We start from the raw sequence: 230,686 nt of genomic DNA on the forward strand, positions 1-230,686 counted from the left end.
CCCATCCCGAACTCAGCAGTGAAACGCAAACGCGCCGATGGTAGTGTGGGGTCTCCCCATGTGAGAGTAGGTCATCGCCAAGCGCCTAATTATCTCGATGAGATGTAAAAAAGCCAGCTGAATAAGCTGGCTTTTTTACGTCTGCAATTTGGCAGAAGAAGTGGATTTTGAAGCCTTAAAAAAATTCAACTATTTACAAAGCTATTGAGCTATATGTTGAGTCGCCAGTTCACACTAAACTGACGGTTTGATTATTGACAATTGAAGCTGTGTTCTGGGGGGGGAGCTAGCCTCTCCACAACGCTAGTATATTGTTGAATGAATCACTCTTGATTGATTTTGGCCTTGAAGCTGGCTTTAGTATTGTCGTTGGCTTGTTTATACCAATAATCAAGCATCTGGCTGATTTCAGTTTGGCTAGGCTGGGTAGCTTGCTGAACCTTATCATCGACCGCAGAGACTGTTGACGTCATCACTGCTGGTGCGAGCAAGTTTGTGGATGCGATGGCTGGAGCTTGGCGCATTTGTGGCTGGCCTGATGATAGTGTTTTGGTTGACGGTGGAACCATGGCATTACCCGATTGTGTCATCGTGATGTTCAATGATGCGGGGCGATCGCTAAGGTTGTACTGCAGTATTTCGTGCTCAAAATCCCGCCCTAGTTGAACCCCATTCTTAATCAATTTATCGCTGGTAAAACTCACCGCTTCATCTTGAGTATTTAATAGCGTCAACTCGGCTGATTCATCAAATTTTTTTGCGTCTTTGGCTGAGTTTATAGCAGGAAGTTTAAGAGTCAATATTTGCTCTGAGGCATCAAAACGGATAATTAACACATCAGATAGATAATGTACTGAATCAGCCTGTTGTCGGTATTGCGCAGCATAACGAAAGGCAATTTGATTCATACCATCGGCTAAGATGAGTTCGCCACTCTTTACTGCTGGTTTACCATTGACTGTTAGCACTTCAGCGTTTTTAGGTAGCTTTAGATTCACATCGGCGGCAGCGGGTTGCACAGTGCTTAGCATTAACGCTGTGGCACATAAGATTGATTGATATTTCATACGTTTTCTCAGTTGTTACAAGAGCGCCGCTAAATAATAAGGCTAATATCTGACGGCACAAAGCGGGTAATGCTTAGTGTGGTTTATGATAACCTTAATGGCGATAAGTCGTTTATATGAAACGCAGATTAGCGTTAATTTTATCTGCGGGGAATAAAAAAGGCTCACGAGGAGCCTTTTGAGTGATATTTGTTATTGAACGTCTATTGGGTTAAGTCAATGCTATAAACGGCGAAACCCAGTGCATCGGTGCTGATCTTCTTCATTTCACGTTGCTGATTATCTTTGATAAAGGCAGCAGCTTTATCACTATCTTGAGTTTCGAAGCGAACGTCTAATACGATGTTAGTGGTGATTGTTTTAAAATCCCAGTTGTAATCGGCACTTGGATTAACCATGGCGTCGTACTTACCCGTCACTTCGTTGAACTTAGACTGCTCTGTGATATAGGCGGCTAATGCTTCGCGGTTTGTGTCTGGTAGCTCCAGAACAACATGATCGCTACCCGTACCTGCAAATTTACCGCCAAAAGCGCGGTAGTTATTTGAGGTGACGATAAACTCTTTTGTCGCAAGCTCTTCACCTGTAATGACTTTACCGTTTTCGTCTGTATAGCTTAAATCTACAATACGATTTGCACTGGCATTAACCACTGCGCAATCGCGGTCAAACTTACTCGGTTGCGTAACATCAATCTTATAAGTTAAGCCATCTAGCACGTCAAAGTTATAGGTTGGATGACCATCCCAGTTGATTAAACCCTGTGGCGTAGTTTTTGTAGGGTCGATTTGATTGAATTGGTTGGCTGAACACTCGAGCCAATCTTTCAATTCGGCGCCATTTGCTTTGACTGCCACCATAGTATTGGGATACAGGTACAGATCTGCGGCGTTTTTGAAGGTCAGTGGACCTTTATCGACTTGAACAAATTGGTCCGCATCGCTGCTTGTGCCGTGGCGTCCACCCGCTTTAAAAGGGGCTGAGGCTGACAGCACTGGTAGCCCTTGTAATGCTGCGGGTAATTTCGCTTTTACGTTAGCGATTTGCGCATCTGAAACGATTTGCACCGTAGGATCGTCTTGCACTAAGGTGAGAAAGCTATACATATCTGCCGCAGCGACACCGATAGGTTCATCCACAAAGGCGAGGGTGCCTTGGTGCTCAGCTGCGACGGCATCATGAATAGCGGCATCAGCGGTAACTAATGCGGTTTTATTCGCGCCATCATAAATCGGACGAGCCTCAGTTTTTGCACTAATAACAGTCCATTTACCGTCCTTACGCTCAAGTTTAAAGTCAACCACGCCTAAGTTATCCCCCCAACGGCCTGGCATCACGGCGGGTACACCGTTTAGTAAACCTTGAGTCACATCAGTATTGGGTAAGTCAGCATATTTAGCATCTGGGAAGATAGAGTGGCTATGGCCAAATAAAATCGCATCGATACCATCAACGTAAGTTAACGCGTAAGTGGCGTTTTCAGCCATAGGATCGCCAGGATTTTCAGACGAACCAATACCTGAGTGAGGGATTGCGATAATAATGTCAGCCCCTTTAGCCTTCATTTCGGGGACATATTTTTTCGCGGTTTCAACAATATCCTCAACCGTTACTCTACCTGTAAGATTTTGTTTATCCCACAATAGGATTTGTGGTGGTACAAAGCCAATGTAACCAATTTTAATGCTTTGACTATTGCCTTCACTGTCGATAATTTGTTTTTCTTTGATGATATAAGGTGTGAATAAATTTTCACCTTTTTTTACTTCATTCCAACAGCCATTATCGTTAGCGCAATAAACGTTTGAGTTGATATAAGGAAAATCTGCACCACTAATCGATTTATCTAAGAAATCTAAACCATAGTTAAATTCATGATTACCGATATTACCGACTTCATAATCTAATAGGTTCATGGCTTTATAAGCAGGGTGAACGTCGCCCATTTGCAGGCCAACTTTCGCCATATAATCGCCCATTGGGCTGCCTTGCAGTAGATCGCCGTTATCGACTAAAACACTGTTTTTAGCTTCGCTGCGTGCTGCATGGATCAAACTTGTGGTGCGGGCTAGACCGATAGTTGGGTCATCCTTACCACTGTAGTAGTTGAAATCCATGATATTAGTGTGTAAATCTGTGGTTTCTAGTATCCGTAAATCGGCTTGAACGATTTTACCATCAGGTTGAATAATGGTGTCATCATCTGAGTTACAGGCACTCACACCCAAGGCTGCAGTGATCATCACTGCAAGTATTTTCTTATTTAACATAGTTATCTCTATTTATATTTATTTGACCCCTACGCATGTTCCGTAAAGAACATGCCCATCATCCCGTTAATTCAGTGTAACTTAACTGTTGGGTTAATTTGTCACCAAGTTAACGAGTGAGAATTATAAAGACATTTTATGAAATGAGTGTGACATTAATTGAATAAAGTGGTCACAAATTGTGACCAATAGCGAATTAGCCTAAATAGCGAGCTATTCAATCTGTGCATTTGTTATATGGATGTTTAAATAACCGAGGTGAAAAGTTTATTAAGAATAATTAACTTACTTTATCGGAACGGCGTTTTATTTACTGACACAGTTGTCTATGTTGAGAATATCTGGCTTAAAAAATCTAATTAAATTGATTTAAATAATTCTTTTTACATCAAATTTTAATTAATGCTCATCACACCTGCTTGCATGTGCTTCGCTCTTATTGAAGCACATTAAATTTAACTGAGAATTGGCATAGATACATTTAGACTGGAAATACACATAAAGTGATACAAATTAACGGTTAACTGTGCAGGTAAAACTTGGCTGAAATAGGCATAAGTTGTTAAGGTAGCTCATCGAAATTGACGTACGTATCATATGTGTTCGTTAAACAGACGGCTTAAAATAGAATGCGTTAAACTGACTATTTTAAGCAGCAAGCTAAAATTCATTAGCACGCACCTTTCACTTTAAAAATACAATCGAAAGGGCTGCAACATTCAAGGGAGTTAATATGCGTAAGTCCGTTATTACCACAGCCGTGGCTACGGCTTTGTTACTGAGTGCTTGTTCAGACCAGCCTGCTGCAAATACCAATGAAGCCAAAAATGCCGTTGCTACGCAAACCGCCACTAAAGCAGAGGCAACTAATGTGTTACTGAGCAAGAGCTCACTGCAGGATCAAACACCGCAATTTAATCTGATCAATATGGCAGATTATGCTCCCGCCTTTGAGCAGGGCATGAAAGCCCATGATGTCGAAATCGCGGCCATTATAAATAACAAACAAGCGGCCAGTTTTGACAACACCATTCTGGCAATGGAAACCTCAGGTGAGTTATTAACGCGTGTATCGCGGATTTTCTTTAATCTTGCGGGTTTGATTTCGAATGATGATTTTCAGAAAACGGAAGCGGATCTTGCGCCTAAGTTAGCTGCCCACCGCGATAATATTTATCTCGACCCGACTTTATTTGCCCGTGTTGAAGCTGTGTATCAACAAAAGAGCAACTTGAATGCAGAAGATCAGCGTTTAGTTGAATATTATTATGAGCAGTTTGTCCGTGCTGGCGCGAAATTGTCCGCCGAAGATAAAGCCAAGATGCGTGACTTTAATGCCGAGCTTGCAACCTTAGCGACGGATTTTTCACAAAACAGCTTAAAATCATTTAAAGATGATGTGATTGTTGTAACCGATAAAGCGCAGTTAGTCGGTTTATCTGATAGCGAAATCGCCACCTTAGCCGCAGCGGCTAAAGCTGCCGGAAAAGAGGGTTACTTAATTACTCTCGTTAATACCACGCGCCAGCCTGTGCTGGCGAGTTTAGATAACCGAGAACTACGCCAAAAAGTGTGGCAAACCTCGGCGCATCGTTCGGTGGCAAGCAATGGTCCATTGATTGTTAAAATGGCGCAGATTCGAGCTAAAAAAGCCAACTTGCTGGGTTTTGATACCTGGGCATCCTATGCGGTCGCCGATCAAATGGCGAAAACCCCTGCCGCTGTGTATGAAATTCTCGATGATTTAGCCCCTAAAGCGCTGGCGCGCGCTAAAGTGGAGGCGGCTGACATTCAAGCTGAGATTAAAAAAGCGGGCGGTGATTTTGAACTGCAACCTTGGGACTGGGCTTATTACGCTAATAAAGTGCGTCAAGAGAAATACTCCCTCGACGAGAGCACTATCAAGCCCTATTTTGAGTTTAATACGGTATTACAAGACGGATTATTCTTCGCCATGCATAAACTGTATGGCATCACTTTAAAAGCGCGCACCGATTTACCTGTGTGGCATTCCGATGTATTAGCCTTTGAAGTGTTTGATAAAGATAACAGTTCTATCGGGCTATTCTACCTTGACCCCTATGCCCGTGAAGGTAAAGGCGGCGGCGCGTGGATGGATGAGTTTGTCACCCAAAGCGGCCTACTTGGCACTAAACCTGTTGTTTACAACGCGCTTAATATTCCTAAGCCAGCCGATGGTCCAACCTTGATGACCTTCGATGAAGTGACCACTCTGTTCCATGAATTTGGCCATGCGGTACACGGTTTATTCTCGCAGGTGAAATACCCAAGCGTTGCTGGCACATCAACGGCGCGTGACTTTGTTGAGTTCCCTTCACAGGTTAACGAAGATTGGAATATCGACCCTGTTGTAATTGCTAACTATGCCAAACACTATCAAACGGGTGAGCCAATTCCAAAAGCGCTGCTTGATAAAATTCTAGCCGCAAATAAATTTGGTCAAGGTTTTGATACTGTTGAGTATTTGTCTGCAGCCTTGTTAGATATGGAATGGCACTCTATCAGCGCAGACACACAAATTAGTGATGTTGAGCAGTTTGAGCACCAAGTATTAGCTAAACACGGCCTTGATTTTGCGCCTATTCCACCACGTTATAAATCGAGCTACTTTAGCCATGCTTTCTCTGGTGGTTATTCCGCGGGATATTACGCCTATTTGTGGACCGAAGTGTTTGCTGCCGATGCCTTTGCTTATATGAGTGAGCAGGGCGGTTTAAAAACTGATAATGGTGACAAATTCCGTCAAGAAGTGTTATCTAAAGGCAACAGTGAAGATCTTATGCAAGATTATATTCACTTCACCGGTAAAAAACCGACAACCGAGGCACTGTTAAAGCGCCGTGGTTTAGTCGACTAATCGGTTAGTTATTTAAAATAAAAGGCTTGTTAGGGAAACCTAGCAAGCCTTTTTTATTGCGTTATATAACATATGACGCACCGATTGAGCCACTGGCTAATCTGCTGGGCCGGTGAAGTGCGCAGCAGCTTGCACGGCTTTAAAATCTTCTGCGACATTCAGCGCAATTTGGGCACGTTTTAATGCTAATTCACTATGGTATTCAGCGGCGGCGCGTATATTTTTATCATGGCTCGATGCTAAAGAACCGAGGGCTTTTTGGAGTCGTACAGCCACTTCAACTATGCCAGCGCCATCTCTAGCAATCGCCGTAAAAGCATCATCACACATATCCTGAGGGCATATTTCAGGTACTTCAATGCGATTGTACTTGGGTGTTTGGCTATCAGTATTTGTCAAAGGCGCATCCCATAGCGTAAACAATCGTATTAGGGTTCCTATAATACAAATAGCTGTTCCGGGATCGTTCACCGCAGGCGACAGCGCGCGTCCAGCAATCTCCGACAATACCACTAAACCAAATCGTGGATCATCATCGAAAAGACGCACGTCACCAATCTGGAATGCTGCTAAAACGGGGGTATCATCAAGCTCGGCTAAATCGCCTGAATCGGCACGAATGTAGGCTAATGGTCGATTTTGAGCAGCAAAAGTGCCCGGTAATGCCGCGATCACCACGCGCATTTTATGTTTTCCAGCCCAGTTTTGCAGTGCCGCAATGTTGATGTATTGAACATAACCGACATTAACCGCATGTACCGCGCGTCCGCTAGCCTCTGAGCTCACTGATACGCCGCAAAGGGTGGGCGCATGCTTTCGCCGCTTTAGCGATGCAGCGGTCGCTATTTCTACTTTCTCAATCGTTGTGCCCATACGTCCGAGGCGAGCAATGCTATCTACCCAGCGCACAAATGTAAAAATCACTACGCTGAAGATCAGCGCCGTTAGCAGAAAAAGAATAAATAAACCTGCCGTTTGAAAGTAACTATTTTTTACCGCCGTAAGGGCTACTATGCTAAAAATGAAGGCACCGACAAACGTGGAGAGTGCATTTTGAGATGCATCGTCTGCAACAACTAATACAAATGATCGTGGTGTTGCTGTTGTTGCCGCAGAGGCATAGGCCGATACCATAGAACCCACTGAAAATGTGGCAATCACCAGCATGCTTGACGCCATGATGGATAAGAGTACCTCAATGGAGTCTAATGAAATCTCAGGTGTGATCTGTGCTAATCCAGTTCCATCAGCCAATTTTGCGATTAAGGCTGCCATTATTGAAAGCAGGCAAACGATCAGTGGTTTTACCCACAGTCGGTGGCGAAACTGATTGAGAAAAACTCTGACGCGGTCAGTTAATAGGGTAGAGCTCATTTCAGTCTCCGCAGTTGTCATCTTTTGCTAATACGTACACATTTTAAAGTAGAAAGATAAAAATGTGTGGTTAAGCTTTTTAAAAAACGGCTCAAAATAGATGTTGTCATTATAGATAATATTCATCTAGTAATACTGGGCGCATACTATTTTAAATGGAGAACCCAAAAATTTAATTATTTGATTTATGGTTAATTAAATCTATTTTCCTGTAAATATTCTCAATAGGTAAATTCTAGCCGAATGAACATATAGACCCTATTTACGCTGTAATATCAAAAGTAACGGGAGCCTAGGCTCCCGTTACTAATCTTACTTTTAACCTTTATTATTGGCGATATTATTCGGCCAGTAAACCACGACTACGTAGCAGCGGCTCTATGCCCGCTTCTTTACCGCGAAAGTTTTTATACATCAGCATCGGATCGTCGCTACCGCCTTTTGAAAGGATATTATTACGGAAAGAATCTGCCGTAGCTTTATCGAAAATGCCATTTTCTTTAAAGGCTTCAAAGGCATCAGCACCTAAAATATCCGACCAAAGGTAGCTGTAGTAACCTGCAGAATAACCGCCTGCGAAAATATGTGAGAAGTAGGTGCTGCGATAGCGTGGGCTAATTTGATTAATTAATCCCATCGCTGCTAACGAGTCGGCTTCAAACTTGGCGGCATCCTTTGGCGTGGTGTCGGTCAGTGTGTGCCAATCTAAATCGAGTTTAGTGGCTGCGACATATTCAACCGTAGAAAACCCTTGGTTAAACTTACTCGCCGCTTGGATTTTCTTCACTAATTCCTGCGGGATAACTTCGCCAGTTTTATAATGTTTGGCAAATTGAGCTAATACTTCTGGTTGTGTCATCCAGTTTTCATTCACTTGTGACGGAAATTCTACATAGTCGCGTGGTACAGCGGTGCCGCCCTGTGAGCGATATTCTACTTTCGATAGCATGCCGTGCAGCGCATGACCAAATTCGTGGAATAACGTACTAGCCTCATCGAAGGTCAGTAATGCTGGCTCATTACCCGCTGGGCGAGGGTAGTTGAGTACGTTAACAATAATGGGCTTAGAATCAACGCCATTCATATTGTATTGCTTACGATAAGAGTTCATCCAGGCGCCGCCACGCTTGCTGTCGCGGGTAAAATAATCGCCCATAAAGATAGCCATTAGTTTGCCGTCTTTATCGTAGACCTCCCATGTACGTACTTCTGCATTGTATTTGGGTAAGTCGGTACGTTCCTTAAAGGTCAAACCGTACAAACGGTTCGCGGTGTAGAACACGCCTTTAAGAGTGCTATCAAGTGAGAAATACGGACGAGTTTGTTGTTCGTTAAAGCTGTATTTTGCTACACGAATTTTATCGGCGTAGTAATCCCAGTCCCACGCTTGCAGCGTAAACTTATTATCTTGGCTATCGATCATGGCTTGCATATCAGCCATTTCAGCTTTGGCTTGGGCAAGCGCGGCTGGCCATACTTTATTGAGCAAGCCGTAAACGTTTTCGGGCGTTTTAGCAGTGCGTTCTTCTAACACAAAATCAGCATGAGTTTTATAGCCCATCAACTGGGCGCGTTCTGCGCGCAGTGCGGCAATTTTAGCCAGGATGGTTTTGTTATCGTGGGCATTATTGTTATTGCCACGCTCGGTATAACCTTTATACAAGATTTCACGTAATTGACGGTTATCGGCATAGGTTAAAAAAGGCGTGATAGAAGGGCGAGAAGTGGTAAATACCCACTTGCCTTCGTGGCCACGTTTTTTAGCGGTTTCAAAGGCGGTGGCAATCACATCATCGGGTAAGCCGGCTAAATCTGTTTTGCTATCGATAACGAGTTCAAAGGCATTGGTTTCAGCAAGTAGATTGTCACCAAAGGTGAGATTGAGTTTACCGATTTCATCGTTTAATGCGCGCAGTTTGGTTTTATCTTGCTCGCTTAAGTTAGCGCCGCCACGGGTGAAAGATTTATAGGTATCTTCCAGTAATTTTGCTTGCGCGGTATTGAGCTTTAAGCTGTCTTTTGCATCATGAACCGCTTTGACTTTTTGAAACAGTTTGTCATTGAGCAAAATATCATCTTCAGCGGACGATAACATCGGCGACACTTCTTTCGAAATGGCCTGCAACGCAGGGGTGGTGTCGGCGCCCGTTAGGTTGAAGAAAACATTCGATACTCGCGTGACTAAATCGCCTGAAAACTCCATTGCTTCAATGGTATTAGCGAAGGTAGGCTTAGCTTTATTATCAACGATGGCTTGCATCTGTTCGTGTTGCCGGGCAATACCCGCTTTAAATGCAGGAAGGAAATGTTCAGGTTTGATTTTATCAAAGTCTGGGATTTCCATAAAAGTATCATAGGGTTTAAAGAATGGATTGGTCGCATTCTGGCTGATAATTTGCACTGAAACGGCATTAGGCGCTGCATTTGCTTGCACACTGGCATCGGGTTGTTGTGCGCTGCAAGCACCTAAGGTTAAGGCTAAAGCAATGGCACTTAGCGTGAGTTTAGCGGTGCGTGGCTTGAGGGCTTGCGCTTTAAGGGTTAGTCCCTTCATTATTAGTTCCCCGTTAGGTCGATTATTGTTATGCATGCTGGAATAGGTGATAGCCGTAGATTTTGATAACCATAGATTTCAGGAAGTGAACAATCTGAGAACGGCTAAAACAATTAAATTATTAAGGTGATTTTTTAACATGTATCGCAGGTTGGATCCTATTGTTTTTGTGTTTTATTTGTAACAAATGTTTTATTTCAGGTATTTAAGCAAAGCAATATGGCAAACTAAATAGGCTCAAACCATATTGCAAATTAGCGTGTTGGCACGTGAGCTGAGTTAAATCGTGCACGTATATAGGTAATATAAGTCATGCTAATCACGGCAACACAAACCCTTTCATTCCTTTTAAAACCGTCTATTGCAGTACGGTCCTAACATTAATAACAATAACAGGATCTAGTATGTCTCAATCTTATATTCCACGTATTTCCGTGCGTTTGGCTTTATCCTTGGCGTTACTGACAGCCTCCAGCGCTATTATTCCGCAAAGTCTTGCCGCAGATGTTGCTGCAAACACTAACATCCCCCAGTTAAGCTCCAATGCCGTTAAGGTCGCCGATTATGCAGTCGCTAAATACGATGCGGCTATGGTGCAGAGTTTGGCTGAGTTAGTTAGCTTTAATACTCAAGCCGTTGAAGGGCAAACCCCGGACACTAATCCGGCCTTTGTGGGCTTTAAGTCGAGCTTACAACAACTGAGTCAAACACTGGGTTTAGATTATGTCGATCATGGTTATGTCATCTTAATTGGTTTAGATGCGACGTCATCTAGCACGGGCGAGCCTAAAAAATTAGGAGTTGTCACCCATGGCGATGTGCAGCCTGCCAATCCTGCGTTGTGGGCGCAGAGCCCTTATTTACTCGATAGCCAATCTGAGCCGGGCAAATTGATTGGTCGTGGCACAGAGGATGATAAAGGCGCCATTGTTACTGCCATGTACGCTATGAAGGCGATTAAAGATAAGCAAATTAAGCGAGATAGACGCATTGAACTGTTAGTTTATTTAGCTGAAGAATCCGATTGGGAACCACTTGAAACCTTTCTCACCCATTACACACCTGCGGATATGAACATTACCATTGATGCCGAATACCCAGTGGTCACCGCCGAAAAAGGTTGGAGTAAGATTGCGTTTACTGTGCCCAATATTACGATCTCCAATATAGACGCTAAAGCAGAGGCTGCAACTCAAACTCCCACGTTAACAGCTTTCTCTGGTGGCTATTTTGCCAGCCAAGTACCGCAGCAAGCCGAGGCGCAAATTGAGGCGGTTTCACCCGCATTGCTGACAAAATTGCAAACCAAAGCCGCAGCGCAGCAAGGGATGAAATATCGTTTTGAAAACCACTGCGTCGATAGCCTGTGTAAGCTACATATTTTTGCCGACGGTAAAGCCGCACATTCATCTACCCCAGAAGATGGCGTGAATGCGGTAACTCATCTTGCAGCATTGTTAAGTAACAATCTGAGCCATGAACAAAATCATGCGCCTTGGCCACAAACAGCGGCATCCTTAACGGTTGCCGTTATTAATGAGTTAGTGGGTTTAGGGATTTATGCAGAACAGTTTGGTGACTTAGCCTATAAAGATGATTTTATGGGGCCGCTGACATTAGCTCCCACAGTTGTGAGTGAAACGCAAAAGGGCACAGAGGTGATTATTAACTTACGTCGTCCTGTTGGCAAAACACCAGAGTTACTCGCTAAACAAGCCCGTGAAGCCTTAACCCTATGGCAGGATAAACACCAAGTGCAGCTTGTTGATATTGAAAGCTATTGGGGCGAACCTATGGTTGTGGACGGTGCGCCGCAGCAACAAACTCTGCTCGACGTGTTTGCCCACTTTACGGGTATAGTTGACCCCAAACCCGTTGCGATTGGCGGCTCAACCAACAGTAAATTATTCCCCAACGCCTTAAGTTTTGGCCCAGCCATGCCGGGCGTGGAATACACAGGCCATACCGAAAAAGAATTCATCACCCATAAGCAATTTATGCTGAACCTAAAAATGTATACCGCGGCGTTTATCGAGCTATCGGCGGTGAAATAGTGCTCACCATCATTCCAAACCGTATTTTAATTCCTTAATCAAGATTAGAGTTTAAATCAAAGTCGTGGGGCTTCACCCCCTGATATTTAATTAAGAGTCGACCAAGGAGGGCTGCTAGTAATCATGCCAGCAAGATCATTGGCTGTTTATTGGGCTAATTAGACCGCAGTGGTTAGAGATAATAAAAAACCAAGACTTACCCATGTTGAGGATATCTACGGCCATAAAATAATTGCAAGCAAACAGCGCGGCCAGCCTTATGGGTTTAAACTGATGAGGGGATGTGGCACGAGTGTCAGCTTAAATGTGGGCTGTAATACTGGAAATCTAGGTCATGTAACAGTTAAACGTGAGCCATAAAGAGTGATAAAGCTAAAATGATATCAAGTAATTACCTTTAGTTCTGTATGAAAAAACAGCTACTGCGAAAAGGTAAATTCCTATAGCATCATTTATATCCATTTAAATGGATATGGCAGTGGCCAAGTTCTACACGCTATTTATGCCATGCAAACAGCGCAGCGCATAAATACTAAGACATTAGCAGTCAAACGGAGGTGACATGGAAAGTCTAGATAATGTAAAAGTTCTCACTCGTGGAGAATCAGCAATTCTTGCTGGAGTTTGTTCAGGTATTGCGGAATATTATAATTTGCGAAAAAACAGCATTAGGTTAGCATTTTTGTTAACTAGCTTGTTTTTTGCTATTCCTGTATTTGCTTATGTTGTTTTGTGGTTAGTTTTACCAAAATATCCGACGACAGAAGCGATGGCTCGTCATTTACGACGAAATAAGCTACAAAGAAAATATGGCAGTTAACAGGAAATAAAGCGGAACTGTTACTAGTTTGCTCGGTTTCGCTTCGCAACACACTTTAGTAAAAAACTATTAGTGTTTGATCTATCTTTATAACCAATACGTTACGCTAATACTCGAAAGATGAGCCATGGTGATTTGCGAGACTACCGTCCGCCCCATGGACGGACTTGGACAACATCTTTGTTTAACGGCCAGTTCGCCATCCACGGCTCTTGTTCATAAGCTCAGAAACCTTAGTTTCTATTCACCGTGTCGATTTGTGAATGCCATGGCAAGCCTATATGAGTGGATACCAGCCAACGTTAAGATCCCAATAACTGAGATAACAGGTCACCCAATACAGTTTGCCTAAACTATTAGGTCTAAAGGTCAGCTAGGTTCAGTACGATGACTTGTTACTCACAGAATAAAAAGCCCTGCTTATACTGTGATGTATTGCAGGGCTTTTTAATCGAGAGTTTGCATTCGCTGAGCTGCGGGACAAGCCTTACTCAGGGTTTATGACCTACATCGAATAGGTCATTCCTTTCTTTCATTTCTTCCACTTATCTCTTTACTCTCATCTTTGTCACTTAAATCGGCGTCATAGATATTCTAATAACCGATGGCTTCACTACCCGCATGGCGAGGATCGGAAGACCCAAAAATCCCCTGTTCATTGACCATGATTGATTGTGTACTGCCCATGGCAGATTGTACTTTTACTTTGTGACCTTTGGCTTCGAGCAAGGAAATGGTATCGCGGTTTAAGCTGGACTCAACGCGCAGTTCATCGGGTAACCATTGATGGTGTACCCTTGCAGCATTACTGGCTTCAGCGATATTTAACCCATGATCAATCACATTCATGATGATCTGCAAAGTGGTGGTGATAATGCGTGAACCACCTGGGCTACCGGTGATGAGGAAGGGTTTTCCGTCTTTCATTACTATGGTAGGGCTCATTGAGCTCAGTGGGCGCTTATTGCCTTCAACCGCATTGGCATCACCGCCAACTAAGCCATAACCGTTAGGTACACCAGTCTTGGCTGAGAAATCATCCATTTCGTTATTGAGTAAAATTCCAGTGCCTTTAGCGACTAATCCTGAGCCATAGCTAAAGTTTAGCGTGTAAGTGTTTGATACCGCATTACCCCATTTATCAACTACCGAGAAATGAGTGGTTTGATCGCTCTCATAGGGCGCCAGTTTTCCCGGTTTTATGTTGGTACTTGGCGTGACTTTATCCATTGAAATTTGGCTGGCAATTTTTTGGGCGTAATCTTTACTGGTTAACGCTTTGACTGGGACATTGTAAAAATCAGGGTCACCCAAATATTCGCTACGATCGGCGTAAGCACGCTTCATCGTTTCTGTCATTAAGTGGATTGTTTGCGCCGTATTTTGGCCGAGTTTATCAATTGGGAATTGCTGTAATACATTGAGCATTTCAATAATGTGCACACCACCCGATGACGGTGGCGGCATAGAAACCACCTCATAACCTCGGTATTCGCCGCGCACAGGCTCACGTTCGACAACCTTGTATTGTTTAAGATCGTCCAAGGTCATAATGCCGCCTGCATCTTGCACCGCTTTGACGATTTTTGTCGCAGTTTCACCTTCGTAAAAACCTTTAGTACCCTTTTTGGCAATAAGACTTAATGAGTGGGCCAATTCGGGCTGTTTAAGCACATCATCGACTTGATAGTCACTGCCGTCGGCTTTGTAGAAGATAGCTGCCGTAGTTGGCCATTGGCTCATACGGCGTTTAAGCCCTGCAAGGGATTGCGCTAAATCTGGCGTGACGCTAATGCCTTCTTGCGCCATCTCAATGGCGGGCGCCGTGACTTGTTTTAGTGTCATGGTGCCATATTTTTCAAGGGCTAAGCTCATGCCCATAACAGTGCCCGGCACACCTACAGCAAGGCCATGCTCACGGCTCAATTTTTCAACCGCATCGCCATTTTCATCAAGGAAAATATCTTTATTAGCTTTAGAGGGCGCCATTTCACGGTAATCAATCGCGATGGTTTTGTTTTCTTTGGCGATATGTACCAGCATAAAACCGCCGCCGCCAATGTTCCCCGCGCGAGGTAATGTTACCGCGAGGCTAAAGGCTACGGCCACTGCGGCATCAACCGCATTGCCGCCCTGTTTTAAAATTTCAATACCAGTGCGACTGGCGAGTGTTTCTTGGCTTGCGACCATGCCATGCTTGGCCCACACAGGTTGCGCTGTGGCCATCTGGCTAAAAATGGATGATTCATCGGCGAGTAAATGTGGTGATGATACTAGGGGAAGCGCCATCGCAATGGCGAGAATCAAGGGGCTAAAGATTTTTACTGGACGCATATCCAATCCTGTATTTATTTTTATTAGGGCTATGCAATGTGCCGAGAATTAGGCTTAATTGCAACCGTGTATCGTTTATTAGCCCTATAAAGGACGAGAATTTACCCTATGACTCAGCTTATTTTAGCCTTTGCGAACGCCATTGTTGATATTCCACCCCGCGCGTGGAATAGCCTAATGGGGCTGGCTAATCCCTTTTGTCGCCATGAGTTTTTGTTAGCGCTTGAGCAAAGCGGCTCAGCCTGCGAAGCAACGGGTTGGACACCAAGGCATTTATGTGTGTTTGATGCCAGTAGCGTATTAAGCGATGAAATAGGGGGTGATAGACGGTTGCAGCCTTTGGATGAAGGCGCGTTTATCAGTTTGCAAACCGCCGAATATTTTAATGCATTACCGCTGGTTGCCGTGATGCCCTTGTACCAAAAAACGCATTCCTATGGTGAATATGTGTTCGATTGGGCTTGGGCCGAAGCCTACGAGCGCCATGGTATTGATTATTACCCTAAATGGGTCAATGCCATTCCCTTTACCCCTGTGCAAGGGAGGCGGATGGGCATTAAGCCCGAATTGACAAATATAGAGCATATGCGCGTAGCGGCATTACTGCTACTGGCATTAAATCGTCAGTTAACGCAAAAGGCGGGGGATACGCCGATTTCTTCATGGCACAGCCTTTTTGTGAGCGCGCAGCAAACACCGTTATTTGAACATTCCCCCCACTCGCACTTAAAGCGCTTAGGGACTCAGTTCCATTGGCATAATCGTAGCTATCTGGATTTTAATGATTTTTTAGCGAGTTTTAGCTCCCGTAAACGTAAAAATATTTTAAAGGAGCGGGCACAGTTACAACCTTTTAATCTTAAATTTCAGTTTGTTGAGGGCGAGCAAATCACCCGTTCGCAGTGGCAAACATTTATCCAGTGCTATCAATTAACCTACCTTAAACGCTCGGGTCATCGCGGCTATTTAACGCCTGCGTTTTTCTATCAATTGGCTGAGCATCTTACATCGCAAATACGCTTGCTGGTGGTCGAAGACGCAAAGGGAGATATGGTGGCGGGTGCCTTGTATTTACAGGGCGAAAATAGCCAAGGGCAAGGATGTCTTTATGGCCGTTATTGGGGCACGACAATTGAACTTGATGGCTTGCACTTTGAGGCTTGTTACTATCAAGGGATTGAATACTGTATCGAACATGGGTTGGTATTATTTGATGCTGGCGCTCAGGGCGAGCACAAAGTATTGCGCGGTTTTGAGCCCGTAGAAATGTACTCCTACCATAACATTGCCCATTTAGCCTTTAAGGACGCTATTACGGATTTTGTCACGCAGGAAACCCAACAAGTACAACAATATATGGCGCAGATGAGCGCTGTGTTGCCCTACAAAAAAACGCCCGAATAAAGCCTTAAAATAGAGACTTTATTGAGCGCGTATTTAACGGGTATTATTGGGTGGGATTATTGACTCACTATGAGCTTATTCATGGCGATTTGATTCACTTTGAACTAATCCCAAACGAGCTAACCCACAGCGAGCCAAATTCCTACGCCAATCATTAAACTGCCTGCAATACGATTCAACCAGCGAATATTATCGCCACGGCTGAGAAAAATGCGCAGGCTCTTGCCGCCGCTGGCGTAGGCCAACATTGAAACAAATTCCGTCACCATGATAATGCTCAGCAGCGCAAGTAGTTGCGGCGCAACGTCGCGCTCAGTACTAATAAAGGGTGGCAGTAGCGACACCATAAATGCCCAGCCCTTAGGGTTGGCAATGGCAGTAATAAAGCCTTGGGTGATTAAGGTTAAGTTACTGGCCCTGGGATTAGTATCCGTATCGCTAGGTAAGGTCATCTTGCCGCGTGCGCGCCACATTTGCACACCAATATAGCCTAAGTAAATTCCGCCAATCCATTTAAAGATTTGAAATACTTGGGGATAATTAAGCATTATGCTAGCCACGCCCATCACGGCGGCGGTGGCGACGAGTGCGACTCCAACCAGTTCACCTAACATCATCCATAAGGTACGGCGCACACCGATGCTCATGCCGAGCGTCATGGCGAGGGTCATACACATGCCCGGCGTAATCGAAACAAAAAAGAAGGTCGGGATAAACACTGCAAGTAATGCAAAATCTGGCATGGTTTAGTTAGTCTTGGTTGAAAATAAGAAGGGCGCTAGTGTAATAAAAATGACGGGTTTAGCCAATGTGTGAGTTGCGTATTTCGCTTGTGGCGTTAATTTAGCCTGTAAATAAGGGGTTTAGTTGAAACGATAGCCATACCTAAACGATGCGAGTTTTTCGTATTTTACTTGTTCTTTTAACTGTTGATAATTTGAACAATATTGGTGCTGGTCGTATTGTGAATAAGATCATGCCTGCTTACTGTATTGCGTAAAATAGGTAGGGTTATTAAACCCATTAGTGGAATAATCCTAAAAAACTCGGAGCTGATTTTTTGTGTAAATACAGATGATTTAACACTGGGAAAAGAAAACGGTACGCAGGGCGCACCGTTTTTTATAGGCGAGATAAACGTTACAGTACGCCACGGCGCATTTGATCCCGTTCAATCGATTCAAACAGAGCGGTAAAGTTACCTTCACCAAAACCTAAGTTATTCTTGCGTTGGATTATTTCGATAAAAATCGGTCCAAACAGGTTTTTAGTAAAGATCTGCAGTAAATAGCCGGATTCATCGCCATCGACCAATATTTGGTGGTGTTTGATGCGCTCACGGTCTTCGGTCACATGGGGTAACTTCTCGAAAATGGTGTCGTAGTATTCGGGGATGATGTCTAAGCATTGGATTGAGCTGCCTTCCATCGCATCCAGAGACTTAATAATGTCGCGGCTTCTGAAGGCTAAATGCTGCACACCTGGGCCATTGTATTCTTTCAGGTATTCATCAATTTGGTTTTTATCGCTGCCTTTACCTTCGTTAATCGGGATACAGAAACTGCCATCTGGCGAGCGCAGGGCGTAGGACACCAACGCAGTTTGTGCGCCGCTGATGTCAAAGTAGCGTACCTCAGTAAAACCAAAAATGTTTTTATAGAAGTCTGCCCAATGCTCCATTGTGCCTTTATAGACGTTGTTGGTTAAGTGGTCGACTTCGATAAAGCCTTTCTCTTGAGTAATGACTTGTTCATCTAAATCTTCAAAATCAGTAGCATAGATATTGTTATCGGCACCAAAGATGTCGATAAAATAAATTAAGCTATCACCAATGCCGTAAATGGCAGGGTAAGGTAAATCTTTATTAGCATCATCAGCTGGCTTTGCACCACGCTCAACGGCAACGCGATAGGCAAAGCCCGCATCTTCTACACGCCAGCCCATAGAGCAAATTGCTGGTCCGTGGCCTTTAGCGAACTGAGCTGAAAACCCTTTGCGTTCAGTGTTAAGTAGAAAGTTAATATCATTCTGCTTGTAATATAGAATGTCTTTATTCTTGGCCTTTTTCAGCAGTGAAAAACCAAAATCGATAAAGACTTTGTGCATAAAATCAGTATCAGGGCTGGCGAATTCAGTGAATTCGATACCTAATAAGCCCAGTGGATTTAGTTCGCTTGCCATGATGTTTTCCTCATTATTTTAGTTCAACCGTCGTCACTCTAATGGCCCCTGAATTGGAGCGCTGGTGGCTTTGGGCTAGTCTTCTAGCCAAGAACGGTTGTAGTCTTTGCTCATGCAATTTTGTACGTGTTCGGTTAGTTTCAGCGGGGCGAAGGTGTCCACCATCACTGCATATTCATAGGTCTCTTTTTTGCCGATAGAGGCTTCAGTACGACCCGGTTGTGGCCCGTGGGCGACCCCTTTTTGATGAAGAGTCATGTAACCTGCCTCAATGCCTGTGCGGCTCATAAAGTCGCCATCGACGTAATATAAAACTTCATCACTATCAATATTGTTGTGGTAATAAGGGGCCGGAATCGATTTCGGATGGAAATCGTAAGGGCGCGGTACAAAGTTGCAAATCACAAAGTTATGGGCGGTAAAGACTAAGTGATCTGACGGTGGTAAATGAATCTTGCCCACCTTTGGCGCGTATTCGGTGATATTAAATGCCCAAGGGTAAACGCAACCATCCCAACCCACTAAATCAAAGGGGTGCCATTCGAGCGTGGTGAGTTGGTACTTATCGCCAAACTTGCACACTAAGGGAAAAGCGCCACGCTCAACCACGGCATCTTGCAGCGTCGGCACGCGTAAATCGCGTTCGCAATAGGGCGCTGATTCTAATAACTGGCCATACTCGTTACGAAAATGCTTAGGCACTTCCACCATCGAAAATGACTCAATGACAAATAAACGCACGTTACTGTAATCATTAAACTTAAGCTGATAAGTAGTACCGCGTGGGATCACTAAATAGTCCCACTTTTGTACCTTTATCGTGCCGTACTCACTGTAGAGTGTGCCTTCGCCTTCGTGGACAAACACCACTTCATCGGCATAGGCATTACGGTAAAACTCATCGGTATTGGTGGTAACCTTAGCGGTATAAAGTGCTAAGTCATTGTTATAAAAAATCTTGTTGCGTGCGCTGAAAAAATTACCCTCACGGTCGGCATCGCGGGAATCAAGTTTATAGTTTTGGACCAGTGAGTCTTCCCAATTTGCACCGTGGCTTAGATTGTAAAGCGCGACGTCCAACGTTTTGGTTGGCATGTTGTGGTGATATTTATTGGAATAAATATTAGAAAAGCCATGGGTTGAGAACAACTCCTCGCGGTAAAGCTCGCCGTTTTCCTTTTCAAATGCGATATGGCGCTTATGGGGGATTTGGCCTTGTTTCACATAAAATGGCATGGAAGCATCCTTGGTTTACAGTGCGGCAGTATCGTTTGCTGCCTTGCTTTTCGTTATGGTTATGTGATCTTGTTATCAATTTAGTGGTTTAGATGAACAAAAAAAAGAATAATTAATGCGCTGTCTCAATCTAAAAAATAGATGGTATTCTAATCTTTACGGATTTGAATGTTAGCGTGACATTTTCATTAGCGCCAAGGAGTGACCATGCGTATTGATATTGACGCTTTTAATGTGCTGCAAGTGCTAGTGGAGGAGGGCAGTTTTGCTAAGGCGGCAGAGCGGTTACACAAGGCGCAATCAGCCGTGAGCTATCAAGTTAAAAAGTTGGAAGAGCACTTAGGGGTGCAGCTTTTTAGCCGTGAGCAATATCGTGCGGAGTTAACGCCAGAGGGGCGCGTCATTTTGGCAGAAGGACGAAGGTTGTTGCAACACCTTGCAAACATTGAACATCTTGCTAGCCGTTTTAGTGAAGGTTGGGAGCCAAAGCTTGAATTAGTCATCGATGGCGCCTTACCGATGGAACCTATTATGAGTGCACTAAAGCGTATGGCAGAGCATCAGATCCCCACTAAAATCCAGCTCAATATGGAGTTTTTAGGCGGCGTGCAACACAGATTTGAGCGTGACAACGCTGACTTGATGTTAGTAAAAGATTATCGCACTGGCCCTTATTATCATCCGCAGTCTTTGCCTGCCATCACCAGCGTGCTGGTGGCCAGTGCTTCGCATCCTTTATCTTTTATTCGAACAATTAGCTTGTCTGAGCTGCAACAACATGTGGAATTAACCATAGAAGATTCATCACCTAATAAAAGTTATCGCGATGAGATGCAATTTGGCGGAGATAAAGTGTTTTATCTGTCTGGTTTTATCATGAAAAAGAATGCCTTATTAAAAGGCTTAGGTTTTGGCTGGTTACCGGACTTTTTAGTGCAAGAAGAGTTGGCCAAGGGCGAGTTAGTTGAAATCGACTTTGTTGGTGGCAGCCGTTTTACGTTTATTCCACAACTTGTTTCGACATTAGAGCGTCCGTTAGGTCGCGCAGGACAGCTATTTACGGCGTTAATTTTAGAAGAATTCGCGAAAACGGAGCAGTTTGATGGTGTTGGCTTGGGCTAAAACGCTGCAGTTTGCCATATTGTTGAATGACTCTTTTTAGACCGCCGCCTTTTAGACGGATGGCCTCCATTTTTACATAATAATGAGCTGTTAATCGTTTTTAAGAGATAGCTGAATACGTCTTTCGACTATTTTAGCCATCAGATACATGACTAAATAACCTGTACCTAAGGCTAAAATAACGGCGACGACATTCTCTGTGTGAAGACGATAAAGATAAAAAGTGCCAACCAGCACTGCGATGCCAGTAAGGCGGATCAGTAGGCTTTGGGTAAAATAGCCGTGGGCTTTGATATAGGCCAACTGGTAACCATTGAGCATCATAAAAATAAAAAACATGGAGAAATGCAGTAATACTGGGGCCGCTTTAAGATACTGCTCTGGGAACAACCAAGCAACGAGAGTATTGCTGCCAAACAACATTAATATAAAAAATAAGCTACTGACCAATAAAGAGATTTTAATGAGCCATGACTTAATTTGTTGGACCTCAATAAAACGTTTTTCTCGCACGCATACTGCGACTTCGGGCAGTACAAAACGATAAATGGGAAAGACAAAGAGCAAGGTGAGGTAAGTGATCATTGGCCGTACCACGACTTGGAAATCCCCTAGTTCATCTATGCTGAAATAGGCAATAGTCAATAATACCGTGATGTAAATCATCAAGATACTGGCTCCGGCTTCCATAGATGCCGTTAGACTTTTTTTCATAAAACTGCGTAAATCGGTATCAAAATGCACAGCTCCTAAGGGCGGTGTTGCGATATCCTTACGCTTTTTCAAATACATATATAGGGCAATGATGAGCGATGATAGCGTCACACTGTAAAAAAGTGACGCGATTGCTGTTTGCTTTAAAGCATAAAAACAGATCAAAAAGCTGACGACTTGCGCAACGGGCTCTAACCAAGTGACTTTGTTGGATACGGCATAGAGCCGGTACATTGCAATTTGATTGGTAAAGTAAACCTTAAATCCCATACTTAATACTATGCCAACTAATTGAAAATATTCAATATTAAGTTGCAGCGTATGTTTGATGTAAGGTAGAACTAAACCCCAGGTTAGCAATACCATAGCGATAAGGCTGTAGCGGAAAATATTGGTGATATCCATATCTTGCTTGGTTTGTGAGTAGGTCACTACCATAGAGGAGCGAAATCCGGTCATGAGGATTAACGACAGCGAGATGATATCGATAACCGTGTGAAATAGCGCCAGATCAGCTTTGGCAACCCATTGGGCCAACCACAGTTTAAATAGAAAACCCACAGAAATACTGACCAGCGATGCCCAGAACCCCGCAATAACTGCTTGCTTGACCCGTTGAAGTGAGGTGTTTTCCATTGTCAAAATCCAGCTTTAGTCTGCGGTGATTATAAGGATGCTATTAAGGTATGGCTTTAGCTCAGATGTTTTGCTGTGTGAGCACTTTTTGATAACAGGTATCTTATTCGATGCAAAGTACAGGGTACTAATGGTTTGAATGTGCTCGGCTTCAGTACAGGTTAAAACGCTTAGTACTGTCCAAGAAGCTTAATCTTAGTTAATACGCATATTAACTCGCAGAGTCTAGCATTCTGCGAATGGGTGACCAAGCGGAAGATAGTAAAGATATGATTAATATCAACATGTTATTTTGTTGTCATTAACACGCGGTGATTTTGGGGAGAAATACACGTAGAAGATGGGTTATGAAAGCATCATTTGGGATGATGGCACGCCCGTATAAGAACTGAGCGTGCGAGTGAAAGTACAGTTATTAGCCATTTAACCAACATCTAGTGCGACTATTCGGTAATAATATTGACGATGTCGAGAATTTTACGACTGTTGTTATCGAGTTTTATCCATGCGTCTTCAACTTGAATTCTCACAATGCCATCTCTGTTTAAGGGCTCTACAATGTGGCCGCGATGATAAATATCATATTCGAGCACATCACCACGATGAAGTCTTTTATACCAGCCGGAAGGGAGAGGCTTACCGTAGTAGACTTTTTTGTAGTGTTTATGCCCATTGTAGTGTTTATGTTTATGTTTATGCTTATGGTCATCATCATCATCATCATCATCGTCATCATATTCATAGTAGTGTTTATGGCCACTGTAATGCTTATGCTTATGGTCATCTTTAGCAAAGGCAGTGATAGATGTCATTAAGCTGAGCACGAGTCCTGTGATAACAACAGCAGTTAATTTATTCATATGTGGTTCCAAATACATTGATTTAATGCGGTGACGATAGTGTATTTAAAATGAACCCTAGCTGAACGTTTCTGAGTAACGGCGCTTAATTCAACGAGTAAGCATGAGCACTGCTTGCCATTGTTCAGCTGTTACAGGTTGAATACTGAGCCTTGACCCCTTAGACACTAAATACATGTCAGCTAATTGTGGGAGTGTTTTTATTAAGCTTAAGGGAATAATGTCATTAAATTTCTCTACAAAGCGAATATCAACGCTTACCCATCTTGGTTGAGCGGGATCAGATTTAGGATCGAAATATTTAGAATTAGGATTAAAGGCAGAGCTATCGGGATATGCATGCGTAACCACTTCGGCAATACCAACAATACCGGGCACTTTGCAGCTTGAATGGTAAAAAAATGCTTGGTCGCCAATCTGCATCACATCGCGCATAAAATTACGTGCTTGATAGTTACGTATACCGTGCCAAGCCTCCGTTTGGTTCGGGCAGGCGATAAGATCATCTATGCTGAATTCGTCTGGTTCCGATTTCATAAGCCAGTAATTCATCTTGTATCCTTTTATACACATCATCAGTAAAGCGTTTGAATCGCGTGAGTTTATCTTAATTTAACGACATACCACAGTTAAGTATGCTCACTCAGTGCACTGTGGCTTATGTGAATGCGATTAAGTTGCGGTTCAGATAACAGGGTTTAACTTGGGTGCATTGATTATGTTAGGCCGCCTTTGTGCCGCTTAACTTATGTAGATCCACTGATGTTTAGCCATCATGCGAAGGCATTTACAAAGGGTAAGCATCAAGCTGATGTTTTGTTAAAGGTCGATGGTAACCAGAATTCATGAGGTAGTTATGGGAACGTCAACAAGAGTGGCTGATTGCGGTTTATATACTAAATATCGCCAGGATTTTACCGCAGGTGACGCTAATATAAGCCATGGTCGCATGCTGGAATTTATTAATGACCTGACAACGCAAGGTTGGCTATTAGTCAATTTTAATTGGGATTATTGGTATAATAACAGTTACTTGGTGGCCAAACCTGACTATATTCGTGATGCGACGATTGTGCAGTGCCAATTGCTGTTAACCGCAATGACACGATTAGAGGCATTTAGCCCCGGCGTGCTAGAAAATATGCGTCGCCAAGGGATCTTACTGGCAATTATTGAGCGATTGCAGAGCCTTAATGTCTTTAAATAGAGCCTACTGCTGGCGTTGATTACTGATTAATCGCAGATGTTAAGATATTGTATTTCTATGGTTTGTCTTACTCTTTAGTCTAATAATGAGTTTTTTTACTTGTGACATGCTCCATGCATTGGTTAGTTTAAATCTGCTAATCATAATAATAAATGCACGGAGGCCTTAATGTCAGTTCCTACTCGCAGTAAAGTTACCAGCCCGCTTAACGTTAGTGAGTTTCATGGCGCTTCATTACCTAAACTTGTAGAAAAAACCATAGGTCAATACCTTGACCACATAGCCGAGACTTATCCAGAGCAATTAGCGGTCGTCGTTCATCATCAGCATATTCGCTGGAATTACCGTCAATACCTTGCACAAATTGAATCGCTGGCCACTGGGTTATTAAAACTGGGTATTAAAGCCGGAGATAGAGTCGGTATTTGGTCACCTAATAATATTGAATGGTGTTTAACTCAATATGCGACAGCTAAAATTGGCGCCATTATGGTGTGTATTAATCCTGCTTATCGCCCAGAAGAATTGCAATACGCGCTCAGTAACGTGGGTTGCCGCGCGGTAATTTGTGCCGATAAGTTTAAATCCAGTAATTATCTTGAGATGCTCTATGAATTAGCGCCTGAGCTAACCTCTTGTTCCGCAAATAAATTACAGGCAAGTGCCTTACCTGAACTGGAGTTTGTGATCCGCATGGGTGTAGATAAATCTGTTGGGATGCTTAATTTTAATGATTTGCTCGTCGATGTGAGCGCTGATGATAAGGCGGCACTTGAACGTATCGGTAAAGAGTTAAGCCCATACGATGCTATTAATATTCAGTTTACCTCTGGCACCACAGGCAGTCCGAAAGGCGCTACCTTATCCCATCATAACATTTTGAATAATGGCTATTTAGTCGCAGAGGCGATGAAGTTTACCTCTAACGATAAGCTGTGCATTCCTGTGCCCTTGTATCACTGCTTTGGTATGGTGCTGGGGAGTTTAGTGTGTTTGGCCAAAGGCGCTGCGGCAGTTTTCCCTGGTGAATCCTTTGATCCGCTGACAACCTTGCAGGTGATTGAGTTAGAGCGTTGTACGGCCCTACACGGCGTCCCCACGATGTTTATTGCAGAACTCGAACACCCTGATTTTGCAAAATTTGATTTACGTTCATTACGTACTGGTGTTATGGCTGGAGCAACGTGTCCTGAAGAAGTCATGCGCCGCGTGCAAAATCTCATGCATATGCAACAAGTGTTGATAGGTTATGGTCAAACTGAATGCAGTCCGCTCAATCATATTACCGAAATGGATTCACCGGTTGAAAAACGAGTCCTCACCGTTGGCCGTGCTTTGCCTCATACTGAAGTGAAAATTGTCGATGAATTTGGTGAAGTATTACCCATTGGTCAGCCTGGTGAAGTGTGTAGTCGTGGATATTGCATTATGCAGTGTTATTGGAACGATCCCGTAAAAACAGCAGCAACAATAGACAGTGCTGGTTGGCTACACTCGGGTGATATTGGGCAAATGGATGAAGAGGGTTACGTACAAATTGTTGGCCGCATTAAAGATATGATTATCCGCGGCGGCGAAAATATTTATCCCCGTGAGATTGAGGAGAAACTTTACACCCATAAAGATGTGCAAGATGCGGCGGTTTTTGGGATACAAAGCGATAAATACGGTGAAGAAGTGTGTGCTTGGATTAAAGTGCGCGCAGGATCGACAATAACGGAAGCAGATATTCGTCATTTCCTCACCGAGAAGTTTGCTTACTTCAAGGTACCGCGCTATATCAAATTCGTTGAGCAGTATCCTATGACAGTGACGGGTAAAATTCAAAAATTCAAAATGCGTGAGCTAATGTATCAAGAGTTATATCAAGATATTAATGGCTAGAAGAGTTTCACTCGAGTGACATAGGCTCGCTAATAATCACAGGGTACTGATGTTATAAGCCGCATAATGTAGCTTATATTTTTGCTCAACTGACTCTTTAAAATCAGGGGTCAACGTAATCATCATTGATAGCTAAATCCTCACGGTTAGTCCTAGGTAATATTATTAGTGATCTTCATGCCCCTTCTTTAACTTCATGGCTATACTTATAACGCGAGTAAAAAATCTCAACTCATTAAATCAAAAACAATTATCAATAGTTTATATTGCTAATTTTGAGCTGAAGAAGGAGTTGCGTATGGTGCGATGGTGTTTAATCGTGATGCTATGTTGCCCCGTTTTGATAGGGGTTAGTACAACGAAAGCGGATACGCTAAAGCTAACATCTTTACTGTGGCCGCCTTATTCTGGTGAACTACTTGTGGAGCAGGGCGCGAGTATTGCCGTAGCGCGAGCGGCATTAAAAGTGATGGGGCATCAACTGGAGATAGATTTTTATCCTTGGAGCCGAACGGTTAAATTAGCTTCAATGCCTCACTCTGATTACCAAGGTTATTTTCCTGAATATTACTATGAGAATGACAAATTTATTTTTTCTAAGTCGATTGGTGCCAGCCCTTTGGGGTTGGTAGAGCAAAGATTACATCCAATGAGTTGGGACGTTGTTGAAGATCTTAACCGTTACACCTTAGGTGTCGTAAAGAATTATGTAAATATTCAACCCCTTGACTCTATGATTTTATCAGGAGATCAATCAATTGAAACGGTCACATCTGATGAGCACAATATCAAAAAAGTGGCCGCTGGACGTATCGATGCCGCGGTGATGGATGTGAACGTATTGCATTATTTACTCAAACAGAAATCTTTACGACCTTTGGCGGATAAGTTACAGATTAATCGGCATATTCTTGCAAATAAACCGCTTTATATTGCTTTTCGTAATACCGAAGAGGGGCATCGTTGGCGAGACATTTTTGATCAAGGATTAGCGCAAATAGATGTAGATAAAGTCATTGAAGCAGCGCTCTATAATCAGCATTAGTTTTTAATATAAAACGCAATCCACTCTTAAGAATGAATTGCGTGGGTAACAACGTATAAAACGTATAAATAGTTAATAAGTTGATGTATCAGACTTTTGCGACTACGCTTTGGCCAATGGGCGTAAGGCTAAGTAAAGCCAGTTTAAGATGTTGGATCCCAAAAGGAATACCAACAATAGTGACAAAACAGGCTAAAGCATGGGCTAGGTGGCCGATGGCTAACCAGATACCAAATAGTAAAAACCAAATAATATTACCTAGCATACCGAGGGTGCCTGTACCCAAATCGTCTCGGCCTGTTAAATGACGACGATTAACTTGTTCTTGACCAAAGGGCCAGAAGGCCATTTCACCGATAACAAAGCAAGCGCGGCCAAAGGGTATACCAATAATGCTGATAAAACATAGGATCCCAACGAACCACCATGCGAGTCCCATCACAAATCCACCCAGCACAAACCAAGCAATGTTAAATATTAAGCGTAATAATGCCATTGAAAATTCCTTATTTTTACCTTACGAAGCTGCATAGTGAGCTGAGATAAATCAATTATGAGTTAAGATAAAGCGAGAATTATGCCAACTATTAAGTATTATAAAATCAATGAATTATAGATATACATTCCGAGGTTTTGGTCTTTCTCACTAAAATGTCGTGAAATATTGCATTTTTTCGACGCATAATTACACTAGCCATAACTTTCATGGCATACAAAGCCTGAATATCACATTGTTTGAGTGTCTTATGTTTGCTAATACCCCTGTCGATATCTTTTCTTTTGCTGACCGAGAGATTTTTCTCAAGCGTGATGATTTATTGCATCCAGAATTTAGTGGCAACAAGGCGCGTAAATTTGCTTATTTTTTAGAGCATGACTTCGTTGGTATTAATAAAGTGATAGGTCATGGCTCTCCCTTAGCAAACTCACTGTATTCCTTATCTGCACTGGCAAAACTAAAAGGTTGGCAGTGTGACTTTTATGTTGATCATATTGCTAGCCAAATTATTAAGCATCCCACAGGGAATTATGCTGCAGCATTGGTTAATGGCGCCCATATTATCGATTTAAGTGAGGTCATAGCGCGAAAGTCTGCTTTGAATCCGCCGGAATTTGAAATTAATGCAGACTCGCTCCTTAATACTAGGTTAGCGCTCGAAGATAAGCCTCTAAGCTGCCAAGATTATATCGAGGCAAAGGTACTCGTAAATGAACCTACAGCACTCTTTATACCCGAAGGAGGACGTTGTGCTTATGCTGAATATGGCGTGAATATATTAGCCAAAGAGATAATACAGTTTGCTCAAGCCAGTAAGTTGGAAGACTTAACGGTATTTTTACCTTCGGGTACAGGCACCACCGCGGTATTTTTAAATCAGTATTTTATTCGTCAACAGACTCATATTCGGGTGATGACGTGCGCCGTTGTTGGCGGAGATGATTATTTACGTATGCAATTTTCGATGCTGAATCCCGATATTAGCGAACATCCACAAATTATTAATACCGGTAAGAAATATCATTTTGGAAAACTCTATGCTGAATTTTATGCCATGTGGCAGCGAGTGTGTGCCTCAGGGATTGAGTTTGAATTACTCTACGATCCTTTGGGCTTTATTGTACTTGAGGATTACTTACAGCAAGGTGAGCGAGGCCCGTTGATGTATTTACATCAAGGTGGCTTACTGGGGAATGCCACTATGCTTCCGCGTTATCAACGTAAATATGAGAGAAAGGTTATTTAAATAATGAACAGCGTCATCATTATTATTAGAGATTAAGGGACTAAACGATTTCTTTTGAGAATTTTATAAGTACGTTCACTGATATTTTGCAGGTTTTTTAAATCTTTTAAGCCAGGTTCTGTATCGCTATATTGCCAATAGCTAATTTCAGTATCGAGCATTTCTAACATTTTTTTTGAGCATCCCAGACACTCACCTTGGCACATTTGTGCTTCTTCTAAATCGAGGGGGATTTTGTCTTTGATATTACCAATCATGGCTTGCATGGCAATACGTGTCGTAGGTTTTGACATAGAGTTTTCCTTTGATTCTGGGCATACGCGGGAATATTAGTGGATGCTTGAATGAGGATGTGTGATCTAAGTCTGATATTTTCACTTGGTTCGGCAGGTATCTGTGTGAGAGAGATACAGCCTGAACCAAATGATTTTGTCATAGTGACATAAAAAGGATAGCGTGTTCGTGACATTCGGCTATCAATTTACTGAAGTGCTCGGTATTGCGAAAAGAATGGAAACCGATATTAAATACACTTGAGTAAACAGTTACTGCGGTACTGATGACTTTAACTTATTTATTAGCTGACAATAACCATTTCATAAAGCTAATGGCTTCTGTGCGCTTAGAAAAAGTTTGTCTGTTTTTACCTTGTCTATCGGTAAAAGCAATTGATGTTTTATTTACTGAGATTGAATCTACAGGGAAGTTTACTGTAATTTCATGTCCATTAATTTTGTATGACATATGCCACACTCCTTTTTGTTAATTCACCCATAGGTGAGATAGTTGTTACTATAAAATATCCTTAGCGATGTGCGAAAGATTTGTTCTATTGAGTATCGAGGTTACCCCATCTTTGATTCATTAATCAAGAGATGCTTAATCGATAAATAATTCACGCTACTGATTATGCCATGGAATAACTTAATTCTAGCAGTTGAACATAGTTTAATGACAAGACTATGACAGCTAAATAGAGGGATAAGTTCACATACATAACCACATGATTTTATGGTATCGAACAGCTGAGCTTAGGGGGTTTTGCTTGTAGTAGGCTTTCTTTATGAGGACCGAACTCTGATTGCTAAATATCAGGCTGGGTTAAAAAGGTAAACAACAAGGTGTATCTCAAAACGTGCTGCAGTATATCAATTAAAAAGGCTTATGCAAGTTTAATCATACAGAAATGTAATTATTTTTTGTTTATGTTGATTTTAAGTAAATGAAAATTGGTTATTGCTCTGATTTAAAAGACAAAAAATCTTTTCCGTGGTGTTTTTTATTTGTCATCTTCATTGGCTAAGGCTCATAGGATGGTTTTATTCATATCGGGAAAATAAAAATCTCATTTGAATAGAGTGTTCAAATGAGATTAATCATTATCTGTGACACGAGTTCGTTATTTGCTTATCTATTGCGATGTCGTTGTTTACAACGCTTAATCACTTAATAAATCAGTTCACCGATTGGATTAAGTAGCTTACTTATGCCCTTAGTAAAATGCAGAGGTGCATCTAACACTGTGTAGCATAGGCATCCGTTAACCGTTTTCGGCGAGTGTTGGTGCTGGCCGTCGAGCATAATAAAATCTCCTGGCACATAGTTGCCATTGAGATCGGAAAACTCTCCTGCCAATAGGAGCGTTAATTCATAGCCTTTATGTGTATGTTGGGGAATTTCACCTTGGGCATCAATATGTAGCAAACTGGCACGGGTACCCATTTCATCGACATCAAAACGCATACGACTGACTTTACCCAAAATTTGCCATGGACGGGTTAAATGCTGTCTAAATGCCGACGGTACAGTGTAATGCTGTTGCTTTATCTGAACCGCTAACGGCGCATTATTCGGTATATTTGTCGCAACTGGCTGAGCCATGATGCGTTCCATCATAGCTTCAATATCCAGAGTGGCATTTTGAGTGGCAAACGTTTTTGTTCCCTCATGCTCATACTGATTGGAATTCGTGTCTTCCCCGCTAATCACGTTCTGAGTTTTAGGTTGAGCTAATACTAAATCTGCGGCTTGTGCTGTTAACTGTGCAAGTTGTTCTTTACAGGTATCACATAAAGAACAATGTGCCGACACTGCCATCGCCATTGATAAAGGTAAATTGCCATTGGCATGGTTGACGAGTAGGTCTTGAGTGGGATGATGTTTAATCATTGTGTATCTCCAAAAAACTTTTCAACTTTTCCAGTCCTAGCCTTAAACGCGACTTTATCGTACCGATAGGTACTTTTAAGGCGTCTGCAAGTTCTTGTTGAGTGAGTTCTTGCATGTAGATACCTTGCACAACTTGTTTTTGTGCTAGAGGAAGGGCATCTAGATGCTTCAGGAGTTGAGCCGTTAGTTTATGATCGGGTTGTATATCGTATTCTGAGGTCGCATCACACAACGGCCAAATATCATCGCCGAAGGTATCTTCTCTGTTGTGTTGCACCCGTCTTAACATATCAAAACATTGATTGCGCATTATGGTAAACACCCAAGTGGTCACCGCCCCTTTTTCTGCATTGTACAGATGAGCCTTAGTCCAAACACTGGTCATGGTTTCTTGAACCAAATCCATAGCTAAGCCTTGCTGATTTAATCTTTGCAAACCAAAAGCGCGGATCTTGGGCATAAAATACTGGAATAGTTGTCCAAAAGCGGCTTTGTCTCTGTTATCTGCGACTTGCAGTATTAACATCGCCAAAGCATCTACTTGTGACTCTAAGTTTGTGTGAGCAGGAGTGTCGTTATCCATAGCCGCGTTAGTCAGAGACGTAATGGGTCCATGATACCGATTTTGCCTGCTTTGTGATTGAATATTTTCCATTTTTCGCTCGTATCCCAGTGGCTAATGCTGAGTTTGATATCAGTAACGACAATATTCAGAGGCTCGGTAAGCGTTTACACCTGCCTTTGCTGTCAAACTTTTAATCAATACGGCATGGCTTATATAAAGGATCACTCACAGGACTATTTAATCACGGTACGTAATAGATCTCGGGTCATAATGTGATCAGATGTATTAATGCAACTATATTTTTCAGAGGCTTGCACCGGTAATATTTCTAACCAGCGCTGGCATACCCAAGCTATGTCATCAAACTGTTCCGCTTGATAATGCTTTAGATGTTGCGGATATTCTTTGAGAATATTTTGTAACATCTGACTTAAATAGCGTTCATCGCTGGCAATATGTGCGGTAGGCCAATTGTCGATTAGGCTGACATCTCCACGTTTTAAACCATCGCTTTCGATACTGATTTCATTAAGTTTAAAGCGCTTTGAACCTTGAATGCTGACACCTAACAGCCCATCGGGTAAGGTTTCAAAATCAATTATATGCACTAAAGTGCCAATGGATTGTATGGTGTTGTTATCCTCTTCGAGCATACACAAACCAAAGCCTTGGCCTGACTTTAACGATTCAGCGACTAAACGCTTATATCTAGGTTCAAATACCCGCAGTTGTGTATAACCTTCGGGTAATAAACAGATAGGTAAAGGGAAAAGAGGTAATTTCATTGTGGCCTCTGGTGAACTTATGTTCCTATCATTACGTACCATAGTGGCAGTTTGATCAGTAAAATTATTCAACAATAGTTTATCTATATTTAGAGGATGGCATGAAATTAAATCCATTTGAAAAAAAACTGGTGCAGCATCCATTACGTTTTTGGCTACAAAATCATGTTGAAGCACCCTTATTAACCTCGATGATGCCAAAACCTATGCCTTCTTGTGAGCGTGCATTAGAAATAGGCTGCGGGTTTGGTAACGGTATTCAATTGATCCGTGAACATTTTGGTGCAGGTCATATTACGGCCGTGGATATTGATGCTGAAATGGTTGCCGCTGCCCAATCCCGTTGGCAAGCTCGGCCGCAGGGGGTAAAAGGGCTGAGTTTTTCGGTTGCGGATGCCACTCTTTTACCGTTTGCTAATAGCGAGTTTGACATAGTGTTCGATTTTGCCGTATTTCACCATATTCCAGATTGGCAAGCCGCCATCAAGGAAGTCGTAAGAGTACTGAAACCAAACGGTTATTTTGTAGTAGAGGATTTGTACCGCGCCGCAATTTGTAACCCTCTCAGTCGGCGTCTATTTGAGCATCCTCAGCAAAATCGCTTTAATCACAGTGAATTACTCACTGTGATGCGCCAGGCTGGATTTGAGATTGTACGCGATAGAAATGCCTTTAATCTTGCGGGTATGGTATTAGCCCAGAAAGTATTACGTTAATTTATCGCGTTAAGAGTGATGGGGTGAGGTTTGATACGCTTTTCTAGGCGCTTTCGTGGATACCTGAATGGATATTTACGCAGTGAGGATCGCGTTTTGCCGTAGAAAAGACATTTTTATATAAAATAGACCTTTAGCATAGTTCCTCATATGAGTTTACCGCTATAATTCGGATTAATTCATGGCATGTGGGGAAGGCCTTCCTCAATAGTAGAGAAGCAGCACTATGGCAAATATACTTGCAAGCGTAGATCAAAGAACCAAACTCGTGGGGGAAAACCGACTCGAGTTATTACTTTTTAGTGTTAATTCGACACAATTATTTGCTATTAACGTTTTTAAAGTTAAAGAAGTCGTCAAACTTCCACCGCTCAATGCCATGCCAGGTAGCCATCCACATATTTCCGGTGTTGCCAATATTCGGGGGATTTCTATCCCTGTAATTGATTTACGTTCGGCCATCGGGTTTAGACCTATGCCGCCAGATGATAATGCCAACATGATTATTACTGAGTATAACCGCAGTGTGCAGGGCTTTTTAGTCGGTAAAGTTGAGCACATTATTAATATGACTTGGAGCGATATCTTGCCGCCGCCTAAAATGGCTGGCCGTAATAATTATCTGACGGCGATTACACGTATCGAACACCAAGGCCGCTCACAGTTAGTGTCGATTATTGATGTAGAAAAAGTGCTGGCAGAGATTATTCACTATGACGTTAGTTTATCTGAAGGGGTACTCGACGAAACCTTAGCCCATGAAATGCCAGGAAGAAAAATTCTGATCGTAGATGATTCTTCAACGGCGAGACGCCAAGTGCGTGACACCTTAGGGCAACTGGGTATCGAAATTATTGAAGCCTCCGATGGCCTGCAAGCATTAACACTATTACAAAAATGGCGTGATGAAGGTAAACAGGTCGCAAAAGAATTATTGATGATGATTACTGACGCTGAAATGCCTGAGATGGACGGTTATAAACTCACCTCTGAAGTGCGTAGCGATAAAGCGATGGCAGATTTGTATATCACCCTTAACACTTCTTTAAGTGGCAGTTTTAACCATGCGATGGTTGAAAAAGTCGGTTGTGATAAGTTTATTTCTAAATTTCAGCCTGATTTGCTAGTGGAAGTGGTACAAGAAAGATTAAGACAAATCATTAATCACTAATAATGTAAGCCATCAATGGTCGACGATAAAATGATCGTTGGTGGCATTGGTCTTGATTGCTAGCCTGCCATTGTGCTAATACAATTTGAAGCCAAACTTATCTTATCTTATCGAATTGTTAGTCTTTGATCAGTTATAGATATGTTAAGTAAGACATTTCTATTATGCTTTTCAAGCATAAACATTTCAATCAGAGGTTTAAGTCGGCCTCTACATCTTGTAATACTTGGCGTTTCATTTCTTTGGCTGCTGCAATATGAATACGGGCGAGCCTTAAGGCGTAGTTGAATCTTGCTCGGCCGACGAGGCGCACAAGTTCGGCAAAAAACTGTGGGTCTAAGGTGAATTGGGTTGAATAGTACTGAATGGCAGCATTGACAGAGTTGAAGGTCACTCCATCGAACTCAAATCCAGCATTGTAGCCTTGGTCGTCAATTTCTTCGCCCTCTAATACCAACGGCCAACCGGGCGCATTAATACGGTCACGGGCAATTTGATACATCATCCAAGCACTTTTCTTAAAGCCTTCAAATACTTTGCAGGAAAACTCAGACTCGGCAAGTTCTGCTTCGGTCCAATTAATTCCAATGGCAAGATGTTTTGCATAGATACGCATTAGCGCATCTTTAACCGCCATGCGGCAATCCCAAATTGAACTTAGTGTATGTTGTTTGGCTAATCGCAGGCATTCACTACAAGCAGGCACCGCCAAAGAAGGATGCGGCGTATGTGCATGCTGAATATACTCGAAGTGTTGATGGCTAGGTTCGCCACAAAACCAACAGGTATAGCGTTTATCGAAGGGGATATCAATCAGTGGGATAGCAGACATCAAGGGTTGAGTACCTCAATCCTTGATGTTATCAACGGTGTATTAAAGTGATTATACTTCTTCAACATCAACCAAATCTTTCGCTAAAACAATAGGATCAAGCTCAAGACAATCTTCGTCAGTTTGCCAATCGACACCGATCAACACACCATCATCGTTGAGATCAGAAACCCAATACTCTAGAAACTCTTCTAATGAGATAGAGACGGGCTGGTAGTCTTGCCATTCATCGCTGCAATGGGATTTTGCTGCCGCTTCGCTTGACCATAATGGCATCACATCTGTGTCTTCAAATTCTGAAGAGTCACAAACGACCCAGCCTTCGCCAGTTTCATCCATTAGACCCCAAAGCGTCTGATGTTGTTTTACATTTTCGATAAAGCCAGCCAAAGCCGCATTGATTTCAGTCATGATAGGTCTCTTTGATGTGTGCTGTTAACAAACCTATTATACGGTAACATGCTGCGATACCAAGGGATTCTTTATTAAGATTTTTCTGCTGTTTGATAACTGAGCAATATACCTATGGTATAAGGTATTTAGCGTGATAAGGATTGTGTTACGCCTCGCTATGGGTCAGGATTATTAGCGAGAGTACATATAGACAGGTGGACTTATCTGCCTGATGCTGTTTCAAAAGCGCCTTATGTGGAAATTGTCTCTGTTATTGGCGATTACAAATGGTGGCTCATAGCTCACCTTTGATTCGGTTAGCCAAGACGAATATCTCTCTATCTCTAAGGCCATATCACCTTAATAAAGGTAAATTGTTGTGTTGCAGTCACAACACATTGAAGGTTGTGAAATCAAGTATTGGAGTTATTGATTTGATTAAAATTAAAGGGTTAACTTATCTGTTTGCGAGTATTGCTGCTTGCGTCAGCTTGAGCGCTTGTTCTAGTGCGAGTGTGCCGACGGTGAGTGAAAACGCTAACGTAACGACAAATACTACTGAAACCAATCAACTGCCCGATATCAGTGCTAGCGTACAATTGAATGAAGAAGCGTTCCCTGTGTGTTTGGCTAGGCTGCAAGCACGTGCACGTACTGAAGGATTGTCAGAGACCACCATTAATTCGACCATCGCCAATTTGCAATTTGTTCCGCGGGTGATTGAGCTTGATCAACAACAACCTGAATTTAGCCAAACCTTCGATAATTATTTTAGTAAACGCGCAACGGAGTGGCGCGTTAACGAAGGTCGCCGATTATTGCAAAAACATCAGGTTTTACTCGATAAACTCGCCCAAGAATACGGTGTGCCACCACAATATATTTTATCTTTCTGGGGGCTTGAAACTAACTATGGCTCTTATAAAGGCAAAATGTCAGTGCTCAATTCGCTGGCTACCTTGGCCTGTGAGCCACGCCGTAGCAATTATTTCACCATAGAATTAATGCAAGCTTTAAAACTGAAGGAAAAATATCAGTTTGATGATGACACTATGGTGGGATCATGGGCTGGCGCCATGGGACACACCCAATTTATGCCGTCTGCCTATGCTAAATATGCTGTCGATGCGGATGGTGATGGTAAAGCCGATTTATGGAATAGCACTACTGATGCGCTTACTTCAGCGGCGAACTTTTTACAACATTTAGGTTGGCAGCGTAACCAACGCTGGGGCCGTGAAGTCCTATTACCCAAAAACTATAGCTACAACTATTTAGGCGCTAAACAGCCGTTGCCGTTATCGCAATGGGCCGCACTTAATGTGACGCAAGCAAATGGTCAACCTTTGCCCATCGTTGATATTCAAGCGGCGCTGTATTTACCCGCAGGTCATACCGGCCCCGCATTTTTAGGTTATGAGAATTTTAATGTGATCATGCGTTGGAATCGCTCTGAGTTTTATGCCATTACAGTGGGTCATTTGGCTGACCGGATTAATGGCGGCCCTGCGTTAACCGTAAGCCCACCAGAACAGCCACGTTTAAGCCGCGAACAAGTTAAGCAACTGCAAGCCAAACTCAATGAGGCCGGTTTTGATGTGGGCAAGCCCGATGGCGTATTGGGGCGTAACTCTACAGCGGGTATTCAAGCGTTTCAGCGCAGTAGAAACATGATTGCCGATGGTTTTCCAAGTCCAGAGGTTTTTACTGCATTAGGGATAACGCTGTAATTTGAGTGCGCCGGCATGTGGTCGGATAAAAAAGTGGAGTGAAAAGCCCAGTTTTGTTAAGCTCGGCCCACAATTGAAATCGAAGAAAATCAAAGGATATTCGATGAGCATTAAAGACGATATGGTTGTGCAGTTTAATTACACACTGCGTGACGAGAAAGGCGATGTGATCGAGAGCAACGAAGGACGTGATCCCATTGCTTACTTACATGGCCATGACAACATGATGCCTGGCGTAGAAAACGCCATTAATGGCAAAGCGATTGGCGAGAAATTTACCGTGACGCTACCTGCAGCAGACACCTACGGTGAACGCGTGGCTGATGCGGATGCACACCAACGTGTATCGGTTAAGCATTTAATCGGTGCCAGCGTATGGAAACCGGGTATGGCTGCCGTGGTCAATACAGACCAAGGTCAACGCCAAGTGACTATCGTTAAAGTGGGTAAGTTTATGGCAACTGTGGATGTTAACCATCCATTAGCAGGCCGCGAACTGACATTTGATATCGAAGTTGTTGGTGCCCGTGACGCGAGTCATGAAGAAATTGCCCATGGCCATGCCCATGGCGCAGGTGGTCATCACCACTAGTTTTTAAGCTTTTAACTTGGCTCATATCTAACGCAGTATAAGTTTGATATCAGTTGAATAAGTCGAGTGTAAAGATTGAACAGTAAAAGCCCAAACCTAGGTTTGGGCTTTTTGCTTTATAGTTTTAAGGCTTATCGAAGCGACTAATAATTTTATATATCATTAATAGTTCTTTCTAACGCTAATGGCACTTTAATAGCGTTAATGGCTATGTTCGAGTGGTGTGTCTGCAAACATGTCATCGAGGCTCGCTTGAGTTTGTGGATGATAACCAGGGCGTGCGTTGAGATACACGTTTTTAGCCCAGTCATATTGATCGGTACCGGCAAGCTTTTGGTATAAAGGCACGATTAAGCGAAGGCGGCCAATATTGGTGAGGTGCTGTTTTAATGCGGGTAATACCGCGTAATAGCCATTGTCTAATGCGAGTGAATACCATGCAAAAGCGATTTCACTGTTGCCGGTACCGGTAAAGTGGAACGCCTTATCGAGTTCGGCAAGTTTGGCTTGATTTAGATTAATTCTTGGCATTTCATTGATGAATCTTAACCATTGATGAACTGACCAAGTGCCGGTTTTTAACTTGTCTGTGCTACGTTTTTCTTCAAGCCAAGCTTGTCTTTGGGTATCAATATCATCAAAAGCATGGGAATTTGGCGGTACTAAAAATGACGGTAAACCTTCATCTTCAATCCAATTGTCGACTTCGGCTTCGCTGACAATTTTAGGGTATTTTTGGAGTAAATTTAAAGACAAATACTCACGGAACTGCGTTGTGGTAATACTTTGAAACGCAAAGTGATTAAAATAATTTTTTACAAAGGCATCGAAGTGTTCGCGGCCAAATTTATGTTCAAGAAAGACTAAAAATAACTGGCCTTTAACGTAGGGGACACCGCTAAAAGCCTCATCAGGCGAGCGCCCATCAAGGTCTAAATGTAGTACAGAATCACGAGGGCTTAGCTCGGTTAATTCGGCAAGGAGTCCTGAGTAACTGATGGTTTGCTCCATTAATGCTCGGTCGCGGCCATAGAGATCTTCCATAATGCGATTCTCTACATAGGTCGTAAAGCCTTCATTAAGCCAGAGATCGCGCCATGTGGCGTTGGTCACCAGATTACCCGACCAAGAGTGAGCAAGTTCGTGGGCAATGAGACTCACTAAGCTTTTATCGCCCGCGATAACCGTAGGAGTAATAAATGAAAGACGTGGGTTTTCCATGCCACCGAAAGGAAAGCTTGGCGGCAGAATGAGCAAATCATAACGTCCCCAACGGTAATCGCCATAACGCTTAGCGGCGATTTCGATCATCTTAGGCGTATCAGCAAATTCTTGACTCGCCTTATCAATAAGTTCAGGTTCAGCCCAAACACCAGAGATATCATTTAAGGGCGCGAACGTTAAATGACCTGCTGCAATGGCAATTAAATAAGCTGGAATCGCCTGCGGCATAGTGAACTGGGTTTGAGTGTTAGACAGGGTTTTGCGATCGGCGCTCATCACCACAGTAATGGCTTTATCGGCGGTAATTGTTGCGCTATAGGTTTGGCGCACGGCGGGCGTATCTTGCAGTGGGATCCAGCTGCGAGCATGAATCGCCTGACTTTGGCTGAACATAAATGGTAACTGTTTACCTTGGGTTTGCTCTGGAGTTAACCATTGAATACCCGAAGGATTATCCGATGTATGATAATTTATTTTAACCTTTTGAGTATTTTGTTCAGTAAAATTGATAGTCAGCGCCGCACCTCTAACTTCATCTGTTTTAGCTAAAGTGAAGGGGATACTTTGCCATTTACCCGCGTTATCCAAAGCAGTCACGCTATTTATGGTTAAATCTCGGGTATCTAAGATGAGTATTTTACCTGCTTTATGCCAAGCCAAATCGAGGGTGACTTCACCGGATAAGCGGCTTTGTTTAAAATCGACGTCAAGGGCAAGCTCGACATGACTCACGCTGACCTCAGTGTAATTGGCATAAGTCAGTGCATCTTGGTTCTGCTGTATTTCTGTTTGCACTAATGTGGCAGCAAGCTTGGAGGTTAAGGCATTAGGAGTGTTATTTGCGTAAGCATTGGGGAGTAGTTGCAGGGCAAACAGTAACGCACTGCTAAGGAGGGGGTGGCGAAGTGAAAGCATTATTTAACAGCCTAATAATTAAGTATTTTAGTTCGAGTTTAGGACGATAAAAAACATCAATAGAGGTTGGTTTCTATTCGCCCACGCTATGTAGCGCAAAAGTTTACCTGATAATACACACGATTTGTTACTTCACTGTTAGCTAAAATGTAATCAAACTTTAATGACGCAGCTACAGACAGGAAAATGGCGTCGGTAAAGTACAGCAAGTTTGTTATGATGGCGGCGTTTTCACATAGGACGGTTATAAAAATGGTGCTAGATTTTTCACAGGGTAAGTTAATCGTCACTGAGTTTGAAGTGCAAGTACGGCTCAATGTTGCCAGTATCGTACTGCAAGTGAGTGCGGAAGATATTAGTTTGAGACGTCAGCCACCTATGTTAATTGCCGATGGTGGCGGTGTGCGTTGGAGCTTAGTATTAGACTCAAATGCCCAGTTACGGGCGATTCAAAATGTACTGGGAATGGACGCGGAATAAAGTACGCGAGAGTAATATTGCGTGTTTAACGTATCGATTTATCATCATTTTTAGTTGATGAATTTTTTATCCAATTGGGAATTTTTTAGTATGTCAGTTTCTCTTGAACGTATAGTGGTTGAACCTAAAGTGCCTGCTACGGCTGTGGTCATTTGGTTACATGGATTAGGGGATTCAGGCGCTGGATTTGCCCCCATTGTACCGGCTCTGGGTTTACCGGCCGATCATGCTATCCGCTTTATTTTCCCCCATGCACCAGAGCAAGCCGTGACCATCAATGGTGGCTATGTGATGCGCGCTTGGTACGATATTAAGAGCATGGATTTACACGACAGAGCCGATATGCAAGGCGTGCTAGAGTCGGAAAAAAGGATTGCCGCATTAATTAATGAGCAAATCGCAATGGGTATTGCGAGTCAGCGTATTGTTTTAGCGGGATTCAGTCAGGGTGGAGTAATGAGTTTATTTTGTGGACTACGTTTCCCTGAACCATTAGCGGGCATAATAGCATTATCTTGCTATTTACCGACAGGCGATGTGCTACCAGCTGAACTAAGCGCGGCCAATCGTGATACACCCATATTACAGCAACATGGTTTACAGGATGATGTCGTGCCATTATCTGCAGGGAACCTAGCGCATACCGCTTTAATTGCGGGCGGGTATAATGTTGTATGGCAAACCTATCCTATGCCGCATTCCGTGATCCCTGTGCAATTAAAAGAAATTTCTAACTGGTTACAACAGCAATTTAAAATGTAGGCATATCTAATAGCTGATAAAAGCAGCATGCGGTAAAGTTGTTTTTCCACATGCTTGTTTTGCTAGCGGGACAATTGTCTTTTTGTGGTTTTTTTGCTAAGCAACTAATAGTAAATAACTTTAATTAATCTTTGTTGTTTTTTTATTGCGTTACCAGAATTTATAAAAATTAAAAGTAAAGCTTATTTTCTGTATAAAACAAACCCGTCTAAAATAATGCATATAACCCCAATTTAATATCAAGTTTTTAATAAAATTGACACATTCTATCTTTATTATTTGTTATTATCCTTGACGCTGAACTTGATGGGGTTCAGTAAAAAAATCATATGATAAAATAATTAAAATATAAGGGTTGATCTAATGAGAAATATGCTTATTAAAGGGCTTGTTGCTACTGCTGTTTTAGCTGCACTGGCGGGTTGTAATAGTGATGATGACAATAGCGTTGCAACGACCTGTGCTGAAGCCGGTAGTGCCTGTACGACTTTTACGATTTTACACACTAACGATAACCATGGCCGTTTTTGGGAAAACAGTGATGGTGAGTACGGCATGGCGGCACGTAAAACGCTAATTGACAGTATTCGTACAGAAGTGAGTAAGAATGGCGGGCAAACTTTACTACTTTCTGGCGGTGATATTAACACCGGTGTACCTGAATCAGATTTACAAGACGCAATCCCTGATTTTACGGGTATGAATAAAATTGGTTACGATGCCATGGCAGTGGGTAACCATGAGTTCGATAATCCATTGTCTATTTTAGACATGCAGCGTCGTCTCGCTGAATTTCCTATGTTAGCAGCCAATATTTACCGTAAAAATGCTGATGGTACTCAAGGCGAGCGTTATTTTGAAGCCTATAAAGTATTTGATATGAATGGATTGAAAGTCGCGGTGATAGGTTTGACCACCGAAGACACGATTAAAATTGGTAATCCCGAGTATGTTAGCGATTTAATTTTTACTGATCCTAAAGTGGAAGTTGCTAAAGTCATTAAAGAAATTAAAGATGCCAAAGCGGCAGACATTATTTTTGCGACTACGCACATGGGTCACTATGCCGATGGACAAAATGGTAGTAATGCACCTGGTGATGTCGCTATGGCTCGCGCACTAAAAGAAGGCGATTTGCAAGTCGTTATCGGTGGTCACTCACAAAACCCAGTGTGTATGGAGCCAGATTCTGACAATAAAGCCTATGCCGCCTTTAAACCGGGTGATGATTGTGCACCAGATAAACAAAATGGGACTTGGATCATGCAAGCCCATGAATGGGGTAAGTATGTTGGCCGTGCAGATTTTGAATATTTTAACGGTGAACTACATTTAGCGAGCTACAAGCTTGTACCTGTTAACATGCGTAAACTGGATGATGCAGGTAAGAAGACTGCCGATTTAGCCGGTGCTAAAATTGAACCCGATGCTGAATTAAAAGAGCTGCTGTCTTACTATCAAGAAAAAGGTCAAGATAAGTTAGGCGAAGTGATCGCGACAACGGATGCCCTGTTAGATGGCGAACGTGCAAACGTGCGTAATAAGCAAACGAACTTAGGTCGTATGTTAGCTATGGCTCAAAGTGCTAAAGTGACGGCTGATTTTGGTGTGATGAACTCTGGTGGCGTTCGTGCTTCTATCCAACCAGGTAATATTAGTTATCGTGACGTGCTGACCGTTCAGCCATTCGGTAACATGGTGACTCTGAACGAAATGACTGGCACTGAAGTCGCAACTTATTTAGGTGCAGTAGCAAGTCTTGAAATTGGTTCAGGTGGTTATGCACAAATCACAGGCGTTAAAATGACTATCGACTGTGTGGCTAAAACAGCGACTATTAGCGATATTGGTGGTAAAGATTTTAGTCCTACAGCCACATATAAGTTTACTGTACCTAGCTTTAATGCTGCGGGCGGTGACGGTTATCCTAAGCTAGAAAGCCCAATTCAAACGGGTTATGTTGATGCTGACTTGTTGTATAGCTTCTTAAAAGAAAAACAAATGATTGTTGCCGCAGATTATAATTCAGTAGGCGATATCGTTTATGAAAACTCAAAAAATGTTGAGGGTTGCAAAATTTAACGAGTAATCACTTAATATCTTTTAAATAACAAGCCACTCAACCGAGTGGCTTTTTTTATAGTTATTTAATGCTGACGTAATTATCACATTAGCTTTGATACAAGCTGATTCGTATGTTTATTCATTTTAAAATAATGTAACAAAAGAAATAAACTGTATCTTACCAGGGCGTTGCATATTATATTATTGATTTTTGTTAACTGCATGATATTAAATATATATATCCTCATAACTTCCCATAGCATGTTTTTTATTACTGTATCAATTTGTTTATATACGCAGCTATTTGTTGTTTTCTTGTTGACTCTATTTTCATCCGTTAACATTATTGTTGCGGCGAAATTAAGTTCGTTGATCCAAATATAAAAATTAAAAAAATAGCCTTTTATAGGCATCAAGGAGTGATTGATGAGTTATTTAACCTTAACGGCTAAAGCCGTCCGCACTAGTTTAATTACCATAACTGCAAGTAGTTTAGTTTTTTCTGGATTAAGCTTTGCTGCTGAAGAAAGTGCAAAAGTTGAACGTATTGAAGTTACCGGTTCTCGTATCAAGCAAGTGGATATGGAAACTATTTCACCTGTTACTGTTATTAACGCAGCTGATATTGCTATGACGGGAGAAAAAACCGTCGCAGATGTTTTAAATAACTCTGCAATTAATAGTTTTGGTTCTTGGCGTGGTATTTCTGGGTATGGTTCGGGAGCGAGTTCGACCAGTGATGTTAACTTACGAGGTTTAGGATCTTCAGCAACATTGGTGTTACTTGATGGGCGTCGTATGCCAGGAACCAGCTCTAGCTCTGGCTCTGTAGCAGACACATCTTCAATTCCAATGGCTATTGTAGAACGCATTGAAATCCTAAGGGATGGCGCATCAGCTGTCTATGGTTCTGATGCCGTTGCGGGTGTGATTAACATTATCACCAAGAAAGAATTTCAAGGGATGCAGTTCGATTACAGTACTGAACAACCGAGTGTCGAAGGTGGGGATGCTAACCGTTTATCGATAGCAACGGGATATAATACAGACAAAGGCAATATTACCTTAACCTATGAATATTATGATACTAAAGCTGTAATGGATCGTGATATTTGGAGAGTTAACGATCCAAGTTATAACTCTTTGAGTGGCTTTAGCTCAGTGCCTAATGGTAAAGCGGCTTCGGGTTGGGTAAGTAATGCGGATTTGTGCCAACAAACCGAAAATACATCAATGGATGATGTAAGTGGGCGCTGTTTATATAACCCCGGCAATGTAACTAAATTATTTGGTGACCAAACTCGTAATTCTGTTTTATCTAATTTTAATTACGAAATTACAGAGGATATTAAATTTCGTGGTCGGGCATCTGCTTCATTAGCTGAAACGGAATCCCGTTACGCGGGAACACCAGTATCAACCAATTATCCTACTCTCAGCGCCGATAATCAATTTAATCCCATCGGTGAGGATATGACGCTCTATATGCGAGGTGCACAACTTGGCGAGCGTGATACATTAACTGAAACTAATAACTTTGATATTTTAGCTGGCTTTATGGGGCTCATTGATTTTGGTAACGGAATTGATTGGGAACTTAATGCTCAGGATGCAGCATCGACAACTAATAGTTTTAATTACAATTTGCTTAATGACGATATTATTCAGCAAGAAATCGATTCAGAGCAATATGATATTTTTAATACCTCTGGCATGAGTTATGAGCAGTGGAACCAACAGATGACAGATCTGTATCGTAAAGCGGCGCATACAGGGGTTTATCAAGGTAAATTTGAAAGTACGCAATTCGATGGTCTGGCTTCAACTTTGTTGATGGAGGAAGGGGACTTTTCGGTGGCTATGGTGGGTGGACTTGAATATGAAATGATCAAGTTTAAGCAAACCAGCGATCCAGAATCGGCTGCGGGCATTATCTCAGGTGGTTCAGGTGGTGATGACGTTGATGCCACGCGTGACCGTAGTGCGGCTTATTTAGAGTTCCAAGTCGGCTTGCCCGCTAATGTTGAGTTCTCTGCGGCAGTACGTTATGAGCGTTATGAGCAAGAAGGCGCATTAACTGGGCCTCAAGGCGCTGTGGTTAACTCATCAACTTTCGATGCAGTCGTACCTAAGTTTGGTTTGAGCTGGCGACCAGTGGACACTTTACTGTTGCGTGCGAGCTATGGTGACTCATTCCGCGCACCTAATATGAGCGAAATGTTCTCGTCTCAGTCTTTAAGTTTTGAGAAGAGTGTTGATTCTCTCTGGTGTAATCAATCTGGTAATGTGGATGCGATATATTGTAATACCAATAACCAACATAAAACTTGGTACGGCGGTAATCCAGATTTAGAAGCGGAAGAAGGTAATTCATTAACCTTGGGTGGCGTCTGGAACGTTAGTGATGCATGGAACTTAGAACTGTCTTATTACTCAATTACCTATGACAATAAGATTGAATCTATTGATGTCGATGATATCTTGCGCGATGAAATTAAGAATGGTTCATCTCCCTATGTTACCCGTGGCCCAGATGGCAAAATTGAATACATTGAAGCGGGAGTTCGCAACTTAGCGACAGTTGAAACCTCTGGTATTGATTTTGTGACGGCATACAACTTTGAGACCGGTTTTGGTGATTTCAATTTTAAACTGGACTTGACGCATGTGCTTGACTTTAAAAAGCAAGATAATGCCGATGCTGAAATGATTGATTATGCTGGTCTGACTGACACGCCAGACTGGCGCGGTAACTTTGCTACAAGCTGGAAATATGACGATTTCTCTGCCGCTTGGACAGTTGTATATATCGGTAGCCAATCAGCGGGTTATTATAATGAGTTAGAAGAAACCGACCGTTATGTCGATTACTCTAGCTACTTTAAACATAATATCCAACTGGCTTATAGTCATGCTTATAACGGTTCAATTACAGTAGGGGTTAATAATGTGTTTGATGCTGAAACTCCACATAGCTACAACTATGCCGATTATCGTGATGTGAACGTAGGTTTATATGATGTGTTAGGTCGTACTTATTACCTGAGACTTAACCAAAAGTTTTAAGTTATCCGCCTCCCTGGGTAACCCAAACCTCCGCTTGCGGAGGTTTTTTTTTACACAAAAATTCATATACTTTCTTCAGATTTAGCGATTAATTTGCAGTTTTAATGTGGTTGAGGCTTTAAAGCTTGGTTGATTGTAACCGTCAATTTCAATGGCTTCACCCGTTTGCGGATTACGGCCCGTTTTAGCTAAATGGTATCTAAGCTCAAAAGTGCCAAATTGTGGCAGGAAGATTTTTTCGCCTTCGCTCAAGGCTATGTGGATCTGTTGCAATATCTGCTCAACCACAGGTTTAATGCTCGTTTGCGAGGCGTTTAATTCGGCGGCAATACGTCGGATAAGTTGTACTTTGTTCATGCAAACCTCTGAAATCAGCTTAGGTTCAATCGTGGGCAAGTTATAACAAGCACATTGTCATATTGGAAGTTATAGCGAGCGCAGAGTGTGTGACTGGTGATTTATTGGCAGGTTTGTAATGCGTAAGATAATTAATGTCTGTAGTTTATCGTAAATATTGTTAGTTTCAGGTTTTTATTTTAGGCGTTATCGCTTAAACGCAAAGTGTACTGCGCTTAAGCGATAAGTGTTTAACCTACGAAAATAGGGTTTCTTCTAACGTGCGACCTTTAAGGAGCATTTTATACTGCCATTTATGCTGGTTGAAGAGACTAAATAGACGTATTTCAATATCGCTGCCCTGAGATTTATCGTCATCGGTGGCAAGCTGGATAATAAATACATTGATCTGTTTTGAGCTAATGTTCATCACTCCCGCCAGTTTCGCCACTTCCGCTTGCAGTAACTCACTATCACAGCTTTGCATGGTTAAGGTGAGGTAATCGCTACCGGTCGATGCATGCATAGACACGGCTTGGCTTAGCTGGCCCTTATCTAAATACAACACTTGATCGCATAGCTTTTCGAGCTCATCGAGATTATGGGAGCTGATCATAAAGGTAGTGGTGGACGATAAAGCTTTGACCAGTTCGCGGACTTTTTTTGCGTTAGCAGGGTCGAGTCCCGCTGTCGGCTCATCTAATAACACTAACTCGGGTGAGCCAATTAGCGCCTGTGCAATCGATACCCGTTTACTCATGCCGTGGCTGAGGCTCGGTGGTTTTTGTTCTGCAACATCGGCTAAATCAACTAAAGCCAATACGCGAATCGCTTCCTGTTTGGCTTGTTCTGCACTCATGCCTTGTAGTTGCGCAAAAAAACGGAGTTGGCTCACAATCGTCAGGTTAGGATCCAGTGCTGCATCTTGCGGTAGCGCGGCAATTTTACCCAGTAGCTTAGGGCTGTTAGGCGCTTCGCCGAGTATGGTTATGCTGCCAGCACTTGGGGATAAATAACCGCATAACAGACTAAATAGGGTGGTTTTACCCGCGCCATTTGGACCTACAAGCGCGATAGGCGCTCCAGCTTCTAGGCTAAAGTTAACATTATTCAGCGCTTTTTTACTGCCGTAAAGTTGCGACAGTGCTTGGCATTGGATCAGACTCATAGCGAGCTCCTTTGCATATAAATTCTGCCGAGCAAGAGGGCCGCAGCGGTTTGTAACAGTGGAATGGGGGCGTAGACTAAGCTGTAAAGGCCATTAGTATTGAGCATGTCCGACAGCTGAGCGCCGGGTAACACCCATTGTAGCTGTGCCAGTACGCTCGCTTGACTGCTTAATATCATGATAGCAATAGAAATCACCGTCCATAAAATAGTGGCAAACACCATTGCTTGGCGCGCCGTGCGCGCATATAAAGACAACAAGGTCATCACTGCCGTATAGGGCAAGATCACTATGATGAGGTTAAGGCCGACTAAAGCGCCAGAGGTTAATGCTGGTAACAACAGTTGAGTATCACGGCTGAGCGCGAGGGCGATTGTAGCGATAATTGTTAATAGGATCAGTAAGCTCTGGATTACAATTTGGCCAAGAAAACGGCCGAACAATAAGCTATCGCGACTCGTGCGTATGGTTAAAAATCGCAGTGTGCCGCGGGTTTTATCCGATGAGAACTGATCGGCAGCGATCAAAATGCTGAACATCGGGAACAAGTACAAAGCAAAACACCAAAATACGGCCATTTCGGCCACTGGCCACTTAAAGAGCACATTGAGGGTATTGATGCCAAATAAGCCATCAATGATATCTTTCACATTAGGCTGTAACAACATGGCCGATGCGCTTTGAATGGGATAAAGCAGTAATACGCCCCAGACTAAACCAAAGGCGATTAAGGCAATGATCCCTCGGGTGTTGAATAAAAACTTACGCAGTTCAAACATGGCGATGAGAAGCATGTTATTGAAACTACTCGGTGGATTATGGGTCATATGCTTTCTCTATTATTCTTGGCGCTAAAATTTAGGGAAGTTAAATATCTTCCCTTGGGTGGATACGCATCGATAGACATGCTCAGGTAGACAATGGCTCAGCCTATTAGTGCCATTCGACTTAGATGTAAATGGCACATGTTTTTACAATACTTAGCTCAACGAGGCGATTAATTCATCGAGTTTTTGTGTCAGCTCGGTGACTTGCCGCTCAAGCTCGGTCACCCTTTTTACTAACGCTGGCGGCTCAATATCGACAGGCTCATGGGCTAGAGTGCTGCTTGTCGTTACATGAAATGATGAGCTCGCACTTTCGAACTGCGCAGAAGCGACTGAGAACAATTCCACATAACGGGATTCGCGGCGGCCGGCTTCTCTGGGCAATTGTTTTAAGAAAGGTTTCTCACGATTCATCAATTGGCGGATGCAATCTTCTACTTCGACGACGTCTTTAAACTCGTGCAAACGATTGCTGCGGGTGCGTAATTCTCCGGGTGTTTGTGGGCCTCGTAATAACAGCAAACAGACAATGGCGAGCGCTGCGGGTGACAGTTGCAGTTCGCTGAATTCAGTATTGCAGAATCGATGCTTATATTTGACCACACGACTGCCAAATCCCGATTGTTCACTAAGCAAACGCTTTTTAGTGAGGGAATCGAGGGCGATTTGCACTTGGGTTTCGCTAAGTTCGAGTACCGGCTCGCGGCTGGTTTTTTGATTGCAGGCTAAGGTCAATGAGTTTAGCGAGAGTGGATATTGCTCAGGGGTGGTGATTTCTTTCTCAAGCAGGCATCCGATGACTCTGGCTTCGTGTAACGTGAGTTCCATATAAGCTCCAAAGAAAAAAGCATGGCTTTGTTTATAACAGAGCCATGCTTAATATCCTAGGAGTTGTCAGTCTAACTCTGCCTTAGTGGCGCTAAACTGTACAACTTTGATGCTAAGTGCTGAATAGAGTTAATTATTCTGCCGTTTCAGTTAAACGCAGACCGTCATTATCGATACTCAGTCGGCTACTTTTAAATAGACCGCCAATTGCTTTTTTGAAGGCTTTTTTACTCATGCCAAGCTGATCGTAAATGATTTCAGCATCGGTTTTATCGGTCAGGGGTAAAAAGCCGCCAGCTTGTTTGAGTTTAATTAAGATAATGTGGGCGTGTTTATCTAACTCTTCTTTACTGCCTTGTTGCAGCACGAGATCGATTTTTCCATCGTTGCGCACTTGTTTGATAAAGCCTTTAACTCTTTGGCCAAAACGCAGTTTTTGGAATACTTCATTTTCAAAAATCACGCCCCAATGGGCATTATTAATAATGGCTTTGTAGCCTAAGTCAGTGGTGCCGCCAATATATAAATCAACTTGCTGACCAACGGTATAGTCTGGTTCAGTTTTATCGAGGAATTTATCGATTTTTGATGAGGCCATGATGCGCTCATCAGCGCGGTTTGCGTGTACATAGACCAGATAAGAACGGCCTTCTTCGATAGGTTTGTGTTGCTCACCAAAGGGCAATAATAAGTCTTTATCTAATCCCCAGTCTAAAAAGGCGCCATAAGGACCAGTTGCGACGGCTTTTAAGTAAGCGAATTCGCCGACCTGAGCCAGTGGGCGCCGCGTGGTAGCAATCACGATATCTTCAGAATCTAGATACAGAAACACGTCAAGCAGATCACCGACTTGGCAGTCCTTAGGTGTGACTTTGTTTGGCAGCAGTACTTGCCCTAATTCGTGTGCGTTTAAATACACACCAAAGCTGACTTGTTTTACAACCTCAAGTTTGCAGGTTTTACCTATCTGTACCATGTATCTCTCTGTGCATAATGGAATGTGATTCGGCTGCGATTATATATGTTTTGCTGCTGAAACTGCAGCATTATTGTTTTTAGGTTTTATCTTCGCCTAATTAGGTGGTTAATCCGCGCAGATTTGACTTAAGTCCAGCGGGGATGTTGGGCGAGCTATAAACGCTTTATTACTCACTGCGGATTTACACACAAAATCTAGGGCTATTTGTAAGGGGGAATACTAGAAATTGTTACAAGTGCCATTAAAAAATATTGAACAGGCTTGTACTAGATCTATCTTTGTAAGTTACTGATAAGTAATGTAGTCATGGCGTGGTGCATCTAGAGTTTGTTGCGTGAGTGTTTATTATATTTTAATGTAAAAGATTAAATGAGATTGTTACTTGCATTCTAAGACATAGCGCGGTTTAATTGCGCCGTTCAGCGACATTGCTCGTTGCAGACTCGAAAAATATTACGTGAGTAATACGCTTTTATGGTTCAGTCGTCATTAACCATGTAGTTAACAAATATCAAATTACATGGGGTTAAGAGGGTTTTTATTAGCTAATGCACAAGCATCCATTTTTTACACTTTGCCTCAAAGTGTCACAATGCCAACACTCGATTGTTGTGCCATATGATGATACCGGCCTTAAGCATCTCACGTTGATCCGCATCAATTCTGGCCGCGAAGAAGCCAATAGTCCCCTGTTAAAATAATCTTGCCTAGAGATAAACTGGTTTAGCGTTTTCGCGAGTTCAGTGTTATCGGTTGTCGTTTTCTATTAGTGTTACCCGTTTCTGAAGGTCTTAACTTCTTGAGAACGTCTTTAAGCTGCTTGTTGGTTTGATGTTTTAAGATTATGGCTGAGGACTTTATTTGGCTTTTTGGCGCTATTTGTACTGTTTAGCCTTAGGGTCAATACATATGAAGCAAGTAAAGATAGCTTTACTGAAGCAAGGTAATTATTTTACCTTCAATAAGATACGATAAAATGCGCTGAGGTGAATTGTCTCTTGCGCGTTAATGAAAATCGCGGCAATGTCACTTACCATAACGTGACGTTGCGGCATTAAGGAGAAGGTGAAATCCACCTTCGTGTATGTCAGGTAAGGTGTCCCTTTGCCTGGGTTTGTCGAACGGGCGGTTGTGCTATAAAGCCATAACCGTTTAACCCATTTTTTACTAGACGGGCTAAATAATAATGAATGATTGGTCTATTGATGATGCTCGTGCTGGGTACAATGTTACTCACTGGAGCCAAGGTTTTTATGGGATTAGCGATCAAGGTGAAGTAACAGTATCACCGGATCCACAAAATCCTGATTACAAGATTGGCTTAAATGAGCTAGCCAAAGACATGGTTAAAGCGGGCGTCGCTTTACCTGTGCTAGTTCGTTTTCCGCAAATTCTGCACCACAGAGTGAACAGTTTGTGCCAAGCATTTGACCAAGCGATACAAAAATATGAGTATCAGGCGGACTATTTGCTGGTTTACCCAATTAAAGTAAACCAACAGCAAACCGTGGTAGAAGAGATCCTTGCGAGTCAGGCATCAAAAGAAGTACCACAACTGGGCTTAGAAGCGGGCAGTAAGCCTGAGCTGATGGCTGTGTTAGCCATGGCGCAAAAAGCCAGTTCAGTTATCGTTTGTAATGGTTACAAAGATAACGAATATATTCGCTTAGCACTGATTGGTGAAAAGCTGGGCCATAAGGTTTATATCGTTTTAGAAAAACTGTCTGAGCTGAAGATGGTGTTGGCTGAATCTAAGCGTTTGGGCGTAAAGCCGCGTTTAGGTCTGCGTGCGCGTTTGGCGTTTCAAGGCAAAGGTAAATGGCAGGCGAGCGGCGGCGAGAAGTCTAAGTTTGGTCTATCTGCTGCGCAAATTTTGCTGGTAGTTGAGCAACTTAAGCAAAATGACATGCTGGATTCGTTGCAGTTGTTACATTTCCACTTAGGTTCGCAAATTGCCAACATCCGCGATATTCGCCAAGGTGTGAGTGAAGCGGGTCGTTTTTACTGTGAATTACGTAAATTAGGTGCGAGCGTTAATTGCTTTGACGTCGGGGGTGGTTTAGCGGTGGATTACGATGGCACACGTAGCCAAAGTAATAATTCAATGAACTATGGCCTGACCGAATATGCTAACAATATTGTTAATGTATTGACTGACATCTGTAATGAATACGAGCAACCTATGCCACGTATTATTTCAGAATCTGGCCGTTACTTAACCGCGCACCACGCAGTGTTGATCACCGATGTTATCGGTACTGAAGCGTATCATCCTGAGAATATTCAAGCGCCAGCAGAAGAATCACCACAATTATTACATAATATGTGGCATTCATGGTCTGAGATCAGCGGCCGCGCTGACCAACGCGCGTTGATTGAGATTTACCACGATAGCCAAAGTGACTTACAAGAAGCGCATTCGTTATTCGCTTTAGGTCAATTAACTTTGGCTGAGCGTGCGTGGGCTGAGCAGGCTAACCTGCGGGTTTGCCATGAAGTGCAAGGGTTATTGAGTCCGAAAAACCGTTATCACAGACCGATTATTGATGAACTCAATGAAAAGTTAGCCGATAAGTTTTTTGTTAACTTCTCATTATTCCAGTCATTACCCGATGCTTGGGGTATTGATCAAGTGTTCCCTGTATTGCCGTTATCAGGTTTAGATAAAGCCCCTGAGCGCCGTGCTGTGATGCTTGATATTACCTGTGACTCTGACGGTATTGTTGATCAATACGTAGATGGTCAAGGGATTGAAACCACACTACCAGTGCCAGCGTGGAGCGCCGATAGTCCGTATCTTATTGGTTTCTTCCTTGTGGGTGCATACCAAGAAATTTTGGGTGATATGCATAACTTGTTTGGTGATACTAACTCAGCGGTTGTTCGTATCGAAGAGAACGGTGTCACTAACATTGAATCGGTATTGGAAGGTGACACGGTTGCCGACGTATTGCGTTACGTTAACTTAGATGCGGTGGCCTTTATGCGCACCTATGAAGAGTTAGTGAATCAGCATATTGCCGAAGATGAACGAGCACAAATTTTAGAAGAACTGCAATTGGGCCTCAAAGGCTACACTTACTTAGAAGATTTTTCTTAAGATTTAGTGTGTTAACATAAATCAGTCTAAGGTCACTTAGGCTGATTTTTGCTTTCTAGCTTATTAATATTTATCGCCCATGGAGCTGTTTTGCTTTAATGGCGAGAGATAACAAGGGTAAGCTCTCAATATCAACGGAGAATGGGGTTAAGGATTTGACGTTTTTTGAAGGCTCAGAAAAAAAACTGGAGATTATCGTGACGGCATCTACGCCGAATTTACGCGAACTCGATGTGAGTTTTTGGTCGGCCTTAGTCAACTGCGCCCATGCTGAAATACTGTCGCACATCAGTAACCCCAAGTGCGATGCCTATCTATTGAGTGAGTCTAGCTTGTTTGTGTGGCATGACCGGTTCCTTATACTTACCTGCGGTACTAGCACCTTAGTGGACGCCGCTTGTTATTTTATTGATGCGCTTGGTTCATCCTCAATGGCGCTGGTGAGTTACCAGCGCAAAAACGAATACCAGGCACATTTGCAAACCAGCAGTTTTACCGATGATGTCGGCAAGCTGCGGCAACGTATTGCAGGCAAGGCATGTCGAGTGGGGCATTTAGACAGTCATCATCATTATTTTTTCTGCTCTGATAGCGATTATCAAGCAACAAAAGATGACTGCACGAGTGAGCTATTGATGTACCACATTCGTGGCGAGCTTGCCGACTATCTTAATCGTGGTTCGCAGACTTGTGATGAGTTATGCGCTGCATTTGGATTTAAGCATTTATTCCCTGAATTTGAGATAGATGCGCATCTATTTACTCCGTCAGGCTTTTCGATGAATGGCTTGTGGGGAAAATATTATGTTACTTTGCATGTTACGCCACAAAGTGACAAGACTTGTGCAAGCTCTTACGTGAGCTTTGAAACCAATCTTGATTTAGCACGGTATTCTCAGAGTTTGTTGGGGCGATTATTAACGCTGTTTTCCCCCGTGAGTTGGGACATTATCCGTTTTAATACCAACGATTCAACGCAGGGGTTTCCTGCCCATGTACGCTTAGGGCATGGTTCATTAACGACCGAGCAAGGTTATCATATCGGTTTTAGTCACTATCAGCAGTTGCAAACTGAAGTGCTGATCCCTGAACTCATGTAATTTTTTGGCGTTTTATTTTGGGAGTGTGTATGACCACGATTGCTGATAAACCAGATTATTCATTGTATTCCAATGCGTTTGGTTATTTACGCCAACCGCTTAACTTCAAACCACTAGAAAGTGATGCTAACGTTGTTGTGATTGGTTTGCCATTTGATATGGCAACCACAGGACGTTCTGGAGGCCGTATGGGCCCAGATGCAATCCGCCGTGCATCGGTTAACTTAGCCTGGGAAGACACGCGTTGGCCTTGGGATTTTAGCCTAAGCAAAAGTATTAACATTGTTGATGCGGGCGACTTAGTCTTTAACTGTGGTGATGCTGAAGATTTTACCCAGCGTTTAGAAGCCTTTGCTACTCAAGTACTCGATGCCGGCAAAACCCTGTTAAGTTTTGGTGGCGATCACTTTGTGACGCTGCCTTTGCTGCGTGCCCACTATAAAAAATACGGCAAAATGGCACTATTGCATTTCGATGCACATACCGACACTTATAGCCAAGGTAGCAAGTACGATCACGGCACTATGTTCTACCATGCACCCCGTGAAGGGCTTATCGACCCTGCGCATTCTGTGCAAGTGGGTATTCGCACTGAGTACAACCGTGAAACCCATGGTTATCAGGTCATCGATGCCGCCACCGCTAACGACATAACCGCCGATGATATCGTTTCACAAATTCGTGCTCGTGTAGGTGATATGCCGTTATATGTAACCTTCGATATCGATTGTTTGGACCCAGCATTCGCACCTGGTACTGGCACGCCTGTCTGTGGCGGTTTAACTAGCGATAAAGCGATGAAAATCATCCGGGGTTTACGCGGTATGAACATTGTGGGTATGGATGTGGTGGAAGTCGCGCCCGCTTATGATTCTGCCGACATTACTGCATTAGCCGGCGCAACACTGGGCCTTGAAATGCTACATGTGTGGGCCGTTGGCAAAGGCTTAGTTAAAAAGTAACTAAGTTGAACGGTTACCATTAATCGCAGTTATGGACATTTATCAATAAGTCGATGTTCGCGTTCAAGTTAATGATAAAAGCCAAGGCGTATGTCTTGGCTTTTTTCTTAGCATTTTTATGGATTATTGATGCCGAGAAAGGCTAAGCTTTTCTATTATGCATGATAAACTCATGCCATTGATGCGATGACCTTTGGGTGTAATTAAGGTTATTGTCATGATTGGACTGCCCGTTTACTTAAGGAAACCCGATGACAGATCTGAGTGATATCCGCCGCGAGTATGCTAAAGGCGGCTTAAGACGTGCCGATTTACCGCAAAATCCGATGGATTTATTTGAATTGTGGATGACACAGGCAAGGGATGCAGAGCTTAGCGATCCAACCGCCATGTGCGTAGCGACGGTTGATGAGCAAGGGCAACCCTTTCAACGGATTGTACTACTTAAGCGTTTTGATGATACTGGCTTTGTGTTTTTTACTAACTTAGGTAGCCGCAAAGCCCAGCAGATCGCCGCGAACAATAAAATCAGTTTGCATTTTCCTTGGCATCCTTTAGAGCGTCAGGTATCAGTATTGGGTGAAGCGCAGGCGCTTTCGACCGCCGAAGTGCTTAAATACTTTTTAACTCGCCCCAAGGATAGTCAAATTGCCGCTTGGGTGTCGCAGCAGTCAAGTAAACTGAGCGCCAGACAAGTGCTTGAGGGGAAGTTTTTCGAAATGAAGGCCAAGTTCGCCAAAGGCGATGTGCCTTTACCCAGTTTTTGGGGGGGCTATTTAGTGCGTCCTTCAAGTATCGAATTTTGGCAGGGCGGGGAGCATCGGCTGCATGATCGTTTTATTTACACCCGTCATCAAGCTGAGTGGGATATTGACCGTCTAGCACCATAATTCGTTTAACGCCATAGTTTAGGTTAAACCAAATGTGATACTCCACTGTCAGTCAGCATTAACGTATTGAGTAAATAACATTGAGCGATTATAAAATTTGGGTCGATGCCGACGCTTGTCCCAATCCCATTAAAGAAATGCTGTTTCGGGCGGCTGAGCGCAAAGCCTTACCGCTAGTGCTGGTGGCCAATCAAATGATCCGTATACCGCCATCGCCCTATATCAGCCAAATTCGCGTGGGGGCGGGTTTTGATGTGGCGGATCAATATATTGTTGATCATGTTGAACCAACGCATTTAGTGATTACCGCAGACATTCCTTTGGCGGCGTTGATCATTGAAAAGGGGGCGTTGGCACTCAATCCTCGCGGCGAGCTCTATACGGTCGATAATATAAAACAAAAACTGACGATGCGGGATTTTATGGAAGACTTGCGGGGTTCCGGCGTGCATACCGGTGGTCCGGATACCTTTTCTCAAGCGGATAAACAGGCTTTTGCCAATAGTTTAGATAAATGGCTAGTGCGAATATGAATCATAGTTTACTGGTCGCTAATGGATAAAAAGAGTATCTTTAGCGACAGTTAGGTGGTGTGGATCACATTTGACTGAGTAGTATTGTTATCCGCTACGCTTGTCGATTTACTTTACTGCATGACTTTTAAACTCACTTTTAGAGGACTGAGACGATGAAAAAATGGATAGGAATAGTGGCTTTATCTGCTATGGCCAGCTTTAGCTGCTTTGCTCAATGGCAAGTGGTCGAACAGGATTCGCGAGTCAGTTTTGTTTCGGTAAAGAAAGGTGATATTGCTGAAGTCCATCACTTTAAACAACTCAAAGGCCAGCTTAAAGATAATGGGCAATTTGAGTTAACAATTCCGCTAATCGGTGTCGCAACGGGCATTGATATTCGCGACGAGCGGATGCAGAGCTTGTTATTTGAAGTCTCTTTATATCCTGAGCTCAAGTTGTCGTCGCAAGTTGATAATAAGTTGATCAAGGAACTGAGCGTTGGCGAAAGTAAAATAGCGGATATTGAGGGCAAAATTTCACTGCATGGTAAAACTCAAACTAAGACTTTTTCAGTGTTAATCACTAAAATTACGGATAATAAACTGCAAGTCAGCAGTTTTCAGCCTGTAATAGTTAACGCTAATGAGTTTGATCTTGTTGCTGGAGTGGATAAATTGCGTGAAATTGCGGGTTTATCGAGTATTAGCCAAGCCGTACCTGTGTCATTTGTACTAACCTTGACTCAGTAACTTTCACAATATTGGCGTAGATCACGATGTTGACCCGTTAATATGAGATAGAGTTAGCAATAAGTGTCAGTGGTGGATCGATAAGAAGCCGAATTATCGGCTTCTTTGATATTGATAAATATGGTAATAATAGCATACTGCTATATTCTAAGTTAATGAGTTTTAAGGGTTAAGAATGGTTACAGATAAAGATGGTTATATACATTTGATCCAGTATTTAACTGAACATCTAGGCTTATTTGAAACGCCGAGTTCACAGGTCATTTCCGATGATACTGTGATGGAGTTGTTTGAAGAGCAATTATCGGCGCAGATTATTATGGTGTGCGGTCAAAATCCGTCATTATCATTCGCACAGCGTAATATCATTATCCGTGAAGTTGATGCCATCGTTTACGATCTAGAAGAAATCTTAGCTTTAGTGGCTAATTACAAGGCAACGCCAGCACAGACCTTATTTATAACCGAGTTTTCCAGTTTGATTAAAAATTTGTTCGATCAAGAAATCGCTAAATTACAAGTCACCGCCTAGTTTTGACAATGCGTTAGTGATGATGAGTTTCAATATATTTATTCATCTTGCATTACCGCTGTGAGTCTTAAAAACCGTTACCACTCTAGCCTTTTTTCGCATTTATATTATTGCTTGAGCATCTTTGTTTTAATGGCGTTAACTATTTTTAGACGCAAAGATTGCTAATTGCTAAGGAGTCCTCAATGCTAACAGTCTCTTTGGGTTATGCTGATGACATATTAGTTGTTGTGGCATCGGGTCGTGTTAGCCGCGAGGATGTTGAAAGCTATCTTATTCCCGCCATTGAAACCAAGTTGCAAGACCATGCCTGTATTCGACTGTGGTATGAGTTTTCGTCAGAATTTGAGGGCATATCTGTTGGAGCCTTATGGGATGATGCAGTTTTAGGTTTATTCCATTTAAGTGATTTTTCAAGGGTAGTGATGCTAGTCGATGACGCCAGAATGAGCACTATGGTCAATACGCTCGCCTGCATGTTACCGTGTTCCGTAAAAGTATTTACCAGCAATGAGCATATACAAGCAAAAGCATGGTTAGACCAATCACCTCTTAGTTCTTGCAGTCCCCTTGGTTGATTATGACGTCATAACGAATAAAGGACAGGGCACATAAATGGTGTGCCCTGTCCTTTATGTTATTGTAGTGTGGACTTTTAAAACGCTCTAGCCTAATACCGATCGTATTAAATATCTGTTCATTCAGCGGGAGTTCAACGCGCTTTAGACAAGGCGAAGGCTTGAAGGCATAGTGGTGCTCTGTCTAAAGCCTTGAACGCAGTATAAAGCGCGTTGAAACCTGCCCTTCGGGAGCCACACAGGCATCCCACTCCGGTGTTGCATTGACTTAAAAGGGAATAACCATTTCTGCGTCAATGCGCCTTGGATTGAGATGCCTGTGAGGCTCTGAACTGATTAGATATTTAATGTGATTGGTATAAATGGTTATGTTCGCTAAGATAACGCGATTGGTTTCCCCGTTCAGCAAGCAGAGTGTTATTATTTGTACAGAGAAGGTTTCGTAGAACCACTTACAATCGGTACGATAAACAGCAGCCAAGCGACCAAAAAACCACTGAAGACTACGACCATCCATTCGGCCATTGTTACGCCCATAAAGCCCCACTGAGTATCAGTACACATCCCCGTAGGAAGCATTATCGAAGGAAACCATTCATGTAGTGGCATCCAAGCTGGAAACTCAGGTAAAAATGAGCACGTTGAGAAAGGGGATGGATTAGTTTGCATATCCACAAGCGATAAGGCTAATTTGAGTCCCCATGTTGCACTCACCGCCCAGAGTAACGCTGCTAAAAGGCGAATAATGCGATATTTTGGCGCTGTCATACCGATAAGGCCTGCGACCAACAGACCAATAACGGCCAACCTTTGATAAATACACATGACGCAAGGGTCGAGTTTCATTACATGCTGAAAATACAATGCGGTTAGCTCTAATCCAAGGGCTGTGCCACCAAGAAGAAACCAAGACGAACGAGAATGGGCAAAGCGCGTCAGTACAGTCAAAATGGAACTCCGTATTAGCAAAAACGCCCTCAAAGATGGGGGCGTTTTTTAGACTCTACTTATTAAATAAAGTTCAGTCAATCAACAAAATTAGTGGCTACTCATAGACCCCAGTACTTCTTGGGTACTGTGATGCATAATTAGTTGTGAATCATAAAAATATTGAGTGGCTTGTTCAAGAAAACCGGTTTCGATTGCCATCACTCCGACGAGGGAGAGAACAATAGTGTAGGGTAATGCCATCCATACCATTCTTCCGTAAGATAAACGGATAAGTGGCGCCAGAGCAGAGGTTAACAAGAATAAAAATGCCGCCTGGCCATTCGGTGTTGCTACTGAAGGCAAGTTGGTTCCTGTATTAATCGCTACTGCTAGTAAGTCAAATTGATCACGGCTAATTTGACCACTGATCAATGCCGCTTTGACCTCGTTGATATACACAGTACCGACAAAGACGTTATCGCTCACCATAGACAAAAGACCGTTAGCGATATAGAAAATCACTAACTGGGTATTGCCTTGATAGCTCAGCGCCCACTGGATCACGGGGGCAAATAAATGTTGGTCAATAATAACCCCAACCACGGCAAAGAATACGGCTAATAAGGCGGTAAAAGGTAATGCTTCTTCGAAGGCTTTACCGAGTGCATGTTCATCGGTTACGCCGTTAAAAGCGGTGGTTAAAATAATCACAGAAAGACCAATTAAGCCAACTGAGGCTAAATGTAAGGCCAAGCCTGCAATTAACCATATACCCACTAAAGCTTGTACGATCAACTTCATATTGTCTTTATTGGTGCGGCGTGAATCCTCATGTGCAGCGTAATCGCATAGGATTTTATGTACGGCATCAGGAAGCTTCGCGCCATAACCAAAGATATGGAATTTTTCGACTAAGAAACAGGTCAAAATACCAGCCAGTAATACAGGAACAGTTACGGGAGACATGCGAATGGCGAATTCGCCGAACTGCCAATTTGCTTGAGCGGCAATAATTAAGTTTTGTGGCTCACCAACCATAGTACATACGCCGCCAAGTGCAGTACCCACGCCCGCATGCATTAGCAGATTACGCAAAAATCCACGGAAAGCATCAAGTTCTTGTTCGTTTAACTGATCGTCACCGTTTGCGTTCTTACCTTCAGAGGTATGATCGTGATCGGCACTAAAATCTTTACCTGAGGCCACTTTATGATAAATAGAATAAAAACCAACTCCAACAGCAATAATCACGGCAATAACGGTGAGTGCGTCTAAGAAGGCGGATAGAAATGCTGAGGCTAAGCAAAACATCAATGACACTAAAATTTTAGAACGTACTTTAGTAATAATTTTTGTGAAGCCAAATAACAATAACTGCTTCATAAAATAAATACCGGCCACCATAAAGACCAGTAACAATAATACTTCTAAGTTTGCTTCTATTTCGTGCAGCACTTGACTTGCCGAAGTCATACCGATTGCGACGGCTTCAATTGCTAATAAACCACCAGGCTGCAATGGATAACATTTTAATGCCATGGCTAGGGTAAAAATAAATTCAAGTACCAACACCCAACCAGCGACAAAGGGGTCTACATAGAAAAAGAGTATTGGGTTAATAATTAAAAATGACAGTATCGCTATCTTGTACCATTTAGGAGAATTTCCTAAGAAGTTTCCAATAAACGCCTGACTCATTGTCACGGGCATGGCCGCCATCCTTCTCATGATGTTAAAAATTGCACTAATGGGTATTAATAGCTTAATTAATACCTGTGTTTGTGAAAGCAGTCTAGCCTAAAGAGAAAGCTAATGTAACGATATACTATTGATCACATTTCAAAAAGCGGAGCTACTCGGCAAAATGATTAATTCTAGCTTGATATTGGTTGTTTTTTTGAACAGTTATGTGACATTTACACTGTGGTCAGGTGATGAATTTAAGTGAATGGTTTCCATTTTTTCCGGCTCTGGTATGATCAGTGACCATTAAGGTACACAACAACTGGATAAGTGGCTGATGATAATCAATGCCAAAGGACCTGCAAGTTTTGCAGAGAAGTATATTGTGAGATCCATATGGGACAATAAGTTTCCCCCAGGATCCATTTTACCGGCTGAACGTGAACTCTCTGAGTTGATTGGCGTGACTCGTACCACCTTACGTGAAGTGTTGCAGCGCTTAGCGCGCGATGGATGGTTGAAAATTCAACACGGTAAACCGACTCGAGTTAATAACTTCTGGGAAACCTCTGGTTTGAATATTCTTGAGACTATTGCCGATCTCAATCCTGAAGGATTTCCGGTGTTAGTTGATCAATTGTTATCGGCTAGAACTAATGTGAGTGCCATCTATTTCCGCGGTGCGCTGCGTTACAATCCTGATACTGCGGTAGACGTACTCGCCAAAATTCATCAATTAGAAGATACGGCAGAATCCTATGCCGAATTTGACTATTTATTGCATCACACCTTAGCTTTCTCATCTGGCAATCCACTTTATGTGTTGATTTTAAATGGCTTTAAAGGTTTGTATAGCCGAGTCGGACGCTACTATTTCTCAAGTTCTGATGCACGGTTATTAGCGTTAAACTTTTACAAAGAGTTAGAGCTACTGGCACAGGCGAAAAATTATCTTGATGTATCCGCATTGATGCGTACTTACGGCATGAATAGTGGGAAAATGTGGTTATTGTTACGTGAAGATATGCCGGCTTCGATTGCACAAGATAATTAATAGTCGTCAGTAATATCACATTAAGATAGAAGTCGGTTACGTATAAAAGCCGTTATTATAAAGATATTTATAATAACGGCTTTTATACGTATTATTCCAATTTAACAGTATCAGGGCAGGATGCTAAGGTAATAATACTTCCGTCTTCATTTATTTGCTCAAGAGTCACAGTGAACCCCCATAATCGATGTAAATGTTTTAATACCTCTTTATGATTATTCGCTAACGGGATCTCATTATTAGGAACATAACGTAGCGTTAACGATCTATTACCATTGACCTCTACATTATGTACTTGGATGTTGGGTTCTATATTGGACAGGTTATATTGCTGTGATAATAACTGGCGAATATCTTGATAACCTTGTTGATCATGAATCGCGGATACTGACAGATAATTACGTTGCTCATCATCATGGATACCAAATAATTTAAATTGGCGAATGACTTTAGGTGAGAGATATTGGCTAATAAAGCTTTCATCTTTAAAGTTTTGCATCGCAAAGTGCAATGTATCTATCCAGTTACTGCCGGCAATATCGGGAAACCAAGCTTTATCTTCATCGGTTGGATTTTCACAAATACGTCGAATATCAGTAAACATGGCAAAACCTAATGCATAAGGGTTAATGCCACTGTAATAACGACTGTTATAGTCTGGTTGGGCAATGACACCAGTATGGCTTTGCAAAAACTCCATCATAAAGCGGTCAGTGACCATGCCATCGTCATATAAGTGATTCAATATCGTGTAATGCCAGAATGTCGCCCAACCTTCATTCATTACTTGAGTTTGCTTTTGTGGGTAAAAGTATTGCGCCATTTTACGCACTATTCGGATGATCTCTCGTTGCCATGGTTCTAGTAAGGGTGCGTTTTTCTCGATGAAATACAAGATGTTTTCCTGTGGCTCAGCAGGAAAACGTCGTGTTTTTGTCTGAGATTGTGCCATGTGCTGGTTTGGAATAGTGCGCCATAAATCGTTTACTTGGCTTTGAAGATAAGCTTCACGATCCTTTTGTTTCGCTTGCTCTTCGCTGAATGAAATATTAGAGGGACGCTTATAGCGATCAACACCGTAATTCATCAGCGCATGGCAAGAGTCTATGACGCTTTCGACCTGTTCTACGCCATGTTTTTGTTCACAGTCGCTAATATAGTTTTTAGCAAACACCAGATAATCAATAATCGAACTGGCATCGGTCCATGTTTTGAATAGATAGTTACTTTTAAAAAAACTGTTATGTCCAAAACAGGCATGAGCAATCACCAATGCTTGCATTGTGATGGTATTTTCCTCCATCAAATAGGCAATACAAGGGTTTGAATTAATAACAATTTCGTAGGCTAGTCCCATTTGGCCGCGTTTATAACCTTGTTCTGTTTCAATAAAGCGCTTGCCAAAGGACCAATGGGTATAACCTATAGGCATGCCTATCCCCGCATAAGCATCCATCATTTGTTCGGCGGTGATGACTTCAATTTGATTTGGATAACTACTGAGTTTATAAAGTGCGGCTACCCGCTCTATTTCCTTGAGATAGTCCTGTAGTAACTCAAAGCTCCAATCTGGGCCATCGCTTAGCGGTGTCCATGGTATTGATTTAAGTGTTCCCATATTTCTTCCCCCCTTAAACCGCTTGTTTCTTAAATAATTCCCTAAAGACAGGGTAAATATCTTCGGCTTGACGTATATGTTGTACGGCAATATTGGCGTATTGCCGTTGCAGGGATTCATACTCGTACCACAGTGTTTGATGGGCGCGATTGGTGATCTCGATGTAACTGTAGTAGCGCACTAATGGCAGTATTTTTTGTTCTAATAATTGTTTGCAAGTGGGGGAGTCGTCGGCCCAGTTATCGCCATCTGAGGCTTGAGCGGCATAGATATTCCATTCATTGGCGGGGTAGCGTACCTGTTGAATTTCGTGCATTAATTTTAAGGCGCTGGACACAATAGTACCGCCGGTTTCTTGGGAGTAAAAAAACTCGTGTTCATCGACTTCTTTGGCTTGTGTATGGTGTCGGATATAAACCACTTCTAGATTTTTATAGGTACGGGTTAAAAATAGATACAACAAAATATAAAAACGTTTTGCCATTTCCTTGGTGGCTTGATCCATAGAGCCTGAGACATCCATGAGGCAAAACATCACCGCTTGGCTAGAAGGGATTTCTCGTTTAGAAAAGTTATTAAAGCGTAAATCGAAGGTGTCAATAAACGGCACTCGTGCAATTTTTTGCTTTAACTCTTCAATTTGAGCTTTTAAATCTAGGATTAATTCAGCCTTAGTACCTGGAATATCTTCCAGTTTAGCCAGCTCTTGTTCTAACTCCTTTAATCGCTTTTTCTTGCCGGCAGACATGGCAATACGGCGTGCCAATGATGAACGTAAAGAACGGACTATATTGATATTGGCAGGCACACCATCATTGGTAAACCCTGCGCGATAGATTTGATACTCAACCAATTTGTTCAGACGATTCTTTTGAAGATTAGGCAGTTCCAAATCTTCAAATAATAACTCTAGGTATTCATCTTTGGAGATATCGAACACAAAATCATCGTCGCCTTCCCCCGAATTTGAGGCGTCACCTTTACCTGAACCGCCACCAGAACCCGCAGGTGGGCGGTCAATTTTATCGCCGCGGGTAAATTGATCATTACCCGGATGCACTCTATCCTTAATACCGCCTTTACCTTGGTGAAACTGTGGTTCACTTATATCCCGTGTGGGAATACTGATTTTTTCACCTTTATCTACATCCGTTACGCTGCGACGAGTGACCGCATCGCTAACGGCTTTTTTAATTTGTTGTTTATATCGATTGATAAAACGTTGACGGTTTACCGTACTCTTCCCTTTCGCATTCAAACGTCTATCGATAAAGTTCGCCATACGCACCTCCTAAAACTTAGCGTAGGCTTTGGTAGCACCAAAGCCCTGTACTGAGTTCGCGTAAGTTTAAGAAGATTTACGAACCCGTAAGTACCACTCAGACAAGAGTCGAACTTGTTTTTTGGTATAGCCTTTTTCCATCATTCGATTGACAAAATCATCGTGTTTACGCTGATCGTCGTTCGAAGTTTTAGCGTTAAAGGAAATAACGGGCAGTAAATCCTCAGTGTTGGAGAACATTTTTTTCTCGATCACAGTGCGAAGTTTCTCGTAACTAGTCCAGAGCGGGTTATTACCCTCATGATTTGCACGGGCACGCAGTACAAAGTTGACAATTTCATTACGAAAATCTTTAGGGTTACTGATCCCCGCAGGTTTCTCAATCTTCTCCAGTTCAGCGTTAAGGGCTGCGCGATCAAAAAGTTGGCCTGTTTCAGGGTCGCGGTATTCTTGATCTTGGATCCAAAAGTCGGCATAGATGACATAGCGATCAAAAATATTTTGACCATATTCAGAGTAAGACTCTAAATATGCTGTTTGGATTTCTTTACCAATAAATTCGACATATTTAGGGATTAAATAGCCTTTTAGAAACTCTAAATAGCGCTCGGCGGTATCGCCGGGGAACTGTTCTTGTTCAATTTGGCGCTCGAGTACATAAAATAAATGCACTGGGTTCGCAGCTATTTCGGAGTGGTCGAAATTAAATACTCGCGATAAAATTTTGAAGGCGAAGCGGGTAGATAAGCCATTCATACCTTCATCAACGCCCGCATAATCGCGATATTCTTGATAAGACTTAGCCTTAGGATCGGTGTCTTTTAAACTTTCCCCGTCATACACGCGCATCTTTGAATAAATAGACGAGTTTTCAGGGGCTTTCATACGGGATAGTACGCTAAATTGTGCCAGTGTTTCTAAGGTCCCCGGTGCGCAGGGCGCTTTAGATAACTCTGAGTTGAACAGCAATTTTTGATAGATTTGCAGTTCTTCCGAGACCCGTAAGCAATAGGGTACTTTGACGATATAAACTCTATCGAGAAACGCCTCATTATTTTTATTATTCTTAAAAGTTGTCCATTCCGACTCGTTTGAGTGCGCTAAAATAATTCCGCTAAAGGGCAGGGCTGATAAGCCCTCCGTGCCATTGTAGTTACCTTCTTGTGTGGCAGTGAGTAAGGGGTGTAGCACCTTTATGGGCGCCTTAAACATTTCGACAAATTCCATCATGCCTTGATTTGCACGGCACAAAGCACCCGAATAGGCGTAAGCATCGGCATCATTTTGAGAGAAGTGCTCAAGTTGACGAATATCCACTTTACCAACAAGGGAGGAAATATCTTGGTTATTTTCATCCCCAGGCTCCGTTTTTGCGATAGCGACTTGGTCTAAAATAGAGGGAAATACTTTTACTACACGGAATTTAGCAATATCTCCGCCAAACTCATGTAAGCGTTTTACCGCCCAAGGTGACATGATCGTTTTTAGATAGCGGTTAGGGATGTTGAATTCATCTTTTAATAGCTGACCATCTTCCTCTAAATCAAATAGGCTAAAAGGGTGGTCGTTAACAGGGCTGCGTACCCCATTTGCGCTCAGGATATAAATGGGTATTTTTTGCATCAGGGCTTTGAGTTTTTCGGCTAATGATGACTTACCGCCGCCGACAGGCCCAAGTAGATACAGAATTTGTTTTGATTCTTCTAAACCTTGAGCTGAGTGCTTAAGGTAAGCCACTATTTGCTCTATGGCATCTTCCATACCAAAGAAATCTTTAAAGGCGGGATAACGTGATATAAGTCGATTCGAAAAGATACGGCTTAATGTTGAGTTCTTTGCGGTATCAATCACTTCTGCTGCGCCAATGGCAAGCAGCAGTCGCTCCGATGCTGACATATAAGCGCTGCGATCTGCTTTACAGATGTCCAAAAACTCCTGCAAAGAATATTCTTCATCGAGTTTTTTCTCATAGCGCTTTTGGTAATGCTCGAAAATGCCCATATAAACCCCCTGAAACGCCAGTGATGTCATGGAACGGAACTGGTTAACCAGCTTCCTACTCTAATCTTAGACACATATTCAAGACTTGCGATAAAAAATACTAAATAAAACAACAACAAATAGTTGCAAACGCAATTATTGCACTTGTTATTTGTAAGCTGAATTGAATGTAATAAATGGCGGGTGGCGAGCGCAATGTATAAAAAAAGAGCCGCGAGGGCTCTTTTTCTGGGTTTATTTAATGAAGATAAATAAATTAAGCTGTGAAGTTTTTATTCACAAAGTCCCAGTTAACTAGCTGCCAGAAGTGGGCAAGGTAGTCAGGACGCACGTTGCGGTAATCGATGTAGTAAGCGTGTTCCCACACGTCAACTGTCATGATTGGCGTTACTGTGCTGTCAGTCAGTGGTGTTGCTGCATTGCTAGTGTTAACGATAGCAACAGTACCATCGGCTTTTTTCACTAACCATGTCCAAGCGCTACCGAAGTTGTTTACTGCTGAATCAGTAAATTGTGCTTTGAAGGCATCGAATGAGCCAAATGCAGCTTTAATCGCATCAGCAACTGGGCCTGTTGGCTCTCCGCCAGCATTAGGTGCTAGGCAGTTCCAGTAGAAAGTGTGGTTCCACACTTGAGCTGCGTTGTTGAATACGCCACCTGTAGAAGTTTTGATGATATCTTCTAAAGATTTACCTGCAAAATCAGTTCCTTCGATTAAGCCGTTTAGCTTAACAACATAAGTGTTGTGATGCTTGCCGTAGTGGTATTCAATGGTTTCTTGAGAAATGTGTGGTTCTAGTGCGTTCTTTGCATATGGTAATGCGGGTAATTCGAAAGCCATTAGTATCTCTCCATGGTCTTAGGTTATCGTTTTTAAACGTGCTCACTGTGACTATTGTACCGATAAAATTTGTGATGTGAATCATTGTTTACTCGATAGCGGCATCGAAAAAACAAATGTTGGCATAACCTTACAAACTATGGGATTTTGTTCTGTGTCTAGCTGTCGTACAATAGTGCTATTGTGTCAATGTCACCCTACTTAGGAATCAAAATGGAAACAGTAGAGAAAATTAAACAGCAGATCACCGAAAACCCAATCATTGTTTATATGAAAGGTTCTCCTAAGTTACCGAGCTGTGGCTTCTCGTCACAGGTCGCCCAGATCATGATTAACTGTGGTGAACAGTTTGCATTCGTGGATATTCTTCAGCATCCAGACATTCGCGCAGAATTACCTAAGTTTGCTAACTGGCCGACTTTTCCACAATTGTGGATCGAAGGCGAGCTGATTGGTGGCTGCGATATCATCGTGGAAATGTTCCAAAAAGGCGAGTTACAACCACTGATTACAGCTGCAGCCGCTAAGAGTAAAACTGAAGAATAAGCGCTAGCTTATTGTTGATAAAAAAGCCGCTACGATTGAATCGTAGCGGCTTTTTTGTTGGTAATATCAGTTGATGATTACTTGAGAAAAACCGTTGTATTTTGTTCGTTTTAATCATCAGCGCAATCAATATTCTATTAAACCTATATCCCATTAAGCAGACTATTAGTGCGATGGCGTATCGTGCGCATGCTCTTTAGTCGCGGGTAATATTAAGTTCATTACAATAGCCACAATGCCGCATAAACTGATACCCGTTAGGCTAAACGAACCGATGCCAAATGCCATACCGCCGATACCAAATACTAAAGTAACACCGACAATACTCAAGTTACGCGGTTCGGATAAATCAACCTGATTGCGAATTAATGTGCTTAATCCTACTGCCGCAATGGAGCCAAATAGTAAACACATAATGCCGCCCATTACAGGCACTGGAATAGTTTGCATCAGCGCGCCTAGTTTGCCAACAAAGGCTAAAGTGATGGCGGTAATTGCGGTCCAAGTCATAATTTTAGGGTCGAAATTACGGGTTAATGTGACGGCTCCCGTCACTTCAGAATAAGTCGTGTTTGGTGGGCCGCCAAAGGCCGCCGCCGCGATGGTCGCAATCCCATCGCCTGTCAGAGTACGGTGTAAGCCTGGTTTTTTCATAAAATCTTTACCAGCAACATTTGATATCGCCAGAATATCGCCAATGTGTTCAACCGCAGGTGCTATAGCAACAGGGATCATAAAAGCGATGGCATACCAATTTAGTTCTGGGGTGACAAATTTAGGTATGGCAATCCAACTTGCAGTAGTCACAACGGCAAAATCAACAATGCCAAAAGCGAGACTCAGGCCATAACCTACTATAATGCCAGCTAAAATCGGCATTACTTTTAATAAACCCTTGGCAAAAATAGCCACAGCGATAGTGGTGCACAGTGATGCAAGTGAAATAAATAAGGCTATATTTGTGGCAACTAAGGTCACACTACCATCCCCACTTTTACCTAAAGCCATATTCACTGCCACTGGTGCCAAACCTAAACCGATAATAATAATTACCGGGCCGACAACCACTGGCGGTAATAGTCTATGAATAAACTCAGTGCCGCGCACTTTAACCAATGCGCCGAGCATGACGTAAACCACACCTGCCGCCATAATGCCGCCCATCGTTGAGGGAATGCCCCAAGTTTGCACGCCATACAATATAGGGGCGATAAAAGCGAAGGAAGAAGCAAGAAAAATAGGTACTTGTCGCTTAGTGATCAATTGAAATAATAGGGTACCAATACCCGCGGTAAATAATGCCACACTGGTATCAAGTCCTGTCAGTAGCGGCATTAATACTAAGGCACCAAAGGCTACAAACAGCATTTGTGCGCCCTGTAGGGGGATAGCAAGTCGTCTCATTTATTATTCTCATTAATTTTAGGGTAAACCGCGAGATGATAACAGTTTGTTGGGATTTGAGCAGTGGAAAATAATCTGCTTTACCGACTCGGATCACTGTTTGGTTTTTCAATACCCTATCAGGCATGGAAATAGGGCTAAATTTTGTCAAGACTCGCTTAAGGCGTTAACTATGGTACAATTTACGTTATCTGACGTTACTTCAACTATTCAAAAAATGCTGAAATTCCTACTGAAGTCGAGCTTAATTGCATTTCTATATTGTCTATCCACACTTCATAGCGTTAACGCTGTTGAGGTGAGTAAATTAGATGAGGCCAATGTGCCTGTGTCTTCTCGGGCGGTTGCTGAACGTGACAAAGCCTTAAAGAGTGCGCTTGAGCAAGTGATTATCAAAAATACCGGTACGGCACGTTCTTTAAATAATAGTCTTATTCAGTCTCAACTTCGTAATCCTGATACCTTGTTGAGCCAATATGGCTATATTGAACAAAATGGTCAGTTGTTGTTAACGGCCAGTTTTGAACACCGTCGCATTGTGGCTTTGCTGCGCCAAGCGCAATTACCGGTATGGGGAACTCAGCGTCCTCTAACATTGTTTTGGGTGGCGATGCCTGGAGAGGGGGACACTATCATTTTAAGTGATTCGTCGACCTTAGCTGAACGTAAACAATTTAGTGATTTTTCCGATGCCCGCGGTATTCCTGTGCTATTACCAATTCTCGATCTTGACGAGCTTATGGGCATTAATCCTAACGATATTAAGGGCATGTTTGCCGATATTGTGGCCAGTGTCTCTGGCCGTTATCAAGCTGATTTTCTGGCATTAGTGGCGATTGATGCCGTAGGTAATCAAGTTCGTTATCGTTTAAATTTATATAATAAGGCGACGGTTGATTCTTTAACGCCACCTATATTTACCTTTAACGGCACTGCTGAGAGTTCGCCCCAGGCATTGACAGCTATGATGGCGGCGCTAGGGGAATATTATTTTACCAAATATGCCATTGCTGATACGGGCGCGCAGCAAGGGGCGAGTGTTACCTTTGTAAACATACAAAAAATGGCGCAATTAGTGGAAGTTGAAAAGTATTTAAAACAGCTCAGTGCAGTTAAAAATGCCACGTTAACGCATATCAAAGGTCATACCGCGACATTCTCATTAGATTTGTTTGGTTCAGAAACCGATTTAGAACGTTTGTTGAGTTTAGAGCCGCGTATTTCTGTGGTCGCCCCTGTGAGTGCAGGCGAGTTTAGTCCAGTCGCAAATAAAGCGGGTAAACCGGTTTATGAGTGGCGTTTACCCTAGAATATTATTGGCAGTGCTAAGTTTACTTAGCACTGCCTTGTGTTAATTTGAATTGAGAAGACCGAGTGCCATTAAACTCACCTCTACAACTCTCGCTACCTGTGCATTTGCCAGATGACGAAACCTTTAATAGTTATTATCCGGCTTCGGGTAATGATGAGCTTATTCAAAAACTAAGAGCCAGTGCAGAAGGGCATGGTGAAGCTGCTATTTATTTCTGGGGACCAGTCAAATCTGGCCGAACGCATTTAATGCACGCCGCTTGCGCCCATGCCAATGAAGTCGACCGCCGTAGTTTTTATATCCCCTTAGGCATACATGCCAGTATTTCAACAGCCTTGTTGGAAGGTTTAGAGCAGCTAGATTTAGTGTGTATTGATGATGTTGACGCGATCGCTGGCCATCCCGTATGGGAAGAAGCGATTTTTGATCTTTATAATCGAGTGGCAGAACATAAAAATTGTGCCTTAGTGGTCAGTGGCTGTTCATCACCGATTGATGCGGGATTTCTGCTACCCGATCTTGTCTCACGCATGCAATGGGGGCTTAATTATCAACTGCAGCCTATGGCGGATGATGAAAAACTTGCCGCACTACAACGCCGCGCGGCCATGCGTGGGCTGCAATTACCTGAAGACGTCGGGCGTTTTTTACTGAACCGTATGGCGCGGGATTTACGCACCTTGTTTGATGTATTGGACAAATTAGACAAAGCCTCGTTAGTACATCAGCGTAAGCTTACTATCCCCTTTGCTAAAGAGACATTACATCTTTAAGTGAGTGATAGTTTTGTTCTAACCGATATGGAACAGTCAATAATATAAAGCCCGTTATGCTGAATGCAGACGGGCTTTTTATTTATGGCAACATGAAATTTTTTCATAAAAAAGGCTCTATTTTAGAGCCTTTGTCGTTATCAATTGCTGATTATTTATTCAAGTGAATCAAGTTGATGTGCCACTGTTATACAACTTCAAATCGGATAATCGATAAAATTAGCATATTTGGTTATTACACTTAATCAATTAACCTGCAATTTTCGCGAGTACAACTTCATGGTGATCTTTGGTTTTAAACTTATCAAACACATGGGCGATAGTGCCGTCAGTATTGATAAGGAAACTTAATCTGTGGATGCCGTCATAGGTTTTGCCCATGAAGGTTTTCTCACCCCAAACTCCAAAAGCATCGGCAACGCTGTGGTCTTCATCACTGAGTAAGGCAAAGTTGAGCGCTTGTTTTTCAGCAAACTTTGCCAGTTTAGCCACAGGATCTGGGCTAATGCCTAATACAGTCACATTATGGTTATCAAGTGCAGCTTTGCTATCACGTAATCCGCAGGCTTGTACTGTACACCCCGGAGTGGATGCTTTCGGGTAAAAGTACACTAAAACAGGGCCTTGCTTAAGGCTATCAGCCAATGAAACTGAGTTGCCATGCTGATCTTTAAGGGTGAATTGAGGCGCTTTGGCCCCTGCAGTTAAGGTGTTCATCTTTTATCCTCTATCCTCTAATATTGCGGTGCCTTCCATACGACGAATAATACAATTTAAGGTCATATCTTGGGCGAGTTGATAGATACTCTGTTCAAGCTTTTCTAGTTCAACTTTTTCAGGAATATTAATGGTTAATGACACATTTTGAGTCTGCTCACCATCAGGAAGTTCTTCAGAGTAGGAGCGGACTGCTGCGAGATCTAATGATCTGTCAGCCAAGAATTGCGTGATACGTTTAATGGTGCCGCGTTGGTCTTTACCTGTGAAGCATACTTCAAGGCGAGAGAGGTAATTTTGTGGCGTATGTTTAGAGGTACGCTTCATTACTGTCATCAGTTCTAATTCGACACCAAGGCTTGGGAGCATGCTTTCTATTTTAGTTATAGATACCCACGAGCCTGATAACATCATAATTAGGGTAAATTCGTTACCAAATAATGCCATTCGGCTGTCGACGATATCGCAGTCACAGTCACTGGCAAGCCGAGCTAGTCTACCTACGAGCCCAGGACGGTCGAGCCCCATTGCTGTTACGACCAGGAAATTGGTCATGAATTCTCCTCACTTTTCGATATCATAGAGCGAAAACTCAGGGTTAAAGTTGAGTTTTTGTGCGGGATGTAATGCTACCATAACTAATTCAATTTGAGAGCCCCGTTAATGCTTGTCATTAATGGTTGGCATCAGTACCATAGCAAATCCTGAAATCTTGGGGAAAGTCAGATGATAAACGGAAGCATCGTAGCCTTAATCACGCCAATGAACAGTGATGGCTCAGTAGATTTTGCAAGTCTTGAAAAGTTAGTCGAATTCCATATTGACCAAGGTACAGATGCCATTGTAGCCGTTGGTACCACAGGCGAGTCAGCGACTCTGCCTATGTCTGAGCATGTAACGGTGGTTTCACAAACTGTTAAATTTGCAGCAGGCCGAATTCCGGTTATTGGTGGCAATGGTGCTAATGCCACATCTGAAGCCGTTGAGCTCACCAAGTCCTTATCTAAGGTGGGTGTCGCCGCTATGCTTGGCGTCACGCCATATTATAATAAGCCAACCCCTAAAGGGTTGATTGCGCATTATAAAGCTGTGGCTGCCAGCACAGATATTCCACAAATTCTTTATAATGTACCAGGCCGTACTGCTGTTGATATGTTGCCAGAAACCGTTGCCGAGTTAGTCAGCGTTAGCAACATTATTGGCGTTAAAGAAGCAACCGGTGACTTATCCCGTGTCAAACGCCTGCGCGAATTGTGCGGTGATGACTTTATGCTGTACAGCGGCGATGATGCCACTGCCAGAGAATTTTTACTCTTGGGTGGTAACGGCGTTATCTCAGTGGCGAATAACATCGCGCCAAAAGCTTTTAAAGCAATGTGTGATGCCGCACTTGCGGGCAACGCTGAGCTTGCTCTTACGATAGACACGCCGCTGCGCGGTTTATATAGCACACTCTTTTGTGAAGCCAATCCAATCCCCGTAAAATGGGCAGCCCATCGCATGGGTTTGATTAAATGTGGCCATATTCGTTTACCTTTGACTGAACTTTCTGAGCAATGTCATGGTCTGTTGATAGAAGCAATGACTCGTGCCCAGATAGAGGTTAAATAATTAATGTTAAAGAAAGTCACTCCACTGATCTTAGTTGCTGCTGTTGCAGCGTGCAGTTCACCACTTGAGCGTCGCCAAGCAAACGGTAGTGAAGACTATGTTCAGGCTGAGCAAACGCCTTTGCTTAAAATCCCCGCAGGATTAAAAACACCGCCCTACAATAAAGAATTCGATGTGCCTGCGTTAGGGTCTAAAGCCAATGCCACGCTGTATGGTAAAGATTTAGATATTCGTCCACCACTGCAAGTACTGCCGATGGCAGAGGGTACTCGTGTGGAAGAGGGCAGCGATAATATTAAAATCGTGATTGAGTCCATTGATAATAGTGTTGATTTGAAACAAGAACTCTTCACCAACTTAGATGGCTTCTTTGTGCAAAAAGGCATTGCCATTCGCAGTCGTGATTTTGATAAAGGCACGATAGAAACCGATTGGATCGAAAGCCGTGAAGTGATCGAATCGAGCATGTGGGGTTCTGATAACGTTTATCTACTTCGCCAGCGTTATCGTTTTGATGTTGAAGCGCGTCCGCATGGTCGCACCGCGAATATCGTTATTCATTTAGTTGAACACGAAGAATTTTTTGACGATAAAGCGCAAAAAGTATTGTTAAACGGTGAAGATAAACAAAGATATACGATTGATATGCTCAACAGTGCTATTGCGTATATCAGTATTAAGCGCGAACAATCGATTCAAGCTAATCGTTTGAAACAAACCTTAGGTATTAATGTCGATCTGGTTACACCGGAAGACGGCAAAGCATACTGGTCTGCTAAAGCCCCCTATAAGCAAGTGTGGGATCGTCTGCGTATTGTGCTGCCAGAAATGGGCTTTGAAATTGCCGATATGGACAGTAGTAAAGGATTGTATTTTATCAAGTTTGACGATAACTCAGGTTTCTGGAGTTCCTTGTGGGGCGAAGATAAGCTAGCGCTGAAAGAAGGCAATTATCGTTTACTGCTTGAAGATGGTGATACGCCTGAAGAAACCAAAATCTTCTTACGTGATGGTGAAGATAAACCATTGAGTGATGAAATAGTCACTAATGTATATAAGTCACTGTCAAACCTTATGAAAGAAGAACGTAAACTACGTTAATATTATTCATCATCTAAAAGGGCGAATTATCGCCCTTTTTTATTGGCCATTTTTGAGTTTTTTGCGGTTTATTTAACCCAATAGGGTCTTAGTGATCCCTTCAGCGATAACAATGTAATTTGTAAGAAAAAGTAAAACGTATTGCTGCGATGATGTGAGTGAGTAAACTAGTCGTTAACTATGCGAGTCCTTTCTGGAAGCCCGATGAAAAAAATAATGATACTAATCACCCTAGTGGTAGCGGCCTGGTTTGGATACCAAGCCTTGCAACCGCAAGAGGTCGCGACGGCCCAGGTAAAAATTATGCCCAATGTGGTCATAGCGACAACAGCCATGGCACCCATTCGTGATGAAGTCGAAGCTATTGGCACCAATAAGGCCTTTGAGTCGGTGACGATTACGCCTAAAGTGACCGATATAGTCACCGCACTTAAGTTTGATGATGGCGACATAGTGAAAAAGGGCACATTGCTCGTTCAATTGCAGAACGCTGAGCAAATCGCAAAAGTGAAAGCCGCGCAAGTTAAAGTCAGCGATAACCAACGTGAATTCGCCCGAATTAGCTCATTAGTGACAAGTCGCACGGTGGCAGAGTTAGAGCGCGACAGATTACAAACGTTAATTGATACTACCCGCGCTGAGCTTGAACAGGCGCAAGCTTCACTCAATGATCGGACTATTTTGGCGCCCTTTAATGGTCGTTTAGGGTTACGACAAATTAGCGTAGGTAGTTTGGTTTCTCCCGGGACTGTGATCACAACACTTGATGACATCTCTAAGATTAAACTCGACTTTTCAGTGCCAGAGCGTTTTATTCAAGACTTGGCACCGGGAAAAGATGTTGAAGCCAAAGCGGTCGCGTTTCCTGATGTCATTTTTAAGGGAGTCGTGACATCGATTGATAGCCGCGTGAACCCAACGACGCGCACTGTAATTGTCCGCGCTGAAATTCCCAATCCTGAACTGCGTTTATTACCGGGTATGTTGATGAAGGTGAAACTTATCAAACGTAGCCGCGAAGCCTTGATGTTGCCAGAGTCCGCCATTATCCCGATTCAAAATAGTCACTATGTTTATAGTGTTAATGCCGACAAGGTGATTGAACGCAAACAAGTGACTATTGGCATTCGTACCCGTGGTTGGGTAGAAATATTAGACGGTTTAGTCTTGGGCGAAAATGTGGTTATTCGTGGTCTACTAAAAGTCCATCCCGGGGATAAAGTGCAAACGGAGTTTGCTGAAAAGTTTAGTTATCTTGCGGATACGAGCACGGAGCCAAGGGTATGATACTGACAGATCTCTCGGTAAAGCGGCCCGTATTTGCCTCGGTAATCAGCTTGTTGCTGGTGGCTTTTGGTCTAGTATCTTTCGGTAAATTACCGCTACGTGAATACCCAAACATTGATCCGCCGGTGGTGTCTATCGACACTAACTATCGCGGTGCCAGTGCTGCTGTGGTCGAAAGTCGAATAACCCAATTGATAGAAGACAGGATCAGCGGCGTCGAAGGTATTCGCCATGTGAGCTCATCGAGCAGTGATGGCCGTTCATCGGTAACCTTAGAGTTTGATATTAGTCGTAATATTGAAGATGCGGCTAACGATATACGTGATCGTATTTCCGGTTTACTCGACAATTTGCCCGAGGAGGCCGATCCCCCAGAAGTGCAAAAAGCCAATGGCGGCGATGAAGTGATCATGTGGCTCAATTTGGTGTCAGATAAAATGACCACCTTAGAGTTGACAGATTATACCAACCGCTATTTGTCGGACCGCTTCTCTGTTGTTGATGGTGTGGCGCGGATGCGGATTGGTGGCGGTAAAGTGTATGCTATGCGCGTTTGGCTTGACAGACAGGCTTTAGCGTCTCGCAGCTTAACCGTTGCCGATGTAGAAGCTGCGCTGCGAGCTGAAAACGTCGAGTTACCCGCCGGTTCAATAGAATCAAAAGAGCGCCAGTTTACTGTAAGGCTTGAGCGCGGTTACCGCACCGCTGAAGATTTTGCTAACTTAGTGATCACTCAAGGTGAAGATGGTTACTTAGTTAAATTGGGCGATGTGGCGCGGGTAGAAATTGGCTCTGAAGAAGAGCGGATTATGTTCCGCGGAAACAAAGAGGCCATGATTGGTTTAGGCGTGTCCAAACAGTCAACGGCTAATACCTTAGAAGTCGCCCGCGCGGTGAATGCGTTGGTCGATAAAATTAATCCCACTTTACCTGCTGGCATGTCGATAAAGCGCAGCTACGATAGTTCAATATTTATTGAAGCCTCGATTAAAGAGGTCTACCAAACCCTGTTCACCGCTATGGTCCTCGTGATTATTGTGATTTATCTGTTCCTTGGCAGTGTGCGCGCCATGTTGATCCCCGCGATCACTGTGCCAGTGTCCTTACTCGGCACGTTTATCGTATTGTATGCACTTGGCTATACCATCAACCTCTTAACGTTATTGGCGATGATCCTTGCCATCGGTATGGTGGTCGATGATGCGATTGTTATGCTAGAAAATATCCATAGGCGTATTGAAGAAGGCGACTCGCCGCTTAAAGCCGCTTTTCTAGGCGCGCGTGAAGTTGCCTTTGCAGTTATCGCGACCACCTTAGTATTGGTGGCGGTATTTATGCCGATTAGTTTCTTAGAGGGAGACTTAGGTAAGTTATTCAAAGAGTTTGCTGTAACCATGAGTGCCGCAGTGTTGTTTTCAAGCGTGGTAGCACTAACACTCACGCCGATGATGTGCTCTAAGTTACTCAAGCCAAGCTCGCAGGATTCATGGTTGGTACGTAAGGTCGATGGCATCATGACCAAGATATCGAACCGTTATCAATTATCCTTAAAGTCTGCCATGGCTCATCCGTTATTAATGTCGCTTCTGGTGTTAGTCGCGTTAGGATGTAGTGCTTATTTAGTGCAAAAAGTACCGCAGGAATTTGCGCCGCAGGAAGATAGAGGCTCGTTATTTTTGATGGTTAACGGCCCGCAGGGCGCGAGTTACGAATACATCGAATCCTACATGAACGAAGTAGAGAACCGCTTGATGCCACTGGTCGAAACGGGTGATATTAAACGCTTGCTCATTCGTGCCCCTCGCGGTTTTGGGCGCTCGGTTGACTTTTCAAATGGTATGGCAGTTATTGTGCTTGAGGACTGGGGACAGCGTCGTCCAGTCAAAGAGGTGATAACCGATATCAATAAACGTCTTGCTAATCTTGCCGGAGTACAAGCGTTTCCTGTGATGCGCCAAGCCTTTGGCCGCGGTGTGGCTAAACCTGTACAGTTTGTGATTGGCGGCCCCAGTTACGAAGAACTGGCCCGTTGGCGCGATATCATGATGCAAAAGGCAGCGGAGAATCCCAAGTTATTGGGTTTAGATCACGACTATAAAGAAACTAAGCCTCAGCTTAGAGTGGTGATCGATAGGGATAGAGCCGCAAGTCTTGGTGTATCGATTTCAAATATTGGCCGTACGTTAGAGTCCATGCTCGGTTCACGCTTAGTCACGACCTTTATGCGTGATGGTGAAGAATATGATGTCATCATTGAGGGTGAGCGTGATAATCAAAATACCGCCGCCGATCTGCAAAATATTTATGTGCGTTCTGAGCGCAGTCAAGAACTTATCCCGCTATCAAACCTAGTGACGGTGGAAGAGTTTGCCGATGCCAGTTCGCTCAATCGTTACAACCGTATGCGGGCTATTACCATTGAAGCCAGTTTAGAAGACGGTTATAGCCTTGGTGAAGCCCTTGATCATATGAACCAATTGGCGCGCGCCTATTTGCCCGCCGAAGCAGTGATAAGCTACAAGGGCCAGTCCCTCGATTACCAAGAGTCGGGTAGCTCTATGTATTTTGTGTTCTTGCTGGCGCTGGGGATTGTATTCTTAGTTTTAGCGGCGCAGTTCGAGAGTTACATTCACCCTATGGTGATTATGCTTACAGTACCACTGGCCACAGTGGGTGCCTTGGCTGGTTTGTGGTTCACAGGGCAAAGTCTTAATATTTACAGTCAGATAGGTATTATTATGTTGGTCGGATTGGCGGCTAAAAACGGCATCTTGATTGTCGAGTTTGCCAACCAATTGCGCGATAAAGGCGTTGAATTTGATAAAGCCATTATTCAAGCCTCAGCGCAGCGCTTACGACCTATTCTTATGACAGGTATCACCACCGCCGCTGGCGCTGTGCCTCTGGTCATGGCCGCAGGCGCGGGTGCTGAAACCCGCTTTGTGATTGGTGTGGTGGTGTTGTCAGGGATTTTATTGGCAACCCTATTCACTATCTTCGTGATCCCCGCCGCTTACGGACTGTTCGCCCGTAACAGCGGATCGCCTGAAGCCATAGCTCAACAGTTAGAAAAGGAATTAGCTGAGGATTAATGTTCATCCCAAGTTCAGGTTAAAGTAATGAAATAAGGCGCTTGATACTCATCAAGCGCCTTATTTTTCGCCATTTGAACCTCGTTTTACCCCTTACCCTTGAAATGTCAATTTGGAGCCCCATTTAAGTAACCACTAAGCGTTACTTTGCCTAATTGCGTAATAAATGAGGGAAACTTTCATGTCACAACAAGAAACTCATGGTTTTCAAACTGAAGTCAAACAGCTGTTGCATCTGATGATCCATTCTTTGTATTCCAACAAAGAAATTTTCTTGCGTGAATTGGTCTCCAACGCCGCCGATGCAGTGGATAAGCTGCGTTATCTTGCGCTGACCAATGACGCTCTATACGAAGGTGATGGTGAACTACGAGTTCGTATCAGTGCCGATAAAGAAAAAGGTACTGTTACCATCGAAGATAACGGTGTGGGTATGACCCGTGACGGCGTGATTGAGCATTTAGGCACCATTGCAAAATCAGGCACTGCAGATTTCTTTAAAAATTTATCTGGCGAATCTTCAAAGGATTCACAGTTAATCGGCCAGTTTGGTGTCGGTTTTTATTCAGCCTTTATCGTGGCTAAAAAAGTCACCGTTCGCACTCGCGCTGCCGGTCATAAGGCCGATGAAGCGGTATTGTGGGAATCAGAAGGTGAGGGTAACTTCACTGTTGAAAACATCACTAAGGCGACTCGTGGTACTGAAATCACTTTGCACTTACGTGATGAAGAAAAAGAGTTTGCTGATGATTGGCGCCTGCGTTCAATCATTACTAAATACTCAGATCATATCTCTGTACCAGTTGAAATGTGGCAAGAAGGCACGCCAGAGAGTGATGGTGCTGATGGCGAAAAAATTCCAGCAACTGAAGATTCTTGGAAAGTCATGAACAAGGCTACAGCTTTGTGGATGCGTAATAAAGCCGACATCAGTGATGAAGAGTATCAAGAGTTTTACAAGCACATTTCCCACGATTACACCGATGCGCTGATGTGGAGCCACAATCGTGTAGAAGGTAAGCAAGAATACACCAGCTTATTGTATATTCCCGCTAAAGCGCCTTGGGATATGTGGAATCGCGATCGTAAACACGGCCTAAAATTGTTTGTACAGCGCGTATTCATTATGGATGACGCCGAGCAATTTATGCCATCTTACCTGCGTTTTGTGCAGGGTTTGATTGACTCAAATGATTTGCCGTTGAACGTATCCCGCGAAATTCTGCAGGATAACCACGTAACTAAAGCAATGCGTACTGGTATCACTAAACGTGTGCTTGGCATGCTGGAAAAACTGGCAAAAGACGATGCAGAAAAATATCAACAGTTCTGGGCTGAATTCGGCCAAGTACTAAAAGAAGGCCCTGCGGAAGATTTCGCAAACCGTGAACGTATTGCTGGCTTATTACGTTTTGCTTCGACTCATACTGGCAGCGCTGCACCGACAGTGTCACTTGATGACTACATCAGCCGCATGAAAGAAGGGCAAACTAAGATTTATTACATTGTGGCCGACAGCCATGAAGCTGCGGCAAACAGCCCACATTTAGAGTTGCTACGCAAAAAAGATATCGAAGTTTTACTGATGTCAGAACGTATCGACGAGTGGCTAATTAATCACTTAGCTGAGTACAAAGATAAACAACTGCACTCAGTAACCCGTGGTGATTTAGAGCTAGGTGAGCTGGAAGATGCATCTGAGAAAGAAGCGCAAGAAAAGCTTGAGCAAGAATCAGTAGCCTTAATTGAACGCATTAAAGCGGCGTTAGGCTCGACAGTTGCTGATGTGAAAGTGACGTCACGCTTAACGGATACTCCTGCTTGTGTGGTGGCGGGTGACGGCGAAATGTCGACGCAAATGATCAAGCTGATGCAAGCTGCAGGTCAGAGCGTACCAGAAGTGAAGCCAACGTTTGAGATCAACCCAGCGCATCCATTAGTGTCGCGCCTAAATGATCTTCAAGATGAGGCGGCCTTCACCGATTGGTCAAATCTGTTGCTGCAACAGGCGCAATTGTCTGAAAAAGGTAGCCTAGTAGATCCATCGGCCTTTATTAAGCTGATGAACCAAATGTTACTGGCTAACATGAAGTAAATAAATATCGGGGCCTTCTTTTAGAATGGCCCCGATATTGTTTTAATGGCAGTAAGATGTAATTAAGAGTCTAGCCTGTCATAAATACGTTTGTGTATGATAAAGGCCTTAAGCACTAAGGGAATACTATGGATCATATCCTCAGCCTGACTAAAGACAACATTCAGCAAGTGGTTGATGCCTCGATGCAACAAATCGTGGTGTTAGCATTTTGGGCGCAGCCGCAAGAAGATAGCGTGGCTATGCTACGCACCTTAGAGCAAATCGCCACGCAAAATGCAGGTCGATTTGTGCTGGCAAAAGTCGACTGTGAAGCTGAATTAGAAATCGCCAATTACTTTCGCATCCAGAGCTTGCCTACCACATTAGTATTGGATAAAGGTCAACCTATTGATGGCTTTGCGGGGGTACAAGATAGCGCGCAAGTGATGGCAATGCTCGATAAACATTTGCCGCCCATGTGGCAGTTACAATTGGCCCAAGCTAAAGAGTTACTCGCTTTGAGCCAAGTCAGTGCAGAGGATCTTGCTACCGCCACCGTATTGTTAAAAGAAGCTCATTTGGGTTCAAATCAAGCGGGTGAAGTGAGCTTAGTGCTTGCTGATATATATTTAATGCAGGGCGAATTGGTGTTAGCGCAAACCATGCTTGAAAAAGTAGGGTTAGCCGACCAAGACGGTTATTACCAGAGTTTGAAAGCTAAACTGGCGCTTGCCTTAGATGCGGCAGACACCCCAGAAATTCGTGATTTACAGCAGAGATTCGAGCAAAATCCAACTAATTTAGTGTTATTACTCGAACTGAGTAAAGCATTGCATAGTGCTCACCGTGAAGATGAAGCATTAGCAATGCTATTTTCTGTGCTCAGTAAAGATTTAGATGCTGAAAATGGCGCAGTAAAACAAGTGTTTATGGAAATATTAACCGCACTTGGGCAAGGTAATCCTATTGCAAGTCAATACCGACGTAAGCTTTATACCTTGCTCTATTAATGATAAAAATAGCGGTGAAAGTCGCATCTATTTGCGCTTTCTGAGGCTAAAGTCGAAGCTAAAACCCTTCTCAATAGCGGTTAGATGTGCGAATATCGCTGTCCTAAGAAGAATATCAATGCGAAAAGAGGACTTTTCAGATGCGCATTATCCTACTAGGTGCCCCAGGCGCCGGTAAAGGTACCCAGGCCCAGTTCATTATGGAACAGTACGGTATCCCACAAATTTCAACGGGTGATATGTTACGTGCCGCGGTAAAAGCCGGTACACCACTGGGTTTGGAAGCAAAGAAAGTGATGGATGCTGGTCAACTGGTTTCTGATGATTTGATCATCGGTCTGGTTAAAGAGCGTATCGCACAGGAAGACTGTGTTAAAGGTTTCTTGTTAGACGGTTTCCCACGTACTATTCCGCAAGCGGATGCGATGACGGCAAACGGTATTAGCATTGATCACGTGATTGAAATTGATGTGCCAGACGAAGAAATCGTTAAGCGTATGAGCGGCCGTCGTGTGCATCCAGGTTCAGGCCGTGTGTACCATGTGGTCTTTAATCCACCTAAAGTGGAAGGTAAAGACGACGTGACGGGCGACGATTTGGCGATTCGTCCAGATGACGAAGAAAGCACAGTACGCAAACGTCTGGCTATTTACCACGAGCAAACTAAGCCGCTGGTCGAATACTACGGTAAAGTGGCTGCAGCAGGTAAGACGCAATACCACAAGTTTGACGGTACTCAGTCGGTTGCGACCGTGAGTAAACAGCTTGCAAGTGTGTTGAAATAACCTAAAAAGGTTAATTTACGAGAACCAGTTCTCATATTAAAAAAAGCCTGCCAATGCAGGCTTTTTTTATGCGCATCTCAATGTTAGCCTCCAGTTAACTTTACTGACGATGAGCCTAACGTTGAATCCTTCTCCTGCTTTTGGTGTGTTATTGGTAAACCTTGGCACACCTGATGAACCGAGCCCTAAAGCTGTTAAACGATTTTTAAGGCAGTTTTTAAGCGATCCGCGTGTCGTTGATTTATCACCGTGGATTTGGAAACCGCTACTGAACGGCATTATCCTTAACACTCGCCCCGCTAAAGTCGCGAAACTCTATCAAAGCGTGTGGACGTCAGAGGGTTCGCCCTTGATGGTGATTAGTGAGCGTCAAGCACAAAAACTCACCGTGGACTTAAGTGCAACCTTTAACCAGACTATTCCTGTTGAGCTCGGTATGAGTTATGGTAATCCCTCCATCGATACCGGATTTGAGCGCTTAAAGGCCCAAGGGGCTGAGCGCATCATAGTGCTGCCTTTGTATCCCCAATATTCTTGTTCGACGGTGGCAAGTGTGTTCGATGCCGTCGCAAGTTATCTTAAAACCGTACGCGATATACCGCTAATTCGCTTTAATAAAGATTATTTTGACCACAGCGCTTATATAGCTGCACTGGCTCACAGCGTGACGCGTCATTGGAAAACCCATGGTCAAGCCGATAAGTTATTGTTGTCGTTTCATGGTATTCCGCAGCGGTATGTCAAAGAGGGCGATCCTTACCGCGAGCAGTGTTTTACTACCGCAAAACTATTAGCACAAAAACTTGCACTGCATGAGTCGCAATGGCAAGTGTGTTTTCAGTCGCGCTTTGGCCGCGAGCAATGGCTCACTCCCTATGCTGATCAGTTACTGGCTGAGTTACCTGCCCAAGGGGTAAAAAGTGTTGATGTGATTTGTCCTGCTTTTGCTACCGATTGCCTCGAAACCTTAGAGGAAATCTCCATCGGCGCTAAAGAAACCTTTTTAGCTGCAGGTGGCAGCGACTACCGGTTTATTCCTTGTTTGAACGATGATGAGTTACACATTGAATTACTACGGCAATTAATCCAAGAACAAGCTCTCTCTTGGGTATAATGGCACTGGCTTCAAGCTGATTTTGTGGTAGAATTTGCGCCCTTCCGGCTAAAGGGTGGTTTTTTTGTCTCGCTAGCCTAGACTCAATATTTTTAGGATGCTGGGTGGTCTTATCGCCGCGCCAGACGCCAATTAGCATGGATGCCAGGAAAAGAGAACCACTATGAAATTTCCCGGTCAGCGTAAATCAAAACATTATTTCCCGGTTAAAACCAGAGATCCGCTGCTTGAGCAGCTGACTCAACAGCCTCAGCCGTTTGCGACCTATATCAGCGGTATTGATCAAACCTTAGTGGATATCGAAGCAAAAGTAGAAGATGAGTTGCTCAGCCGCTATGGCTTGCCCAAAGGTAACTCGACCCTGATTAATGATGAACAAGCCCACAGACTCTACACAGAGTTAAAAATTCATGGCTTGATTAGCGATGAGTTTGCTGGTGGCACTATCGGTAACACAGTACACAATTATTCTATTCTGGCTGATGACCGTTCTGTATTGTTCGGGGTGATGAGCCAGAATATCGAAGTAGGCAGCTATGCTTACCGCTATTTATGCAATACCTCTTCTAAAGTTGATCTTAACTATCTACAGCCTGTCGATGGCCCTATTGGCCGCTGTTTTACGCTGATTTCTGATTGTGGTGAGCGCACGTTTGCCATTAGCAAAGGCGCGATGGATAAACTGACGCCAGAATTTATCGATAAAGACGTAATACAAGGCAGTTCAGCCTTAGTGTTGACCGCGTACTTGATGCGCGCTAGCGGTGGTGATCGTATTACCGATGCAGCCATGTGCGCTATTGAATATGCTAAAGCTGCGGAAGTGCCAGTAGTGCTGACATTAGGCACCCGATTTTTGATTGAAGAAGACCCACAATGGTGGCAAAACTTTATCAAAGAACATGTCACTATTTTGGCGATGAATGAGGACGAAGGTGAGGCATTAACCGGTTCTCGCGACCCTCTGCTTGCCAGTGAAAAAGCCTTAGAATGGTGTGACATGGTATTAACCACCGCTGGTCCTATCGGACTTTATACCGCAGGTTATACTGAAGACTCCGAGAAGCGCGAAACCACCCACACCTTATTACCTGGTGCTATCCCCGAATTTAATCGTTATGAATTTTCTCGGCCTAAATTGAAGGTTGACTGTGAAACACCGATTAAAGTGTTTGCACACATTTCACCTTACATGGGCGGCCCTGAAAAAATTGGTAACACCAATGGGGCCGGTGATGGCGCATTATCGGCGTTATTGCATGACCTTGCTGCTAATACGTTTCATAAAACTAACGTACCAGGCTCGAGTAAACATAAGCGTGATGGCCTGTGTTACTCGTCGTTCTCTCAAGTGTGTAAGTACGCCAATCGTGTGGCTTATGAAGTGCTAGCCCAGCATAGTCCACGTTTATCCCGTGGCTTACCTGAGCGCGAAGACAGCCTAGAAGAATCCTATTGGGGTAGGTAACTATCTATCGGTTTTAGTTATTTATTGATTATTAAATAGGGCAATAACGGCGCACCGTTGTTGCCCTTATTTTTATCGATGAAGTTATCATCAAGCGGATAATCGATAATTTTAGCTACAGGCGGTTACGAATAAATGTTAACGTAAGTGAGTCCTGATACAGCGATTATTAAGGTGGAATTTTCGGTGAAAGCGCAAATCTTAAGAGAAATGAAAGTGCTCTCGGCTATAGAGCCAGAGTTTGAAGTACAACGTCGTGTCGCATTTATTAAAACCAAACTAAAAGAAGCACGCAGCAAGACGTTGGTATTAGGCATCAGTGGTGGTGTTGATTCTTCTGCTGCTGGGCGATTGTGTCAATTAGCGGTAGATAGCTTGAACCATGAGGATAGCCAAGGGGGATACCAATTTATTGCGGTACGTTTACCCTATCAAATTCAGCAAGATGAGCATGAAGCGCAACTTGCTTGCCAGTTTATTCAACCCTCTAAGTTAGTTACAGTTAATATACAGCAAGGCGTTGATGGTATACATAGCGCAACGATTGCCGCGTTAGCTGAGGCAGGCTTGCCACAGCCAGATACGGCCAAAGTTGATTTTGTTAAAGGTAACGCTAAAGCACGTATGCGAATGATTGCCCAGTATGAACTCGCTGGTTTGGTTGGCGGGCTGGTGGTGGGCACTGATCACAGCGCCGAAAACATCACTGGCTTTTATACGAAGTGGGGTGATGGCGCTTGTGATTTAGCGCCTTTATTTGGCTTGAATAAACGCCAAGTTCGTAAACTTACCGCCTATCTTGGGGCGGATGACATCTTAGTAAATAAAGCGCCTACTGCGGATTTAGAAGACAATAAACCGTTACTAGAGGACGAAGTTGCACTGGGGTTAACCTATGCACAAATCGATGATTTCCTTGAAGGCAAAGATGTCGGTAAAGCGGTCGAGGATAAGTTAATCGGTATTTATAAGGCAACACAGCATAAACGCCGACCTATCCCCACCATTTACGATTAATATTTTGCTGTCACTCAATCAGCACTCGTTTGAATTTTTCGCGAGGGCTTTTTATTGACTGAAATTTCATGCTGTGGATGCGCTAGCATAGTCGATTATAGTGTCATTATTTGCTGGCGAGTGAGTTCAATGAGCTGATTCGGGTATTGGCGATAATCAAGATAGGGCGTGAATAGGCAATACTGTGCAGGGTGTGTCGGGAGCTTAATGAAGGTAATTGATTTATTTTGTATTGATAGCAGCTGTACAGCGTTGGTGTAATCGGTTGTCGCTAAAGAGAGCCCTAAACGATGGGCGGCCATTTGTCCCGCAACAATATGAATCTTAGCGCTTGCAATCAACTCTGTGCCGCCGATGCAGATCATCTCATTATGTTTTAGTAATGTTTGGTCGCGGTAATGACGCCAATCACCCTCAGTTAGGCTAATTTTTGCCATAATAGTGAATATTTTACGCCAATGATTACCGTTGAGGGCGATTAGCGCCGCGATAGCTTCTACTTGACTGTAATGCCAAGCGTCAGGTATCAGTGGTGGGGTAGGCAAATAGTAGGCGAATTGGCTTTGCGGATGACCGATTATCATGTTGTTTTAATTATCTAATCCAAATGAAGGGGAAACCTATGTTAACCTTATTTTTTGTAATGTGTTGAGCCGGTTGATAACAGTTTTATGTATTGTGGTAAATGTTTTGAAAGTTCTCTTTATCTAACCGTTTTATCGAATGACTCATTTTATTCTATTTGAAGGACCGCTATGAAGGCCATCATCATAGGCTCGACAAAACACGTATTTTTAGCCGCGGTGTACGCGAGTATTGGCATAGTGTTGGCGTTACTCGTAACAGGCGTTTATTTTCTTAATGCGCGCCCTGAACTGTCTCTTTGGCACACCGTTGAGCTAAAAAATGAGTTTCATTATGATACTCAACTGACCCACTTTAGTGAGTATTTAGCATTAGAAGAGCAATTATTCGCCGAAGTTGAGCGCAAAGTGGTACAAAAAATTCCGGTTAGTGAATTTTCTCCTGTGAATCGCTACGTTAAGCATAGTTTGTCAGACCCTGCTCATTGGTCACAAAATTGGAATCGTAGTTTTGAATGGCCTGTGGCAAATGCAGAATTTGGAGTATTACTGCTCCACGGTATGTCCGATTCGCCTTATGCCTTATCCAATGTGGCGGCGCATTTTAAGGGTAAAGCTCACGTACTAGGGCTAAGATTACCAGGGCATGGCACTATTCCTAGCGGATTAACTGAACTGTATTGGCAGGATCTTGCTGCCGCGGTGGATTTAGCCACCGCGCATATGCGCCAAGCACTTAAAGGTAAACCGCTATTTGTTGTCGGCTTTTCGACGGGCGCTGCTGTAGCGCTTAATCATGAATTAGAGCGTGTCCGCCAAGATAAAGCCGCAGATTATACTGGGATGATTTTTATCTCTCCTGCGATAGGCCTCGCACCGATAGCCGCGGTTGCCCGCTGGCAAAGCTGGATAGGCCGATTGCTGGAGCTGGATAAATTACAATGGAACAGTCTTCAAGTTGAATACGATCCCTTCAAATATAACTCTTTTGCGGTTAATGCTGGGGATGTGGTGTATCAATTGGCGCTGCGTAATCAAGGGATGTTAGCAGAACTAACTGCGGCGCAACGCATGCAAATTCCATCGATACTGACGTTTCAGTCTGTCGTTGATGCCACCGTGTCCTCCTTGGCAGTGGTTGATAATCTTTATCAGTTGTTGCCAGATAAAGGTCATGAACTGGTGCTGTTTGATATGAATCGACTCGATATTAATGTCAAACTGATCAGCAATGATCCTCTGACTTTTTTGCAGCATAGCATCAACAGTGAGCAGCTACATTATCGTGGCACCGTGGTTGAAAATGTCAGCCATGACTCCACACAAGTACAAGCGCGCGGCTTTGGTCTAAACCAACAAGGTGAATGGCTTACGCAAAATAATAAACAAGTCCAAACACTCGATTTGTTTTGGCCTGCGGGCGTGTACTCTTTGTCCCATGTGGCACTGCCATTTGGTATAGAAGATGGTCTCTATGGCGCTGTTATCAAATCAGATCATCGTCGAATTCAAATCGGCGCGGCCGCTTCGCGTGGAGAGCGAGGGTTATATAGTGTGCCAGCATCTGAAATGTTGCGACAAAAATGGAACCCTTTCTTCCCCTATTTGCTAGAACGGGTTGATGAATATCGGCTCGCTCAGATGCAGTAGCTTATTTTACTCCCCATATTGAATAAATATTTATCACACAGGCCAGAAACTAAGCAGTTAATCAAAGAGATGTCATGAATCTCTTGCGCAGTTGCAAGGCAATTGCTACAGTTCTGGTTCACTTAAGGTTAACCCCACAAATAGTATCTTAAGTGACAAGTGATAGAGATTAATTTAGCGATAAAACATGCTAAGTTACAGCAAGTTAAATATTAGCTGCTATCTCAATGCACTTAACAATTTCGGTATGTAGCGCAGCCCGGTAGCGCACTGTCATGGGGTGTCAGGGGTCGGAGGTTCGAATCCTCTCATACCGACCAAATTCATAAGAACCAGCTTAATTGCTGGTTTTTTTATGCCTGACGATGCCAGCAAGAGGCAAGCTCTTGAATCGCAAAACATAAAGTTTTGCTCCTGCACTACCGGGCTGCGGTAGAACTCACTGAAACATCCTCATCACTCGCTGAAATAAACTGCTTCTCCACTGTCACTTTGGCAGACTCAAAAGGAACAGTGCATGAATGCGCAAAATTCAAGCAATACAGCACCTCATTTACATAGCTCAATTTCACAGGCTATTGATTATTACATCCGCCATGCAGCGCAATACCAAAAGGCCTTTGTTAATTCTGAGCAGTACCGATATAAGCGCTTAAAAACGGAGTTGGGTTCATATCGCTTGATAGACCTAACGCCAGAGCTTATCAGGAGCTTCATAGACAAGCGATTGACCAAAGTTAAACCATCATCAGCAAAGCGTGACGTTTGTGCCTTACAGCGCTGCTGGAACTGGTACAGACGTGATTTAGGCATGCGATTAGATGATCATTTCAAGCATGTACGCCTACCTGTAGATAACACGGTAAGAGAGTTTATCCCTACTGATTTTCAACTAAAGCAAATCATTGATTTATTACCGCTCCATGTAAAACCCATCATTGAACTACTTGCTGAAACTGCCTGTAGACGCAGTGAAATACTCAAACTGACGGTTCAAGATGTAAACCTTCATCAACGAACCATCTATTTACGTAATACTAAGAATGGCTTAGATAGGGTTGTGCCACTGAGTAAAAAAGCCTGTGTGATCTTAAATGAAGCGATTAATCGAGGCAAAAACAAGCTATTCGATATTGAAGCTGATCATGTGACCAGACAGTTTAGAATCGCTGCTGATAAAGCGGGATGCCCTTTATGCGTGGTTCACAGCCTAAGGCATTACAAGCTGAGCAAGTTGATCTCACAGGGAATAGATCATGTTATTGTGGCTAAAATTTCAGGTCATCAGGACATCAGAATGTTGCAGCGTTATGTAAAGTTAGATGCTAGTGGACTTGCTCACTTAATGGATTAGTGATCCATGTTAAGGTTATCAATCAAAAAAAATGGTAGCCTTACTGTTTGAATTTTATGAGGAAGTAACATTGGTCGACACAGTAGTCACTGAAGAAATGAAGCGCATCCATCTAATCAATGGTCGTTGTGGCGGCAATAAAACAGGCTATATTGTTGCTCAAATTGAATCAGCACTCAGTGAAAACCCTGACCAATGCATCATCTATGCTGCACCGACCAAACTTGTTTTAGATGAAGTCTTTTCTAACAGGTTGATGGGTGTTGATCCAACCAGAAAACGATTGATCGTTTCTGACGAGAATATCAATGAATCGGTCAATACAAGAATTACTGAATTTTTAACTGAAGGTTACTGTGGCTGTCTTTTGATAACACATGCAGCATTGTTTGCTTTAGATGCAAACTTACTTGCAGATAAATGGGTCATCATTGATGAGTCACCAGAGCAGACTGTTAAATTTACGTGTGTAGAATTTTTAGAAAATGAACAACCTAGCGAACTCAATAGATTCAATGGGTTAACAGTTATTTGCACTCCTAATTCTTCTGAGCATTATAGTCGGATAACCCCTAGTAGTTTGGAAAATGCTCAACTGTTGTTTGAGGAAGGTAAACGCTTAAAATACGAATCGTATCGTCATGCTGAAATGGGGCAAAATAAAAGGGCAAAAAAGTTTGCTGATATAGCGAGTTTATGTTTCGCTGCAGCTTCTGAACATGGCTACATTTATCTTTCTTCTTTGATGGATAATGAAACAACTGAGCTGATTTATCGCTCCATTGAAACGGGTGATATGGTTCGAGTGGTTAATCATGCATCAAAAGTATGGCTTGCCAGTGCTGATTTTGAGGGCGGATTACTTCATTTCCTGCTGACCAACTATCATGGTTTGAGCATAGTACCTATTGAGGACACTGGTATCCCTTTGGAGCATGATAAAACCAATGTCACCATTTTACCTTTGTTAGGTGGTGATAAGCAGTGGTCAAAGACCTTTGCTGAGTCAAACCGTGCAGCATTAGAAGGGTTTGATTTTTCAGAAGATCCAAGTTATTCCTGCGATAAGACCATTTTCACTGAGCTATTTGAATTTGGTATCTATTGCATCCAAGCTGAAATCTATGAAAATAATGAGCAGCAAACCAAATCCTTGATGTTCGTCAACGTGGCAAAGCAAAGCGAATGTGAGCACGAAGACTTTATCCAAGTATCGACTCAAAGCCACGGTCAGAACAGTTATCAGATACAAAACCATGCCATTTGGATGGCCGCATTATTGCCAAGTCCAAACGAGACTTACGCATTAAAATGGTTTTGCCGAGAAGTGAACATAGACCATGAAGCCGCAAAAACGTGTTTAAAGCATACAAGGCAGTATGCGCCAATGTATCAAGGGCTTGCTAGAACCTCATTGCGAGTCGAAGCTTCAACTAATCCTAATTTATTTGTTGTGCCTGATACTGCGAGTGCGCAAGTCTTGTTGAAATGGATCCCGAATGCCACTATCGATACAAAATACCTCTTTACATTGAAAGAGTTAAAGAAAAAGAAGCAAGAGCTTGATGCTGCGAAAGAACAGCGTAGATCTATTGTATTTTCAATCTTTGAAGCAAAATTTACGGTAAAACATGGAAGAATGGCTGAAGTTTACGGTTGGTTTAATGTCGACAGTAAGCAAGTGAGTCGTTATAAAGATGAGTTTTACGATGAATTAAGCAAAGCAGGCTTACTTCCTGAAGTTATTGATGAGCAGCGAGCAAGAGAGGTACATCGCTTGATTCAACTTGAGGGTATGACAATCAATAAAGCATGCAACATAGTAGGAGTGAATAGGAATAAATATCTACGAGATAAAGATAAATATTCAATAAATTAGTATCTATCTTTTTGTTTTCCTTCAGTGTGCTTTTGCTTTATTCTTTAAGAGAGTTATGCCGCAAATGAACACTTTTTATCTATTAGCATTTCTAGCTGATTGTTTGCGGCATATGCTGAAAATCACTAATTAAGTTTAATCTGATTAATGTGTGAAATTGAACATAATTCAGAAGGTTTACAAAGTTGTTGCATTTGATTTTAAAGGCTTTCTTCAGTCATGTATTATGATAGCAAGACTAAAACACTACAGAGAAAGCCTATTAAACATTTAAAATTTTAAGTTATTTAACCGTAATTTCTTGACGTAGGATGCCCGACAATATTTCAAATTGTTCAACATTCATCGAATACGATAAAGGTATAGAGAATGCTAAAGGTCTACGCTCTTCTACACCAGATGGTGTGACCATTGTAATATTACACATAAAATCATTATAGTGTTTAATTACATACTGGAAACTGTCCAGTTTTGATTCGGTAACTTTATCAGTATCTACAAATAAATGTTTATCATCTTTTGTGTAGAAAACATCACAATCCGACACATAACTGAATTTATCATCAACAGGTTTCTCATGAATTACAGTGGAAGTAACCCCCGTGTCTGGTGAGATAGTAAAGAAGCTGGCTGAGTTATCTTGATAGATGTTACCATTTTCATAGCCAAAGAATATCGTCTCATCTGAAATTGAGCATTTGATTTTACTGCAAAGGCTTTCAATTTCTGAATGATCCCAATTAAGTTTTTCTGAGATTAAATCTTCTACAGTAGGGGTATAATCAACACCAATATCAGGAAGCTCTCCACCTTCAACTGCTGGTGGTTCATGATCCTCATAATCAACACCAATATCAGGAAGCTCTCCACCTTCAACTGCTGGTGGAGGTACAGGCACGGGTGGTACGCTGGTATTGCCACTGTTATCATCACTGCCACCACAACCGACTAACAACGTGCTAACCAAACTTGCTAATAATAATTTTTTCATTCCATAAAACTCCACACATCAATGTGCTTGAAATAGCATCGCAATAAAATGACAATGCAAAAATGTTAAAAAACAGATTCAAATTGAATCAAAAACAGTAAGCTTAAATTATTCGAAACCTATGTAACCTTATGTAACTTACAATGTTTTAAATGTGCTCACTGGTTTTAGAATATAACATACTGATATAACGATGCGACGATGAAGATCACAGCGAAAGAAAACCCGATATTGAATGCCGCATAATTAAACAATCCTTTACTCATTAATTATCGTTTCACTTAATCACACCCTAGTGACACGTATCACAAGTTCCTATAAAGCGTGTCATTTAAGTTGATTATTGATTTCTGCCACGGTAAATTGCAGACATCTAAAACTTAAGTGACACACAAGTAATGGCACAAGCACTCGGTTACATCAGAGTTTCAACGGTTGAACAAAACACGGTTAGGCAATTAGATGGTGTGAGTATTGATAGACACTTTATTGATACTTGTTCTGGTAGTACTCAGGAACGTCCGGCCTTATTAGAACTGAAAGCTTATTGCAGGGATGGTGATATTGTAGTCGTTCATGATATCAGTCGTTTAGCAAGAAACATTGCAGACCTGATTGAGCTAATCAAGTTCTTCAATGCTAAAGGTGTTGCTGTCGAGTTTAAGAAAGAAGGTATGACATTTACCGTAGACCAATCCAATCCTATGAACACGCTTATGCTTAATCTGCTAGGTTCTGTGTACCAGTTTGAACGAGAGATGATGCTTGAACGACAAAGGGAAGGGATAGCAAAGGCTAAATCTGTCGGTAAATATAAAGGTCGGTCATTGTCAGTATCAACAACAGAAATCATTGAGCGACTAAGACAAGGTATGTCAATTCGTAAGATAGCAAGTGAACTGGGGATAAGTACGACAACTGTCCAGAAGATAAAGAAGTCAGTAGATTGAAACTAACGAATTGAATAAAAGTATATATTAATCAATTGCTTTTTCATTTTTCTCTTTTTTTACAGTGTTGCTTTTATCTATTCTTTTAGAGAGCTTTGCCGCAAATGAACCACTTTTCATCATTACTAACATGCGCTACTTAGCTTAGCGCTATATCACTATAAAAGTGGCTTCCCCCTTTTCATCCAAACCAGTGTTTGCATACCAGTGATCTAGTCTGTGGAAACTCGTAATCGGGGATATCCTCATTAAAATAACGGTTTAAACCCACTACAAGGATACCTCGATAAGGTTTGTGTATTCTTTTCTGGTAGTTTATTATTCGGCTTTCTATAACAGTGTCAAAGCGTTTAGCCTTCAGCTTTGAGTGATAGAAATGATGTTTTAGCTGGAATGGGGTGTCAGGGGTCGGAGGTTCGAATCCTCTCATACCGACCAAATTCTAGACTTGATTGTGACATTATTTTAAAATTTAAAGTAAGACCACTGTTAAGTTAAAACAAAACCCCGTGTTAGCATTGCTAAACGGGGTTTTGTTTTATGTATTGTTTATGGGTAGAAACACCCACATAAACATACCTTACGAGCCCAGTATTAAAAACTTCATTGAGTGGACATTTATCTATGCGCGCTTTTGTTTTACGAGCAAGATCTGCACCGACTGACAGTCAGTTACTTTTGGCATCTGTTGGCCAAGAAGCGCACACCGAAATTTTAGCGCACACTTTGATGAATACGATTTTTGTAGCTCAGTCACATCGTAACGATGTTGTCGTTTATCTGGTATTAGAAAGTACTAACGATTTCTCCCGTACAATCTGTTTCGATACTCGAAATATTTGCCATATTGGTGGTTTTCACGAGCAAGCCTTGCTCGCTAAAATAGCCAAAGCGTTAGATATTTCAAGGGGGATGACCAAAGAGCAAACGCGTATTGTTGATGAAGGAATTAGTGTAAGCACCATTAGTTTTGAAAAATTGGTGCAAGAACTCGCGGTCGATTATCAATTGTTTATGATGGATAAAAAGGGCACCTCAATCCGTGAGCAAGAATTTGTGGGAAACCCCTGCTTCTTACTAACTGACCATATTCCCATGCCGAAAAAAAGCTTTAATACCTTAAAACGACTTGGGGCACAAAAAATCAGCCTTGGACCAAAAATGTTGTTTGCTTCGCAGTGCGTGGTACTCATTCACAATGAATTGGACATCAATCAATAACCACTTAATTTTATTGAGCTATCGCTAATTTTGACCTTTAGTCAGTAAGCCCCATTGTTAAATGGGGCTTTTTGTTTTTAAACGATTCATCACGACTTATTATTAAACGGCTTAACCAACTGTTGTTAACTATGGTTTCGATTCTATAAATAAGTGCTTTAGTATAAGGGCGTTAGTTTTTACTAAAATAGCCATTAAAGAGGCGTTATATTTTACCCTTTAAAAATTCAATAGTTTTTTGTGCACGCTGTGACAAAGGCCATTCTGCTCGGTGGATAAACCAAATGGTGTCTACTACTTGGCTACCACATTCCACAACGTAAATATCCTCTTGGCGCTCAAAGGCTTTTCGGGCGTATTGTGGGATCACGGTAAAACCAAGCCCCCTTGCGACAGGTTCAAGGATCAAACTTATCTGGTTTGTAAACCCATGGCAGGGGATTTCTTGAATACTGGGGCTATCGGGGCATTTACGGCTAAGTAGGCGAGTGGCCATCGCTTCACCATCTGGGTGAGATATAAACCCGAGTTTTTGTAAATCAGGCCATTCGGTATTTTTCTGGCTGGCAGGCACCACTAATTCTAAGGGTTCTTCAGTAAAATAGGTGCTCGTAATGCGCGGATCGGCGGGCTTTAATGTCACCATACCCAGTTCATGTTCGTTCGCTAAAATAGCAGCCACTATCTCATTATCTGGCGCAAAACGATGGCGGATATTAAGCGTAGGAAATGCCTCTTGTAACTCCAGTAATAGTGGATACAGGGTTAGCCCAATACTGCCAGGTGTGATAAGGCTTACATCGCCAGTCTCTGCGTCATCGTGGATAAGCTTTTGTTGTAGGCGTCTTTGGGCACACTCGACCTCTTTTACATAGGTGAGCAGATTTTCCCCTACGGGAGTGATTTCAAGTTGGCGGGTACGGCGCAAAAATAACGTGCCATATTCATCTTCTAAGCGACTGATATGCTGGCTCACGGCCGCTTGAGTGATACCTATGGCTTCAGCTGTGCGAGTAAAGTTACCTTTATCGACCAGAACAGCAAAGGTTTGTAACCACTGTGGATTAATCATAAGTAAATTTTATCAAATATATAATCTATGCATGCTTTTAATTATGGCACGATAGGGCTAGTCTGTCGCCATTGAATTGTAGCGACAACAGAAACAGGAAATCCCATGGCCGATTTATTTTCATCTTTTAAGCTCAAAGATATCACCCTAAAAAACCGTATTGCCGTAGCACCTATGTGTCAATATCAAGCCACAGATGGTCTCACTAATGAGTGGCATCAGGTACATTACACTAGCCTTGCCAGAGGCGGCGCTGGACTTGTGGTGGTTGAAGCCACTGCGGTATCCCCAGAAGGACGCATTACGCCAAAATGTCTTGGATTATGGAATGATGAACAAGCACAAGGTTTAGCTAAGATTGCTAGCGCGATTAAAAATGCGGGCGCAGTGGCAGGGATTCAAATTGGGCATGCCGGCCGTAAGGCGAGTGCCCATATTCCGTGGGAAGGCGATGACCATATTGCACATGATGATCCACAAGGTTGGCAGCCAATTTCGCCCTCAGCGACGGCGTTTGGTGCCAATTTGTCCACTATACCTACTGCCATGACGATTGAAGATATTGAGCGAGTTCAAGCGGATTTTGTTACGGCAGCGCAGCGCGCTTTAGCGGCAGGCTTTGAATGGTTAGAACTGCATTTTGCCCACGGTTATTTAGCCCAGAGCTTTTTCTCAACCTATGCTAACCAACGTACCGATGAATATGGTGGCAATGCTGAAGGGCGTGGACGCTTTTTATTAGAAACGGTTGCAGCAGTACGGGCAGTTTGGCCCCAGCATTTGCCTTTAACTGCGCGCTTTGGCGTGATTGAATTTGATCATAAAGATGAAGAAATTCTTTGTGAATCAATCGACTTGGTAAAGCAATTTAAGCAAGCTGGTTTGGATATGCTTAACGTTAGTATTTGTTTCTCAACACCTACCGCCAATATTCCTTGGAGCCCTGCATTCTTAGCGCCTATCGCCGCGCGTGTTCGACAGGAAGTCGGCTTCCCTGTGGCCACATCCTGGGGCATGGATAATCCTGTGCACGCCAATAGTGCAATTGAAGATGAGCAAATGGATCTGGTGATGATAGGCAAAGCCTTTTTAGCTAATCCGCACTGGCCGTATCAAGCGGCGCAAACGTTAAAAATTACCCGTCCATCTTGGGTATTACCGGCTCCTTATGCACATTGGTTAGAGCGTTACTCAACAGTCAAAGCCGATTAATCGATATCAGACTTAAGCTTGAGCTTATTTTTTAAAGCCACTATTAATTGATAGTGGCTTTTTGCTTTAGGAGCAAAGGTAAGGTATTGAGACCAAAGCATAAAAAAGCCCCGCTCTTGGGAGTGGGGCTTTTTCAATTAAGCTTATTGCTAAGGCTATAGATGATATTAATGGTTATAAAAACGACGACCTTCACGCATGACTTCAATAAGCTCTGGCGCACTCATTTTTTTATTGAGTCGATGTTGATAATTTTCATCATAAATACGGTACTTTCCGTGGCGGTCAATCACGGTCACTTCAGCCTGTTGGTAAATGGCGAAGATAGTGCTGTCACCAATATAAATCCACGTTTCTTTACTCGGCTGCAATAGGCTGTGACCTGCGCTGTATTCCGTGGTGTGATTAGTACAACCCAAAACATGGGTCATCAGTGTAGGCACAAGGCCGTAATGGCTGGTTCGGTATTTGACTTTACTTGGGCTCGCCGCTTTAGGCCAGTGGATCACTAACGGCACTTTGACACTCTGTGGTGATAGATTGCGGTAAGCTTCATCAGTATTACTGGTAAATATTTTGCCATTCACGCCAGTGATAATCACTAAGGTGTCGTTCGATACCTTCGCCAAAATTGCTTTAAGTTGTTGATCAATAAAATATAGCGATTGACGATACTGGTTAAACAAGACTTTTTGCGCCGGCGTTAATGCAGGATCGGCTTTTACTGTTTCTATGCCAAGGAATCCTACAGGGGTATCAAAATTTTCTGGCGCTTTTAAGTTGAGCAGTGCAAACCAAGGTTTATCTTGAACACTGTGCCATTGGTTAAAATTGGCTACGGTATGCAAGTCAGCATCGGCACTGCCATTGCTTTCGTTAGCAACCACGGGCGTAAAGTCATTAAACATCGCCTGTGACGAGCGTAAACTAAGATTCGTATCTGGGAGGAAAAGCCCTAGTTGATAACCTGCTTGTTGAAAGGTTCGGGTTAATACTGGGCTGGTACTATTAAAAATGCGAGCATCTCCATAGCTGCCTTGTAAGCCATAAAGTAGTGAGAACATACCGGTTCTAAATTGGTTGCCACCACTAAAATGTTGGGTAAAAGATTGATTGCTTTCAGTGTATTGATGTAAAAATGGCATACTTTTATTATCGACCATATCTGCACGTAAACTGTCGATGGTGATCATTAACACATTGGGTTTAGTGTCGGCTTGGCAGGTGAGCGGTTGCTCAGGATAATTTAATACACTGCTGTTGTGGTTTTCGTCTTGGGATGAACGGTCTATACCATGACTTTCCATAAAGGAACGTGCCGTCGCGGGGTAAGATAGTGGATAAATATCATCTAAACGGGTAATTTCGGTGACATCGGCCGCATCGGCCCAAATGTGGATCAAGTGGCTACTAATAAAGCACACGCCAACTAGCGTAATCACTTTATTGCCTAAATTTAGCTTTTGAATTTTATCGATGCGTTTCCACAAAAAATTAGCCGCGGTAAGTTCTATGGCGATAATCGCTAACGGCGTGACGATATAAGACGTGCCGTGGAGCAAGGCATTAAGATCTGCCCAAGCTAAATCAAAGGCAAAAGGACTTAAGTGCATACCATAATCGGCATAAACAATAGTGTCATACAATAAAAGACACAGACTTAACGTCGCAATCACCGCCGCAATCCCCCTCAATATTTTTGAGTAGGGCAAGATAAAGGTCAGTGGGAATAGACAGATTAAGTAGGCAATAAAAGCGAGAAAGCTAAACTGACCAATAGTGCTGACGCTAAGGTAAGTCCAGCCGTACCAGGTTTCAGGATAACCCACACCGCCAATGTATCGGCTGCCGATTATCATGGCTAATATGCCATTGAAGAAGGCGAACCAATGTCCCCAGTTGATGAGCCGGGAAACTCTGTCTCGACTCATTTGCTTTTTTCGCTCGACCATAGTGATCCGTGTATTCCTAAAAGACCTTGTAACTTATATGCTTTTGATAATTATCACACAGTTAACTTACTGGGATTTAACCGATTGCGCGAGTGCTTTTGCAAATTGCTCAGCCACAGCTTTACGTGATTCGCTGGGTACTTTACGTTCTAGCAGGTTGGTCACGCAGTTGCCTAATGCCATTAGGCTCAGGTCTGTCGGTGCTTTATGCTTTTCTAACACTGCCAATATTTCGGCGATTAATGATTCAACTTGGATGTTTGAGTATTTCGATTGGATTGCCATAATCAAAAAATGTTTCACTTTGGAATGGATTAGCGGCATATAATAGCGGAATTATCCCAGTATCACTATCAGGGCTTATGAGTATTAACATCGAACACGCAATTATTCACGAGATTTCCCAGGACAGTCAGGGGCAATTACGCTGCCGTTTGCGTCCTCAACCTCTGCTGAACGGTCAGGCGGTCGAGATGATGCTCGACGAATTACACCAGACTTATACGGGCAAGGCCGGTAAAGGTTTTGGCTATTTTGGCATTCAGGGTGACGACGGCGAGGCTAACCCCGCTTTTGCCAATGCCTTAACTCAGTACCGTAGTAACGATTTAGGGTTTGTGGAGTTCTCAGGCCAAGCCAGTAAATTACTGCAAGAAGAGTTGTCGAAATATGACTTTAGCCAAGGCGGATTTTTGCTGATGTCTTGCTACACCAGCATCACTAGCGATTATCTGTTCGTGGCCTTGTTAAGTGCTAAATCGTCGATGACAGTGTTAGATGATATGGAACTGTCGCAAAATAATCACTTGGATTTAAATAATATCCAATTGGCGGCGCGCATTGATTTGACCGAGTGGCAAGCAGATAAAGAATCCCGTAAATATATTTCCTTTATCCGTGGCCGTGCGGGACGTAAAGTCGCTGACTTCTTCCTCGATTTTATGGGCTGCGTTGAAGGTGTAAACACCAAAGCGCAAAACAAAACCCTAATGAATGCGGTTGAAGATTTTGTTGCCAGCAGTGAGCTGACGAAAGACGAGCGCCAGCAGTGCCGTAATAAAGTGTTTGAATATTGCAGTGAGCGCTTTGATGAAGGTGCTGATATCGAAATTAAAGATTTGGCCGATGAGCTCGCTGATGAAGGCATGGACTCTTTTTATGATTTTGCCCGTGGTGGTAATTATGATCTTGATGAAGAGTTTCCGGCAGACAAATCAACCCTGCGCCAACTAAAGAAATTTTCGGGCACCGGCGGGGGATTGACCTTAAGTTTTGATGGTGGGCACTTAGGCCAGCGCGTAATTTACGATCCCGTTTCTGACACGATTTTAATTAAAGGTGTACCAGCAAACTTAAAAGATCAGCTCGACCGTCGCCTTAAAGGCGAATAACTAACTGATGAAATGATCGTTTTAATGTAGACAGTGACAGGCCGAGCGTATTTTTTGCTCGGCCTTTTTTTCGGCTAAAATTGCGATTATCTCGGTCGATTAACCCGATATAGTACGATTGATATTGTGATACAACCAGCAGCTGCACTTTAGTGGGTAGGCCGAATGGTTAAGCCTAATAATTAAGTCTAGTAATTAAGTTGTTGTAATCGCAGTATTTTAAACCGATTTAGCAAAATGTATGTAATCTCAAATAGATTCATGTGTCGCGGCAATAGACAGAATTGATTAGAATCCCCATTCAATATTAAGCGCTTCATTGTTGGAGCCTCAAGTGAGTACGCTTAGCTATTGCTAAGTCGTGCTATTAAATCAATAGGCGGACTGTTTTCTGCTGAGGAGCATCAATGCAACTATTTGTAAAAGATTTAACGGTAATCGATTTTTCTTACTTGTGTGCTAAGCGTGGCATGGTGGGCGAAAGTTGGATTGTTGATGTACTGCTTGAAGGCGGATTAGACGAGCAAAATATGCTGCTCGATTTTGCTAAAGTGAAGCGCACGATAAAACAAACGATTGATGCGGTGGCCGATCATCGTTTATTAGTGCCGACAGCGTGCAGCAATGTACGTTGGCAGCAGCAGGGCGATCGGGTATGGGTGGATTTTGACAGCTCGTTGGGCCAAATTCATTTAGCCTGCCCATCGCAAGCCTTTACGCTAGTATCAAGTGAAAAAATTGATCAACTCAGCGTCAATTCTTTTTTGCAAAAAGCGTTACGTGAAGCTTTACCGAAAAATGTTGAAGGGATTACACTAACGTTGAGGCACGAAATCCTCGATACCCCTTATTATCATTACAGCCATGGTTTACGTAAGCACGATGGTAATTGCCAACGTATTGCCCACGGACATCGTAGCCCTATTCATATTTTTGAAAATGGTCATCCGGCACTCAAATGGGATCAATATTGGGCTAAGCGTTGGCACGATATTTATTTAGGGAGCGAGGAGGATTTAGTGTCCGTTGACAGCCTTAGCCTATCGGCGCAAACGCGCGTCTCTGACGACACTCACTATGGTTTCCATTACCAAGCGCCTCAAGGGGATTTCCAATTGGCAATGCCAAAAACATGCTGTGATTTAATCCCACACGACACCACGGTTGAGTTGTTAGCCGACTTTATTGCGGCCACCTTGGTTGCAAAAGTTCCCACGAGTCAGTTTAAAGTGGTGGCATTTGAAGGCGTAGGCAAAGGCGCGATAGTAACTAAGGGATAAACGTTAAGATGGGTGTTTTTTAGGCTTGTACGTAAAATATATGCATGGCTGACCTAATGAGTGGCGCTATTAATTATGTATTAGTTGACTACAGATAAGTTGATTACGGATAAGGATTTTTTGTGAAAATGTTTGAAACACATATACCGTCACGATTATTTCATCGTGTATTCATTAGCTATTTATGCTCTGCACGTTACTCATCGGCATTATTAATTTTAGGTTCAGTGCTTATAGCGCCTCAGGTGCAAGCACAAGTGAATTTACAGGGTAAGCTAGAGCAAGGCGCATTAATGCGGGGTCAGGTGCCTGCGGGGACTCAGGTTGCCTTAAATGGCGAAGCTATTAAGGTAACCTCTGATGGTAATTTTGCCTTTGGTTTTGATCGTGATGGTGAATTGAGTCAGCAGTTAACTTTGATTTATCCGAGCGGCTTAACTGAGGTTAAACCCTTGACCTTGACTAAGCGTGAGTATGATATTCAAAGTGTAAAAGGGATCAGCTCAAAAATTATGAAGCCCGATCCCGTAGCACAGCAAAGAGCAGCAAAAGACAGCGCGCAGGTAAAAGCCGCGCGGGCGAGCTTTAGCAATCAAACCGCATTTATGCAGGAGTTTATTTGGCCATTAACGGGCCGCATTTCAGGCGTATATGGTAGTCAACGTATTTATAATGATGTACCAGGTAATCCACACTTTGGTGTGGATGTGGCGGCAAAAACTGGCACAGTGGTGGTCGCGCCGGCTGATGGTGTTATTAGTCTTTCTGTACCCGACATGTTTTATTCTGGCGGAACTATGGTGATTGACCATGGTTATGGCGTGAGCTCGAGTTTTTTGCATTTGAGTAAGCTTTACGTCAAAACGGGTGAAGTGGTTAAACAAGGTCAAGCTGTAGCAGAAGTCGGCTCTACTGGTCGGGCTAATGGCCCACATTTAGATTGGCGGGTGAACTGGTATCAAATGCGCCTCGACCCAACAACCATAGTGCCGCCAATGGCAACGGTATTGGCAAATGAGAAAGCGGCTGTAAAAGATTAGGTTTAACACTAATTAGACATACAAAAATGGCGCAATGATGCGCCATTTTTGTGTGCAGCTTACCTTTTAAACTCTGTAGAACAGGGCATTAGGGGCGAGTGTGCTAGATGATTATTGTAGCAATGGATGATCGGCGGGTAGCTGGCGGGTGATCCACAAAATTAGCTTGTGTTTCATGTTTGGCCCATCTTCTTTATCTTTGGCCAGCGGTTGGATCAAGTTATCCGTGACCAATAAACGGTAAATACATTCCACTTTATCTTTGGGTGAGATGCCCTTGTCGAAGTCCGCATATCCGCGTTTTTTGGCGTAGCCAACACCAATCTCCATGGCGAATTTCAATATTTGCGCTTCATTTTTATGTGGTTTCATTAGCGTTCCTCTGGTTGCACACCGAGCCTACTATGCTGGCATTCATGATTGGTGCTTGATGCGATTAGCCGCTTATCTTAGGTTTCATTTGGGAACCGCGCGGTATATCAATCTTTCTCTATTTGTTACGTTAGTTGCTCACTCTCAATGACCGCTTTTATGCCATGGGAATGCACTTTAATACACACATTATCGCGTTTAAAAGCGATGGTCGGGTTGGCTAAACGTTCTTTATCGCCTTTTGGCGAGCTCATCTTAACCTTGATGGCTTGGTAGAGCTCAAACTCTGGAGTTGATGGTGCTGGTTGCAGTAATGGTTTTAATGTGGGGCACAGAGTTATTAAATCTTGGCTAAGGGTTTGGCAATCTTCAGCCGTTGATTCAATCACCAGTTCAATGTGTTCCCACCCTTCTTGCGGATAGGCTTTATCGCTGGGGTAGGGCAGTTCAACGCATTCAATGCTAAATTGACCTAGTGTGAGTGGTGTATCTAATTCGATAATAAGGATCGGGCGGCCGTTAATGATATTATCTGAAATAATATTTCCCATGCGGCTAAAAGCCTCTCGCAGGGCATCGGCGCTGGCGATGGAGTTAACGCGCAGTGCCACGTGATCGCAAAACAGGGCTTTATCCGCTAAATCTAAGGTGTCGAGTAAAGCTAAAATTTGCGTTTCAAAGACTGACCAGTGTTGCGTTAATTGCTCATAGCTGATGCTGGCAGTTAACGGTGCAGTGGGTTTGTTGGATTTAGCCATAGAGACTCCACGGTGTTTTATTGCTGTTAGTTTCTATTCCTTAATCGAAATAAGTAGCGATAATTCAACTAACAGCATGATTTAACGTTAAATAAAAACGCCCATTAAACTGGGCGTATTGGATATTCTGTTCATGCTTAATCGGTATGTTGCGATAGGAAGCGGGCTAAGATTAAGGCCAAATCTCAATCGGCGTGCCTTCATCGACCACTTTCCATACTTCATCCATTTCGGCGTTGGTAATTGCGATACAGCCGTCAGTCCAATTGTATTGTTGGGCTTGCTGGGGCGACAATGACGATTTAGGATTTTGGCCGTGGATCATGATCATACCGCCAGGTCTAATGCCCAGGGCTTTTGCGCGCAATTTATCTTCTTCATTGGGGTAGGAAATATGAATCGATTTATAATAAGCACTATCTGACTTTTTATAATCAAGGGTATAGCGCCCTTGAGGTGTGCGTTGGTCGCCTTCCTTTAACTTATGTCCAGCGGGTAAATCACCCATAGCGATGTGATATTGTTTTAGTATTTTGCCATCGCGCAGTAAAGCCATGCGGGATTCAGATTTCGTAATCACCACCAGATCCACTTTACCCATGCCAGAAGCGCCTGAGGCATGTAATGTGGGTGAAACAAGTGCCGCGATAGTCACAGTGAGATATGTCAATGTGGAAAGTAGGGTGGCGCGCATTAAAGTCCTCGGAAATAAATTCATGGGTTGAATGAGATGGATTGTTAACTTTTTGGCATCATACCGTAATTTTACCGCGCTGTGAGTAGATTATTTTGAGCTGAGCGCAATTGCATGGCAGACTCGTGACATATTGATGTTGTAACCCCTCTATTAATACGTTCGTTGCAAGGAAGTGTGTATCTGTATGCCTGAGAATATTGAATCCGAAAGTCCACTAAAGCGTCAATTACGCCTCATTATTTTTGGTACAGATACTCCCGCTGGTCGTTATTTCGATATCGGCTTAATGTTGTGTATTGTGCTGAGTGTGGGCCTCGTTTTTCTCGATACGGTTGAAATGTTTCACCGTGAATATGGCCAAATTATTCGTGTATTAGAATGGATTTTTACCGTCATATTTACGATTGAATATGGCCTACGGTTATACTGCGCCACCCATCCTGTGTTATATGCCCGCAGTTTTTATGGGGTAATAGATTTATTATCGATATTGCCAACCTATTTAGCGCTACTGGTCCCCGGCGCTAACTTTACCTTAGTTATCCGCATACTGAGGTTATTCAGGATCTTCAGAGTGCTCAAGTTACTGCGTTATTTAAGCGAAGGTAATGTCCTGCTTAAAGCTATGATGCAGTCGAGCCGAAAGGTTTTTTTGTTCTTTTTCTCGGTCAGTTTGATCGTTATGGTACTCAGCGCAGTAATGTATGTGGTTGAAGGGCCTGATAATGGTTTCAGTTCAATTCCCCAATCTGTCTACTGGACGATTGTGACGATTACGACCGTTGGCTACGGTGACATTACGCCTAAAACAGGTTTAGGGCAGGCTATTGCGGCTTGTACAATGTTAATTGGTTATTCAATTATTGCTATTCCCACGGGTATTTTAACAGCTGAAATTTCCCATGAGGTGAGACGGCATCGGGATTTACGCTCTTGTAATCAATGCCACAAAACGGGTCATGATCTTGATGCCATGTATTGTAGCCGCTGTGGCTGCGAGTTAGATAAATTAGATGTCCCTGCTGAAAAAGGTGATAAATAATGACTTTGGCTGATTCTTTTTATTTTTGTAGGTAAAACCGTATGACGCAAGCCAAGTTTGTTGAAGGCCCTATTTTACGCCATATCTTAGTCATGAGTTCGACCGCCGCAGTGGGGATTTCAGCCTTATTTGTGGTGGATTTACTGGATATCTTTTTTCTTAGTTTATTAGGTGAGCATGAACTTGCCGCAGCGGTAGGTTATGCGGGCAGTATCTCCTTTTTCACAACCTCTATTGGTATCGGCTTATCGATTGCTTTAGGGGCGCTAGTGTCTCGCTCTATTGGTGCAAAAGACGTGGTGCTGGCAAAACGGCTATTACTCAATAGCGCAATTGTCACCACCTTAATTAGCGTGCTGGTGGCTGTGGTTGTGACTAGCTTTATTCCTGAGCTAGTGGCATTAGTCGGCGCCCGTGGACATACGGCGGTGCTTGCGGCCAGTTATTTATATATTTTAGTGCCTTCGCTGCCTTTTATTTGTTTAGCGATGGCGCTGGGCGGGGCTCTACGCGCCGTGGGGGATGCAAAACTCTCTATGATGTCCACCTTAGCGGGCGGTGGTGTTAATGCCGTGCTAGACCCGATTTTTATCTTTATGTTCGCAATGGGCATAGAAGGGGCGGCATTGGCATCGGTACTGGCGCGAGTGGCAGTGTTTGTGATCGCTGGTCGCGGGGTGGTGGTCAAGCATCAGTTGCTGGGTCATTTTAACAAAGCGCACTTTGTCGCAGATCTTAAACCTATTTTCACGATTGCGGGGCCCGCGATGTTAACCAATGTGGCGACGCCCATTGGTAATGCCTTTGTTACGCGCGCGATTGCCGATTTTGGTGATGCTTATGTGGCGGGGTGGGCCGTATTAGGACGTTTGATCCCTGTGGCCTTTGGGATGATTTTTGCCCTTTCGGGCGCGATTGGGCCAATTGTTGGGCAAAACTTTGGTGCGGGTCAGTTTGATAGAGTAAGGGAGAGTTTGACCAGAGCTATCCAATTTTGCACTGTGTATGTGCTGGTAATGTCACTGTTGTTATTTGTGCTTAAGTCGCACTTGATCAATGTGTTTGACATGAAAGGTGACAGTGCTGATGTTATTAACTTCTTTTGCAGTTATATCGCGGTATTTTTTATCTTTTCAGGGATCTTATTCGTGGCGAATGCGTCATTTAATAACCTCGGAAAAGCCAAGTATTCCACCTTGTTTAATGTCGGCAAAGCCACATTGGGCACAGTGCCTTTTGTGTATTTTGGCGCGCAGTGGGGTGGGGTTTATGGTGTGTTGATTGGGCAAGTGATAGGCTCTGTGCTCTTTGGCACTTTAGGTGTGCTCGTTGCCTATCGTTTGGTGGATAAAGTAGCAGCACAAGCACAGTCGTTATCTTCACACCAAATGAGTGACACATTAAGCATGCAAGATGAAATTGCAAACTGTGTTGCAGAGCATTCGCCTAGCGCAGTTAATCCCTTGTCATCAGCGCAGGCGCAGATGGCACAATTAACCGAAGAGCAAGAATCGGATACTACTTTGCGCGGGATGAATGAAGATGACTCCACTGCGGATCACCATGGGTTAACGCCCAAAGCGCAGCAGCTCAATAAATAGTTCGTAAACACGAGTTAGAGCGGAGTCTGATTAAGCTTTTTTTAGGGTTAATTTGCAGTGAATACAAACAAAAAATGCCACTGACTTGAGTGGCATTTTTGCATTCGAAACTTAGCGTCTTGGCGACAGGTTCAGCCTAGCGAGTCGTTTCGTCTGTATGATCTGTATTTTTTTCATCAATCTGAGTGGTGTCTAAGGATTCAAGCTTCGCACGTTCAGCCTTAGAGACATAACCCGATTTAGCGGGCACGCCAATCGTGGCTGGGTCGACTTTATTTAGTCTGGCCTTGGCGCGTTTAGCAATTTTCTTGATGATCTTTTGTTTCTTGTTCATGACGTCTCTAATTTCGTTTCGCACCCGCTACGCGCAGGAATATGAGGCCAAGGGCTCAATTGAGGGCGGATTCTAACTCAATCTGAGCTAACTGACCATGCTTTGCTGTATTTTGTCGAAAAAGAACCGTGCATTCAATCTTTGGCGTTATCCCTTTATTTAGTACAAGTCGTTTGGTACAAGAAATAAGCATAAGCGTTTTGAGTTGGGGTTATGCAATAGAAGGGGCGTATTTTTCGATGTGTACTGACAATACGTACTATTAGTGCAGGTCAAAAGTCATTATATTGCTTAAGGATTATTGATGTTGAAATTGACTAAGGTGAGCCGTAGCGTTCATACCTTGAATTGAGGAATATACGTTGTTAACTAAAATGACCTTTTTTGAACGCTTTGAGCGTGACATCTTAAGTGGCGCGAAAACCATTACGCTGCGTGATGAAGCCGAGTCCCATGTTGAGCCAGGACAAATATTACCGGTTTCAACTTTTGAAATGGATCGCTGGTTTTGTGAAATCCAAATTGTTGATGTGACGCCTGTAACACTCGCCGAGCTGACAGATGTACATGCCGAGCAAGAAAATATGACATTAGCGCAATTACGCAATGTCATCGCCGAGATTTATCCTGGTCTTGAGCAATTATTTATGATCCGGTTTAGTGTGTTACCGCAGTAAAAATGTAAGGTGTGATGGGGTATAAAAATATCAAAAGGCTGCACCGCAGCCTTTTGTATTGGACTATTTCAATCGGACACTTAGCGCCTCATTATAGCGTCCAAGGTAATAGCTTTTGGGCGAGTTGGTCAGCTTGGCCTAAGCCGATAGCAGCGCGATGACGCATCCTATATAAAGCTTGGTAGCACAAGGGCACTAAATATAAGCTGGTAAGAGTCGAGAACGACAAGCCACCAATTATGGCGATTGCCATGGGGGAATACGGCGGGCCGCCGCCACCAATTTGGGTTTCACCCATTGCCAGCGGCACTAATCCCAGAACTGTAGTACCGACTGTCATTAGCACTGGACGTAAACGCGTGATACACACTTGCCGAATAGTGTCGGATAATTTGTCGAGATCTGGCGTCATCTGATTAATTTGATCGACCAGAACGATGCCGTTATTCACCACTATGCCCATTAAAATTAAAATGCCTATCATGGCCATCACAGAAATAGGCGTACCTGTAATAAATAGCGCCCAAAATACGCCAGTAATAGAAAATAAAATGGAGGTAATAATCGCTGTCGGTAATAACAGTGATTCAAACAAAGCTGCCATTACGATATAAATCATTGCGATAGCCAATAACATATTGGTCGTCATGACACTTTGATCTTCATCTTGTCGCTCGAAACCGCCGCGCAGAGAATAATCGTAACCCGTCGGGAAATGGATATTCTCCATCACTTGCTTGATCTTAGTTTGTGCCTCTTCTGTAGTGAGGTTTTCTAAATTCGCGCCAATCGACAAAGCCGTTTGACGATTGAAGTGTTTGATTGTGTCAAAGCGTGGTTGGATCTCGATGTTTGCTAAGTTATCTAAGGTGTATACCCTTTGGTCGATGCGCACTATGGGTAACTGTTTGAGTTTTTCTAAGGATTTTTGCCATTCTTTCTCATAGGCCATTTCGATGCGCAGCTCGCCGTTGGGATCATGACGGAAGGATCGCAGCGGCGAACCGCGTAGTGCCATAGCAATACTCGAGGCAATTTCATTGAGCTTTAAATCTAACCGTGCTGCCATTTGCCTGTCGATGCGGATAACAACTTCCTGCTGCGCGCCGCTTAGCTCAGAGCGAACATCTTGTAATCCTTTGATATTTTGCAGTAAAGGAATAACTTGTTCGCTTAAGGCAATAAGTTCAGAGGTTGAGCGTCCTGTCAGTGTGACCCGCACGCCAGAGTTATCATCTCCCCAACCAAATTGCGGTTTTGCTATAGCATACTTAGGGAAGCCACTACGGATGTTCTTTTTCAACTCATCCAGTGGTATAGGTAAATCTTTTTTTAGCAGAATAACTGAAGAACCATCGTCAGGTGCGTAATAGCTGTAGACAGAGTCAATATGAAATTTATCTTTATTATTATAAAGATACTCTTCCATTTGATTAACCATAGCCTCAGTCACATTGAGGTTATGTCGACCTTCCACTTGATAGTTGATGTAAATTCGCTCCTTGCTCTGGCTGTCTTCTTGATCCTGCTTGACCATCGATAGCGGCAGGGCGGTGGACGCGAGAATAGCCACGGCGATAGCGCCAGAGCACCAAGATCGGCGTAATACCCAATTGAGGCTGTTATTGTAAAACCCCTGCAACTTACTGGGTCCTTTGAGAGCCGTTATTTCAAAATGGAATTTAGTCAACATCAACGGGATCAGTGTTTTAGCGACCAGCAATGATGCGGCAAGGGAAATGCAAATCGCGATGGCAACATGCTCGAGGAAAATGGTCAGCTCGACTTTTACGCCAAAGATATTAGGTAAAAAAACGATGGCGGTGGTCATAGTACCCGCTAAAACGGCGAGAGACACTTTATCGACCCCCGTCATGACTGACTCTTCATTGTCCTTAGGGTGTTTACCTTGTTTTTCCTGCAGCACGCTCTCGGTGACGACGACTGCGTTATCAATTAACATACCTATGGCGAGTAAAAGTCCCATCATCGACAGGATATTTAAGCTGTAACCGAGCAAGTACATGGCGGCGAGTGTCATACCGATTGAAATCGGTACAGATGACACGACCACTAAAGTCATTTTTAAATTACGCAGAAATAAGTACAACACGACAAAAGACAATAGCGCGCCGATTAAGCCTGAAAGTAGCAAGTCAGCCAGCGATGACTTTACGCCAGAAGCTTGATCCTCCATGATAAACAAACGAATACCTTGAAACTGTGGATCTTGTTTGGCTTGAGAAATCACCTTTAATACACGGTCTGATACTTCAACTAAGTTGGCGCCAGATTCTTTAAACACATCTAAACCCACAGCATAGTGTTGATCTAAATGGCGGCCTTCGACGCGTTCAGGCAGGGCAAACTGTACCTCTGCAATGTCGCCTAAGGTCAAACCAGGACTGAGAATGAGTGCTTTGATATCTTCAAGGTTTCTAAACTCGCCCTTGGGTGAGACTTGGTAAACAAGGTTACTGGCCCTTAGCGTACCAGCGCTAATGACAAAGTTCTCTCTGCCAAGGCGTGCTTGCAAGTTAGTTACTGAAAAGCCACTTGCGGCGAGTTTATCGGCATTAATTCGTACTTCAATCTGTTTTTGTTCAACGCCGTACAGGCTAACCTTAGAGACACCTTCGACCCGCTCAAGTGGACGCTTAAGCTGTTTATCGAGTAAGTCGAATGCACCCGAAAGCTCGCGGTCGCTCGATATGCGTATCGTGAGCACGGGCATATCGGCGGTAGAAAATTGGCGGATAAACACCCGCTCAACATCTTTAGGCAGTAAATGGCGCACCGCATCGATTTTTTCCCGCGCTTCTAGGCTTTTTGTTCCGACGTTTTCGCCCCACTTCATGTTGATTTCGATTTCAGCGCCTTCTTGGGACGATTCAGATTCAAGCTCATCAATGCCGCCCATTGTCGCGAGGGATTCCTCCAGCACTCGGGTAATATCGCGCTCGACTTCAGCGGGGGTTGAGCCCTTGTAAGGCACTTGCACCACAATTTGCGGTATATCGATGCCGGGGAACATTTCTAGCGGTAATAGACGACTTGAAGCCAGACCAAATAGCAAAATAGCCAAGAAGAACATGCTGGTGGTCACGGGACGCTTAATGGCTAAACGAGTGAGGTTCATGGGTGAGCCTCCTGTGTATCATGCTCAATCTGACTGCTTTCTACGGCATACTGCTTGCGATCGAAAAGTGCATAAAGCACTGGCAGCACAATTAACGTCAGTAAGGTTGATATACTGAGTCCAAAAATGACTGTAATTGCCATCGGTGCACGCACCTCGGAGCCATCGCCTAATCCTAGCGCCATCGGCAATAAACCTAAGGTAGTGGTGAGCGTGGTCATCATAATAGGGCGTAGGCGTGATTTAGCAGCGGCGCGAATAGCCTCGAGCTTTTGGTCGCCTTCGCGGCGCAGTTGATTGATGCGATCGACTAATACAATCGCGTTGTTCACTACAATTCCAGCAAGCATGATAAGACCGATAAATACCACCACACTCAAATGGGTTTGGGTGATATAAAGTCCAAGTACGCTACCTGCCAAAGCCATCGGAACGGCAAACAGAATTAGGAGTGGATGCAATAGCGATTCAAACTGACTTGCCATAACTAGATAGACTAAGAAAATGGCTAAAACAAGCGCAATTTTGAGTGATTTGAATGAATTTTCCATTTCCTCATTCTGCCCACCAAAACGAGCTTGCACCGATGCGGGTAACACTTGTTGCGATAGTATTTGCTGTGCCTGTGCTACGGCATCGCTTAAGTCACCGTAGGCGATATTCGCCGATACAAGTGCGACGCGCTGTTGACTGATTCGGTTAATTGCCGAAGGGCCTAATTGCAGTGAAACTTCGGCAACCGCACTTAACGCAATAGGCTGGCTGCTGTTTGGATTAATAATTAAGGCATCGATATCGCTAATTTGATCGCGCTCAGCAAGTTCGCTGCGTACCAGAATATCAATTTTACGGTCACGCACTGTGTACTGGCTAGCAATAGTGCCGCCGACGCGCTGGGCAATGCGGTTGGCAACCGTTGGCGCATCCATTCCGAGCGCCGCTAATCGGGCATGGTCAAAGCGGATACTGAGCTCAGGTTGCCCATCACGCAGACTAGTATTGACGTCAGCAAAACGCTCTGATGCGGATAACGTTTTGACTAGATTGTCGGCGCTGTGCTTGAGCAAGTTTAAATCGTAACCCGTGAGTTCTATCTCTAATGGTGTTTTAAAGCTAAATAGCTCAGGTTGTTCGATTTTCGCTTCAAGTTCAGGAATGCGGCGCGCGGTATCACGCAATACTTGAGTGATGGCGTTATAGGCACTGTGATCTGTGAGTACCACTTGCAAGCGGCCCCAGTTTTCACCTCCGCGGGCAGTGTCTGATGTCATCAAACCCCCACTACCGGCTTGGCTATAAGCATGGTTAACTTCGGCTCTGTCCTTGATGGACAACGCGAGCTGTTGCAATACCTTGTCAGTTTCACTCACCGCCGTACCCGGTGGCAGCAGGATTTCGACATAAAACTCACCCTGATTCATCGGCGGAATAAGCTCCATTCCTAAGCGAGGTAACAAGCTAATACACGCGCTCGTTATCGCAATAGTGAGCAGCAGTGTAGTGATTTGTTGGCGCAGCGCTAAGGCCAATAGTTTGTGATAAACCGTCTCAATACTGTGGTAGATAAAGTTAAACCCTGAGCTTAAAGGACGCATGACTAGCCCAATAAGCCAAGAAAAGAAGCGGCTTAAAATAAACACTAAGGTTAATATTGCTCTGGGTAAGTAACTAAATATAAGAAGAATAGGGAAGCTAGATGCTGTCTTACTGTAGTGCTTAAACTTACCCATTTTAGTGGTAGGTTTATCCTTAAATGGTGTTTTTACCAGTGCGGGTAAGCTTTTAAAGCCTTCGCGAGATGCCAACATAGGAATAGAAGTGAGTGCAACTAATAGTGATGCTAAAAGCGCAAAGGTGACGGTTAGCGCTTGGTCGGAAAATAGAGCGCCTGCAATGCCATCGACAAATACCAGAGGCACAAATACTGCAAGTGTGGTGAGGGTTGATGCAAAAATCGCCCCAGCGACTTCCTTTGTGCCTGTTACTGCTGCGTCTAACTTACTCATACCTTCGCTGCGGCAACGGTCAATGTTCTCTAATACTACAATGGCATTATCGACCAATAAACCAATAGCCAGCGCAATACCGCCTAGTGACATGATGTTTAAGCTGATATTGGCAAAATACATCATATTAAAGGTGGCGATGACTGAGAAAGGAATCGAGATAGAAATAATCAGTGTCGGGACGATGTTACGCAGGAACAAGTAAATCACTAGCATAGATAATACGCTGCCCATTAGCGCTGAAGAGGTCACTTCACTGATGGCACTTTCGATAAACTCAGATTGGTCGTAAATGACTTCGAGTTTGTTTTGTTTGGGATCTTGATTGATTTTAGCCAGTTCATCACGCAGTTTTTTGGCAACAGCCACGGTATTGGCATCACCTTCTTTATAAATGGCCAGCTCAATCGATTCTTGGCTACCGATGCGGGTGATATCACTGCGTTCTTTATAGGCATCAGTGATGGTGGCAACTTCAAACAAACGCACTAAGGTTTGTTCATTACGATAGACAATAACTTGGCCAAGCTCTTCCAATGAATTGAATTGATTGAGTGTTCTGACTAAATATTCACGATCACCTTGGATGACTTTACCCGCCGAGAGGTTAATATTTTCTTCGTTAATACGACGTTTAATGTCATCGGCATTGAGGTTAAGTTGCGACAGTTTTTCTTGATTGAGCAGAATATGCACTTCTTGCTCTAAACCACCCGATAAACGCACGGCTGCCACACCCGAAAGTGCTTCTAGACGTCGTTTAAGCTCTTCTTCTGCGTAGGTACGCATTTGCTTAAGATTGGCCTCTGAGGCATTGGGCACCGACAAGGCCAGACGCATTATCGGGTCAAGGTTGGGATTAAAACGCAGTAATAAGGGTTTTTTAACATCTAATGGCAGGGCAATGGTGTCGAGTTTTTCGCGCACATCTAAACTCGCCATGTCCATCGTGGTGCCCCATTCAAACTCGAGCACCACATCTGACATGCTTGAGCGCGAAATAGAGCTAATTTTACGTAAGCCTTTTACCACGCCAACGGCTTCTTCAATCGGTTTAGAGACGAGTTGTTCGACTTCTACAGGCGCTGCACCGTCATACATAGTGCGAATGGTCAACGTGGGGTAGCTCAAATCTGGCAGTAACTTCACCGCCAAGCGTGAAAAACCCACCATACCGAATAACATCACCGCCAGCATGAACATCCATACCGTGACGGGCCGTTTAACTGAAGTGCTGATAATTGACATGAATGACTCCAATCAGTTTTTAGCAGAAATAAGATTGAGTGGAGTGATCACTTCGACTAATGATTGATCTTTCAAGTTTTGTTGGCCGCGAGTCACGACTTGATCCCCGGGTTTAATACCACTAATAACCTCTACTAAATCCCCTTCACGGTAGCCAATTTCAACTTCTCGGCGGTTAGCGTTTGTACCATCAATCACATACAGAGCTTGTTTATTATCTTGGTTAATCAAGGCGCTATAGGGGACGGTGATAACATTTTCGTGAGTATCATATTTAAGTTCAACGCGGGTAAACATGCCCGCTTTAAGGCGTGAATCTTGGTTAGGTACGGCGAGTGTCACTTTAAAAGTACCGCTTTGTGGGTCAACAATTGGGCTTATCCGCAGCACTTTGGCATGGATAGCAAGCTTGCTTTGTTGATTGTTAAACACTTGAGCCTCTTGGCCAAGTCTTAAACTTGCCAGTTGTTGTTCTGGTAAATGTAGAATGCCGTGCAGCTCATCTTGGTTAACGATGTAAAAAAGATCGCCGTATTCCTTGGCCATGTTGCCCGCTTTTACATAACGTTTAGCGACCACGCCGCTGATGGGGGACACCACTTGGCTTTCTGTGACTTGCAGCTTGGCAAGGTCTTTTTTCGCCATGGCCGCTTGCAAGTTGTATTCAAGCTTGGCCATTGAGTCGGCGCTAATAAATTCTCTGTTGCCCATTTTTTTGAGACGGTTTAATTCCTGCTCAATAATTTTTACTTCTGCTTCTGAGCGGTCTAAATCGTATTGTTGTCTTTTTGCATCTATAACCGCGAGCACTTGACCTTTTTGAACACGATCGCCTTCTTCAACAGCAAGTGATTCAATTAATCCAGAAATGCGGCTGACGACATTGGCTTCTTGCGGCGCTTCTAAAGTGGCAGTTGTGCTATAAAAAGAAGACACATTTGCTTGTATCACGGTAGTGGTTTCAACGGGAATGGCATATTTCTCATCTTTTTTTGCCACATCTTCCTCACCACAGGCTGCCAGTATTGAAATCATAAATAATGGCAGAATGACTTTAGCCGCTTTTGACTTTTCCATAAGAGTATTACCAGTTGTATGTATAGTGATGACATGTGAAAGCAGAAAACATGCCAATATTTAAATTCATTTGTTTTCAGTAATTTATCTTTATTTTGACTTAAAACTCATTAGTGAGTCATGTCAAATGTAGCCAAAAGGTTTAAAAAATGATGAAAATAACTATGCATAGTTAATGATGTGATAATTTATAACAATATGTTTTGTGTGAGGAAGGACTGATTTAAGGGGAATTGAGATATAAAAAAAAGCGCCCTGAGGCGCTTTTAAATGCATAAATTCTGGGATTTAGCGTTTATCTAAATCAACGAAGTCACGCGTTGTTTCGCCAGTATAAAGCTGACGAGGACGGCTGATTTTGTGACCTGGTTGATCTAACATTTCTTTCCAGTGAGCAATCCAGCCTACAGTACGTGCCAGTGCAAACAGCACAGTGAACATACTGGTTGGAATACCAATGGCTTTCATGATGATGCCAGAGTAAAAATCGACGTTTGGATACAGCTTCTTAGAGATGAAATATTCGTCTTCAAGTGCGATGCGCTCAAGTTCCATGGCGACATCCAATAGAGGATCTTTTACTTTTAGCTCTTTCAGCACTTCGTGACAGGTTTCACGCATAACTTTGGCACGTGGGTCAAAGTTTTTGTAAACACGGTGTCCAAAGCCCATCAGACGGAATGGATCGTTCTTGTCTTTAGCGCGTTCAATGAATTCAGGAATACGGTCAACTGAACCGATTTCTTCTAACATTTGTAAACAAGCTTCGTTAGCGCCGCCGTGTGCAGGGCCCCAAAGTGATGCGATACCTGCTGCGATACACGCAAATGGGTTAGCGCCTGAAGAACCCGCTAAACGTACAGTTGAAGTCGATGCGTTTTGTTCATGATCGGCATGTAAAATGAAGATCCTGTCCATGGCACGTTCAACAATAGGATTCACTTTGTATTCTTCGCACGGCACTGCAAACATCATGCTTAGGAAGTTGCCCGCATAGCTTAAGTCATTACGTGGGTAAACGAATGGCTGGCCTGAAGAATACTTGTAGCACATTGCTGCAATAGTCGGCATTTTTGAGACTAAGCGATAAGCAGCGATTTCACGGTGACGTGGATCGTTAACATCTAAAGAGTCTTGATAAAATGCAGATAGCGCGCCCGTTACTCCACATAACATGGCCATAGGGTGAGCATCACGACGGAAGCCTCTAAAGAAGAAGGCTAGCTGCTCGTGCACCATAGTATGATTTTTTACTGTATGTACAAACTCAGTATATTGTGCTTTTGTCGGTAGTTCACCGTAAAGCAGCAGATAACATAGGTCTAGGTAATCGGAGTCAACGGCAAGTTGATCGATTGGATAGCCACGATGTAGCAATATGCCCAGATCACCATCAATAAAGGTAATTGCAGATTCACAAGAAGCAGTCGCAAGAAAACCTGGATCAAAAGTAAAGTAACCTTTGCTGCCAAGTTTGCTAATATCGATTACGTCAAAACCAGCTGTTCCTTGCTTTACTGGCAATTCTATCGAGTCGTTCCCTGGTAATTCTAATTTGGCTTTTAAATCAGCCATACCCCGTTCTCCTTACTTAGTTCTTACTCTGTGAGTGCGGCACTTCAAAACGCCATTACTGTACAGCTATTCTAGATCACATTTCAATTTAAATAAGCGTTTAAATTTGTTAGACCATGGTATAAAACTCTTTACTTTCCTTGCTACAACTGGCACTTACGAGGATAACTGCACAAAAAAAACATAATTTGCATTCTGTGATGTTTGTATTTGACATTTGCCGCGAGTATACTTGCCTCCGCCTAATTAAGGCTGCAAACCATGATTATAAAACACCCTTCGTTTAGAAATTAAATAAGTTGTGTTCAGATAGTTAAGTGTTTGTTTAAACCTTGCTTTTATATTTACTTTTGCCTTAATTTACCTATTGGTTTAAAGTTTGTACAAAAGCGGTTCACATAACAAAAACATGCTCAATGGAGCTGAGTGAGCAGAACGTGAAAAAGCAAAGACCTGTCCATTTAGATCTGCAGACCATTCGCTTTCCTGCAACAGCGATTGTGTCAATTCTTCATCGTGTTTCCGGTGTCATCATGCTGTTCGCAGTTGGCATTCTTATTTGGTTGCTAAATTCATCTTTAGCATCCGCAGAAAGCTTTGCTGGCGTTCAGTCTCTATTTGATCACTTCATCATGAAGTTCATCATATGGGGTATTTTGACGGCATTAGCCTTTCATTTATTCGGTGGCCTGCGCCACTTAGTAATGGATACCGGACGTTGGGAAGAGTTGGCTTCGGGTACCGTATCAGCGAAAGCTGTGTTTGTGTTGACGGTAGCCTTTTCAATTGTAGCGGGGATATGGGTATGGTAACCAATGCAGCAAGTTTTGGACGCAGTGGTGTTCATGACTTTATTCTTATACGCGCTAGTGCAGTGATCCTCGCCTGTTATTCTATATTTTTAGTAGGCTTTATTGCATGTAGTTCCCCTCTCACTTACGACGTCTGGCATAGTCTATTTAGCACTCTACCCATGAAAGTGTTTACACTTCTTGCGTTGGTAGCATTGCTCGTACACGCTTGGATTGGTGTATGGCAAGTGCTGACAGATTACGTTAAGTGCACGTCGTTACGTGGTGTTTTACAGTTCATCTTTGTCGTTACCGTATTTTGTTATTTAGCGGCCGGCATTGTTATTGTGTGGGGTGTCTAATTGAGTATTCCAGTACGCGAATTTGATGCTGTAGTGATCGGTGCCGGCGGCGCTGGTATGCGTGCAGCGCTGCAAATTTCTAAAGAAGGTAAAAGCTGTGCGCTTTTATCAAAAGTATTCCCAACACGTTCTCATACCGTATCTGCGCAGGGTGGTATTACCGTTGCATTAGGTAACGCCCATGAAGATCATTGGGAACAGCATATGTACGATACCGTGAAAGGTTCCGATTTTATCGGCGACCAAGAAGCGATTGAATTCATGTGTAAAACCGGTCCTGAAGCGGTTATTGAACTAGAGCAAATGGGTTTACCTTTTTCTCGTTTTGATAACGGTACGATTTACCAACGTCCGTTTGGTGGTCAATCTAGAAACTTTGGTGGCGAGCAAGCTGCACGTACAGCCGCTGCGGCTGACCGTACTGGCCATGCTTTGCTTCACTGTTTATACCAGCAAAACGTTAAGCATAAGACGCAAGTCTTCTCAGAATGGTATGCATTAGATCTCGTTAAAAACGAAGATGGCGCCGTTGTGGGTTGTACTGCGATTGAAATTGAAACGGGTGATATCGTTTATTTCAAAGCCAAAGCAACAATTCTAGCGACCGGTGGAGCTGGGCGTATCTACGCTTCGACCACTAACGCACATATCAACACCGGTGACGGCGTAGGTATGGCGATGCGTGCTGGCGTACAAATGCAAGACATGGAAATGTGGCAGTTCCACCCAACGGGCATCGCCGGTGCGGGTGTACTTGTGACTGAAGGTTGTCGTGGTGAAGGCGGTTATCTGCTGAACAAAGACGGCGAGCGTTTCATGGAGCGTTATGCCCCTAACGCGAAAGATTTGGCATCACGCGACGTGGTTGCACGTTCAATGATGACTGAAATCCGCGAAGGTCGTGGTTTAGACGGTCCATTAGGTCCACATCTGTTACTCAAGCTCGATCATTTAGGCAAAGAAACACTTGAAGCACGTTTACCAGGCGTGTGTGAATTGTCTCGTACTTTTGCTCATATTGATCCGGCCGATGGTCCAATCCCTGTATTGCCAACGTGTCACTATATGATGGGCGGCTTGCCAACTAAGGTCAGTGGTCAAGTTATCCGTAAGAATGAAGACGGCACTGAGCATGATATTATTGGTCTGTTTGCTGTGGGTGAGATTGCCTGTGTATCAGTACATGGCGCTAACCGCTTAGGTGGTAACTCATTGCTTGACTTAGTGGTATTTGGTCGCGCAGCGGGTCAGCATTTAGGTAAAGCGTTAGATGAAACTGACGATCCAAAAGACGCAAGCGATGCGGATGTTCAAGCATCACTAGCTCGTCTAAATCGTTGGGAAAACAATAAAGATGGCGAAGATCCTGCGCAAATCCGTAAGGATCTGCAACTGTGTATGCAGTTAAACTTCTCGGTATTCCGTCGTGGCGATGCTATGGCTGAAGGCTTAGCGCAGTTGAAAGTCATCCGCGAACGTCTTGCGAATGCTAAATTGTCTGATAACTCTCGTGAGTTCAACACTCAACGTATTGAATGCTTAGAGTTAGATAACTTAATGGCAACGGCAATTGCTACGGCTTATGCGGCTAACTTCCGTACTGAAAGCCGCGGTGCTCACTCACGTGAAGATTATTTAGAACGTGATGATGAAAACTGGTTATGCCACAGCTTATTTGATCCTGCGACTGAAACGATGGATCGTCGTGCAGTCAACATGGCACCTAAGCTACGTGAAGCATTCCCGCCGAAGAAACGTACCTACTAGGAGTTGCAAAGATGAAATTGACATTTGCAGTTTATCGCTACAATCCTGATGTAGATACTAAACCGTATATGCAGGATTACAGTTTAGAAGTGGCTGAAGGCTCAGACATGATGGTGCTTGATGCACTGATCAAGTTGAAAGAGCAAGATCCAACTTTGTCATTCCGTCGTTCATGCCGTGAAGGTGTGTGTGGTAGTGATGGCGTCAACATGAATGGTAAGAATGGTTTGGCTTGTATTACGCCAATTTCAACCTTTAAAGGTAAGAAGTTAGAAATACGTCCATTACCAGGGATGCCAGTTGTTCGTGACTTAGTTGTTGATTTAACTCAGTTCTATAAGCAGTATGAGAAGATCAAGCCTTATCTCATCAATGATGAGAAAGCACCAGCCCGTGAACACTTACAATCACCTGAAGAGCGTGCTCATTTAGATGGTCTGTACGAATGTATCATGTGTGCCTGTTGTTCTACGGCTTGCCCATCATTCTGGTGGAATCCTGATAAGTTTATCGGTCCAAGCGGTCTGCTTCATGCTTACCGTTTCTTGATCGACAGTCGCGACACAGCAACAGAAGAACGTTTATCTGAGCTGGACGACGCCTATAGCGTGTTCCGTTGCCACGGCATCATGAACTGCGTTGACGTGTGTCCAAAAGGTCTTAATCCGACTAAAGCAATTGGTCATATTAAGTCCATGCTGTTGAAGCGAGCAGTGTAATGCGAGAACCCGAGCTGAAACCAATAATAATATAGCTCTCAAAGAGTCACTTTCTGGAAGCAGAAGGTGACTCTTTTGCGTATGTAATGGATGACAACGCGCCGTATATCTGGATATCTAGGGGCGGCAGAATTATGCGTCGAAGGTAATCTCTACTGACTGCATATTTAATACTATGGCTAAGCACGTGTATAAAGTTTGAAAGGAATAGAAATGCACCAAGGCATCATGAAAGCCTGGCTCGAATCATCTCACTTAAGTGGCGCTAATTCGACCTACGTAGAAGAGATGTATGAAGCCTATCAAGAAGACCCACAGTCAGTTGCTGACGACTGGCGTGCGGTATTTGATAATCTCCCTCCTGTGAACGGTGCTGCTGTTGATGCGCCTGAAACTGCTCACTCAAAAGTACGTGATTATTTTCGCAGTTTAGCGTTAGAAGGACGTCATAAGAGCTCTGCTCGCGTGACCGATCCTGATATGGATGCTAAGCAAGTTAAAGTCCTGCAATTAATTAACGCCCATCGTTTTCGTGGCCACCAAGGTGCTAATCTTGACCCGCTTGAACTGTGGAAACGCGAGCCTGTTGCTGATTTAGATCCTGCCTTCCATGGCCTGACTAAAGAAGATATGGCCAGCGAGTTTAATACAGGTTCTTTTGCTCATGGTGGTGAAACCATGAAGCTCGCGGATTTGGTAACAGCGCTCAAAGCTACTTATTGTGGTTCTATCGGTGCTGAATATATGCATATTACCGATACCGATGAGAAGCGCTGGATCCAGCAACGTCTCGAGCCTTCCCTAGGTAAAGCCAATTACGATAAAAGTGTTAAGACTCGCATTCTTGAAGGTTTAAACGCTGCAGAAGGTATTGAAAAATACTTAGGCGCTAAATTCCCTGGTGCGAAACGTTTCTCGTTAGAGGGCGGCGATGCATTAGTACCTATGATGCGCGAAATTATTTATCGTGCAGGTGAAGCGGGCACGAAAGAAATCGTCATTGGTATGGCGCATCGTGGTCGTCTAAACGTATTAGTGAACGTGCTAGGTAAGCGTCCTGCTGAACTGTTTGACGAGTTTGCCGGTAAGCATGCTGATACTCATGGTTCTGGTGACGTTAAGTACCATCAAGGTTTCTCTTCTGATTTCGAAACGCCAGGTGGCAATGTGCATTTAGCACTGGCCTTTAACCCATCGCATCTTGAAATTGTTAACCCTGTGGTGATTGGTTCTGTTCGTGCACGTCAAGACCGCCGCGGTTGCAAAGATGGCTTACAAGTTATGCCGATTACTATTCACGGTGACTCTGCAATAGCAGGTCAAGGGATAGTACAAGAGACATTTAACATGTCTCAAACCCGTGGCTTTAAAGTGGGCGGTAGTATTCGCATTGTGGTGAATAACCAAGTGGGTTTCACTACGTCTAACCATGCGGACGTGCGTTCGACTGAATACTGTACAGACATCGCTAAGATGGTTCAGGCACCGATTTTCCACGTAAATTCTGACGACCCAGAAGCGGTAGCCTTTGTGTCGCAGTTAGCGGTTGATTATCGTAATGAATTTAAACGTGATGTGGTGATTGAATTAGTATGTTATCGCCGTCATGGCCATAACGAAGCTGATGAGCCAAGTGCAACTCAGCCGCTGATGTATGCCAAAATCAAGAAGCACGCGACGCCACGTAAGATTTATGCCGACAAGTTAATCGCTGAAAATGTGATTGCTGCCGACGACGTCACTGGCTTAATCAACAATTACCGTGATGCATTAGATCAAGGTGACTGTGTGGTTAAAGAATGGCGTCCAATGACGAAACATTCTGTTGACTGGACACCGTTTATCGGTCGTGAGTGGGATGAAACGTATCAAGCTTCTATGTCGGCTGAGCGTTTACAAAATCTGGCTGACAAAATAAGTTATGTACCAGAGAATCATCCAATACAGTCACGCGTTGCTAAGATTTATAGTGACCGAGTAGCAATGGCCAAAGGCGAGAGGCTACTCGATTGGGGCTTTGCAGAAACATTAGCCTATGCCTCGATTGTTGAAGACAACAAACGCGTGCGCATTACAGGTCAAGATTCTGGCCGTGGTACTTTCTTCCATCGTCATGCGGTAGTGCACAATCAAAATGATGGCACGACTTACATGCCATTGCGCAATGTTAACGAAACACAAGGCCCGATTGATATTACTGACTCAGTATTATCTGAAGCGTCTGTATTAGCATTTGAATATGGTTATGCCACGACTGAACCTGGCGGTTTAACCATTTGGGAAGCGCAGTTTGGTGACTTTGCTAACTGTGCCCAAGTGGTTATCGACCAATTTTTATCCTCGGGTGAACAGAAGTGGGGCCGTTTATGTGGTCTAACGATGCTGTTACCCCATGGATATGAAGGTCAAGGCCCTGAGCATTCAAGCGCTCGTTTAGAGCGTTTCTTGCAGATGTGTGCTAACCACAATATGCAAGTGTGTGTGCCTTCGACGCCTGCACAGGTTTACCATATGTTGCGCCGCCAAGTGGTGCGTCCTATGCGTCGACCTTTGGTCGTTATGTCTCCTAAGTCTTTGCTACGTCACCCATTAGCGGTTTCTAGCTTAGAAGAATTGGCAAACGGTAGTTTCCAAAACGTGATTGGTGAAATCGATACGTTGGAAGCCAGCAAGGTTGACAGAGTCGTATTCTGTAGTGGTAAAGTTTACTTTGAACTACTGGAAAAACGCCGTAAAGAAAATATCACTAACGTCGCGCTCATTCGTGTTGAACAGTTATATCCGTTCCCACATGATGAAATGCTGGCTGCTTTAGCGGATTACCAACATGTGAAAGATTTTGTTTGGTGTCAGGAAGAGCCACAAAACCAAGGCGCTTGGTACTCTAGTCAACACCATTTCTGGGCCGCGATTCCTGTTGGTGCACAGTTAACTTATGCCGGTCGTGAAGCGTCAGCTGCACCCGCATGTGGTTACCCTGAGCTGCACGCACATCAGCAAGAATCTTTAGTGAACAGTGCCCTAAAATTGACCATTGCACTGTAGAAATAGACATTTTATAAAAGGATAGTTTTTCATGAGTATCGAAATCAAGGTACCTGTACTACCAGAATCTGTTGCCGATGCCACAATTGCCACTTGGCATGTCAAAGTGGGTGAGCAAGTTTCTCGTGATCAAAACCTGGTTGATATTGAAACCGATAAAGTGGTTCTTGAAGTGGTTGCGCCAGAAGATGGCTATATCGGTGAGTTTTTGTTTGAAGAAGGCGCAACTGTTCTGGGTGAACAAGTAATCGCTAAATTCATCGCTGGCGCCGTATCGGGTAAAGAAGTCACTAAAGCGCAAGCTGAAGCGGCAACCCCTATTGCTGCAACAAGCGATGAAAGCAGTGATGCATTAAGCCCATCAGTACGCCGTTTATTGGCTGAACACAATGTTGATGCCAGCAAAGTAAAAGGCACTGGTGTGGGTGGTCGTATTACCAAAGAAGACGTTGAAGCGTTTGTTAAGACAGCACCAAAAGCTACTGCATCAGCTGCCCCGGCAGTTGCGCCATTAGCGGCTGGTCGTAGCGAGAAACGTGTGCCTATGACACGTTTACGCAAAACCATCGCTAACCGTTTATTAGAAGCTAAAAACTCAACCGCTATGCTCACCACGTTTAACGAAGTGAACATGAAGCCCATCATGGATATCCGTAAGCAATACCAAGATATCTTTGAAAAGCGCCACGGTATCCGTTTAGGCTTTATGTCTTTCTATATCAAAGCCGTGACTGAAGCGCTAAAACGCTTCCCAGAAGTTAACGCGTCTATCGATGGCGATGACATCATTTACCACAACTATTTTGATATCAGCATTGCCGTATCAACGCCACGCGGTCTGGTAACACCAGTATTACGTGACACAGATACCATGAATTTAGCTGAAATCGAAAAAGCAGTCCGTGATTTAGCCTTAAAAGGCCGTGACGGTAAGCTGACAGTGGCAGACATGACTGGCGGTAACTTCACAGTGACTAACGGTGGTGTTTTCGGTTCACTGATGTCTACGCCGATTCTTAACCTGCCACAAAGCGCGATTTTAGGCATGCATGCCATTAAAGATCGCCCAATGGCAGTCAATGGTCAGGTTGAAATCCTGCCCATGATGTACCTAGCACTCTCATATGACCATCGCATTGTTGATGGCCGTGAGTCTGTTGGTTTCTTGGTGGCGATTAAAGACTTCCTTGAAGACCCAACACGTCTGCTGCTTGATCTGTAAGACAACTCGATAAGAGATTGCGCTTAACGAAATAGCCAGACATACCCTCGTGACTGGCCCAATTGGGCCAGTTGGATTTGATTAGAAGTATACGGATAGATCATCATGAATTTGCATGAGTATCAGGCAAAATCCCTATTTGCCGAATATGGTTTACCAGTGTCAGAAGGTTTTGCATGTGATACAGCCCAAGAAGCTGTAGAAGCGGCAGGCCATATTGGCGGAAATTTATGGGTTGTTAAGTGTCAAGTACACGCAGGCGGCCGCGGTAAAGCAGGTGGCGTTAAAGTCACTGGCGATAAAGAAGAAATCAGAGCCTTTGCCGAACACTGGTTAGGCAAAAATCTGGTGACTTACCAAACTGACGAAAAAGGTCAGCCAGTTGCTAAAATTTTAGTAGAAAGCTGCACTGACATCGCCAATGAGCTGTACTTAGGTGCGGTTGTTGACCGCGCGACTCGTCGCGTTGTGTTCATGGCATCGACTGAAGGCGGCGTGGAAATTGAGAAAGTGGCAGAAGAAACGCCAGAACTCATCCACACAGCAATTATCGATCCGCTGACGGGCCCACAAGGCTTCCAAGCTCGCGATCTTGGCTTCAAGTTAGGTTTAAACCCAACGCAAATGAAGCAGTTCACTAAGATTTTCATGGGTCTGGCGAACATGTTCGTTGATCATGATTTTGCACTCTTAGAAATCAACCCACTGGTTATTACCACTGAAGGCAATCTGCATTGCTTAGATGGTAAAATTGGTATTGATGGTAACGCTCTGTACCGTCAACCAAAAATCAAAGGCATGCACGATCCATCACAAGATGATGCTCGTGAAGCTCATGCGGCTAAGTTCGAACTAAACTATGTCGCATTAGACGGTAACGTTGGCTGTATGGTTAACGGTGCTGGTCTGGCTATGGGTACTATGGATATCGTTAACTTGCATGGTGGCAAGCCAGCGAATTTCCTAGACGTTGGCGGCGGCGCGACGAAAGAACGTGTAGCTGAAGCTTTCAAAATCATTCTGTCTGACAGCAATGTGAAAGCGGTTCTGGTTAACATTTTCGGCGGTATCGTACGTTGTGACATGATCGCAGAAGGTATCATTGGCGCCGTTAAAGAAGTCGGCGTTAAAGTACCCGTTGTGGTTCGTTTAGAAGGTACTAACGCTGAACTTGGCCGTGAAGTATTAGCTAAATCAGGTCTTGATATCATTGCAGCGACCAGTCTGACTGACGCGGCTGAGCAAGTTGTTAAAGCTGCGGAGGGCAAATAATGTCTGTCTTAATCAATAAAGATACTAAGGTAATTTGCCAAGGTTTCACTGGCGGTCAAGGTACATTCCACTCACAACAAGCTATCGATTACGGTACGCAAATGGTGGGCGGCGTGTCTCCTGGTAAAGGCGGGCAAACGCATTTAGGTCTGCCAGTGTTTAACACGGTAAAAGATGCTGTAGCTGCTACTGGCGCGACTGCTTCTGTGATCTATGTACCTGCACCATTTTGTAAAGATGCCATTCTTGAAGCTATCGACGGTGGCATTGAGCTTATCGTATGTATCACTGAAGGCATCCCTACGCTGGATATGCTGCAAGTTAAAGTGAAACTTGAAGAAACTGGCGTTCGCATGATTGGCCCTAACTGCCCAGGTGTTATCACCCCTGGTGAATGTAAGATTGGCATCATGCCAGGTCACATTCACTTACGCGGCAAAGTGGGTATCGTTTCACGTTCAGGTACGCTGACCTATGAAGCGGTTAAGCAAACGACTGATGAAGGTTTCGGCCAATCTACTTGCGTAGGTATCGGTGGCGATCCAATCCCAGGTACTAACTTTATCGACGTATTGGAAATGTTCCAAAACGACCCACAGACTGAAGCGATCGTAATGATCGGTGAAATCGGTGGCAATGCTGAAGAAGAAGCGGCTGCTTACATCAAAGCACACGTAACTAAGCCTGTTGTGTCTTACATTGCTGGTGTTACTGCACCTGCTGGTAAGCGTATGGGCCACGCTGGCGCGATTATCGCTGGCGGTAAAGGCACTGCAGAAGACAAATTTGCTGCATTAGAAGCAGCGGGCGTGACAACTGTCCGCTCGCTTGCTGATATCGGCAAAGCGCTGCGTATTCGCACTGGTTGGTAAGTTATTAAACCGTTCGATACTAAAAGGCGCTTAAGGCGCCTTTTTTATTGGGCTGAATTTGATTTATGTGACTTAGGCTTAATGAAATAGGATCAAGCTAACATTTTGAAGACTAGATATTTTTCTTTATAAAGGTTAGATTGATGTTTCTCGGGGAGGCAATTGCTTTTATCTGTAGCGAGGGCCATCTCCAGTTGAACCCTTAACCGTAATCTATATGATTATGGCTTCAGTGCTGTCTCATCAATAAATCTTTTATTCAATTATGTCACACGTTTGCAGCCATTGGCTGCGGGCGTATTTGTTTTATGGATGCTTACTGCATTAAAGCAGGTAAGCCACGAAGTTGATGTTGGCCCAATAACCGGCTTAAACATCACGCTTTTTATGAGGGAAAGACTGTGAACACACCTAAAATTATTATTTCTGAAATCGATTTAGAAAGGCTAGAGCGATTATTAGAGTCACTCCCGGCAAATGCGTTTCCGGGTAAAACGGCATTAGAAGCGGAATTAGACCGAGCTGATATTGTACCCGCAGCCCAAGTGCCTGCAAATGTTGTTACTATGAATTCGGAAGTTAAGTTTAGTGTTTCATCCAGTAATGAAACTTTTTGTTTGCGTTTAGTGTATCCCAAAGATGTTAATGGTGCGGGGACGATTTCAATCTTAGCCCCAGTAGGCGGCGCATTATTAGGGCTATCTCAGGGAGATGAGATTGAATGGCCAGGACCGGGGGGGTCTGTTGTTAAAGTTCGTATTGAAGAGATATTGTATCAGCCTGAGCGTAGTGGTGATTTTCACCGTTAAGCTTGCCTTGGCGTAGCGTCCCTGACTTTACGCCATTTTTTTGTGTGTTAATCATTGGCAGATTTTTAAAACATCATTCTAGAGGTATAGCAATGATTACTCAAACTAACCGCTTAATTATTCGACCATTTACGGAGCAAGATTGTGATGCGCTGTATTTGATGAACAGCAATCCGGCGATGCTGAAATATATCCCTACCGCCGCTTTTACATCACGCGAGCAGGCGGTTGAGTTATTTCATCAGGTGATCCAAGCTGATTACCAACAACATGGTTTTGGCCGTTGGGCGGTAGAACATAAGGCTGATAACAAGGTGATTGGCTTTTGCGGGCCTAAATTTTTGCCAGAATTTAATGAGGTCGAGTTAGGTTATCGTTATTTCCCAGAGTATTGGGGCACAGGGATTGGCACTGAGGCAGCATCTGCTGCATTAGCCGAATTTAAGCGCTTTGGGATTGAGCAGACGATTGCACTTATCTTAGAAGGGAATCTCTGCTCCGAAGGCGTGGCTAAGCGCGTAGGCATGCACTGGCGTGAGCAAAATGAGTTTATGGGACATAAAGTGAATATCTACGACAAGGTGTTATAGCGGTTTGCCTGTTCACATCGTCCAATAAAAAACCAGCCTCAGGCTGGTTTTTTGTGTCTCGCTGATGAAAGCTGAAGTCGACTACTCGTCGTTGTGTTCACAAGTATCATTGGTGCAGTGACCATAGAGATACAAGCTGTGATTGGATAACTTAATGTTATGTCTCTTGGCAATATCGTCTTGACGACGTTCAATCACGTCATCTGAAAACTCAATGACTTTGCCACATGATAGGCAAACTAAGTGATCGTGGTGGTGTTGAGTTGAGAGTTCAAATACGGCTTTACCACTTTCAAAATGGTGACGGCTGACAATACCTGCATCGTCAAATTGATTTAATACGCGATAAACGGTAGCTAAACCAATCTCCTCACCTAAATCCAATAGTTTTTTGTACAAATCTTCTGCACTGATATGTTGGTTTTCAGGTCCTTGCATCAGTTCTAGGATCTTAACTCGTGGCAGGGTAATTTTCAAACCCGCTTTTTTTAGCGCTTGATTTCCATCTGTCATTGCTAATCTCTTGATTGCAGAACCAATAGGTTCATCCGTGTATAGTGTTTGTCATTATAGGGGCTTGGGTTGAAAACTTAAACCTTTGTTCTGGCTTTATGGTCTTATATGCAGATAAATTGTGTCAATAGGCGTTAAATCACAATATTTTACGGTAATTCAAGCATAGTTTTTGTATGTTTATACCAAGGCATGATATTCACTATGGTTAACATCAGTGAGAATCATCCTAATAAAATAACAAGGAGTCAGCATGTACCAGCAAATAGTCGTGTTAACTGGTGCGGGGATCTCTGCTGAGTCAGGATTACGTACCTTTCGTGATCAAGATGGTCTATGGGAAGAACATCATATTGAAGATGTGGCTACGCCTGAAGGTTATGAGCGTGATGCTGAACTGGTTGAGCGATTTTATAATAGTCGTTGGCAACAATTGCACAGTGGAACGGTTGTGCCTAATGCGGCGCACTTGGCCTTGGCAAAGCTAGAGGCGGAGTTTACAGGCCAATTACTCATTATTACCCAGAATATTGATGATCTGCATGAGCGTGCGGGTTCACGACGTTTACTGCACATGCATGGCGAACTTTCTAAAGGGCGTTGTCCACGTTCGCGCCAGACATTTATTTTACGTGACCCTTTTGGTGCAAGTAATTGTTGTACATGCTGTATTCCTGCCCAGCGTTTACGGCCCCATGTGGTATGGTTTGGTGAAATGCCCTTAGGGATGGATAGCATCCACGATGCGCTAGATAACTGTGACTTATTTATCGCCATTGGCACTTCGGGTACTGTTTATCCAGCAGCAGGTTTTGTTGATGCGGCTAATCATCACGGCGCGCAAACGGTGGAAGTGAATATGATGGCGCCCGATAGACATTGTCAGTTTCAATATCATCTTACTGGTAAAGCGGGGGAGTTAGTGCCTAAGCTGGTTGATACTATTTTGGCAGGACAAGTGATTGGTAGTGAGTCGAGCTTATGAGTGAGAAATTAGTGATGATCATGCGCGGCTTGCCGGGCAGCGGTAAGTCACATTGGGTGGAGCGCTATATATTGTCTCTGCCTTTAGATAAAGCCATAGGTGTGCGGCAGCGCGGCGTATTTTCAACCGATAGCTTTTTCTATCAACAAGATACTTATCGTTTTGATGCGAAAAAGCTCCCTGAATATCACCAATGTAATTTAACCGGCTTTATTCAAGCACTTTCTTCAAGTGAACCTATCGTGATTTGTGATAATACTAATCTATGCCGCTGGGAATACATGGCCTATGAAGCCGCAGCCAAGGCTTTAGGTTATCAAGTAAGAATTGTGCTTGTTGGTGAACCGAGTAATGTGGCGCATCAAGTGGAGTGTGCTGAACGAAACCGGCATAACGTTCCCTTGGCGCAAATTCAGCGTATGGCAAAGGTGTTTGAAGACTTTTAACCGTAACGGCTATTATGTTCAAAGCTGCGATGTTTTACCCTATGTTACGCCCATTTATTACGTGTTAGCGCGTTTCAATACTTAACCCTATGCATAATCCTAAGCACACCTATCAGTGTGATATTTGTTTTATCTCTTTGCCGATGGAGCTTAAGCTTGATCCCAAAGGCAGTTTATTCACTTAAGTCAGCGTATAATATACAAGCTTATGTGAATAATGCTTAATAACTACAAGCATTTATATACACGATAGCGCGTAAACTCAATTAGGTAAGAGGAAAGGGTCGTGCTAACTAAAATTTTATTAACAGTCTTAGTGATTGCGGGAGCTTGGTTTTTGCTACTGAAGCGCACTCGTATCGTGCAACCTCAGGCAATTAACTTCACTGACAAGCCCTTGCACAACTGGTTGTTACACCGATATATTCTGACTGGAGTATTTGTAGTGCTCGGGCTGGGCTTATTGAGCTACAGTGTCTGGTATTGGCGCGATCAACATCAGGTTGTTACGGTCAGAATAGTGTCACCGAATGCGGACAATAATGGTGAGTATCGTGTGCGCAAGGGAGATATTTCAGATTCTAAAATGGTAACGCTGGATGGTATCCATATTCGCTTTTCGACCCAAGAACGCTTGGCCATTATTGAAACGGATTAGAGCACATTTATTTTACTAAATAATCTTCCTCACCTTTTCATTGCCAGCTGATACGGTAAACTAGCGACAATTTTTTTAGCCTGCACTTAAGTCGAATCTTTAACTTAAGTTGTTTTCAGGAGGACAAATGATCACTGCTTATGTCTATGAAAATCGTCATCTTAGTGTGACTGAGCTTGGGGTGCTGGACACTATTCCCTCATCGACCATTTGGTTAGATTTATATAAACCTGATGATGCAGAGCGTGCATGGTTAAGTCATTTTTCTGTTGAAGAAGTACCAGACGAAGAAGATATCAATGAAATTGAGGCCTCTGCACGTTTTTATCAAAACAGTGATGGTTTGCATATTAACTCATTATTCCCTCAACGCGTTGGACAGGATGTACGCGGCGTAAACATCTCTTTTAATCTCAGGGCTAATTTTCTACTGACTATTCGTGAAGAAGATGTCGGTCTGATCCGATTATTGCGTAACTATTTGCGTCTGGGACGGTTAGAGGTGTCGACGCCGCAGGAATTATTTCTCGAACTTTTTAATCTGAAAGTAGAGCATCTGTCTGACTTAATCGAAGACGTCTACACAGTGCTTGAAAACGTTGGAGAGCAAGTGTTTGATAATGATAAGCTTGACGATGTATTTAAGTTAATTACGTTACAAGAAGATTCTAATGGCAAAATCCGTTTAAGTTTGCTCGATACCCAGCGATCACTGCGTTACATGCAGCGTTATTATCGTGGCCAGTTATCTGATGAGCACTTGAAAGATTTACGGGAAATGTTGTCGGATATCGAATCTTTAATGCCCCACAGTCAGTTTATATTCGATAAATTAAACTTTCTGCTTGATGCCGCTATGGGTTTTAGTGGTCTACAACAGAATAAAATCATCAAAATATTCTCGGTTGCCGCAGTGGTTTTTTTACCTCCGACATTAATCGCCAGTAGCTACGGGATGAACTTTGCCATTATGCCCGAGCTTGCGTGGCAATATGGTTATCCTATGGCGATTGTGATGATGGTGGCCAGTGCTGCAGGCACATATTTTTTCTTTAAACGTAAGCATTGGTTATAATTCAAATCTTTAAAGGAGTTAGCTGTTATTGAGTCACATTAGAATGTAGGTAAAAAGGGGCGAATAATTAATTTGCCCCTTTTTATTCAATAATTGGCATGGCTGGATGGTAGAGTCGCGCTAGAGGTTTGGCTTCAGCTCAGAATGTGACTGATTAAAAATAAATCGATTTATCCATTGTAATTAATGCATAGCGGCTTTTAATACTTTATATGTGTTATATACCGAGCAATCTAAGATGAACATAATCTCATGAGTATTACTTTACAATGAGTTAACGAACATGCCAGCATAAACCTATAATTAATCAATCCGTTGAGTATGTATGGACTTTATTGAAGTATACCCAAATGCACTACCTGATGAATTGTGCGATCGCCTTATATTGGCATTTGATGAGCATAGCGGTGTTGTTGATGGTCAAACGGGTAATGGTATTGATCCGGAAAAGAAAATCAGTCGTGATTTAACCTTAGACAATTTTGCTGATTTACTACCTTTGAAAAATGAGCTTTTAGGTCACACCTTAGTGGGGGCGGTGGACTATTTTACTCAGTATTCGATGGCGTTAATGGGCGCGGTTGCCGTGTCGGTAAATGATGAACAAGGACAGCTAACAACATTAACTCCAGCTAATTTTGCCGCGCTTGGTGTGCCTAGGGTTGATGGACTAGTAAGATATTTATATCGTAGTGGTAGTATTAATATTCAGAAGTATCAGCAAAATAAGGGCGGCTATCCCCATTGGCATTCGGAGCAGTTTCCACAGAATGGTCATAACGAAGCTTTACACCGTGTCGTATTATATATGTTTTATTTAAATGATGTTGAAGAGGGCGGCGAAACTGAATTCTATTATCAACAACGTAAAATATCCCCTAAAAAAGGCACTATGGTTATCGCGCCCGCAGGATTTACCCACTCACATCGTGGTAATAGGCCCGTCAGTGGTGATAAATATATTGTCACCTCTTGGCTTATGTTTAACCGTGCTGAAAAGTTATATGCCATCCTTGCTTAAATATATTTCAATTAATTAGGTCGGGATACGGATCCTAAAGAGTGCGCCTTCTAATCGGCTTTCCTCTATTTTTAAGCTACCCCCGTAACTGTGGACGATTTCGTCACATACGGCTAGGCCGATACCTTGTCCTGGCGATTGAGTATCTGCGCGGACACCGCGCTGAATAATTTTTTGTTTCAATTTTTCTTCAACACCAGGCCCGTCATCTTCGACAACCAGCTCAAATTCACCCTGTGGATTAATGTGCGCACTCACATGAACTTGGCTAATGCATAGCCGAAATGCGTTTTCCATTAGGTTGCCACATAATTCCATTAAATCGCCTTTGTTGCCTGGAAACATTAAATTTGGGCTGATATTGGCACTAAACTGTACTTGTTTTTCGCGGTAAATTTTAAATAACATTTGTGCCAGCTGTTCAACTAATGGCGCAATGGCTGTTTGTTCTTGTTTTAGACCTTGGCGGCCGAGCATGGCTCGTTTAAGTTGATATTTTACCAACTGATCCATTTGGCTCACTTGTTCCATGATCTTTTCGCTCGCAGATTGCTTATTTAAACTGGCGTCGTCAGTGATGGCATGCACCGCGGCTAAGCGAGTCTTTAAGCTATGTGCTAAGTCGTTCATCGCATTCTGATAACGCTCTTGCTGGGCGCTGGATTGTTGTAACATTTGGTTAAGTGCTTGGGTTACGCCCTCAAGCTCGACAGGATAACCCTCGGAAAGTGATTTGCTTTTACCTTGGTTAATCGATTGCAACTCATTTTTCATTCGCACCAGCGGCCGCATTCCCCAATAGGCTGCACTGATTAATAGAATGAGTGCTAAGGCTAAAACCATGGCTAAACGGATATAGGTACGTTTACTAAATTTACTGTATTCTTGCTCGAGTTTAGCCGCATCTTTCATCACCAGAAGGTTGTAATGCTCGCCTGCAATATCTACTGCGAGCAGATAAACAAAGTAACCTCTGTCGTCAGCCATAGTGAGATAGTAGGGTGGGGAATCATTGCGAATTTCGTTAAAACGCTCGCAGGTATCAAATAAGCCGCGATCGACAGCTAATGACGAGGTCCAGACTTGTTTGAACTTTTCATCACAACTGGCAATCACATACCGCTCTTGTTTATTATTCTCTTCTAGCCAAGCGCTAGTATCGGGGATCAGATCATGTTCACGTAATTCTGCAGCTACTTGGGGGATTTCGGCAATAAGTTGCGCGGTTTCTTCGTTATAACTATTTTGCGCGTGCAAAATATTTACCATCCAAGCTAGACCAAAACCGACTAAGGCAATAATCGAGAGTGAGGTGATAAACATGCGCGTCAGTAGACGTTTTTTAAACTTTACTCTTAATGGCATGGCAGATTAAATTTATATCCTTGGCCACGAATAGTTAATATCGGGTTGTCAATACTATCGTGGGTGAGTTTTTTACGTAGGCGGCTGACCATCACTTCAATCGTATTTGGGTCACCTTCTTTGTCGCCATAAATCACATCGAGCAGACGCTGCTTCGCTACCACTTCATGGCAATGCCGCATTAGGTATTCAAGGATTAAATATTCAAAGGCGGTGATTTCCATCATCTCATCACCAAGCGTAACTTGCTTAGCTGCAAGGTCGAGTTTTAATTCTCCGCTGCAAATAACAGATTTGACAAAACCTGCGCTACGGCGCACAAGCGCATCAAGCCTCGCCACAAGCTCCTCCTTCTGAAAGGGTTTTACTAAGTAGTCATCAGCACCCGCATTCAGACCTTCGACTTTATCTTGCCAGTTCACCCGTGCTGTAAGGATTAATATTGGCGCTTTAAGTTCGGCTTCACGTAATTGTTGAATTAAGCTAATACCATCTTGATCGGGGAGGCCTAAATCGACGATAGCAACATCAATGGGGTAATTAGTTGCCTGATAAAACCCTTCTTTAGCCGTTAGCGCCACTTGAACCTGATTGCCAAGATCGCTTAACTGTACTTTTAAGTGATGGGATAAAATCAGATCATCTTCAACAACTAAAATTCTCATATATGTGGCCTTAAAGTGGATGAGTTAAATCTTTGCAAGTTTGCCAATACGTCTACGTAAAATTATATTAATAACCAAATTAGAGTGTCAGCATATGTCAACAGAACTTAACCTCTGCTGACCGAGCTGAAGCAATGATTAAAATAACTACTTTTCGATAACGAGTGTTATATAAAGAAGGTTAACGTAGGGAAGAGCGGCCCCAGGAGAACTTCTGTTTTCGAATGCGTAAAATACCATTTACACACATAATTGCTCCTAAGGTAAATAACATTACCGCTATCATAATAAAAGATAATCTTAGCCAAGGCGTTTCTTGTTCGAGGCGAATTTGAACGGTTTCGAAGGCAGTAACGCCCCAGACAGTAAACACACTAATAAATAGTACAATTTGTAATAATCTGAGTAAATATAGTGATCTGAAGAGTAAGGCTAGAGGAGCTAATGCAAAAGGAATAGCAAAAGTAATTTGTTCGTAACGTAGGAAATGTGCACTCAATAGCCAACATGCTATCAAGATCCAAAGCATTCTCCACCACATATTTTAACTCCGTTATACGTATAAACCAGAAAGATAATGTATCGAAAGATAGCATTCTATTCTATTGGCATGTCCACGTTTTATTAATTTGAAAATACTGATTGAATTGATCATAAAATAAAACGCCCAACACAATGTGGGCGTGATAAACATATCAAGATTAAGATATTTTATTGCGGTTATGAACCGTCGAAATGACTCGAAATCTTGCCCGCTTGAGTATTATTAAATACCTCTTCGTTAAACTCGCCCTCTGACTTAGCAATAATCACCGTTGCCACACAATCACCCGTTACGTTGACTGCCGTGCGCACCATATCTAACAGGCGATCTACACCGATAATTAAAGCAATACCTTCGACAGGCAAACCGACTTGGTTTAGCACCATCGCCAACATAATCAGTCCCACACCAGGTACGCCTGCGGTTCCAATAGAGGCTAAGGTTGCGGTAACGACTACAGCAGCATAATCAGTTAGTGAGAGTTCAATACCAAAAACCTGTGCAATAAACACTGTGGCAACGCCTTGCATGATGGCTGTGCCATCCATGTTAATGGTTGCACCTAAGGGGAGCGTAAATGCGGCAATCTTATTATCGACACCTAACCTATGTTCAGAGGCTTCTATGGTGATCGGCAAAGTAGCATTTGAACTTGCTGTTGAGAAGGCAAACAGCTGTACATCACGCATTTTCCGAATAAATATTAAGGGGTTGAGGCCTGAGAATAGTTTTAGAAGTGTAGGGTAAACAATAAATGCATGGACCAGTAATACGCCTAGTACCACGAAGAAATATTTAACCACACTCCCAAAGGTTTCTAAACCGAGTGTTAATGCGAGCTTTGCCATCAGTGCAAATACACCATAAGGTGCAAGCTGCATGATCAATGTCACGACACGCATAATCACTTCGTTTAAATCTTCAAACAAAGCCGCCACGCGCTTACCCCTTTCACCAATATGCGCAATTGCAAAACCAAAAATAACCGCAAAAATAATAATTTGCAGCATATTGCCTTCGCTCAATGCATGCATCGGATTGGTGGGGACGATATTGATTATTACACTTGAAAGACTTGGCGCCTCTTTGGCGACATACTCCATTTTCTCTGAAGCCAGAGAAGCGTTTCCGGGATGTATAAGAACTGCGCTGACAATAGCAACCACTAGGGCTATTGCAGTGGTGAATAAATAAAAGGCGAGGGTTTTACCACCTAAGCGGCCCAGCTTTGAAGGTTCACTCAGTGAACAAGTTCCGCAGACTAATGAAATAAAGACTAAAGGAACAACGAGCATTTTTAAGCTAGAGATGAAAATAGTACCAATAACGTGCAAGAAACCTTCAGTAATATAATCATTCACAATATCGCTTTCTGGGAAGGCATTGCGAAGTATGAGACCTAAAGCAATACCTGCTCCCATACCGATCAGAATTTTACTTGTAAGGCCGAGTTTATTTTTTATCGAAATTGCCATTGGAAGTCCTGTGTGTTTTTTTATACTTTCTATTTTTTGGCGCTCACAAGACTAGCAAGAAATACTTGAATATGAAATGCCATTTTACGTTAAAATATTGGCATAATTTTGAGTTAGGATGATATTAAAATAGATATTTTGTGTGAAAAAAGTGTAATGTTAGCCTATAAGTTATAAGCGTTTTGCTTAGGTATTATCATCAGAGTAACAGGGAGCCTGACAATGAAGTCAGCGTATAAAGTTTTTCTCGCAGGAATGTGTTCACTTTTCTTATTCGCATGTGGTGGTGGAGGCAGTATCTCTGATGATGGGACTGGCACTGAGCCTAAACCAAGTGTTGTGACAGTTACTCTTAGTATTTCTAATAGTGACAGTGTTTCTGTTGCGACGCCTGCTGAAGTTAAAGCAACGGTTATTGACTCCAAGACTGGTCCCCTAGCTGGCGTTGTTGTTTCATTCAAGTTAGATAATGAAGATTTAGGCTCTTTTACCCCTTCAACAGGGACGCAGTTAACGGACTCATCTGGAGTTGCAACACTTAAACTTAATACTGCAACCTTAGCGGGGGCAGGTAATATAACGGCAAGTGTTGCGAGCGGGGCTTCTATAACTAAGGGCTTTTATTCAAAGGGAGATGGTGTTGTTCAGCCGGGAACGGGGAATAAACTTAACCTATCTCTTTTTAATGCTCAGGGACAGGCTATTACTGACATTAGTTCCGCTATACAAGGAACCGTGAGTGCAATATATACAAATAGTACCGACGAACCTCTTGCTGGTAAGGTTATTACTTTTACCTCAACATTAGGTAAATTCATACCTGAATCAGGTACCGCGCTAACTGATACAAACGGCCTAGCTACAGTAATCATCACGGCCGGAACTGTCGCTGGTGCTGGTAAAATAATTGCGAAAGTAGACGATACAGAGTCAAAACCATTTGGATTTAATACTACAGGTGATGAGGTTGATGTTAAACCAATCGATGCATATAGCATTGCATTAATAATTACTGATTCACAAGGTCAAGAATTAAGAACGATTAGCCATGTTGTTCCTGGTACCGTAACGGCTTCGTTATTGAAAGACGGAGTACCTACCAGTTATCAAACTGTCTCATTCAATTTAACTGGCCAGGGCATATTAAATCCTTCATCAGGAACCGCTCTCACTGACTTAGCAGGTAATGCTTCGGTAACATTAGTGACTGGTACTGATGCAGGTGCTGGCACTGTAACTGTTAGTTTTTCACTTGAAAATGAAATAATCACCGATAGTTTTAATTTTGACGTCGTGGGTGATGCACCTGGTGGAAATGGCGAAGCTAATTCTTTATCAATACAGTTGACAAATAGTCAGACGAGTTTGCCAACCACGAATGTCAGTGCAGCACAACCGAGCAAAGTTACGGTTACTTTAATAGATAAAGATGCTACTCCATTGGTTGGTAAAGTGGTGAGTTTTAGTAGTACCTTAGGAAACTTCCTTCCAGCCAAAGGGACTGCTCTAACAGATACAATTGGTCGTGCTTCTATTATTTTAACCGCTGGTAGCATTGAAGGTGCTGGTGAGGTCACTGCAAGTTATGGTGCCGCGAAGGCTATTGTCGGTTTTGTTACCGCTGGTGATGATATTGATCCTGTAGAAGCAAGCCCTGAGATCAGTTTTAATATATATGATTGTAATGGTGTTGCTGCTTGGGACAAAACACTAAAGAACTTTGAGGTTTGTAAGATAACCGATCGTATTACAAACGATAAACCTGGCATTATTGGTGCTAAAGTGACTCGTTCTGGCAGTACGCAAGCCCTAAAACAAGTTCTTGTTACTGCCGCGACAACATTAGGTGCTATTAGCCCTAATTCAGGTACAGCAATTACGAATGCTGAGGGTAAAGCTATTCTCGACTTGTACGCGAATGGTAACGTTGGAGCTGGCGAAGTATCCTTAAAAGTCAAAGAGACTGTATCTACAAAAGCGTTTGATATTGGTCGGATAAATATAAACCTTAAAATTGAGACTGCTCTTGGGGCTGGTTTACTTCCCGCAGGAGGGGCCACAATTCTAGATGTTTCTGTTTTAAACACTGACAGTTCACTTGTAACTGGACAACCTTTTACCCTTTTATTTACATCGGAATGTACATCTGCCAATAAAGCTGTTATTGACTCACCGGTGATTACAAATGGTGGGAAAGGCTATGCTACGTATCGAAGTACAGGTTGTGAAATTCAAGATACGGTGACAGTTTCCACTGTTACAGGTGGTGGAAGTGTTAACGCGAGTACCGTGATTAAGATTGATTCAACTAAAGTAGGCTCCTTACAGTATGTGTCTGCTACGCCCACATTATTAGCGCTGAAAGGAACAGGTGGTATTGCGGGTGCCGGTGTTCGTTCAGAAACATCTGTAGTGACATTTAAATTATTGGATGAAACTGCTGCACCAGCAGGTCAGGAGCAAATTTGCTTTGAGTTAAGTACGGAGGTAGGGGGAATTAGTTTAAGCCCTGCTCCATTAGCTCAAGATTATTTAGACTGTCCAAACTTTCCTAAGCCCGGTACCTCTAACTACCCTTCAGATTTAAGTGCTCAGAATAAGTATGCAGTTGCTATAACTAACAGCTCAGGACTGGCTTCTGTTATTGTTAGAAGTGGAAATCGACCGACTCCCGTAAAAGTGTTTGCATTATGGTCTGGTAGTACAACTACGGGTCATAATGGCGTGATTTCAAATGTGTCAGATCAACTTGCAATCACAACAGGTCTTGCTGATGATAATAGTTTCTCTGTCTCAGCATCGACATTTAATCCGGAAGGTTGGGATTATGATAATGAACTTGTAGATATTGATGTTTTAGCAGCAGATCACTTTAATAACATGGTTCCAGCTGGAACAGTAATCGTTTTTACTGCAGAAGGAGGTGCTATACCAGGCTCTTGTACAACGGGTGGTTTAACTAATCCAGATGGTGCCTGCAGCGTTCAATGGCGCAGTCAGAACCCTAGACCTTTTGCTACTACACTTGTGCAATGCCCAGTACCATTTTATGGTGATACTAATCCTCCTTGTATGGGAACATCAAAGACATTATTTGATTCTGGTATAAATTCATTATTACCTCAACCTAGACCTGGTAGAGCGACTATCACAGCTTATGCTATTGGTGAGGAGAGTTTTGTTGATTTAAATGGTAATGGCTTGTTTGATGTTGTTGATACCAATAGCGATGGTGTAATAGATATTGATAAGGGTGAGACTGAACCTTTTACTGATATCTCCGAAGCTTTTACTGACCATAACGAGGATGGCTTTTATCGTAAAATTTCACAGAGTTCCTCATTAGCTGATTTGCTTGTTCAACCAGTTGGATCAGTAGGTGAAGAGTTTGTTGATTATAATAATGACGGTAAATTTAATAAAGCTGATGGGAAATACACAGGATTATTATGTGCTTCTGGCCCCAGCCTAGCATGTACTGATACAGGTTTGGATGATAATAGAGCTCAGGTAAATATATTCCGAAATATACCTATTGTTATGTCTGGCAGCACTCCTATGATCCGGTTAGTTTCTATTGATGGTGATACGATGACAAAGGCTACTGGCATCGATCTAATGGATAGAACTGATCCACTGAATCCTATCCCCAAAGGAGCTCAAACAGTTTATCTGTTTGTTTCTGATGTTAATAATAATACATTGCCATATGGAACTAAAATATCAACATCAATTGATAACGGTAAACTTTTGGTTCCCGCGGGAGGAGAGGGTTATGCTATCGCCAGTAATGCATCCAATAAACCATTAATATATGCATTTACTATAGGTCAGGAGGATCAGCCTAACCAAAAGCTCTCTGGTGCGCTTGTCGTTACAGTAAAAACGCCTAAAGGTTCACCAGTAAGTGTAACGCTGAATATCAAGGACGGTGGTTAATATACTAGATTAACATTTGTCTAATTAGTATTAAAGGCGATGATTTCATCGCCTTTAATTTTTTATCGTTCAATTTAATTAGGCTAAAATGCTATCTCTGAAACAGATAAACGCTTCCTAGTTTCATGATCTGAGTCAGTTCATCTAATGCGGTGCGTGATTCATTAATCAATTGCGGATCGGCTAAGTCTGCTGTGGTTAATCTGTCGCGGTAATGTTTATCCACCCAAGTATTTAAGCGCCCAAATAAGCCCTCATTCATTAGGGTATGTTGATTTACTGCAGCAACTTCCATGTCATTCATTGCTACTCGTAAACGCAGGCAGGCAGGGCCGCCGCCGTTTTGCATACTTTGTTTTACGTCAAAGTAAAGCACTTGCTTAATGGGGGTGTTTAGCGTCAGTAGTTCATTCAAATAGGCAAATACTGCGGGGTTTTCTTGGCAATCTGTTGGAGCAACAATAACCATTTCGCCAGAGGGCAGCGTGATGATTTGAGTATTAAATAAATAACTTTTTACGGCATCATTAATACTGACTTTTGCAGTTGGCACTTCGATGAAATACAGTTCAGTATCAAGCTTACGTTTAATTTCATCGATTTTATGCTGGGTATTTAAGAAAGCTTGTTCATGGTAAAACAGCACATTCTGGTTACCAACCGCAATAACATCATTATGAAATACCCCTTGGTCAATTACATCGGGGTTTTGCTGGATAAAGACACAATTATCCTCTTCAAGTTGATGTAAACGTGCCACTGCCATCGACGCTTCTAAGGTCTGTCTTGCTGGATATTTTTGCGGTTTAGGTGCACTGGGGTTGGTGGCTTCTTGCCCGTAAACAAATAACTCTACGCCTGCATGGCCATATTCTTTACAAAGCCTTGTGTGGTTTGCGGCGCCTTCATCACCGAAGCTATTATGCTCAGGTAGATGACTATGGTGATGAAAATAGTGGGGATCATTGAAAGTTGCTGTTAGTATGCGCCCCGTTGTGAGGGGCTCGATGCTGCGATGCAGCTTATCGACTAAGTTGGCTGGGGTGAAATGCAGTTTTCCGTCACGAGTGTCAGCGCTCGGCGAGACTGTTGCCGCATTGGCTGTCCACATACTGGATGCACTACAACAGGCATTAAGCAACATAGGCGCTTCTTTCGCGGCTTGTTGTATAACATTGGCATCAGAGCCAGAAAATCCAATTCGGCGCAATGTATAAAGGTCTGGGCGCTCTTGAGGGGCTAACATCCCCTGAACCATACCCATATCAGCCAGGGCTTTGGCTTTTTGTAGCCCTTGTTTTGCTGCGGCTTTGGGATTAGAAGCTAAGGCGGCGTTGCTCAGTGAGGCAACATTGCCAAAAGACAATCCTGCGTAATTGTGTGTTGGTCCAACGAGTCCATCAAAATTCGCTTCAAAGTGCTTCATTGCTTATCCTTGTGATAGGGAAGGTTATTATTTGTTTAGTGTCCCTGAGGGGGCCAGTATACTGTGAAGCTTTTTGAGCGCACAAGCGCACGTTTTTGTGCTCAAAGCGACTTTTTGGCCATAAATGCATAACTATTTCTTGCTTGCTGGCAAATAATGAAATATTAGTTTTTAATTACGCATATTATATTTTTACATTTTTTCAACTTTGATTAAAAAGTGACTCGCTGGTACATATAAAAGAGGGATTAACTTGAAACTATCCACACAACCCTCTATATATGGTGCCAATTTCCACCTTCTTGAGATTTTTTGGCGCAAAGTAAACTATGGGTAAATCGCTAGTAATTGTCGAATCACCGGCCAAAGCTAAGACTATTAATAAATATCTTGGCAAAGAATTCATCGTTAAATCGAGCGTAGGTCACATCCGTGATTTGCCGACATCATCGACTTCCGAAGGCAATGAAAAGGTTAAATCCGCTGCCGAAGTGAAGAAAATGTCGCCAGAAGAAAAAGCTCAATATAAAAAGGTGAAAGATCAGCAAGCGCTGGTGTCTCGCATGGGCGTAAACCCTGAAAAAGGTTGGGCGGCGAAGTATCAAATTCTTCCGGGTAAGGAGAAAGTGGTTAAAGAGTTGCAGGCGCTGGCTGATTCTGCTGACACCATCTATCTCGCAACCGACTTAGACCGTGAAGGAGAAGCTATCGCCTGGCATTTGCAGGAAGTTATCGGTGGCGACCCTTCGCGGTATCAACGCGTTGTTTTTAACGAAATCACTAAAACAGCGATTCAAGATGCTTTTAGTAAACCATCAACACTCGATACCAATATGGTTAATGCCCAACAAGCTCGTCGCTTTTTAGACCGAGTGGTGGGTTTTATGGTATCACCCTTACTGTGGAAAAAAGTCGCCCGTGGCTTATCTGCAGGACGAGTACAATCGGTTGCTGTTCGCTTAGTGGTTGAGCGCGAAAGTGAAATTAAAGCTTTTGTGCCAGAAGAGTTCTGGGATGTCCATGCTGAGCTCAGCACGCCCGCTCAAGAAGCCTTGCGGATGGAAGTGGTTAAGCATTTAGATGCTGCCTTTAATCCTATCAATGAACAGCAAGCAATGGCCGCGGTTCAAGCATTATCAGCGGCAAGTTACACAGTACTTGCTCGTGAAGATAAAGCGACTCAAAGCAAACCATCAGCTCCTTTTATTACCTCTACATTACAACAGGCTGCGAGTACGCGTCTTGGTTTTGGTGTGAAGAAAACTATGATGATGGCTCAGCGACTTTATGAAGCAGGTCACATCACGTACATGCGTACTGACTCGACTAATTTAAGTCAAGAAGCGGTAGAGAATCTACGTGAGATGATTGCCAAAGAGTTTGGTGATAAGTATCTCCCTGCAGAGCCTATTCGTTATGGTTCTAAAGAAGGCGCACAAGAAGCTCACGAAGCGATTCGTCCGTCTAATGTGCACGTGCAGGCCGCCACATTATCAGACATGGAGCGTGATGCTCAGCGTCTGTATGAGTTGATTTGGCGCCAGTTTGTGTCGTGTCAGATGACACCAGCGCAATATGATGCAACTAAGTTAACCGTAAAAGCGGGTGACTATGAGCTTAAAGCCACCGGACGTACATTACGTTTTGATGGTTGGACTCGCGTGCAAACTGCACTTAAAAAGAAAAATGAAGAAGATAGTACTTTGCCATTTGTAGCACAAGGCGATGTATTAGCATTAAAAGAGTTGCAGCCTAAGCAGCACTTTACTAAGCCGCCAGCACGATACAGCGAAGCGTCTTTAGTGAAAGAATTAGAAAAACGTGGTATTGGCCGCCCATCGACCTACGCAACGATTATTTCAACTATTCAAGACCGCGGTTATGTGAAGGTTGAAAATCGTCGTTTCTATGCTGAAAAAATGGGTGAAATAGTCAGTGAGCGCTTAGTAAGTAGTTTTGCTGATTTAATGAGCTATGACTTTACCGCCAGTATGGAGCAAACATTAGATGATGTAGCTCGCGGTGAACTCGATTGGAAAAAAGTTCTTGATGGTTTCTATGCCGATTTTACTAAGCAATTAGAAAAAGCAGAGCTCGATCCCGAAGAAGGCGGCATGCGTCTTAACCAAATGGTGATGACGGATATTAAATGCCCCACTTGTGGTCGTCCAATGGGTATTCGCACCGGTACAACGGGTGTGTTCCTCGGTTGTTCTGGTTACGAATTACCGCCAAAAGAACGCTGTAAAACGACGATGAATTTAACGCCTGGCGTTGAGGCTATTAGCGAAAACAGTGAAGATGCCGAGACCGATGCACTGCGTGCGAAGCACCGCTGTAGTATCTGTGGCACGGCAATGGATAGTTATCTGATTGATGAAAAGCGTAAGCTGCACGTCTGTGGTAATAATCCCCTTTGTGAAGGCTATGAAGTCGAAGAAGGCCAATTTAAGATCAAAGGCTACGAAGGTCCGCTGATTGAGTGCGATCGCTGTAGTAGCAATATGGAGCTTAAAAACGGTCGTTTTGGTAAGTACTTTGGGTGCACGAATAGCGAATGTAAAAATACCCGTAAATTATTAAAGAACGGTGAAGCGGCGCCACCAAAAGAAGACCCTATCTATTTGCCAGATCTTAAGTGCACTAAGTCTGATGCCCATTTTGTGTTACGTGATGGCGCGGCAGGTATTTTCTTGGCAGCCAGTACGTTCCCTAAATCACGGGAAACCCGGGCACCTCTGGTTGAAGAGCTCGTTCAATACCGTGAATTACTGTGGCCTAAATATCAATATTTAGCCGATGCTCCTGTTACCGATGATGAAGGTAATAAGGCGGTCGTTAAGTTTAGCCGTAAGACTAAAGAGCAGTATGTTGCCACTGAAGTTGACGGTAAAGCGACAGGCTGGTCTGCGCATTATGTCAATGGTAAGTGGGTAAGTGAGGCGACAACCAAGAAGACTAAGAAAAGCTAACGTCTACGAGCCTCTGATTGAAAATAAAAAAAGCCAAGTCAAATGACTTGGCTTTTTTACTATTACAGTAATCATAAAAAACAACGTTAGATTGCTAACAAATAAAACGCTGAATTGAGCTTACTCACAATAGAACAGTGACGGGCTATACAACAAAATGGCAACAAATCACCATTTCTTTTTCGGTTGAAACAGCATATCAATATCATCATCTTCATTTTTAGATTTTGCTGCACTGGGTTCAGATTGTTTCTGGGCACCCATAATTTCGTCGAGTAATAGCTTGGCTTCATCTACCTTACGAGCGATAAAAGGATCGTTAGGCGTCTGTGCTTTGATCGCGTGTAAAGTCGCAAGTGCTTTGGTAACCATTTGTTTTGATGAACCATATTGTTTCATAAAACTGGCCGCGCGTGCGCGAGAAAGCATAGAATCTACGTTGATTCTGAGCTGTAAGCTATCAATACGGCTTTCTTCCTGAGCAAAGATATTCGGATCGACTTTACCTTTATTATGTTCAGCTCTGAGTATGGCTTTTAACTTTTTTAAGGTTTGTACTAAAGCTAAAATTTGTTTGTCATTATCGGGTAATTTAAAGTTTTCAATCGGCGGCGTTTGAGCTTGACCAGATTGCAAGGTCGTTATTTGATTGTTGATATCAATTAAGCGGCGTTGATAATCTGCTTGTTGCTGACCATTACTTGTTGCCGTAGCAGCGAGCAACGCATCTTGCACGCGACGGTATAGCACTAAGGCAATATTGGTGCTGCAGGGCATCATACCTGTGTTTGATAGCACAGCTTCGGTTTCATCAATGATTGCCCTTTGACGAGCAAACTCAATGCGCCGCTCTGCCTCCGCACGTTCTTTTTGTTGTTGTAAAACGTTAATTCCGATAACAAGCAGTAAAAGCGCACCAATAAGGATCAGAACCAAGGTGAATGACATAGATGTTCCATTATTTATCCAATTGAACTAATGCTACAATAAATCAATAAACTAGCATAGTTATCTTAGCCTAGGTTATCATTTCTGTCGTATGAATCTGTAGACTTACACGCTATATTCCAATTTACTTTAGTTTTTACTATATACTATAACGATTGATTATAGCTGAGCACACTTTACGACTCAGTTGTTAATGGCATTTTGCGTAGTTAGATACAAGGAAATAAAATGAAACTGCAACAACTCAGATATATTGCCGAGGTCGTCAAGCATAACCTTAATGTATCGGCAACGGCTGAAAACTTGTACACATCCCAACCAGGGATCAGTAAACAAGTTCGTATGCTAGAAGATGAGTTGGGGATCCAAATATTTGGACGTAGCGGCAAACATTTAACCCATGTCACACCTGCAGGCCTGCAAGTTATCAGCATTGCTAATGATATTTTGGGCAAAGTTGAAAGTATTAAAAAAGTGTCTGAAGAATACACTAAGCCTGATCAAGGCGAGTTAAATATCTCCACGACCGATACACAGGCGCGTTATGCATTACCGACGATCATTCGTCAGTTCATTGATCGCTATCCTAAAGTGAACTTGCATATGCATCAGGGCACACCGTCGCAGATCAGCGAACAAGCGGCTCGCGGTGATGCCGATTTTGCCATAGCAACCGAAGCTATGCATTTGTATTCAGATTTAATTATGTTGCCTTGTTATCACTGGAATCGTTCTATTGTCGTACCTAAGGATCATCCTCTTGCAACGCGTAATCAAAATGCTCTGATTAGTATCGAAGAGTTAGCGCGTTTTCCATTGGTCACGTATGTTTTTGGTTTTGACCGTGCATCTGAAATTGAGAAAGCGTTTAATCATGCAAACTTAGAACCTCGTGTTGTATTTAGTGCAACCAGTGCCGATGTGCTTAAAACCTACGTGCGCTTGGGCTTAGGTGTTGGCGTGATTGCCTCAATGGCGATTGACCCTATCGTGGATAAAGATTTAGTGGCTATTGATGCGGGTCATCTATTTGCGCACAGTACGACTAAAATCGGCTTTAGAAAGGGCAGTTTTTTACGTAGTTATATGTATGATTTTATTCAACACTTTGCACCACATTTAACCCGCGATGTAGTTGAAAAAGCAGTAGCGTTACGGGACCAACAACTTATTGATGAAATGTTTGCTGATAAAAATTTACCGATGCGATAGAGGTTAATGTCGCTATCGCCGTTAACAAAAATAATCCATAAAAAATGCCGCTGAATAAGCGGCATTTTTTATGGATGGATATTTATAATAGGTTGGATATTTATGGGCATTTGTTTTACGACAGAATAAATCCTTCGCCATCAGCTCAAGATAAGGGGTTATGGCCTAGCTAGGATATATCCATTTTATCTAACATTTCCAACTGTGCCAGTGCTATAACTGCTTGCGTACGATTGCGTACGCCGAGTTTTCTAAAAATTGCAGTAGCATGTGCCTTAATAGTCGCTTCTGATACGCCTAAATCATAGGCAATTTGTTTATTCAATAAACCTTCAGCAAACATTTGCAGCACTTTATATTGTTGTGGTGTTAAGTCAGATAATTTACTGGCCATTTTATCAACGGCATCATCTTCAATGGGAATAATTTCAGCACCTTTTGGCAACCAAATATCGCCGAATAATACCGCCGTGAGTGCTTCTTTAAGGGCTTCCATAGACGACGATTTAGGGATAAATCCGCTACTACCATAATGAATCGCCCGGCTGATGGTATTAATGTCTTCGTGAGCTGAAATTACTACAACGGGTACGTCGGGGTAATGTGAGCGTAAATGGATAAGAGTAGAGTAGCCGTGTGAACCTGGCATTTGCAGATCCAGTAAGACAAGATCGTAATCAATATGGCGGTCATCAAGTACCGCTTGCAGTGCATCGGCGCTGTCGGCTTCAAACCACTGTGCATGCTCAAAAGCACTAGTGAGTGCTTGACGTAGTGCATTGCGAAACAATGGGTGATCATCTGCGATAATTATATTTAAGTTTTCTAGCTTCATGGCTTTTATGATTATGTTCGGTGCGCGTGAAGATTGAATTCAATGTAACAGAAAAGTAATCAATGAGCCTATTGCTTTATTCATCAATAACAACAAAATTTTTATATGTTTCTGGTTGTTAGACTTTTAGCGCTGTTTTCTCAACAGATATAAGCATCGCCCAGTAGCGATAAAAAGCCCGAGAGAACGGGCTAATCTGTATCTTTAAACCGCTTAAAAACTATCTGTTGGTCCACACTTGAGTGGGATTTCGTTGTTCGTCAACTGCAACAAAGGTAAATACTCCCCGTATTGCATGCTCTCGATGATCTTGATACATATCTTCGACATAAATGTTGACCTCAACTTTCAGTGAGGTGTTACCGACGTGGATCACCCGAGCGATAAGCTCTGCTAATGTGCCTGCTGGGATAGGCTTTTTAAAGTCAATTCTGTCTGAGCTGACGGTGACTAAGGTTTTTCGGCAAAAACGCGTCGCGGCAATAAAAGCCGTCTCATCCATCCAAGCTAAAGCTTCACCGCCAAACAAAGTATTGTGATGGTTGGTGATTGAGGGAAATACCGCTTTGATGACTCGGGCCTCAGAGGAATCAATACGCGCTTGGATGGCTGCTGGAAATTTATTTAGCGGGGTGACGGTTAAATCTGTGTCTATATTTGATGAAATGGGATCAAGCAACATACGAGAACCTAAGATTACACTGTAAAAATAAGCGTAAATTATAAAGATTTTTGCCGTTTAAAGATAGAAAACTACTTAACTGTATTTTTTGTTCAAGCACCAATAAAAAAACCGATCTAACATCGGTTTTTTATTGGTAGATTTAGTTCGTAGTGCTCCAGTTTTGCAAGTGCGAAATTATTTTGCTAATAGCGCTTTTCTATCACGGGCAGCGGCAGCCAGTTTACGCAGTAGCACTTCCGAATCGTCCCAATGTAAACAGGCATCGGTAATGCTCTTGCCATAACATAACGGTTCACCAGCAATCACTTTTTGATTACCTGCTTGAATAAAACTTTCGGCCATAATCCCCGCGATTGCAGTGCTGCCGGTACGCATTTGCGCCATAATCTCATCGGCAACGATAAGCTGTTTAAGATGATTTTTCTCGCTATTACCGTGACTAAAATCGACCACCATACGTTGAGTTACCCCAACAGACTCCAGCTGTTGGCGTGCCTTTTCAACATCAGCTGCATGGTAATTCGGTTTTTTACCGCCACGTAAAATAATATGTCCAAACGGGTTACCGTGAGTGCGATAAACGGCCATTACGCCATCTTTGTCCGGTGAATAAAAGATATGTGGCACTTGCGCAGCGCGCACGGCATCAACCGCGATATTGATGTTGCCATCGGTACCGTTTTTGAAACCGACGGGACAAGATAATGCAGAAGCCATTTCACGATGAACTTGGCTTTCAGTGGTGCGTGCACCAATAGCGCCCCAAGTGATAAGGTCTGCAATATACTGACCGTTCACCATATCTAAAAATTCGGTGGCAATCGGTAATTTTAATTCGGTGATTTGTTGCAGCAACTCGCGGGCAATGCGCAAACCTTTGTTTGGCTCAAAACTGCCATCAAGATCAGGATCTGAAATTAATCCTTTCCAGCCGACGATTGTGCGTGGCTTTTCAAAATAGACGCGCATTAAAATACACAAATCATCTTTCAATTCTTGGTGTAACACGGCTAAGCGCTGCGCATAATCTAATGCCGCTTGAGTATCGTGGATTGAGCATGGACCAATGATGACCAACAAACGCTGATCTTCACCACTAATAATGGCTTCGACTTCACGGCGTTGTTGAACCAGATAATCTGCCGCATCTTGAGTTAATGGGAACTCAGATGCCAGTTGCGCAGGTGAGATGACTTTTGCTAATAAGGAGGTGCGTAATTCGTCTGTTTTAATGGTCATTCAAAATACCGAGCTTGCGTGCGGCGCTTTTTCGCCAGATTGTCTCGGATTATAACGAATCGAACCGAGTTGCACAGTGCCAATTGCGTTAATTATCGGCAACCGTGCAATGAATTTAATTTAAGTGAGATCCATTTAGGTTAAATTCACTCGGATTATTGGGGGAAATTTTGTTCTTTTATCTTAAAACATATGCCGTTCAAGGCCCGTGACATCCAATATTTTGGTCGCTATTTCTTCGACAGAATGATTGGTGGTGTCGATATAGGGAATACGTTCGCGTTTAAATAGCATTTCCACTTCTTTGACCTCTAAACGGCACTGTTTGAGCGATGAGTAGCGGCTGTTCTCCATACGGCTTTGGCGGATTTCATGTAAACGCACGGGATCGATTGTCAGGCCAAAGAGTTTTTTCTTATTGCGTTTAAGCGCTTCAGGTAATTTAAGATCATCCATATCATCTTCGGTAAACGGATAGTTAGCTGCTTTTATCCCAAACTGCATCGATAAATACAGGCTCGATGGCGTTTTGCCACAACGCGACACGCCAAGCAGCACTAAATCGGCTTTATCCATATGTTTCATGGTTTGGCCGTCATCATTATCCATCGCAAAATTAATCGCATCGATACGTGCCTCATAGCCGTGATTGGCTTTTCCATGAGTTCGATGTAGCACTGGAGAGGCGCTAACCCCTAAATGTTGCTCCAGAGGTGCGACAAAGGTATTTAAAAAATCATAATCTAAGCCTTCACTGGAGTAGATGATGTCGCGAATTTCAGGTTTTACGATCGAATGGAACACTAAGGGCCGCTCACCTGTTGTAATAAAACAATCATTAATTTGGCGCTTAACTTGCTCGGCTTTGGTCGGAGTTTCGACGAAAGGAATGGTAAGTGACTCAAATTCTAGTGGAAATTGCGAGAGAACCGCATGACCAAAGACCTCAGCAGTGATTGCTGTCCCATCGGAAATATAGAATACTTTTGGTGCCATACTGACCTCTTGTAGTAATAAAATTACAAATGAAATTATAGATTTACGCATGTTGAGCTGGAGTGTAAAATGCCGCTGCCCTCGTGTGAAGGGGCCACTGAAATAAACTTGCGGAGATAGAACTGTGCAGCAATACGTACTCTGGTATCAAGAATTAGGCATGGGTGACGTCAACTTGGTTGGCGGCAAAAATGCTTCTCTAGGCGAGATGATCAGCAATCTGGCTAATGCCGGCGTTCAAGTACCTGGCGGATTTGCGACAACTTCCTATGCTTTCAATGAGTTCCTTGAACAAAGCGGAGTTAACCAGAAAATTTATGACATTCTAGCCACATTGGATGTAGATGATGTCAATGCGTTGGCTAAAGTAGGCGCACAGATCAGGCAGTGGGTTATCGACACGCCATTCCAACCTGCATTCGAGCAAGCCATTCGTGAAGCTTACGATAAACTTGCCGCAGAAACGAGCGAAGCTTCATTTGCCGTTCGTTCTTCAGCTACTGCAGAAGATATGCCAGACGCATCCTTTGCGGGTCAGCAAGAAACCTTCCTAAACGTGAAAGGTTATGAATCTGTGCTCGTTGCTGTTAAACACGTATTTGCATCGCTGTTTAACGATCGCGCTATCTCTTACCGTGTTCACCAAGGTTACGAGCACCACGGTGTGGCTTTATCTGCTGGCGTACAACGTATGGTACGTTCAGACAAAGCGGCCTCAGGTGTGATGTTCACTATGGACACTGAATCTGGCAATAACGATGTGGTATTTATCACTTCATCTTTTGGCCTAGGTGAAATGGTTGTTCAAGGTGCAGTTAACCCTGATGAATTTTATGTTCACAAACCTATTTTAGCCTTAGGTCATAAGGCTGTTGTGCGCCGTAATATCGGTAGCAAGCTCATCCAAATGGTGTATTCAGATGATGTCGCTCACGGCAAACAAGTCAAAATTGAAGATGTCGCTGCAGACAAGCGTCGTCAATTCTCTATCAACGACGCCGAAGTTGAAGAGTTAGCAAAACAAGCCATGATTATCGAAAAACATTACGGTCGTGCCATGGATATCGAATGGGCAAAAGACGGTAATGACGGCAAGCTGTATATCGTTCAAGCGCGTCCAGAAACGGTACGTAGCCGTGAAGACGTACAATTGATTGAGCGTTATCACTTAAAGAGCCGCGGCGCTGTGATCTGTGAAGGTCGCGCTATCGGTCATAAAGTGGGTACTGGCGTTGCTAAAGTATTAACGTCTATTGCTGATATGGATCAAATCCAACCTGGCGATGTGTTAGTGACTGACATGACTGATCCTGATTGGGAGCCTATCATGAAACGCGCTAGCGCGATTGTCACCAACCGTGGCGGCCGTACCTGTCATGCGGCAATTATTGCCCGTGAATTAGGTGTGCCAGCGGTAGTGGGTTGTGGTGATGTGACTGACCGTATCAAAACCGGTCAAATTGTGACGGTTTCTTGCGCTGAAGGTGACACAGGTTTTATTTACGAAGGTAAACAAGATTTTGAAATAATTTCAAATCGTGTTGATTCGTTGCCTGAACTGCCAATGAAAATTATGATGAACGTCGGTAACCCAGACAGAGCATTTGATTTCGCCCGTTTACCAAACGAAGGTGTGGGTCTAGCGCGTTTAGAATTCATCATCAACCGTATGATTGGTATTCATCCGAAGGCACTGCTTGAGTTCAATCAACAAGACGCTGCGCTGCAAACTGAAATTAACGAGATGATCGCCGGTTACGATTCTCCAGTTGAATTCTACATTGCTCGTTTGGTTGAAGGTATCGCGACTATCGGCTCGGCTTTCTATCCTAAGAAAGTGATCGTGCGTATGTCAGACTTTAAGTCTAACGAATACGCCAACTTGGTGGGTGGTGATAGATACGAGCCAGAAGAAGAGAACCCAATGTTGGGTTTCCGCGGTGCAAGCCGTTATATCTCTGAATCGTTCCGTGACTGTTTTGCCCTAGAATGTGAAGCGATCAAACGTGTCCGTAATGACATGGGCTTGACGAACGTTGAAGTGATGATCCCGTTCGTACGCACGGTGAAAGAAGCGGAGCAAGTGATTGGCTTGCTCAAAGAGCAAGGTTTAGAGCGCGGTAAAGATGGTTTACGCGTCATTATGATGTGTGAAGTGCCTTCAAACGCGCTATTAGCCGAGCAATTCCTTGAGCACTTCGATGGTTTCTCAATCGGCTCAAACGATTTAACTCAGCTAACACTCGGTCTTGACCGTGACTCAGGTATTATCAGCCATTTGTTTGATGAACGTGATGAAGCGGTTAAAATGTTACTTTCTTTAGCGATTAAAGCGGCTAAAGCGAAGGGCGCGTATATTGGTATCTGTGGTCAAGGTCCTTCAGATCACGCCGATTTTGCAGCTTGGTTAGTCGCGCAGGGTATTGATACTGTGTCACTTAATCCTGATACCGTGATTGATACTTGGCTATATTTAGCTGAAGCCCACGGGTGATCTGTAGCGTAATTTTATAAAGATGTTAAAAAAGCCGCTTTTTAGCGGCTTTTTTTTGTTTATAATGGCGCTATAACGATAATTGACAGAAGCCAGCCATGTTACCCCTGCTATCACATCAACAAACATTAGAGCCCGTGTATTTGGCGTACCTTGATGCACTAGAGCAAAGCACCTTTTCCGGTGACATAGACAAACGTTACAGTGCCCGTTTAGTGCAAGCAACGGACAACTCTGTGTATCAATTTTTGCCTCAAGCTGTGCTGTATCCTAAAAACCAGTTGGATATTCAAATTGCCTTAACACTGGCCGCCACTGATGAGTATCGCAGTGTAACTTTTAGTGCGCGGGGCGGCGGTACAGGCACTAACGGACAGTCGTTGACCCATGGTTTGATTTTGGATGTGTCGCGTTACATGAACCGCGTGCTTGAAGTAAATGCTGAGCAAGGCTGGGTTCGAGTGGAAGCCGGCGTAATTAAAGATGCACTCAATGATGCACTGCGTCCCCATGGTTATTTTTTTAGTCCCGATTTATCCACCTCAAACCGCGCCACGATTGGCGGAATGATCAATACCGATGCCTCGGGTGCGGGCTCACTGGTTTATGGTAAGACATCCGATCACGTGCTGGCGCTGCGCAGTGTATTAATTGATGGCAGTGTGCTCGATACTCAGCCTTTGGGCGCACAATTACTGTCTAACCTCAATGAAGTGAGTACAAATCCCCTTGGGCAAAAACTGATTTCTGCGGTAGCGGCGGTATGTCGCGAAAAACGAGCTCAGATTGAAACGCAATTTCCTAAGCTCAATCGTTTCCTCACGGGGTATGACTTAAAACACGTCTGGAACGATAGCCTGACTCAATTTGATTTATCTCGAATTTTGACCGGCTCAGAGGGCACACTTGCCGTCATCACCGAAGCGAAACTGAATATCACCCCACTGCCGACTGAGCGTGCCATGGTGAATATTAAGTATGATTCGTTCCAATCGGCATTACGTCATGCGCCATCGTTAGTGGCTGCGCGCGCGACTGTGGTTGAAACTGTCGATTCAAAAGTCCTTAACTTAGCCCGTGAAGATATTGTCTGGCATTCTGTGGCTGACTTAATTCAAGAAGTGCCGGGTAAAGTCATCGACGGCCTCAATATGGTTGAGTTTGCTGGCGACACCGCGGACGTTGAGCAAAGGTTAGCGAGCCTTGAAGCTGTTTTAACGGAACAAATCAGTAATGGTGAGTGCGGCGTATTGGGTTACCAAGTGACGCAAGATAAGCCAAGTATTGAAAAAATCTACGGTATGCGTAAAAAAGCCGTCGGCTTATTGGGTGCGACAAAAGGCCGCCGTAAGCCTATCGCCTTTGCCGAAGATACCGCAGTACCGCCCGAAAAACTCGCCGATTATATTATGGAGTTTCGCGCAGTATTAGACAGCCATAATTTGCAATACGGTATGTTTGGTCATGTAGACGCGGGCGTATTACATGTTAGGCCCGCACTTGATATGTGTGATGTTGAAGATGAAAAACTGCTGCGGGTGATTTCAGATCAAGTTGCGGCGCTCACGCTTAAATACGGCGGCTTGATGTGGGGCGAGCACGGTAAAGGTGTGCGCGGTGAATATGGTCCGTCGGTATTTGGTGATGAACTTTATGGCGTGTTGCAAGATATCAAAGGCTTGTTCGACCCCGATAATCGTCTTAACCCAGGCAAACTGGTAGCCCCTAAAAAGGTGGGCGCGCTTTATTACGATATCGATAGTGTTAAGCGCGGTAAATTTGACCGACAAATTCCTATCGATGTACGGGATGCATTTCCCGATGTAATGAACTGTAATGGTAATGGCCTGTGTTTTAACTACAGCAGTTATTCGCCTATGTGTCCGTCATTTAAGGTGACAGGTGACAGAGTGCAATCCCCCAAGGGGCGCGCTGGGCTCATGAGAGAGTGGTTAAGGCTGCTTGAGGCTGAAGGAGTAGACGTAAACGCACTGGCAAAAGCAAAGCCCTTAGGTTGGCTGCAGCGAGTGCAAAATACCTTCAATGCAAAACGCGATTATGATTATTCACACGAAGTGATGGAGTCGCTAAAGGGCTGTTTAGCCTGTAAAGCTTGTTCAGGGCAGTGCCCGGTTAAAGTGGACGTGCCAAAATTTAGAGCGCAATTTTTTAATATTTACTATCAACGTTATTTAAGGCCAGCCAAAGATTACCTCGTTGCTGGGATTGAAGACAGCTTACCATTAATGGCCGCTGCGCCGCGCCTGACAAACTTTGCCGCGCAGAACCCATTGAGCCAGTGGGTGATTAAAAAAGCCATTGGTTATGTGGATGCCCCCGCGTTATCGGTGCCAACGCTAAAGCAAAGACTCGATGGTCATGCGAGCCGTGGTTATGACTTAGCGGCATTACAAGCGATTCCAGAAGAAGCGCGCGCGCAGTTTGTGTTAGTGGTGCAAGATCCCTTTAACAGTTTTTATGACTCAGGCCTTGTTTATCGATTTATCCAGTTAATTGAAAAACTTGGTTTAAAACCTGTGCTGTTACCCTATAAACCCAATGGTAAGCCAACGCATATTAAAGGTTTTTTAGATAAGTTTGCGAAAACGGCGCAGTCGAGTGCCGACTTTTTAAATCAAGTGCATAAATTGGGTATGCCTATGGTCGGTATCGATCCCGCTTTAGTATTGTGTTATCGCGATGAATACCGTGAAGTATTAGGAGCTAATCGCGGTAATTTTGAGGTGAAGCTAGCCAATGAGTGGTTACTTAATATCATCAAGGATTTACCCGCAAAAGCTGAGCAAGATAAGCAATACACTTGGTTTAGTCATTGTACTGAATCGACGGCCAAGCCAAATACCGCCAATGAGTGGACTAAAATATTTGCTCACTTTGGCGCTAAGTTAACCGCAGTCAATTTAGGTTGTTGTGGCATGGCAGGGACCTATGGCCATGAGGCTGAAAATCTCGAGCGTTCTAAGGCATTATTTGATATGTCTTGGCAGCAAACCTTGGCAAAAATTGAGCAGCCACAAGTGTTGGTCTCAGGGTATTCTTGTCGCAGCCAAGTGAAGCGCTTTGCGGGCTATAAACCAAAGCATCCGCTTGAAGCACTGCTCGAGTTAGCGAATATATAGGGGGGTTAACCACTTAAATTTACCCTCAAGGTCGTTATTATCCTTGCTGGTATATCCCAGTGAGGAATGTCACACTAAAGCCAGCCGTAAGGCTGGTTTTTTTATGGACGACGGAGACAGCGGATGGAACAAATAACGCAAAGCATTCAACACACACTTAAACAATTGGCCTCCGATAGCGTGTTAACGACAGCACCATTGTGTAGTGAAGTGCCATTGTTTAATATTAACGCCTTGGGTGATTGGACCTATCTAGGCACATCGTTGCCGACAAAATTTGCTAAGTTGTTCGCCAGCATTTTACATTGTATTGAGAGCGAGTATTTCTTAATTACCCCAGTTGAAAAAGTGCGAGTACAAGTAGAAGATGCGCCGTTGTTGATAATCGATTTTGAGCCTTCGCAATGTCATACATGGCTTGATGTGCGAACCAGTATTGAAACTGAGCACCATCATATTGATATCAAACAGATGAAACTCACCGAAGACAGTATTTATTTGCCGCTCGAACGTGGCTTATGGGGAAAACTAGGCCGCGCTTGTTACTATAATTTTGTGAATGAATTTAATTTATCTGATCTAGATGAAGAATAAGTTCGTAGGTTAATAGCATCATCATCTGTTTTTGTGTTAGCGAGTTTATTAGGGTTAGGTGATAGTATTAAAACAGGCTTTGGGTTAGGTTATTAGTGTTTTAGGTTAACCCCAAAACAGTAAATTTTTTGCTGTAGGAGGTGCAGTTTGAATCGTTATGAAAGCTTAGGTTATCTTGTATCCCACTTAAATATTGAGCTGCAAAACGAGCTTGACCTGCAACTTAAGCGTTATCACCTTGATATAAAGCTATGGCCTGTGTTGTTTGCTTTATGGCAAGAAGAGGGGATAAGCCAAACTGAATTATCAAAACGTTGTGATGTGGCAAACTACACTATGACGCGTTTGCTCGATCAGTTGCAGGTACAAGGCCTTATTACCCGTCATCAAGAAGTTGATAATCGCCGTGCCTTTCAAATCTTTCTAACCGATGAAGCCAAAGCGTTAGAGCAAGATCTAGTGTGTGAGGCTGAGCGAGTCAACGAAAAATTTCTCTCAACCCTTAGTGATGAAGAGCAGCAGCAATTCATTTTACTGCTAAATAAAATCAATCGATTAACCTAGAACCATTATAGATAAAATGAGTTTGGCTGGTATTTATCGTTCTACTACCTGGTGGTTGATATAGTGCTTTAAATACGCCTTAACGTTATCTTTTTCCGGTACCAGACTGACTAATTCAAGCAGAGAAATTGAGTTTTAGATAATAAAAAAGCGACCTTAGGTCGCTTTTAGCATATAAAGAAGAGCGTTAAAATTATTTTTTAGCCGCTTCAATAATGGCCTTAGCCATTTCATCAGCTACTGCACCAGTAGTACGGTTTTGGGCATCGGCTTGGTTGAAAATTTTCAATAATGTATTGTAAATTTCTTTCACTTTAGCGGTTGATTTAGCTACGTCGTAATCTTTCTCGAACGAGACATTAATAATGCCGCCAGCGTTGATCACGTAGTCAGGCGTATATAATATGCCCATTTCTTTCAGTTGTTCGCCGTGGCGAACTTCGGCTAATTGGTTGTTGGCACAGCCAGCTACAATTTTGGCTTTTAATTGAGGCAGTGTCGTATCATTTAATGTGGCACCAAGCGCGCAAGGTGCATATACATCAACATCCTGTGAGTAGATATCCTGTGGTGCCACAACGGTTGCACCAAAGTCTGTAGCGACTTTATCTAATGAAGCTTGATGAATATCAGTAACTGTGAGTAGCGCACCTTCTTCATGTAAATGCTTACATAAGTAATAACCTACGTGACCGACACCTTGAACAGCAATTTTAAGCCCTTTTACACTGTCTAGCCCTAGCTTATGTTTAACAGCGGCTTTTATGCCTAAAAAAGTACCAAGGGCGGTGAAGGGAGATGGATCGCCACTTTTACCCTCAAGACCTGCCATATAAGGGGTTTCTTCATGGGCTATCATGATGTCAGCCGTCGTGGTACCAACGTCTTCTGCTGAATAGTAACGCCCACCTAGGCTGTTGATTAAACGACCAAAGGCACGAAATAGTGCTTCGCGGTCTTGTCTTTTGGGATCGGCGATAATCACTGATTTACCGCCGCCCATCTTCAAACCTGCAAGCGCATTCTTGTACGTCATGCCACGAGAAAGGCGTAACACGTCAGTCAGGGCTTCATCATCCGATTGGTAATTCCACATTCTGCAGCCACCAACAGCAGGACCTAAGTTGGTGTTATGAATGGCGACAATAGCTTTTAAGCCACTTTCTTTATCATGACAGAATACAACCTGTTCATGCTCGTCAAAGGATACATGATTAAATACAGCCACGTGAATTTCTCCGCTATACACAATGAAAAAGCCGACGAGAACAGTCCCATCGACAGTTTGTTATATTTATTGCAGAACCATAGCATTTAGCGATACTCTCAACCACGCATAATGAATGAATAAATACATTATATGTGGCAATTTAGCTTTCCACTTTACGTAAACGTAAGCTTTGTGAACCAGATGAATTGCATTAATTTTGCCGCAATCAATAGAATAAATCGCGCACTGGCCCAAGAGCGGGTTTCGCGTTATAACAATAAGATAGGATGGAAGTATGACTGAACAAGCTGTCGACCAGACTCAGCAACATGTTTCTGCAGAAGAAATGGAAGCACGACGTCAAGAGTGGGTCAGAACTCAATTTCAAAAAGCGAATCGTTTCTTGGCTGAAAAAGGGGTGATCCCAAGTAAAGTGTTGGCCGATGAAAGCCGCTATCTTGTGCCTTATATGGCAATTTGGAAAATTGAATCAAAACGCCCAACCAATAAAACCTATTGGGTGATGTCGGGTGATTTACCGTCCGACTTCGTCGATGTCAAGGTCGCAGCCACTGCCCGTGATGCGGTGCGCCATTTCTCTATGATGTGGCAAATGCAAGCGGAAAACTTAACCCGTTCTGGTGTTACCCGTGATGCGACTCAGGCTAAATTTGCACAGTTGCTGGTATCGCGCGCTGAAAGTTTATATCTTGTGCACAATGACGATAAACTATGGAATGTACAAGCTTAAGGTTGCCACTGTTTTATCGTTAAAACTTAGCTATTATGCGTTTATAGTCAGGTTGTTACAGTTGACAAGTTAAGTGAAATTAACAGCGTAATACGTTAAAACCGAATGTGATTATATATTCGGTTTTTTTATGGATATTTCTCAAGCTTTAAGTGCTACCGATAATCTAAACGAATGATTATTCGCACTGAATTCGCACTGAATTCGCACTGAATTCGCACTGAAATAGTTCTGCACATTAAATAATGATGTTAAAACATACTGTATTAGATCCAAATCAGTTAAGACTTCATCCTAAAGACAAACCTGTTTATACTGGATTTATCTAAATTATTTTACATTGCGATAAATACTAACTAACAAAATAGGGGCGTGTTCCTTGAGCCGAGAAGAACAATATCTACAAAATGCCAAGGCCTACTTTGCTTCACAGCAATTTTCATCCGCGGGTATGTATGCGCGTAAGGTTATTCGTCGCCAACCTCATAACCTAGATGCATTATTGATTTTGGCGGAGCTTGCATTTAAAGCCAGTGATTTCAAAGATGCAGAATATAAATTTGATACTATTTTAACACTCGATCCCAACTTTGAGCGTGCGCTGAGAAGTAAATTGCATTTACTCGAAGTAAGACAACGTTATTTTGAACAAGTTGATATGCTTAATCGTCTTATTACTCTCTTTCCTGATGAGTTAGAGCTGCAATTTAAGCAAGGTATGGCAGCATTACAGACTGGCAATATGGCATTGGCAATCGACAAGTTAACGCTTTGTACCGTGAGCCATTATAACCATTCTGCGGTAAAATTAAATTTAGGGCATATTTACAAAGCAACCGGTAATACGCAGCTCGCTACGGATTTTTATCACCAATTTATTATCGAAAACCCAGATAAAATGGCTACCGGATTTTGGAGCCTAGCGGATCTAAAAAATTATACGTTTTCAGAAAGTGATAAATCGGTAGTTATCTCAGCCTTAAATTCTCCATCGCTGTCAGATGCGAGTCGAGCGTTATTGCTGTACACCATGAATCGGATTTATGAGCAGTCAAATCAGCATCAATTAGCGTTTGAGGCGATGGCACACGCGAATAAATTGTTGGCGCCACTAAAGCCATTTAAAAAATCTTCATTTATTAATATTGTGCAGTCACTGCGACATACAGAACTGACGGCACGGAAAGTTGTTGCTGAACAAAAAGTGCCTATTTTTATTGTCGGTATGCCTCGTTCTGGTACCACGTTAGTCGAGCAAATCCTTGCGTGTCATAGCTTAATTGGGGCTACGGACGAGCTACCTTATATAGAAAGGATTGCGCTAACACTTGAACAAACCGGCGGTTACGCCAAGCAGTTGGCACATTTGAGCCAAGAGAAAATCAATCAATATCAGCAAGAATATTTGCAACAATCGGCGCAGTATTTTTCAACAGTTCCTAATTATGTTATTGATAAAAACCCTAATAATTTTCTCCATATTGGTTTAATTAAAACCCTTTTTCCACAAGCTAAAATTATTAATGTGATTCGACATACGACGGATAATGCGTTGAGTGTGTTTAAACAATACTTTAGCTTTGGACATGATTATTCCTACTCGTTAGAGAACATCAAAGTCTATTGGGAGAATTACCTAACACTAATGGAACATTGGGATAGTCAATTTCCGCAGGATATTTATCATCTCAGTTTTGAGAAACTGGTCATTCAGCCTGATGATGAGATACCTAAGTTACTCAGCTATTGTGGTGTTGATTTTGAAACAGCTTGCCTGCATTTTTATCAATCGACACGGCCGGTTTTAACCCCGAGTGCAAGCCAAGTTAGACAACCCATGAATACTAAAGCAATAGGTCAATGCGAAAAATATCAAGCATTTATGGGGCAAGATTATGTCGATTTTGAACAGATTAATATTAACGTTCGCCATCGTTTATTAGGTCAGTAAAACTAATAGAAAAGGGCTTGTTAACGCCCTTTCCTTAATCCAAAACTAGGTTATTTTTCCATGGCAGTTTTTATATTTATCGCCAGAACTACAGTAGCATGGGCTATTCCGAGTTAATCCGATAGGGATCCCAGTAGTTGTACCAATCCGTTTGTCGGGTAATGGCGTGTCCATCGATTTTTCAACACTACTAATAGTATGTTGTGGCGCCAGTGCTACATTCATTGATGGCCCTATTATTAACTGCGCCAAAATTTTAACTGCTGAAGTACCATTTGAAATAAACACTTCTTTGTCATACTGACTTGCTTGCTTGAGTGTTTCATCTCGTAAATGATGAAATAAAGGCCAGCCAGTGTTTTCTTCACCATATAAGAACCATAACTCGCGCCAATCAGCGACAAATCCCTTTAACAATTGGCTAAATGATGCTTTTATTGGCGTAGTATTTAGCTGACAAGATTGCACGTCAGCTACTAAGTCATTGACTAACAATTCAACTTCGCCTGGTGACATGATGATTTGGTAATTATGTTTTTCAGTACGAATATTAACGGTGTGCTGCGGTTGATAGTGAGTGAACTTAGCTGACGTCGCAATCTGTTCATCCATTTGCTCAACCATGGCCCAAAAACGACTTGAACCCGCAAAGTCTACGACTAAATGAATGCGAGTTTGGTCGCTGTTGTTTTCAACTTTATGAAATTTCCATGAATCAAAAATCCAACAGTCTCCTGCCGCCATGTGTACGCGCTCATCATTACATTGGAACACTACATCTTCAGTCGTTACGATAGGAATATGCACTCTGACGCGCTTATACCAGTGATGGTTAATATCTGAATGTAAAGGCACTTCACATCCTGAATCTAATCGCATTAATCGAGTGCGGCCAATCACCTCGCCAAATGAGGCAATGACTTGCTGCAGGTATTCGCACCGCAGCAATGCCGATGTTGGTAACATGGCACCCTTAAAATCATTGTTGAATTCACCATTGACGGAAATTAATGGTATTGCCGAATTTCCCGCAAAATTTTCATGGTGTGGTACCCATTCTGCATCGGTAAATTGTGCTATTTCTTGTTGCATTCTTGCTACATCAAACTGCAGCGGAAGTCGATAAAATTCACGTTTAAGTTTCATTATTATTATCTCGTCATCTTACCGGTTAAATAAATGTGCCATGGCAATGTTTATAACGCTTGCCCGAATGGCATGGGCACAACGCATTTCGACTTATGTCCTGATATAACACTTTGGGATGAATTGACTCTTGATGGTCCTTTAGCGTAATGCCTTCCTCAGATAATGGTTCAATTGCTCGTTCCACCAGTAATTGATTAATTTGTCTTAAAGTCGATTTAACCTCGGGAAATACATGTTGTATTTCAGCTGCATTAGTAAGCCATTTATTGGGTGTTGGTGCTGAAATGGTATATCGAGAGTAGGGCAGGCTGGTTGCACAAATTTGCTGGAATGAGCTATCAAAGGGAATATCACAAAACTGGCAAATCGCTGCCAGTTGCTGACTAGGCTTCGCCACTAAATCAGCATAAGTTAATAGGTGCCAGCGGGATTTAGGCAGCTTGAGTAAACTTGTCATGATGGCATCATTTGCCTGCTGCCACTGAAACGCGGCGATTTCCTGTTGCGTTTTGCCTTTTTGCTGCGCCCAATTCGCTGGCAGTAATAAAGACCAATCACCAAATCCTGGTAATTGGGGATATGTTACAAAGCGATTAGAGCGCCATGCTTCCATGATACTACTGATATTTTCCTTAGGATCTCTGACTAAATAGATAAACAAGGCATCAGGAAATACTTGGTTTAAAAAGTCGATACGTAAACTGTTTTTAGGGGTCTTTTCTAAAAAACGTATGGGCGCATCAGACAATGAAACACCAGAGCCGTCTGCGTGGCGCAGTTGTGCAGTAAACCCTTCTTGCAACTGTTGAATAATATCTGTCGTTGCATCTTCTTGATTTAACGCATTGGAGTGAAAACCACGTATTGCTACATTTAATTCAGGAATCGTTTCAATAACAGCATGGCTTTCGCCGCCTATCGTACATAGAGCGGTATTCTGGGACAGCACTTCAAAGAGCAAGGTACTACCAGAGCGAGGCGCAGACAGAATAATTATGGGGCGATCAAAACAAGCACTCAATCGTGTTACTCCGTATCAACATAACAATTTGGCTACAGCATACAGGAACACGGTTTTGACTTCAAAATACCAAGTTAAGATGTTGGCATCGTCCTTTTTATAAAATGTTCGGTTAAGCAAGATTTTTTATCGTCAATAATGCAGAGGGATTGATGGCGGGTAACTCAACACGGTTAATAGATTTTATTTTTTACCTTTAGATATATATGGTTAGGTTTATGCGGTGGGGCAGGGTATCGGCTTTTTCTCATCAGGTGATTTCAAGCTGGCCGTTAATTTGCTAAGACAATAATACAATGTTGGCTAGCCCGATAATCGTATGCTAAAAACTCATCTTATGCGCACGCAAAAATAAAGCTTTGATGAGTAATCAAATCAAATTAGTTGCAAATAATTAACAAAAATGCCGCTCAGGAGAGTGAGCGGCATTTGTTTTAATACTGTTTTATTTTCAACTTGTCACAGACGAATGCGCTATGAGTATTACTCTTCGCTATCGTTTAAGTCGCTATCACTTAAGTAATAAAAACCTTGATTGATGAGTTTCAACAATAAGGTTTGGACTTCTTCGTGCTGACATAGCTCTGTTGCTTCATCGGCGTTTAAGCTCACTTTATCGCTCAATAGCACGATGATATCTGCTGGTGTATTTAGCAGCTCATACACTTCACCATTGATGAATAATCGCGGCGCGGAGTCATTTTCAAGGCGCAATACTTTCAAACCACCAATACGGCTGAGGCCTGCACCTTGGGCAAACGCATCTTGCAAATCTTCAATGCAGTAAGCTTCTTCGCCTTCACACAAATCAAGCTCGAAACGGTTCTGGCTGAGTAGTTTACCTAACACGATTTGGTAGCTATTGGGATCTTGGCTCAGCTCGCTCAAGAGTGACATGATACCCACTTGATGATCTTGGCTGACGATACCGGCTGAACTCGGTTCAGTTTTCGAGGTGAAACGCTGCTGACCTAAGTTATTATCGAGCAGGTAATCGGCGACTTCACTGACCAATTCTTGCTGGCTTGGTGCACGGAAACCAATCGAGTAACTCATTGCCACTGTCAGAGTTTCGCCGCAATGCGGGAAACCAGGTGGAATATAAAGCATGTCGCCTTTTTCTAGTACCACATCGATAATTGGCGTGAAGTCTTCAACCAGCGGCGAGTTGGGATTGCCACCACGGCGTTGTTGCGGCGTGTTGTCGCCCACAGTCCAGCGACGCTGACCTTCGCCTTGAATAATAAATACATCGTAGTTATCAACATGTGGGCCCACACCGCCACTTGGGGTGGCAAAAGATGCCATCAAGTCATCAAAGCGCCAGTCTGGTAAAAAGCGTAGTGCTTCAACCAATGGCTGAGAATCGGGGTACCAATGGTTGACCGCTTGCACTAATAATTGCCAATGGGTTTCACCATAGTTGTCGTAATCTTCAAACGGGCCTTGCACCACTTCCCAGTTATCATCTTTAGTGACAACGATACGTGAAGAGATTTCTTCTTCACAGGCCAGACCTGCTAATTCATCGGCGCTGATCGGATCTTCAAACTGTGGGAAAGCATTTTTGATTAGCAGAGGTTTCTTTTGCCAGTACTCACTAAGAAACTGGGCGATATCGAGATTGAGTGTATACATAGTGTTAAAAAAGGCGACCACATCTAGGGGATGTGAGTCGCCTTAATCCTTATTTCTGTTTAAGAAAGAGTATTGTCCGTCGCCAATTTCAGCTAATAACTAATTTCAGTCAATAGCTTACTTAAGTTCGTCGACAAACGTTTCGGCGCGACCAATGTAATTGGCAGGCGTCATTTTCTTCAGTTCAGCTTTCACTGAGTCTGGTAATTCAAGCCCGTCAATAAACACTGACAGTTGCTGCGCGTCGATACGTTTACCGCGCGTCAGTTCTTTTAATTTTTCGTATGGTTTTTCAATACCATAACGACGCATTACCGTTTGCACGGGTTCTGCTAACACTTCCCAGTTGTGATCTAATTCATCACGCAGATGCGCTTCGTTAACTTCTAACTTGCTGATGCCTTTTAAGGTTGCTTGATAAGCGATCAACGCATGGGCAATACCCACGCCTAAGTTACGCAGTACCGTTGAGTCAGTTAAGTCACGTTGCCATCTTGATAACGGCAGCTTAGCGGCTAAATGCTGCATTATAGCGTTCGCAATGCCTAAGTTACCCTCAGAGTTTTCAAAATCAATGGGGTTCACTTTGTGTGGCATGGTTGATGAACCGATTTCACCGGCGATAGTGCGTTGTTTGAAGTGACCAAGGGCAATATAACCCCAAATATCACGGTCAAAATCAATCAGTATGGTGTTGAAACGGGCAACCGCATCAAATAGCTCAGCAATATAATCATGCGGTTCAATTTGAGTTGTATACGCATTCCAATGCAGACCAAGGCTAGTCACAAAACGTTCAGACAGTTCATGCCAGTTAACTTCAGGATAGGCTGAGATGTGAGCATTGTAGTTACCTACGGCGCCATTCAGCTTGCCCATGATTTCAACACTGGCGATTTGTTTGATTTGGCGCTCAAGACGTACTGCTACGTTTGCCATCTCTTTACCCAGTGTTGATGGGGAAGCAGGCTGGCCATGGGTGCGTGACATTAATGGCATAGAGCGATATTCAATCGCCAGCTCTTTAATCGCAGTTAGTAACTCGTTGCAGTAGGGCAGTAATACGTGCTCACGGGCTTCAGTCAACATTAAACCATGGCTTAAGTTATTGATATCTTCAGAAGTACAAGCAAAGTGAACAAACTCGCCAACAGCTGCTAACTCAGCATTGCCGGCGATTTTTTCTTTGATGAAATATTCAACCGCTTTCACATCGTGGTTAGTGGTGCTTTCGATAGCCTTAACACGCAGCGCATCTTGTTCGTTGAAATTATCTTTAATTCCATCAAGCACAGCGATAGCTGATCCGCTTAATGTTGGTACTTCTTTAATATCAGGGCAATTAGCTAACAACTTTAGCCAATTGATTTCAACCTGAACACGGTACTTGGTAAGACCGAACTCGCTGAAAATCCCTCTCAATGATGCGGTTTTACTACCATAACGGCCGTCTACCGGAGAGATAGCCGTTAGTGCGGAAAGATCCATGTGAAGCTCCTTGATGAACGCTAATTTTATTATAGGGTAAGACTTTTCTGGGCTGTATCTATGATGGCTTTGCGGGCGAAGACTAAGTGTCGACGCTTACCACCAAGTTGGCGCCACAATACAGCACTGCGTATGGCTGCAAGCAGCAGAGCGCGAATTTTTTGTTGCACAATAGGGCGTTGCAAGCAGGCTGGATTGCCAGTTATTTGGATTTTTGGCCCTATATTACTGATAATGTCGCTGTATATGCTGGCAAGATTGGCGATGACTTGTTCATCGGTTATCTCAAAATGATGTAGCTGGCGATGCACTTGGTTAATGCGCTCGGCTAACATGGCTAAGCCGCTGCTTGAGCGAACTAATTTACGCTCTAAGGCTAACACGCCAACTAAATAGCGGGTGATTTCAACATCTTTTTGGCTGCCGTCACCGAGTTGATTCAAGATTAACTTATAACCTTTTTGCAATAGCGCTTGGTCTTGATAGACATCAGCGGTATTGTCGGGATTGGTGACTAGAATAGTATTTAAGCTTGCCGCAAGCTCGGCTTTATCTAATTCGCCATGACGAGCTAAATGTTGAACTTGGGCAATGGCTTGCAATATACCTGCAAATGCCATAGTTCGATTAACGAGTTGTTCGTTCACGCTTTATCCTCGGATCAGTTGATCTATGATGCCGCCACCTAGGCAGACTTCACCATCATAAAATACCGCAGATTGCCCAGGCGTTACCGCCGCAACAGGCTCATCGAATATGACTTTTAAGGTGTGTTCATCGGTGTAGGTCAAAGTACAAGGCACGTCTTGTTGGCGATAACGGGTTTTCACTACGATATGGCAGCCATCAACGGGTCCGGTTCTATCCACCCAATGCAGTTGATTAACTGTCATACCCGTAGACATTAAACGAGGATGGTGTCCGCCTTGGCCCACGATCAATACGTTGCGCTCAAGATCTTTATCAACCACATACCATGGGTCATCATTGCTATCTTTCATGCCGCCAATACCTAAGCCTTTACGTTGGCCTAAGGTGTGGTACATCAGTCCTTGGTGCTTGCCGATGACTTCGCCTTCTGGGGTTTCGATATTGCCCGGCTGTGCTGGTAAATAAGTACCTAAGAATTCAGTAAATTTACGCTCACCGATAAAGCAGATGCCAGTGCTGTCTTTTTTATCATGGGTAATTAAGCCCATTTTTTTAGCAATCTCACGTACTTCATGTTTTTCGAGTTCACCCACAGGGAACAGACTACGGGCCACTTGTTCGTGGCTGAGCGTGTAAAGGAAATAGCTTTGATCTTTATTGCTATCAACGCCGCGCAGCATTTGCGTGTTGCCATCGATATTGTCTCGGCGGCGCACATAATGGCCCATGGCGATGTAATCGGCATCGAGGATTTCGTCGGCAAATTCTAAAAATGCCTTAAATTTAATTTCTTTGTTGCACATGATATCGGGATTGGGCGTGCGGCCCGCCTTGTATTCGGCGAGGAAATACTCAAATACATTGTCCCAATATTCGGCAGCAAAATTCACTGTGTGAAGCTTAATTCCGAGTTTATCGCACACGGCTTGAGCATCTTTTAAATCATCAGCGGCTGCACAATACTCGCTATTATCATCTTCTTCCCAGTTCTTCATGAAAAGGCCTTCAACCTGATAGCCTTGCTGCATAAGCAAATAAGCTGAAACAGATGAATCTACACCGCCAGACATGCCGACAATGACTTTTTTTCCTGTATGAGTGGGTTCGATTGATGTCATAAATCCTAAAACCATTGAGTATGTGTGTTGGTTAGGTGGTTAAATTTAAGCCACGAAATCGTGCGCGTAACAAAAAACACTTAACCTAACTGAAAAATATGGGTGTAGTGCCAGCTGTCATTAAACCCCCGCATTTATGGCCGACGGTTCACATTTGTGACTGTTGCTTTCATCACGTTGAGACCGACAGGCACTAGCACATGCATAAGTTTAACGAGCAGTTTATGCGGGGCAGTATTCTATCACGCCTTACTCGCTTGGGCTATCGTGAGGCGGCCACTATTGAGTAAGCCGAGGGGATAGCTTTGGCCTGTTTGTACGTTGTTGAGATAGTCTTTTAGACAATCGAGCACTAAGGGGCTGCGCAGTAAAGATTGCTTCGCCTCTATCTGCTCAAAACTCAGCCAGTGCGCACTATGAATGGCTTTATCCTGTGGCGTAGGTGAGGGCATATCATTAAGCTGTACGAAAAAGGTAAAGCGCACAAAAGCTAAGTCTTCACTGGCGCTAAATTGATAGATACCGACTAATCCTTGGGGCTTGAGTGACAACCCCGTTTCTTCAAACACTTCACGCTCACAGGCTTGAATCAAGCTCTCATTCGCTTCTAAATGGCCAGCAGGTTGATTAAAACGCTGTTCGCCTTCAATCCACTCTTCTACCATGAGATATTTGTCCTGTGAAGTCGCATGAATAATACACGCGACGGTCACATTGGGTTTATATCTTTGACTCATGGTGTCTCCTTGGAGTGGATGTCAGCAGCAAAAATGTGGCTGAATTTTAGACTTCATCACCGAGGCGAATGCACTTGTGTTCACCCGATGGCAAATTATCTAGACTCCATTGACCTATTTTATAACGGATTAATCTTAAGGTCGGAAAACCGATATGCGCGGTCATGCGTCTAACTTGACGGTTGCGGCCCTCATGGATTTGAATTTCTAACCAAGTGGTCGGGATATTTTTACGTTCTCTTACCGGAGGATTACGAGGCCAAATATCGGGCGAGTCCATGATTTTGACTTTAGCGGGTAATGTCATACCATCATTTAACTCAACACCTTGGCGCAATTTTGTTAGCACATCCTCGCTTGGAACACCTTCTACTTGCACCCAGTAGATTTTAAAGGTTTTCTTTTTCGGCTCAGTCAGTCTTGCCTGTAATTGCCCATCATTGGTGAGCAGTAATAAGCCTTCACTGTCTCTGTCTAAACGGCCTGCGGCATATACATCAGCGATAGGGATATAATCTTTAAGCGTTTTACGGCCCTGTTCATCAGTAAACTGGCAAAGTACGTCAAAAGGCTTATTAAACAGTACGATAATCGGTGCAAGTGTTTGACTTACGACCGGTTTGGCAGCGGCGACTGCACGACGATTAGGATTTTTGAAAGGTTCTTTCTTTAAACTGCCATTGGCATTACGCGCCGGCTGCACTTTACCTTCAGCCACAGTGGTTCTGTTAGCCGATCTTTTGTTGGCGGATTTTGTCGAAGGCTTGGCAGGGGAGCTTGCGCCAGTATTGGCACGTTTAGGTGAGGACTTATTTTTGTTGATATTTTTGCTAACAGGAGGTTGAGACACGCTTACCTAACTTGATTGGCGGTTAATGTCGCTCTAGTGTACTTGGCATTCGCCCTTAGTGGAATTTGAATATTATTGCGAATGCTCTATGATGGCGGCCAGAAAATGTGATCTGTGCCTAAAGTTTTATAGCCAAACTCCCTCATCTAGTATTCCGTGGTGGTTTGGGTATATCGCTTTTAATGAGTCGTTGTAACACGTTTAGCGTGAGCGATTAGTTGACAGGCATTGAAAATTCAATCGTTCTAGGTGTACTCGATTGCCTTGATTGATATTTTTACCGTGCCCCAATTTGATTGCCATGCTATAAAATTATTATAAAAAAATATTAAATTTTACAATAATGTAGGATGTAACATGAAAGATAACTCATCAATAATTATTTATACTGAAACAGACGAAGCGCCAGCATTGGCTACCCTTTCACTCTTACCTATTATCAGAACGTTTACCAACGCCGCTGGTGTTGCGGTTGAAACCCGTGATATTTCGTTATCGGGCCGTATTATTGCTAGTTTTCCTGAGCAGCTGACCGATGCACAAAAAATGGCAGATCATTTGACTGAGCTTGGCGAGTTAGCCAATCAGCCAGAAGCTAACATCATTAAATTACCCAATATCAGTGCTTCGGTTCCACAATTAAAAGCGTGTATTGTAGAGTTACAACAAAAAGGTTATGACATCCCTAACTATCCGGATGAGCCTAAAACCGACGCTGAAAAATCAATTAAGACACGTTACGACAAGATCAAAGGTAGCGCGGTTAACCCAGTGCTGCGTGAAGGTAACTCCGATCGCCGTGCGCCGTTATCAGTCAAAAACTTTGCCAAAAAACATCCACACTCTATGGGTAAATGGGCTAGCGATTCTAAGTCACACGTTGCTCATATGACCGACGGTGATTTTTACGGTAGCGAGCAATCAGTGACTTTGTCTGATGTTGGCAGCGTGAATATCGTGCTGACGCAAAAAGATGGCCAAGAAGTGGTGCTTAAGTCAGGCCTTAAGTTATTGGCTGGCGAAATTATCGATGCGGCAGTATTAAGCAAAAAAGCCCTAGTGAGCTTTTATGAGCGTGAAATCGAAAACGCCAAAGCAGAAGATGTGTTGTTATCGCTACATCTGAAAGCCACTATGATGAAAGTGTCTGATCCTATTATGTTTGGTCATGCTGTGAAGGTATTCTTCAAGCCAATATTTGACAAACATGCGACGCTTTTTGCTGAATTAGGCGTAGATGTTAACAATGGTTTTGGTGATGTGTATGCCAAAATAGCCACGTTACCAGCAGATAGCCGCGCCGAAGTTGAAGCCGATATCGCCGCCGTTTATGCTGCGCGTCCAGCATTAGCTATGGTAGATTCTGATAAAGGCATTACCAACTTACACGTACCAAGCGACATCATTATTGATGCTTCTATGCCTGCTGCGATCCGTTCATCAGGCCAAATGTGGGGACCAGATGGTCAACTGCATGATACTAAAGCCATGATCCCTGATCGTTGTTACGCTGGCATTTACCAAGAAACAATCGCGTTTTGTAAAGAACACGGTGCTTTTGACCCTAAAACCATGGGCAGCGTGCCTAACGTGGGTTTGATGGCACAAAAAGCAGAAGAATACGGCAGCCATGATAAAACCTTCGAAATCCCAGCTGACGGAGTGGTGAACGTTGTTGATGCTAGCGGTAAAGTATTAATGACTCACAATGTTGAAGCGGGTGACATTTGGAGAATGTGCCAAGTTAAAGATGCGCCAATTCGTGACTGGGTAAAATTGGCCGTGCGTCGTGCCCGCTTAAGTAATACTCCAGCCGTATTTTGGTTAGATAGCAAGCGTGCCCACGATGCACAAATCATTGCTAAAGTGCAGCAGTATCTGCCAGAGCATGACACTAATGGCTTAGATATCAGCATTATGTCGCCTGAAGAAGCGACTCGTTTCTCTTTGACTCGTATCAAAGATGGCAAAGATACTATCTCCGTCACGGGTAACGTTTTACGTGACTACCTAACTGACTTGTTTCCCATCCTCGAACTGGGCACCAGCGCAAAAATGCTGTCAATCGTTCCGTTAATGAACGGTGGTGGCTTATTTGAAACTGGCGCGGGTGGTAGTGCACCAAAGCACGTGCAGCAATTTGAGAAAGAAGGTCATTTGCGTTGGGACTCATTGGGTGAGTTTTTAGCACTGGCGGCGTCTTTAGAGCATTTAAGCCAAACAGTGGGTAACCCTAAAGCACAAGTATTGGCCGATACCTTAGACCAAGCCATTGGCCAATTCTTAGATAGCAATAAATCGCCATCAAGAAGAGTAGGCGAGCTCGACAACCGCGGTAGCCATTTCTACTTAGCCATGTATTGGGCCCAAGCCCTTGCCGCGCAAGCGAATGATGAACAGTTACAAGCGCATTTCATTCCATTAGCGCACTCGTTAGCGGTAGATGAGCAGGTGATTGTGGCCGAGTTAGCGACGGCACAAGGTGCGCCTGTCGATTTAGGCGGTTATTACCGTTTAGATGCGGCAAAAGCTGAAAAAGCCATGCGCCCAAGCGAAACGTTAAACAAGCTACTAATGGGTTAGTTTTGACCATTAACAAAACAGAAAAAGGACCTGCATTGCAGGTCCTTTTTTATATAAACGGGTTCGGTGTCAGTGGAATACTGTATTTCACCAATAAAAAGGCAGGGATATATCCCTGCCTTTTAGATCATTGGCCTCACCAAAGATTATTTTGTTGGTGAAATGGCTGACGCATGCATCCCTTTTGGGCCTGCTTCTACTTCAAAGTGAACTGGTTGGCCTGCTTTTAGAGTTCGATAGCCTTCCATTTCAATGGTAGAATAATGTGCAAAAACGTCCTCACCACCTTGATCAGGGCAAATAAACCCGAATCCTTTGGCGTTGTTGAACCATTTAACAGTTCCGCTTGCCATACTTCAACTTCCTTCTGTTGTTTACTTACCAGTAAGATAGTAAAACTGCTGTAGACGATTATTCTTTCACCGTCAGAACAACAGAATGTAAGGAGTAAAAGCGGAAGTCAAGCTGAAATTAACAAGTAAGTAACAACAAATTAATTTGATTAGAACAATTGGAAGAGGCCAACACGAGAGGCTAGTATTAAAAATGGCGAAGATAGGAAATATTGAACACGTTGAAGAACGTGTCGAATCTGAGTTGATGCCACCTTCAATGTATAAGGTAGTGCTCAATAATGATGATTACACTCCAATGGATTTTGTGATTGAAGTTTTACAGGTTTTCTTTCGCAAGAATGAGCAGGAAGCGACCGATATTATGTTAATGATTCATCACCAAGGAAAGGGTATCTGTGGCGTTTTCCCTTTTGGGATTGCAGAAACTAAGGTGATACAAGTAAATCAATTTGCAAGACAAAACCAACATCCGTTACTGTGTTCATTAGAGAAAGCATAAAATCGCTTAACTCTGTAGTCTGTTGTTAATTTTTGGGGGTGCTTATGCTGAACAAAGATCTGGAAGTCACCTTGAATCTGGCGTTTCAGCAAGCCAGAGACGCGCGTCACGAGTATATGACAGTGGAACATCTGTTATTAGCGCTGATCGACAATCCTGCTGCTCAAGAAGCGTTAACCGCTTGTGGCGCAAATCTAGATAAACTCAGAGATGAAGTGGCAAGCTTTATCCAACAAACAACGCCAATCATTGCCGATATTGACGATGATAAAGAGACCCAGCCAACACTTGGGTTCCAGCGGGTGCTGCAACGTGCAGTATTCCATGTACAGTCATCGGGTCGCAATGAAGTCAATGGCGCCAATGTTTTGGTCGCTATTTTCAGTGAGCAAGAATCTCAAGCCGTGTATTTATTACGCCGCTGTGATATCAGCCGCTTAGATGTGGTGAATTTTATTTCCCATGGTTTTGCGAAAAATGACGATGCTGAATCGCCACAAGATCAAGAACGTGTCGAAGAACAGGGCGAAAGCAGTGAAGAGCGCAGCATGTTGTCGCAATTTGCGTCCAACTTAAACCAGCTGGCTAAACAAGGGGATATCGACCCTTTAATTGGTCGCGATCAAGAAATTGAGCGCGCTATTCAAACCCTATGCCGTCGCCGTAAAAATAACCCTCTGTTAGTGGGTGAGGCTGGCGTAGGTAAAACTGCGATTGCTGAAGGCCTAGCGTATCGTATCGTCAATAAACAAGTGCCCGATGTAATGTTAGAAGCGACGGTCTATTCCTTAGATTTAGGCTCGCTACTGGCAGGGACAAAATATCGCGGTGATTTTGAAAAGCGCTTTAAGAACCTACTAAAAGAATTAGCCGCCGATAAACATGCCATTTTGTTTATCGATGAGATCCACACCATTATCGGTGCGGGCGCAGCTTCTGGCGGGGTAATGGATGCCTCTAACCTGTTAAAACCTTTACTATCCAGCGGTAATCTGCGCTGCATGGGCTCGACGACTTTCCAAGAATATCAAAGTATTTTTGAGAAAGACCGTGCGCTTGCACGTCGTTTCCAAAAGGTGGATATCAATGAGCCTTCAGTGGAAGAAACCACGAAGATTTTAATGGGTCTTAAGTCTAAATACGAAGAATATCATGGGGTTCGCTATACTCAAGCCGCTATTAGTAGCGCAGCGGTATTATCGGCGAAGCATATTAATGATAGGCATTTGCCCGATAAAGCCATTGATGTGATTGATGAAGCGGGTGCACGTATGGTGATGTTGCCTATGAGTAAACGCAAAAAGACCATCGGCCAAGCCGAAATTGAATCCATTGTGGCTAAAATGGCCCGTATTCCTGAAAAATCGGTATCGGCTACGGATAAAGATTTACTGCGTAATCTTGAGCGTAATTTGAAGATGGTGGTCTTTGGACAAGATAAAGCCATTGAGAGTTTGAGTTCAGCTATTCGCTTATCGCGCAGCGGTTTAGGCACAGAGAAAAAACCAGTAGGCAGTTTTTTATTTGCTGGCCCAACCGGTGTGGGTAAAACTGAAGTCACAAATCAACTAGCTAACTGCCTAGGGATGAAACTGATACGCTTTGATATGTCTGAGTACATGGAAAGCCACACAGTGTCACGTTTGATTGGTGCGCCTCCAGGCTATGTAGGTTATGACCAAGGTGGATTACTGACAGACGCAGTGATTAAAAATCCTCATTGCGTGGTGCTACTAGACGAAATCGAGAAAGCTCACCCTAATGTCTATAACTTGCTATTGCAGGTAATGGATCACGGGACATTAACCGATAATAACGGTCGTAAGGCAGACTTTAGAAATGTCACCTTAGTGATGACCACTAACGCGGGTGTGCAAGAGACCATTCGTAAATCGATTGGTTTTTCTCAGCAAGACCATACCCAAGATGCATTAGCTGAAATTAATCGGGTATTTTCGCCAGAATTTAGAAACCGCCTCGATTCTATCGTGTGGTTCAATCATTTGGACATGACGATTATCGCTAAAGTGGTTGATAAGTTTTTGGTGGAATTACAGGCTCAATTGGATGCTAAACACGTTACTTTAGACGTCAGCGATGAAGCTAGAACTTTGCTTGCTGAAAAAGGCTACGACAAGAACATGGGCGCGCGCCCTATGGCACGTGTCGTGACCGAATTGATCAAACGTCCATTGGCTGACGAGATTTTATTCGGTGAGTTAGAGTCAGGCGGCGTGGCACATGTGGATGTTAAGGAGGGCGAGATTGTTATTCGCACTGAACGTGTTGAGAAAGCCACTACAAAAGCTTAGTGATTGATTAATCATTGTTTTTAGATATGAAAATGGCTGCAATTGCAGCCATTTTTTTCATCTTTCGCAAACAAAAAAACCCGGCCTTGCCGGGTTTTTAAATCTAAGAGGCTATATCAGCGTGCGCGGAAGACAATACGACCTTTGGTCAGATCATAAGGAGTCAGCTGGACGGTAACTTTATCGCCAGTGAGGATCCGGATGTAGTTTTTGCGCATTTTGCCTGAAATGTGGGCTATCACCACATGACCGTTTTCAAGCTCTACACGAAACATTGTGTTTGGCAAGGTTTCAAGGATAGTGCCTTGCATTTCAATGTTGTCTTCTTTCGCCATTAATAATTATCCCATTAGCCTTCGAATATAAAAAACGGGCGTATCATGCCCCAAATTCCCCTTGCTGTAAAGGGGAAGTACTTAGCAAACTTGGGAATACTCCCAGCCTTGAGGCGTGAGAATTTGATAAGGGCGATATAAACGCTTGTAAGACATCTTACGATTTTCATCTATTTGATATCCGAGATAAACAAATTCTTTGCCCATCAGTTTTGCCAGCCGGCACTGAATTAAAATTAACAGTGCGCCAAGTGAGCGTTGTTCTTCATCTGGGTCAAAATAGCTGTAAATCGCCGAAAGACTTTGGGGCAGCGTATCGGTGACAGCAACCGCCAATAATTTTTCACCCTCATAGACTTCGATAAACGTGGGCGACAGCCAGTGGCAAAAGATAAAGTGGTTATATTGCTCCTCACTTGGCGGAAACATGGGACCGTCAAAATGTCGCTCACGAATATAATGTTCATACAGTGCGTATTGTTCAGCGGTTTGCTCAGAGGTCACTCGCCATGTTAGATCTTGGTTTTTGGCTAAGGTACGTTTTTGGCGTTTCGATGGCACAAATTCGTGCGCTGGCACTCGGATAGGCTGACACGCACTGCAATGTGGGCATCGAGGTTTATAAATGGAGCTGCCACTGCGGCGAAAACCCACCGCCAGTAAACGCTCGAATAAAAGCGGATCGAGCGTGTCTTCTTGAATAACCAATAGTTGCTCTTGCTGACCATCTAGGTAGCTGCAAGGGAAAATTTGGCTGATACCGATAGCAATCGATGTTTTATTCGAGTTCAAGAATGACCTCTTTAGTGGTCCAAGTCATTGGGTTCACGGGATTGTTTCTCAGTTCGCTCAGTAACGTTATAAAATCAATGCGTTTAATGGCTTTCGCTCCCAAACTTTCTAGGTGGGGATTCATGATTTGCGCATCTATTAGTTTAAACCCCATTTTAACTAAATGTTGTTGCAGTGCTGCAACAGCGGCTTTGGAAGCATTGGTCTTACGGTGAAACATCGATTCACCGCAAAATACTTGGCCGATTGCCAAGCCGTAAAGCCCACCAATTAAGTGTTCATTCTCCCATACTTCAATGGAATGGGCGTGACCTGTGTTATGCAGTTCGCGATAGGCCATTTGAATTTCTTGAGAGATCCACGTCCCGTCTTGTTTTAGGCGTGGCTGAGCACATTCGGCCATTACATCGGTGAACGCTTGATTGATCGTGATGCGCCAAGGTTGCTTTTTTAAATACTTGCGCAGACTGGTGCTGATGTGGATTTCACCGAGAATGAACACTGCGCGGGGATCGGGCGACCACCATAAAATGGGATCGTCCTCATTAAACCAAGGGAAAATACCGTTGTAGTAAGCCGAGAGTAAACGTTCAGGACGCAAGTCACCGCCGATAGCCAATAAACCATTAGGATCAGTTAAGGCGAGTTCGGGTGAAGGAAAAGCTTCGAATTCGTGATTCAAAAAAGACAGAGACTTCACAATTGAGTATGATTTAGTTATTGGCCTTATTACTACGTTAGCGGAAATTCAGATATGTGGAAACCTACTCTAGCAAGCTTTATGTTTATTTTTGCTTTTCTCATCAATCCCGCTATTGCGGGTTATGAGCGTAACCAAGCTGTACCTGTTGAGAAAGTGCTCTATGGCGATATTACTTCAGTGCGTAATATTACTGAAACCCAGTTAATTGAAGATCGCAATCAAGGTTGGAAAACCTTCGGCGGCGCGTTGGCGGGCGGAGTGATAGGCCATCAGTTTGGCGGTGGTTCAGGCCAAGATGTGGCAACCATTCTAGGCGCGTTAATTGGTGGTGGCATTGGTAATCGATATGGTAGCGGCACGACTACGCAATCGTTAAAGTTAGTTGAATTAATGATTAATCAAGAAGATGGTACGCAGGTTATGGTGATCCAAGATTATGACTCTGGCATGGTCTTCAATGCGGGTGACAGAGTGCGAGTGGTCTATCTGCAAAGTGGCGTGCGTGTCGACTTGGCCATGTAGGCTCAATTATCATCCTTAGTAAAAAATTATTATTTTCAGTAAAAATAAGTGGTGCTGCAATGACTCGGACAGAATTAATCCAATATTTAGCTGATTTTTTACATGTGTCGGCTTTTAAAGATTACGCGCCCAATGGGTTGCAAATAGAAGGTAAGGATGAAATTCGCACCATAGTCACAGGGGTGACGGCATGTCAGGCCTTGATAGATGAAGCGATTCGTTTAAATGCCGATGCGATTTTGGTCCATCATGGTTTTTTTTGGAAGAACGAGCCGGAAGTGATTACTGGGATGAAGCAACGCCGAATCAAAGCGCTGCTCAAGTATGACATCAACCTATTTGGTTACCATTTACCCTTAGACGCTCATCCCATGTTGGGTAATAACGCGATGTTAGGCAGACAGCTTGGGATCATCGATGCAGAAGCCATCGAAGAGGTGGCTCAGGGGCTGTTGTGGCGTGGCAAACTTGATCTTGCCGTTAGTGCTAGCGGATTTTCTAAAACCCTTGAAAATGCTTTAGGCAGAGCACCACTGCATATCGGTGATGGCAATGCTAAAATCCAACATCTAGCCTGGTGCACTGGTGGCGCGCAGGACTATATTGATGTAGCTGCCAGTCTGGGCGTGGACGCCTTTATTAGTGGAGAGGTCTCTGAACGCACGTTTCACAGTGCGGTGGAGCAGGGCATACATTATTTTGCGGCTGGACACCATGCGACTGAACGTTTCGGTATTCAAGCCTTAGGTCGTCATCTCGCCCGTGAGTTTGGTTTAGTGCATCATTTTGTTGATATTATTAATCCAGTTTAACTCATATCTTTAGACGGCTATGATGCCAACCTAACCGTATGATCCTTAAAAGAAAGGCGAGCCTAGCTCTAATGTTGATCAGTTAACACAGATCGCTTGACGATCTCGCTGAAAAGATCAAAATCCGATGGCCTCATGTCATCGGATTTTTTATGCAACTTTCAGAAGCGCTCGCGCGCACTCATATTACCCGCCTAACTGAATTCAATCCTGTTTGGACTCTCAAGGCGTTGCCACACTCAGACGACGTAAATTACCCATAGATGCGATGATTTGGGCGGTGATCGGAATGGCCTTGTTCCGAGGGGAGTCTGTTCGGTCACTCATCAACAAACTCGACATTGTTTTGCCGCAAGAGATTGATTATGTTGCACGCAGCTCCCTTATACCCTTGAAGGGCTTTTACTCACTAAGACTGTGAAAGGCAAGTTAGTCGCCATTTTAACCTCGTTAACTGGCCCGATGCGTTACCCCAGCGAAGACATTGTCGACTTAATATGCCCATCGATGGGAAATCGAACTGGGCTACAGAGAGATGAAACAACATCTGTTGGAGAGTCGTTTTACGCTGCGCAGTCAAGTGCAGGAACTCGTGACTTAAGAGCTGCTGGGCGTGTTGCCGGCCTATAATTTAATTAGATACAAGATGTTACTGATGGTCAAAAGCTTACCATCGGTCCATCCCAATCAACTGAGTTTTCGGGATGCTGCGAGTCATATCATCTTTAAGCTGACACAACTGCCATCACAAACGCCTGGGAATGTCCCCATACGTATTGGATATAGAACGCATTGCACGGCAATTTAAGTTGGATGGTAAACGGGAAAGGGCTTATCCAAGAGTACTTAAAATGAGCAAAAACAAGTATCCGGTTAGACCAAATGAAAATGCCGTTCACTTAAGAGTGAACGGCATTAAGCCTATGCGCCTGATTTTTTTATAAAGGCTTAACTTGAGAGTATTATTGGCTAGGAGCCCAATCTTGCCATTCAGCTTCGGCTTTATGCTGTAACGTTAATATTGATCCTGCTGCTAAGCGATTATCCGCTTGAGTGGTGTTCTTCGTCGCGACATTGATGCCGCCCACTAGTAAGGTTTCTAGCGAGCCAGCTTCGATTTGCGCACCTGAGAACAAGCCTACATCGACTTTAATGCCTGAGGCATCCCAGAACTGACTGCTTTGATTCACTAAGTGGCTATATTGTGGCTCAATATGTGCCTGCATTAGCACGCTATTGCCCTGTGTTGCTAGGCGATAACTATCAATTTGACCGACTTTGATACCACGGAAGAAAATTGGCGTGCCAACTTTCATCGAGCCTAATTTTTTATCTTCTAAAGTAAATTTAAGTGCATCCTCGGCAACATTGGCGTAGCCATGAGTCATTATGTTGGCGACAAACTGCGTTGCTTTTTGACTACTTTTACCTGGCAGCACACCTATATAGGGACCCGTTATTAAGGTTTCTGGCGCTTTAATTCCGGCAAGGGAAATTTGCGCGTCCACTAAGTGATACTCACAATCACTGCGGCTAAAATGATCGGCATATTCCCCATACAGATACGCGGTCGCCGTGAGGGTATTGAGATCCGCATTGAGTTTCACCTGCGACACTTCGCCTACTTGATGACCTTGATAACGGATCGCGGCTTTTGCTGCAAGTTTTGATGATGCGGGTAAGGTGAGACGAATAGCTTGGGCTTGGGTTAATGCCAGTTGCTTGTTCTCATAGAGTTTTAAGTGAGCTGCATTGTTAGTTTTGTCACTATTATTAAGTAATCCCAGGCTAATGCTGCCTTTTAATGCTCCTTCAAGCGGCGCTATGGCTATATCAATACCTGCAAGACTGGCACTGATATCCACAGCGCTGTTACGCCAGAATACATTGGGCTTTTTCAGCAAAGGTTGGAACTGTTTATCAATTGCGAGCTTAATGGCAAAGTCTTCGGTTTTACTTTGCCAGTTCACTGACTCTACTATCCCAATTTGCATCTTTTTATAGTAAATCGGTGAGCCTTGGCTGACATCGGCGCCATCTTGACTGATTAAAGTCACATGTATTTGTTGTTGGCGATCATAAAAAGCAGTCGCTGCGGCTAATGAGTTAAAAAGGGTGAGGGTGCTGTTAGCGGCTAAAGGTGTGTCACTGCGGCCTTTAAACAAGCTGACAGCGCCCTGAGTGAGCGTCGTAAAATCCCTTGTTTTAACGGATATTCCCTCTAAAGAGGCATTTACCGTTAATGCCGATTCAGGCACAAAATAGCTGTCACTGCGTAGTAGACTGGCAAACTCAGGTTGTAGCTCGAGCTGGTATTCCACCGCGGATAAATCTTTGGTTAACTTAACGCCAAGCACTTTACCAATCGGAATTTGTTTGTAACGCACCTCTGTGCCAGCCGAAACACCCATGTTTTCATTAGAGATTAAGGTTAAAAAACGCTTTTTCGATTGCAATAAATCGGGCGCTTTTGATTGCAAGGTAAAGTGAGTTGGTATCGTTGTTTGAGTCTTTATGCCCGGTAGAAAGTTGATCACGCTACCAGTGAGTAAACGTTCTGGGTTCTTAATGCCTGAGAGAGAAATATCAGCACCTTCAAGCCAAAATACTCCGTCGTTGGTCAAGAGTGAACCATATTGAGGTTCAACCTCAGCCACAACTGTTATGCCATCAAGGGCAAGTTGCTTACTTAACACACTGCCGATATTCATGCCACGATAAACAATGCGAGTCCCTTTATCGACTCCGCTACCGTCAGCCATTGTTAGGTTGACTTCAATGCCGCCAAGGGCGGTGGTCTCTGAGTCAAAAAGAACAAACGTATCACCATTTTGGGCGATAGGAGCATCATCGTCAGAGCTGAAAGTTACGCCGCCCGCAAGTATTGATGCCAAGCTTTCTGAGCTAACTTGAATACCTGTTAGTGATGCCTCAACTTTTACGCCAGAGACATTCCAAAAATGCGAATTCTTCTTCACTAACCGAGCGTATTGTTCTTGAATAAAAGCGCTTATCAGCACTCTTTGATTACCGTCTAAGCGATAGCTCGCTACACTACCCACAGGTATTTGGCGAAAGAATATCGGCGATCCCACATCTAATGAACCGAGTTTATCTGAGGTTAATTCAACCATGACACCCTCAGAACCAATTTGCATTGGTGGCGGTTGGCGCTCGGCCTCGAAGAAAGTAGCGTCATTCCCTTTCCCTGGCTGAATAGCAATATAGTTCCCGGAAAACAGTGCATCTAAGCCTTCAACGCCAGTAATGCTGGCTTTGGGGGTGACGAGCCAGAATAAGGTTTCTCTATTTAAGAAAGGTTTGGCGCGATAGTCCATCATGACTTTGACGTTCACGCCTTTCAAATCGTCATCGATACCGATGTCTTTGACTTTACCGACAGTTAAGCCTTGGTATTTGACTAAGGTTTTACCGACGTCAATCCCTGTCGCACTCGGAAAATGTATTTGAATTTCAACACCCGATTCTTTAATGCTCTTAATACCCAGCCAAGCACCTAATGCCAACGCGACAATAGGAAGCAGCCAAATAGGCGAGAAGAGTTTTTTCTTTACAACTTTCGGCGATTCAATTTGTGTCATCTTGAGGTTCCAATCGATCCCAGAGTAAACGAGTGTCTAAAATTTTTGCGGCTAGCTGAGTTAACAGAATAACCAAGGCAAATGCGGTCGCGGCGGGGGCGGGTTTTGCATCGAGTAGTTGCCCCATATTCACTAATGCGGCGGTGATGGAGATAACAAATAAATCGAGCATAGACCAGCGGCCAATCCATTCAATGGCGTGAAAGCCCACCATCAATTTCTTTTTTGAAATTGGAATATCAAAACTTATCGCGCACAGATAAATCGATAGACCGATGATTTTAATCCATGGCACTAAAATACTGGCAGTAAAGACAATCACGGCTATGGGCAACATGTCGGAATGGACTAAATGTAAGATGCCTGAAAAAATAGTGTCGTGCCGCACTTGTCCCTGGTTTGTCAGTACGGTGATAGGGTAAATATTTGCAGGCACTAATAAAATGGCGGCAGTGATCAGCAGCGCCCAACTTTTTTGTAGGCTGGAATAGTCTCTAATGTGTAGTTCTGCTTGGCAGCGCTGACAGTGAGTGAGCTCTGTGCTGTTCAGTTGGCGGCACATCTTGCATAAACATAAGCCAATATCTTTACCTTGCTGCTTCATATCAGCGATGACCTTCCAATAGTGTCCACATGTGCTCTAAGTCGTATTCTCGTTGTAAAAACAAGGTCACGAGAAATAGCATAGTGAAGCAAAATGTGCCCATTCCAAAGTAAATATCTGAAAAATCAGAAAGCTGAAATGAAGAAACTAAAAAACTGATCACATAAATCTCTAACATAGTGAGTTGTGACAATACGCCATGACATTTTAATAATTGCTTTAATGATTTACGCCAAAAAACATTATTTAAGCCCCATTTGACAATTAATATCTGCACTAAGATGGATAACAGTAATAAGCCCGGGCCAATTACTGCTGCGGCTAGCACGGCTAAACCTACTAACCAATAACCTTGATCAAATACGGCAAATGCACCTTGAAACACAGTGGTGGTGCGAATGCTACCAAAAAAATGGATCTCAAGTACGGGTAAGAAGTTTGCCGGGAAATAAAACACTAATGCCGTAATACACAATGCTAACATGCCATTTATGGAGTAATAGGGGGTGTCATAAAGTGCGGTGCTGCAACGCGGGCAAAGTGCTCGTACACCGCTAGGCAAAGCTCGTTTGCGGATTGCTAAATCGCAGGAACGGCATAAGATTATTGAGTTTTCTGCTGCGTTTTCATGCATATAAAAATATTACTAGCCTAATGTTGAGTAATAACAGCGAGATCCGTGCGTCATATCATGTTAATAATCGTTAAATACTCTCTAACGTTCATATTATCTTGGTAACGAAAGTAGGCTAATAATATCAGATTAATCAGAACACTTGCATCACAAGTTCAATCTATGTCACTCTAGTTACTGTATATAAAAACAGTGCGAGGCAGTCATGGCAGTAATAACACAGTTTGTCGTGGTCAGAGAAGGGGTTGAAAAGATGACATTCACATCTAAGAAGGAGGCTGACGCCTACGATAAGATGCTCGATATCGCTGATAACCTGATCCCTTTTATTCAACAAGCCGATTTGGGTATAGATGAAAGTGTGAGCGAAAAACTCGCATTCTACTTCGCTAATAATAAAGATGAGCTGGCAAACTTGCTTAAAGGTGTCGTTCAGGTTAATAGTACGCCGACGAATCCACCTACTGCGAAAAAAGCGGCTAAAAAGACCGAAGCAGCAGAATAAAATTGTTAGGAAATGTAATGAAATCGAAATTTTATGAGTCACTGAACCGTCAAGTATTAGCTCTGATGGCTGGCGAGGATGATCTTGTCGCGGGTATGGCAAATTTTTCAGCCTTACTTAATGATAACTTGACAGAGCTTAATTGGGTGGGATTCTACGTGATGCGTGGTGAACAACTGGTACTTGGCCCGTTTCAAGGGAAAGTAGCTTGTACACGTATCCCGTTAGGAAAAGGCGTATGCGGTACGGCAGCGTTAAGTAATCAAACTCAGCGAGTGGCAGATGTTAATCAATTTGATGGTCATATTGCTTGTGATTCTGCCAGTAATTCAGAAATCGTTGTGCCAGTTCGTACACAGGGTAAAGTGATTGCTGTGCTCGATATTGATAGCCCTATCTTGGATCGTTTCGATGAAGAAGACCAAAAAGGGCTAGAATTATTGGTTAAAAGTTTTGAAAGCTGCCTATTTGGTTAATTTACGTACAATAATGCATAATTCATGGTCGCAATCGGTGGCGTGCGCCTTATAATATGTGCCTGCACGCATTAAGCTGGTTTGATTAGCATGCAATAAATAAGCTTAGTGTTTTGAGCTGTAAAAATTTGTTAAGGTCTATTTTTTAACTTTAGTAAACGCGGCTAGGATGCTAATTTGTACGTTGACTCACTATTGAGTTTAACGAAGATAAATGACTCGTAAGAAGTTGATCAATATCACCTCGAATCGATGTCTCTTTTTTGACTGTGGAAGTAATGATGGAATCAACAGAAAAGTTGACCGACACCAATGCAATTTTGGCGTATTTGTATGAAACATTTCCTTTGTGCTTTATTGCTGAAGGTGAAACTAAGCCATTAAAAATCGGGTTGTTTCAAGATTTGGCTGAAAGGTTGGCTGATGATTCTAAAGTCAGTAAAACTCAGCTCAGAGTTGCCTTAAGACGTTACACCAGCAGCTGGCGCTATTTGAAGTCTGTTAAAGCAGGCGCACAACGCGTTAATCTGGATGGCGAACCTTGCGGTGAGTTAGAGCAAGAGCATATTGACCATGCTCAAGCGATGTTGAAAGAGAGTCAAGAGAAGGCCAAGGCGAAACGTGCAGCACTTGCACCAAAGCCTGCGGCAAAGAAAGCACCTAAAAAGGTGGCGGCTCCTCAGCGTCCTAAAACTGAACGTCCAGCTAAGCCTGCACCTAAAGCTGCTGCGCCAGTCGTGAATTATGTCCAAGCACAATTGACTGATTTAACGAAAAAACAACGCGTCAATGTTAAATTAGGTATGACTCCTGTAGCCGGTGTCATTACTGATATTAACAAGGAAGATATTCATGTTCAGCTTGATAGTGGCCTAACGATTAAAGTTAGAGCAGAACATATCCTGCTGTAGTCATTTATTAAAACGGAGTAACTTGTTGATGCGAAACCTCACTTTGGCTACCTCTATCGCCACAGTTTTTGTCGGATTTTCGGCTTGGGCCGTACCACCCACTATTCAAATCAGCGAGTTACCCACTCTCAAGCAGGAAGCGCAACATAAAGTTGCGAGTAAAAGGGTAACGGATTTATATACTCGTTCGCACTATCATCGTTTTAATCTTGATGATGCTTTTTCTGCACAAATTTTTGATCGTTATCTGCAGCAACTCGATTTCCGTCGTAATGTATTAACGCAAGCTGATGTCGATAGTTTTAAGCCTTACGCGACTCAATTTGATGACATGCTCAGTTCTGGTGAGCTTGAGCCTGGCTATAAGATGTTTGATATAGTCCAAAAACGTCGCTACGAAGGCTTTGTTTATGCTTTATCCCTATTGGATAAACCGATCGACTTCTCCGTACCTGGTGATGTCTATGAGTATGACCGCGATGACGCGGCATGGCCAAAAGATCAGGCTGAAATTAATGAGTTATGGCGTCAACGTGTAAAATACGATGCGTTAAATCTAAAACTAACAGGTAAAGAATGGCCTGAAATTGTTGATATCTTGCAAAAGCGTTATAACAATGCCATTAAACGTTTGACTCAAACTAACAGTGAAGACGTATTCCAAGGTGTGATGAACGCCTTTTCACGTAGCATTGAGCCGCATACCAGTTACCTTTCCCCCCGCAATGCTGAACGTTTCCAAATGGAAATGAATTTAAGCCTAGAGGGGATTGGTGCGCAGCTGCAACTTGAAGACGATTACACCGTTATAAAAAGCTTGATTGCTGGCGGCCCTGCGGCGGGTAGCGAAAAGTTGTCACCAGAAGACAAGATTGTAGGCGTTGGTCAAGAGGGCGCAGAGATAGTTGATGTTATCGGCTGGCGTTTAGACGACGTCGTCGAACTCATTAAAGGTCCAAAGGGCAGTAAAGTTGTCCTGCAAATTTTACCTAAGAAAGGTGGCTCGAATGCTAAGCCATTCAATGTCACCTTAGTGCGCGATAAAATTCGTTTAGAAGATAGAGCGGCAACCTCTAAGGTGATTGAGCCTAAAGATGGTGAATACGCTAATCGTAAGGTTGGTGTGATCCATATTCCTGGTTTTTACATGAATTTGTCGCAGGACGTTGAAAAAGAGCTAGTGAAATTAAACGAAGCCAAAGTTGAAGGTATCGTGATTGATTTACGCGGCAATGGCGGCGGCGCATTAACCGAAGCCGTGTTACTGACGGGCCTCTTTATTGATATGGGACCCGTGGTACAAATTCGTGATGCGGATGGCCGAGTATCTGCACACCGCGATAACGATGGTAAAACCAGTTATGCTGGGCCATTGACTGTGATGGTTGATCGTTACAGCGCTTCTGCCTCTGAAATTTTTGCTGCCGCGCTGCAAGATTATGATCGCGCATTGATTGTAGGTGAATCGAGTTTTGGTAAAGGTACTGTGCAACAACATAAGAGCCTTGGCCGTATTTACGATATGTACGAAAAACCATTGGGTCATGTGCAATACACGATTCAAAAGTTCTATCGTATAAATGGTGGCAGCACTCAGATTAAAGGCGTTACGCCTAATATCGCGTTCCCAAGTGCGTTAGAGCCAGGTGAATATGGTGAAGCGGAAGAGAAAAATGCCTTGCCTTGGGATAAAGTGCCTATGGCACAATATGGCACCCTCAATGATATTACGCCTAACCTAGTAACGAGCCTTGAGACTAAGCATCTAAACCGTATAAAAGACAGTGTAGAATTTGCTTATATTAATCAAGATATTGCCGACTTTAAAAAGCATCACAAAGAGAGAACGGTTTCTCTGGTTGAAAGTGAGCGTATTGCTTCCCGTGAAGCCGATGAGAAGAAAGTCCTCGATAGAACGAATGAGCGCCTAGTCGCCAACGGTTTAGCTCCGGTTAAATCAATGGACGACATTAAAGACGACGCCGAATTACCTGACGCATTTTTAGATGAAACAGCCTATATAACTTTAGATATGGCTGATGTGCAAAAACTGGCTCAAACCCGTGCCGCTAAATAGGCATTAGTCGAATCGATTTATCCAATATCAAAACGCGCTTATGGCGCGTTTTTTCTTATTTAGATCAGCGTTAAAGGGATCAAAATGACTCAAGCTCAAGCAAAATACTTAAAAGATTATCAAGCCCCTCTCTTTACGATAGAAACCATTGATTTAGCCTTTAATCTGGCTGGCAAAGAAACTCAAGTACAGGCTATAAGCCGAGTAAAACGCACTTCTCAACATCAACAAGCGTTAGTGTTAGATGGCGAAGACTTAACGGTCGTCTCGCTGACGGTTAATGGCGAGGCTGCACCGTATCATGTGAGTGCGGGTCAGTTAGTCCTAGAAACTGCGTTTAATGAGTTTGAGCTCAAGATCATCACTAAGCTCGATCCTGAGGCTAATTCGAGTCTTGAAGGGTTGTATATGTCTGATGGTGCCTATTGCACACAATGCGAGGCTGAGGGCTTTAGACGTATTACTTATTTTCTCGACCGTCCCGATGTATTAGCCAAATACACAGTGCGTATCGAAGCCGATAGAGCCGTATTTCCGTTTTTACTGAGTAACGGTAATTTGATTGATCAAGGTGAGTTAGATGGCGGGCGCCATTATGTTTGCTGGCAAGATCCATTTCCAAAACCAGCGTATTTATTTGCCTTAGTCGCTGGCGATTTTGATCTATTACAAGATGAATTCATCACTCGCAGTCGCCGTAAAGTGATTTTGCAAGTGTTTGTCGATAGAGGGAATTTACATAAAGCGCACCATGCGATGGCGTCACTGAAAAAATCTATGGCATGGGATGAGAGCCGTTTTGATCTTGAGTACGATTTAGATATTTACATGATAGTCGCGGTCGATTTTTTCAATATGGGCGCCATGGAAAATAAAGGCTTAAATATCTTCAACACTAAATATGTGCTGGCAGATACCTTAACGGCTACTGACGATGATTATCAAGGTATTGAATCTGTAGTTGGCCATGAGTATTTTCATAATTGGACTGGAAATCGCGTTACGTGTCGCGATTGGTTCCAATTAAGTTTAAAAGAAGGCTTAACCGTTTTTCGCGATCAAGAATTTAGCTCTGATTTAGGTTCACGCGCAGTGAATCGCATTCATGCAATCAAAGTCATAAAAAATCAGCAGTTTGCCGAAGATTCTGGTCCTATGTCACATCCCATTCGTCCAGAATCAGTGATTGAGATGAATAATTTCTACACAGTGACTGTGTATAATAAGGGTGCTGAAGTGATCCGTATGATGCACACTTTGCTCGGTGAAGAAAAGTTTCAGGCGGGGATGAAACTATATTTTAAACGCCATGATGGTCAAGCTGTCACCTGCGATGATTTCGTGGCAGCAATGGAAGATGCTAGTGGAGTCGATTTAACTCAATTCCGTTTATGGTATAGCCAAGCGGGCACGCCGATTGTGATTGCAATGGACAGTTTTGATACACAAACTGGCATTTATCAGTTGACCCTTAAACAAAGTCTCGCAAACTGTCCATCACCCTTGCATATCCCGTTCAGCATTGAACTCTTAGATGCCAATGGCCACTCTTTAGTGAATGAAGTGCTTAACTTTACCCAGGCTGAGCAAATGTTTAGTTTTGAGGGATTAACTCATAAACCTGTGGCTTCATTACTGCAAGATTTCTCAGCGCCAGTCAAATTACACTATGACTTTGATATTGATCAACTGGTTCACTTAATGCGTTTTGCTAGTAGTGAAGTCGCGCGCTGGGAAGCCTCTGTTACCTTAGTAAGCCAAGCTATTTGGCAAAATGTGGCTAGCTTACAACAGCAACAAGCCATGACACTCGATCCCCGAGTGCGCGATAGCTTTAAAGGTGTATTGCTAGATACCAAGCTCGATCCTGCGTTAATCGCTGAAATATTAGCGATACCGACAGCATCTGCTCTGATTGAGCAAACTGAGAGTGTTGATTTAGACGCTTTAGCCTTAGCCCGTGAATTTGTGTTAACAGAGCTGGCTTCCTATTGTGAAGATGAATTAATCAGCTTATATCGTTCATTGATTGCTGTCGATACAACTCAGGCAAGATCGCTTAAAAATCAATGCCTAACTTGGTTAGCTAAGGTATCGGATGAGGCTAGTAATTTAGTCATGTCTCAGTTCGAGAACGCGAGTAATATGACGGATTCGCTCGGCGCACTTACTGCGGCGAATACCGGCGATTTACCTTGTCGTGATGAGCTGATGTCGGTATTCGAATTACGTTGGCAAGATACGCCTCTGGTAATGGATAAATGGTTTATGCTGCAGGCTAGCCATGAGTCAGATACGGTGATTGAGTGCCTCCGTCAATTGCAACAACACAAAAGCTTTAGCATGAACAATCCAAACCGGGTGCGCGCGTTGATTGGCAGTTTTGCTGCAGGTAATATCTATCAGTTCCATCGTAAGGATGGCAAGGGTTATGCGTTTTTAACAGAATGTCTAATCGCATTGAATCACCTTAATCCACAGGTTGCCGCTCGTATGGTGACGCCATTGATCCAGTTCCGTAAGTTTGATTCAGGTCGTCAAACCTTGATTAAAGCCTGTTTGGGACAACTTTTAGCTCTGCCTGATTTATCTAAGGATATGTACGAGAAAGTTTCGAAGGCGTTGGCAAGCTAACCGTTTGTGGGAGGAGGGCGGCAGGAGTGCCGCCCTAGTGTTATGGAATTATATTTTAAACTATCGATCAGTTATCGAGATTTTTTACCGTATTATCAGGGGGTTGCTGATAAAATCGAGGTCCGTGAGAACCAAGGGAAGATCCTGTGGATTAATGGACGGCATTTTAGGCGTTTTTTGACTGAAAATGGCATTCAGGGTTATTTCAAATTAGTTTTAGATAACAAAGGACAATTTGTTTCATTAAATCGAGTTTAGCAATAATTTATTGATTTCAACTTAGAGCAATTACTTTAAACGGACGATTGATTATTACACTCATTTTTTGATATCCAACTTAAAATAACACCTTTGAATTTAAAGTCTTTTTTATGTTTTTTGCGGTTCTAATCCTATCCTGACTTTCCCTAATTTAAATCACTTCTTAAAAATCTGCAGTACAAATGTACCTACATGTTTAATTCTTTAGAAAATTATCTCTAACTGTGTCTTGCTCAAGGAGAATAATTGCTGTAACAATATTGTTGCCTGTGAGATAACAAGATGTTGGCTGTAATTCCTAAAACAAAAATCCAGCAGGGTACGGAGAGCTAAAATGAAAATTGTTAAAAATAGTTTTAACAAATCGGCGCTTGCTTTGGGGGTGGCGTCGGCATTGAGTTTGTTAATGATCCCAAGTGTTAATGCAATATCATTTAATTGGGGAGAGGTTGAAGGCACATTTGACTCAACTTGGACGGCAGGTGCGAGTTGGCGTGTGGGTGAGCGTGATTGGGAAGGCCAAATTGGTAAGGTGAATCAACCTCAGTTTGACTGGGCTAACTACAGTGCATTTAATAATACAAAATATACTTCAGCTGATATTTGGGCCCAACCAGGTTCATATTCAAGCAACAATGATTTAAGTAATTTACTCTATTCTCAAGGTGACACTACCTCTGAAATCGTTAAAGGTTTGCATGAATTATCGTTGAAATACAAAAACTACGGTTTATTTGCCCGTGGCATGTATTTCTACGATCGTAAACTTAATGATGGTAATTATGATTTTAATGATCCGCTAACGGGCAAAGAGTTTGACCCTTGCGAAGACAACCGTGCTTCAGAAGTGCAATGTAAAGATATTCGTTTATTAGATGCGTTTGTGTATGGCAACTTTGATTTGAATGATGGTGCTAATCCATTATCAATCCGTGTTGGTAATCAAGTGGTGTCTTGGGGTGAGAGTACCTTAATTGCCCACGGGATTAGTGAAATCAACGCGGTGGATTTGAACATACTTAACGCGCCGGGTGCTGAACTGAAAGAAGCATTCAGACCCCAAGGCATGGTCTGGGCGTCCCTTGGTCTGACAGACTCGTTAACGGTTGAAGCATTCTATCAATATGATTGGCAACCTATTTGGGTGCCAACAGCGGGTTCTATCTTTGCAACGAATGATTTTGTGGGTTATGGCGGTTATGCACAAAATGCCCAGCTTGGATTTAATGCTAACCCCGATATTAATTTAGATTTCATGACGCAGGAATATGAGCTTCTAGCGGGCATGATCGCTAGCGGTCAATCGATTCCAACACAGCAGTTAGTTTCTATGGCTTTAGCTTATCCCACTAAAGTGACGCTGGTGCAGGATGAAGAAAAACCCAGTGATGATGGACAATACGGTATCAAGCTCGGTTATTATGCACCGGAACTGGGTGAAACTGAATTTGGTTTCTATTTTATGAATTACCATAGCCGTCGTCCGCTTATTAGTGGTACGGCTGCTGATTTTAGTACGGGCGCGTTGTTATCTGATTTGGCCGTATTAGGACAAAGCGCTGGAGATATTAACCGCGAATTACTATTGAGTTTGAAGAGTTTTTCTAAGGCGCAAGTCGTCTATCCAGAAGATATTAAACTGTATGGTGTGAGTTTCAATACGCTGATTGGTGATACCTCTGTCGCGGGCGAAATTTCCCATCGTCAAGATGAACCGTTGCAAATCGATGACGTTGAATTATTGTTTGCCGGTATGCCACAGCAGTTAGCCAATGCGGGGCTTCGTCCTGATCTTGATGGCATTTCACAGATTAAAGATGTTCAACCGGGTGAAACCGTGGATGGCTTTATTCGTCTTGATACCACTCAGGCACAGATGACGTTTACTCATTTATTCGGCCCAACCTTAGGGTTAGATAATTTGACAATGCTGGCCGAAGTCGGTGGTGTATGGATCCACGATATGCCAGGTTTTGATGAACTGCGCCTCAATGGTCCTGGTACATCTCGTTCTGGTGGTAATCCAGATATGCCGGGGATTATTCAAGCACTGCATAATGGCCCTGAAACTAATCCATTCCCGACTGATTTTGCATGGGGTTACCGTTTAGTCGCTAAAGCTGATTTCAACAACGTATTCGCAGGGGTCAATATGTCACCACGCATGATTTTCTCCCATGACGTTGACGGTATCACTCCTGATCCTATGTTCCTGTTTACTGAAGGACGTAAGTCTGTCGCACTAGGTGTTAACTTCGATTATCAAAACCGTTGGGGGGCAGATATCTCCTATAACAATTTCTTTGGCGGTGTCGGTACGACAAATGCGATGGCAGATCGTGATTATGTTTCATTCAATATCAAGTATTCGATCTAAAAGGACTCAAACAATGAAGAAACTGACGATATTGGCGAGCGCTGTGATGATGGCACTTGTTGTGCCAGTGGCTACGGCGAAAATTTCTGAAACCGATGCAGCTAAACTTGGCAATGAATTAACACCTTTGGGTGCTGAAAAAGCTGGTAATGCTGATGGTTCCATTCCGGCATGGGATGGGGGTATTACCAAACCTGTTGCGGGTTATACCAAAGGGATGCATCACCCCGATCCTTTCCCTGAAGATAAGATTGAATTTACCATTACCAATGCCAACAAAGCACAATATAAAGACTTTTTAACGCCGGGTCAGATGAAGTTATTCGAACTTTATCCTGAAACCTACAAGATGAATGTCTATCAAACTCGCCGTAGTGCATCTGTGCCGCAATATGTTTACGATGCAACTAAGGCTAATGCGACTCGGGCTGAACTGATTTCACAGGGTAATGGAATTTCAGGTGCCATGATTGGTATTCCATTTCCGATCCCTGCAAATGGCTTAGAGGCAATTTGGAACCATATTTTACGTTTTCGCGGCGTTGAAATAGAGACTTCACGTAGCCAAGCGGCCCCGACAGCTGATGGTAGCTACAGCTTAGTAGAAACAGCCGAAGAAATTCGATTTGAATACTCACGTCCTGAAATTACCCTCGAACAACTTAAAGCTAGCAATACCTTATTTTACTTTAAGCAAGTGGTAACCCAGCCTGCGCGTCTCGCTGGAACCGCGTTGTTAGTCAAAGAAACCATGGATCAGGAGGCTTTGCCACGCCAAGCTTGGACCTATAACACCGGGCAACGTCGTGTACGTAAAGCGCCTAACGTCGCGTTTGATACCCCAGGTACAGTGTCAGATGGTCTGCGTACTACCGATGACTTAGATATGTTTAACGGCTCACCATCGCGCTATAACTGGGAGCTTGTTGGAAAAAAAGAAATTTATATTCCGTATAACGATTATAAATTGCACTCAGACAAGCTGAAATATGACCAAATATTAAAACCGGGTCACGTGAATCCTGAATATGTGCGTTGGGAAAAACACCGTGTATGGCAAGTGAAGGCGACGTTGAAAGACGGTATGCGCCACATTTACAAAGTACGCGACATGTACCTTGATGAAGACTCATGGCAAGTATCGATTGCTGATCTCTACGATAACCGTGATCAACTGTATCGTGTGGCTGTGGCACATGGTTTGAATTACTACGAAGTGCCGACTCAATGGGATACGTTAGAAGTGTTCCATGATTTGCAATCTCGTCGCTATCTCGCTATGGGCTTAGACAATCAAAGTGGTATGTATAACTTCGATGCCAAATTGACTGAAGCTAACTTTACCCCCGATGCATTGCGTCGTGAAGGGATTCGTTAATAAGCCATGTATTAAGGGGCGCCTTGCGCCCCTCATTTGTTTAAGGAAGTTTGTATGTCGTTTCGCATCCTTCAGTTTGTAGCTGTATTCAGTTTGAGTAGCGCTTTTTTTCCTTCTACGCTATCTGCTTCTCCCTCCGATCCGCTTTTTTCTCAAATTCAACCACTTGCCGCATCATCTTTAATTTTAGATATTGCCAATGTTGGTAAAGGTTTAGTCGCTGTGGGTGAACGCGGTCATGTATTAGTGTATGACGGCAGTTGGCAACAAGTCGCAACACCTGTTAGCTCGCAGCTGACAAAAGTATTTTTTATCGATCAAAAACGGGGTTGGGCCGTAGGTCATGACGCGACCATTTTGCATACTCAAGATGGTGGCCAAACTTGGCTGCAGCAGATGCACTCGCCCGAGATTGAAAAACCTTTCCTCGATGTGGTGTTTTTAAGTGAAAACCATGGCATTGCCATTGGTGCTTATGGTTTGTTTTATCGCACTAGCGATGGCGGCGCCCATTGGAGCGATGAGTTTCATGCAGAACTTTTAGCTGAGGAAGATGTGGCCTATTTAGCGGAATTAAAAGATAGCGACCCAGCTGCTTATTTGAGTGCGCGTGCGTCTTTATTACCGCACTTTAATCGTATATTAACCTTAACCGACGGGCGTTTATTACTGGTTGGTGAGTTGGGGTTAGTGGCCATGTCTAGCGATCAAGGTAAAACATTTACCCGTACCAGCTTTGATTACGATGGTTCTATGTTCAACGCCATAGAAACCCAAGATGCTGTGTATGTCATGGGCCTCAGAGGACATTTATTTAAGGCTGATATGAGCTTAAACCAATGGACTGAAATCACATTACCAGTGCAATCTTCAATCAATGGGGCTATGTCAGCCGCTGACGATACACTGTATTTAGTTGGCAATGCGGGGATTGTCATAAAACTGAATAAAGACGATAGCAGCAGTATTGTCACTCGTCGCCAAGGGGAAAACTTAGTCTCAATTGCGAAGGATAATCAAGGTGATATATGGTTATCTGGCAGCCAAGGATTGTTTATTCTTAAGCCATAAAATTTTAAAACAACAATAACAGGGCCGAGAAGATGTTAGAGAAACTGGTCAACGGATTTGAGTCATTTTTATTTCGCAACCGCGCGTGGGTTGTCGGTATTTTTGTATTTTTGACGTTGTTTTTAGGCTATCAAGCCAGTCAGCTCAAAATGGATGCCGCTTTTATTAAGAATATTCCACTGCATCATAGTTATATGCAGACCTACCTGAAACACCAAAAAGATTTTGGTGGTGCCAACAGCATCATGGTGGCGGTGGAGGATACTAGCGGTAATATTTTTAACGCTAATTATTTTGATACCTTAAAAAATGTGCACGATCAGCTATTTTTTATTCCAGGGGTTGATCGCGCGCAGGTGAAATCCATTTTTTCGCCTTCGACTCGTTTTACTGAAGTTGTCGAAGACGGCTTTGCTGGCGGGCCGGTGATCCCTGCCGATTTTTCAACATCGGTAGCGGGCTTAGAAACTGTGCGCGACAATATTGAAAAAGCCAGCATTGTCGGCCGGTTAATTGCCAACGATTACAGTGCAGCCATGGTGTCGGCGCAGTTAATGGATTTTGATCCACAAACGGGAAAACCGCTCGATACCATCGCCTTTGCGGCGCAGCTCGAAAAAGAGCTGAGGGGCAAGTTTGAAACCGACAAAGTCAAAATTCATATTATCGGTTTTGCCAAAATGGCTGGCGATGTGGCCGATGGCGCTAAGGGCGTATTGCTGTTCTTTGTGATCGCGATTTTGATCACGGCCATTATGGTCTACCTCTTTTCTAAATCGCTTATTCTGACTATTTTACCCCTCGTCTGTAGCTTAACGGCCGTGGTATGGCAGCTCGGTTTATTGACTGTGATAGGGTTTGGTCTCGATCCTATGTCGATTCTAGTGCCTTTTTTGGTGTTCGCCATCGGGGTGAGCCATGGAGTGCAGATTATTAATGCTGTGAGACGCCGGGTTATCGACGGGCAAACCACAAAAGCAGCGGCAGCATCAGCATTTCGCAGTTTATTAGTCCCTGGCGGCGTGGCATTACTATCTGATACTGTTGGCTTTATTACTCTTTTATCTATTGATATTGGTATTATTCGCGAGCTGGCAATTTCGGCATCATTGGGTGTCGGCGTGATTATTTTCACTAACCTTATCCTATTACCCTTAGTGATTTCTTTTACTGATATTAAAGTCAGCAAACACGCTGTACGGACGACAGAAGAAGTTCGCAGTGAGGCTATTTGGCGTTTCTTAGCGCGGTTTGCGACACCTAAATATGCTGTGGTAGTGATCATTGCGACTGTGGTGCTGTATTTTATCGGCTTACAACAAGCAAATCAGATGAAGATTGGTGACTTACAGGGCGGGGCACCAGCGTTACATCAAGATTCACGCTATAACTTAGACACCTTCTTTATTACAGACCATTTCTCTATTACCACAGATGTCATGACTGTGATTGTTGAGGCGGCGCCTGAGGCTTGTACTTATCATGATGTACTGACGCAAATTGATGAGTTTGAATGGTTAGTGCGTAATACTCCTGGAGTTGAATCCACAGTGAGCTTGGCCTCAGTGGCTAAAAAAGTGAACGCAGGTTTTAACGAAGGTAATCCAAGGTGGGAAGTGCTGCCACGCACAACCGCAAGCTTAGTACAGGCGATTGGCCAAATTCCGACTACCTCGGGTTTGTTAAATAGTGATTGCTCTGTGATGCCTGTGTATCTATTTATGAAAGATCATAAGGCTGAAACTATTGAAACTGTCATTGCTAAAGTCAAAGCAGTTGCCGCTAAAATGGATAACGATAAGTTGCAGTTCAAATTGGCATCCGGACCTGTAGGCGTAATGGCCGCAACCAACGAAGCGGTGGCGCAGGCGCAGTTACCTATGATGTTGTACGTCTATGGAGCCGTGTTTGTACTCTGCTTAATCAGCTTTAAATCTCTTAAAGCGACGATTGCGGTCATTATTCCACTTTATGTGGTGTCGACATTGGCACAAGCCTTGATGACTCAACTCGATATTGGCTTAGCTGTCAGTACGTTACCTGTTATTGCTCTTGGCGTAGGTATCGGTGTGGACTATGGTATTTATATCCTTTCGACCATGTCGCCTAAACTGTCAGAGGGGATGCCAGTGCAGCAGGCTTACTATGAGGCATTGGTCGAGCGAGGCAGTGCAGTGATCTTTACGGGCTTAACGTTAGCGATTGGTGTGAGTACTTGGTTCTTCTCCGCACTTAAATTCCAAATGGATATGGGGATATTGTTAACATTTATGTTTGTGGTAAATATGCTCGGTGCAATCATTATCTTGCCGGCATTGGCCGCTGTTTTCTGGCGCCAACCTAAGTAGGGTCTACCAATGGGGAGCATGAGCTCCCTATTTGCTTTTGAATACTTAGTCTGCTTTATCGATTATTTGGTCATATCTTATTGTGGGTTTGCGTCAATACTGGGTTTCAACAGGATGTACCACTAAAATTTTCCTCGAATTACAGTGAGTTTAGTAATAGACTTTGCCTGATGATCCAGATCACACTAAATTAATCTGAGATTATTAAGCCGAAGCATCCAAATAATGAAAAAAAGCGCTGCCATAGACGCTTAAGGAAACAGCAACATGGCCTTGAAAGATGCAATGCCTTCAGTACTACTTGAAAAGGTAGTCAGTTTAATTCACGCTAAAGTCCCTAATTCACAAGCCAAGCAAGTTGAACAGTTCGCCACCTGCCTTTATGCCCACATGTCAAAAGACGATCTGAATGCGCGTAATGACAGTGATTTATACGGTGCGGTTCTCAGTTTATGGAACGCATTGAACAAAACGCCCAAAGGTAACACTCACCTACGAGTGTTCAACCCTAGCCAAGCCAAGCACGGCTGGCAATCTACCCATTCGATCATTGAAGTTATCCAACCTGACATGCCATTCTTGGTAGATTCAGTTGGTATGGCATTGAATCGTATGGGTATTACGGCTCACATGATGTTACATACACCACTGGCTATTGAGCGTTCAGAAAGCGGTGTAAGTAGTGTAACTTATCTTAATCAGAGCCCTGAAAGCACTGAACAAGTTGCCGTTTTCTTGATTGAAATCGACCGTCAAAGCAGTACCGTTGATATCAAAGCATTAGAGCGCGAAATTCAATCAGTACTCACCGATGTTGCCGCATCAGTCAACGACTGGGAAGCCATGTCGGCTAAGCTAAGTGAGACAATCAAGGACTTACCTAAACGTCCATTTCCAGGTGAGAAGCAAGAGTTAGAAGAAGCGATTAACTTTTTAACTTACTTGAATAATCATCATTTTACCTTATTAGGTTACCGTCAATACGATTTAAAGCGTGTCGAAGGTGACGTAGAGTTAGTGCCAAATATCGCCTCTAGTTTAGGTTTGATGAACAAGCACACTAAAGCTCAGCCAGAACAAGGTTTGTTGCTATCTAGCTTCTCTGATAGCGCTCGTAAAGAAGCGTTAGATCATAGTTTGCTGATCCTCACTAAGAGCAGTGCAAAGAGCCGCGTACATCGTCCAGCCTATGTTGATTATATCGGCATCAAGCGTTTTGATAAGCAAGGCAATGTGGTCGGTGAAGATAGATTTATCGGCTTATATGCATCAAATCTCTATAATCGTAGCCCACGTGAAATCCCATTACTGAATGAGAAAGTGCAGCGCGTATTAGATCGTTCAGGCTTAACTCCACGTTCGCACGACTATAAAGCCTTGCTAAACATCCTGGAGAATTTGCCTCGTGACGAGCTAATTCAAGCCAATGTGGATGATTTAGCATACATGGCGCATGGCGTGCTAGAAATGCAAGACAGAGACAAGTTGAAACTCTTTGTGCGCAAAGATGGTTTCGGCCGTTTCTTATCTTGCTTAGTGTATGTTGCCAAAGATCGTTACAACACTAAACTTCGCCAAGATACTCAACGTATTCTGGCTCAGCATTTTAACAGCAAAGAAGATGTAGAGTTTACGACTTATTTTTCCGAGTCAACACTCGCCCGTACTCACTACATTGTCAAAGTTGATAACAATAATATGGATGTAGATGTGGCTGCCATAGAAAATAATTTAATTGAAGCGGCGCGTTCATGGGAAGATAAGTTAAGCACAGCGCTTAACAGTGCACTGGGCGAAGAAGCCGGTACGCATCTAACTAAACGTTATTTTAATGCGTTTGAGCAAAGCTATAAAGAAGACGTATTGCCAAGCTCTGCTGTCGTTGACATGCAACAGCTTGAAGCGCTGGATGACGAGCACAAACTGGGCATGTTGTTTTATCAACCGCAGGAAGCTGCGTTGAATGACAACAAAGTACGCTTGAAACTATTCCACAAAGATGAGCCTATTCATCTGTCTGACGTGCTGCCAATGCTCGAAAACTTTGGTCTGCGCGTGATTAACGAGCGTCCATATGAAGTGAAAACCTCAGACGGTTCTACCTTCTGGATTTTAGACTTCTTGATGACAGTTAAAGTTGTCAACACAGACAACATCGCCGATAGCCAAGACCGATTCCAAACTGCATTGTCACAAGTGTGGCAAAAGAAATTAGAAGATGACGGTTTCAACCGTATTATTCTGGCGTCAGGTTTAACGGGTCGTGAAGTTTCAGTATTACGTGCTTATGCTAAATACATGCGCCAAATCGACGCCACATTTAGCCAAGCCTATATTGAAGAAACCTTCGGCCGTTATCCACAAATCGCTGATTTACTGGTTAAAATGTTTGTCCGTAAGTTTAATCCTAAACTTAAAACCCGCACACTGGGCAAGTTTATGGAACAAATTAATCTACGTTTAGACGAAGTATCTAGCTTAGATGATGACCGTATTATTCGTCGTTATTTAGATCTGATTAATGCCACCGTACGCACTAACTTTTATCAACAGGATGCAAAAGGCGAAGCGAAGAGTTATATCTCGTTCAAATTTATGCCTTCAATGATCCCTGAAATGCCACGTCCATTGCCGAAATTCGAAATATTCGTTTATTCGCCACGGGTTGAAGGTGTGCATTTACGTTACGGCAAAGTGGCTCGTGGCGGTTTGCGCTGGTCAGATCGCCGTGAAGATTTCCGTACCGAAGTATTAGGTTTGGTTAAAGCGCAGCAAGTGAAAAACACCGTTATTGTACCTGTGGGTGCAAAAGGGGGTTTCGTTTGTAAACAGTTGCCTACTGAAGGCGGTCGTGAAGCCTTCTTCACTGAAGGTCAAGATTGTTATCGCTTATTCATTCGTGCATTACTGGATATTACCGATAACATCGTTAATGGTGAAATCGTCCATCCGCTTGATGTCATTCGTCACGATGAAGATGACCCATATTTAGTGGTGGCAGCCGATAAAGGCACCGCGACCTTCTCTGATATTGCTAACTCAATCGCCATTGAATACGGTTTTTGGTTAGGTGATGCATTTGCATCGGGTGGCAGTAACGGTTACGACCATAAAAAAATGGGTATCACCGCCAGAGGTGGATGGGAATCGGTTAAGCGCCACTTCCGCGAAGTGGGCATTGATTGTCAAACCACAGACTTTACCTGTATCGGTATTGGTGACATGGCGGGCGACGTATTCGGTAACGGTATGTTGTTGTCTGAGCACACTAAGTTAGTGGCTGCATTTAACCACATGCATATCTTTATTGACCCAAATCCAGATGCGGCGCTAAGCCACGCTGAACGAGCGCGTTTATTCGCACTACCCCGTTCAAGCTGGGAAGATTACAACATTAAGTTGATTTCAAAAGGTGGCGGTATTTTCCTACGTTCATCTAAATCAATTCCGCTATCAGCAGAAATACAGCAGATGTTAGCCACAGAGAAAACCTCTATGACTCCCACTGAGCTGATGAAAGAACTGTTGAAAATGCCTGTTGATCTTATTTGGAACGGCGGCATTGGTACTTATATTAAATCGTCTCGCGAAACACATGCAGAAGTGGGCGATCGTGCTAACGATGCACTGCGTGTTAACGGCGGCGAATTACGCGCTAAGATAGTCGGCGAGGGGGGTAACTTAGGTTGCACTCAATTAGGCCGTATTGAATACGCGATGAACGGTGGCCGAATTAACACCGATTTTGTGGATAACGTCGGTGGCGTTGACTGTTCAGATAATGAAGTTAACATTAAAATTCTATTAAATGCGTTAGTTCACGATGGCGAAATGACGCTGAAGCAGCGTAACCGTTTGCTGGAAGAAATGACGGAAGAAGTACGTCAAATTGTGTTACAGGATTGTCAGGATCAAACCCGCACGCTTTCTGTGACCCAAGTACGTGGTGCTGAGCAGTTAAAAGAACAAATACGCTTTATTCAATACCTTGAAAAAGAAGGTAAGTTAGATAGAGCGTTAGAGTTCTTACCTTCTGATGATGAACTTGCTGAACGTTTGGCTAATGGTCGTTCACTAACGCGTCCTGAGCTGGCTGTACTAGGCGCTTATTCTAAGATGGTGCTGAAAGAACAGTTAGTTACCCCTGAAATCACCGAAGATAGCTTATTAAGTCAATTATTAATTGCTTACTTCCCGAAAAAACTTCAGGAAAAATACAGCGACAGAATGGCCACACACCCATTACGCGGTGAAATTATTGCAACTTCATTAGCCAATGAAATTGTCAATGACATGGGGCTTAACTTTGTTCAGCGTATGCAAGATGAGACGGGTGCCTCAGTTGCTGATGCGGCGATTTGTTACACTATGGCTCGCGAAGTGTTTGGTTTAGCTGAGTTAACTGAATCGATTACCCATTTAAATGGTATCGTTCCAGCCGTTGTTCAAGGTGAGATGTTGCACCAGTTACGTCGCAATATGCGCCGTGCATGTCGCTGGTTCTTACGTCATCGTAACCGCGCATCGAGCATTGAACAAACCGTTGCTTTCTTCAAGCCGGTATTTGAACAACTAAAAGCCAATGTGCATTTATATCTAGCAGAAGATGAAGTTGCGGGTATTCAAACTGAGATCAATGCGTTGGTCAAAGAGAATGTACCGCAAGCTCTTGCTACGGTTGTTGCTAATATGAGCACCTTGTTCTCTGCGCTTGATATTGCACAAATTGCGCAAGCAGAAAGCCGCAGTGTTGCTTTGGTTGCTGAAACCTACTTTAAACTGGGTGCGCGTATTGAGTTACATTGGTTCCTAGAGCAAATTAGTGCCCAACCAGTCGCTAACCATTGGCAGGCACTTGCTCGTGCAGCCTTTAGAGAAGAGTTAGATTGGCAGCAACGGGCACTGAGTTCAGTGGTACTAAGAACCTGTAGCGAAAGCTGTGATGCACAAACCGTGATTTCACAGTGGGTTGAAACCAATCAAACGCTGCTCGAAAGATGGTTGCATATGCTCGCTGATTTCAAAACATCGCAAAACCATGAGTTTGCTAAGTTCTCCGTCGCCCTACGTGAACTTAACCTGATGATCCTCCAGTGTGAAGGTCAAAAGTAAACTTTTATCATTATAAAAAGCCCTGGCGATCGCCGGGGCTTTTTTTAGGCTGAGGAAAATATATGTTCTATAAAATCGCACAGAAAATCATGTTTCAGATGGATCCTGAGCGAGCACATAATCTCGCTATTGGTGGTTTACACATTACCGGCAATAGCCCATTAACTTGCTTTTATGGACAACATATTGCTCCGGCACCAGTTACCTATATGGGATTAACGTTTCCTAATCCTGTGGGGCTTGCTGCGGGTATGGACAAAGATGGTGAATCGATTGATGCTTTTCATGCGATGGGCTTTGGCCATATCGAAGTAGGTACTGTGACACCAAGGCCACAACCCGGTAATGATTTACCCCGTTTATTTAGGTTAAAGCCCGCTAAAGGTATTATTAATCGTATGGGGTTCAATAATAAAGGTGTCGATAACCTAGTCAAAAATTTGCTCGCTAAAAAAACCGATATTATGGTTGGCGTCAATATTGGTAAAAATAAAGACACGCCTGTTGAACAAGGTAAAGACGATTATTTGATCTGTATGGACAAGGTGTATCTGCATGCCGCCTACATTGCAGTGAATATATCATCTCCTAATACTCCAGGATTACGATCGCTACAATATGGCGATCTATTAGATGAACTATTAAGCGCGATTAAAACTAAGCAACTTGAGCTTGCTGAAAAACATAAAAAGTACGTACCTATTGCGCTTAAAATTGCACCGGATTTAACCAGCGAAGAAATAGAAAATATTGCACAAGCTTTAATCAATAATAAATTTGATGGTGCAATTGCGACAAATACGACGTTAACACGTGATGGTGTTAGTGGTCTTGTTAATGCCAATGAAAGCGGTGGCTTAAGTGGTAAACCGTTGACAGAGCTGTCTACTAAGGTGATCAAACAATTAGCGACATGTTTAAAAGGCCAGATCCCGATTATTGGCGTCGGCGGAATTAATAGCGCAGAAGATGCGTTAGCAAAATTTGATGCGGGTGCCACTATGGTGCAGATTTATTCAGGTTTTATTTATCAAGGCCCGAAACTGATTAAAGAAATCGTTGATGCTTATCGCCTGAAATAATCATCTGATGATCAATATAACGATCTCAATAAGATCTTTTTAATCACAGCGATCTAAGAAGATCCTTAGATCGCTGTTAAGATCATACTGCATTAAAACTAAGTCGCTGTTAAATAATTTCTATTTTATTATTTTTATTTTGATATTGGATAAAATATCTACTAATATGTCCCAGTGTTCAAATATTGGGTCAATGTTATGTTATTAATGCCGCAAAAGGATTGGCAATGGAAATATAACGATTCCTATGGTTTATTAGGCGTATCGTTAGGTTCCGAGATAGAGTTTCTGACGGCTTATAAAGCGAAGTTACTCATTCCAGATGCATTATCTGGCATGGAATTCAGTATTGCACATGCCAAATTTTATATGAGTTTGATTGATAAATTACCTAAAGCCTTATCTTTGACAGATGCTGCTATTGTCCAAATTGCACTCAATGCTACTGCGGCACATTTTATGTTGACGCCACAAATGCCTAAATCTTGGTTTTTTGATAACAGTGACGTGTGTGTTTATAGCGATGTCGGTAAAGTATTTGAACTTAAATGCCAAAAGCAAAGAGTGCTCGCGTTAGTCATTGAAAATACCCTACAGTCAGCGTTAGTGATGTTACTGTCACCTGAGTGCGTTTTATCGGGCGCCAAAACCATGGTGCAGTTTGAAACGATTAAAGTGATGCATAATCGTTTACATCCACTACGCGCTCAGCGTCATGTGGTTGCAGCATAAATCATTACGCTTTGTTACAGCTCTTAACCTAGAGCCATTAACTTATAGTGATTAAAATATTCAGCGATTAAAACCTTATCTATAGATAATGGTGGCCTTTATTGCGCGCGCATTATAAGTACAGCGTTTAACCGATTATCAAAATAAATACCCGTTACCTGTAATTCATTGTGATGACCAAATTCATTATGTCACTACATAGCGATAGATCTTATACCCATAATAAATGATAAACGATTTATTTCCCTTTGATTTTAAAATCTCACAGCAAACTCCAGCTAATTTCTTATCACGAAATACTCTCTCAAATACTTACTCAAATTCTATCTTAAATATTATCGAGTCATGTAGGCTATCAGTGGGTTGTTGACTGCCAGCTTAGCTCTTATTCGCTTGTCAATTTTTGGGGACATTATTGCGCTAACCTTAACTCAGGGTCGTGGCTGTGGTAACGGATTAATTTTATTGTCAAAGTAAGTTTGCGGCTAATAGTGGGCTATTAGTCGCAAACTTAATCTAGATAGGGGAGAAATAACCTATACAGCTCCAGAGCTTATCCAGAGTTTAGGTGATTGAACCTGCCATTAGAGGTTAATCGTCACCTTTTCAATCACAATGGGCTCGCGAGGTACGTCTTCGTGACCTGCCACAGTGGTGGTTTTGACTTTCTCAATCTGCTGGATAATGTCCATTCCCGCCGTGACCTTACCAAATACCGCATAACCCCAGCCATTATTGGTGGTGGCGGTGTGATCTAAAAAGTCGTTATTGGCAGTGTTAATAAAAAATTGAGCGGTAGCAGAGTGAGGTGCATCGGTACGCGCCATGGCGATTGTGCCTAAGGTGTTGCTTAAGCCTTTATTGGCTTCGTTGACGATAGGCTCATGGGTCGGCTTTTCTTTCATTTTTGCAGTAAAGCCGCCACCTTGGATCATAAAGCCTTTGATCACACGATGAAAAATCGTGTGTTCAAAAAAACCTTCTTCGCAATAACGCACAAAGTTTTTTGAACTGACAGGCGCATGCTCAAAATCAAGTTCTATAGTGATGTCGCCTAAATTGGTGCTGAATGTAATCATACAAATATCTTCTGTCTTAGTGAGTTATCACGTTTTATAAGTTAAGACTTTTTATAGAGTCATTACTTTGTTTTAGGGCCATTAGTCCAAGGATTAAACGGCGCAGTGCGACCCGTTTCACCATCACTTATTGGCACCGATGCTGCGCGGCTGAGTGTGGCTTTGGCTTCAGGCTTGGCTTTAGCACTACGATGTTTTTTCGCATGGGCGGTTTCAAAGGAGCCTTCTTTAGCTGGACGCTGCGGTTTAGCTTCAGGTGCACGTGGCTTAAAGGTTTTTGGCGTGATATTTTTCGGCACGAAATCGAGGATTGAAATTGGCACCTCTTTACTAGGTACAAAACCTTCTATTTCTTTGCGCACAATAATGTGACCTAACCGGCGCTCAATAGCACACAGGTTTCTAAAGTCATCTTTAGATACAAAAGATATCGCTTCACCACAGGCGCCTGCACGACCGGTTCGGCCAATACGGTGAATATAATCATCGGCTTCATCGGGCAAGTCGTAGTTAACTACGCGAGTAAGGGCGTCAATATCGATACCGCGTGAGGCAACGCCGGTGGCAACTAAAAAGCGTAATTTCCCGGATTTAAAATCGACTAATAGCTGTTCGCGCACTGCTTGGCTACGACCACTGTGAATCGCTTCGGCGGCAATGCCGCGTTTTTCGAGTTGGCTGACGAGTTTGGCAGCGCCTTGTTTGGTCTGGATAAAAATCAATGCCTGTTCCCAAGCTTGATCTGTAATGAGTTTGCTCAGTAATGCTGACTTTTTATCTTTATCAACAGTGATCAACCATTGATCAATCTGCGGCGCGTTAGCACTATCGCGGGCAATTTCAATTTCTACAGGGTTTTCAACGGCAGTTTTCGCTAAAAAGCGCACTTGCTTAGACAAGGTTGCCGAAAACAATAGATTTTGTCGCTCAGCTGGCAGGCGCTCGATGATCTTGTTGATATCTTCGATGAAGCCCATGTCGAGCATTCTATCGGCTTCGTCTAACACTAAGACTGAGATTTCATCGAAATGAATCGCTCTTTGGGTGTACATGTCGAGCAATCGGCCCGGTGTTGCCACTAAAATATCTACACCTTCAATGAGACGCTGTTTTTGAGGTGTGGCATCAACACCGCCATACATGGCCATTGACGTCAATGGGAGGTATTTAGCGTATTTGGCAATATTGTCTTCTACCTGAACGGCCAATTCACGCGTCGGCGTCAGGATCAGTGCACGCACTCGTTTAGCGCGGATTTTTGGCTCATCGGCGAACATTTGCAGTAGCGGCAATACAAAGCTAGCTGTTTTACCGGTACCGGTTTGCGCGCCGGCAAGCAGGTTTTTACCTTTCAAGATCACCGGAATGGCTTTTTCTTGAATAGGAGTCGGTGTTGTATAGCCGAGCTCAGTGATGGCTCTTAAAATCGGATCGCTTAATCCAAGTTTTGAAAATGGCATTGAATGTCTCAGGTAAAGGGTCAGGTCAATCATTGTTAAACAAACTGTACGCTAAGGCGTTAACAGCGGAGCAGGGCAATATTATAGCAGGAGGTGCAACAAAATAGGCGATTATCATTATTCCCAGATTCTAGTCTGATCTTATTAGAATATTGACCAGTTTTGAGGCGCAATATCTGGAAGATAGATATTGCGCATATTAATATCTCACAAATTTGTAACCACGCGTGTATTAATAGGTAACACTGCTGCAATTGTTGGAACAATATGGTTAACTTAGATAATTTCCCAGCCTACTCAACATCAATAGGACTAATAATGAAGAAAACGGCTATTTCACTTGCGATAATATTATCGTTAACCAGCCTTGCTGGTTGTCAATCACAACTCAATCAATCAACTCCAGCGGTCGCAGCTGACGTCAAAGCAGCTTCATTTGCACAATTTTCAGCGAATTTTATTGATTCTCTGTGGGAATTATCACCCACTTGGGCTTTATATAGTGGCAAGCATGTCAATGACGGTTATCTTGAAATCCCTGATGCGCTAGGTCGTATAAAGACCCTTGCTTTTGTTAAAGCACAGCAAGCGCAACTGACGCAGTTCGAGCAGAAGTCACTGACACCGAATGAACTGATTGATTATCATCTTATTGATAACTTACTTGGCAGTATGGCGTGGGAAATTAATAGCTTTAAGTCTTGGCAGTGGGATCCTTCAAGTTATAACGTTTCAGGTGGTTTTGCCCAAATCATTAATGAAAATTTTGCGCCCTTGGATGATAGGTTACGTTCTGTATTAGCCAGATTAGAAAATGTACCTGCTTATTATATTGCGGCCCAAGCAAATATTAATAACCCAACGTTAGAGCATACCGAATTAGCCATTCTGCAAAATCAAGGCGCATTTTCAGTTTTTTCTGACGAGTTATTAAAGCAGTTGGCGGATTCTGGCCTAACCGATGCTGAAAAATTACTGTTTAACACTCGGTTTAACGCTGCAACGGCTGCCATTAAGGGTCATATCGCTTGGTTAGATAAGTTAGTGGTTCAATTAAAACAAGACGGCGCCCGTAGCTTTAGAATTGGTGAAGAGTTATACGAGCAAAAATTTGCTTTTGATATCCAAGCAGGCATGACAGCAAAACAACTTTATCAAAAAGCCGTTGCTGATAAAGATCGTGTTCAGGCTGAAATGGCAAAAATTACCGACACGTTATGGCCTAAGTATTTTAATACGCCGCAGCCTACAGATAGTAAAATTGCAATTCGTCAATTAATTGATAAGTTATCGACTAAACATGTACAACGCGATGAGTTTGTAAATGAAGTACGTAAACAAATCCCTGAATTAATTGAGTTTGTGAATAAAAAAGATTTAGTCACATTGGATCCGAAAAAACCGCTTGTAGTGCGGGAAACTCCAGAATATATGCGAGGGTATGCTGGCGCCTCAATCAGTGCTCCTGGTCCCTATGAAAAGTCAGGTAATACTTATTATAACGTTACTCCACTGGATGGTATGAGTGATGATTCTGCCGAAAGTTACTTACGTGAGTATAACCACTGGATATTACAAATCCTTAATATCCATGAGGCTATTCCTGGGCATTACACTCAATTAGTTTATTCAAACCAATCTCCTAGTTTAATAAAAAGCTTATTCGGTAATGGCGCTATGGTAGAGGGATGGGCGGTTTATACCGAACGTATGATGCTCGAAGAAGGCTATGGTGATTTTGAACCTGAAATGTGGTTAATGTATTACAAGTGGAATTTGCGCGTTATCAGTAACACTATTTTAGATTACAGTATTCATGTTAAAGGCATGACTGAAGAGCAAGCCATTGCCCTTATGATGAATGAGGCTTTTCAGCAGCAAGCAGAAGCGGAAGGTAAGTGGCGTCGTGCAACGCTGAGCCAAGTGCAGCTAACTAGCTATTATTCGGGATATCGAGAAATTTATGATTTCCGTGAAGAATACAAAAAAGCCCAAGGTGAAGCGTTTGATCTTAAAACTTTCCACGAGCAATTTTTAAGTTACGGTAGTGCGCCCGTGAAATATATACGTCAATTAATGCAGGCGAAATGATTTCATTATAAATCTAGCAGCAGAGCTTAGGCTCTGCTTTTTTATGGGTCATATTAATTATGATGTGAAGATTAAGCTGAATAAAATGCTATCTACATTCGAATAGTGAAAAGTAGATGTATTACATTGCCATATAACGGGTTTGTTTTGTTATATAGCATAAATAAAACACGTAATCTCTGGATAGAGATTAGGTTGTCAAGGTAACCGCAGTGTTAATGTTATTTTTTCGATTTAGAAGATGCCATCAATGCCAATACTTCATCATAGGAGATGTTAAACTCCCTCGATAAGTTAATCACTTTTGTTTTGTAAGTTTGGATGTTCTCTTGCATCGCTAATTGATGTTTCTTTTCTTCAACTAAATCGTTAACCGTTTCTTGTAATATTAATAGTCGACGTAAACTGTAGTCGAGAGATTTAATATATTTTGTCATTTGTTGCTTGTTACGTGCTTGCTCAAGATCCGTTGAAACTTTCTTATCATATCCATATTCATCAAGAGCCGCGATCGCGCTTTGTAAATCAAAATCAGTCGTCATTTGGTGTTCGCTATTTAATAAAAAGGAAAAGGAATAAATGTATGAGACGGCACAGGTAGCGCTGGACATTAACAGCTGCAGATTATAATACCAACATCAATATACACCAAGTCTTTACCGCTTAAAATGGAATAAAATTATGATTGGTTTTCGCTTTGAACTTGTCGAGGTCCATAATTATGCGTAGTCTAAAGTTTTAAGCACGCACGGAGAAACAAATGCTTGATCTATTACCTGATTTGTTTGACCACTATCCATCTAAACTTCAATTGTTACCATTGGCTTTTAAGCCATTTGGTGGAAAACCACTTTTTTGGGGGGAGATAGTCACAGTAAAGTGCTTTGAAGATAATTCCAAAGTAAAGGAAGTACTAGCACAAAATGGACAAGGTAAAGTGCTTGTCGTCGATGGCGGCGGCTCCTGTAGGCAAGCATTACTCGGGGACTTAATTGCCCAAAGTGCATTAGATAATGGCTGGCAAGGCGTGATAATTAACGGTTTTGTGCGTGACGTTATGCGAATAAAGACTTTTAATTTAGGTGTTTATGCTTTAGGTGCTATCCCCATAAAAACTGAAAAGCGAGATCAAGGGGAAATTAATGTCCCAGTAGATTTGGGCGGCGTAATGGTTAAACCGGGCATGCAACTGTATGCCGATGAAAATGGTATTGCAGTGAGTGATGAGCTGTTGAACTTTGCATTTTTAAGCTAAGTCGTTGCAATAAATCCCCATTTTTTTGATAAGGATATTTATATGAAATTCATTAAGTGGCTTTTGACCTTAGTGGTAACACTGATTCTTTTGGTTGCTGTTTATCTCAGCGTATTTTTCGACCCTAATGACTTTAAACCTGAAATTGTCGATGCTGTGAACAAGCAAACCGGCCGTGAATTTGTCATTACCGATGATTTGTCTTGGACTTTTTTCCCCGTGATTGGCATTAACTTAGGTGGCGTTTCCCTATCCAATCCTGCAGGTTTTACCCCTAAAGCGATGTTAGAAGTGCACAAAGCGGTGGCTGAAGTGGCGCTGATGCCATTATTTAGCCAAAAAATTGAAATTGCAGAATTGAGTCTTGATGGTGCAATAATCAATTTAGTCACTCGTAAAAATGGGAGTACGAGTCTTGACGGTTTAGTGGGTGAGGAGAGTGGGCAAAAAGCACCTGTATCTACCAAACCCTCTACTAAGAGCCAGCTTTCAGACATTAATATTGGCGGTGTCTCTATTACTAACACCCAAATTAATATGATTGATGAGGTTACCAAACAAACTCAAACTTTTACGCTAGATAGCTTCACCTTGGGTGAGTTTGCCTTAGATAAATTTGCTCCTATTGCTTTTGAATTTAGTGCCACAATGCCGGATATGACGTTGAGCAGTAAAGGTAAAGGTGAGCTCAAACTGAGCCGCGACGTTAAGCAATTGGTTATCAATGATCTTGACATTGACACTGTGATGGAAGGAGAGAGTTTTCCGAATAAGAAACTCGAAACATCGATTAACTTAGCGACTCAAATTGCACTCGATAAACAGCAACTGTCTGTTGATATTACCCAGTTAACCGCTGCAAATATTAGCGCTGTGGGGAAACTCGGCGTCAATTACGGCTCTCAAATCCCACAGATTAATGCTGATTTTCAAATTGGCGACCTCGATTTAGATGCCTTATTGCCTACAACTGAAAGTGTTGATACCACACAACAAGTACCGGCAGCGAAAGATCAGGTTGCTGCCGAACCTGATCTTTCTGCACTGAAAGGCCTTGATGCAACACTTAAATTGACGGTTAAGTCGATAAAAGTCGCTAATTTATCGACGCAGAATTGGTTAATGGATGTGAGCATCAAAAACGGTATTATTGATTTAACTAAGCTGAACGCTGACCTATATCAAGGTAAATTGCTCCTCAATGCGCAGGTCGATGCGCGTCAAGCCGTGGCCAGCTACCAATTTGATAACAACGTAACCGGTGTGCAAATTCGTCCTTTATTAAAAGATGCTGCAGACGTCGATTTATTAGCAGGTACGGCTAATTTTAACGTCAAAGGTAAAGGAAAAAGTCTTATTCCTTTGCAGCTAAAGCAAAATCTATTAGCGAATGGGCATTTTGATATTAATGATGGTGCTTTGTATGGCGTTAATATTCCACAGATGATCCGTAGCGCACAAGCTAAGTTAAAGGGCGACTTATCTTCACAGAATAAGGAAGAACATAAGACAGACTTCTCCAGTTTAACCGGCAGTTTTGCCCTTGATAATGGCGTTGCTAATAATCCTGATCTGGCTATGTCATCACCATTACTGCGCCTTGCGGGTAAAGGTAGTGCAAACTTATTAACCGAAGCGTTAGATTATAGGCTGACGGCAAGTTTAGTGAATAGTTTGAAAGGTCAGGGTGGTGATAAAGAAGCCCTCGCGGGGATTGATATCCCGCTTGCGATTACAGGGACTTTCCAAAAGCCAGAATACGCTTTGGATACTAAAGCCTTACTGAATAATCAGCTCAAGGAAGAAACTGAAAAAGCGAAGGAAAAATTGAAAGATTCCTTGTTGAAAAAATTAGGAGGTTTTTAATGGTAAGTTTGAAGCGTTACGCTTTGCTTGTGTCAGTTAGTGTGGTTGTGAGTGGACAACTTGTTGGCTGCATAGCGCCTAAAGCGTCATCTAACAGTAAACCGACTGAGACCAAAGCCGCTACAGCAGTTAAGCCTGAAATTGTACGTGCGGCGGATTTAGCGCTCGATGTTTCTAGCCATAAAAACATTCCAACATTAAAGGTTGAGCCTGTAACTGCTGGCGCAGCACAAGGATTACTGCGCGGAGAATTAACCTTAGCGCCTTTTGTTGATTTTGAGCATTCGGTTAAGGCAACGTTAACCATAACAAATCCACAAACCTATGCCGTTGATTTACGTTATAACACAGGAATGATGGCGGATTTATGGTTAGTGACCCAAGAGGGAAAACGCCTATGGGCTTGGTCAGAAGATATGATGTCCACGCAAGCGTTACGTGATAGCCAATTAGGTGCAGGCAAAGTTATTAGCACATCCTTTAGTATTCCACCGAAAGCGTTTGCGGGCATCCCTGCAGACGGTGCTCGTTTAGAAGCGCATTTTGCAGCTAAAGCGGTAGAGTCAAATGCAACACTAATGGCACCAGTGGTTTTACTATTAACCATGGAATAACATGGAGTAACACATCATAAAAAAGGCAGCGTTCCAATGGGTTCGCTGCCTTTTTTATATTTTAGAGCTGAATTAAACTGACGTTTAGCTGTAATGCATTATCGAGTATTAATGATTTTTTAAATGCTTATGCACTTAATTTACTCTCATCAACAACTAGCTTAATTACTTGCCCAGGTTGTAAATATTGTGACTGCGCGAGGCTATTCCATTCGAGTAGCTCGGCGACACTGACATTAAATTTGTTAGCAATACGAACAAGGGAATCCCCTGTTTTTACCTTGTAGCTCACTGTGCGAATTTGTGCAGTCTGCTGGCTATCTGTAGGCGTAAAAATCACCAATTTTTGGCCATTTTGTAACTTTTTTTTCTGAGCTAATTTATTCCAAGTGCTAAGTTGCTTCACTGTCACCTTGTGAGCCTCAGCGATTTCACCCAGGGTATCGCCCGATTTAACTTGATACGTTATTGAGGTTGATGTTGTTGCGTTGCGCGATTTTTTGGGCAATTGCTGTTTAGTCGATAGCGCATAGAGCTGCTTATCTTGAGCATTAACAGGAATAATTAAATGCTTACCAGTCACGATAGTATTGCTTTTCATGCCGTTAGCGGCGCGAATCGCAGCAATAGTTGTGTGATGCTGTTTAGCAATATTGCCAATGCTATCGCCGGATTTTATCGTATAACGTAGCCAGCTAATTCTATCTTCGCTCTCTGTTTCGGCGAGCGCCTTTTTAAATTCTTCCGATTTATCAATCGGCAGCACTAAGGTGTGTGGCCCTAATGGCGATGTTGCCCAGCGGTTATAACCCGGATTGAGTTTTTGTAGCTCGAGTGTCGTCATATTGGCGAACCCTGCTGCCATTGCTAAATCAATTTGGCTATCGATATCAACCACTTCAATGGAGGGATTATTACCAATCGGCGCTAAGCTAATCCCATATTCATCGGCATGTTTAATAACTTCGGCTAACGCCAATAATCGCGGTACGTATTGTTCAGTTTCACGGGGTAAATCTAAAGACCAAAAATCGGTTTGAAGTCCTTTTTTCTCATTATGCTTAATCGCATTGAGTACCCGTGATTCGCCCGAGTTATAGGCCGCAATGGCATAAAGCCAATTATTATTGGTTTTACTATAAAGATATTCGAGCATGTCCAATGCCGCAGTTGTTGAAGCGGGCACATCGCGGCGGCCGTCGTACCACCAGTTCATCTCTAAACCAAAATGGCTGGCCATTGGCGTTGTAAATTGCCACAACCCTGATGCCGCGCCCGTTGAAGAGGCGGAAGGATCAAAGGCACTTTCTATTATAGGTAAAAGGGCTATTTCAATAGGAAGATGACGTTTTTCAAGCTCTTCCACAATCAGGTACATATAAGGTGCCGCACGTTCGGAGATAATCGCCAGATGCTGCGGATTTTTGATATACCAATCACGATATTGATTTACCAACTTTTGATCAGGAACCGGTAATTGCATTCCTTGACGAATGCGTTCCCACACATCGGTAATTTGCGCCGACGGAGCCTCTGTAGTGAGGTAATATTCTGGGAGTATAGTTTGGGTATTGACGGCTTCAATTTTTGTTTGGTTAGTGTCATTGTTGTCTAAGGTTTGACAGCCTGCGAGTAGGGCAAATCCCCCTGCAATAATATAAAGTGATACTCTCATTGAAAACGGTAGTCCTCTGTTAGTGCATGGCTTTCTTTAAGGTAACATTATGTTTTTTATAAAGATAAAGACAACGCAGCGCGCAAAGTATTCACGCAAAACGAGCCATTCTATGGGATCTTTGCGATCTTGTCCCTTAATTATCGTACATAATGTAAGGCCATTTTTGACTTACATCATCAAAAGTGCAAAAAACAGTTTAAATTTCAATCAATAATATTGCTTTTGTGATCAAAAAATATCTTTCCACTGTCTGAGTAGAGTAAAACAGCTTAGTTCGTCCAAGCTTGTCTGTTTTATTGCGTTAAAATGCTGCTTAATACTGTCTACAATGTCAGGATCGGCTGCGCGTAAAAACGGATTAATGGCACGTTCTAATGCAATGGTTGATGGGATCGTGGGCTCATCTTGATTGCGTAATTTTTTAGCTTGTTCGTTGTAGGCTTGCAACTCGATATTGTTCGGATTGACCGAGAGTGCGAATTTAAGATTAGAAAGGGTATATTCATGGGCACAATAAACCCGAGTCTTTTCTGGTAATTGGCTGAGTTGTTTGAGCGATGCAAGCATTTGCGCTGGCGTGCCTTCAAATAAACGGCCACATCCGCCGCTAAATAAGGTATCACCACAAAATAACGAATCTTCAATAACGTAGGCGATATGTCCTGCGGTATGACCTGGCACACTGAGCACTTGCAGTGGTGCGTCAAGATAGTCAAGGGTAAGCGTGGGTTGCGTTTTAGCATCAAGTGGATGAGTCATGTCTGCAATGGCTTCATTGTTTGGGCCATAAACCGTAAGTTGATTGTCAGTATAGGCTTGAAGTTCTGCGACTCCTCCAGTGTGGTCTCTATGGTGATGCGTCAGTAAAATTCCTGCTAGCGTGAGTTGATTCGCGCTAAGGTAGTTAATCACGACCTTAGCATCACCGGGGTCGACAACATAAACTTGCGTGTGAGGTTGTTGTTGTAACACCCAGATATAATTGTCATTAAAGGCTTTGACTGCTGTTATAGTGAGCATAGAAATACCTATGTCTGTGTTTGAGTTTGAGTTTAAAAGATAAGGATATTATCCATGAGTGTATGGCTCTTGGCGATGTTTGCGGCAGAGTGTTGTGGCAGTATGTTAGCATCGGTAGTGAATTGGATAATGGTCCCAAGCTAACGGAGGAACTCTGTGTCGCATTTCTGTTCTGATCTTAAGCCCAAACAGTGGGATGACTTACCCAATGGCGCCGCGCTGCAGCAAGCTGTAGCCGAACATCTTGAAAACTGGTGGCCAAGAGTGTTTGGTTATCATTTATTAAAGCTAGGCCCTTTGAGTGCTGCATTATCGAGTATGGCATCACCAGTTGCACATCATTTTTCGCTATCCTCATCCCAAGACGCTTCAATTACGGGCGATTTTTGTCATTTACCGCTGCAAAATGGAGTCATTGATGCCGTTGTCATGAGCCTGTTATTGGAGTTTGAACCCGATCCTTACCGTATCCTGCGTGAAACGGACCGAGTACTCATCGCAGGAGGCTATCTTTTTATTGTTGGGTTTAATCCCTTAAGTCCACTATTTTTGGGTAAGTTATGGCCTAAATATCAGGATTGTCTTCCTTGGAACGGTCGCTTTTTTATGCCATCACGAGTGCAAGATTGGCTAGGATTATTAGGTTATCAAGTTGTCGCAGATGAACGCTTGGTGTATCACCCATTGATAGGTGAGTTTACCCAAGGGCGATTTTTTCAACAAAGCTTAGCCTCGTGGTTACCCAGTGCGGGTAGTTTGTATGTGATTGTGGCACGTAAACTGGAATCGCCACTTACACCTATCCGTGATAAACGCAAGATGCGACAAACCAATTGGAGTACAGCGCCAACGGCTGGATGTGCAGAGCATTTATCTGATAATTTATCAAAGCCATTATCTGAACATACTGAATAACGGGCAGGCCATTTCTATTTTTAACGTGCAGGTTTTTATATGCGTATCACCCTAAGACAATTGGCTGTATTTGAGGCTGTGGCGCGCAGCGGTCAAGTCGCAAAGGCCGCAGAACAAGTAAATTTATCGCCACCAGCAACGTCAATGGCCTTGGCTGAATTAGAGAAACAGCTTAATGCTCGTTTATTTGAGCGGATTGGTAATCGATTACAACTGAACTCACAGGGTAATTTGCTGTTACCGCTGGCGACGGATTTATTGCACCGCGTCGAACAAATTGAGCAGGCGTTTACCTACCATGGTGGCGATCTCGTTGGGCGTTTAAGTGTTAGCGCTAGTTCAACGATTGGTAATTATTTGTTGGCGAAAGCCGCGGTGGCATTTTGCCAGCAACACACTCAAACCCATGTGGATGTTGCGATAACCAATACTCAAGATGTGATCCAAGCGGTTGCGCAGTTTAGGTCTGAAATGGGCTTTATTGAGGGATATTGTACCGACAATCGTTTACATGTTGAGGCGTGGCACAAGGATAGACTGTTGGTGTTTTGTCATCCAGCGCACCCGCTGGCAGGCAAAGTGGTTACCCCTGCGGCTGTTAAAGGACAATCTTGGGTACTGCGTGAGGAGGGTTCTGGTACTCGTGAGTATTTTGTTAATGCTGCCAATGAGTTGGATATGCGACCCGAAGCTAAGTTCTGTTTCACTACACCAGATGCGATTAAATTAGCGGTAAAACAGGGCGCTGGACTTGGGGTATTATCAGAGCTTGCACTGGATAAAGATGTCAGTCGTAAAGAGTTAGCATTAGTAACAATAGAGGGATTAGTGCTGGAGCGGCAGTTTTATCGTATTACCCATAAAAGCCGTCAGGCAACTTCTCTTGGTCAAGCATTTGTGGCGTTTTGTGAGAACTTTTTCAATATTACCGCTGAAACTGAATAAACGCTTTGAAATGTCCTCTTGATGATGACCATCCATACGCCCAAGTTGTTAACTTGGGCGTGACTCAATAGCATGTATCTACTTGAGCCAACCTCATTTTTGCTGGCACAATCTATCGTAGCCACAATCGTCTAATGCAGCGACAATCGAACGCATTAAGTTTGAGTTGGATAACATTGGCGTTAAGGTTGGTAGCCTAAGTCCGGTTGAGTTGGCTTTGATTCTGCGGCAGTGCGAGCTAATACATCGCAGCGTTCGTTTTCGGCGTGACCTGCGTGGCCTTTCACCCATTGCCAATCTATTGTGTGCATTTGGGCCGCTTTATCTAAACGTTTCCACAGGTCAACGTTTTTAACCGGAGTACGGTTTGAGGTCATCCAACCTTTTTTCTTCCAGCCATGGATCCAGGTCATTATACCTTGGCGCATATACTGACTATCGCTGGTGAGCACGACTTGGCAAGGCTCTTTTAAGCTTTCTAATGCAATGATAGGCGCTAATAATTCCATTCGATTATTGGTTGTGAGTGCAAAACCGTCGGACATCTCCTTTGTATGGTCCTTATAATTCATTACAATACCATAGCCGCCAGGACCGGGATTGCCTAAGCAAGAGCCGTCGGTGAAAATGTGGATCAGTTTTAGTTCAGTCATCAAATTGTTACCATCGCCGGGAATTTCGGCCGAGTATAACCAAGAATTGTCATAAGAAGCGCATAAAAAATGAATATTATCTCTAACGCTAGCCGTCAGGTTATTTTAGATACCGAAACCACAGGTATGAACCAAGGCAGCGGTGCCATCTATTTAGGTCATAGAATTATCGAAATTGGCTGTGTAGAAGTGGTGAACCGCCGTTTAACGGGGCGTTATTACCATCAATATATCAATCCAGGTCAAGCCATTGATCCCGAAGCCATTGCCGTTCACGGTATAACCGATGAGCGCGTGGCCAATGAACCCCGTTTTCAGCAAATTTCTCAAGCATTTATTGATTTTATCGATGGCGCTGAAATTGTCGCCCATAACGCGAGCTTCGACGTGAACTTCATGGACCATGAGTTCTCGCTATTACAGCCGCGTGGGCCGAAAACAGCCGATATTTGCAGTATCCTCGATACCTTAGTTATCGCTAAATACTTGCACCCAGGGCAGAAAAATAACCTCGATGCTTTGTGTAAGCGTTATGGCGTAGATACTTCTCGGCGCGAATATCACGGCGCATTGCTCGATGCTGAGATCCTCGCTGATGTTTATCTGATCATGACTGGCGGGCAGACAAAGTTTAACTTGTCCAACGAAGAAGTGGGTCAGGAGGGGGGCGGGATCCAACGTTTTGATCCGCAATCACTTAATCTTAAAGTGATTGCTGCATCTGCCGATGAACTGACTATGCACGAGCAACGCCTTGATCTCGTCGCAAAATCAGGTAAATGCCTCTGGAGAGGATAGAATAATCACTATGCCGATATCGCGTAATACCCTGTTAACTGTTTACCTGCTTACCACCACCTCGCTGCTTAGCGTCACTGCGGTGTTTGCCGCTGGGACTGGCACAACTCAAAAAAGTGTCCAGCCGCCCAAGGCTGCGCCGATTGTTGCGGTGGATACGGCATCTGAGCTTAAAAACCGTTTTCGGATTGACCATATGGTCGATAATATGACGCTATTTGTGGAGCGGGATTACGATTCTGGCCCCGTTATTGTCGTATTGCCAGATGGCAGTAAAATGTACTCAGATCGTCATCCTAAAACAGTCAAATGGGCTTCAGGTATTACCGGCGACATTATTTATATTGAGTCACCCATGCCAGGGCCTTGGCAGCTAATAGGCAAAGTAGTGCCGACTTCGACGATTAAGAAAGTGTCTAAGTTAGAAATTGAAGTTCAGCCATTGCCGCAACCTATTTTTCAAGGTGAACAAATTAAGCTGGTTGCTCAGTTAATGGGTGATGCTCAGCGGGTGCGTATGCCTGGATTAGACTATCTTGTTGAATGGAATGCGCATTTTGTCAGTAGGCATAAACCCGGTGATGAAAACTTTGCAGCGGGCGATATTATCGTTGGCTCTTATAAAGATAATGGCGAAGATTACGATGAGAAACCCGACGACGGTCTATTCACCAGTGATATCAATATTAAGCAACCTTGGGGTGATTATCACTTTGTCGTGCAGGCGCGCAATAATGTTTTTGATAGACAGGTTTCATCCCCATTTCGGTTATCACCACGACCAATCAATATAGAAGTCGTTACGCCAGAAAACTCGTCAATGGCCGAATGGAAAGTCATGTTGCACGTTGATAATAGTGCGCTGCAATTAGCTGAAACGCATTTTTCATTTGAGTTAACGGGTCCTGCAGGCATGCAAGTTCCCTTGGTTGTTAATGGCGTAACACAGCCCGATAGTGAGTTAATATTACCCACATTGATTGAGTTTGGTCGTTATAAGCTTAAGGGCTCAGTTGCCACAACTACGATTACGGGGCGTGAAATTTTACTCGATTTACCAGAACTGTTCTTTAGTTTTAATCCACCACCAGCGCCATTACCTACAGCTAAAGAGTTGGCCGAAGTTGCCGCTATTGCGGCACAAAAAGCGGCCGACGAAGAAGTACTTGCTAAAAAAGATGCCATATTCTGGATTATTACCATTAATATCATCTTACTGGTATTAGGCATTTTAGGCTTAATTGTATGGCGTAAGCGCCAAAGCCTGACACAGGCCTTAGCGGCTGCGGAGTTACGTGTACAGCAGCAAAAGCCAGCCAAGCAAGCACCCTCGCTAGATGATATCGATCTCACGTTGCCTGATGAGGCCGATAACAATCGTTAGCTAAGTGTCAGTTTTAAGTGTTGAACCACAATGTTTTATTTGGGACAGAATCGAAATGTTTGAGATATGAACCCAAGTCGACCTTAAGGCGGGTTTGTTTTAACCAAATGATAAATATAAGTAAAAAATAGTTGACGATTTGGGTGCTCATCCGTATTATCTGCGCGTCTTGAACAGGATTATGGGTAAATTAGTTCTATTCTTCTGTTTTTGCTTTAGCGGTCTATCACGCTGAGGTTTGGGGTTTGAAACTTGTAAGATATTGACGATAGATAAATTTGGAGCGGTAGTTCAGTTGGTTAGAATACCGGCCTGTCACGCCGGGGGTCGCGGGTTCGAGTCCCGTCCGCTCCGCCAAATAAATAAAAAGGCCTTACAGCAATGTAAGGCCTTTTTATTTATCATTTTTATCAATTAATCACAGCATGTTAACCACAGTGATTTGTTTGGTATTATCGTTGTGGCTTAGTTTTACTTTTGGTCTTTAATAAACTTCATAGTGTTTGAGTGTTTACTGCTATTGTTAAGCTAAATAACCTGAATTCGGGATAAGCTCTGTGTCTCTACAGGTTATTTTTCCCTTTATCTGCGTTAAGTTTGCTACGAATAGCCGCTATTAGGTATGCAAACTTGCATTGATAACGAAAAAACTATCTCTGTAGAGTTAATTTTTTGGATAAGGTAATAAGATTAATTAGTTACCACAGCCACTATCCCGAGTTCAGGTTAAATAGATAATTTGTGAACCATTATCGTGCTCATATCATCTATTTTATTAACGATAACTTGAACGAATGGATTTCTCACTTTTAGGACTTTTTATGGTTGAACAAATCACCGGTATGTTGGCGTTGATCGGAGTGTTATCACTTTTTTGTCAGTGGCTAGGCTGGAAATTACGCTTACCGGCTATTTTGCCTTTGCTACTGTGTGGCCTAACCTTGGGCCCTGGACTTGGCTTCCTTAATCCTGATGCGATTTTTGGCAATTTACTCTTTCCAATCATTTCCCTCGGGGTTGCGGTGATTTTATTTGAGGGCGCTTTGACCCTTAATTTTAAAGAAATCAAAGATCATGGTCGTATGGTAACGCATCTGGTGACCATTGGTACTGCAATCACCTGGGCTTGCATTACGACGGCGACCTTTTATTTACTCGATTTTAGTTGGGAAATTGCGTTGCTCTTTGGGGCGCTGGTGGTCGTTACTGGGCCGACGGTTATTGTCCCTATGCTAAGAAGTGTGCGGCCTAAATCTCAGCTTGCGAGTATTTTACGTTGGGAAGGGATTGTTATCGACCCGATAGGCGCGCTATTAGCCGTGTTAGTATTTGAATACATCACAGTTTCTGGCGATCCAACGACTCATGTGCTGTACGCCCTTGGTTCTATGCTCTCTTTAGGGCTTGGGTTAGGCGCTGCTGCGGGGTACCTCACCGGACAGATATTAAGGCGTAACTTATTACCACATTATTTGCGTAATACCGCCGTGTTAACACTGATGCTGGGGGTATTTGTTGGCTCAAATCTATTACAAGAAGAGTCTGGTTTACTGACTGTCACTGTGATGGGGATTTGGTTAGCCAATATGCGTGGTGTTGATATCGCTGAAATCCTTGAGTTTAAAGAAACCTTAACCGTGTTACTTATTTCGGCATTGTTTATTTTACTGGCGGCGCGACTCGATTCTAACGCCATGCTCGATTTAGGTTGGGGTGGCGTGGGTGTATTGGTGGTAACTATGTTAGTGGCGCGGCCACTGAGTATTTGGGTGTCTGGTGTGGGGACATCACTGTCGCGGGCCGATAAGTGGTTTTTATGTTGGATTGCGCCGCGGGGCATTGTTGCTGCAGCGGTATCGTCTTTATTTGCGATTAAGTTAGAGGCCAATAATGTGCAAGGCGCTGATGCTATTGTGCCTTTAGTTTTCTTAATCATTATAGGCACTGTGGTGATTCAAAGCTTAACTGCTGGGCGCTGGGCACGTTTTCTTGGGGTTAAAGCCGATTCTGCCCAAGGCTTGCTGATTTTTGGCGCCTCTAAATTTTCTAGAGAGTTAGCTAAAATCTTAAAATCTAAAGATGTCAAAGTGCTATTGGCTGATAGTAACTGGGATAATATTCGTCTTGCTCGGATGGATAATATTCCGGTGTACTTTGGCAATCCCGCATCTGAACATGCTGAAACTTATATGGATTTAACCGGTATTGGCCGAGTGCTAATCATGTCACCTTATCGTCAACTCAATCCGCTCGTCAGTTTTTATTTTCAAGATTTATTTGGTGGGAAAAAGGTGTTTGAACTCAATAATACTGAGGCGGGGAGTGCTCGACATCAGTTATCTGAATCCTATAAACAGCGGTTATGTTTATTTGGTGATTCAGTGTCCTACGCAAAAATGGCGAGTTTGATGGCTAAGGGGGCAGTACTTAAAGTGACCAATATTACCGACAACTTTAGTTTTGAGCATTTCCGTAAACGTTATGGTGAAACCGCAATGCCATTGGTTTATCTCACTAAGGACGGGAAAGTTATGGTTGTTTCAGGCAACGATACCGTGTTTCCGAATAGTATTGAGCTGATTAGTTTATTACCCATTGAAGCCTTAGAAGAAGCCAAAATACAGCAAGCTATTGCAGAGCAAGAAGCGCAAGCAGTCCAAGATAAAGCGGTAGAAGAAGTGACGCCCGCGAAATCGTAACTTATTGATAACGCTATTTAGCACAGATTAAGGCAATAAAAAAGGAGGCTAATTAGCCTCCTTTTTGTGGGTTTAAATTTTACTCAATGGATTACGCCGCGCGTTCCTGTGTAGTGGTAGAAACCATTTCTGGGCGCAGTTCAGCGGGGTCAAAGTCATCAACGTTGATTGATTTCATCCGGCCAATTTCTGCTCTTTCCAGTAATTGCACTTCGGTATCACTTAACACACCTAATGCTTTTCCTTCAGCGGCAACTTTATCTAACCACATGAATGGCAGGCGTTTTCCACTGGCTTTACAGACTTTGTCATGCAAAGGCTCTGACGCGATGATATCAAGCAGTGTTTGTTCTTGGATACCGACAGCATTATGCTCAGAGTTAGTCCAGAACTGACCTTTACCTAAACGGTCACGGCTTTCACATGGTGTTTGCATTATCTTCGCCACTTTATGATCTAACACATCACTAGGGCGTTTCAGCGGGCGACCAAATGGGAACATTACCACGCGTAATACGCCGCCAAGACCCGCAGGGAAGTTATCCAGTAAATCGTCTAAAGAAGCCTGTAGTTTGTACAGCGCATCTTCAACCGCCCATTGCACTAATGGCAAATCGTCGGTTTGGCGACCTTCATCCTCATAACGTTTCAGCGTAGCAGAGGCCAGATACAGCTGACTTAATAAGTCACCTAAACGGGCAGAGATACGTTCTTTACGTTTAAGATTACCGCCTAAGGTTGCCATGGCTAAGTCAGAGAGCAGGGCAAGGTTGGCACTAAAACGGTTCATTTGTTGATAGTAACGTTTGGTTTTATCTGAGTAAGGCGCGTTAGAGAAACGGCTCGATGTCAGACCTAACCAGAAGCTACGAACCAAGTTACTGGTTGCAAAACCAATATGACCAAAGATAGCCGCATCGAAGTTAGCTAAACCTTGACCCGATTGGGTATCAAACGCGGATTCCATTTCTGCCAGCACGTATGGATGGCAGCGAATTGCGCCTTGGCCGTAGATGATCATTGAACGGGTCAGGATGTTTGCGCCTTCAACGGTAATCGCGATAGGCGCAGCTTGATAGCCACGGCCTAAATAGTTATTTGGGCCAAGGCATACGCCTTTACCGCCGTGAATATCCATGGCATCAATAACGCATCGTTGCATTCTGTCTGTTAAGTGATATTTCACAATCGCAGAGATTACAGACGGTTTCTCACCCAAATCAATACCTGTGGTGGTTAACGTCGTTACCGCATCCATAAGATAGGCGTTACCACCGATGCGCGCCATTGGCTCTTCAATACCTTCAAGTTTGCCAATAGGCAATTTGAATTGGCGACGAATACGCGCATAAGCTCCAGTTGCCAGTGCGGCAGTTTTCACGCCACCCGCTGAGTTTGATGGCAAAGTGATACCACGGCCAACAGACAAACATTCCACCAGCATACGCCAGCCTTGACCTGCCATTTTAGGGCCGCCAATGATAAAGCTTAATGGTACAAATACTTCGTTGCCGTGAGTCGGACCATTTTGGAACATACAATTTAGCGGGAAGTGACGACGACCCGTTTCAACACCTTCCATATCGGTTGGGATCAAAGCACAGGTAATGCCAAGTTCTTCTTTATCGCCAAGTAGATGATCTGGATCGCGCAATTTAAAGGCTAAGCCTAATACTGTCGCAACGGGCGCTAGGGTGATGTAACGCTTATTCCAGGTCAGTTTCATCCCGAGAATTTCTTCACCTTCCCATTGGCCTTTACACACAATACCAAAGTCAGGTATTGAGCCTGCATCGCTACCCGCTTCTGGGCTTGTGAGTGCAAAACAAGGTACTTCTAACCCTTTGGCTAAACGCGGTAAATAATGATTTTGTTGCTCTGGCGTGCCGTAATGTTGCAGCAATTCTCCAGGGCCTAAAGAGTTAGGCACACCAACAGTTGAGGCTAATTCACTGCTTAAACCCGCTAGCTTTTGTAATACGCGCGATTGGGCATAGGCTGAATATTCTAAGCCGCCAAATTTTTTCTTAATGATCATGGCAAAAAAGCCGTGATCTTTTAAGTATTGCCATACATCGGCAGGTAAGTCTGCCAACTGGTGTGATACTTGGTGTTGATTCACCATGCGGCACACTTCTTCAACAGGACCATCGAGGAAGGCTTGTTCATCGGCACTTAAACGAGCAACAGGGTAATTATGCAGTTTTTTCCAGTTAGGATTACCCGCAAATAAGTCTGCTTCCCACCATGTGGTGCCGGCTTCAATGGCTTCTTTTTCTGTTGTCGACATTTCTGGCATGATGCCGCGATAAACTTTCATCAGCGGACGGCTGATCATATTTTGTCTAAATGCACTGATATTAAACGGCAGCGCGATCACCAGGAATACGATCCAAGAGATAGGGCCAACAATATCGAGTGCCCAGCCTGCCGTCATGACAACAGCGGCTGCAATAGTGGTAGTGAGCAAAGATACCCGAAGGTAAGCTAGCGTTCCTAACACTAAGATCATGGCGATGATCCAAAGTAGGGTAGTCACTGTAATTCTCCTTAAATATGACCGAGTGCCAACCACAGGTCATAGAGTGTTTTATTGATTGTGATCACAATTATAGATTGTGGTCAGACCTGTGTCGCATAAAAGTTAAACCTTAGCAGATTTTAATACAAGCATTTTTCAAACAATTGTTTAAATTATTTGTCTGCTTTGATCGTTCCACAAATGTCATCAACTAGTTACAATACTAACCAGCGGATGTTTGATTGAAGATAGGCGAGAAATATGTGTGAATTACTGGCGATGAGCGCCAACGTGCCAACCGATATTGTGTTTAGTTTTACCGGATTAGCACAACGCGGTGGGGTAACGGGCCCGCACGTCGACGGCTGGGGGATTACTTTTTATGAGGGCAAAGGTAGCCGGACATTTAAGGATGCAAGCCCAAGTAGTGAATCGCATATTGCAAAATTGATCCAATCTTACCCAATTAAAAGTGAGGTGGTGATAAGCCATATCCGCCAAGCGAATCGCGGTTGTGTATCATTAGAAAATACCCACCCGTTTACCCGTGAGTTATGGGGATGCTATTGGACCTATGCCCATAATGGCCAACTGACAGATTATCATCCCCAATTTCCCGTTTCTCGTTATCAACCCGTAGGTGATACCGACAGTGAATTGGCTTTTTGTTGGATTTTAGAACAAATCGCCCAGCATTTTGGGAATACTAAACCTGAGGATATGCTCGCCGTTTTTAAATTTGTCGCTCTTTTAGCGGATGACATTCGTGCCTTAGGTGTATTCAATATGATATTGAGTGATGGCGAGCACCTGATGAGCTATTGCAGCAATAACTTATGTTATATCACTCGCCGTGCACCGTTTGGTAAAGCAAAATTGATTGATACCGATGTAGTGATTGATTTTGATAAAGAAACCACAGCCCATGATGTGGTGACTGTTGTTGCTACTCGTCCATTAACGGATAATGAACAGTGGCATATTATGCAGCCCGGTAACTGGACATTATTTAGATTGGGCGAATTGTTAATCGATATGTGATGTTATTTATATTGTGCTTCAGTGGATACGGGGTTTTAACCGCTCTTTAAACCACATGTAAGCATAAACCGAACTTAAACTGACTGCCGTTATGTAATAAACCATCAACAATACCTACTTTAACTATATATGGCTCAGTTGGGTATTGTTGTGATTAAACGGGATTATTTTATGGATGGGTTATAGATTGTTTTACGGATTAATCTTCAGCCGTACCGAGAAGTTTAGGTACCTTCGGCTTTTCTACTATCTCAGCAGGTAGCACAGCTTGGCTTGCTGTTTCATCAAAGTGATATTTCAATAGCTTAATATCAAGCTGTTTACTGCCTTTTTCAAAGTGGGTTAAGCGCACGGGCAGATAGGCTAGCTCTGGCGCCATCCAAAAGAAGGTTTGGCGTTTCTTGTTATTCTCACGTACGACTTCAATTTTGACCGTGTTATAACTGCCACTCTCAATCGTCATACGTTCTTTACCGACAACGCGAAATTTGTATTCATCCAGTTCATTGTCCTTGACCATTTTGTAGTCAAGTTCTTCTTTGCCTGCGCTGATATCTAACCTAAATTGCAGTTGTACCATTAACGGATCGAAGATTGTTCCGTCATAGGGGAACTTGCTTTTTTTATCTTTATAACGGGTATGGATAAAGCCTTGATCTTTAGCAAATGCGGTTTGCTCGGTGAAATTAGGTCCGACACCTAGACGTTGCTGTGAGTAACGTAAAGGGCTTAGCTGAGTCTCATTTTGCGTAAACTCACTTAAAAGATGACGTTCGTCGGTTAACAATAACAGACTAAGACTGCTATCAAACCGATACTTAAATATGCCTCCTTCGGCATTAGGGAGTGTATATTTGGCTTTACCTAATTCTATATCACCATAGTTGACTTGATATTCGGCGGTATG

General features: G+C 43.2%; 185 protein-coding genes, 2 tRNA genes, 1 rRNA gene and 1 pseudogene (1 of these 189 cut by a window edge). 107 read left to right on the forward strand and 82 right to left on the reverse strand.

Annotated features, from left to right (window positions below):
- Positions 1-83, forward strand: a 5S ribosomal RNA gene (gene rrf / locus L2717_RS18220); the annotation flags it as partial.
- 240 nt (positions 84-323) lie between these two features.
- On the opposite strand, the gene L2717_RS00005 is transcribed toward rrf, so the two are convergent.
- Both L2717_RS00005 and L2717_RS00010 read right to left on the reverse strand, forming a co-directional pair.
- Entirely contained in the window at positions 324-1,067 is a 744-nt protein-coding gene (locus L2717_RS00005; protein ID WP_220775034.1) for a DUF2057 domain-containing protein, read from the reverse strand.
- A 203-nt stretch (positions 1,068-1,270) separates the two neighbouring features.
- The gene (locus tag L2717_RS00010; protein WP_248937930.1) at positions 1,271-3,337 is read right to left on the reverse strand and encodes a bifunctional 2',3'-cyclic-nucleotide 2'-phosphodiesterase/3'-nucleotidase; all 2,067 of its coding nucleotides are present in this window, start codon (positions 3,335-3,337) and stop codon (positions 1,271-1,273) included.
- A gap of 733 nt (positions 3,338-4,070) precedes the next feature.
- Here L2717_RS00010 and L2717_RS00015 point away from each other — a divergent pair.
- The gene (locus L2717_RS00015; protein ID WP_220774204.1) at positions 4,071-6,215 is read left to right on the forward strand and encodes a M3 family metallopeptidase; all 2,145 of its coding nucleotides are present in this window, start codon (positions 4,071-4,073) and stop codon (positions 6,213-6,215) included.
- A gap of 96 nt (positions 6,216-6,311) precedes the next feature.
- Here the strand turns inward: L2717_RS00015 and L2717_RS00020 are convergent, their stop codons facing one another.
- Positions 6,312-7,589 (reverse strand): DUF2254 domain-containing protein, encoded by a 1,278-nt coding sequence (locus tag L2717_RS00020; RefSeq protein ID WP_220774205.1) that lies wholly within the window; start codon positions 7,587-7,589, stop codon positions 6,312-6,314.
- 340 nt (positions 7,590-7,929) lie between these two features.
- Positions 7,930-10,143, reverse strand: a complete 2,214-nt coding sequence (locus L2717_RS00025; RefSeq protein ID WP_220774206.1) for a M3 family metallopeptidase — start codon at positions 10,141-10,143, stop codon at positions 7,930-7,932.
- Positions 10,144-10,547: 404 nt separating this feature from the next.
- Between L2717_RS00025 and L2717_RS00030 the strand changes: the two genes are divergently transcribed.
- Together L2717_RS00030 and L2717_RS00035 are read left to right on the forward strand one after the other, a co-directional pair.
- The gene (locus tag L2717_RS00030; protein ID WP_220774207.1) at positions 10,548-12,197 is read left to right on the forward strand and encodes a dipeptidase; all 1,650 of its coding nucleotides are present in this window, start codon (positions 10,548-10,550) and stop codon (positions 12,195-12,197) included.
- Positions 12,198-12,759: 562 nt separating this feature from the next.
- A complete protein-coding gene (locus tag L2717_RS00035) occupies positions 12,760-13,017 on the forward strand; it encodes a PspC domain-containing protein (RefSeq protein ID WP_220774208.1) in 258 nt (85 codons plus the stop codon).
- Between the two features lie 594 nt (positions 13,018-13,611).
- Here the strand turns inward: L2717_RS00035 and ggt are convergent.
- A complete protein-coding gene (gene ggt / locus L2717_RS00040; RefSeq protein WP_220774209.1) occupies positions 13,612-15,351 on the reverse strand; it encodes a gamma-glutamyltransferase in 1,740 nt (579 codons plus the stop codon).
- A gap of 108 nt (positions 15,352-15,459) precedes the next feature.
- On the opposite strand from ggt, the gene L2717_RS00045 reads away from it, so the two are divergent.
- Entirely contained in the window at positions 15,460-16,755 is a 1,296-nt protein-coding gene (locus L2717_RS00045; RefSeq protein ID WP_220774210.1) for a GNAT family N-acetyltransferase, read from the forward strand.
- 119 nt (positions 16,756-16,874) lie between these two features.
- On the opposite strand, the gene L2717_RS00050 is transcribed toward L2717_RS00045, so the two are convergent.
- The 3 genes from L2717_RS00050 to L2717_RS00060 form a co-directional block, all read right to left on the reverse strand.
- Positions 16,875-17,498 carry a LysE family translocator gene (locus L2717_RS00050; protein WP_220774211.1) on the reverse strand — a complete coding sequence of 208 codons (624 nt, stop codon included), beginning with the start codon at positions 17,496-17,498 and terminating at the stop codon, positions 16,875-16,877.
- A 397-nt stretch (positions 17,499-17,895) separates the two neighbouring features.
- The gene (gene hppD, locus L2717_RS00055; protein ID WP_220775109.1) at positions 17,896-18,936 is read right to left on the reverse strand and encodes a 4-hydroxyphenylpyruvate dioxygenase; all 1,041 of its coding nucleotides are present in this window, start codon (positions 18,934-18,936) and stop codon (positions 17,896-17,898) included.
- Between the two features lie 75 nt (positions 18,937-19,011).
- Positions 19,012-20,172 carry a homogentisate 1,2-dioxygenase gene (locus L2717_RS00060; RefSeq protein ID WP_248937931.1) on the reverse strand — a complete coding sequence of 387 codons (1,161 nt, stop codon included), beginning with the start codon at positions 20,170-20,172 and terminating at the stop codon, positions 19,012-19,014.
- 207 nt (positions 20,173-20,379) lie between these two features.
- Here L2717_RS00060 and L2717_RS00065 point away from each other — a divergent pair, with 207 nt between their 5' ends.
- Entirely contained in the window at positions 20,380-21,294 is a 915-nt protein-coding gene (locus L2717_RS00065; RefSeq protein ID WP_220775024.1) for a LysR family transcriptional regulator, read from the forward strand.
- A 90-nt stretch (positions 21,295-21,384) separates the two neighbouring features.
- Here the strand turns inward: L2717_RS00065 and L2717_RS00070 are convergent, their stop codons facing one another.
- The 3 genes from L2717_RS00070 to L2717_RS00080 form a co-directional block, all read right to left on the reverse strand.
- Entirely contained in the window at positions 21,385-22,644 is a 1,260-nt protein-coding gene (locus L2717_RS00070; protein ID WP_220775025.1) for an MATE family efflux transporter, read from the reverse strand.
- A 443-nt stretch (positions 22,645-23,087) separates the two neighbouring features.
- A complete protein-coding gene (locus L2717_RS00075; protein WP_220775026.1) occupies positions 23,088-23,504 on the reverse strand; it encodes a hypothetical protein in 417 nt (138 codons plus the stop codon).
- 90 nt (positions 23,505-23,594) lie between these two features.
- Positions 23,595-24,056, reverse strand: a complete 462-nt coding sequence (locus L2717_RS00080; protein ID WP_248937932.1) for an EVE domain-containing protein — start codon at positions 24,054-24,056, stop codon at positions 23,595-23,597.
- A 304-nt stretch (positions 24,057-24,360) separates the two neighbouring features.
- Here L2717_RS00080 and L2717_RS00085 point away from each other — a divergent pair, with 304 nt between their 5' ends.
- The 3 genes from L2717_RS00085 (at position 24,361) to L2717_RS00095 (ending at position 27,640) form a co-directional block, all read left to right on the forward strand.
- Positions 24,361-24,711, forward strand: coding sequence for a DUF6508 domain-containing protein (locus tag L2717_RS00085; RefSeq protein ID WP_220775194.1), 351 nt, complete (start codon positions 24,361-24,363; stop codon positions 24,709-24,711).
- Positions 24,712-24,879: 168 nt separating this feature from the next.
- Positions 24,880-26,595 carry an AMP-binding protein gene (locus L2717_RS00090; protein ID WP_248937933.1) on the forward strand — a complete coding sequence of 572 codons (1,716 nt, stop codon included), beginning with the start codon at positions 24,880-24,882 and terminating at the stop codon, positions 26,593-26,595.
- Positions 26,596-26,893: 298 nt separating this feature from the next.
- A complete protein-coding gene (locus L2717_RS00095) occupies positions 26,894-27,640 on the forward strand; it encodes a substrate-binding periplasmic protein (RefSeq protein WP_220775081.1) in 747 nt (248 codons plus the stop codon).
- 88 nt (positions 27,641-27,728) lie between these two features.
- On the opposite strand, the gene L2717_RS00100 is transcribed toward L2717_RS00095, so the two are convergent.
- Positions 27,729-28,136, reverse strand: a complete 408-nt coding sequence (locus tag L2717_RS00100; protein ID WP_220774684.1) for a YccF domain-containing protein — start codon at positions 28,134-28,136, stop codon at positions 27,729-27,731.
- A gap of 250 nt (positions 28,137-28,386) precedes the next feature.
- Between L2717_RS00100 and L2717_RS00105 the strand changes: the two genes are divergently transcribed.
- Positions 28,387-29,385 (forward strand): 1-aminocyclopropane-1-carboxylate deaminase/D-cysteine desulfhydrase, encoded by a 999-nt coding sequence (locus L2717_RS00105; RefSeq protein ID WP_220774683.1) that lies wholly within the window; start codon positions 28,387-28,389, stop codon positions 29,383-29,385.
- Between the two features lie 32 nt (positions 29,386-29,417).
- On the opposite strand, the gene L2717_RS00110 is transcribed toward L2717_RS00105, so the two are convergent.
- From L2717_RS00110 to L2717_RS00130, 5 genes are all read right to left on the reverse strand, one after another.
- Positions 29,418-29,678 (reverse strand): hypothetical protein, encoded by a 261-nt coding sequence (locus tag L2717_RS00110; RefSeq protein ID WP_220774682.1) that lies wholly within the window; start codon positions 29,676-29,678, stop codon positions 29,418-29,420.
- 277 nt (positions 29,679-29,955) lie between these two features.
- Entirely contained in the window at positions 29,956-30,129 is a 174-nt protein-coding gene (locus L2717_RS00115) for a hypothetical protein (RefSeq protein ID WP_006082106.1), read from the reverse strand.
- A gap of 702 nt (positions 30,130-30,831) precedes the next feature.
- Positions 30,832-31,554 (reverse strand): ChrR family anti-sigma-E factor, encoded by a 723-nt coding sequence (locus tag L2717_RS00120; RefSeq protein ID WP_220774681.1) that lies wholly within the window; start codon positions 31,552-31,554, stop codon positions 30,832-30,834.
- Positions 31,547-32,209, reverse strand: a complete 663-nt coding sequence (locus L2717_RS00125; protein WP_220774680.1) for a sigma-70 family RNA polymerase sigma factor — start codon at positions 32,207-32,209, stop codon at positions 31,547-31,549. The genes L2717_RS00120 and L2717_RS00125 overlap by 8 nt, the downstream gene beginning before the upstream one ends.
- Positions 32,210-32,352: 143 nt before the next feature.
- Positions 32,353-32,904 carry an LON peptidase substrate-binding domain-containing protein gene (locus tag L2717_RS00130; RefSeq protein ID WP_220774679.1) on the reverse strand — a complete coding sequence of 184 codons (552 nt, stop codon included), beginning with the start codon at positions 32,902-32,904 and terminating at the stop codon, positions 32,353-32,355.
- 101 nt (positions 32,905-33,005) lie between these two features.
- Between L2717_RS00130 and L2717_RS00135 the strand changes: the two genes are divergently transcribed.
- A complete protein-coding gene (locus tag L2717_RS00135; protein ID WP_220774678.1) occupies positions 33,006-33,620 on the forward strand; it encodes a class I SAM-dependent methyltransferase in 615 nt (204 codons plus the stop codon).
- A 226-nt stretch (positions 33,621-33,846) separates the two neighbouring features.
- Positions 33,847-34,791: a chemotaxis protein CheV gene (locus tag L2717_RS00140; protein ID WP_220774677.1), complete on the forward strand. Its 945-nt coding sequence runs from the start codon at positions 33,847-33,849 to the stop codon at positions 34,789-34,791.
- Between the two features lie 190 nt (positions 34,792-34,981).
- Here L2717_RS00140 and L2717_RS00145 read toward each other — a convergent pair whose 3' ends face one another.
- Together L2717_RS00145 and L2717_RS00150 are read right to left on the reverse strand one after the other, a co-directional pair.
- On the reverse strand, positions 34,982-35,623 hold the full coding sequence (locus tag L2717_RS00145; protein WP_220774676.1) for a hypothetical protein: 642 nt from the start codon (positions 35,621-35,623) through the stop codon (positions 34,982-34,984).
- A gap of 51 nt (positions 35,624-35,674) precedes the next feature.
- A complete protein-coding gene (locus tag L2717_RS00150) occupies positions 35,675-36,034 on the reverse strand; it encodes a DUF2750 domain-containing protein (RefSeq protein WP_220774675.1) in 360 nt (119 codons plus the stop codon).
- Positions 36,035-36,450: 416 nt separating this feature from the next.
- Here L2717_RS00150 and L2717_RS00155 point away from each other — a divergent pair, with 416 nt between their 5' ends.
- Together L2717_RS00155 and L2717_RS00160 are read left to right on the forward strand one after the other, a co-directional pair.
- Complete coding sequence (locus L2717_RS00155; protein WP_220774939.1) at positions 36,451-37,746, forward strand: lytic murein transglycosylase; 1,296 nt, start codon at positions 36,451-36,453, stop codon at positions 37,744-37,746.
- 103 nt (positions 37,747-37,849) lie between these two features.
- Positions 37,850-38,338, forward strand: a complete 489-nt coding sequence (locus L2717_RS00160; protein WP_220774938.1) for an FKBP-type peptidyl-prolyl cis-trans isomerase — start codon at positions 37,850-37,852, stop codon at positions 38,336-38,338.
- Between the two features lie 201 nt (positions 38,339-38,539).
- Here the strand turns inward: L2717_RS00160 and L2717_RS00165 are convergent, their stop codons facing one another.
- A complete protein-coding gene (locus tag L2717_RS00165) occupies positions 38,540-40,477 on the reverse strand; it encodes a M1 family metallopeptidase (protein WP_220774937.1) in 1,938 nt (645 codons plus the stop codon).
- 252 nt (positions 40,478-40,729) lie between these two features.
- Here L2717_RS00165 and L2717_RS00170 point away from each other — a divergent pair, with 252 nt between their 5' ends.
- The 4 genes from L2717_RS00170 (at position 40,730) to L2717_RS00185 (ending at position 46,849) form a co-directional block, all read left to right on the forward strand.
- Positions 40,730-40,957, forward strand: a complete 228-nt coding sequence (locus L2717_RS00170) for a DUF3389 family protein (protein ID WP_076499767.1) — start codon at positions 40,730-40,732, stop codon at positions 40,955-40,957.
- A gap of 90 nt (positions 40,958-41,047) precedes the next feature.
- Positions 41,048-41,719, forward strand: a complete 672-nt coding sequence (locus L2717_RS00175; RefSeq protein WP_248937934.1) for an alpha/beta hydrolase — start codon at positions 41,048-41,050, stop codon at positions 41,717-41,719.
- 363 nt (positions 41,720-42,082) lie between these two features.
- Positions 42,083-43,801, forward strand: coding sequence for a bifunctional UDP-sugar hydrolase/5'-nucleotidase UshA (gene ushA, locus L2717_RS00180; RefSeq protein ID WP_248937935.1), 1,719 nt, complete (start codon positions 42,083-42,085; stop codon positions 43,799-43,801).
- Between the two features lie 408 nt (positions 43,802-44,209).
- Positions 44,210-46,849: a TonB-dependent receptor gene (locus L2717_RS00185; protein ID WP_248937936.1), complete on the forward strand. Its 2,640-nt coding sequence runs from the start codon at positions 44,210-44,212 to the stop codon at positions 46,847-46,849.
- Between the two features lie 81 nt (positions 46,850-46,930).
- Here L2717_RS00185 and L2717_RS00190 read toward each other — a convergent pair whose 3' ends face one another.
- From L2717_RS00190 to L2717_RS00210, 5 genes are all read right to left on the reverse strand, one after another.
- Entirely contained in the window at positions 46,931-47,206 is a 276-nt protein-coding gene (locus tag L2717_RS00190; protein WP_248937937.1) for an HU family DNA-binding protein, read from the reverse strand.
- Between the two features lie 235 nt (positions 47,207-47,441).
- Entirely contained in the window at positions 47,442-48,353 is a 912-nt protein-coding gene (locus tag L2717_RS00195) for an ABC transporter ATP-binding protein (protein WP_220773820.1), read from the reverse strand.
- The gene (locus tag L2717_RS00200) at positions 48,350-49,180 is read right to left on the reverse strand and encodes an ABC transporter permease subunit (protein WP_220773821.1); all 831 of its coding nucleotides are present in this window, start codon (positions 49,178-49,180) and stop codon (positions 48,350-48,352) included. Before L2717_RS00200 ends, L2717_RS00195 begins: the two co-directional genes overlap by 4 nt.
- A 153-nt stretch (positions 49,181-49,333) precedes the next feature.
- Positions 49,334-50,008, reverse strand: coding sequence for a YceH family protein (locus L2717_RS00205; RefSeq protein ID WP_220773822.1), 675 nt, complete (start codon positions 50,006-50,008; stop codon positions 49,334-49,336).
- Positions 50,009-50,141: 133 nt separating this feature from the next.
- Positions 50,142-50,984: a CvfB family protein gene (locus L2717_RS00210; RefSeq protein WP_220773823.1), complete on the reverse strand. Its 843-nt coding sequence runs from the start codon at positions 50,982-50,984 to the stop codon at positions 50,142-50,144.
- Positions 50,985-52,173: 1,189 nt separating this feature from the next.
- Here L2717_RS00210 and speA point away from each other — a divergent pair.
- The 8 genes from speA to L2717_RS00250 all read left to right on the forward strand — a co-directional run bounded on the left by speA (position 52,174) and on the right by L2717_RS00250 (position 59,413).
- Positions 52,174-54,087, forward strand: coding sequence for a biosynthetic arginine decarboxylase (gene speA / locus L2717_RS00215; protein WP_220773824.1), 1,914 nt, complete (start codon positions 52,174-52,176; stop codon positions 54,085-54,087).
- 128 nt (positions 54,088-54,215) lie between these two features.
- On the forward strand, positions 54,216-55,187 hold the full coding sequence (locus L2717_RS00220; protein ID WP_246611767.1) for an S-adenosylmethionine decarboxylase proenzyme: 972 nt from the start codon (positions 54,216-54,218) through the stop codon (positions 55,185-55,187).
- A gap of 29 nt (positions 55,188-55,216) precedes the next feature.
- Positions 55,217-56,149, forward strand: coding sequence for an agmatinase (speB, locus tag L2717_RS00225; RefSeq protein WP_220773826.1), 933 nt, complete (start codon positions 55,217-55,219; stop codon positions 56,147-56,149).
- A 251-nt stretch (positions 56,150-56,400) separates the two neighbouring features.
- Positions 56,401-57,039 carry a pyridoxamine 5'-phosphate oxidase gene (gene pdxH / locus L2717_RS00230; protein WP_220773827.1) on the forward strand — a complete coding sequence of 213 codons (639 nt, stop codon included), beginning with the start codon at positions 56,401-56,403 and terminating at the stop codon, positions 57,037-57,039.
- Positions 57,040-57,119: 80 nt separating this feature from the next.
- Entirely contained in the window at positions 57,120-57,572 is a 453-nt protein-coding gene (locus L2717_RS00235; RefSeq protein ID WP_220773828.1) for a YaiI/YqxD family protein, read from the forward strand.
- 155 nt (positions 57,573-57,727) lie between these two features.
- A complete protein-coding gene (locus L2717_RS00240; protein WP_220773829.1) occupies positions 57,728-58,303 on the forward strand; it encodes a YceI family protein in 576 nt (191 codons plus the stop codon).
- Positions 58,304-58,478: 175 nt separating this feature from the next.
- Positions 58,479-58,835 (forward strand): DUF3802 family protein, encoded by a 357-nt coding sequence (locus L2717_RS00245; RefSeq protein ID WP_220773830.1) that lies wholly within the window; start codon positions 58,479-58,481, stop codon positions 58,833-58,835.
- 185 nt (positions 58,836-59,020) lie between these two features.
- On the forward strand, positions 59,021-59,413 hold the full coding sequence (locus tag L2717_RS00250) for a SpoIIAA family protein (RefSeq protein WP_220773831.1): 393 nt from the start codon (positions 59,021-59,023) through the stop codon (positions 59,411-59,413).
- Between the two features lie 420 nt (positions 59,414-59,833).
- On the opposite strand, the gene dsbB is transcribed toward L2717_RS00250, so the two are convergent.
- Complete coding sequence (gene dsbB / locus L2717_RS00255) at positions 59,834-60,361, reverse strand: disulfide bond formation protein DsbB (RefSeq protein WP_220773832.1); 528 nt, start codon at positions 60,359-60,361, stop codon at positions 59,834-59,836.
- A gap of 90 nt (positions 60,362-60,451) precedes the next feature.
- Positions 60,452-62,053: a sodium/proton antiporter NhaB gene (gene nhaB, locus L2717_RS00260; protein ID WP_248937938.1), complete on the reverse strand. Its 1,602-nt coding sequence runs from the start codon at positions 62,051-62,053 to the stop codon at positions 60,452-60,454.
- 310 nt (positions 62,054-62,363) lie between these two features.
- On the opposite strand from nhaB, the gene fadR reads away from it, so the two are divergent.
- On the forward strand, positions 62,364-63,080 hold the full coding sequence (gene fadR, locus L2717_RS00265; protein WP_220775100.1) for a fatty acid metabolism transcriptional regulator FadR: 717 nt from the start codon (positions 62,364-62,366) through the stop codon (positions 63,078-63,080).
- A 91-nt stretch (positions 63,081-63,171) separates the two neighbouring features.
- Here the strand turns inward: fadR and L2717_RS00270 are convergent, their stop codons facing one another.
- From L2717_RS00270 to sodB, 4 genes are all read right to left on the reverse strand, one after another.
- Positions 63,172-64,698, reverse strand: a complete 1,527-nt coding sequence (locus tag L2717_RS00270) for a SpoVR family protein (protein WP_248937939.1) — start codon at positions 64,696-64,698, stop codon at positions 63,172-63,174.
- Positions 64,699-64,711: 13 nt separating this feature from the next.
- Complete coding sequence (locus L2717_RS00275; protein WP_220775129.1) at positions 64,712-65,980, reverse strand: YeaH/YhbH family protein; 1,269 nt, start codon at positions 65,978-65,980, stop codon at positions 64,712-64,714.
- A gap of 66 nt (positions 65,981-66,046) precedes the next feature.
- Positions 66,047-67,981, reverse strand: a complete 1,935-nt coding sequence (locus tag L2717_RS00280) for a PrkA family serine protein kinase (RefSeq protein WP_248937940.1) — start codon at positions 67,979-67,981, stop codon at positions 66,047-66,049.
- 256 nt (positions 67,982-68,237) lie between these two features.
- Complete coding sequence (gene sodB, locus L2717_RS00285; RefSeq protein ID WP_076499554.1) at positions 68,238-68,822, reverse strand: superoxide dismutase [Fe]; 585 nt, start codon at positions 68,820-68,822, stop codon at positions 68,238-68,240.
- Between the two features lie 213 nt (positions 68,823-69,035).
- Here sodB and grxD point away from each other — a divergent pair, with 213 nt between their 5' ends.
- Positions 69,036-69,368, forward strand: coding sequence for a Grx4 family monothiol glutaredoxin (grxD, locus tag L2717_RS00290; protein ID WP_220775031.1), 333 nt, complete (start codon positions 69,036-69,038; stop codon positions 69,366-69,368).
- A 165-nt stretch (positions 69,369-69,533) separates the two neighbouring features.
- Here the strand turns inward: grxD and L2717_RS00295 are convergent, their stop codons facing one another.
- Positions 69,534-70,772, reverse strand: a complete 1,239-nt coding sequence (locus L2717_RS00295) for a uracil-xanthine permease family protein (RefSeq protein ID WP_220775030.1) — start codon at positions 70,770-70,772, stop codon at positions 69,534-69,536.
- 217 nt (positions 70,773-70,989) lie between these two features.
- Here L2717_RS00295 and L2717_RS00300 point away from each other — a divergent pair, with 217 nt between their 5' ends.
- Positions 70,990-72,081, forward strand: a complete 1,092-nt coding sequence (locus tag L2717_RS00300; RefSeq protein WP_248937961.1) for a DUF2066 domain-containing protein — start codon at positions 70,990-70,992, stop codon at positions 72,079-72,081.
- A 65-nt stretch (positions 72,082-72,146) separates the two neighbouring features.
- Positions 72,147-72,857 (forward strand): DnaA inactivator Hda, encoded by a 711-nt coding sequence (hda, locus tag L2717_RS00305; RefSeq protein ID WP_220775198.1) that lies wholly within the window; start codon positions 72,147-72,149, stop codon positions 72,855-72,857.
- A gap of 249 nt (positions 72,858-73,106) precedes the next feature.
- On the opposite strand, the gene bcp is transcribed toward hda, so the two are convergent.
- Together bcp and L2717_RS00315 are read right to left on the reverse strand one after the other, a co-directional pair.
- Positions 73,107-73,574: a thioredoxin-dependent thiol peroxidase gene (bcp, locus tag L2717_RS00310; protein WP_220775036.1), complete on the reverse strand. Its 468-nt coding sequence runs from the start codon at positions 73,572-73,574 to the stop codon at positions 73,107-73,109.
- 3 nt (positions 73,575-73,577) lie between these two features.
- Entirely contained in the window at positions 73,578-74,129 is a 552-nt protein-coding gene (locus L2717_RS00315; RefSeq protein ID WP_248937941.1) for a glycine cleavage system transcriptional repressor, read from the reverse strand.
- 171 nt (positions 74,130-74,300) lie between these two features.
- Here L2717_RS00315 and dapA point away from each other — a divergent pair, with 171 nt between their 5' ends.
- From dapA to nadE, 10 genes are all read left to right on the forward strand, one after another.
- A complete protein-coding gene (dapA, locus tag L2717_RS00320; RefSeq protein ID WP_076499567.1) occupies positions 74,301-75,185 on the forward strand; it encodes a 4-hydroxy-tetrahydrodipicolinate synthase in 885 nt (294 codons plus the stop codon).
- Between the two features lie 3 nt (positions 75,186-75,188).
- Positions 75,189-76,286: an NlpB/DapX family lipoprotein gene (gene bamC / locus L2717_RS00325; RefSeq protein ID WP_248937942.1), complete on the forward strand. Its 1,098-nt coding sequence runs from the start codon at positions 75,189-75,191 to the stop codon at positions 76,284-76,286.
- A gap of 204 nt (positions 76,287-76,490) precedes the next feature.
- On the forward strand, positions 76,491-77,573 hold the full coding sequence (locus L2717_RS00330; RefSeq protein WP_220773978.1) for an efflux RND transporter periplasmic adaptor subunit: 1,083 nt from the start codon (positions 76,491-76,493) through the stop codon (positions 77,571-77,573).
- A complete protein-coding gene (locus L2717_RS00335) occupies positions 77,570-80,665 on the forward strand; it encodes an efflux RND transporter permease subunit (protein WP_220773979.1) in 3,096 nt (1,031 codons plus the stop codon). Before L2717_RS00330 ends, L2717_RS00335 begins: the two co-directional genes overlap by 4 nt.
- Positions 80,666-80,846: 181 nt before the next feature.
- A complete protein-coding gene (htpG, locus tag L2717_RS00340; RefSeq protein ID WP_220773980.1) occupies positions 80,847-82,760 on the forward strand; it encodes a molecular chaperone HtpG in 1,914 nt (637 codons plus the stop codon).
- 128 nt (positions 82,761-82,888) lie between these two features.
- Positions 82,889-83,752: a co-chaperone YbbN gene (locus tag L2717_RS00345; RefSeq protein ID WP_220773981.1), complete on the forward strand. Its 864-nt coding sequence runs from the start codon at positions 82,889-82,891 to the stop codon at positions 83,750-83,752.
- A 140-nt stretch (positions 83,753-83,892) separates the two neighbouring features.
- The gene (gene adk / locus L2717_RS00350) at positions 83,893-84,537 is read left to right on the forward strand and encodes an adenylate kinase (protein ID WP_220773982.1); all 645 of its coding nucleotides are present in this window, start codon (positions 83,893-83,895) and stop codon (positions 84,535-84,537) included.
- A 109-nt stretch (positions 84,538-84,646) separates the two neighbouring features.
- Positions 84,647-85,651, forward strand: a complete 1,005-nt coding sequence (gene hemH, locus L2717_RS00355; RefSeq protein ID WP_220773983.1) for a ferrochelatase — start codon at positions 84,647-84,649, stop codon at positions 85,649-85,651.
- Between the two features lie 163 nt (positions 85,652-85,814).
- Positions 85,815-87,119: an inosine/guanosine kinase gene (locus tag L2717_RS00360; RefSeq protein ID WP_220773984.1), complete on the forward strand. Its 1,305-nt coding sequence runs from the start codon at positions 85,815-85,817 to the stop codon at positions 87,117-87,119.
- Between the two features lie 186 nt (positions 87,120-87,305).
- Entirely contained in the window at positions 87,306-88,136 is an 831-nt protein-coding gene (nadE, locus tag L2717_RS00365) for an NAD(+) synthase (RefSeq protein ID WP_220773989.1), read from the forward strand.
- 95 nt (positions 88,137-88,231) lie between these two features.
- On the opposite strand, the gene L2717_RS00370 is transcribed toward nadE, so the two are convergent.
- Positions 88,232-88,720, reverse strand: coding sequence for a DUF6942 family protein (locus L2717_RS00370; protein ID WP_220773985.1), 489 nt, complete (start codon positions 88,718-88,720; stop codon positions 88,232-88,234).
- A gap of 171 nt (positions 88,721-88,891) precedes the next feature.
- Between L2717_RS00370 and L2717_RS00375 the strand changes: the two genes are divergently transcribed.
- From L2717_RS00375 to L2717_RS00390, 4 genes are all read left to right on the forward strand, one after another.
- Entirely contained in the window at positions 88,892-90,370 is a 1,479-nt protein-coding gene (locus tag L2717_RS00375; RefSeq protein WP_220773986.1) for an alpha/beta hydrolase, read from the forward strand.
- A gap of 243 nt (positions 90,371-90,613) precedes the next feature.
- Positions 90,614-90,690: transfer RNA gene (locus tag L2717_RS00380), tRNA-Pro, on the forward strand.
- Between the two features lie 197 nt (positions 90,691-90,887).
- Positions 90,888-91,724 carry a tyrosine-type recombinase/integrase gene (locus tag L2717_RS00385; RefSeq protein ID WP_220773987.1) on the forward strand — a complete coding sequence of 279 codons (837 nt, stop codon included), beginning with the start codon at positions 90,888-90,890 and terminating at the stop codon, positions 91,722-91,724.
- Between the two features lie 31 nt (positions 91,725-91,755).
- The gene (locus L2717_RS00390) at positions 91,756-93,603 is read left to right on the forward strand and encodes a hypothetical protein (protein WP_220773988.1); all 1,848 of its coding nucleotides are present in this window, start codon (positions 91,756-91,758) and stop codon (positions 93,601-93,603) included.
- Positions 93,604-93,886: 283 nt separating this feature from the next.
- On the opposite strand, the gene L2717_RS00395 is transcribed toward L2717_RS00390, so the two are convergent.
- A complete protein-coding gene (locus L2717_RS00395) occupies positions 93,887-94,594 on the reverse strand; it encodes a hypothetical protein (protein ID WP_248937943.1) in 708 nt (235 codons plus the stop codon).
- A 398-nt stretch (positions 94,595-94,992) separates the two neighbouring features.
- On the opposite strand from L2717_RS00395, the gene L2717_RS00400 reads away from it, so the two are divergent.
- Both L2717_RS00400 and trmY read left to right on the forward strand, forming a co-directional pair.
- On the forward strand, positions 94,993-95,544 hold the full coding sequence (locus L2717_RS00400; RefSeq protein WP_220775070.1) for a recombinase family protein: 552 nt from the start codon (positions 94,993-94,995) through the stop codon (positions 95,542-95,544).
- A 624-nt stretch (positions 95,545-96,168) separates the two neighbouring features.
- The gene (gene trmY / locus L2717_RS00405; protein ID WP_220775071.1) at positions 96,169-96,765 is read left to right on the forward strand and encodes a tRNA (pseudouridine(54)-N(1))-methyltransferase TrmY; all 597 of its coding nucleotides are present in this window, start codon (positions 96,169-96,171) and stop codon (positions 96,763-96,765) included.
- 205 nt (positions 96,766-96,970) lie between these two features.
- On the opposite strand, the gene L2717_RS00410 is transcribed toward trmY, so the two are convergent.
- Positions 96,971-97,837: a LysR family transcriptional regulator gene (locus L2717_RS00410; RefSeq protein WP_220774886.1), complete on the reverse strand. Its 867-nt coding sequence runs from the start codon at positions 97,835-97,837 to the stop codon at positions 96,971-96,973.
- A gap of 105 nt (positions 97,838-97,942) precedes the next feature.
- On the opposite strand from L2717_RS00410, the gene L2717_RS00415 reads away from it, so the two are divergent.
- Positions 97,943-99,049 carry an NADH:flavin oxidoreductase/NADH oxidase gene (locus L2717_RS00415; RefSeq protein WP_220774887.1) on the forward strand — a complete coding sequence of 369 codons (1,107 nt, stop codon included), beginning with the start codon at positions 97,943-97,945 and terminating at the stop codon, positions 99,047-99,049.
- A 167-nt stretch (positions 99,050-99,216) separates the two neighbouring features.
- Here the strand turns inward: L2717_RS00415 and L2717_RS00420 are convergent, their stop codons facing one another.
- Positions 99,217-101,001 (reverse strand): DUF3413 domain-containing protein, encoded by a 1,785-nt coding sequence (locus L2717_RS00420; protein ID WP_220774888.1) that lies wholly within the window; start codon positions 100,999-101,001, stop codon positions 99,217-99,219.
- Between the two features lie 66 nt (positions 101,002-101,067).
- A complete protein-coding gene (locus tag L2717_RS00425; RefSeq protein WP_220774889.1) occupies positions 101,068-101,286 on the reverse strand; it encodes a YejL family protein in 219 nt (72 codons plus the stop codon).
- A 77-nt stretch (positions 101,287-101,363) separates the two neighbouring features.
- Between L2717_RS00425 and yejK the strand changes: the two genes are divergently transcribed.
- From yejK to L2717_RS00440, 3 genes are all read left to right on the forward strand, one after another.
- Positions 101,364-102,392: a nucleoid-associated protein YejK gene (gene yejK / locus L2717_RS00430; RefSeq protein WP_220774890.1), complete on the forward strand. Its 1,029-nt coding sequence runs from the start codon at positions 101,364-101,366 to the stop codon at positions 102,390-102,392.
- A 407-nt stretch (positions 102,393-102,799) separates the two neighbouring features.
- Complete coding sequence (locus L2717_RS00435) at positions 102,800-103,672, forward strand: 6-carboxytetrahydropterin synthase (protein ID WP_220774122.1); 873 nt, start codon at positions 102,800-102,802, stop codon at positions 103,670-103,672.
- A 128-nt stretch (positions 103,673-103,800) separates the two neighbouring features.
- On the forward strand, positions 103,801-104,712 hold the full coding sequence (locus L2717_RS00440) for a M23 family metallopeptidase (protein ID WP_283105972.1): 912 nt from the start codon (positions 103,801-103,803) through the stop codon (positions 104,710-104,712).
- A gap of 111 nt (positions 104,713-104,823) precedes the next feature.
- On the opposite strand, the gene L2717_RS00445 is transcribed toward L2717_RS00440, so the two are convergent.
- The 3 genes from L2717_RS00445 to L2717_RS00455 form a co-directional block, all read right to left on the reverse strand.
- Entirely contained in the window at positions 104,824-105,084 is a 261-nt protein-coding gene (locus L2717_RS00445) for a DUF5062 family protein (protein WP_220774121.1), read from the reverse strand.
- A 125-nt stretch (positions 105,085-105,209) separates the two neighbouring features.
- On the reverse strand, positions 105,210-105,842 hold the full coding sequence (locus L2717_RS00450; RefSeq protein ID WP_220774120.1) for a VOC family protein: 633 nt from the start codon (positions 105,840-105,842) through the stop codon (positions 105,210-105,212).
- 172 nt (positions 105,843-106,014) lie between these two features.
- Entirely contained in the window at positions 106,015-106,536 is a 522-nt protein-coding gene (locus tag L2717_RS00455; protein WP_220774119.1) for a L,D-transpeptidase family protein, read from the reverse strand.
- Between the two features lie 187 nt (positions 106,537-106,723).
- Between L2717_RS00455 and L2717_RS00460 the strand changes: the two genes are divergently transcribed.
- On the forward strand, positions 106,724-107,581 hold the full coding sequence (locus L2717_RS00460) for an ion transporter (RefSeq protein ID WP_220774118.1): 858 nt from the start codon (positions 106,724-106,726) through the stop codon (positions 107,579-107,581).
- Between the two features lie 41 nt (positions 107,582-107,622).
- Positions 107,623-109,182 carry an MATE family efflux transporter gene (locus L2717_RS00465; protein ID WP_220774117.1) on the forward strand — a complete coding sequence of 520 codons (1,560 nt, stop codon included), beginning with the start codon at positions 107,623-107,625 and terminating at the stop codon, positions 109,180-109,182.
- A gap of 136 nt (positions 109,183-109,318) precedes the next feature.
- Here L2717_RS00465 and L2717_RS00470 read toward each other — a convergent pair whose 3' ends face one another.
- The gene (locus tag L2717_RS00470) at positions 109,319-109,516 is read right to left on the reverse strand and encodes a DUF2986 domain-containing protein (RefSeq protein ID WP_220774116.1); all 198 of its coding nucleotides are present in this window, start codon (positions 109,514-109,516) and stop codon (positions 109,319-109,321) included.
- 374 nt (positions 109,517-109,890) lie between these two features.
- Here L2717_RS00470 and yqfB point away from each other — a divergent pair, with 374 nt between their 5' ends.
- Positions 109,891-110,193, forward strand: a complete 303-nt coding sequence (gene yqfB / locus L2717_RS00475; protein WP_220774124.1) for a N(4)-acetylcytidine aminohydrolase — start codon at positions 109,891-109,893, stop codon at positions 110,191-110,193.
- Positions 110,194-110,284: 91 nt separating this feature from the next.
- Here yqfB and L2717_RS00480 read toward each other — a convergent pair whose 3' ends face one another.
- The 4 genes from L2717_RS00480 to L2717_RS00495 all read right to left on the reverse strand — a co-directional run bounded on the left by L2717_RS00480 (position 110,285) and on the right by L2717_RS00495 (position 119,238).
- Entirely contained in the window at positions 110,285-113,332 is a 3,048-nt protein-coding gene (locus L2717_RS00480) for an efflux RND transporter permease subunit (RefSeq protein WP_220774114.1), read from the reverse strand.
- Complete coding sequence (locus L2717_RS00485; RefSeq protein WP_220774113.1) at positions 113,329-116,586, reverse strand: efflux RND transporter permease subunit; 3,258 nt, start codon at positions 116,584-116,586, stop codon at positions 113,329-113,331. The genes L2717_RS00480 and L2717_RS00485 overlap by 4 nt, the downstream gene beginning before the upstream one ends.
- Positions 116,587-116,598: 12 nt before the next feature.
- Entirely contained in the window at positions 116,599-117,663 is a 1,065-nt protein-coding gene (locus tag L2717_RS00490) for an efflux RND transporter periplasmic adaptor subunit (protein ID WP_220774112.1), read from the reverse strand.
- 288 nt (positions 117,664-117,951) lie between these two features.
- Positions 117,952-119,238, reverse strand: coding sequence for a citrate synthase (locus L2717_RS00495; RefSeq protein ID WP_220775164.1), 1,287 nt, complete (start codon positions 119,236-119,238; stop codon positions 117,952-117,954).
- 416 nt (positions 119,239-119,654) lie between these two features.
- Here L2717_RS00495 and sdhC point away from each other — a divergent pair, with 416 nt between their 5' ends.
- From sdhC to L2717_RS00545, 10 genes are all read left to right on the forward strand, one after another.
- A complete protein-coding gene (gene sdhC / locus L2717_RS00500) occupies positions 119,655-120,050 on the forward strand; it encodes a succinate dehydrogenase, cytochrome b556 subunit (RefSeq protein WP_076499620.1) in 396 nt (131 codons plus the stop codon).
- Entirely contained in the window at positions 120,044-120,391 is a 348-nt protein-coding gene (sdhD, locus tag L2717_RS00505) for a succinate dehydrogenase, hydrophobic membrane anchor protein (protein WP_076499621.1), read from the forward strand. Before sdhC ends, sdhD begins: the two co-directional genes overlap by 7 nt.
- A complete protein-coding gene (gene sdhA / locus L2717_RS00510) occupies positions 120,392-122,158 on the forward strand; it encodes a succinate dehydrogenase flavoprotein subunit (RefSeq protein WP_220774203.1) in 1,767 nt (588 codons plus the stop codon).
- 11 nt (positions 122,159-122,169) lie between these two features.
- Positions 122,170-122,877, forward strand: a complete 708-nt coding sequence (locus tag L2717_RS00515; RefSeq protein WP_220774202.1) for a succinate dehydrogenase iron-sulfur subunit — start codon at positions 122,170-122,172, stop codon at positions 122,875-122,877.
- A 213-nt stretch (positions 122,878-123,090) separates the two neighbouring features.
- On the forward strand, positions 123,091-125,922 hold the full coding sequence (gene sucA / locus L2717_RS00520; RefSeq protein ID WP_220774201.1) for a 2-oxoglutarate dehydrogenase E1 component: 2,832 nt from the start codon (positions 123,091-123,093) through the stop codon (positions 125,920-125,922).
- A gap of 31 nt (positions 125,923-125,953) precedes the next feature.
- Positions 125,954-127,144: a 2-oxoglutarate dehydrogenase complex dihydrolipoyllysine-residue succinyltransferase gene (gene odhB, locus L2717_RS00525; protein ID WP_220774200.1), complete on the forward strand. Its 1,191-nt coding sequence runs from the start codon at positions 125,954-125,956 to the stop codon at positions 127,142-127,144.
- 105 nt (positions 127,145-127,249) lie between these two features.
- Complete coding sequence (gene sucC / locus L2717_RS00530) at positions 127,250-128,416, forward strand: ADP-forming succinate--CoA ligase subunit beta (RefSeq protein ID WP_220774199.1); 1,167 nt, start codon at positions 127,250-127,252, stop codon at positions 128,414-128,416.
- A complete protein-coding gene (sucD, locus tag L2717_RS00535) occupies positions 128,416-129,288 on the forward strand; it encodes a succinate--CoA ligase subunit alpha (RefSeq protein WP_076499633.1) in 873 nt (290 codons plus the stop codon). The genes sucC and sucD overlap by 1 nt, the downstream gene beginning before the upstream one ends.
- Positions 129,289-129,689: 401 nt before the next feature.
- A complete protein-coding gene (gene rnk / locus L2717_RS00540; RefSeq protein ID WP_220774198.1) occupies positions 129,690-130,097 on the forward strand; it encodes a nucleoside diphosphate kinase regulator in 408 nt (135 codons plus the stop codon).
- Between the two features lie 92 nt (positions 130,098-130,189).
- Positions 130,190-130,687 (forward strand): GNAT family N-acetyltransferase, encoded by a 498-nt coding sequence (locus L2717_RS00545; RefSeq protein WP_220774197.1) that lies wholly within the window; start codon positions 130,190-130,192, stop codon positions 130,685-130,687.
- An 81-nt stretch (positions 130,688-130,768) separates the two neighbouring features.
- Here the strand turns inward: L2717_RS00545 and fur are convergent, their stop codons facing one another.
- Complete coding sequence (gene fur, locus L2717_RS00550) at positions 130,769-131,200, reverse strand: ferric iron uptake transcriptional regulator (RefSeq protein WP_220774196.1); 432 nt, start codon at positions 131,198-131,200, stop codon at positions 130,769-130,771.
- Between the two features lie 253 nt (positions 131,201-131,453).
- On the opposite strand from fur, the gene cobB reads away from it, so the two are divergent.
- From cobB to L2717_RS00575, 5 genes are all read left to right on the forward strand, one after another.
- A complete protein-coding gene (gene cobB, locus L2717_RS00555; protein WP_220774195.1) occupies positions 131,454-132,185 on the forward strand; it encodes a Sir2 family NAD+-dependent deacetylase in 732 nt (243 codons plus the stop codon).
- Complete coding sequence (locus L2717_RS00560; RefSeq protein WP_220774194.1) at positions 132,182-132,631, forward strand: ATP-binding protein; 450 nt, start codon at positions 132,182-132,184, stop codon at positions 132,629-132,631. Before cobB ends, L2717_RS00560 begins: the two co-directional genes overlap by 4 nt.
- 286 nt (positions 132,632-132,917) lie before the next feature.
- The gene (locus L2717_RS00565; protein ID WP_220774193.1) at positions 132,918-133,289 is read left to right on the forward strand and encodes a hypothetical protein; all 372 of its coding nucleotides are present in this window, start codon (positions 132,918-132,920) and stop codon (positions 133,287-133,289) included.
- Positions 133,290-133,416: 127 nt separating this feature from the next.
- Positions 133,417-134,364, forward strand: coding sequence for a magnesium/cobalt transporter CorA (corA, locus tag L2717_RS00570; RefSeq protein ID WP_248937944.1), 948 nt, complete (start codon positions 133,417-133,419; stop codon positions 134,362-134,364).
- Positions 134,365-134,689: 325 nt separating this feature from the next.
- Entirely contained in the window at positions 134,690-135,385 is a 696-nt protein-coding gene (locus L2717_RS00575) for a 2OG-Fe(II) oxygenase (RefSeq protein WP_248937945.1), read from the forward strand.
- A gap of 15 nt (positions 135,386-135,400) precedes the next feature.
- Here L2717_RS00575 and L2717_RS00580 read toward each other — a convergent pair whose 3' ends face one another.
- The 4 genes from L2717_RS00580 to L2717_RS00595 form a co-directional block, all read right to left on the reverse strand.
- On the reverse strand, positions 135,401-136,750 hold the full coding sequence (locus L2717_RS00580; protein ID WP_220775077.1) for an ATP-binding protein: 1,350 nt from the start codon (positions 136,748-136,750) through the stop codon (positions 135,401-135,403).
- Complete coding sequence (locus tag L2717_RS00585) at positions 136,741-137,415, reverse strand: response regulator (protein ID WP_220775078.1); 675 nt, start codon at positions 137,413-137,415, stop codon at positions 136,741-136,743. The genes L2717_RS00580 and L2717_RS00585 overlap by 10 nt, the downstream gene beginning before the upstream one ends.
- Positions 137,416-137,596: 181 nt before the next feature.
- Positions 137,597-137,956 carry a hypothetical protein gene (locus L2717_RS00590; RefSeq protein WP_246611814.1) on the reverse strand — a complete coding sequence of 120 codons (360 nt, stop codon included), beginning with the start codon at positions 137,954-137,956 and terminating at the stop codon, positions 137,597-137,599.
- 179 nt (positions 137,957-138,135) lie between these two features.
- The gene (locus tag L2717_RS00595) at positions 138,136-139,434 is read right to left on the reverse strand and encodes a dicarboxylate/amino acid:cation symporter (RefSeq protein ID WP_220774501.1); all 1,299 of its coding nucleotides are present in this window, start codon (positions 139,432-139,434) and stop codon (positions 138,136-138,138) included.
- Between the two features lie 222 nt (positions 139,435-139,656).
- Between L2717_RS00595 and L2717_RS00600 the strand changes: the two genes are divergently transcribed.
- Entirely contained in the window at positions 139,657-143,373 is a 3,717-nt protein-coding gene (locus L2717_RS00600; protein WP_220774502.1) for an Ig-like domain-containing protein, read from the forward strand.
- 91 nt (positions 143,374-143,464) lie between these two features.
- Here the strand turns inward: L2717_RS00600 and astB are convergent, their stop codons facing one another.
- Positions 143,465-144,799 carry an N-succinylarginine dihydrolase gene (gene astB / locus L2717_RS00605; protein ID WP_220774503.1) on the reverse strand — a complete coding sequence of 445 codons (1,335 nt, stop codon included), beginning with the start codon at positions 144,797-144,799 and terminating at the stop codon, positions 143,465-143,467.
- 329 nt (positions 144,800-145,128) lie between these two features.
- Between astB and topA the strand changes: the two genes are divergently transcribed.
- Entirely contained in the window at positions 145,129-147,771 is a 2,643-nt protein-coding gene (topA, locus tag L2717_RS00610; RefSeq protein ID WP_220774504.1) for a type I DNA topoisomerase, read from the forward strand.
- Positions 147,772-147,939: 168 nt separating this feature from the next.
- Here topA and zomB read toward each other — a convergent pair whose 3' ends face one another.
- Entirely contained in the window at positions 147,940-148,719 is a 780-nt protein-coding gene (gene zomB, locus L2717_RS00615; protein WP_220774505.1) for a flagellar motor control protein ZomB, read from the reverse strand.
- Positions 148,720-148,947: 228 nt separating this feature from the next.
- On the opposite strand from zomB, the gene cysB reads away from it, so the two are divergent.
- Positions 148,948-149,931, forward strand: a complete 984-nt coding sequence (cysB, locus tag L2717_RS00620) for an HTH-type transcriptional regulator CysB (protein ID WP_220775134.1) — start codon at positions 148,948-148,950, stop codon at positions 149,929-149,931.
- 169 nt (positions 149,932-150,100) lie between these two features.
- On the opposite strand, the gene L2717_RS00625 is transcribed toward cysB, so the two are convergent.
- From L2717_RS00625 to ppsR, 4 genes are all read right to left on the reverse strand, one after another.
- Entirely contained in the window at positions 150,101-150,766 is a 666-nt protein-coding gene (locus tag L2717_RS00625; RefSeq protein WP_220775135.1) for a response regulator transcription factor, read from the reverse strand.
- A gap of 220 nt (positions 150,767-150,986) precedes the next feature.
- Positions 150,987-151,448 carry an acyl-CoA thioesterase gene (locus L2717_RS00630; RefSeq protein WP_220775243.1) on the reverse strand — a complete coding sequence of 154 codons (462 nt, stop codon included), beginning with the start codon at positions 151,446-151,448 and terminating at the stop codon, positions 150,987-150,989.
- A 177-nt stretch (positions 151,449-151,625) separates the two neighbouring features.
- A complete protein-coding gene (locus tag L2717_RS00635; RefSeq protein ID WP_220775187.1) occupies positions 151,626-152,690 on the reverse strand; it encodes a 3-deoxy-7-phosphoheptulonate synthase in 1,065 nt (354 codons plus the stop codon).
- Between the two features lie 183 nt (positions 152,691-152,873).
- Positions 152,874-153,686, reverse strand: coding sequence for a posphoenolpyruvate synthetase regulatory kinase/phosphorylase PpsR (gene ppsR, locus L2717_RS00640; protein ID WP_076499664.1), 813 nt, complete (start codon positions 153,684-153,686; stop codon positions 152,874-152,876).
- A 124-nt stretch (positions 153,687-153,810) separates the two neighbouring features.
- Here ppsR and ppsA point away from each other — a divergent pair, with 124 nt between their 5' ends.
- The 4 genes from ppsA to L2717_RS00660 all read left to right on the forward strand — a co-directional run bounded on the left by ppsA (position 153,811) and on the right by L2717_RS00660 (position 160,478).
- On the forward strand, positions 153,811-156,180 hold the full coding sequence (gene ppsA / locus L2717_RS00645) for a phosphoenolpyruvate synthase (protein ID WP_220774704.1): 2,370 nt from the start codon (positions 153,811-153,813) through the stop codon (positions 156,178-156,180).
- Positions 156,181-156,278: 98 nt separating this feature from the next.
- On the forward strand, positions 156,279-159,320 hold the full coding sequence (gene ydiJ, locus L2717_RS00650) for a D-2-hydroxyglutarate dehydrogenase YdiJ (RefSeq protein WP_220774703.1): 3,042 nt from the start codon (positions 156,279-156,281) through the stop codon (positions 159,318-159,320).
- Positions 159,321-159,443: 123 nt separating this feature from the next.
- Positions 159,444-159,914: a DUF1285 domain-containing protein gene (locus L2717_RS00655; protein WP_220774702.1), complete on the forward strand. Its 471-nt coding sequence runs from the start codon at positions 159,444-159,446 to the stop codon at positions 159,912-159,914.
- Positions 159,915-160,061: 147 nt separating this feature from the next.
- Positions 160,062-160,478: a MarR family winged helix-turn-helix transcriptional regulator gene (locus tag L2717_RS00660; protein WP_115405827.1), complete on the forward strand. Its 417-nt coding sequence runs from the start codon at positions 160,062-160,064 to the stop codon at positions 160,476-160,478.
- A 193-nt stretch (positions 160,479-160,671) separates the two neighbouring features.
- On the opposite strand, the gene L2717_RS00665 is transcribed toward L2717_RS00660, so the two are convergent.
- Positions 160,672-161,706, reverse strand: coding sequence for a Glu/Leu/Phe/Val dehydrogenase dimerization domain-containing protein (locus L2717_RS00665; protein ID WP_220774701.1), 1,035 nt, complete (start codon positions 161,704-161,706; stop codon positions 160,672-160,674).
- A gap of 277 nt (positions 161,707-161,983) precedes the next feature.
- Between L2717_RS00665 and L2717_RS00670 the strand changes: the two genes are divergently transcribed.
- Positions 161,984-162,439 carry a DUF4826 family protein gene (locus L2717_RS00670; RefSeq protein WP_220775228.1) on the forward strand — a complete coding sequence of 152 codons (456 nt, stop codon included), beginning with the start codon at positions 161,984-161,986 and terminating at the stop codon, positions 162,437-162,439.
- Between the two features lie 379 nt (positions 162,440-162,818).
- Positions 162,819-164,390, forward strand: coding sequence for a tetratricopeptide repeat-containing sulfotransferase family protein (locus L2717_RS00675; protein ID WP_248937946.1), 1,572 nt, complete (start codon positions 162,819-162,821; stop codon positions 164,388-164,390).
- 45 nt (positions 164,391-164,435) lie between these two features.
- On the opposite strand, the gene L2717_RS00680 is transcribed toward L2717_RS00675, so the two are convergent.
- The 8 genes from L2717_RS00680 to rluE form a co-directional block, all read right to left on the reverse strand.
- Positions 164,436-165,536, reverse strand: coding sequence for an aspartyl/asparaginyl beta-hydroxylase domain-containing protein (locus L2717_RS00680; RefSeq protein ID WP_220775055.1), 1,101 nt, complete (start codon positions 165,534-165,536; stop codon positions 164,436-164,438).
- A gap of 25 nt (positions 165,537-165,561) precedes the next feature.
- Entirely contained in the window at positions 165,562-166,560 is a 999-nt protein-coding gene (locus tag L2717_RS00685) for a sulfotransferase family protein (protein WP_220775056.1), read from the reverse strand.
- A gap of 483 nt (positions 166,561-167,043) precedes the next feature.
- Positions 167,044-168,198, reverse strand: coding sequence for a ribosomal protein uL16 3-hydroxylase (locus L2717_RS00690; RefSeq protein WP_220774821.1), 1,155 nt, complete (start codon positions 168,196-168,198; stop codon positions 167,044-167,046).
- A 117-nt stretch (positions 168,199-168,315) separates the two neighbouring features.
- Entirely contained in the window at positions 168,316-169,686 is a 1,371-nt protein-coding gene (gene purB / locus L2717_RS00695) for an adenylosuccinate lyase (protein WP_220774820.1), read from the reverse strand.
- Between the two features lie 29 nt (positions 169,687-169,715).
- Positions 169,716-170,333, reverse strand: coding sequence for a high frequency lysogenization protein HflD (hflD, locus tag L2717_RS00700; RefSeq protein WP_220774819.1), 618 nt, complete (start codon positions 170,331-170,333; stop codon positions 169,716-169,718).
- 3 nt (positions 170,334-170,336) lie between these two features.
- Positions 170,337-171,455, reverse strand: coding sequence for a tRNA 2-thiouridine(34) synthase MnmA (mnmA, locus tag L2717_RS00705; protein ID WP_220774818.1), 1,119 nt, complete (start codon positions 171,453-171,455; stop codon positions 170,337-170,339).
- 242 nt (positions 171,456-171,697) lie between these two features.
- Complete coding sequence (locus L2717_RS00710) at positions 171,698-172,192, reverse strand: NUDIX hydrolase (protein ID WP_220774817.1); 495 nt, start codon at positions 172,190-172,192, stop codon at positions 171,698-171,700.
- Between the two features lie 46 nt (positions 172,193-172,238).
- Positions 172,239-173,042, reverse strand: a complete 804-nt coding sequence (rluE, locus tag L2717_RS00715; RefSeq protein ID WP_220774816.1) for a 23S rRNA pseudouridine(2457) synthase RluE — start codon at positions 173,040-173,042, stop codon at positions 172,239-172,241.
- Positions 173,043-173,399: 357 nt separating this feature from the next.
- Between rluE and L2717_RS00720 the strand changes: the two genes are divergently transcribed.
- Positions 173,400-175,625 (forward strand): NADP-dependent isocitrate dehydrogenase, encoded by a 2,226-nt coding sequence (locus L2717_RS00720; protein WP_220774906.1) that lies wholly within the window; start codon positions 173,400-173,402, stop codon positions 175,623-175,625.
- 146 nt (positions 175,626-175,771) lie between these two features.
- On the opposite strand, the gene cspD is transcribed toward L2717_RS00720, so the two are convergent.
- Entirely contained in the window at positions 175,772-175,978 is a 207-nt protein-coding gene (gene cspD / locus L2717_RS00725; RefSeq protein ID WP_076499694.1) for a cold shock domain-containing protein CspD, read from the reverse strand.
- A gap of 193 nt (positions 175,979-176,171) precedes the next feature.
- Here cspD and clpS point away from each other — a divergent pair, with 193 nt between their 5' ends.
- Positions 176,172-176,480, forward strand: a complete 309-nt coding sequence (clpS, locus tag L2717_RS00730) for an ATP-dependent Clp protease adapter ClpS (protein WP_220774905.1) — start codon at positions 176,172-176,174, stop codon at positions 176,478-176,480.
- A gap of 44 nt (positions 176,481-176,524) precedes the next feature.
- The gene (gene clpA / locus L2717_RS00735; RefSeq protein WP_220774904.1) at positions 176,525-178,792 is read left to right on the forward strand and encodes an ATP-dependent Clp protease ATP-binding subunit ClpA; all 2,268 of its coding nucleotides are present in this window, start codon (positions 176,525-176,527) and stop codon (positions 178,790-178,792) included.
- Between the two features lie 116 nt (positions 178,793-178,908).
- On the opposite strand, the gene infA is transcribed toward clpA, so the two are convergent.
- The 3 genes from infA to aat all read right to left on the reverse strand — a co-directional run bounded on the left by infA (position 178,909) and on the right by aat (position 180,619).
- Positions 178,909-179,127, reverse strand: a complete 219-nt coding sequence (gene infA / locus L2717_RS00740) for a translation initiation factor IF-1 (protein ID WP_006081934.1) — start codon at positions 179,125-179,127, stop codon at positions 178,909-178,911.
- 81 nt (positions 179,128-179,208) lie between these two features.
- Complete coding sequence (locus tag L2717_RS00745) at positions 179,209-179,919, reverse strand: arginyltransferase (protein ID WP_220775118.1); 711 nt, start codon at positions 179,917-179,919, stop codon at positions 179,209-179,211.
- Complete coding sequence (gene aat, locus L2717_RS00750; RefSeq protein WP_220775119.1) at positions 179,906-180,619, reverse strand: leucyl/phenylalanyl-tRNA--protein transferase; 714 nt, start codon at positions 180,617-180,619, stop codon at positions 179,906-179,908. The genes L2717_RS00745 and aat overlap by 14 nt, the downstream gene beginning before the upstream one ends.
- Before the next feature lie 54 nt (positions 180,620-180,673).
- Between aat and L2717_RS00755 the strand changes: the two genes are divergently transcribed.
- The 3 genes and pseudogenes from L2717_RS00755 (at position 180,674) to L2717_RS00765 (ending at position 182,900) form a co-directional block, all read left to right on the forward strand.
- A complete protein-coding gene (locus tag L2717_RS00755; RefSeq protein WP_107883102.1) occupies positions 180,674-181,144 on the forward strand; it encodes an outer membrane lipoprotein in 471 nt (156 codons plus the stop codon).
- A 59-nt stretch (positions 181,145-181,203) separates the two neighbouring features.
- On the forward strand, positions 181,204-181,956 hold the full coding sequence (locus L2717_RS00760; RefSeq protein ID WP_220774276.1) for a Nif3-like dinuclear metal center hexameric protein: 753 nt from the start codon (positions 181,204-181,206) through the stop codon (positions 181,954-181,956).
- Between the two features lie 152 nt (positions 181,957-182,108).
- Positions 182,109-182,900 (forward strand): annotated as a pseudogene (locus L2717_RS00765) (transposase domain-containing protein).
- Between the two features lie 18 nt (positions 182,901-182,918).
- Here L2717_RS00765 and L2717_RS00770 read toward each other — a convergent pair.
- From L2717_RS00770 to L2717_RS00780, 3 genes are read right to left on the reverse strand one after another with little or no spacing between them, the layout of a single operon-like run.
- A complete protein-coding gene (locus tag L2717_RS00770) occupies positions 182,919-185,558 on the reverse strand; it encodes an MlaD family protein (protein ID WP_220774277.1) in 2,640 nt (879 codons plus the stop codon).
- Positions 185,545-186,162, reverse strand: a complete 618-nt coding sequence (locus L2717_RS00775) for a paraquat-inducible protein A (protein WP_220774278.1) — start codon at positions 186,160-186,162, stop codon at positions 185,545-185,547. The genes L2717_RS00770 and L2717_RS00775 overlap by 14 nt, the downstream gene beginning before the upstream one ends.
- A 1-nt stretch (position 186,163) precedes the next feature.
- Complete coding sequence (locus L2717_RS00780) at positions 186,164-186,796, reverse strand: paraquat-inducible protein A (RefSeq protein WP_248937947.1); 633 nt, start codon at positions 186,794-186,796, stop codon at positions 186,164-186,166.
- 205 nt (positions 186,797-187,001) lie between these two features.
- Here L2717_RS00780 and L2717_RS00785 point away from each other — a divergent pair, with 205 nt between their 5' ends.
- The 13 genes from L2717_RS00785 (at position 187,002) to L2717_RS00845 (ending at position 207,760) form a co-directional block, all read left to right on the forward strand.
- The gene (locus tag L2717_RS00785) at positions 187,002-187,301 is read left to right on the forward strand and encodes a YebG family protein (RefSeq protein ID WP_220774280.1); all 300 of its coding nucleotides are present in this window, start codon (positions 187,002-187,004) and stop codon (positions 187,299-187,301) included.
- Between the two features lie 17 nt (positions 187,302-187,318).
- Entirely contained in the window at positions 187,319-187,777 is a 459-nt protein-coding gene (locus L2717_RS00790; protein ID WP_220774281.1) for a free L-methionine (R)-S-oxide reductase MsrC, read from the forward strand.
- 281 nt (positions 187,778-188,058) lie between these two features.
- Complete coding sequence (gene proQ, locus L2717_RS00795) at positions 188,059-188,688, forward strand: RNA chaperone ProQ (protein WP_220774285.1); 630 nt, start codon at positions 188,059-188,061, stop codon at positions 188,686-188,688.
- Positions 188,689-188,716: 28 nt separating this feature from the next.
- Entirely contained in the window at positions 188,717-190,765 is a 2,049-nt protein-coding gene (gene prc / locus L2717_RS00800; RefSeq protein ID WP_220774282.1) for a carboxy terminal-processing peptidase, read from the forward strand.
- 84 nt (positions 190,766-190,849) lie between these two features.
- Positions 190,850-193,399 carry an aminopeptidase N gene (gene pepN, locus L2717_RS00805; protein WP_220774283.1) on the forward strand — a complete coding sequence of 850 codons (2,550 nt, stop codon included), beginning with the start codon at positions 190,850-190,852 and terminating at the stop codon, positions 193,397-193,399.
- Positions 193,400-193,441: 42 nt separating this feature from the next.
- Positions 193,442-193,657 (forward strand): DUF2835 domain-containing protein, encoded by a 216-nt coding sequence (locus L2717_RS00810; protein WP_220774284.1) that lies wholly within the window; start codon positions 193,442-193,444, stop codon positions 193,655-193,657.
- 337 nt (positions 193,658-193,994) lie between these two features.
- A complete protein-coding gene (locus L2717_RS00815) occupies positions 193,995-196,037 on the forward strand; it encodes a DUF1302 domain-containing protein (protein WP_248937948.1) in 2,043 nt (680 codons plus the stop codon).
- Positions 196,038-196,050: 13 nt separating this feature from the next.
- Positions 196,051-197,415 (forward strand): DUF1329 domain-containing protein, encoded by a 1,365-nt coding sequence (locus L2717_RS00820; RefSeq protein ID WP_220774433.1) that lies wholly within the window; start codon positions 196,051-196,053, stop codon positions 197,413-197,415.
- Positions 197,416-197,469: 54 nt separating this feature from the next.
- Positions 197,470-198,486, forward strand: coding sequence for a WD40/YVTN/BNR-like repeat-containing protein (locus tag L2717_RS00825; RefSeq protein WP_220774432.1), 1,017 nt, complete (start codon positions 197,470-197,472; stop codon positions 198,484-198,486).
- Positions 198,487-198,518: 32 nt separating this feature from the next.
- A complete protein-coding gene (locus tag L2717_RS00830) occupies positions 198,519-200,834 on the forward strand; it encodes an efflux RND transporter permease subunit (RefSeq protein WP_220774431.1) in 2,316 nt (771 codons plus the stop codon).
- A 267-nt stretch (positions 200,835-201,101) separates the two neighbouring features.
- On the forward strand, positions 201,102-205,946 hold the full coding sequence (locus L2717_RS00835; RefSeq protein ID WP_220774430.1) for an NAD-glutamate dehydrogenase: 4,845 nt from the start codon (positions 201,102-201,104) through the stop codon (positions 205,944-205,946).
- A gap of 62 nt (positions 205,947-206,008) precedes the next feature.
- A complete protein-coding gene (gene pyrD, locus L2717_RS00840) occupies positions 206,009-207,028 on the forward strand; it encodes a quinone-dependent dihydroorotate dehydrogenase (protein WP_248937949.1) in 1,020 nt (339 codons plus the stop codon).
- Between the two features lie 198 nt (positions 207,029-207,226).
- A complete protein-coding gene (locus tag L2717_RS00845) occupies positions 207,227-207,760 on the forward strand; it encodes a cell division protein ZapC (RefSeq protein WP_248937950.1) in 534 nt (177 codons plus the stop codon).
- 584 nt (positions 207,761-208,344) lie between these two features.
- Here L2717_RS00845 and L2717_RS00850 read toward each other — a convergent pair.
- Entirely contained in the window at positions 208,345-208,839 is a 495-nt protein-coding gene (locus tag L2717_RS00850; RefSeq protein ID WP_220774664.1) for a peptidylprolyl isomerase, read from the reverse strand.
- A gap of 62 nt (positions 208,840-208,901) precedes the next feature.
- Positions 208,902-210,299, reverse strand: a complete 1,398-nt coding sequence (locus L2717_RS00855; protein WP_220774665.1) for a DEAD/DEAH box helicase — start codon at positions 210,297-210,299, stop codon at positions 208,902-208,904.
- Positions 210,300-210,617: 318 nt separating this feature from the next.
- On the opposite strand from L2717_RS00855, the gene L2717_RS00860 reads away from it, so the two are divergent.
- Positions 210,618-212,390, forward strand: coding sequence for a DUF885 domain-containing protein (locus tag L2717_RS00860; protein WP_220774666.1), 1,773 nt, complete (start codon positions 210,618-210,620; stop codon positions 212,388-212,390).
- A gap of 221 nt (positions 212,391-212,611) precedes the next feature.
- Here L2717_RS00860 and L2717_RS00865 read toward each other — a convergent pair whose 3' ends face one another.
- Entirely contained in the window at positions 212,612-212,932 is a 321-nt protein-coding gene (locus tag L2717_RS00865; RefSeq protein WP_220774667.1) for a hypothetical protein, read from the reverse strand.
- A gap of 218 nt (positions 212,933-213,150) precedes the next feature.
- Between L2717_RS00865 and L2717_RS00870 the strand changes: the two genes are divergently transcribed.
- From L2717_RS00870 to L2717_RS00880, 3 genes are read left to right on the forward strand one after another with little or no spacing between them, the layout of a single operon-like run.
- A complete protein-coding gene (locus L2717_RS00870) occupies positions 213,151-213,645 on the forward strand; it encodes a putative 4-hydroxy-4-methyl-2-oxoglutarate aldolase (RefSeq protein WP_220774668.1) in 495 nt (164 codons plus the stop codon).
- Positions 213,646-213,687: 42 nt separating this feature from the next.
- On the forward strand, positions 213,688-215,511 hold the full coding sequence (locus L2717_RS00875) for an AsmA family protein (RefSeq protein WP_220774669.1): 1,824 nt from the start codon (positions 213,688-213,690) through the stop codon (positions 215,509-215,511).
- Positions 215,511-216,125 carry a BsuPI-related putative proteinase inhibitor gene (locus L2717_RS00880; protein WP_220774670.1) on the forward strand — a complete coding sequence of 205 codons (615 nt, stop codon included), beginning with the start codon at positions 215,511-215,513 and terminating at the stop codon, positions 216,123-216,125. Before L2717_RS00875 ends, L2717_RS00880 begins: the two co-directional genes overlap by 1 nt.
- A 127-nt stretch (positions 216,126-216,252) precedes the next feature.
- Here L2717_RS00880 and L2717_RS00885 read toward each other — a convergent pair whose 3' ends face one another.
- Both L2717_RS00885 and gloB read right to left on the reverse strand, forming a co-directional pair.
- Positions 216,253-217,800: a LysM peptidoglycan-binding domain-containing protein gene (locus L2717_RS00885; protein ID WP_248937951.1), complete on the reverse strand. Its 1,548-nt coding sequence runs from the start codon at positions 217,798-217,800 to the stop codon at positions 216,253-216,255.
- A gap of 231 nt (positions 217,801-218,031) precedes the next feature.
- Positions 218,032-218,823 carry a hydroxyacylglutathione hydrolase gene (gene gloB / locus L2717_RS00890; RefSeq protein WP_220774784.1) on the reverse strand — a complete coding sequence of 264 codons (792 nt, stop codon included), beginning with the start codon at positions 218,821-218,823 and terminating at the stop codon, positions 218,032-218,034.
- Positions 218,824-218,979: 156 nt separating this feature from the next.
- Between gloB and L2717_RS00895 the strand changes: the two genes are divergently transcribed.
- Both L2717_RS00895 and L2717_RS00900 read left to right on the forward strand, forming a co-directional pair.
- Entirely contained in the window at positions 218,980-219,738 is a 759-nt protein-coding gene (locus L2717_RS00895; protein ID WP_220774783.1) for a class I SAM-dependent methyltransferase, read from the forward strand.
- Positions 219,739-219,777: 39 nt separating this feature from the next.
- Complete coding sequence (locus L2717_RS00900) at positions 219,778-220,683, forward strand: LysR substrate-binding domain-containing protein (RefSeq protein ID WP_220774782.1); 906 nt, start codon at positions 219,778-219,780, stop codon at positions 220,681-220,683.
- Positions 220,684-220,865: 182 nt separating this feature from the next.
- Here the strand turns inward: L2717_RS00900 and rnhA are convergent, their stop codons facing one another.
- Positions 220,866-221,336 carry a ribonuclease HI gene (gene rnhA, locus L2717_RS00905; RefSeq protein WP_076500646.1) on the reverse strand — a complete coding sequence of 157 codons (471 nt, stop codon included), beginning with the start codon at positions 221,334-221,336 and terminating at the stop codon, positions 220,866-220,868.
- Between the two features lie 69 nt (positions 221,337-221,405).
- On the opposite strand from rnhA, the gene dnaQ reads away from it, so the two are divergent.
- From dnaQ to L2717_RS00925, 4 genes are all read left to right on the forward strand, one after another.
- A complete protein-coding gene (gene dnaQ / locus L2717_RS00910) occupies positions 221,406-222,134 on the forward strand; it encodes a DNA polymerase III subunit epsilon (RefSeq protein ID WP_220774781.1) in 729 nt (242 codons plus the stop codon).
- Positions 222,135-222,144: 10 nt separating this feature from the next.
- Positions 222,145-223,518: a TIGR03503 family protein gene (locus tag L2717_RS00915; protein WP_248937952.1), complete on the forward strand. Its 1,374-nt coding sequence runs from the start codon at positions 222,145-222,147 to the stop codon at positions 223,516-223,518.
- Between the two features lie 280 nt (positions 223,519-223,798).
- Positions 223,799-223,875, forward strand: a tRNA-Asp gene (locus tag L2717_RS00920).
- Positions 223,876-224,339: 464 nt separating this feature from the next.
- Complete coding sequence (locus L2717_RS00925; protein ID WP_220773272.1) at positions 224,340-226,217, forward strand: cation:proton antiporter; 1,878 nt, start codon at positions 224,340-224,342, stop codon at positions 226,215-226,217.
- A gap of 91 nt (positions 226,218-226,308) precedes the next feature.
- On the opposite strand, the gene fadE is transcribed toward L2717_RS00925, so the two are convergent.
- The gene (gene fadE, locus L2717_RS00930) at positions 226,309-228,756 is read right to left on the reverse strand and encodes an acyl-CoA dehydrogenase FadE (RefSeq protein ID WP_220773273.1); all 2,448 of its coding nucleotides are present in this window, start codon (positions 228,754-228,756) and stop codon (positions 226,309-226,311) included.
- Positions 228,757-228,999: 243 nt separating this feature from the next.
- On the opposite strand from fadE, the gene L2717_RS00935 reads away from it, so the two are divergent.
- Positions 229,000-229,779, forward strand: coding sequence for a class II glutamine amidotransferase (locus L2717_RS00935; protein ID WP_220773274.1), 780 nt, complete (start codon positions 229,000-229,002; stop codon positions 229,777-229,779).
- 199 nt (positions 229,780-229,978) lie between these two features.
- On the opposite strand, the gene L2717_RS00940 is transcribed toward L2717_RS00935, so the two are convergent.
- A protein-coding gene (locus tag L2717_RS00940) for a DUF3108 domain-containing protein (protein WP_220773275.1) crosses the window boundary here: on the reverse strand, positions 229,979-230,686 show its 3' portion. The gene runs 87 nt beyond the window's last position; the window shows 708 of its 795 coding nt (coding positions 88-795); its start codon lies beyond the right edge, outside the window — the gene reads right to left on this strand; its stop codon occupies positions 229,979-229,981.

Source organism: Shewanella glacialipiscicola, assembly GCF_023283485.1.
Taxonomy (GTDB): domain Bacteria; phylum Pseudomonadota; class Gammaproteobacteria; order Enterobacterales; family Shewanellaceae; genus Shewanella; species Shewanella glacialipiscicola.

Bases quoted from the DNA above. Each gene is read 5' to 3' on its own strand.
- L2717_RS00775 (WP_220774278.1), bottom strand. From the start codon at position 186,162: ATGAAGCAGCAAGGTAAAGATATTGGCTTATGTTTATGCAAGATGTGC.
- prc (WP_220774282.1), top strand. From the start codon at position 188,717: ATGCGAAACCTCACTTTGGCTACCTCTATCGCCACAGTTTTTGTCGGA.
- L2717_RS00885 (WP_248937951.1), bottom strand. From the start codon at position 217,800: ATGAGAGTATCACTTTATATTATTGCAGGGGGATTTGCCCTACTCGCA.
- L2717_RS00175 (WP_248937934.1), top strand. From the start codon at position 41,048: ATGTCAGTTTCTCTTGAACGTATAGTGGTTGAACCTAAAGTGCCTGCT.
- L2717_RS00915 (WP_248937952.1), top strand. From the start codon at position 222,145: ATGCCGATATCGCGTAATACCCTGTTAACTGTTTACCTGCTTACCACC.
- yejK (WP_220774890.1), top strand. From the start codon at position 101,364: ATGAGTATTAACATCGAACACGCAATTATTCACGAGATTTCCCAGGAC.
- L2717_RS00170 (WP_076499767.1), top strand. From the start codon at position 40,730: ATGGTGCTAGATTTTTCACAGGGTAAGTTAATCGTCACTGAGTTTGAA.
- L2717_RS00085 (WP_220775194.1), top strand. From the start codon at position 24,361: ATGGGAACGTCAACAAGAGTGGCTGATTGCGGTTTATATACTAAATAT.
- speB (WP_220773826.1), top strand. From the start codon at position 55,217: ATGACCACGATTGCTGATAAACCAGATTATTCATTGTATTCCAATGCG.
- clpA (WP_220774904.1), top strand. From the start codon at position 176,525: ATGCTGAACAAAGATCTGGAAGTCACCTTGAATCTGGCGTTTCAGCAA.
- odhB (WP_220774200.1), top strand. From the start codon at position 125,954: ATGAGTATCGAAATCAAGGTACCTGTACTACCAGAATCTGTTGCCGAT.
- bcp (WP_220775036.1), bottom strand. From the start codon at position 73,574: ATGAACACCTTAACTGCAGGGGCCAAAGCGCCTCAATTCACCCTTAAA.
- corA (WP_248937944.1), top strand. From the start codon at position 133,417: ATGATCACTGCTTATGTCTATGAAAATCGTCATCTTAGTGTGACTGAG.
- L2717_RS00655 (WP_220774702.1), top strand. From the start codon at position 159,444: ATGGAACAAATAACGCAAAGCATTCAACACACACTTAAACAATTGGCC.
- L2717_RS00635 (WP_220775187.1), bottom strand. From the start codon at position 152,690: ATGACCATTAAAACAGACGAATTACGCACCTCCTTATTAGCAAAAGTC.
- L2717_RS00515 (WP_220774202.1), top strand. From the start codon at position 122,170: ATGAAATTGACATTTGCAGTTTATCGCTACAATCCTGATGTAGATACT.
- L2717_RS00790 (WP_220774281.1), top strand. From the start codon at position 187,319: ATGAAATCGAAATTTTATGAGTCACTGAACCGTCAAGTATTAGCTCTG.
- L2717_RS00860 (WP_220774666.1), top strand. From the start codon at position 210,618: ATGAAGAAAACGGCTATTTCACTTGCGATAATATTATCGTTAACCAGC.
- L2717_RS00270 (WP_248937939.1), bottom strand. From the start codon at position 64,698: ATGGGAACACTTAAATCAATACCATGGACACCGCTAAGCGATGGCCCA.
- L2717_RS00810 (WP_220774284.1), top strand. From the start codon at position 193,442: ATGGAATTATATTTTAAACTATCGATCAGTTATCGAGATTTTTTACCG.
- L2717_RS00845 (WP_248937950.1), top strand. From the start codon at position 207,227: ATGTTATTAATGCCGCAAAAGGATTGGCAATGGAAATATAACGATTCC.
- fur (WP_220774196.1), bottom strand. From the start codon at position 131,200: ATGACAGATGGAAATCAAGCGCTAAAAAAAGCGGGTTTGAAAATTACC.
- dnaQ (WP_220774781.1), top strand. From the start codon at position 221,406: ATGAATATTATCTCTAACGCTAGCCGTCAGGTTATTTTAGATACCGAA.
- L2717_RS00240 (WP_220773829.1), top strand. From the start codon at position 57,728: ATGAAAAAATGGATAGGAATAGTGGCTTTATCTGCTATGGCCAGCTTT.
- L2717_RS00760 (WP_220774276.1), top strand. From the start codon at position 181,204: ATGACTCGGACAGAATTAATCCAATATTTAGCTGATTTTTTACATGTG.
- L2717_RS00490 (WP_220774112.1), bottom strand. From the start codon at position 117,663: ATGGAAAAGTCAAAAGCGGCTAAAGTCATTCTGCCATTATTTATGATT.
- L2717_RS00250 (WP_220773831.1), top strand. From the start codon at position 59,021: ATGCTAACAGTCTCTTTGGGTTATGCTGATGACATATTAGTTGTTGTG.
- zomB (WP_220774505.1), bottom strand. From the start codon at position 148,719: ATGTCATTCACCTTGGTTCTGATCCTTATTGGTGCGCTTTTACTGCTT.
- L2717_RS00185 (WP_248937936.1), top strand. From the start codon at position 44,210: ATGAGTTATTTAACCTTAACGGCTAAAGCCGTCCGCACTAGTTTAATT.
- cobB (WP_220774195.1), top strand. From the start codon at position 131,454: ATGTACCAGCAAATAGTCGTGTTAACTGGTGCGGGGATCTCTGCTGAG.
- L2717_RS00415 (WP_220774887.1), top strand. From the start codon at position 97,943: ATGGCCGATTTATTTTCATCTTTTAAGCTCAAAGATATCACCCTAAAA.
- L2717_RS00100 (WP_220774684.1), bottom strand. From the start codon at position 28,136: ATGGCATTATTACGCTTAATATTTAACATTGCTTGGTTTGTGCTGGGT.
- L2717_RS00045 (WP_220774210.1), top strand. From the start codon at position 15,460: ATGACTCAGCTTATTTTAGCCTTTGCGAACGCCATTGTTGATATTCCA.
- dapA (WP_076499567.1), top strand. From the start codon at position 74,301: ATGATAAACGGAAGCATCGTAGCCTTAATCACGCCAATGAACAGTGAT.
- L2717_RS00080 (WP_248937932.1), bottom strand. From the start codon at position 24,056: ATGAATTACTGGCTTATGAAATCGGAACCAGACGAATTCAGCATAGAT.
- L2717_RS00480 (WP_220774114.1), bottom strand. From the start codon at position 113,332: ATGAACCTCACTCGTTTAGCCATTAAGCGTCCCGTGACCACCAGCATG.
- L2717_RS00855 (WP_220774665.1), bottom strand. From the start codon at position 210,299: ATGCCATTTTCAAAACTTGGATTAAGCGATCCGATTTTAAGAGCCATC.
- L2717_RS00335 (WP_220773979.1), top strand. From the start codon at position 77,570: ATGATACTGACAGATCTCTCGGTAAAGCGGCCCGTATTTGCCTCGGTA.
- L2717_RS00105 (WP_220774683.1), top strand. From the start codon at position 28,387: ATGTTTGCTAATACCCCTGTCGATATCTTTTCTTTTGCTGACCGAGAG.
- L2717_RS00050 (WP_220774211.1), bottom strand. From the start codon at position 17,498: ATGCCAGATTTTGCATTACTTGCAGTGTTTATCCCGACCTTCTTTTTT.
- L2717_RS00825 (WP_220774432.1), top strand. From the start codon at position 197,470: ATGTCGTTTCGCATCCTTCAGTTTGTAGCTGTATTCAGTTTGAGTAGC.
- L2717_RS00560 (WP_220774194.1), top strand. From the start codon at position 132,182: ATGAGTGAGAAATTAGTGATGATCATGCGCGGCTTGCCGGGCAGCGGT.
- yqfB (WP_220774124.1), top strand. From the start codon at position 109,891: ATGACCTTTTTTGAACGCTTTGAGCGTGACATCTTAAGTGGCGCGAAA.
- gloB (WP_220774784.1), bottom strand. From the start codon at position 218,823: ATGCTCACTATAACAGCAGTCAAAGCCTTTAATGACAATTATATCTGG.
- L2717_RS00025 (WP_220774206.1), bottom strand. From the start codon at position 10,143: ATGAAGGGACTAACCCTTAAAGCGCAAGCCCTCAAGCCACGCACCGCT.
- L2717_RS00590 (WP_246611814.1), bottom strand. From the start codon at position 137,956: ATGTGGTGGAGAATGCTTTGGATCTTGATAGCATGTTGGCTATTGAGT.
- L2717_RS00835 (WP_220774430.1), top strand. From the start codon at position 201,102: ATGGCCTTGAAAGATGCAATGCCTTCAGTACTACTTGAAAAGGTAGTC.
- L2717_RS00575 (WP_248937945.1), top strand. From the start codon at position 134,690: ATGGACTTTATTGAAGTATACCCAAATGCACTACCTGATGAATTGTGC.
- clpS (WP_220774905.1), top strand. From the start codon at position 176,172: ATGGCGAAGATAGGAAATATTGAACACGTTGAAGAACGTGTCGAATCT.
- cspD (WP_076499694.1), bottom strand. From the start codon at position 175,978: ATGGCAAGCGGAACTGTTAAATGGTTCAACAACGCCAAAGGATTCGGG.
- L2717_RS00300 (WP_248937961.1), top strand. From the start codon at position 70,990: ATGCTGAAATTCCTACTGAAGTCGAGCTTAATTGCATTTCTATATTGT.
- L2717_RS00880 (WP_220774670.1), top strand. From the start codon at position 215,511: ATGGTAAGTTTGAAGCGTTACGCTTTGCTTGTGTCAGTTAGTGTGGTT.
- adk (WP_220773982.1), top strand. From the start codon at position 83,893: ATGCGCATTATCCTACTAGGTGCCCCAGGCGCCGGTAAAGGTACCCAG.
- L2717_RS00600 (WP_220774502.1), top strand. From the start codon at position 139,657: ATGAAGTCAGCGTATAAAGTTTTTCTCGCAGGAATGTGTTCACTTTTC.
- L2717_RS00200 (WP_220773821.1), bottom strand. From the start codon at position 49,180: ATGACCCATAATCCACCGAGTAGTTTCAATAACATGCTTCTCATCGCC.
- L2717_RS00095 (WP_220775081.1), top strand. From the start codon at position 26,894: ATGGTGCGATGGTGTTTAATCGTGATGCTATGTTGCCCCGTTTTGATA.
- L2717_RS00115 (WP_006082106.1), bottom strand. From the start codon at position 30,129: ATGTCATACAAAATTAATGGACATGAAATTACAGTAAACTTCCCTGTA.
- hemH (WP_220773983.1), top strand. From the start codon at position 84,647: ATGAGCCTAACGTTGAATCCTTCTCCTGCTTTTGGTGTGTTATTGGTA.
- ppsR (WP_076499664.1), bottom strand. From the start codon at position 153,686: ATGGCACCAAAAGTATTCTATATTTCCGATGGGACAGCAATCACTGCT.
- bamC (WP_248937942.1), top strand. From the start codon at position 75,189: ATGTTAAAGAAAGTCACTCCACTGATCTTAGTTGCTGCTGTTGCAGCG.
- L2717_RS00820 (WP_220774433.1), top strand. From the start codon at position 196,051: ATGAAGAAACTGACGATATTGGCGAGCGCTGTGATGATGGCACTTGTT.
- sucA (WP_220774201.1), top strand. From the start codon at position 123,091: ATGCACCAAGGCATCATGAAAGCCTGGCTCGAATCATCTCACTTAAGT.
- L2717_RS00370 (WP_220773985.1), bottom strand. From the start codon at position 88,720: ATGATAATCGGTCATCCGCAAAGCCAATTCGCCTACTATTTGCCTACC.
- L2717_RS00135 (WP_220774678.1), top strand. From the start codon at position 33,006: ATGAAATTAAATCCATTTGAAAAAAAACTGGTGCAGCATCCATTACGT.
- L2717_RS00850 (WP_220774664.1), bottom strand. From the start codon at position 208,839: ATGATTACATTCAGCACCAATTTAGGCGACATCACTATAGAACTTGAT.
- L2717_RS00125 (WP_220774680.1), bottom strand. From the start codon at position 32,209: ATGGAAAATATTCAATCACAAAGCAGGCAAAATCGGTATCATGGACCC.
- L2717_RS00010 (WP_248937930.1), bottom strand. From the start codon at position 3,337: ATGTTAAATAAGAAAATACTTGCAGTGATGATCACTGCAGCCTTGGGT.
- L2717_RS00120 (WP_220774681.1), bottom strand. From the start codon at position 31,554: ATGATTAAACATCATCCCACTCAAGACCTACTCGTCAACCATGCCAAT.
- L2717_RS00830 (WP_220774431.1), top strand. From the start codon at position 198,519: ATGTTAGAGAAACTGGTCAACGGATTTGAGTCATTTTTATTTCGCAAC.
- L2717_RS00465 (WP_220774117.1), top strand. From the start codon at position 107,623: ATGACGCAAGCCAAGTTTGTTGAAGGCCCTATTTTACGCCATATCTTA.
- L2717_RS00315 (WP_248937941.1), bottom strand. From the start codon at position 74,129: ATGACCAATTTCCTGGTCGTAACAGCAATGGGGCTCGACCGTCCTGGG.
- L2717_RS00035 (WP_220774208.1), top strand. From the start codon at position 12,760: ATGGAAAGTCTAGATAATGTAAAAGTTCTCACTCGTGGAGAATCAGCA.
- pepN (WP_220774283.1), top strand. From the start codon at position 190,850: ATGACTCAAGCTCAAGCAAAATACTTAAAAGATTATCAAGCCCCTCTC.
- ggt (WP_220774209.1), bottom strand. From the start codon at position 15,351: ATGCGTCCAGTAAAAATCTTTAGCCCCTTGATTCTCGCCATTGCGATG.
- grxD (WP_220775031.1), top strand. From the start codon at position 69,036: ATGGAAACAGTAGAGAAAATTAAACAGCAGATCACCGAAAACCCAATC.
- L2717_RS00720 (WP_220774906.1), top strand. From the start codon at position 173,400: ATGAAAGATAACTCATCAATAATTATTTATACTGAAACAGACGAAGCG.
- ushA (WP_248937935.1), top strand. From the start codon at position 42,083: ATGAGAAATATGCTTATTAAAGGGCTTGTTGCTACTGCTGTTTTAGCT.
- L2717_RS00420 (WP_220774888.1), bottom strand. From the start codon at position 101,001: ATGGTCGAGCGAAAAAAGCAAATGAGTCGAGACAGAGTTTCCCGGCTC.
- L2717_RS00345 (WP_220773981.1), top strand. From the start codon at position 82,889: ATGGATCATATCCTCAGCCTGACTAAAGACAACATTCAGCAAGTGGTT.
- L2717_RS00680 (WP_220775055.1), bottom strand. From the start codon at position 165,536: ATGAAACTTAAACGTGAATTTTATCGACTTCCGCTGCAGTTTGATGTA.
- L2717_RS00375 (WP_220773986.1), top strand. From the start codon at position 88,892: ATGAAGGCCATCATCATAGGCTCGACAAAACACGTATTTTTAGCCGCG.
- L2717_RS00870 (WP_220774668.1), top strand. From the start codon at position 213,151: ATGCTTGATCTATTACCTGATTTGTTTGACCACTATCCATCTAAACTT.
- L2717_RS00015 (WP_220774204.1), top strand. From the start codon at position 4,071: ATGCGTAAGTCCGTTATTACCACAGCCGTGGCTACGGCTTTGTTACTG.
- ydiJ (WP_220774703.1), top strand. From the start codon at position 156,279: ATGTTACCCCTGCTATCACATCAACAAACATTAGAGCCCGTGTATTTG.
- sdhD (WP_076499621.1), top strand. From the start codon at position 120,044: ATGGTAACCAATGCAGCAAGTTTTGGACGCAGTGGTGTTCATGACTTT.
- L2717_RS00385 (WP_220773987.1), top strand. From the start codon at position 90,888: ATGAATGCGCAAAATTCAAGCAATACAGCACCTCATTTACATAGCTCA.
- L2717_RS00075 (WP_220775026.1), bottom strand. From the start codon at position 23,504: ATGAATAAATTAACTGCTGTTGTTATCACAGGACTCGTGCTCAGCTTA.
- L2717_RS00360 (WP_220773984.1), top strand. From the start codon at position 85,815: ATGAAATTTCCCGGTCAGCGTAAATCAAAACATTATTTCCCGGTTAAA.
- astB (WP_220774503.1), bottom strand. From the start codon at position 144,799: ATGAAGCACTTTGAAGCGAATTTTGATGGACTCGTTGGACCAACACAC.
- L2717_RS00410 (WP_220774886.1), bottom strand. From the start codon at position 97,837: ATGATTAATCCACAGTGGTTACAAACCTTTGCTGTTCTGGTCGATAAA.
- L2717_RS00485 (WP_220774113.1), bottom strand. From the start codon at position 116,586: ATGTCAATTATCAGCACTTCAGTTAAACGGCCCGTCACGGTATGGATG.
- L2717_RS00815 (WP_248937948.1), top strand. From the start codon at position 193,995: ATGAAAATTGTTAAAAATAGTTTTAACAAATCGGCGCTTGCTTTGGGG.
- cysB (WP_220775134.1), top strand. From the start codon at position 148,948: ATGAAACTGCAACAACTCAGATATATTGCCGAGGTCGTCAAGCATAAC.
- L2717_RS00130 (WP_220774679.1), bottom strand. From the start codon at position 32,904: ATGAAATTACCTCTTTTCCCTTTACCTATCTGTTTATTACCCGAAGGT.
- L2717_RS00595 (WP_220774501.1), bottom strand. From the start codon at position 139,434: ATGGCAATTTCGATAAAAAATAAACTCGGCCTTACAAGTAAAATTCTG.
- L2717_RS00425 (WP_220774889.1), bottom strand. From the start codon at position 101,286: ATGGCAATCCAATCGAAATACTCAAACATCCAAGTTGAATCATTAATC.
- pyrD (WP_248937949.1), top strand. From the start codon at position 206,009: ATGTTCTATAAAATCGCACAGAAAATCATGTTTCAGATGGATCCTGAG.
- L2717_RS00005 (WP_220775034.1), bottom strand. From the start codon at position 1,067: ATGAAATATCAATCAATCTTATGTGCCACAGCGTTAATGCTAAGCACT.
- L2717_RS00140 (WP_220774677.1), top strand. From the start codon at position 33,847: ATGGCAAATATACTTGCAAGCGTAGATCAAAGAACCAAACTCGTGGGG.
- L2717_RS00450 (WP_220774120.1), bottom strand. From the start codon at position 105,842: ATGGCTAAATCCAACAAACCCACTGCACCGTTAACTGCCAGCATCAGC.
- L2717_RS00210 (WP_220773823.1), bottom strand. From the start codon at position 50,984: ATGGTACAGATAGGTAAAACCTGCAAACTTGAGGTTGTAAAACAAGTC.
- L2717_RS00245 (WP_220773830.1), top strand. From the start codon at position 58,479: ATGGTTACAGATAAAGATGGTTATATACATTTGATCCAGTATTTAACT.
- L2717_RS00280 (WP_248937940.1), bottom strand. From the start codon at position 67,981: ATGGGCATTTTCGAGCATTACCAAAAGCGCTATGAGAAAAAACTCGAT.
- L2717_RS00690 (WP_220774821.1), bottom strand. From the start codon at position 168,198: ATGTATACACTCAATCTCGATATCGCCCAGTTTCTTAGTGAGTACTGG.
- L2717_RS00455 (WP_220774119.1), bottom strand. From the start codon at position 106,536: ATGCGCGCCACCCTACTTTCCACATTGACATATCTCACTGTGACTATC.
- rnhA (WP_076500646.1), bottom strand. From the start codon at position 221,336: ATGACTGAACTAAAACTGATCCACATTTTCACCGACGGCTCTTGCTTA.
- L2717_RS00090 (WP_248937933.1), top strand. From the start codon at position 24,880: ATGTCAGTTCCTACTCGCAGTAAAGTTACCAGCCCGCTTAACGTTAGT.
- pdxH (WP_220773827.1), top strand. From the start codon at position 56,401: ATGACAGATCTGAGTGATATCCGCCGCGAGTATGCTAAAGGCGGCTTA.
- L2717_RS00440 (WP_283105972.1), top strand. From the start codon at position 103,801: ATGTTTGAAACACATATACCGTCACGATTATTTCATCGTGTATTCATT.
- L2717_RS00865 (WP_220774667.1), bottom strand. From the start codon at position 212,932: ATGACGACTGATTTTGATTTACAAAGCGCGATCGCGGCTCTTGATGAA.
- proQ (WP_220774285.1), top strand. From the start codon at position 188,059: ATGGAATCAACAGAAAAGTTGACCGACACCAATGCAATTTTGGCGTAT.
- trmY (WP_220775071.1), top strand. From the start codon at position 96,169: ATGCGCGCTTTTGTTTTACGAGCAAGATCTGCACCGACTGACAGTCAG.
- L2717_RS00070 (WP_220775025.1), bottom strand. From the start codon at position 22,644: ATGGAAAACACCTCACTTCAACGGGTCAAGCAAGCAGTTATTGCGGGG.
- nhaB (WP_248937938.1), bottom strand. From the start codon at position 62,053: ATGCCCGTGACAATGAGTCAGGCGTTTATTGGAAACTTCTTAGGAAAT.
- L2717_RS00435 (WP_220774122.1), top strand. From the start codon at position 102,800: ATGCAACTATTTGTAAAAGATTTAACGGTAATCGATTTTTCTTACTTG.
- L2717_RS00545 (WP_220774197.1), top strand. From the start codon at position 130,190: ATGATTACTCAAACTAACCGCTTAATTATTCGACCATTTACGGAGCAA.
- L2717_RS00145 (WP_220774676.1), bottom strand. From the start codon at position 35,623: ATGTCTGCTATCCCACTGATTGATATCCCCTTCGATAAACGCTATACC.
- L2717_RS00195 (WP_220773820.1), bottom strand. From the start codon at position 48,353: ATGAGTCTGATCCAATGCCAAGCACTGTCGCAACTTTACGGCAGTAAA.
- L2717_RS00580 (WP_220775077.1), bottom strand. From the start codon at position 136,750: ATGCCATTAAGAGTAAAGTTTAAAAAACGTCTACTGACGCGCATGTTT.
- mnmA (WP_220774818.1), bottom strand. From the start codon at position 171,455: ATGACATCAATCGAACCCACTCATACAGGAAAAAAAGTCATTGTCGGC.
- htpG (WP_220773980.1), top strand. From the start codon at position 80,847: ATGTCACAACAAGAAACTCATGGTTTTCAAACTGAAGTCAAACAGCTG.
- L2717_RS00330 (WP_220773978.1), top strand. From the start codon at position 76,491: ATGAAAAAAATAATGATACTAATCACCCTAGTGGTAGCGGCCTGGTTT.
- L2717_RS00625 (WP_220775135.1), bottom strand. From the start codon at position 150,766: ATGAAGCTAGAAAACTTAAATATAATTATCGCAGATGATCACCCATTG.
- L2717_RS00630 (WP_220775243.1), bottom strand. From the start codon at position 151,448: ATGTTGCTTGATCCCATTTCATCAAATATAGACACAGATTTAACCGTC.
- L2717_RS00785 (WP_220774280.1), top strand. From the start codon at position 187,002: ATGGCAGTAATAACACAGTTTGTCGTGGTCAGAGAAGGGGTTGAAAAG.
- L2717_RS00205 (WP_220773822.1), bottom strand. From the start codon at position 50,008: ATGGAACTCACGTTACACGAAGCCAGAGTCATCGGATGCCTGCTTGAG.
- sodB (WP_076499554.1), bottom strand. From the start codon at position 68,822: ATGGCTTTCGAATTACCCGCATTACCATATGCAAAGAACGCACTAGAA.
- purB (WP_220774820.1), bottom strand. From the start codon at position 169,686: ATGGATCTTTCCGCACTAACGGCTATCTCTCCGGTAGACGGCCGTTAT.
- L2717_RS00275 (WP_220775129.1), bottom strand. From the start codon at position 65,980: ATGGCGAACTTTATCGATAGACGTTTGAATGCGAAAGGGAAGAGTACG.
- L2717_RS00190 (WP_248937937.1), bottom strand. From the start codon at position 47,206: ATGAACAAAGTACAACTTATCCGACGTATTGCCGCCGAATTAAACGCC.
- L2717_RS00445 (WP_220774121.1), bottom strand. From the start codon at position 105,084: ATGAAACCACATAAAAATGAAGCGCAAATATTGAAATTCGCCATGGAG.
- L2717_RS00935 (WP_220773274.1), top strand. From the start codon at position 229,000: ATGTGTGAATTACTGGCGATGAGCGCCAACGTGCCAACCGATATTGTG.
- L2717_RS00020 (WP_220774205.1), bottom strand. From the start codon at position 7,589: ATGAGCTCTACCCTATTAACTGACCGCGTCAGAGTTTTTCTCAATCAG.
- L2717_RS00395 (WP_248937943.1), bottom strand. From the start codon at position 94,594: ATGAAAAAATTATTATTAGCAAGTTTGGTTAGCACGTTGTTAGTCGGT.
- L2717_RS00670 (WP_220775228.1), top strand. From the start codon at position 161,984: ATGACTGAACAAGCTGTCGACCAGACTCAGCAACATGTTTCTGCAGAA.
- L2717_RS00710 (WP_220774817.1), bottom strand. From the start codon at position 172,192: ATGAGTCAAAGATATAAACCCAATGTGACCGTCGCGTGTATTATTCAT.
- speA (WP_220773824.1), top strand. From the start codon at position 52,174: ATGAATGATTGGTCTATTGATGATGCTCGTGCTGGGTACAATGTTACT.
- topA (WP_220774504.1), top strand. From the start codon at position 145,129: ATGGGTAAATCGCTAGTAATTGTCGAATCACCGGCCAAAGCTAAGACT.
- L2717_RS00900 (WP_220774782.1), top strand. From the start codon at position 219,778: ATGCGTATCACCCTAAGACAATTGGCTGTATTTGAGGCTGTGGCGCGC.
- L2717_RS00470 (WP_220774116.1), bottom strand. From the start codon at position 109,516: ATGAACAAGAAACAAAAGATCATCAAGAAAATTGCTAAACGCGCCAAG.
- L2717_RS00770 (WP_220774277.1), bottom strand. From the start codon at position 185,558: ATGACACAAATTGAATCGCCGAAAGTTGTAAAGAAAAAACTCTTCTCG.
- sucC (WP_220774199.1), top strand. From the start codon at position 127,250: ATGAATTTGCATGAGTATCAGGCAAAATCCCTATTTGCCGAATATGGT.
- L2717_RS00030 (WP_220774207.1), top strand. From the start codon at position 10,548: ATGTCTCAATCTTATATTCCACGTATTTCCGTGCGTTTGGCTTTATCC.
- L2717_RS00150 (WP_220774675.1), bottom strand. From the start codon at position 36,034: ATGACTGAAATCAATGCGGCTTTGGCTGGCTTTATCGAAAATGTAAAA.
- L2717_RS00780 (WP_248937947.1), bottom strand. From the start codon at position 186,796: ATGCATGAAAACGCAGCAGAAAACTCAATAATCTTATGCCGTTCCTGC.
- L2717_RS00755 (WP_107883102.1), top strand. From the start codon at position 180,674: ATGTGGAAACCTACTCTAGCAAGCTTTATGTTTATTTTTGCTTTTCTC.
- sucD (WP_076499633.1), top strand. From the start codon at position 128,416: ATGTCTGTCTTAATCAATAAAGATACTAAGGTAATTTGCCAAGGTTTC.
- infA (WP_006081934.1), bottom strand. From the start codon at position 179,127: ATGGCGAAAGAAGACAACATTGAAATGCAAGGCACTATCCTTGAAACC.
- sdhC (WP_076499620.1), top strand. From the start codon at position 119,655: ATGGAGCTGAGTGAGCAGAACGTGAAAAAGCAAAGACCTGTCCATTTA.
- L2717_RS00060 (WP_248937931.1), bottom strand. From the start codon at position 20,172: ATGCCATTTTATGTGAAACAAGGCCAAATCCCCCATAAGCGCCATATC.
- L2717_RS00160 (WP_220774938.1), top strand. From the start codon at position 37,850: ATGAGCATTAAAGACGATATGGTTGTGCAGTTTAATTACACACTGCGT.
- L2717_RS00495 (WP_220775164.1), bottom strand. From the start codon at position 119,238: ATGGCTGATTTAAAAGCCAAATTAGAATTACCAGGGAACGACTCGATA.
- L2717_RS00875 (WP_220774669.1), top strand. From the start codon at position 213,688: ATGAAATTCATTAAGTGGCTTTTGACCTTAGTGGTAACACTGATTCTT.
- L2717_RS00165 (WP_220774937.1), bottom strand. From the start codon at position 40,477: ATGCTTTCACTTCGCCACCCCCTCCTTAGCAGTGCGTTACTGTTTGCC.
- hppD (WP_220775109.1), bottom strand. From the start codon at position 18,936: ATGGCAAGCGAACTAAATCCACTGGGCTTATTAGGTATCGAATTCACT.
- L2717_RS00460 (WP_220774118.1), top strand. From the start codon at position 106,724: ATGCCTGAGAATATTGAATCCGAAAGTCCACTAAAGCGTCAATTACGC.
- L2717_RS00295 (WP_220775030.1), bottom strand. From the start codon at position 70,772: ATGAGACGACTTGCTATCCCCCTACAGGGCGCACAAATGCTGTTTGTA.
- fadR (WP_220775100.1), top strand. From the start codon at position 62,364: ATGATAATCAATGCCAAAGGACCTGCAAGTTTTGCAGAGAAGTATATT.
- L2717_RS00400 (WP_220775070.1), top strand. From the start codon at position 94,993: ATGGCACAAGCACTCGGTTACATCAGAGTTTCAACGGTTGAACAAAAC.
- L2717_RS00925 (WP_220773272.1), top strand. From the start codon at position 224,340: ATGGTTGAACAAATCACCGGTATGTTGGCGTTGATCGGAGTGTTATCA.
- L2717_RS00110 (WP_220774682.1), bottom strand. From the start codon at position 29,678: ATGTCAAAACCTACGACACGTATTGCCATGCAAGCCATGATTGGTAAT.
- L2717_RS00390 (WP_220773988.1), top strand. From the start codon at position 91,756: ATGGTAGCCTTACTGTTTGAATTTTATGAGGAAGTAACATTGGTCGAC.
- L2717_RS00065 (WP_220775024.1), top strand. From the start codon at position 20,380: ATGCGTATTGATATTGACGCTTTTAATGTGCTGCAAGTGCTAGTGGAG.
- L2717_RS00585 (WP_220775078.1), bottom strand. From the start codon at position 137,415: ATGAGAATTTTAGTTGTTGAAGATGATCTGATTTTATCCCATCACTTA.